This is a genomic window from Streptomyces sp. NPDC033178 (assembly GCF_055577685.1).
This window is the reverse complement of sequence record NZ_JBVIPT010000002.1, coordinates 56,832-285,246: the sequence shown is the minus strand read 5'-3', so window position 1 is coordinate 285,246 and position 228,415 is coordinate 56,832. Positions and strand designations below refer to the sequence as shown.

Sequence of the window (228,415 nt, the reverse complement as noted above, 5' to 3'; positions counted from 1 at the left end):
TCCTCCGAGGCGGCCTCGCCCGCAGGCGAAGCCTCCTCGACGGCCTCCGTCGGCTCGGCGTCCTTCGGCTCGGCGGGGCGCGGGCCCGTGATGCCGGGCACGAACGCCGGGTCGACCGCGGCGCCTTGCAGGGGCTGGATGTTGGGTCCTATGCGCTGCTCCACAGCGGGCAGTATGGTCGACGATCCTGTGCCAGGAACAGCCGGGCTCCGCTTCGTCCCGCTATATGAAGACGCTCAGCAGCGCCGCCATCGCGAAGCCCGCAACCGACAGCACCGTTTCCAGGACCGTCCAGGACTTGAGGGTGTCGCGTTCGGAGATGCCGAAGTACTTGGCGACGATCCAGAAGCCTCCGTCGTTGACGTGCGAGGCGAAGATCGAACCGGCCGAGATCGCCATGATGATCAGCGCCAGATGGGCCTGGGAGAGGTCCTGTCCCTCGACGAGCGGCACGACGATGCCGGCGGTGGTGACGATGGCGACCGTCGCCGAACCCTGGGCGACCCGCAGCACGACGGAGATCAGCCAGGCCAGCACGATGACGGGCAGGCCCACGTCGTTGAACGTGTCGGCCAGCGCGTCCGCGATGCCCGAGCCCTTCAGTACGGCGCCGAAGACGCCGCCCGCGCCGACCACCAGCAGGATGTTGCCGACCGGCTTCAGGGACGCCGTCGACACCGTCTCCAGCGACTTGCGGGACCAGCCGCGCCGGATGCCCAGCAGGTAGTACGCCATGAGCAGCGCGATCGTCAGCGCCACGAAGGGGTGCCCGAAGAACTCGATGACCGAGCGGAACGTCGACGGGTCCAGGGCGATGGAGGAGAACGTCGCGGCGAGGATCAGCAGCAGCGGCGTACCGATGATGAGGAAGACGGTGGAGAGGGAGGGCGGCTGCTCGGCGGGGTCCCCGCCCGGGCCTTCTGCGACGGCGACCGAACCGGAGCCCGTGCCTGCGCCTGTGCTCTTGACCGTGGTTGTGCCCGCGCCTGTGCCTGTGCCGTCGGTGGCTCCGCCGACCGCTGCCCGGCGCGCCGCGCGCTCCGCGGCGACCGCCGCCTTCGCCTCGTCCGCGGCCTCGACCATGTCCTGCGGTACGGGGACGAAGAGGCGCTTGCCGATCCAGGCGGCGTACGCCCACGCGGCGAGCACGGCGGGGATGCCGACGACGACGCCCATCAGGATGACCCAGCCCAGGTCCACCTTGAACAGACCGGCTGCGGCGACCGGGCCGGGGTGCGGCGGCAGGAACGCGTGGGTCATCGACAGGCCCGCGAGGAGCGGCATGCAGTAGAGCAGGATCGACTTGCCGGAGCGCTTGGCGGCCGCGTACACGATCGGCGCCAGGACGAAGATGCCTACGTCGAAGAAGACCGGGATGCCGAAGATGAGGCCGGTCAGGCCCATCGCGAGCGGGGCGCGCTTCTCGCCGAACAGGTTGAGCAGGCGGGCCGAGAGCGCCTCGGCGCCGCCGGACACCTCCAGGATCGCACCGAGCATCGTGCCGAGGCCGATGATGATCGCGACGTGGCCGAGGATGCCGCCCATGCCCGACTCGATCATCGAGACGGAGGCCGACCGCTGGACCGTGCCGAAGAGTTCGGTGACGGAGAGGCCGGCCGAGAGGCCGACGGCTATGGATACCGCGAGCAGCGCGACGAACGGCTGCAGTCTGACCTTGATGATCAGGACGAGGAGCAGGACTATGCCGAGGGCCGCGACCGTCAGCAGGCCTGCGGTGCCGTCGATGAGGAGGAGCAGGCCGCCTGTGTGGGGTGGCGCTTCCGGGGTGGGTGTGGCTGCGAGGAGCGATGACATGGGGAGGTCCTCTGCTTAAGGGCATGGTGTTTTTGGGCAGGGGGGATCGCTGTTCGGCGTGCGGGAGTTTTTGGGAGTGCGGGGTTTGTGGGGGTGCGGGGTTTGTGGGGCGGTGGTACTTGTCGCTGGCGGGTGCGGGTTGTCTGTGGCTGGTCGCGCCGTTCCCCGCGCCCCTGAAGGGCGCGGGGTGACGCTCAGTTGTCCAGTACCGCCAGCGCGTCGATCTCGATCAGCAGGCCCGCCGGGAGGCCCACGTACACCGTCGTGCGGGCCGCGGGGGGTGCGGTGAGGCCCTGCTCCTCGAAGTACGCGTTGTAGATCGCGTTCATCTCCGCGAAGTGGTCCACGTCCGTGAGGTAGACGCGGATCATCATCGCGTCGTCCCACGAGGAGCCGCCCTCTTCGAGGATGGCCTTGACGTTGGCGAGGGTCTGGAGGGTCTGCTCGCGCAGCGTCGGGCCGGCCGGCGTCGGCGGCTGTCCCTCCACCGCGGGCAGGAAGCCGACCTGGCCCGCGACCTGGAGAATGTTCCCCTTCCTGACGCCGTGCGAGAACTTGGCGGGCGGGGTGGTGTGGGTCTTGGGGGTGAGGGCGATCTTGTCGGTCATGAGCTGGTTTCCTTCGTCGGGGTCTTGCCTGAGTACTCGCCGCTGATGGCCGCCGCGGTACGGCGCACCAGTGGGAGCAGTGTGAGGAGTTCGTCGGCGGTGACGACTACGTTCGGGGCGGAGACGGACATGGCTGCGACGACTCGGCCGTCGGTGCCTCGGATGGGGGCCGCTACACAGTTGATGGACTCTTCGTGGCCGCCCAGGTCCGTGGCCCAGCCCTGGTCTCGTACCTTCTCCAACTCCCTCAGGAACGCCGGGGCGTTGGGGGTCGAGCGGGATGTGTACATCGGGTAGTCGAGTTTGTCGGCGAACGTGTGGCGCTCGGGTTCCGGGAGGTCGGCGAGGAGCAGCTTCGCCACCGCGGCGACCGTGATGGCGACCGGTTTGCCGATGCGGGAGTACATGCGGACCGGGTAGCGGCTCTCGACCTTGTCGATGTAGAGGACCTCGCCCTCCTCGTGCACGGCGAGGTGGACGGTGTGCCCGCACTGCTCGTTGAGGCGTACGAGGTGGGGGTGGGCGATCTCTCGTACGTCGAGGTTCTCCACGGCCTCCTGGGCCAGGGCGAACAGGCGGGCGCCAAGGCGGTAGCGCTGGTCGGACTGGCGGTAGACGAGGCCGTGTTCGTGGAGCGTGCGCAGGAGACGCAGGGCGGTTGACTTGTGGACGCCCAGGCGGTCGGCGACCTGGCCCAGGTCGGCGGGGCCCTCGGCTAGGAGCGGCAGGATGGACAGCGCTCTGTCGACGGTCTGGCTCATGGGGTGGGTACCTCCTCCTGGGCCCGGTCTGCGGTGTGCGTCCAGCCGGGGCCGAGTCGAAGTGTCCCCCACGCGTCGTCGTCCAGGGCGGCGAGGCGGTCGGCGTGGTCCCGGGAGGGGGGTGCGCCGAGGTCTCCGGGGTCGGTGAGCGCGGCGGCGGCCATGAGGTGGCCGTGGCGGAGGCGGGCCCGTGGGGGGAGTCCGCGGAGGGTCGCCGACAGGAAGCCGGCTGCGAAGGCGTCGCCCGCGCCTACTGGGGCGACCACGTCCACGTGGAGGGCGGGGACGAACGTGATGGTGTCGTGTTCGGCGTTCGACTGCCGCGCCGCGGTGGGTTCGCCCGCGCGTAGGGGGTGGGTCGGGTGCGCGCCGGGGGGTATCCGTCCTCGGTCTGGCGTGGAATCGGTTGCCTGAAAAGGGCTACGAGTCGACACGCCATCCGCTGCGGGCGGACACCCCCCGACACGCCCCCTCGCTTCCGTACGCGGGTGCGGGTGCGTGGGAGGTGCTGCCTCGAAGGCCGTGGCGCCTTGGCTGCCGGCCTTGACCACCAGTACGCGGGGTTCTGGAAGTGCGGCGCGGATCGCGGTGGGGCCGCCCGTGATGCCCCAGGCCTCCTCCGCCTCGTCCTCGCCGACGAATACGAGATCTGCTCCGCGGGCGAGTGCGAGGAGGGTGGCCCCTGCTTGGGGTTGGGTCGGCCAGAGACCTGCTCGGTAGTTGACGTCGAACGAGATCAGGGGGCGGTCGGGGGCGGGTGCCGTGAGGGTGGTCAGGAGGGAGCGGCAGTCGGGGGAGAGTGCCGCCGTGATGCCGGAGAGGTGGAGGATTCGGCCCGAGTGGACGGCCGCCATGTCCAGGGTTGCCCTGGACATGGCGGAGGCCGCGGAGCCCGTGCGGTAGTACGCCACCTCGTGGGCGTCGGTGGAGCGGTCGCTCGCCGTGCGGAAGTAGATGCCTGTGGGGCGGGTGGAGTCGCGTTGTACGGCGGAGGTGTCGACGCCGTATGCACCGATCGCCTCGGTCAGGTGGTCGCCGAAGCCGTCGGCGCCCACCCGGCTGACCCACTTCGCGGTGTGGCCGGCGGCGGCCAGTACGCAGGCCACGTTGGACTCCGCGCCGCCGATCGCCCGGTCGAAGGACGGCACGTCGGCGAGGCGGCCCGGGCGGGAGGGGAGGAACGTGACCATGGACTCGCCGAGGGTGACGACGTCCACGGCGGGCGCGGGGTGCGCGGCGACCGTGGGGGCGGGTCCGGTGGGGGTCACGATGGCTTGGGCTCCTTGGCCTCTGCGGGTCTCTGCGGCTCCGTTGACCCGGCGTTGGCCGAGATGTTAGACAGCAGTAAGCGCGATACGCAATGACTGTTGCAAGGAATGCAACGGCGAACATTTGGGAGGCTTCATGGCCGCCGATTCCGTCTCCGGCACCGGTGCGGAGCGTCTTGCCGCGCTCACGGACGAACGTGTCGACCACCGGTTCAAGGGGCTCCCGCCCGATGCCGACGGGCTCACGGTTGGTGAGCTGGCCGCTCAGCGCCGCAATCTGTTCAGTGGTGGGTTCACCACTCCGGTGCTCGCCCTGTCCGCCGAGCGGCTTGAGCACAACCTGCGGCTCATGGAGACGTACTCGGTCCGGCATGGGCTCGCCTTCGCCCCGCACGGCAAGACCTCCATGGCTCCCCAGCTTTTTCAGCGGCAGATCGAGCGTGGGGCTTGGGGGATCACGCTGGCCGTGCCTCATCAGGTGCGGGTTGCGCGGGCGTTCGGGGTCCAGCGGGTCTTTCTGGCGAATGAAGTGGTGGATGCCGCTGCTCTGAAGTGGGTTTCCTCGCAGCTCGACACCGATCCCGAGTTCCGTTTCGTCTGTTACGTCGACTCCGTGCGCGGGGTGGAGTTGATGGACTCCGCGTTGCGGGGTGCCGTTCGGCCCGTGGATGTCGTCGTCGAGCTGGCGGCCGGTGAGGGCGCCCGGACCGGTGTGCGGACCGAGGCGGAGTGTGCCGCCGTCGCGGATGCCGTCGGTGGTGTGGACACCCTGCGGCTGGTGGGTGTCGCGGGGTACGAGGGGGAGGTGCCGGACGCCGATTCGGAGCGGGTGCGTGGCTGGCTGCAGCGGCTTGTGGCTCTGGCCGTCGGCTTCGACAAGGACGGTCGTTTCGGGGGGCTGGATCAGATCGTGGTGAGTGCGGGCGGCAGCGCCTGGTTCGATGCCGTGGCCGATGTTTTCGCGGAGATCCCTGAACTGTCGGTGCCTGTCTTGAAGTTGCTGCGGTCCGGCGCCTACGTCTCACACGATGACGGGCACTACCGGAAGATCACCCCGTTCAACCGGGTTCCCGAGGAGGGGGCCCTCCAGCCCGCGTTCCGGCTCTGGGCCCAGGTCGTCTCCCGCCCCTCGGCCGAGCAGGCCTTCGTCAACGCGGGCAAGCGGGATGCCGCGTACGACCTCGATCTGCCCGAGGTGCAGGTCGTGCGCTCGGATGCGGGTGAGCGGTCGGCCGAAGGTGTCGCGGTCACTGCTCTGTCCGATCAGCACGCCTGGATTCGCACTGCCGAAGGGGCCGAACTCCAGGTCGGTGACTGGGTGGGCATGGGGCTCTCGCATCCCTGCACCTCCTTCGACAAGTGGGAGCTGATTCCCGTGGTGGAGCAGGACGGCACGGTCGTCGACTACATCCGCACCTACTTCTAGGAGCCCGCCATGATGGACCTCGTAGTGCGTGACGTGGAGGTTGTCGACGGGAGCGGAGATCCCTCCTACCGGGCCGACGTGGGGATCGAGGGCGGCAGGATCACGGCCGTCGTCCAGGAGGCCGCTGCCGCTGGGTGCCTGCGGCCCGTGGCCCGCCGTGTTCTGGACGCCGAGGGGCTCGTCCTCTCCCCCGGCTTCATCGACATGCACGCCCACAGCGACCTGGCCCTGCTCCGGGACCCCGACCACAGCGCGAAGGTCGCGCAGGGCGTGACGCTGGAGGTCATCGGGCAGGACGGACTGTCGTACGCGCCCGTCGACGACCGGACCCTCGCCGAGGTGCGCAGGGCGATCACCGGGTGGAACGGCAACGGGGACGACATCGACTTCACCTGGCGGTCGGTGGGCGAGTATCTGGACCGGCTGGATCACGGCTTCGGCGGCGAGGGCATCGCCGTGAACGCGGCCTATCTGATTCCTCAGGGGACGGTACGGATGCTCGCCGTCGGCTGGGACGATCGTGAGGCGACGCCCCAGGAGCTGGACCGGATGCGGCAGTTGGTCGCCGAGGGCCTGAGTGAGGGTGCGGTCGGGATGTCGTCGGGGCTCACCTACACCCCGGGCATGTACGCCAAGGACTCCGAACTCACCGAGCTGTGCCGGGTGGTGGCGGAGTACGGCGGCTACTACTGCCCGCATCATCGGTCGTACGGAGCCGGTGCCCTGGATGCGTACAGAGAGATGGTGGAGCTTACGCGCGAGGCGGGCTGCCCCCTCCATCTGGCCCACGCCACCATGAACTTCGGTGTGAACAAGGGCAGGGGGCCCGAGTTGCTGGCGCTCGTCGACCAGGCGCTCGCCGGTGGGGCCGACATCAGCCTGGACACGTATCCGTACACGCCCGGCTGTACGACTCTCGTGGCCATGCTGCCCAGTTGGGCGAGCGAGGGCGGCCCCGAGGCGATTCTCGCCCGGTTGAAGGACGACGAGGCCGCCGGGCGGATCCGCCATCACATGGAGGTGGTGGGCGCGGACGGATGCCACGGCGTTCCGATCGAGTGGGACACCATCGAGATCTCGGGGGTGGCCGATCCGGCGCTCGCGGAATATGTGGGCAGGACGGTTCAGGAGTCGGCCGACGCTCGTGGCGAGGCCCCCTGGACCACCGCGCGGCGGCTGCTCCTCGACGACGGGCTCGGCTCGACGATCCTCCAGCACGTGGGGCATGAGGAGAACGTGCAGGCGATCATGCGGCACCGCGTTCACACCGGCGGCTCGGACGGCATCCTGCGCGGCGACAAGCCGCACCCGCGCGCGTACGGCACGTTCCCGCAGTATCTCGGCCGGTATGTGAGGGAGTTGGGCGTTCTCGGTCTGGAGGAGTGCGTCTCCCATCTGACGTCACGGCCGGCGGCCCGGCTCCGGCTGCCCGACCGGGGGCTGGTCCGCGAGGGGTACCGGGCCGATCTGGTGCTCTTCGATCCGGCCACCGTGGCGGCGGGGTCGACCTTCGAGGATCCTCGCGTACTTCCGACCGGCATTCCGTACGTCCTGATCGACGGGCGGTTCGTCGTGGAGGACGGGCGGCGGACGGATGTGCTCGCGGGGCGGGCGGTCCGCCGGACTGCTCCGTGACCGCCCGCCTCGGGATCACGGCTTGGGCAGGGTGCACCCGCTCGCGCTCAGGTCGAGCTTGTTGTCGATACCGAAGCACGCCGGGATCTGGTAGGTCTCCTGGGCGTAGTTGATGCCCGCGCGGACGGTCACGTTGCCGCTCTCGTCGACCTCACAGGGGTTGTTGTCGGTGCAGCGGCCGCCGTCCTCGTTGCCGGTGTTGTTGACGGCGACGACGTTGCCGGTGGCGTTGTCGACGACGGGCGAGCCCGAGGTGCCGCCGATGGTCTGGCAGGCCGAGGTGTAACGGACCGAGTCCTTCCAGGTCCAGGCGCCTTCCTTGAGGCGGTAGGCGAAGCCGTCGACGTTGCAGGCGTAGGTCCGCTTCCAGTAGCCCGAGACGACCGTGATGGCGGTCCCGGCGACGGGGTGCGTGTCGTTCATCGTCAACGGGCTGATGTTGTACGAGCTCTTGATCTGCGCGTACGTGGTGGTGAGCTGGTACAGCGAGACGTCCGTGTCGGTCATCGTCGCGTACGCGATCTTGCTGGCGCGCAGGGTGGCGACCCGGGTGCCCGCGGCGTTGAGCAGGCCGAAGGTGCGGCTGGAGGCCTGGTCGACGATGACCTCACCGGCCGCGGGGAAGCCGGTCTCCAGACAGTGGCCGTTGGACATGACCATCGCCGGGTCGTTGTCCTCCGAGTCCGGGAAGCGGACGACGGAGCCCGAGCAGTTGCTGAGCGAGACGGTGCCGGCGAAGTTGACGGCCTGGACGGTCGGCGCGGTGATCCTGGACACGGCCGCCGTCGTGGACGTGACGGCGTCTCTGACCACCGACGTGGCGGTGTCCGTGTCCACGACGGCCGCGGGGTCGGGCGCCGCGACCGCGGGTGCCGCGCCCGCCCCGGCTATCACCAGGGCGAAGAGCGCGGCGCCGAGAGGCTTTCTCATGTGGGGGTCCCCTCATTGTGACTGGGGCGGCCGGAGAATCTCCGGCCGCCCACGGGTCTGTCATGCACATTGTGAAGCGAGAGGGGGGTGTGGGCAAGGAGCCGCTTCAGGCGCGGTGTTGGCGGATTCCCTCGCATTCCCGGGCTGCACCTGCCCACCCCCCGGCAAGGTGAACGTGAACGGGGTCGCCCCCCGGGAGCCGTGCGGCGGTCCGGCCGGCTCGGGGGCGGCCCGGCCGGTGCCGAGCAGGTCGACCTGCCGAGTCCTGCGGCCGCGTGGCTCCTCGTCCGGCGGCTGCTCGGGCCGGGCTGCGGTTACTTGGGCCCCTTGGTGCCACCCTGGCCGCGCCCCGGCTTACCGTCGGAGTTGCCCGGGCCCCTCGGGTTCGTGGTGGCGGTGGGTGTGGAGGGGGCCGAAGGTGTGGCGGGGGACTTGGCCGAGGGGTTCTCGGTCTCGTCGCCCGTCGGGGCGAGGCTCGCCGAGCCGCTCGGGTCCCCTGTGCGAGAGGCCCCCCCGCCGTCGGACGACCGTGCGGCGGGGGCTCCGCCCGAGGACTTGGCGTCCGTGGGCGACGCGGGATCCCCGGCCGTCGGGCTCGTGCGGTCCTCGTTGCCTCGCGCTCCGCCGTCCGACGGCCCGAAGGAGAACCCGGCCATCACGGCGGCCAGGGACACCGCGCCCACCGCCCCGGCGGCGACCGCCAAACGCCGTGACGTCAAGGCTCTGGGCTTCCGCCGGGAACGACGGCCGCCGACCCGGTGGCCGTCGCCCGGACGGTCGCCGACCGGGCGGCGATCTTCCGCTCCGGCTGCCACGGGTGGCAGCTCGCGGGTCTCGTCGTACGCGTTCTGCCAGCCGTGGGCAGTCGCCGGGTCGGCGTACTCGTCGTACGCCGGGGTCTCCTCGACCTGCGGGTGGTACACGATCGGCGGGACCACGGGCTCGTCGCCTTCCCGATGCACACCATGGGTGTCCGCCGCGCCGGCCGCGTTGTTCGCGGCGTTCGCGCCGGACACTCCGTTTTCGTTCTCAGGTGGCCTCGACATGGCCGCGCATTGTAGGGACGGGAGAGGCCGACGGGACAGCTACCGGCGATAACCACTCAAACCACCCGTCTCACGTGGTGGAAAACACGCCGCGGGAAGCGTTACCCGGCCGTAAGCTCACGGACATGCAGGTGATCCAGTCGACCAAGCTCGCCAACGTCTGTTACGAGATCCGGGGCCCGGTGCTCGAGGAGGCGATGCGGCTGGAAGCGGCCGGACATCGCATTCTCAAGCTGAACACGGGGAATCCGGCCGCGTTCGGGTTCGAGTGCCCGCCCGAGATCCTGGAGGACATCCTCCGCAACGTCTCGTCGGCACACGGGTACGGCGACGCGAAGGGCCTGCTGGCGGCGCGCCGGGCCGTCGTCATGCACAACCAGACCCTCGGCATCGAGACCGACGTCGAGCACGTCTTCATCGGCAACGGCGTCTCCGAGCTGATCGTGATGGCGATGCAGGGGCTGCTGGACGACGGCGACGAGGTGCTCGTACCGGCGCCCGACTACCCCCTGTGGACCGCCGCCGTGTCACTGTCCGGCGGTACGGCCGTGCACTACCGCTGCGACGAGCAGTCCGACTGGATGCCCGATCTGGCCGACGTGGAGCGGAAGGTCACCGACCGCACCAAGGCCATCGTGATCATCAACCCGAACAACCCGACGGGCGCGGTCTACGACGAGGAGATGCTGCGGGGGCTGACCGACATCGCCCGCCGCCACAACCTGCTGGTCTGCTCGGACGAGATCTACGACAAGATCCTGTACGACGAGGCCACGCACACGCCGACCGCCAAGGTCGCCCCGGACCTGCTGACGCTCACCTTCAACGGCATGTCGAAGGCGTATCGGGTGGCCGGGTACCGGGTCGGGTGGATGTCGATCTCGGGGCCGCGGGCGCACGCCGACTCGTACATCGAGGGGCTGACCATCCTCGCGAACATGCGGCTGTGCGCGAACATGCCGGGTCAGCACGGTGTGGTCGCCGCACTGAGCGGGCGGCAGACGATCAACGACCTCGTACTCCCCGGCGGGCGGCTGCGGGAGCAGCGGGACGTGGCGCACGCGCTGCTGACGCAGATTCCCGGCGTGACGTGCGTGAAGCCGAAGGGCGCGCTCTACCTCTTCCCGCGCCTCGATCCGAAGGTCTTCAAGATCAAGGACGACCGGCAGCTGGTGCTGGACCTGCTGCGCACCGAGAAGATCATGGTGGTGCAGGGGACGGGCTTCAACTGGCCGGAGCCCGATCACTTCCGGGTCGTCACGCTGCCCACGGCACGGGACCTGACGGACGCCGTGACCCGGATCGGCAACTTCCTGGACGGGTACGGCCAGCCCTGACACCCAATCGGTCACGCTCCGTGGTCACCCGGCCCGCTTTTCCGAACCGGCTCAACTTTAGACGAAATCCAAGCTAGGATGGTTTCCTGTCAGAGCACAGGAGGCCATCTCCCATGTACGAACCGATCCGCACCAAGTCGGTCCACACGATGGCCGGCACCGCCGACTTTCCCCATCGGTCGCGCGAAGAGGAGCTGGACATCCAGCTCGCCGGCCACCTCGCGGCACTGCTGGCCGTGACCGACGAGCTGCGCGGGATCGAACCGTCCGCCGAGCTCGACGTCGCCGCCGAGCGGCTGACCGGGCAGGTCGCACGTCTTCGCGGGGGCCGTCCGCCGGTCCGCGCGTCGGTGACCGGTGCCGGTACCACCGTCGAATCCGCCCAGGTCGCGGCGCTCCATGAGCGGGCGCACGCCCTCGCGGGCCGCGCCCTCGTCGTCGCGGCGTCCCGCGCGGACACGGCGGCCGCGATCCTGGCCGCCGAGCGCATGGACGCGCACACGGCGGCCACCGAGGCCCGCCGCACACTCACCACCCACTGAGCCTTCGGCTCCGGCCGAGCCTCAGGGCTCCCCGATCGGCCCCGGTCCGCGTGCACCCGCAGCGACGCGCGGACCGGGCGCCCCTGTACGACGAGGACGGCCGCACCTGAACGGGTGCGGCCGTCCTTGTGCGTTCCCGCACCCTCTCCAGGCGCTCTCCGGGCGGAGCCCCGGGTTCCGTTGCGTACTGGGATGGGTCGGCCACTCCGTGTTCACCCGGAGCGCCGGGGAATGTTGGGTTCCGGGAGCAGGCTCCGAGTGTGAGACGAATAGTCGCCATCGTCCTGGCGGTGTTCCTGATCGGCGGAGTGGCAGCAGCCGTCGTCGCGGGCCGCGAGAAGCAGGACAAGAGCACGGCAACGAAGACCGTGCTGGGAGTGATCGGTTCGGAGAAGGCTGAGTTCTTCGCCGATCCGAATGTGGTGAAGGCCCTCGCTGCCAAGGGCTACACCCTGGAGACGGAGACCTCCGGGTCCTGGGCCATGGAGGGACTCGACCTCAAGGGGTACGACTTCGCCTTCCCGTCCAGCCAGGCCCCCGCCGACGAACTGGCCGCGAAGTACGACGTACGGCAGCCCCTGCCGCGTCCCTTCTACTCGCCCCTCGTGGTCGTGGCGCACCGGAGCGCCGCCGCGGTGCTGGCCGACAACGGGCTCGCGACCCTGCCGGCCAGGGGCAACGGCACGTTCAGGATGTCCGCCTATCTCAAGGCCGCCGGTGCCGACCGGACCTGGCAACAGCTCAAGGGGGCCCAGCGGCACGGGGAGTTGAGCGGCACGCTCTTCATCTCCACCACGGATCCGACCAGTTCGAACTCCGGCGCGCTCTACCTCGCCGCCGCCTCGTACGTCGCCGACGGCGGCCGGGTCGCCGACGGCACCGCGGCGGTGAACCGCACGGCACCGCTGATGCGCAAACTGATCAGCGTCCAGGGCGCCCAACAGACCAGTTCGGACGCGGCGTTCAGGGACTTCATCAGCGGCGTCGGCAACCCGCTCGTCCTCGTGTACGAGTCGCAGGTCGCCTCGCTGCTCGCGCAGGGCCAGGACGTCGGCGACCTGACCGTCCTCTACCCCGACACCACCGCGAACAGCGACCACACCGTCGTCCCCCTCACGGACGAGGGCCGGGCCCTCGGTGAACTCCTCAGCACGGACAAGGAGTTGCGGAAGCTCGCGGTACGGCACGGGTTCCGGCCGCAGGGCACGAGCGCCGAGTTCACGGCGGCCACCGCCGCCCACACCACGTATCTCAACCAGAAGCTGACCGGTGTCCGGCAGTCGCCCGTGCCCGCCTCCAAGGTGCTGCACGAGATGGCGCGCCGGGCGCGGGGCTAGGGGGGAACAGCAAGTGAGCAACCAAGCGAGCAACACCGAAGACACCTTTGTCCTGACACCTCCGCAGGCCGTCGCGGCCGTACCGAAGGAGAAGGCCGGCGGACTCGTACCGGTCGACGAGTCGGTCCGTACCGACATGGCGCGCAAGGCCGCCGAGTACGTCGACGGGCTCGCCGCGCTCGACGCCCGCTCCCCCGAGTTCGCGGGGAAGATCGGGGAAATCGTCGGTCTCGGCTCCGGTGAGATGCGCGGCGCCGCCGCCCAGTCGAACCGCATGCTGGAGCGCACGATCCGCAGCCTGCCCTCGAACGGCGAGGACGCCCAGTCCCGCGTCTCGTCCTCACTCGTCGAACTACGGCGTACGGTCGAGGACCTGGACCCGCGTGACATGCCCGGCGGCAAGGCCCGCAAGCTGCTGTCCCGGCTCCCCGGCGGCAACAAGCTCCGCGACCACGTCGCCAAGTACGCCTCCGCACAGGGCACGTTGAACAAGATCGTCGGCTCGCTCCGCGGCGGCCAGGACGAACTGCGCCGCGACAACGCCGCACTGCAGACCGAGCGCGTCCGCCTCTGGGACTCGATGGGCAAGCTCCAGGAGTACGTCGTCCTGACGGAGGCCCTGGACGCGGCGGTCGAGAGCCACATCGCCGGCGTGGAGGCTCAGGATCCCGCCCAGGCGGACACCCTGCGCGCCGACGTGCTCTTCCCCGTCCGGCAGAAGCACCAGGACCTGCTCACCCAGCTCGCGGTGTGCGCCCAGGGCTATCTGGCGATGGACGTCGTCCGGCGCAACAACGACGAGCTGATCAAGGGCGTCGACCGCGCGGCCACCACGACCGTGTCCGCGCTGCGCATCTCCGTGATGCTCGCCTCCGCCCTCGACAACCAGCGCAAGGTCGTCGAGCAGGTCAACGCCCTGCGCGGCACGACCGAGGACCTCATCCGCGGCAACGCGGAGATGCTCGCCACCCAGTCCGGCGAGATCCAGCGCATCGCCGCCGACCCGGCCGTCGGCGCGGAGACCCTCCGCGCGGCCTTCCAGCAGATCTACCAGACCCTCGACACGATCGACACGTACAAGGCCCAGGCCACGGAGTCCATGGCGGCGACGGTGGAGTCCCTGACGTCGGAACTCCAGCACGCGAGCGCGTACTTGGACCGCAGCCGCTCGCGGGCGGCGCTGGACGGGGGTCTCGCGTGACGAGATACGCCACGCGGTCTGTGCCCGCCCGCCGGGCCACCGCCGCCATCGCACTGGTATTGGTGACGGCAGGATGCACATCGGCAACGGAAGAGCCAAGCCCTTCCAACAAGCCGGAACCCGGCACCCTCCGCATCCTCGCCTCCAGCGAACTCGCGGACATGAAGAGCGTGCTGGACCAGCTCCAGCAGGACACCGGCATCAAGGTCCGCCCCACCTACATGGGCACCCTCGACGCGGTGAACCTCCTGGGCAAGGACAAGGCCAAGGGCACGTACGACGCGGTCTGGCTCTCCTCCAACGACTACCTGCGCCTCAACCCCACCGCCGCGAAGCAGATCGTGTCGGAGACGCCTGTCATGTCCAGCCCGGTGGCCATCGGCGTGAAGAACGCCACCGTACGAGAGCTGGGCTGGAAGCCGGAGAACGTCACCTGGGCGGACATCGAGGAGGCGGTGTCGGACGGGAACCTGACGTACGGAATGACCGACCCGTCCCGCTCCAACTCCGGCTTCTCCACCCTCGTCTCGGTGGCCTCGGGCCTCTCGGATGCCCAGTCCGCGCTGACGGACGCGGACGTGAGGCAGGCGACGCCCAGGCTGGCGGAGTTCTTCAAGGGGCAGAAGCTGACGTCCGGTTCGTCGGGCTGGCTGGCGGAGGCGTACGACCGGCGCGGTGACGTCGACGCGCTGCTCAACTACGAGTCGGTGCTGAAGGCGCGCAAGGACCTCACGGTGATCCGGCCGCGCGACGGCGTGGTCACCGCCGACTATCCGCTCTCCTCGCTCGCGTCCACGGGTCAGAAGGTCCGTGACGACGTCCGCCGCCTCACCGAGGCACTGCGCGCGCCGGCGACCCAGCGGCTGATCACCGACCGCACACTGCGCCGTCCGGTGGTCGCCTCCGTCCCACCCGCGACGGGCCTGGACACCACCCGCCGACGCGAACTCCCCTTCCCGGGCAGCCGTTCGGTGGCCGACGGACTCCTGGACTCGTACGAGAACAAACTGCGCAGGCCTTCCCGGACCGTGTACGTCCTGGACACCTCGGGCTCGATGCGGGAGGACGGGCGGCTCGACCGCCTGAAGAAGGCGCTCACCGATCTGACGAGCGACTTCCGCGACCGGGAAGAGGTGACCCTGATGCCGTTCGGGTCGGCGGTCAAGAGCGTGCGCACGCATGTGGTGCGGCCCGAGGACCCGAAGTCGGGGCTCGACGGGATCCGCCGTGACACCGAGGCGCTCAGCGCCGACGGGGACACCGCGATCTACACCTCGCTGGAGAAGGCGTACGAGCATCTGGGCGCCGACGACGACACGTTCACGTCGATCGTGCTGATGACGGACGGCGAGAACACGGCGGGGGCGGGCCCGGCGCAGTTCGACGGCTTCTACGGCGGACTGCCGGAAGCCGAACGGGAGATCCCGGTCTTCCCGATCCTCTTCGGCGACTCCGACCGGGGCGAGCTGGAACACATCGCCGAGCTGACCGGCGGCCGGCTCTTCGACGCCCAGAAGGGTTCGCTCGACGGTGCCTTCGAGGAGATCCGTGGCTACCAATAGGACGAGCAGGCTCCTCGGCTTCCTGGAGTCCCGCAAGAACCTCACCGGCAGTGCGTGCGGGATCGTCGGTCTGGTGCTGACGTTCGCGGGGGTGGCGGGGCCGTACTGGCCGGTGGTGGTCGTGGGCCTGTACGGCGCGGGGGCGCTGGTCGCGCCCCCGGAACGGCCCCCGGTACCGGACTTCCCGGATCCGTCCGCGCAACTGGACGAGCTCCGGGGCGACTTCGGCAAGCTGCGTGCGTACCTGGCCGACATCGAGCTGCCGCCCGCCGCGGCCGGCCGCCTCACCGAGCTGACGGACCTCCTGTCCGCGCTGCTGGACCCCGGCTGGGTCGCCGAGGTCCTCGCCCGGGATCCGGAGGGGGTGCATGCGCTGTCGCGGGCTGTGCGGCAGGACGTGCCGGAGGCGGTCGACGCCTTCGTCCGAACGAGGTGGTGGACGCGTCTGACGCCGGGCGCGGAACCGCCCGAGCGGCATCTGGAGCGGCAGCTCGCCATCCTCCACAACGAGGCGCAGACCCTGGCCACCAGCCTCCACGAGGTGGAGGCCCGCCGCCAGGAGTCCCACACCCGCTATCTGGAGGACCGCTCATAGGGGCCTTTTCTCGCCCCCGCCGCCCCTACCCATTCCCGTCCCTTTTCGGGGGCCAGCCCCCGAACCCCCGCTCCTCAAACGCCGGAGAGGCTGAAGATTTCGCGGCCCGGGCCGACACCTTCAGCCCGTCCGGCGATTGAGGACGAGGCCGTTCGGGCCGGTCCCCCACCCACCCATCTCTCAGCCCGTCCGGCGTTTGAGGACGAGGCCGTTCGGGCCGGTCCCCCACCCACCCGTCTCTTAGCCCGTCCGGCGTTTGAGGACGAGCGCGGCAGCGCGATACGGGGGTCTAGGGGCGGAGCCCCCAGGGACGGGACGGGTAGGGGCGGCGGGGGCGAGGGAAGCACCGCGGCCGGCCCCGATGACGTCGCAGGTCAGGGCAACTCGGGGTCGGCCGCGGAGTTCGGGCGGTGGGCGTCAGCCCAAGCAGGCGTCAGCCCAAGCAGGCGTCAGCCCAAGCAGGCGTCAGCCCAAGCAGGCATCAGCCCGACCAGGTGTCAGCCCAGGCGCTTCACCAGGGCCCGGTACTCGTCCCACAGCTCCGTCGGCGTGTGGTCGCCGAAGGTGTTGAGGTGCTCGGGAACCAGGGAGGCCTCCTCGCGCCAGACCTCCTTGTCGACCGTCAGGAGGAAGTCCAGGTCGGAGTCGGAGAGTTCGAGACCGTCCGTGTCGAGGGCCTCCTTCGTCGGCAGGATGCCGATCGGGGTCTCGACGCCCTCCGCCTTGCCGTCGAGGCGGTCCACGATCCACTTCAGGACACGGCTGTTCTCACCGAAGCCGGGCCAGACGAACTTGCCCTCGTCGTTCTTGCGGAACCAGTTGACGTAGTAGATCTTCGGGAGCTTGGAGGCGTCCTTGTCCTTGGCGACGTCCACCCAGTGGCCCATGTAGTCGCCCATGTTGTAGCCGCAGAAGGGGAGCATCGCGAACGGGTCGCGGCGCAGTTCGCCGACCTTGCCCTCGGCCGCCGCCGTCTTCTCCGACGCCACGTTCGCGCCGAGGAACACACCGTGGTTCCAGTCGAAGGACTCCGTCACCAGCGGGACCGCCGTGGCACGACGGCCGCCGAAGAGGATCGCCGAGATCGGCACGCCCTTCGGGTCCTCCCACTCCGGCGCGATGATCGGGCACTGCGCGGCCGGCACGGTGAAGCGGGCGTTGGGGTGGGCCGCCGGGGTCCCCGACTCCGGGGTCCAGTCGTTGCCCTTCCAGTCCGTCAGGTGGGCCGGAGTCTCCTCCGTCATGCCCTCCCACCAGATGTCGTTGTCGTCGGTCAGCGCGACGTTCGTGAAGACGGAGTTGCCCCACAGCGTCTTCATCGCGTTGGCGTTGGTGTGCTCACCGGTGCCGGGGGCGACGCCGAAGAAGCCCGCCTCGGGGTTGATGGCGTAGAGGCGTCCGTCCTCGCCGAAGCGCATCCAGGCGATGTCGTCGCCGATCGTCTCGACGGTCCAGCCGCCGACCGTCGGCTCCAGCATCGCGAGGTTGGTCTTGCCGCAGGCCGACGGGAAGGCCGCCGCCACGTACTTCGACTCTCCCTGCGGAGGCGTCAGTTTGAGGATCAGCATGTGCTCGGCGAGCCAGCCCTCGTCACGCGCCATCACGGAGGCGATGCGCAGGGCGTAGCACTTCTTGCCGAGCAGTGCGTTGCCGCCGTAGCCGGAGCCGTACGACCAGATCTCGCGGGTCTCCGGGAAGTGGGAGATGTACTTCGTGGAGTTGCACGGCCACGGCACGTCCGCCTCGCCCGCCTCCAGCGGCGCCCCGAGCGTGTGCACAGCACGCACGAAGAAGCCGTCGGAGCCCAGCTCGTCCAGCACCGGCTGCCCCATGCGGGTCATGGTGCGCATGGACACGGCGACGTACGCCGAGTCGGTGATCTCGACGCCGATCGCGGAGAGGTCGGAGCCGAGCGGGCCCATGCAGAACGGGACGACGTACATCGTCCGGCCCTTCATCGAGCCGCGGAAGACACCGCCCTGCCCGTCCGGACCCGGACCCGTGCCCTGGAAGATCTCCCGCATCTCCGCGGGGGCCTTCCAGTGGTTCGTCGGGCCCGCGTCCTGCTCCTTCTCGGAGCAGATGAACGTCCGGTCCTCGACCCGCGCGACATCGGTCGGGTCCGAGGCGGCGTAGTAGGAGTTGGGGCGCTTGATCGGGTCGAGCTTCTTGAAGGTGCCCTTGCGGACGAGTTCCTCACTCAGTCGCTCGTATTCGGCCTCTGAGCCGTCACACCAGACCACGCTGTCCGGCTGCGTCAGTTCGGTGATCTCGTTGACCCACGAGATCAGTTCCTTGTGATTGGTGGGAACGGTTGAGGGAGCCGCGATGTCGCGCGCCACGATTGCTCCTAGATGAGGGGTTTTGGTTGTTGATGCCCCGTGGGGGCTGCGACCCGGATGCTTCACGTGGTGACGCTTAGGCGCTCATCCGGTGCCGACCGCACTCATTTGATCATCCGACGGGTCCGCGCATATGTCCAGAGGGCCTCACACGTGAGCAGCGTGAGCATCACCACTTATTGCCGACCATTTACCAAGGCCGTTTCACGCCGGCCCGTGGCCCGGCTCATACACCCGTGAGACCATGGCCACTTGGCGTCCTTCATATGGGCAGACTGATAGGTAACTTACGGTTCCGTAGCTACGATGGCCCCCATGACTGCGTCCGACTCCGACGCGCCCGAGGACACGCCGGTCGTCGACCGCGTTGCCGAAGCGCTCTCCCTGCCGCATCCGGTCAAGCCGAAGCTCCGAGGCTGGCTGCACGCCGGGATGTTCCCGGCCGTACTGGTCTCCGGCCTCGTCCTGACCGCTCTCGCCGACTCGACCCGCGCCCGCATCGCCTGCGCGATCTTCGCGCTCACGGCGTGCCTGCTGTTCGGCGTCAGCGCGATCTACCACCGGGGCACCTGGACACCGCGCATGGACGGCGTGCTGCGCAGACTCGACCACGCGAACATCTTCCTGATCATCGCGGGCTCGTACACACCGCTGACGATGCTGCTGCTGCCCGAGGCCAAGGGGCAGTGGCTGCTGTGGGGCATCTGGGGCGCCGCCGTCGCGGGCATCGCCTTCCGCGTGTTCTGGATCGGGGCCCCGCGCTGGCTCTACACCCCGTGCTACATCGCGATGGGCTGGGCGGCCGTCTTCTTCCTGCCCGACTTCATGCGGGCGGGCGGGATCGCCGTACTGATCCTCGTGATCGTGGGCGGACTGCTCTACAGCGCGGGCGGTGTGATCTACGCCCTCAAGCGCCCCGACCCGTCACCGCGCTGGTTCGGCTTCCACGAGGTCTTCCACTCCCTCACCCTCGCAGCGTTCGCCACGCACTACATCGGCATCTCGATGGTGGCCTACCAGCACGGATAGCCACCGCCCCGCCTCAACCGAAAGGGCCTCACCGCATCACGCGGTGAGGCCCTTTCGCATGCCCGGCCCGCATGCCCGGCCCGCATGCCCGGCCCGCACGCCCGGCCCGCACGCCCGGCACCGCGCGTCCGGCACTGCGCGTCCGGCACTGCGCGTCCGGCACGGTCCAGCGCGCCCCCCGGAGGCCAGGTGTTGACAGTAACCATCTTTTGAGAGTTACTCTCATTTCATGGCTACTGTCACTCCACCTCCCGAGACGCACCTCGACCCACGCCGCTGGTGGGCCCTCGGCGCCCTGGTCGCGAGCATGCTCGTGCTCGGCTTCGACATGACGATCCTCAACGTGGCGCTGCCGACGATGGCCGGGCAGCTCGGCGCGAGCACCGGTGAGCAGCAGTGGATGGCGGACGCGTACGTCGTCGTCTTCGCGGCGCTGATGCTCCCGGCCGGGCTGCTCGGCGACCGGTTCGGCCGGCGCCGGATGCTGATGGTCGGGCTCGGCGTCTTCCTCGCCGGTTCGCTGGTCGGCGCCCTGGCGGGCGATGTGACCTGGGTCGTCGTCGCCCGTGCGGTGATGGGCGTGGGCGGCGCGCTGGTGATGCCGCTCGCCCTGTCCGTCCTGCCCTCGCTCTTCCCGCCCACCGAGCGCACCAAGGCGGTCGGCGTCATCTCGGCCGCGTCCGCGCTCGGCATGCCGCTCGGCCCGATCATCGGCGGCTGGCTGCTCGACCACTTCTGGTGGGGCTCGGTCTTCCTGATCAACGTCCCGATGGCCGCGATCGGCATCGCCGCCTGCCTCTTCCTGCTGCCGGAGACCCGCGACCCCGCCTCCCCCAAGGTCGACGCCGTCTCCACCGCGCTCACCGCGGCCGGGCTCGGCGCGCTGATCTACGCGATCATCGAGGCGCCCAACCGCGGCTGGGGCGACCCCCTCGTGCTCGCCCTGATCGCCGGGTCCGTCGTCCTGCTGGCCTCGCTGGTGATGCGCGAGCGCCGGTCCGTACGCCCCATGCTCGACATGTCGCTGCTCGCGCACCGCGGCTTCCTGCTCAACGCGGTCGCGGCGACGCTCGTGATGTTCGTCCTGTCCGGCCTGATGTTCGTGCTCCCGCAGTATCTGCAGGCCGTCCTCGGCAACGACGCCCTCGGTACGGGCGTGCGCATGCTGCCGATGATGGGCGGGCTGATGGTCGCGGCGAGGGCGGCCCAGCCGGTCGTCGAGCGGTTCGGGTCGCGTGGCGTGGTGAGCGCCGGTCTGGTGGTGCTGGCCTTCGCCGCGCTCCTCGGCAGTCGTACGACGGTCGACTCCGGGTACGGCTTCACCGCGCTGTGGCTGTCGATCGCGGGCCTCGGCTTCGGCTTCGCCGTCGTCCCCGCGATGGACGGGGCGCTCGCCACGCTCCCCGCCGACCGGGCGGGCAGCGGCTCCGGGCTCCTCATGACGCTGCGCCAGGTCGGCGGGGCGATCGGTATCGCGCTGCTCGGCAGTCTGCTGGCGAGCGCGTTCCGGGACCGGCTCGATGTGACCGGGCTGCCCGAGGGGGCGGCGGACACGGCCCGGGAGTCCGTGGTCGCGGCCCATCTCGTCAGCGACCGCGCGGGCGCCGCCGACCTGGTGACCTCCGCGAACTCGGCGTACGTCCATGGCATGGGCCTCGTCCTGCTGGTGTGCGGGATCGCCTCGCTGGTGGCGGCGCTGGTCGCGGGGGCGTTCCTGCTGAACACCGAGTCGAACACCGGGTCGCGGGACGTCAAGGGGCCCGTGAACGGGAAGCCGGCCCCGGAGGCGACCCCGGACATGGCACCGGTCCCGGCCGATGGCCGACAATGACCCCCATGACGGCCGCACGCAGCTCCATCCCCGCCGACCGCCCCCAGCTGGGACTTCGTGAGCGGAAGAAGATCAAGACACGGACGGCGATCCGTGACGCGACCTACCGGCTGATCGAGGAGCAGGGGTACGACGCCACGACGATCGAGCAGATCGCCGAGCTCGCCGAGGTGTCGCCGTCCACGGTCTTCCGTTACTTCCCGACCAAGGAGGACATCGTCCTCACGGACGAGTACGACCCGCTGCTGGAGGCGGAGCTGCGGGCACGGCCGGCGGACGAGCCGCCGATGGACTCTCTCCGGCACGTACTGGGGAAGGCCGTGGTTCTCGGGATGGCCGAGGACGCCGAGGTCACCCGGCTGCGGACCAGGCTGATGGCCGAGGTGCCCGCCGTGCGCTCGCGGATGATGGAGAGCATGTCGGTCACGAGCCATCTGCTCTGCCAGGTCATCGGCGAGCGCACCGGCCGGGGCCCCGACAGCTTCGAGGTACGCGTCTTCGCGATGTCCCTCATCGGCGGCCTGATGGAGGTGTCCCTCTACTGGGCCCAGCACGACCACGAGGACGACTTCGCCGGTCTCGTCGACCGCGCCCTGGACGTCCTGGAGCACGGGCTCACGCCGCGAGGCGAGTAGCAGGAGAAGGCGGTTGCCCCCGTCCTCTGAAAGGGGCGGGGGCAACCGCGTCTCACGAAATCACCGACTCACGAAGGCGGACTCAGCGCCTCGTCACATCACCCTTCCCGCACGCCACCCCGTCCTTGTTGCGGTCCAGACGCAGCGGGTCGTCCTTGCCGTTGATCTTGAGGCGACCGTAGTCGTTCTCCTTCAGCCAGGCGCAGCGGGCCGCCGTCGTCTTCTTGACCTCGTCGGGGAAGACCGTCGGGACACAGACGTTGGCGGAGCCGTAGTGGCGGTCGCAGCCCGCGACGGTCGGGCTGACCTTGGCCGAGGCGCGCTTCTTGCCCGGCTTCTTGACCTTGCCTTCGAGGGAGTCCGCGAAGGAGTGCTCGTGCGCCGAGGGGGTGTCCCCGGCCGCCGCCATGGCGGACGGGCCCTGGAGGTGGACCCACTTCGCCACCGACGGCACGCCGTTGGCGTCGACCGCGAAGAGCATGTACCAGCCGGGCGGGGCCAGGTTGGGGTTGCTCGTCACGTTCAGGTCGACGTTGTTGCCGTCGACGGAGAGCGGCAGGTCCACGAAGCGCTGGTTCGGGTCGGACGAGTGCGTCACCGCGGCCGGGCGGATCAGCTCCGCCTTGGCGATGGGCCGGTCGACCGTGATGCGCTGCGTGTCACCGTACGTCCACTCGTTGTCGATCACCGAAGTGATCGTCGGGCGGGCGCCCTTGAGGAGGTACGGCGGGGTGTAGATCGACACGTTGTGGTTCCAGGAGCCGTTGCCCGGGTTGTCACCGGTCGCCATCACACGGCCGTCGGGGAGCAGGAACGCGGAGGAGTGGTAGCCGCGTGCCTCGGGGTCGGCGGCCACCGGGTCGAAGGTCTCCGTCGCCGGGTCGAAGATCGACGACTCGTAGACCGGGTTGGCGCGGTTGTGCAGGGCGCCGCCGGTCTCCAGGACCTTCCCGTCGGGCAGCAGCACGGTGGACACGTACATCTTGCCCTGGTTGCCGGTCTGCGGGATCTTGCCGTTGCCCAGGTCGACGGTGCCCTGCGGGAGCGGCGGCCCGGCAACGTACGCGGGGTTGGCGGACTTCAGGTCGATGATGTCCGTGAGCCGGTTCGCGTCGGGGTTCGAGTCGATGTTGCCGCCGCCGATGGTGAGGACCTTCTGGTCCTGGGCCGGGGGCAGCAGCACGCTCGCCGACTGGTCGCGCTCGTCCTTGCTCTGCAGGCCGGGCACCTCGGTGGTGGTGTTGGCGTCGTAGTCGTAGATCGCCGAACCCGTGCCGGGGATGTTGTTGCCGAAGGTGTGGCTGCCCGTGTAGAAGAGGCGGCCGTCCTGCATCAGGACCATCGACGGGTACAGACCCCAGTACGACCAGGTCTGGTTGACCTGCCACAGCGGCAGCCACTTGTTCTCGGCGGCCGACCAGCGCTCGGCCGTCACGGACCCGGTCGAGTCCTCCTTCAGCCCGCCGAAGGAGATCACGTCACCGTTGCCGAGGATCGTCGCCGACGGGTACCAGTGACCGTCGTTCATGTCGTTCGTCTTGCTGTACGTCTCGGTGACCGGGTCGAAGATGTACGAGTCCTTGTAGCCCTGGTAGCCGATCGTGCCGTCGGCGGACGGATAGCCCTTGTTGCCGCTCATCACGAGGACCCGGCCGTCCTGCAACTGCACATGCCCGGCGCAGAACATGTCCTTGGGCGTGGGGATCTGCTTGTACGTGCCGTTCACCGGGTCGTAGACCGCGCTGGTGAACGTGCCCGCGTTGAACATCTCCTCGCTGTTGCCGGAGCCCGCGATCAGCAGCACCTTGCCGTTGTTGAGCACGACGGAGTGCATGGAGCGGACGGGGTTCTGCGTGGGCAGCACGTCCCACCTGCCGTTGGCGCACTCCTCGGCCGTGCCGGTGCACACGGGGTCGGGGATCGGGTCGGCGACCTGGTCCATCGTGTAGTCGTCGGTGGTCACCGCGCCGGTGCCGTAGACGGAGACGCCCCAGCTGATGCGGTCGGTGCCCGCGGGGACCTCGGGCGTACGGACCGTGGCCTCGGCCCAGCTGCCGCTGATCGGCAGGGTCTTGAGGTCGGTCCAGTACTGCCAGCCGGCGGTCGCGTCGTGCCGGAAGAGGGTGAGCGAGGTGTCCGGGGTCGTCGACTTGTACCAGAGCCCGAGGTCGTACTGCTTGCCGACACTGACGACCGGCGCGCACTCGGCGGACTCGGTGATCAGCGCCTTGCGGTCGCCCTCGGTGCGGCGGGTCAGTTCGACCTTCATGGCCTTGGAGCCGGAGTGGGCGTCGGCCACGGTGGAGAAGGTGAAGTCGTTGTCGCCCCAGCCGGACTTCTCCCAGCAGTACGGCATGTCGCCCGTGCCCGCGGTCTCGAAGCCGGGGTTCTTCACGAGGTTGGCGGCGGAGGCGGGCTGCGGTGCGATGAGGAGCAGCCCTGAGGTGAGGGCGCCCACGGCCAGCAGGGCGGTACGGCGGCGAGGGCGGGCGGGTCGTCCGGAGCGGGCAGGTCTTCTGAACTTCGAAGCGGGTCTACTGAACATCAGCTGGTTCTCCTTGCTGTGCGGCTCCCTGCGTGACGGCCGGTCTCGACGGCCGTCGTGTTCCCTGCGCGCCCTCCCTTCCGCGGCAGATAGACGAGGGCCTCCGTGCCCGCGAACCGCAGGACGAAGGTGGTGACCAGGGCGAGTGCGGTGGCGCCGAGGACGGACATCCCGAACTGGCCCACGAACAGCGCGATGAGCGGGATCCGCAGCACCAGGTCGGCGTTGGCCAGCAGCGCGAACCGGCCCACGCGGTCCCACCAGCGCCGGTGCTGCCGGCGGTCCCGGAAGCAGAGGTGCTCGATGAGCAGGAAGTTCCAGGCGACGCCGAACTGGTTGGCGACGATCTCCGCGGGCAGGTAGTGCATCCCGGCGGCCGTCAGGGCCCACAGCGCGGCGAGGTTCGGCAGGAACCCGGTCGCGCCGATCAGCCCGAACACCACCATGCGGGCGACCGGTGAGGCGGTGCGCAGCCCGGCGAGGTGCCGCAGGAAGCGGATGCCCTCCTTGGCGGTCGACTTGGACTCGCCCGCGAACCGGTCCTGGAAGACGAACGGCACCTCGGTGACCTGGCGCGGGCGGGCACGTACGGCCATTTCGAGGAGGATCTTGTAGCCGAGCGGCTTGAGGACGTCGGCGGTGACCGCGCTGCGGCGGATGGCGAAGAAGCCACTCATCGGGTCGCTGATGCCGTGCAGGCGGCGCGGGAACAGCGTCTTCGTCAGCAAGGTCGCGCCGCGTGAGACGGCGATGCGGTAGCCGCCCGCGAGGCCGGCGCGGCTGCCGCCCTTGATGTAGCGGGAGGCGACGACGAGTCCGGCGTGCTCGCGCTCGCCCGCGGCCACCAACTCCGGTACCAGGGACGGCGGATGCTGGAGGTCGCCGTCCATGACGACGATCCAGTCGGAGCTCGCGGCCCGGATGCCCTCGACGACCGCGCCGCCGAGCCCGCCGACCGGGGTCTCGCGGTGCAGCACGGTCACCGGGAACGGGCAGTCCCGCGCCGCGTCCCGGATCACCTCGGGCGTGTCGTCGGTGGAGTCGTCCACGAACACGACCTCGCAGGGCAGCCGCGAGGGCACCGACTCGGTGATCCGGTGCAGCAACTCCCGGATGTTCGCGGACTCGTTGAAGGTCGGCACGACGATGGTGACGGCGCCCGGTTCGGGAACGGTGGAGGCCGCGCGCAGGGCGGGGTCGTGCAACTCCCCCGGGACGGTGGACTCGTACGTCATCGGTCGCCTCCGGTGGTCGCCGAGTCGGCGGTGTCGGCCGTGCCCGTCGTGCTTGCCGTGGAGCCGCCCCTGACCTGCCGGATCTCGATCCGGTCCGGGCCCTTGCCGAAGGTGGCGACGGGGGTCGAATGCTTCATCGCCTGCTTGACGTTGGGCAGGTCGGCCGCGTCGCGCCGCACGGTCGGGGAGGCGACGACGTAGTCGATGTCGCGCCAGCCGCGCGGCATCGTCTTGGTCACCGCGGGGTCGAGGTCGGCCTTGTAGAACCAGATGACGCCGAGTCCGGGCTCGTAGCCGGCGTGCACGAGGTCGAGCCAGAGTGCGTCGTCGACGAGGACGCGGGTGTCCTCCGGGTTGTCGACCTCGGTGGCCAGCCACTTGGAGGCCGCCCGGTAGGGGGCGTTGGCGTCGGCGGTCACGGCGGTGCGGTCGCCGTCGTACCAGCGTGGCACGACGTATGCCGCCGAGGCCGCGACGAGCAGCGCCGCGACCGCGTACCGGGCGCGGGTGACGTACTCCCTCTCGTCGGTGCTCCGCCACCTGCGCAGCACCCCGTGCGCGACGCTCGCGGCGCCTCCGGCGAGGACGAGCGCGAGGAACGGCAGTGCCTGGATGACGTACATCGCGGGCAGGTAGCCGGTCGGGCGCAGGGCCACCAGCGCGAGGATGGCGACGGTGAACGCGGGTCCGGCGAGGGCCCGTGCGGTCACCGACCAGCGCCAGGTGACCAGGAGGAGCAGCGCGCCCGCGAGGCCGCCGAGGGGCAGCACGCGGTCGTAGTAGAGCCAGGACTGCAGGACCCCGTACGAGCCGGAGCCCTGGTCGAGGATGAAGCCCGAACCGGGCCTGGTCAGCTGGTATTCGAGGCCGTCCCACAGCGACACATGTCCGCCGCCGGGGAAGAGCTCGCCCTTGAGGAGGGCGAAGAGCGGGTACGACAGGCCGATCAGCACGCAGGCCGTGATGGCTCCGGTGAGCGCGAACTTGCGGGTGTCGCGGTGGCTGTGGCGCCACATCGTGATCATCACCGCGGGCAGGACGAAGATCATCGTCTCTTTGGTGAGGACGGCCGCCGCGGCCGCGAGGCCCGCCCCGAAGTGGTGCCAGAGATGGCGGCTCGGAGAGGCGGCGAGGCAGAAGGCCACCAGCGTCCACATCACCGCGATGTTGTCGAGGAAGATCTCCCGCTGGAGGACCACGGACAGCGGCGAGAGCCCGAAGAGCAGCATCGCGAGCCCGGCCGCCCAGCGGGGCAGCCACAGGCGGCGGGCCAGTACGTAGACGAGGACCGCGCTGACGGCGCTGACCAGGAGCATCACGATCCGCATCGAGCCGACCGTCATCGACTCGGGGCTGATCAGGGACGGTATCCAGGTCAGCAGGGCTATCTGTATCCAGCCGAGCGGCGGGTGGTCGTACCAGTACGTGTAGTGGGCGAGCCCCTCGCCCTGCTGCACGGACCAGGCCTGGGCGAGGTAGGTGCCCTCGTCGTCGCTGAGCGCCGGGTAGTCGGCGATGTTCCAGCCCTGCACGGTCATGACAACCACGAGGAGTACGCCGCACAGGATCAGGTCGGCGCGCGAGGTGTGCAGGCGGGACGGGAGCGGGGTCGTTCGAGGGGTCGAACCGGTCTTGGGGACAGGTGTCCGCTGCGCGGGGACCGTTGGGGTGGTCACCGCGGGAAGGGTGGAGGTCACGCAGGAACGTCCTCTCGGGACCCGCGGGTCGCTACGGCCGCGGCAACGGTGGCTTCAGTGGCTTCGGGGGCACGGGCGGCCCCGACATCGGTGAGATGTGCGCCGACATGGCTGGTCAGCTCCCAGTCGTTCCGGCCCCGTTGCTCACGCCACACGGCACGGACGGCCGCTCCGGCGAGGAGCACCTGGTAGAAGGGGCCGCCGACGATGAGCTTGAGGTAGTGGACGAATCGGACGCGAAGCCCGTACTGCTTGCCGAAGTCGTGCAGTCCGACAAGCTCGAAGACGAAGGTGACGAAGGCGGTGACGGCCGGCAGGAAGGTGATGAACGCGATGCCGACCGGGACGTCGAGGAAGAGCGCGACGGCCACGTTGAGCGGGATGATCACGCCGGAGATCGCCTGGAGGTACGGCGTCATCAGCGTGTAGCGGGCGAGCAGCCGCTGGCCGAAGCCGGGCAGCTGCTTCCAGTCCTTCTTCCGGTAGACCTGCAGGAAGCCCTGGTTCCAGCGGGTGCGCTGCTTGAGCAGCGACATCAGGCTGCCGGGGGTCTCCTCCTTGGTCACCATGTCGGAGTCGTACGCGACGACGACCTTCTTGCCGATGCTGGAGAGCCGCACGCCCAGGTCGCAGTCCTCGGCGAGGCAGTCGGGGTCCCAGCCGTCGGCGGCCCGCAGGACGTCCGTGCGGACGAAGACGGTGTTGCCGCCGAGCGGAATGAAACCTTTCTGCGCGTGCAGGTGGAGCCGCGAGCGGAACCAGAAGAAGTACTCCAGGCAGTTGCGCAGGCTGTACCAGCTGGAGTTGAAGTTGATGAGCTGGACGCCGCCCTGGACGACGTCCGCGTCGGTCGACCGGAAGGCGTGGTCGACGTGCGCGAGGAGCTCCGGGTGGACCTGGTCCTCGGCGTCGAAGACTCCGACGACGTCACCGCGACAGTGCGGCAACGCCGTGTTCATGGCCTTCGGTTTGTTCTTCTTCTCGTGGGTGTCGACGACGACGCGTACGCGCGGGTCGCGCTCCGCGGCCTCGCAGGCCACCTCGGTGGTCTCCGGGTCGTCGTGGCCGACGATCACGATGATCTCGAAGTCGGTGTGGCTGGATTCCAGCAGTCGCTGGATGGTGTGGTCGAGCACCGCCTGCTCGTGCCTCGCCGGCAACAGCAGCGAGAACGACAGGTGTTCACCACCGTCGGGACTGCTGAACCGCGTGGAGGCGAGCACTTCGGGCGTACGCCACGCGTGCATCTGCCACCACAGAGTGAAGGCAGCCATCCCGAAAAGGGCAAGCGAAACGGCAGCAATGAGCACAGACGTAAGCAACAGATCCCCCCAGATCCCCAAAACCCCCTGTCGCGACAGCGAGTCACTCCTGTCGCGTCCCGGTGGAGAGACTAAGGGGGTTCTGTGAAGTCCGGGAACTGTTCTGATAAATAACGTGTTTCGGAATGGTCGGTCTACTTGTGGGGCGTACCCGAACACATGCGCACATTAACCCCCGTGAGCAGGTGTTCTCGCCGCTCAGCGCCCCAGAGCCTCCTGGAGACGGTCGACATCGGTCGTCGGAGCGTCACATGTGAAGTTACGGCAGACATACGCCGTCGGTTCACCGCCCACAAGCAATCGTTCCGCGAGCAAAGGCAGTTCGTCACTGTCAGGAGCGCCCACGGCGACGACCGCGCCGGGCGCGGTGGCGAGGAGGGCGGCCCGGTGGAGCTCCTTGGTCGCCGGATCGTCGACCGGTCCCACGACTGCCACCTCACGCGGCCCGTCGAGCAGCGCCTCGGCCGTGGCGAGACCCCAGCCGATGAAGCGCGGGGCGCGCGGACCGAGCGCCTTGACGACGCCCAACGCCCGCTCCGCGGCGGCCCGGTGGGGGTCGGCTCCGGTCTGGGCGGCGTAGCTGAGCAAAGCACCGGCGGCCGCGCTCCAGCCGGAGGGCGTGGCGTTGTCGGTCGGATCCTGCGGGCGGCGGATGAGCTTCTCGGCGTCGGCGGCCGTGTCGTACAGCGTTCCTGACTCCTCGTCGGTGAACTGCACGAGGACGTGGTCGAGCAGGAAACCGGCGAATTCCAGCCAGACGCCCTCACCGGTCACCGAGGCGAGCGCGAGGAAGCCCTCCGAGACGTCCGCGTAGTCCTCCAGCACACCCGCGTTGGCGCCGACGCGACCGTCCTTGCTGGTGCGGGCGAGCCGGGCGTGCTCGTCCAGGTGGAGCCGGACGAGGAGGTCGGCGGCGCCGAGTGCCGCCTCGATCAGGTCGGGGCGGTCGAAGTACGCGCCGGTCTCGGCGAGGGCGGCGACGGCGAGACCGTTCCAGGCGGCGACGACCTTGTCGTCCCGGCCGGGGGCGGGGCGTTCGCCGCGCGCTTCGAGGAGCCGCGCACGGATGGAGGCGATCCGCTCCGCGTCGAACACGCCCTCGCTCTGCGGGAGCTGGAGGACGGAGGCCCCCTGCTCGAAGGTGCCCTCCTCGGTCACGCCGAAGTGGTCGGCGGCGAGTTCGGCGTCCCGCTCGCCAAGGACCTCGCGCAGCTGCGCAGGCGTCCAGACGTAGTACGCGCCCTCGACGTGCTTCCCGTTCCCGTCGTCGCTGTCGGCGTCGAGCGCGGAGGCGAACCCGCCCTCGTTCGTGCGGAGTTCACGGACCATGAAGTCGGCGGTCTCCAGGGCGACACGACGGGCGAGGTCGGACCCTGTGGCCCGCCACAGGTGCGCGTACACCCGGCACAGCAGGGCGTTGTCGTACAGCATCTTCTCGAAGTGGGGCACGACCCACTCGCGGTCGACGGAGTAGCGGGCGAAGCCGCCGGCGAGCTGGTCGTAGATGCCGCCGCGGGCCATCCGCTCGCAGGTGTCGGCGGCCATCTGCAGCGCGCCCTCGGCGCCGGTGCGGGCGTGGTGCCGCAGCAGGAACTCGATCGCCATCGACGGCGGGAACTTGGGCGCGCCGCCGAAGCCGCCGTGGCCCGCGTCGTAGTCCCGGGTGAGGCCGAGCAGTGCACCCGCGAGATCCTCCTCGCCGGGCACCTGGGTGTCACCGAACGCGATCTCCCGGCCCGCCAGGTCCCGCACGATCTTCTCGGCGACCTCCGTGACCTCGTCCCGCCGGTCGGTCCACGCGCTGTGCACGCCTTCGAGGACCTGCCGGAAGGACGGCATGCCCTGCCGGGGCGCGGGCGGGAAGTAGGTGCCGAAGTAGAACGGCTCGGCGTCGGGCGTGAGGAAGACCGTCATGGGCCAGCCGCCCTGCCCGGTCGCCGCCTGCACGGCCTCCATGTAGACGGCGTCGACGTCGGGCCGCTCCTCCCGGTCGACCTTGACGCTCACGAAGTGCGCGTTGAGGTAGTCGGCGGTCTCCTGGTCCTCGAACGACTCGTGCGCCATGACGTGGCACCAGTGACAGCTGCTGTACCCGACGCTCAGCAGCACGGGTTTGCCGCTCCTGCGTGCCTCCTCGAAGGCGTCGGCCGACCAGGGCCACCAGTCGACGGGGTTGTCGGCGTGCTGGAGGAGGTAGGGGGACGTCTCATGGGCCAGTCGGTTCGGCATGGGGTCCATCCTGCCGCAGTACCCGGTGGGCAATGCGGATCACCCGTGCGCGCCGGGGGTAGGTGATGGGTCCGACGCATTCCGGATGGGCGTGGACATGACAGAGGCTGCGTCTCTCGCCTTCCCCGCCCATCCGCAGGACACTTGACCAAGAAAGCCGTTACCGGCGGAGGGGGACGCGATATGCGGGACAGCCATCGGGCGGAGGCCGAACGGCTGTTGGTGCGGGCCGTGGAGGAGGAGGTCCGGCGTTCGGGCGGGCGGGCCGACGGGGGCGCGCTGCTGTCGCGGGCAAGGTCCTCTCTCGACACCATGGCCCAGACCGCCACGGAGGAGTACGAGGCATTCACCTCGGCGCTGGACGAGGCGGAGGCGGGCCGGCTCACCTTCGGCCAGCGGTACGCCCGCGAGGGCGCCGGAACTCCCCTGCTGGTGGCCGCGGTTGCCGCGCTCGCGGCCGTCGTCGCGGACCTGGCGCTCGGCATCGGCACGGGCACGGCGGTGGCCGCCGGCGCGGTCGTCGGCGTCGCGGGCGCCGCGGCCACGGTGGCGAAGGTGACGGCCTCCCATCTGCCGGCCGCGAGCCGCCGGGCGGGGGCCCTCGGCCAGCCCGGCGGCCCGGAACAGCTGCGCCTGGCATGGCTGACCGCCCTGGAGGTGCGCGGTATCCGGCCGTTCTTCGACCAGCAGCGCGTCCTCATCGCGTCCACCGGCGCGAAGAAGGGGGCGCCCCAGCTTCGGCGTACGGACAAGAGCGCGGCGGCCCGCAGACGGAGTGTCCTGGAGCAGTCGTTCGGCCAACTTCCCGAGCCGGTCGGGCCGTTCGCGGGCCGTCGCCAGGAGCTGTTGCGCGTCGCGCAGTGGGTGCACGCGGCCCGTGCGAGCACGGAGACCAAACCGACGGTGGTCGTGCTGTACGGCGCGCCCGGCTCCGGCCGCAGCACCCTCGCCGTCCGGGCGGCGCACGAGCTGAAGGACCAGTTCCGCGGCGCGTGCGTGGTGGACCTGCGCGGCGACAGCCCCGAGGAGTCGCCGCTGACGACCCGCGACGCGCTGCTGCACCTGCTCAACCGGCTCGGCGCGCCCCGCGAGCAGCTGCTGTTCCGTGAGCGTTCCTCGCAGGATCAGCAGGTCAGGCGGCTGTCCGAGCTCTACCACAAGCATCTGACCGGCCTCCCGGTGACGATCGTGCTCAATGACGCGAGCGATGTGGAGCAGGTGCGCACGCTCGTGCCCGAGCGCTCCGACAGCCTCGTCGTGGTCACCGCCCGCAAACCCCTCGACCTGCCCGCCGACCTCCCCGCCTGGGTGCACCAGCTGGCGGTCGAGCCGCTGACCGCGCCCGGCGCCGAGGAGCTCCTGAAGGCGGCGGCACAGGACAGTTCGGCCCCGTACGACGCCGAATCGACCGACCTGGTACGGGAGTTGTGCGGCGGCCTCCCGCTGGCGCTGCGCGTCGCGGGCTCGTCCCTCGGCCCGCGTACGCCGAGCCGGCTCGCCACCGACCTCGCGGCGTACGGCCCGGTCGAGCCGGTCGAGCGGGTGCTGTGGCTGCGCTACACCGACCAGTCGGACACGGCACGGCGGCTGCTGCGACGGCTCGCGCTGGCGGGCCGCGCCTCGCTGGGCGCGGCCGCGGCGGCCGCCCTGCTCGCGACGGACGAACCGGAGGCGACCCGCCACCTGGAGGCCCTGTCCCGCGCGGGCCTCATCGACCACGTCCGCGGCAGCCGCTACCGCCTGCACGACCTCGTACGCGCCTTCGCACAGGCCCGCCTCCTCGACGAGGAGGAGCCGTCCGAGCGCACGGCCGCGCAGGAACGTCTCATCGCGAACTACGCCGAACTCGCGGACTCGGTGATCCGCCTGGTCGACGGCAAGACGTCCACCCGCGCCGACCAGTTCGGCCCGCACGGCTTCACCTCGCTGGACGCGGCGCTGCGCTGGCTGGACGACGAGTCGAGCTTCATCACGGCGGCCCTGCGGCACGCGGAGGGCGTCAACCAGGCGACTGTGCTCAACCTCCTGGGCGCGCTGTGCGACTACTGCCTGCTGCGCGGCGACCTCTACCGCCTGGGCGAGATCAGCGAGTTGACGCAGGCCGTCGACCAGGGGCTGCTGGTGCGCTCGGTCCAGTGGCGTACGGGCATCGCGGCCCGCCAGCTCGGCGAGCTGGACAAGGCGCGTACGCAACTGGCCTCCGTGGTGGACCTCTACTTCGAGGCGCACCACGACGCGGGCGCCGCACGGGCGCTCTGCTCGCTCGGGATCACCCTCCATCACCAGGGCAATCTCACGGAGGCGGCGGCGAAGCTCCAGGAGGCCATGGACCTCCAGGCCTCCCCCGACCTCTCGGCGGACCGCGCCTGGACGATGCACGCGCTGGCGGCCGTGGAACGGGACCGCGCGAGACTGCGCGAGGCGCTCGACCTCCTGACCCAGGCCCTGGTCCTGCACCGCGAGGGCGAGTCCGTACACGGCGAGGCGTGGGCCCACTTCCAGCTCGGCCAGCTGGGTCTGCGCATGGGAGACGTACCGCGCGCCGAGTCCGAGCTCCGCGAGGCCCTCGACCTCTACGGCCGCACGCGCGACGCCCGCGGCGAGGCCTGGGCCCTCACCCAGCTCGCCCGGGCCCGCCTGGTCGACGGCGACCCGTCCTCCGCGGTGGACGGCCTGCGCCAGGCGGCCTCCCGCCACCGCGACAACGAGGACTCACGGGGCGAGGCATGGACGGTCTACTACCTCGGCCAGGCCCTGGAGGAGACCGGCAACCTCGACCAGGCGGTCCGTGAACTGGAACGCTCGCGGACGATGTTCTCCCGCATCCGAGACGTGTACGGACTCGCCTGCGCCCGTCACCACTCGGCCCGGGTGACCCGCGACCAGCGTGCGGCCCAGACGGGCTCGCTCCGGAACTCGGGCTTCGCCCGCCAGCTCCTGGTCGACGCGCGGGCCGACTTCCAGCGGATCGGCGTCGCCCACGGCGAGGCCTGGACCTGCCTGGAACTGGCGGTGGTCGACGCCGGCAACGCCCGCACCCAGCCGGCCCTCGCCCTCTGCGACGAGGCCGCGTCCCTCTTCGCCTCCTACGGCGACCGCCGCGGCGAGGACTGGGCCCGCTTCCTGCGCTGCACGCTCCTCCCGTACGCCTCCCCGGGCGGCGTGGAGGTCGGCACGGCGGTGGCCCAGGAAGAACTGACCCAGCTCGCCCGCACCAGCCACCCGACCCGCGACGGAAAGCTGGACGACTACATCGAGGCGTACCAGCTCCTCCTGGAACGGGGCGCCGACCTGGAGGCCGGCTGGCAGGCCTGGAGGCTCGGCATGGTCCCGAACCGGCATGCGCGGGAGGTGATGGGGGTGGCGGTTTCGGCCGGGCTGGGGTGAGAAGAGCACGTTCCGCCGACGGTGCTGCGGTCAACCTGGGATGGTGGGGCCGTCGATGACAAGTGCCGTACGGACTCTGCTGGTTGGGGGAAGCGATGGACGACGTACTGCGCAGGCCGACGCCCCCGCCGAAGGACCCGGTGCCGTTCCTGGGGCGGGACGCGGAGGTCGGCGAGCTCGCCCAGGAGATGGTGAACAGGGAACAAGGCCGCTTCCGGGTGTGGAAAGAGAGTTCGGAGAGCTATACAAGGCTTGCGAACGTGTCGTTCGTGGTCCTGCACGGACCGCCCGGCGTCGGCAAGTCGGCGCTGGCGGCGGCGTTGGCCCGGCGTCGCTCGGACCGGCGGACGCACTGGGTGTCGATGGACGAGAACGCCGACTCCGTCGATGTGGACGCGCTGCTCCTGCGGCTACTGGCCGAGTCGGCCGCTCCGCGCCACAGCATGCTCACGGCGGCCCTGGAGGCGTTGAAGGAGCCCTACGCCGACCGGTCGTCGCTCGCCCGGGCCGTGCAGGATCAGGACACCTATTGGAATTGGAGCGACATCCTGGTCGTGCTCGACGGTGCTCCCCCCGAGGTGTGCCTACCTCTGCTGGACAGGCTCCTCCGCATGAACGCCGGCGTGATCGTCACCTCCCGGCAGGAGACGTGCTGGCGCGACACGAAGGCCCATCTGCACGAGGTCAAGCCGTTCGGCGCACGCCAGTCCGTCCCGCTCGCCAGGGAAGTCGCCGCGGCCCGCGCACCCATGGACCTCCGCATCGCCGGCCGTCGACGGGAGCTGGTGGCCGCCGCCCAGGGCCTGCCCGCCTGGCTGCGCGTCGCGGGCACCCTTCTGCACGAGGCGCCCGCACCGCGCCTTCCTGCCGAACCGAGCCAGGACGACCTGCTCACATTGGCTCTCGACCGCCTCGCTCCCGCGGAAAGGAACCTGCTGGAAGGGCTCGCGCTCTGCCCGGACGGAGAGTTCTCCCTCCGTGAGGTGGAGGCGCTGCTGCCCCGTCCCGAAAGGGCGCAGTCCGAGGACGCTCCGCCCGGAGCGCGGGACGTACTGCCCGCGCTCCGGGCGCGTGAACTCGTCCACGAGGTCCGGGACGACGTCTTCGCGTTGTCGTTGTCCGTCGCGGAAGCGGTGCGGCGCCGCGTTCCGCCGGACCTGCTGGCATCGCTCACCGCACGCGCTGCCGCGGCCGTGACGCACACGGCCCGGAAGGATATCGAACACCTGGCGGCCGGGCTCACCGGAACACCCTTCACGGAGCGGGAGGGCGACCGGGGGGCGGAAAGCACCGGGCCACAGGCCGAGCCGGCCGTCGTCGTGGACAAGGTCCTCACTCTTCTCTCCGGTGACTCCGTTCCTCCGGAGGCCGTGCGAGGGATCGCGGATCCCCTGGCCTCGGTTCTCGCCGTCCACGGAGACGTCCACCGGCTCCTGGCCCTGCACCGGCTGACGGCCTCCGATCTGTCGGGGCCCTCCGTCGGCGTGCGCGGCGCCCTCGTCACCGTGGCCCGCGAGCTGGGCCTTCCGGCGCGGTCGGAGGAACTTCTCCACTCGGGGGCGGTCGACCAGGCCGAGTTCCAGGAAGCGGCTCTCGCATACGAGACCGGTCTGCTGACCAGCCGGCCGGCCGGGCCGTCGGGTGGGCTGTTGGGCGGAGACCAGCCGACGCCGTCCGACCTGGCCTGGCTGACGCTCCTCGACGGCGCGCGGCTGTGCGACCAGGGAAGACCGAGGGAAGCCGAGGAACGGCTCGTCGCGGCCCTCCACCAGCACACGGCCCTCGGCTGTCATCGTGGGCGTGGCTGGGCGCTGTGGCACCAGGCCCGCGCGAGCCTGTTGTCGAACCGCGAGGAGGAAGCCAGCCATCAGCTCGACCAGGCGAACGATTGCTTCCACCGGGTCGGGGACGTGCGCGGCGTCAACTGGGTGACCACCGAAAGGGTGCGCCTGCATGTGCTGCGGGGCGACACCCGGGCGGCGGCCGACGCGGCACGCGGCGCGCTGACCGGGCACAGCGTGTCGGAGGACGTACGGGGAACGGCCTGGGCATGCCACCATCTCGGGCTCGTACACATGAAGAACGGAACTCCCGACCTCGCCCGGGTGGTGCTGCTGAGCGCGCTGCGCCACTTCGAGACATGCGAGGACCGCCTGGGTGCAGCGTGGACCCGACACCGCCTGGCGCTGCTCGACGTGTCGCACCGGCCGGCGTCGCGCGGCTTGCCCGTGGACAGCTTCGTTTTCGCGAGCATCGCGGACGAGTTCGAGCCTCTCGGCTGCCTTCAGGGACGCGCCTGGTCGCTGCTGGAGGCGGGTGCGCGCAGCCAGAGTCCCGAGGTCCGGTCCGACCACCTGCGCACGGCTCAGGAACTGTTCCACGAGCTCGACGACCGGGGTGGCGCCCTGTGGGTGGAGACGGTCCGCCTGGCGCGCGAACAGGGCACCGGGCCCGCGTACGGCGTACCGCTGCTGCCCCTCGACACCCACGGGTACGCGCAGGTCCTTGCGGACCAGGAGGAGTTCTGGAGGAAGACGTCTGCGGCCGGCGACCACTTCGTGCCCTTCGGCGCCCGCGACCTGGTGGCCGTGCCCGGTCGCGTCGCGGAGAGGACGTACTCACCGTCCGACCTGGAGACACCGCTCCGCTCCTCCGCCCCTGTCTGCCGCGTCCGCCTGACCCTTCTCGACGAGGCCCCGGGCGCCGGCACGAGCGCCCGGCTCCTGCTGCGCGTGGTTCCTGAGGAGGGGCATGTCTGGGCCTCGGCACCGGAGGGACCACCGTGGCTCTCCGCCGTCGCCGTCCCGCTGACCCGCGCCTCCGTTGAGCCTGCCACGGCTCTTCTGCGCCCCTCCGAACAGTCGGCGCACGGCGCCGCGTTCAGCTTCACCGCGCACCGGCCCGGTCTCCATCGCATCCGGTTCACGATCACACTGGAAGGTGCCGGCGCGGTCCTCCAGCAGGTGGAGACAGAGATCGACATCCTCGACACTGACCAGCCGGGCGGCCACGCCGCTCCGCACGCCAGCACGTTGCGGGGGCGGTAGCACGAATGAGCAGGGAACTTCCCGTCCGCGTCGTCCAGGACCCCAGCCGCGGATTCACCGACCTGCCCGACCTGGTGACCCGTGAACCCGATCTGACTCTCTGCCTCGACATCGTGTCCGGGGACCGGATCAGAGCGCGGCTGTTCGGAAACGCCGTGCCCGCCCTGCACGGCACCGTGCATCGCGCGGATCTCCATGTGAGCGTCGCGGAGGTGAGAGCTGCCGCCGCCCGCGTGAGCCGTCTCTGGAAAGAACTCCTGGTGGACTTCGGGCCGTTGGCGGAGGACGGGAGGCCCGCCCCGGACGAACCGGAACGTCCGTACGCGTCCCTCGTGGACCTGCGCGGACGCCCGCCGGGCGAGTTGTACACCATCCTGGACCAACTGGCGCTCACTGGCTCCGAGTTGCTCTTCGACACGCTGCTCGGCGGAACGGATCCGCGCGTGGAGCTGTTCGGCAGCTACCTCGCCGATGCGCTGGCCGCGTACGAAGGGCTGCGCGTCCGCTTCGACTCGGAGCTGTATCTGCCGTGGACCATGGTGTGCCTGCGCCCCGAGGACTTACCGGTACCGGCGGATGCCCAGGACGCCGCCGGGCTCTTTCCCCGCTTCCTCGGCCACCGCCACCAGATCGAGCAGACCGGAGGCGCCTACCCGTGGATGGGCGGGCTGCGCGACGCACCGGTCGTTCCGTCGGTCAGTCTCAACCACGATGTCCGCGTCGACCGCAAGGGTCGCACCAGGGCCGCGGAAGTGGCCGAGCTGCTCGCCAAGGACACCCACTTCGCGGAACGCACCACCCGCACCGCCCTGTTGAACGCGTTGGCGAACCGCGAGTTGTGCGAGCATCTGATGTACTTCTGGTGCCATGGCCACTTCATCCCCAACGGCTCCCAACCCGCCTGCCTGACCGTCAAGTTGACCGATGAGACCGCGATCGACGCGCGCGCGGTACGCGAGCGTCGGCGCCGCTTCGGCGACAGCAGCCCGTTTCAGCCGTTCGTCCTGCTGAACGCCTGCCACGCGGGCGTCCCGGACAGCGGGGGCGATCTCGCGTACCTTGGAGGTGAGCTGATCAAGGCGGGCGCACGGGGCGTCCTGGGCCCCCAGACAGAGATACCGCAGCGGTTCGCGGCCGAGTACGCGCTGGAGTTCCTCACTCGCTATCTCCACGGGGAACAGACCGCCGGGGCCATCGCCCACCAGGTCGCCCGCCACTTCGCGGATGAGCTGCACAACCCCCTGGGCTTCGCCTACACCCTGCACTACGGCATGGACACCCGCCTGGAGCGTGCGGTGGCGCCCGCCGCCGGCAGCGGCCAGGAGGTCGCCATATGAGCGGGCACGTCCAGACGGTGGACCTGGGCACCGACGGCTGGTTGCTCGAAGACACCGCGAACGGTCTTGAACCGGTCCCGGCCGACCGCCTCCGCGACCACTTCGCCGAGGAACTGACGCCTCCCGAGTGGGCCACGGATATGTTCGTCTACGTGCATGGCTGGCAGACCGACGCGGATTCGGCGCTGTCGGCAGTCCGACGGCTCATGGCCCTGACCGTGAGCCAGTACGAGGTGCGGAGCAAGCTGTATCCCCGGCTGGCGGAGGAACCCCGCTTCGCGCCGTGGACGGTGCTCATCCGCTGGCCCTCGCGTTCGTTCCCCTCCCTGGGCGGTTACCGGCGCATCCGCGACCGGGCACACGCCATGAGTACGGGCAACGGTCACGCGGCCCGCGTCATCGGCCGGTTGCTGGGCTACCTGGACGCCCACCGCGGAGACCCGTCAGCCGCACCGGTCCTCGCCAACCGCGAGGGTCAGTACCTGCACCTCGTCGGCCACTCCTTCGGATGCCGTTTCCTGTGCGAGGCGGTGCAGTGGGCGGCGGACGCCCCGGTCACCCTGGGCTGGAGCGCCCCGGAGCCGCCGGGCCGGCCCTTCACGGTCGACTCGATGCTGCTGTTGCAGATGGCGGCCCCGCGCGACGCCTTCGCCACGACCTTCACCGCGCTCGCCGAGGCACCGTTGCGGGGCCCGGTGGTGGCCACGTACTCCCAGTACGACCGTGCCACCGGCTTCTGGCACCTGCGAGCCGAGAAACGGGCCGGCGTCGGGTATGCGGGAATCGGGACGGCGCCCGCACCTGTCTCGTCGATCCGGATGCTTCCGGCCGACGAGGCGTACGGTCGCGACACTCTCGATCACCGCTTCGTCAGCGTCGACGCGAGCGGCGTCTTCACACGGGGGAACGGCCCCGCAGGCGCTCACTCCGACCATCTGCGCCCCGAGTCGGCGCACCTGCTCCTCTCTCTGGCGGAGCACTCCCGCTGAGAGGTGTCAGTCGTCGTAGGGGTCCACAAGGCGGATCGGCTGCCGGACACGCTCCAGTACGTCGGCGGGGAAGTCAGGGCCCGGCACGTAGTAGCGGGCCTTGGTGTTGCCGACGGATTCGAGGAGTCCCGCCTCGGACAACGCCCGGATGTCCCGAACGGCCTGCTGGTTACTGAGGTTCTCGGCACGCTGATAGCGGGCCCGACGCACGCGCCCGGCCAGGGCCGCGTCGTGAAGGGCGGTGACCTGACGTTCGTCGATGCCCTTGCGCTCGGCGTGGTCGGCGAGGTCGATCCATGCGCGGTTGGACCGGTCGATGCGGTGCTTCACCGACTGGGACTGCTGGTGGTAGGCAAGGAGGTTGAAGCGAATCCAGGGCGAGGTGTCCGCTTCGGGGTTCCAGTCGGGGCCGCCGACCCGCTTCAGGACCTTGTAGTACTCCCAGGTGTTGCCCGGCTTGCCCAGCCACGCCTCGATGGAGGAGAACTCCGGAGCCAGTAAGCCGCCCCGGGCGATCAGCAGCGTCTGCAGCGAGCGTGACATCCGACCGTTTCCGTCGGACCACGGGTGGATCTTGACCAGATTGAAGTGCGCCATGGCCGCCCGAACCAGGACATGAGTGTCGCGGTCACCCTCGTTGAGCCAGTTCACCAGCTCTTCCATGAGTCCGGGGAGGGCTTCGGCGTCCGGTGCGACGTACGCGGCGGACTCCGGGTCACCCGGTTCGTTGATCCAGACTCCGCGCCTGCGCCACTGACCGGCGAGCCGCGCCGGGTGGTGATGGCCCTGCAGCATCCAGTGCAAGCCATTGAGCAGAGACTTGGAGTAGGCGAAGTCGGGGGCGTCATGGAGCGACTGGATGTACGTCATGGCGTGCTGGTAGGCCAGCGTCTCCGCCTTGTTCTCCACCGAGGTGGCGACCTCCTCCTCTCCGTCGATCAGATCCTCGACGTCGGTGGAGTCGACCTTGTAGCCCTCGATGGTGTTGGACCCGGCGATGGCCTGGGCCGTCAGGGCCCTGCGCAGCCCTTCGGTCCACTTGGCCGGGGACTGCCGCACCTGGAGCCGCAGTCCGTCGCGCAGCGTGTCCACCTCGCCGAGAACCTGCCGGTCCTTCGGTGTGAGGGCAGGAGTCACATACAGCATGACTCCATGATACCCATTGGGTGTCATGGAGTCATGCTGTCGACTCAACCACCCAGGGCCTCACCCCTTGGCGGCCGAGGTCTTCCCCCCGGAGCCGGCCGGACCGGCCGGCTCCGGCTCGGAGGTGGCCGCCTTCGGGTCGGCCTCCTCCGTGAAGTCGACCCTTCCCAGCTGCCGGTTCATCGATTTCATCAGCCCCCACACGGCCAGGGCCATCACCGCGAAGACGATGAAGCCGAGGACACCGGGGGTGACCTTGTTCTCGTCGACCTCCTTGGCGAGGGGGACGAGGTGTGTCAGTGCCAGGCTTGCGCTCATGTCAGGCATTGTCGCGGATGCCCGCGAAGAGGTCGTCCTCGGGGAGGGAGGTATCGACGAGCGACTTCGCCAGCTCGTACTCCTCGGTCGGCCAGACCTCTCGCTGGAGGTCCATCGGGACCCGGAACCAGCCGCCGTCGGGGTCGATCTGCGTGGCGTGGGCGATGAGGGCCTTGTCACGGATCTCGTAGAAGTCGGCGCACGGGACGTGCGTCGTCAGGATCCGCTCGGTGCGCTCGAACTCGTCCCAGCGCTTCAGCCAGTCCCCGTACGGCGACTCCAGGCCGCGCTCCAGCATCGCGTTGTGCAGCGCCTCGGTGCGCGGGCGGTTGAAGCCCTGGTTGTAGTAGAGCTTCTGCGGCTGGAAGACCGGGCCGAACTCCGACTCCGGGTACTTCTCGGTGTCCGCAGCGCCCTCGAACGCCACCATCGAGATCTTGTGGGTCATGATGTGGTCCGGGTGCGGATACCCGCCGTTCTCGTCGTAGGTGGTGATCACCTGCGGACGGAAGGCGCGGATCCTGCGGACCAGCTCGCCGGCCGCCTTGTCGACGTCCTCCAGGGCGAAGCAGCCCTCGGGCAGCGGCGGCAGCGGGTCGCCCTCGGGCAGGCCCGAGTCCACGAAACCGAGCCACTCCTGCTTGACTCCGAGGATCTCGCGGGCCTCGTCCATCTCCTTCTTGCGTACCTCGTGGATGTGCTCCTCGACGTACTTGTCCCCCTGCAGCTTCGGATTGAGGATGGAGCCGCGCTCCCCGCCCGTGCAGGTCACGACCAGCACGTCCACCCCCTCGGACACGTACTTCGCCATGGTGGCCGCGCCCTTCGACGACTCGTCGTCGGGGTGGGCGTGGACGGCCATCAGTCGCAGCTGGTCAGTCAAGACTCAATCCTCGTAAGTCGGCGCCCGGTGTGAAACGGCGCGATCGGCGCTTCTATAGTGACCGAATCGGGGGGCGAATAATTCCGGGCCCGAACCCCGCCCGCTCCCCGCGGAGAGGACGATCATGAGTACGGTGCAGCTGCCCGAGGGCCGGTACGGCCGCTCCACGGACGGGCGCGCCGACCGCAGGCTCAGGATCATCGGTGCGGTGCTGGGGGCGGCCCTGCTCGCCCTGGTCGGCTACTTCGCCTACTACTACGTCGGCGGCAACAAGATCAGCGCCGAGATCATCACGTACGACCTCTCGGACACCTCGGTGAAGGTGCACCTGGAGGTCCGCAAGGACGCGGACGCGAGCGGCTACTGCACGATCCGCTCGCAGGCCGAGAGCGGCGCCGAGGTGGGCCGCGCGGACTTCCGCTTCGACCAGGACTCCACCCGCATCGACAAGGTCGTCACCCTGCGCACCACGGCCCCCGGCACGACCGCGGAGCTCCTCGGCTGCCACGCGGACTGAGTCCTGTCGCGCGGCTGACGGATGTCACCCTGGACAACTAGCCGCTGACCTGCGTTGACGTATGTCTGATGGCTTATGTCCTCCCCCTTTGGGCCGTGAATTGTTAGGCTCGTGGTTTCGCCCACCTGTGAAGGAACATTCTTCTGGGTAGGGCGATGCTTTGTATTCCCAGTACCTACGAGGAGCACCTGTGACCCAGACCAGCGAGAACGTCACCTGGCTGACCCAGGAGGCGTACAACCAGCTCAAGGCCGAGCTGGATCACCTGTCTGGTCCTGCGCGCACGGAGATCGCCGCCAAGATCGCGGCTGCGCGCGAGGAGGGCGATCTGCGCGAGAACGGCGGGTACCACGCGGCCAAGGAGGAGCAGGGCAAGCAGGAGCTCCGTGTGCGCCAGCTGACCCAGCTCCTGGAGAACGCCAAGGTCGGCGAGGCCCCGGCGGCCGACGGCGCGGTCGCGCCCGGCATGGTCGTGACCATCGCCTTCGACGGCGACAAGGACGACACGCTCACGTTCCTGCTCGCCTCGCGTGAGTACGCGAGCGCGAGCATCGAGACATACTCGCCGCAGTCCCCGCTGGGCTCCGGTGTGAACGGCAAGAAGATCGGCCAGGACGCCGAGTACGAACTGCCGAACGGCAAGCTGGCCTCGGTGACGATCCTGGAGGCCAAGCCGTACGCCGCGTAGTTCCTCCCGCGTCACGTCGCGCACTGGCTGCGCCTCGCGACCCGTCCAGCGCGTCGCCCCTGGTGAAGCCCCCGGTGCCCATGCTCCGGGGGCTTCACCATGTCCCGGGCGGACCGGGACCGAGTCCCGGCCGCGACCGCACCTCAAGCAGTCGCCCTGCCTCGGGCCGCCGCTCTGCCTCAGGCCGCCGCAGAGCGGTACTTCCGCACCGCCAGCGTCCGGAAGATGACGACGATCAGGACCGAGTAGATGAGCGAGGCCCAGACCGGGTGCTGCATGGGCCAGGCGCCGGACGTGGACAGACCGGGGTCGCCGAAGAGACTGCGGCACGCCTGAACGGTCGCGCTGAACGGGTTCCAGTCGGCGATATGGCGCAGCCAGGGCGTCATCTTGCTGGAGTCCACGAACGCGTTGGACAGGAACGTCACCGGAAAGAGCCAGATCAGACCACCCGAGGTCGCCGCCTCAGGGGTGCGCACGGACAGTCCGATCAAGGCGCCGATCCAGGTGAACGCGTACCCGAGCAGCAGAAGCAGGCCGAAGCCGCCCATGATCTTCCCGAAGTTGGTCGGCTCCATGGAGCCGGGACGCCAGCCCACGAGCAGCGCGACCATCGCGAGGACGAGCAGCGTCAGGGCCGTCTGGACGAGGTCCGCGACGGTGCGGCCGGTCAGTACCGCACCACGCGCCATGGGCAGCGAGCGGAACCGGTCGATGAGGCCCTTGTGCATGTCGTCCGCGATGCCCGCCCCGGCGCCCGCGGTGGCGAAGGTGACGGTCTGCGCGAAGATGCCGGCCATCAGGAAGTTCTTGTAGACATCCGGATTGGTGGTGTCCCCGATCTGCATCGAGCCGCCGAAGACGTACGTGAACAGCACCACGAACATCACTGGCTGGATCAGCCCGAACAGGATCATCTCGGGGATCCGGGTCATCCGGATCAGGTTCCGCTTGGCCACGACCAGGGAGTCCCGGACGGACTGGCCGAACGAGCCTCCCGGGGCAGCGGTCCGCACGGCGTCGGTGACGGCGCTCACTTGGCGGTCTCCTTCGTGTTCTTGCGGACCTTGGCGTCCTCGTCCGTGCCGTTCTCCTGGTCCTCCGCCTCGGCGTGGTGCCCCGTCAGCGAGAGGAAGACGTCGTCGAGGGTGGGACGGCGCAGACCGATGTCGTCGATCTCGATACCGCGGGTGTCCAGCTCGCGGATGACCTCCGCGAGGAGCTTCGCGCCACCGGTGACGGGGACGGTCAGCTTGCGGGTGTGCTGCTCGACGGTGGTGTCGCCCTTGCCGAAGCCGCGCAGCACCTCGGACGCCGTCTCGATGTGCTCGCGCTCGTGCACGACGACCTCGACGCGCTCGCCGCCGGTGCGGGCCTTGAGCTGGTCGGCGGTTCCCCGGGCGATGACGCGGCCGTGGTCGACCACGGCGATCTCGTGCGCGAGGTGGTCCGCCTCTTCGAGGTACTGGGTGGTGAGCAGCAGTGTCGTGCCGCCCGAGACCAGGTCCTTGATGACCTCCCACAGCTGCTGGCGGTTGCGGGGGTCGAGGCCGGTCGTCGGCTCGTCCATGAACATGACCGGCGGCGAGACGACGAGCGCCGCCGCGAGGTCGAGCCGGCGGCGCATACCGCCGGAGTACGTCTTGGCGGGGCGGTCGGCGGCGTCGGTGAGGTGGAACTGCTCAAGCAGCTCGACCGCGCGGACCTTGGCCTGCTTCGACCGCATCTGGTAGAGCTGGCCGACCATGTGGAGGTTCTCGCGGCCCGTCAGGTATTCGTCGACCGCGGCGAACTGGCCGGACAGGCCGATCGAGCGCCGCACCTCGTTCGGCTGCTTCAGTACGTCGATGCCCGCGACGACGGCCTTGCCGCTGTCGGGCCGGAGCAGGGTGGTGAGGCAGCGGACCGTGGTGGTCTTTCCCGCGCCGTTCGGCCCGAGCAGGCCGAGGACGGTGCCCTCCGGGACATCGAGATCGACGCCGTCCAGAGCCCTTACGTCGCCGAAGGTCTTCACCAGGCCTTCGGCGTAGATGGCGCCTGGCATATGAGTCTCCGAAAAGTGGTTGGGGATCCTGCGGAAAGAGGCTATTTTTCTCAGGTTTGCCCCGTCCGACGAGCGGGTCGGCGACGAGGCGGACCTGTGACCAGAGACACACCATAACGCGATGTATCGCGTTTCTCAACGGAATTTCCCAACCGGAGCGAACGCCGACCCGACCTCAGTCGATGACCGTGTAACCCGCCTTCCGCAGCGCGGAGTTCACCTCGGCACAGTGCTCCGGTCCCTTGGTCTCCAGGTGCAGCTCGACCTCCACCTCCGTGAGCCCGAGCCGTGGGTCGGTCCGTACGTGGCTCACATCGAGGACGTTAGCGTCCACCACTGACAACACCCCGAGAAGTGTGGCCAGAGCACCGGGGCGGTCCGTCAGCCGCAGCGTGACCGCCAGGTAGCGGCCGCCCGCCGCCATGCCGTGGCGCAGGATGCGCTGCATCAGCAGCGGGTCCACGTTCCCGCCGGACAGCAGCGCCACGACCGGGCCCTCGAAGGCCTCCGGCTCGCTCAGCAGCGCCGCGACGGGACTCGCGCCGGCCGGCTCGACGACCAGCTTGGCCCGCTCCAGGCAGAGCAGCAGCGCACTGGACAGATCGTTCTCGGAGACCGTACGGACCTCGTCCACCAGGTCGCCGATGATCCCGAACGGCACGTCTCCGGGCCGCCCGACCTTGATGCCGTCGGCCATCGTCGCGGGGTTCTCGATGGACAGCGGGCGACCCGCCGCCAGCGAGGGCGGGTACGCGGCCGCGCCCGCCGCCTGCACGCCCACGATCCGTACGTCCGGCCGCAGTGCCTTCACGGCGACCGCGATGCCCGCGGCGAGACCGCCGCCGCCGATCCCGACGACGATCGTGCGCACCTCGGGGCACTGCTCCAGGATCTCCAGGCCGACCGTGCCCTGCCCGGCGATGATGTCGGGGTGGTCGAAGGGGTGGATGAAGACGGCGCCCGTCTCGGCCGCGTACTCCTGCGCGGCGGCCAGCGTCTCGTCCACCACCGTGCCGTACGCGCGCACCTCGGCGCCGTAGTGCCGGGTCGCCGCGACCTTCGGCAGCGGGGCGCCCTTGGGCATGAACACCGTGGAACGCACACCCAGCAGGGAAGAGGCGAGGGCGACGCCCTGCGCGTGGTTGCCCGCGCTCGCCGCGACCACGCCGGCGGCCCGCTCCTCGGGGCTCAGCCCCGCGATCCGCACGTACGCGCCCCGCAGCTTGAACGAACCCGTCCGCTGGAGGTTCTCGCATTTGAAGTGGACCGGCGCGCCCACCAGCCGGGACAGGTGCCTGCTGCCCTCCATGGCGGTCATCCGCGCCACGCCCGCGAGCATCTTCTGGGCGCCGCGTACATCGTCGAGGGTCACCAGCGGCAAGGAGTCAGCCGTGCGGTAGCTCATGACCACCAGTCTCGCAGTTCACGCGGCGCCACACCGGCTGTGACCAACGTCCGAGACCGGTTTGCTCAGCGCAGGTACGGCCCGCCCCCCGTCCGCGTACTCTGTCCCCCAACCCAGCCCCACGCATGAATAGAGCCTCCGGCCATGCCCACAACACCTGAAATGTCGATGGACATGACGACCGTCGGTGACACCGGTCTTCTCGAATCGCTGCAGCACGAGGTGGCGGTGTTCGCCCGCCGTGCCGAACAGACCCGGCTCGGCGGGGTCGGCCAGGTGCGCAACTCCATGGACCGTGCCGCATACCTGCTGCTCAACCGCCTCGACAAGGAGGGGCCGATGGGCGTCAAGGCACTCGCCGCGAGCATGGGCATCGACTCGTCGACGGTCACCCGGCAGGTCGCCCCGCTCGTCGACACCGGGCTCGTCAAGCGCACCTCCCACCCGGAGGACGGACGTGCCGTGGTGCTCCAGCTGTCGCCGCGCGGGCTCTCCCGCCTGGAGGAAGTGCGGTCCTCAAGGCGCCAGTTGATGGCAGAGCTGACCCAGGAGTGGGCCCCCGAGGAGCGCGAGGCCTTCTGCACGCTGCTCACCCGGTTCAACCTCGCGCTCTCCGCCCGCATGGCCGCATCGCCCTCCGCGGAGGTACCGGAGCCCTCCTGAAACACCCCGTGCGCACCGCATCGGCCCCGGCCTCTTGACCAGGGACCCGCGCCTGGCCTCATATGAGACCGGGTCCTGTCGTACGCGGCTGTCCTCGGCGTACGTCCTAAGGGCCCGGTTTCCCTCAGCCGGGAGGCGCGGTGCGAGAGCGGCAGGCGTCCCAGAACGCCCGCCGGGCCCGGGAGTTCGAGGCGTTCGTCGCGGGCGCGGCAGGGCGGCTGCTGCATGCCGCCACACTGCTCACGGCCGAGTCCCCTGACGACAACCCGCGCGCGCGGCGCCTGCTCACGGCCGCCCTCGCCCATACGTACGCCTCCTGGGACCGGCTGCGCGGCGAGGACCCGTACGACCGGACCAGGCAGCAGCTGGCCGTGCGCTTCGCGCGCGGGGCGTGGCATCAGTACGGCGGCCTGGGCTGGGCGCACCCCCGGAGCCACCCGAAAACCGGCAGCGTCCTGTACTGCCTCACGCCCCAGGAGCGGCTGATCCTCGTGCTGCGCATGTACGAGGGCGTCGCCGAGGAGCAGGCCGCTGCGCTGCTCGGGCTGCCAACCGAGCGCGTACGGGCCATCTGCGCGCGTGCCATGGCGACGCTGCTGCATCCGCCGCGGGAGGCCGCTCCGGTGATCGCGAAGGTGGCCCCGTCATGAGCTCGATGAGCCGCAGGGAGGCGGACGTCCGCCGGATCCTGGAGGAGCCGCAGCCAACCGTGCCGCCCGATCTGTACGGGGAGGCGCTGCGCCGAGGCGGGCGGATGATGCGCCGCAGGAGGGCGGCGAGGCGGCTGTTCTGGCTGCTGCTCTTCGCGGCGGCCGTGGCCTTCGTGGTGTGGGCGTCGCTGACCCGGCCGTGGGTGGAGCCGCCGTCGGAGACGACTCCACCGCTGACCGGATGGTGAGCCCGTCGGCCGGGTGACCCGTTGCAGGGTGACCCGTTGCCGGGGAATCCGTTGCCCGGCCGGTGAGCCCGTCGGTGACTAGCTCAGGGCCTGCTTGAGGTCCTGGAGGAGGTCGTCGATGTTTTCGATGCCTACGGAGAGGCGTACCAGATCGGCGGGGACCTCCAGGAGAGACCCGGCCACGGACGCGTGCGTCATGCGCCCGGGGTGCTCGATCAGGGACTCGACGCCGCCCAGGGACTCGCCGAGCGTGAACACCTTGGCGCGGTTGCAGACCTCGACGGCCGCCTCCTCGCCTCCCTCGACCTGGAAGGAGACCATGCCGCCGAACGCCTTCATCTGCTTGGCGGCGATCTCGTGACCGGGGTGCTCCGCGAGGCCCGGGTACAGAACACGCGTCACGCGCGCGTGCCGGGTGAGCATCTCCGCGACCTGCGTGGCGTTCTCGCTGTGCCGGTCCATGCGGACGGCGAGCGTCTTGATGCCGCGCAGCACCAGCCAGGCGTCCATGGGCCCGGCGACCGCGCCCATCGCGTTCTGGTGGTAGGCGAGCTCCTCGCCGAGCTCCTGGTCGGCGACCACGAGCGCGCCGCCGACGACGTCCGAGTGGCCGCCCATGTACTTGGTCAGCGAGTGCACGACGACGTCCGCGCCGAGCGCGAGCGGCTGCTGGAGGTAGGGGCTGGCGAAGGTGTTGTCGACGACCAGCTTCGCGCCGGCCTCGCGCGCGATCTGCGAGAGCGCGGCGATGTCGGTGATGCCGAGGAGGGGGTTGGACGGGGTCTCCACCCAGACGGCCTTGGTCTTCGGGGTGAGGGCGGCCCGTACGGCCGCGGGGTCGCTGGTGTCGGCGACCGACCACTCCACGCCCCACCGGGAGACGACCTTCGCGAAGAGGCGGAACGTACCGCCGTACGCGTCATTGGGGATGACCACGTGGTCGCCCGGGCTGAGCAGCGTACGCAACAGGCAGTCCTCGGCCGCCAGTCCGGACGCGAACGCGAGCCCGCGGCGGCCGCCCTCCAGGGCGGCGAGGTTCTCCTCCAGGGCGGTCCTGGTGGGGTTGGCGCTGCGGCTGTACTCGTAGCCGCCGCGCAGACCGCCGACGCCGTCCTGCTTGTAGGTCGAAACCTGGTAGATCGGCGGGACGACCGCGCCGGTGAGGGGATCGGCGGTGTTGCCCGCGTGGATCGCCACGGTTTCGAAGTGCTGGCTGATGTGCCTGTCGCTCATGGGCACCGAGGGTAGTGCGCCCGCGGGGAAAGTGACGGCATGGGGCGTGGGTGCGACGGGAGTACGGGGCGGGGGCGCGGGCGGGGCGGGCTTCGCACGGGCTTGGCACAGGCCTGGTGCGGGCCTGGTGCGGGCCTGGTGCCAGGGTGGGTCCGGCGGTTTTCCACAGGAGGCGCCGACCGTTTTCCACAGGAGTGGTGACCAGGTTCGCCAATTGTCGGACGAGTCTGGTTCGCTTGAGGCATGGAGATTCTCTGGGTCCTGATGGCGATGCTCATGGTGAGCCTCATCCTCTGGCCGTACCTTCTGCGCAGGCGTGCCGGTGGCATCCAACAGGTCGCCCCGGGCGACCCGGACGCGGCCGACCCGGCGAACTACGGCTTCCTTCGCCAGGAGGAGCTGGACATCCGCATGCCCGGCCCCGACCAGGACCTGCTGGAGGTCCTGGACCTCGTGCAGCGCACCCAGGACTACCGGGCGGCGTCGCAGCTCCTGGCCGGCACCGAGATCGAGGGCGAGCGGCGCTGGCAGCGCGTGCAGGCCTTCGCGGGCGCCGCGTCGCTGGAGCTGCAGCAGCGCCCCGGCGGGGTGAGCGACTCCCCGGGCGGGCAGTGGCTGCGGGTGTGGCGGGCCGAGAATCCCAAGGACGCGGGCGGCGCCGCCGTGCACGCGGAGTTCCTGGTGCAGCAGGCGTGGCGTACGTCGTCGCCGGGGACGGACGAGTTCCGGATCATCATGGAGGAGGCGAGGGCGGCCTGCGGCGAGGCCGCGCTGCTGTCTCCGGGCGACCCGATCCCGTACATCATCGAGCTCTCCGTGGGCCGTGGACTCGCCTACCCGCAGGCGGAGTTCGAGAAGGTCTGGCTGAAGATCCTGGACCGCGCGCCCGCGCACATGGGGGCGCATCTGGCGGCGCTCCACTACTGGTGCGAGAAGTGGCACGGCTCGCGCGAGGTGGCGTACTCCTTCGCGGAGGCGGCGGCGGCCCGGGCGCCGCAGGGGTCCCTCCTGGCCGCGATGCCCCTCTTCGCCGTCTTCGAGCACCTCCCCGAGGTGAACCTGGTCACCAGCTTCTACCAGAGCGAGGTCGTGATCAAGGCGGTCCACGGCGCCCTCTACGCGGTCCACTCGGCCCGCCCCGACGACCCGATGCTCGCCCACGTCCGCCACCTGCTGGTGTGCTTCCTGGTCCGCGGCGAACGCTGGTCGGAGGCGATGACCCAGCTGGTCCACGTCGACGGCCACGTGGGAGCCCTCCCCTGGACCCTGACGTCCGACCCGGCGGCGGACTACGCGGTGTACCGCGCACTGGCGGTGGGCGGCTACGAGGCGAACGGAGGGAGCCCGGCAACGCTGCCGCACTGAGCGCGCCGCCGGTCTCCGGGCGGAACAGCGGCGGCGGGCCGGTAGCCACACGGCGGACCGGTTCCGGACCGGCGCGGGTGCGGCGCGGGCCCGGCGCAGGTCCGGCGCAGGTCCGGAATGCTGGAGGTGGCTCAGCCGTTGCCGCCACCGGAGTCGATCGCCGAGGAGAGCGCATGTTCCCGGCGCACGGGAATCCGGCTGCTGACGCCTGGTACTCCGTACCGGAGGACGCCGGGGTGATGATCTTCACTGAAGACGGGTATCTGTCGCTTCTGGAGATCCACTCTGCGTCGAGCGAGCCGATCACCGCTTGGCCCGATCCTCGCTTCGTCGAACGCTGACGGGCCCGGCGGCGGAGGCTCGGCCGGTCGGCCTCCGTCTTCCGCCGGGCCGCTTCGCGGTCAGCCCTCCGTGCGGGCGGGCAGGCGCCATCCCGGGCGCGGGAAGTGGCAGGTGTAGCCGTCCGGGTAACGCTGCAGGTAGTCCTGGTGCTCGGGCTCGGCCTCCCAGAAGGGGCCCACGGGCTCGACCTCGGTGACGACCTTGTCCGGCCACAGTCCGGAGGCGTCCACGTCCGCGATCGTGTCCTCGGCGATCCGCTTCTGCTCGTCGTCCACGTAGTAGATCGCCGAGCGGTAGCTGAGGCCGATGTCGTTGCCCTGGCGGTTCCTGGTGCTCGGGTCGTGGATCTGGAAGAAGAACTCCAGGAGTGCGCGGTAGTCGGTCTTCTCGGGGTCGAAGAGGATCTCGATGGCCTCCGCGTGCGTGCCGTGGTTGCGGTACGTCGCGTTCGGCACGTCACCCCCGGTGTAGCCCACCCGGGTCGCCGTCACGCCCGGAAGTCGGCGGATCAGCTCCTCCATCCCCCAGAAGCATCCGCCCGCCAGTACGGCCCTCTGCGTCTGCGCAGCCATTGCGGCCCCTCCAATATCTGTGTCTGTCAGCTCGGTCACTCGGGGTCATCGGCTCGCACACCACCGGCATCCCATTCCCACTCTGCTCAACGCGCGAGGGTTCCAGGCGATTCCGTGCCCGCCCAGCCGGGCGGGCGATCGCGGACCGCCGGTTGACGATCACCGGTCACCGGTCACCGGTCGCCGGTCGCCGGTCGCCGGTCGCCGGTCGCCGGTCGCCGCGAGGAGCTCACGCGTCAGCGGGGGGATACCGACCTCGTCCAGGAATCGGTGCATGGCGTCCACGGGAAGGCTCGGGTTGGTGAGGGCGCTGGAGGAGATCTCCGGGTTCCCGCAGCTTTCGAGGATGAGATCGACCGGCAGCGCGGGGTGCGCGGCTGCCATGGCGCGTACAAGACCGTCGGGGTCGGCGAGCAACCGGACCAGGACGTCGACGGGCGCTTCGGGGTCCAGCCCCACCAGCCGTCGTTTCTCTGGATCCGGGTCGTCGGCGAAACGTTGCCCGTTGCCCGCGCGTGGGAAGTTCGGGTGGCCCTGCAGAGCGCCCCTGGTGATGACCTTGCAGTCCAGATAGGTCTGCAGCACCACCTCGCCGTCGACGGTCGGCTGGTTCTCGCACAGCAGAAGTCGTACGGGGTGGTCGTCGTCCTTCGAGAGCAGGTCGACGGCGTCGGCGGGCAGGTGCGGGCTGTAGGTGGCGCTGCGCCGCAGCAGGGTGTTGGCCGACTTGGCGCATTGGCGCAGGACATCGGGATCGGCGCAGAGGCGGACCCATTCGACGGGATGGAGCCGGTCGGACGGGCTGATGGTGACGTCGATGGCGGTGCGTTCGGTCTCCGACAGCTCGGGACGTACCGACACCGCCAGCCGTACCGTGTGCGCGTCGTCGTCCGCCAACGCGCGGACGATGTCGATGGGGACGTTGAGGTTGGCCGCCAGTTCCCGCCTGTCCCACTCAGCTGTGCTTGCCGCGAGCCGTTCGGCGGTCGCCGCGCTCATGGCGCCGTGACGGATCACCTTCCACCTGTCGAGGCTCTCGATTCCCGCGTCGAGAAGAAGGTCCGTGCAGGCCGCGTCTTCGCGGCAGGCCTCGATCATGGCCGCCCGGCGGACTTCGTCGGCGGCGTCGTGGAGCAGTCGGCTTCGGGTGTCCTCGGACAGCAGGTCCCACTCGCGGCAGGCCGCCTGTCGAAGGTCCGCCTCCTGGTGGTCGGCGAGCCCGGCGACCAGGCTCGGAGCCGTGTGGCGGCAGAAGGCCGCGTTTCGGCGGACTTTCGGATCCGGATCGGCGAGCAGGCGCTGCTGGGCGGACAGGGGCAGTGGCGGCGTGGGGATGCGGAACCAGTCGGGTCCGACGGCCAGACCGATGCGGACGTACGGATCGGGGTCGTCCACGAGTCTGGCCCGTTGTTCCGCCGGTACGGAGATGTTCTCGGTGAGCAGGGCCCGCAGCCTGCGGTCGGGGTGCGCGACGATGGCGTCGACCACCGCGTCCGGCAGAGCACGCCAGGCGAGCACCTTCCGGGCCGCGTCGGCCTCCTCGCACAGCAGCCGGGTCAGGACGTCGGCAGGCGCCGCGGGATTTCGCGCGATCGCAGCGATGGTCTCGCGGTGACCGTGATCTCCGTCCATGGTGAGGCCTCCCTGTTCGCCAACGGCCTTCGCGGGCCCGCAGATGGTGCGCATCGCACGTGTACGGGGTCAACGTCGGTGATCATGCTCCGCCGCGCATCCGGGGACGGGCGAGCGGCTTCCGGGGCGAACCGGATTCCGGCTCGGTGCGGCTTCCGGCGGTACTGCGCCGACGACGATCGAAACACGGCGGAACTGCCGGGCAACTCCGCGGTGAAACTTGGAACCGCCGGGCAGCTCTCCAGCGGGCTTGGGCTCGGAGCATCACGCGACTTGCGGTCTTGAGGTCTTGAGGTCTTGAGGTCTTGAGGTCTTGAGGTTCGTTCGGGGCTAGAGGCGGACCGAGATCTCCACGGCAACGTCGTCCCCTGCCGAGATGCCTTGCCCCTTGCGGACAGCGGCCTTGAGCGGCAGCAGGTAGTGGCCGTCCTTGGGGAAGAGCGACGTACCGAAGACGACTTCACCGATCCGCGCCTCAACCGGGATCACGCCCCAGCCGTACGAGGCCATCGCGGCCACCTCTCGGATGTCGGCGGACTCCTCGTCCGGCACAGGGACGAAGTAGTACGGCGCCGGCCCGCGCCATTCCATCACCCGGCCCGCGAAGGCGAACTCCACCTTGCCGGTCTCCTTTCGCGAGTACGGCCAAGTCGCTCTCGGCACAGATACCGTGCCACCACTCCTCCTTGAGAGCGCCCGGCAGACGCCCGCGGAGGAAGGATCCCATCCCCCTCGCACTAGCGATCCACACACTCGCGAGCAACGGCGACCTCGACTCGGCGGGCCCGACAGTCGAAAACCAGTGGCCGACCACAACGGTCGACCCCAACGCTGTAGGCCATGGAAGAACCCGACCGCAGAATCCGTGCGGTCCACACCGCATCCACGGTCACCGTCTACCAGGCGTACTCCCCGCAAATCGGCCAACCCGCCGCCCGGGAGGGTCGTTTCCCGCCGGCGTGGAAGCGGGATCGGATGACGTGGATCAAGCCGTCGTTCCTGTGGATGATGTATCGCTGCGGCTGGGCGACGAAGGCCGGGCAGGAGACTGTTCTTGCCGTCGAGATCACCCGCGACGGCTTCGAATGGGCATTGCGCCACGCCTGCCTGTCGAGCTACGTACGTGGGGTGCACCCCGACCGCGCCACGTGGCAGCGACAGGTCAAGCGGGCCCCGGCCCGCGTCCAGTGGGACCCCGAGCGTGATCTGCACCTGCGCCCCCTGGCATACCGTTCGCTCCAACTCGGGCTCTGTGGTGAGGCCGTGCAGCGTTACGCGGACGAGTGGACGGTCGGTATCAGTGACGTGACTCCACTTGCCCACGAGATCCACGCGCTCGTCAGAGGCGGCGACCTGGACTCGGCGGTGCGACTACTGCCCCAGGAGCGCCCGTACCCTGCCGCTGCCGAACTCCTGGCCGACTCGAACAATTCGGCCTCGCCCGAAATGAACAGCGTCCGCGTACTCCCCGCCCTACGATCCCCCACATGCTGATTCGTCGGACATTACGGATGATCATCGTGCTCGCTGTGGCCCTCACCGGTGCGGTCGGGGGTGGTGTGGGGACGGCGCAGGCCGAGGGGAACCCGTCGTCGCACGAACGGCAGTTGCTGTTCTACAACCACTCCTACGGAGTCCTCGACCGGGAGACCGCCGACGCCATCGAACACTCCGCCTATCTGCGGGACTTCGCCAACTTCCAGGTCCGTACGACGACCGGTACCGGCGGACAGACCTGGACGGGCCGCTATCTGATGGGCCGCGAGACGTACGTCGAACTGTTCGGAGTCGGTGACATCGCCGGCCAGGACGGCACCCTCGGCTCGGCCGGTCTCGGCCTCTCGACCGAGCGGGCGGGAGACCTGACGACGGTCACCGAGCGGCTGAAGGGCGAGGGTGTCGCCGACCCCGTCGAGTTCCTTCAGACGCGTGACTTCGGTGACGGTGTCCCCGTGCCGTGGTTCGACGCCATCCTCACCACCACCGAGTACGACGCCTTCGGGGCCTGGGCGATGGAGTACCGGCCGGAGTACTTCGCCGACCCGCGCGGCAACACCGAGCCGGCGACCTTCCCCGGTGACGTCGGCCGGGAGCGCTACCTGTCCGACGACTACCGCACCCATCTGATGCGTGACGTGACCTCCGTCCGCCTCGCGGTCACCGAAGGGGACCTCGCCGACAACGTGCCGCTGCTGCGGGCCGGCGGGTTCGCCGTCCGGACCTTGGGCGACGGTGGCGTCGTCGCGAAGCGTGGCGGCACCAGCATTCGCTTCGACGCCGTCCCGCGCGACCAGGCGGGGTTGCAGCGGATCGAACTGTCGCTCAACCGGCCCGTGAAGGACCAGCACGTGGAGCGGATCGGCCACTCGGCCCTCGTCGTCGGCCCGGGCAGCCGCGCCGTGTGGACGTTCGCCCCCAACGGCACCAAGTAGCCGACGGGCGGCGGGAAGCGGGCGGTAGGCAGCGGGCGCGCCCTTGACCGGGGCGCGCCCGCTTCCGCGTGGAACGTGGCGTGGGCCGCTTCGGACAGAGACTGAACCTCACGTTCCCCTCAGCGTTTTCGCTGGGATCTTGTTTGCCCAGGTGACGCGCTGCAAGATCAGGTGACCGCGGGCGGGGGCATCACGACCGGTTGCCCCTCGCTCGTCCGACCAGGGGGACCGCCATACGGATTTCGAGAGCGGCATCGCTGCTGATTGCACCAAGTCTCGCGATGACACTGCTTGCGCTTGCAGCTGCCTGCAGGTCCGATCGGACGGACGACGCCTCAAGTACTCCGGAGCCTGCTGCTCCCGGCACAACGGCGCCCGCCGCGCCTCCCAGCCCTGAACAGGGCTCAGCCCCGCATTCGGACTCGGACCCGGACCTGCACGCGGACTCCAACTCGGTGAAGTTCCCACCCGAGTTGGACGACTCCGAGACCGTCGCCGACAGTCAGGGTGAGACCCGCGGTGGCGGCACATTCGAGTTCGACGAGGGCGAGAAGGGTGATGCCCTGATCATCGCCGTCCGGTGCCAGGGCAAGGGGGAGATCAGGGCCTCCGTGAAGCCGGTGAACGTCCGCTTCCCGCTGGAATGCGTCCATGGCGATGCAGGCACCACCACGAGCACCACCTACAACCAGGTCGGCGTCGCGGGAGCGGAGAAGAAGGGCACCGTCTCGGTTCTGGCGCCCTCGTCGGTGCGCTGGTCCATGACGATCGGCCGCGGCGAGCCCGAGCGAGCAGAAGTGCCTGTGCCTACAGGTGCAACGGAGTAGGGCCGCACGCGCTGCTCCGACTCCGGCTCGCCCGCCGTCACCCGCCGACCGTCACCCGCCCGCCGTGACCGCCTTGAGTTCGTTGAGTGACTCGCGCAGGAAGTCGGCCAGGGGGCGTTCTCCGTTGGCGCCGACCCAGCGTTCGAAGCCGACCTTGCCACGACGACGGCCTGGCGCTGGAGAGCGCTCCGGCCGGCTCCACGCTGCACGCGGTCGCGGACGAGGGCGTGCCGATACGTGCCGTCGCCGAGGTGATCGGGCGGCACCTCGGTCTGCCCCTGGCCTCGCTCTCCCCCGACGACGCGGCCGGGCACTTCACCTGGCTGGCCGCCTTCCTCGGCATGGACAGCCCCACCTCCAGCGCGTACACCCGCGAACTGCTGGGGTGGCAGCCGACCGCGCCCGGGCTCCTCGACGACCTCGACAAGGGCCACTACTTCGCCGCCCCGTCCGTCTGACCGACCCGCGGTTTCTGACCGACGGCACCGTCAGACCACCGGCACCGTCAGACCGACGGCACAGTCAGACCCCGGCACAGTCCGACCACCCGGCACCGTCAGACCGCCGGCACCGATCAACCCCGTCGGCAGTCGGGGTAGCCGGCGCAGCGGCCGATCCACCGTACGTACAGCGGGAGTTGGAGGCAGCGGACGATTTCTATACTGGCCCAATGATCCCCGTTCCGCTCAGCGCGCTCGAAGTGGCCATGGTCCAGACGGGTACTCCGGCCGAGGACACGTTGCGAGACACCACCGAGTTCGCCCGCCGCGTCGAGGACCTCGGTTATCTACGGCTCTGGTACGCCGAGCATCACCATTCCCCGGCCATCGGAGCGTTCCCGCCCGTCGTACTGACCGCCCACGCGGCCGCGTTGACGACGTCCATCCGTCTCGGCTCCGGGGGCGTTCTCGCTCCGAACCACGCCCCGATCATGCTGGCGGAGCAGTTCGGCACGCTGGCCGCGCTGCACGGGGGCCGGATCGACCTGGGCATCGGCCGGGGCCCGGGTACGTTCGACGACTCCACGGCGCGGGCCCTGCGCCGCGGGGCCGGTCCGACGACGGACGACGAGTACCGCGACGACGTGTCCTCGACGCTGCGTCTCCTGGTGGACGAGGTCGGGCTGGACCCGTTCCCCGAGCCATGGCTGCTCTCCTCCAGCACGGCCGGTGCCGCGCTCGCCGCGGAACTGGGACTGCCGATCGCCTTCGCCTATCACATCCGTCCCGACAACACCCTGGCCGCGCTCGCCCACTACCGCGAGCGTTTCTCCCCGTCCCGCTGGTGCGCGAGCCCGCGTGTGCTGGTCTGCGTGGAAACGGTGTGCGCCGGGACGGACGAGGAGGCGGCCCGGCTCGTCGGCCCGATGGACGTCATCAAGGCCGGACTCCTCAAGGGACAAGGCGGCATCCCCTTTCCCACGCCCGAAGAGGCGGCGGCCCACTCGTTCACCGCGGAAGAGACACAGCTCCTGGCAGGCTTCCGCGCCCACCAGGCCCAAGGCTCGCCCGAGACCGTCGCGAAGCAGCTGACGGACCTGGTGGACCTGACCGGAGCGGACGAACTCATGCTCGTAACGCCCGTCTACGCACTGGCCGACCGGCTGAGGTCGTACGAACTCGTGAAGCAGCACGTCATGATGCCGATGCCGACGGCCTAGCCCTGCGATGGCGCCCGTTCGTCAGGGACTCGGTCATCAGAGACGCCGTTCCTCAAGGACTTCGGTCGTCAAGAACTTCGGTCGTCAGGGACGTTCCTCAAGGACGCCAATCGTCAGGGACGTCGGTCCTCAAGGACGTCCACCGCCCACCCCGTCGCCTGGGGCAAGAAGACGTGTTCGGCCGCGTACGCCGCCATGCGGGCGTTCCTTGCCCGGGCCTCGGGGCCGTCCGGCAGGTGGAAGTCGTCGCCCGCCCGGGCGGAGTTGGCCTGCATGTTCGTGGCGGTGGCCAGGCGCCGGCGTACGTACCGGTCGAGCGCGTCGGGTATCTCCGCCGGGCTCGCACCCGTGAGGACGTCGCCGAGTACCGCCGCGTCCATGATCGCCTGTGCCGCGCCCTGGGCCTGGAACGGCACCATCGCGTGGGCGCTGTCGCCCAGCAGGGTCACCCGGCCGATGTTCCACCGAGCGAGCGGCACCCGCGTATGGATGCCGTAGCGGAACACCTGCCCCGCGCGTTCGAGGACGTCGATCACCCGGGAGTCCCAGCCGTCGAACTCGCGCAGTTGCTCGCCCGGTTCCGCCCGAGCGGTCCACGACTCCGTCGCCCCCTCGGCATCGGCATCGGCATCTGCCTCCGCCGTGACGACGGCCACGACGTTGAGCAGTTCCCCACGACGCACCCAGTAGTGGACGAAGTGCCGGCCCGGACCGAGCCAGATGCCGAGGTCGGGCAGGTCCAGATGTGCCACTTCGTCGGCCGGGAGCAGCGCCCGGTAGGCGGCGGTCCTAGAGAAGACCGCCTCGTCCGCGCCGAAGAGCCACTCGCGGGCGGCCGACCGTATCCCGTCGGCGGCCACGACCAGGTCCGCAGGCAGACGCTCGCCGCTCGCCGTGGTCACGGAGGCGGACCGGTCGTCCTGGTCGATGCCCACGGCAACGGTGTTCAGACGCACCGACGCGGGCGGCACCGCGGCGGCCAGGGCCTGATGCAGATCGGCCCGGTGGAGCAGCAGATAGGGCGCCCCGAACGCGTCCTCGGCCTCACGCCCCAGCGCGTAACGGCAGATCTCGGCCCCGTCGGACCAGGTGCGGAAGCTCACGTGGGAGGGGCGGGCCGCATGCGCGGCGACCGCGTCGAGGAGGTCCAGCCGACGCAGCAGACGCGTGGCGTTGGGCGCGAGCTGGATCCCGGCACCGATCTCGGTGAACCGGGCCGCCTGCTCGACCAGCGTGACCTCATGACCGGCCCGGCGCAGGCTCAACGTCGCCGCCAGTCCCCCGATACCCGCTCCCACGACGACCGCTCGCATGCCAAGCCCCCATGACGATCGCTCAACCCCCACGACCTCACATCGGCACGAACGCGCACCCGAGTACCCGGCCGTCGGCCCGCGCAGGCTATCGAACACAACTCCCCGGCCGTACGGGGCTTTTCGGCCCACGTTGCGCGCGGCGCCCCGCGAGCGCCGAGGGGGATGCGGGAGACGGGATGCCGCGTACGGGACATGGGGATACGGCACCGCTGCCGTGCGGAGTCGCGGACACATCAGGAGATGGCCGAGGTGGCAGCCCCGGCCCCATACACTCGTCGCCCGTGACAGGCACAGCGGTACCGGAGCGGATCAGGCAGGCGGTTGCCGCGCTGGATGTGCGGGCCGGCGACCGGCTGTTGGAGATCGGCTGTGGTGGCGGGGTCGCGGTCGGGCTGGTCTGTCCGCTGCTGACCACGGGCACGATCACGGCCGTCGACCGTTCCGCGACGGCCACCGCACGGGCCGTACGGCGCAACGCGGACTCGGTCAGGGACGGTCGGGCCACGATAGCCACGGCCGCCTTCACCGAGCCCGGCCTGGCGACCGCGGGCCTCGCCGACCGGCGCTTCGACAAGATCTTCGCAATCAACGTCAACCTGTTCTGGACCGGCCCCGCCCATGCCGAACTGGCCCTCGCCACACGCCTCTTGGCCCCACGCGGCGCCCTGTACGCGTTCTACGAGCCGCCGGGCGAGCGACTGGACGAACTCGCCGCGAAGGTCACCGGCACGTTCGAAGCGGGCGGCTTCGCCGCGGAGGTGCTGCGCCTGTCGGCACCGGTCGTGGGCATCGTGGGCCGCCCCTGAGCAGCCCGCCCACCGGACCGCGGCCCTGCCACGCCACGCCCTTCCACGCCCTGCCACGCCACAGACTCGGCACAAACGCGGCACAGACACGGCCCAACACGCTCACTCGGCACACCTCCCCGCGCCCCGCCAACTACGCTGCTCCTCGATTCAACTACCAGGCCGCGACGCGTTGTTGGAGCGGCGAGGCCGATCCTCGGGGTGCAGCTTTCATGAAGAACCTTCAGCCTTCGGATCCGTCGTCCATCGGCGGCTACCCGTTGTTGAGCCGGCTCGGAGCGGGAGGCATGGGGCAGGTGTTCCTGTCCCGTACGCCGTCCGGGCGTCTGTTGGCGCTGAAGACGATCCGTGAGGACCTCAGCAGTGATCCGGGGTTCGAGGAGCGCTTCGCGCGCGAGATACGCAACAGCGACCGGGTGCGCTCGCCGTGGACCGTGACCGTCGTGGACTACAGCCCGCCGGGCCAGCGTCCGCAGTGGCTGGCCACCGAGTACGTACCGGCGCCGTCGCTCGACGAATGGGTCTCGCGGCACGGCCCACTGCCGGAGGCCGCGCTCCTCTCGCTCGCCGCCGAACTGTGCGGCGCGCTGCAGTCGGTGCACCAGGCCGACCTCACCCACCGCGATGTGAAGCCGGGCAACGTCCTGCTGGCACGCGACCGCCCGCGGCTGATCGACTTCGGCATCGCACGGGCCGCCGACGACCCCCGGCACACCCAGGTCGGCGGAGTTCTCGGTTCACCCGGCTTTCTCGCACCGGACCAGGCCGTCGGTGGCGTGCCGGCCGAACCCGCCGACGTGTTCTCGCTGGCCGCGGTCCTGGTGTACGCGGCCACCGGCCACGGCCCGTTCACGCGCCCGCAGGAGAACAACGTGGCCATGGCCGCGCTGGTCTACCGGGCCGTCCACGAGGCGCCCGACCTCCAGGGCGTTCCGCCGACCCTGGTCCCCGTACTCGCCTCATGTCTGGCCAAGGCCCCGGCCGACCGCCCCACCGCGGCCGAGCTGGGCAAACGCCTGGAGGCGATCGGCGCCCGTACCGGCAACTGGCCGGACGTCCGCCCGCCGGCCCTCGCCACGGAACTGGCGGCGCACGAGCAGCCGACGCACACCCTCGTCGACCCGCGGCCCGACCTTCCGCCAGACCTCCGGCCCGACCTTCGACCCGGCTCACAGCCCGACCCGCGGCACCACCAGCAGACCCAGCCCTTCACGGCTCCAGGTCCCGGGCACCCGGCCGTCGGGCCGATGCAGGACGGCACCGTCCTGGCCGTCCCCGGCACGCCCGAGAGACGCCGGCGCCCACTCTGGCTGGTCGTCGCCGTCACCGCGGCGGCCGCCGTCGCCGTGGCTGCCGTCTCGGTCGCCGCGTACGCCGGTATGCGCGGCTCCGGATCCGGTTCGGACGACTCCTCCGACGCCGCGAGGACACGGCCCTCGGCGTCGGCCGGGTCCACGAAGCCGACGAACCCGGTGAACCCGGTACGCAGGGTTCTCCAAGCCGTGTACGACCTGGGCGTCGGAGAGTCCGTGCGGACCAACAAGACGAAGCTGGTCATGCAGCGGGACGGCAACCTCGTGATCACCGACAACAAGGACCGTCCCCTATGGGCCGCCGCGACATCGGGCACCGGCAACACCGCCCGCTTCCAGGACGACGGCAACCTGGTCGTCCACAACAGCGCCGGGAAACCCGTGTGGGCCTCACAGACGTTCGGCCACCCGGGAGCCGTCCTGGTCCTCCAGGCCGACGGCAATGTCGTGATCAAGTCCGGCGACGCGGTGCTGTGGGCGGCGAAGACCGTCCACTGACGATGTCGCCTACCCCTGACTCCCGCTCCCGTAGGGCCGCGTAAGAATCTCCAGGTTGTGGCCGTTCGGGTCGTCGAAGTACGTACCGCGGCCACCGTCGTTCGTGTTGATCTCGTCGACATGGCGGTGGAAGGGGTCCGCCCAGTAGGTCAGACCCGCGTCCCGGATACGGGCGAAGATCGTGTCGAAGTCGTCCTCCGAGACCAGGAACGCGTAGTGCTGGGGCGGGATGTGCCCGGTCGCGTCCATGTAGTCGAGGGTCACGCCGTTGGGGATCTTGACCGGGATGAACGGTCCGTACTGCGGGCTCACCTCCAGGCCCAGGATGTCGGCGAGAAACCGGGCCGAGGTCTTCTTGTCGTGGGCGGCGACGATCGTGTGGTTGAGCTCGACGGTCATCGTGCGTACCTCCTTGGCGCGTCGCTCGTCATCGTTCCTGGCACGTTGCTCGTCATCGTTCCTGGCACGTTGCTCGGCATCGGCGGCCTTTTCCTACCTTTTTCACGTATCTCTTCCACCTATCTCTTCCACGCTAGGTGCCCGTGTGACAGGTGCGCAGCCCCGGAAGTGGCCACTCCGGAAAGCGGGATAAGGTAAGCCTTGCCTTACGGATCGAAAAATCGGAGAGAGTCGTGCGCACATCGGGATTGAAAGCCGTCCTGGCCGTGTCCGTGGTCGGCGGGCTGATGGCCGGATGCGCGTCGTCGGAGAGCGGCAAGAGCAGCGAGGGCGGCGGCGACAAGAGCGACCGCAACCTCGTCGCCGGCGCCTCCGCGGGCCCCTCCGCCGCCCCCAGCGCCCTCGCCGACGGCATGGGCACGAAGGCAGCAGACGGCGAGTTCCCCCGTACCGTCAGCCACTTCAAGGGCAGGACGGAGATCGCGGCGGCGCCGAAGCGGATAGCCGTGCTCAGCACCGGGCAGCTCGACGACGTACTCACCCTCGGGGTCGTACCGGCCGCCACCACCCGCGCCGACAACGCCGGACTCGTACCCGGCTACCTCGCCGACGCCTTCCCCGAGTACAAGAAGCAGCTCGCGAAGATGACCGACGCGGGGACGCGGGCCGCGCCCAACCTCGAAACGCTGGCCACCGCCAAGCCCGACCTCATCCTCGCCAACGACTCGCTCGGCGACCTCTACCCCAAGCTGTCGAAGATCGCCCCGACCGTGATCACCGCGGGCAACGGCATCAACTGGAAGCGGGACCTGCTGCTCGTCGGCGACGCCGTCGGCAAGGGCGAGCAGGCGCAGAAGCTTCTCGACGAGCACGCGGACGAGGCCGCCGCCGCGGGCACGAAGGTCGACGGGAAGAACACCGCCGTCTCCATGCTGCGGTTCACGCCCGACCGGACCCGGATGTTCGGCGTCTCCTCCTTCACCGGGTCGATCGCCGTCGACATGGGGCTGGGACGGCCCAAGTCCCAGCAGTTCAACGCCATTTCGGAGGACATCGGCGCCGAGAGCATCGATACCGCGGACGGCGACTGGATCTTCTACTCCGTGCAGGGGGCGCAGGACAAGACCGACGCCGGCAGCGTCCTCGCCGGGCCGCTCTGGAAGTCGATGAAGGCCGTCGAGGCCGGACACGCCGTCAAGGTCGACGACGACCCCTGGTACCTCAACGCGGGCCCCACGGCTGCCGACCTGGTCGTGAAGCAGCTCACCGAGTCACTCGCCAAGTAGGTCCGCGAGCACGTGACCACGCGCACCGCGACCGTACGCACCTCCCGCGCCTCCGTACGCACCTCCTGGCTGGTGGTCGCCCTTCTCCTCACCCTCGTCGCGGTGGCCCTCAGCCTCGCCGTCGGCACCCGGCCGGTGCCGCTGTCCGCCGTGCTCGACGCGCTGCTGCACGGCGGCGGCTCACGGGACGCGCTGGTCGTACGGTCGCTGCGGCTGCCCCGCACCGCCGTCGGGCTCACCGCGGGGGCCGCGCTCGGCGTCGCGGGGGCGGCGTTGCAGGCCGTCACCCGCAATCCGCTGGCCGATCCGGGGATCCTCGGGCTGAGCCAGGGCGCCGCGGCCGGCGTGGTGTTCGCGATCACGGGCGGGCTGGCGAACGGCTTCGGCGGCTACGTCTGGTTCGCCTTCGTGGGCGCGGTCGTCGCCGCCTGCCTGGTGTACGCCGTCGCCTCACGCGGCCGGGGCGGCGCCTCGCCGGTCAAACTCGCGCTCGCCGGAACCGCGCTGTCCGCGATGGTCGGCGGGGCCACCACCGTGGTCCTGACGTCGAGTTCGGCGACGCTCGACCAGTTCAGGTTCTGGCAGGTGGGCGCGCTCAGCGGACGCGACGCGGGGACGGTGGGGCAGATGCTGCCCTTCCTCGTCGCGGGCGCGCTGCTGGTGCTCGGCTGCGCCCGCGGCCTGGACGCGCTCGCCCTCGGCGACGACACCGCGCGTGCGCTGGGCCACAACGTCCAGCTCGTACGGGTCTGCGCGGCACTCGGCGCGACCGTCCTGACCGCCGCCGCGGTGGCCGCCGCCGGGCCGATCGCCTTCATCGGTCTCGCCGTACCGCACCTGGCACGCCGTCTCGTCGCGGGCGGCCACCGCTGGACCCTGCCGCTCTCCGCGCTGCTCGGCGCGGCCCTGCTGCTCGCGGCGGACGTCGCGGGACGGGTGGTCCGCGCGCCCGCGGAGGTACCGGCCGGGGTGATGACGGCACTCGTGGGCGTACCGGTCCTGGTCGTTCTCGTACGCCGGAAGGGAGCGGCGTCGTGACGACGGCATCCCGGCGCCCGTCTGAGCAGGCGACACTCCCAAGGCCGTCCCCGGACCCCGCCTACCCCCACTCGGCAGGCCTCTCCGTACTCCGCCGCCGCTCCTTCTCGCTGCTCCTGCACCGCCGCTCGGCGGTGGTCGTCGCCGTACTGCTGCTTCTCCTGGCCGGCGTCATGGCGCTCTCGGCGTGCGTCGGGCAGGCGTACGTGTCGCCGGGCGAGGTCTGGCGGGTTCTGCGCGGCCACGGCGGCCCGTACGACCTGATCGTCGGGGAGCTGCGGGTCCCGCGGATCGTGCTCGGCGCGCTGGTCGGCGCCGCGTACGGGCTCTCCGGGGCGCTCGTGCAGACGGTGACGCGCAACCCGCTGGCCAGCCCGGACGTCATCGGCGTCGGCCACGGGGCGGCCGCCGCCACGGTCCTGGCCCTCGCCACGGGCGCGGTCGCCTCCCCCGGCGCGCTCCCGGCGGTCTCCGTCGCGGGCGGGCTCGGGGCCGCGGCGCTCGTGTACGTACTGGCCTGGCGGCACGGCATGCAGCCCAGCCGGTTCGTGCTGACCGGGGTCGGCATCGGGGTGGCGCTCTCCGCGGTCGTCCAGCTGTATCTCACGGAGAGCGAGCTGGCCGCAGCCGAGCAGGTCAAGCTGTGGCTGACCGGCAGCCTCAACGGCCGCGGCTGGGATCAGGCGGGCCCGCTCGCCTGGGTGCTTCTCCTCTCCCTGCCCGCCCTGGTGTGGGCGAACCGGGCCCTGCGCCCGCTCGGCCTGGACCCCGACACGGCCGCCGCGCTGGGCGTCCGCGTGCACCGGACCCAGCTCGCCCTGACCGTCCTGGGCGTGATCCTCGCGGCGACGGCCACGGGAGCGGCGGGCCCGATCGGCTTCGTCGCCCTCACGGCCCCCCAACTGGCCCGCCGCCTGACCCGCACTCCCCAACTACCGCTGGCGGCCTCGGCATTGACGGGAGCGGTCGTACTGATCACGGCCGACCTGGCGGCCCGCACGCTGATGCCCCCACTGGAAATCCCAGTGGGGGCACTCACGGCGCTGGTGGGCGGCCCGTACTTGCTGTGGCTGCTGGCCGGCGGTCAGGGCCACAACCGCGCGCTCTAGGAGACAGGGGCGCAGCGCAGCCCCATCTCCTAGGGGCGCGGGGAACTGCGCGCCCAGCTACAGCGAGCCCGCACCTAATACGGCGCACCCCAGCGGAGCGAACTCGCTAGATCGTCGCGGCGTCGATCACGAACCGGTACCGCACGTCGCTGTTCAGCACCCGCTCGTACGCTTCGTTGATCTCGCCCGCGCTGATCAGCTCGATCTCCGCCCCGAACCCGTGCTCGGCACAGAAGTCCAGCATTTCCTGGGTCTCCTGGATGCCACCGATCCCGGAGCCGGCAAGGGTCTTACGCCCACCGATCACCGAGAAGAGGTTCAGGGAGACCGGCTCCTCGGGCGCGCCCACGTTCACGAAGGCGCCGTCCGTCTTGAGCAGGGAGAGGAAGACGTCCAGGTCCAGCGGGGCGGACACGGTGGACAGGATCAGGTCGAAGGAACCGCGCAGCTCCTGGAAGGTCTGCGGGTCGCTGGTCGCGTAGTAGTGGTCGGCGCCCAGCTTCAGCCCGTCGTCCTTCTTGCGCAGGGACTGCGAGAGAACGGTCACCTCGGCACCGAGGGCGTGCGCGATCTTGACGCCCATGTGGCCGAGACCGCCCATGCCGAGGACTGCGACCTTCTTGCCGGGACCGGCGTTCCAGTGCTTGAGCGGGGAGTACGTGGTGATGCCGGCGCACAGCAGCGGCGCGGCCTCGTCGAGGGCCAGGCCCTCGGGGATACGGACGGTGAAGGCCTCGTCGACGACGATGTGGGTCGAGTAGCCGCCGTAGGTGGGCTCACCGTCCTTGCCGATGGCGTTGTACGTGCCGACGTTGCCCTGGGTGCAGTACTGCTCAAGGCCCGCCTTGCAGTTCTCGCACTCGCGGCAGGAGTCGACCATGCAGCCCACGCCCACGCGGTCGCCGGCGGCGAACTTGGTGACGCCGGGGCCGACCTCGGTGACGATGCCGGCGATCTCGTGGCCGGGAACCATCGGGAAGATGGCCTCGCCCCAGCCCTCGCGGGCCTGGTGGATGTCGGAGTGACAGATGCCGGCGAACTTGATCTCGATCAGAACGTCGTGCTCGCCGACCGGGCGACGCTCGATGGTCGTGCGCTCCAGCGGAGCCTTGGCGGCGGGAGCGGCGTATGCGGCGACAGTGGTCATGCCGGGGGTTCTCCTAAGGAGGGGTTCTGCGCCCGGCCTGCCTTCCGGCCGGGCACGGCCTCCAGCCTGCTCCTGATCACGGCGGTCACCCAGACCACGGCTTTGCGTACGTTCGCTGGTCCTACTACTGATAGGGGCAGGTTCGTATGCGTACGACCGTGAATACTGGACGTATGGATGAACAGCCCTCTCAGGAGTCCGCAGGGCGGTCGGGACAGGCGGGACAAGCGGGGCAGGAGTCGGGGCGCCCGCTGGACCGGCGTGCCGAGCTCAGCGAGTTCCTGCGCACGCGCCGGGCCCGGCTGAAGCCGGAGGACGTGGGGCTGCCGGACTTCGGGCGGCATCGCCGGGTGCCCGGGCTGCGCCGCGAGGAGCTGGCGCAGCTGGCCGGGGTGTCCGTGGCGTACTACACCCGGCTTGAGCAGGGCAACGGGCGGAACGTCTCCGCGGAGGTACTCGACTCGATCGCGCGCGCCCTGCGGCTGACGGGGGCCGAGCACGCGCATCTCACGCATCTGGCGAAGCCGAAGCAGCACAAGAAGAAGGCGTCGGTCCGGCCGCAGCAGGTGCGGGTCGCTCTGCGGGAGCTGATCGACACGTTCGACGGTGTGCCCGCGTATGTCGTGGGGCGGCGGTCGGAGATTCTCGTCTGGAACCGGATGGCCGCGGCCGTCTTCGGGGACTGGTCGGAGGTGCCGCCGCAGGAGCGGAACTGGGCGCGGATGGTCTTCCTCAAGCCCGAGTATCGCGAGCTGTTCGTGGAGTGGGAGCAGAAGGCTTCCGACATGGTGAGTTTTCTGCGGATGGACGCGGGGTGCCATCCTGACGATCCTCGCCTCTCCGCCCTGGTCGGCGAGCTCTCCGTGAAGAGCGAGGAGTTCCGTCGGCTCTGGGCGACGCACGACGTCAAGGAGAAGAGCCATGGTGTCAAGCGGCTGCACCATCCCCTCGTCGGTGAACTGACCCTCTCCTTCGAGTCGTTCAAGCTCGTCGACGACGACGAGCAGTCGATGGTCACGTACCACGCCGAGCCGGGCTCCCCCTCGGCCGAGGCCCTCCGCCTCCTGGCCAGCTGGGGCACGGACGCGACCCGCGCGGGCACGGCATCGCCGCAGGCGTAGCTTTTTCCGCCCCCGCCGCCCCTACCCGTCCCGTCCCTGGGGGCTGCCGCCCCCAGACCCCCGCATCGGCCTGAACGGCCTCGTCCTCAAACGCCGGACAGGCTGAAATTCAGCCCCTCCGGCGTTTGAGGAGCGGGGGTTCGGGGGCGGAGCCCCCGAGGCAGGGACGGGAATGGGTAGGGGCGGCGGGGGCGAAAAAGGTCAGGCCGGGACGGCGTCAGCCCTGGTACGGCGGCGCCGAGCCCCACGTCCACTTCGGAACCGGCTGCTCCGCCGGAGGCACCGCGTCCGGGCCCGAGAAGTAGACGGCAAGCCGAGTCCCCCACTCCGCGTACGCCACGAACGCGGAGCGGAACTCGGCGTCGGAAGGAAGCCCCGCATCGTCCGCCGCATCCTGGAGAAGGTTCACCCACCTCCGCCGCTGCACCTCCGTGATCCCCTTCCCGAGATGCTTCGCGACCATGTGCCCGTGCCCGCCCTGCGTCTCGGAGTACCCGGCCGGCCCCCCGAACACCTCCCCGAGCCACAGCGCGACATGCGACGCGTGCTCGGGAGCGAGGCCCTCGAAGACGGGCGCCAGGACGTCGTCCTTGAGAACCTTGTCGTAGAAGACCTCGGTGAGCCGGTCGAAGGCCTCGGCACCCCCCGCCCAGACGTACAACGTCGGCACGGACGCCCCCGTACCCCGTACGGTCGTCGGTTTGTAGTGCCGCATCTCCTCGATGGAGCTGATGTACGGCCGGATCTCGGCAAGGAACTCCTCGAAGAGCTCGGACTTGCGGAAGCCCTCGATGTGGTCCTCGGTGGAGGTCCAGGTGATGCGGAGCACGAAGTGCTCGAAGTCCTCCTCGCAGCGCGCCAGTTCGTAGTCGACACACTGCGGGGCCACGGCGAGCTGGGCGGCGGCCCGGGTGTAGGCGGCGAGGAACTCCGCCGACTGCTGCTCGGGAATGCGGTACCGGATGTACTCAACGGTGTGCGCTGTCATGCCCCCACACAAACACGGACGGCCCGCGGAAGCTGCACTTCCGTCGGGCCGTTCGCGTATGTCAGCGTTCAGCGAACCACGGGATCAGCCTTGAGGGCCGGCCCCGCCGGCTCACTTCCCGTAGTACGCGTTGTAGATCGAGATCGTCGACTTGTTGTTCTTCTTGTCGGTGATCTTCGCGTGGAACGAGATGCCCTTGCCCTTGGCCGGGTTCGTCACACCGATCTTGCCGTTCTTGACGGTGACCTTCTTCCAGGTCTGGCCGTAGTCGTAGGACACGTACACCGACAGCGACTTGAGGTTCTTGCCTGCTGCCGAGCCCTGGACGGTCACCGGGATGGAGACCTTCTTGCCGGCCGGTGCCTTGCTGTCCAGTCCGACGGCCGCGTTGAAGCGGACGGAGGAGGTGGGCAGCGCGGCGCTGGTGACCTTCTTGGAGCGGAAGGTCCAGCTGGCGTCGATGCGGGTGGAGGCCGCCGCGACCTTGACGCTCCGCTTGACCGAGGTGGTCAGCTTGTACGAGGCCTCGCCGGCCGGGACCTTGAAGACTCCCTCGCCGAACAGCGGGTCCGCGTTCGAGCCGACCTTGGTGCCGTTGCGGTAGAGCGTCGTGGTGACCGACGAGAAGAGCGAGGAGCCGGCGTGGGTCTTGCCGTCGGCGAACAGCGGCAGGTAGCCGTAGATCTCGTTGCCGTCGCGCTGGATACCGAAGCCGGAGCCGACGCGCGGACCGAAGACCGCCGTGTTGTAGATCTTCTCGTAGCTCTTGCCCGCCTTGAAGGTCTGGGCGCTGCCGAGCGTGTAGAAGGCCTCGGTGATCGGGAAGCCGTCGGGGTCGATCCCGCCGTGCTGCTCGAAGTCCTGCTCCCACTTCACGCCGTTCGCGGTGCTGACATGCACCTTCCGCGTGCTGGGCAGCGTCTGCGGGAACCCGATCGAGGAGGCGCTGAAGCTTCCGGGCAGCCAGCCGATGGTGTTGACCGCGCCCTTCTTGCCGCTCGTCGAGGCGCCCAGGCCGACCTTCAGGGTGGCCAGTTCGCTCGCCTTGTAGTGCTTGGTGTAGCCGGTGGCGAGCTTCTTCACCTTGCCGCCCGCGACGGTGTTGTACTCCTCACCGTCCTTGGCCCAGTGGCCGCCCCACTGCTGGAACAGCGAACCGTCGGTGATCTCCGGACCGGCGTGCGCGGTACGGAAGTTGGCGTACGTGTCCAGCCACCAGCCGAACCCGTAGGCGTTGTTGCCCACCTCCACCATGTAGTCCGGCGACGCGAACTCCGACTTGGCGGCCGCGTCGGGCACGGTGACGTCCACCGGCTTCGCGGTCCGCGCGTCCACCGTGATCGTGACGTTCTTGGTGATGCTCAGCTTCGGCTGGGCCACCCAGTCGGCGCCCTTGGTGAAGTCCTCCGGGTCGACGAAGAACGCCGAGTTGAGGATGAATCCGCCCTTGGGCACCCGGACCTTGACCGTGCCGGACTCGTCGTACGGCGAGAACCACTTCTCCGCGGCCGTCCCGGAGACACCGGTCAGGCTGGCGTCGTAGTACTTCGCCGGGTTGCCGTCACGGTCGATCATCTTGAGCGTGACGTCGTACGACTCCACCTCCCGCTGTACCGCCGCCGCCGTGCGGACGCTCTGGCCGCCGCCGGTCGCGGTCACGTACGCGGAGTAGCCGCCGTCGAGCGTGCCGCCCAGCTTGGTGTTGACCGTGAGGTCGGCGGAGGCCGTGCCGCCCGCCGGGACGGTCAGCGTCTTGGCGCCGAGCGTGAAGAAGCCGGCCGGAGCGGCCTGGCCCTTCGGGTTGGTGGCGGTCGCGGAGAGGCTCAGCGTGACGTCGGCCGTGCCGAGGTTCTTGTACGTGATCTTCTTCGTGACCGGGGTGTCGTCGGTGTGCGGCCACTGCTGGATGCCGAAGCTCACGGACGACGGGTCGGCGAGCACGGTCTGCTTGATGGCCTTGTCGACCTGGATGCGGCCCGAACCCTGCTGGAACGGCGTGTACTTGCCGCCCTTCGTGGAACCGGTCAGCGCGGCCTTGAGCTCGGTGTACGTCCAGTCCGGGTGCTGCTGCTTGAGGATCGCCGCGGCGCCCGCGACATGCGGGGTCGCCATCGACGTACCCGAGATGGTGACGTAGCCGGCGGGCTTCTCGCCGACCTCCTGGGCGATGATGCTGCCCTTGGCCGAGGCAGCGGTGGTGTCCACACCGGGTGCGGTCACGTCGGGCTTGATGGCGCCGTCGAGGCCGGGTCCGGTGCTGGAGAACTCGGCCAGCTTGTCGCTGTCGTCGACGGCGCCGACGGTGAGCGCGGCGGCCGCGCTGCCGGGAGAGCCGACCGTCTGCTCGCCGAACTCGCCGGAGTTGCCGGCGGCTATCGCGAAGAGAATGCCCTTCTCCTCGGACAGCTTGTTGACCTGGGCCTCCAGCGGGTCCACCTCGGGGGTGTCACCGCCGCCCAGGCTGAGGTTCACGACGTCGGCGCCCTGCTCGGCCGCCCAGTCCATGCCGGCGAGGATGCCGGAGTCGTCACCGAAGCCGTTGTCGTCGAGGACCTTGCCGTTGAGCAGCTGGGCTCCCGGTGCGACGCCCTTGTACTTGCCCGCGGACTTGGCGCCCGTACCGGCCGCGATGGACGCGACGTGCGTGCCGTGGCCGTACTTGTCGGTCGCGTCCGGAGCGGCCGAGAAGTTCTTCTCGGCGACGACCTGGTCCTTGAGGTCCGGGTGGGTCGTGTCGACACCCGTGTCGAGGACGGCGATCTTGACGCCCTTGCCGTCGAACCCGGCGGCCCAGGCCTTGTCGGCGCCGATCTGCTTGACGGACTTGTCGAGGCTGGCCTTGCGGACGCCGTCGAGCCACACATGGGCGATGCCGGAGGCGGTCCGCGCGTTGCCGCCCTGCGCGTCGGTGACCGCCGCCCAGAGGTCGGTCGCGTCGGCCTTCGGCGTCAGCACCGCGTCCGCGTTCAGCGACTTGAGGGTCCGGCGGACCTTCGTGTCGCCCGCGTCACGGACGTCGGCCTTCGCCGCCGCGGCCGCGCCGCGGTAGCCGACGATCAGCTTGAGGCCCTGCTTCTGGGCCTTGCGGTTGGCCGACTTGTTGAGCTCGGTGACGTCGAAGAGCCGCTGGTCGAGCTTGCCGGTGGCGATCAGCCGCGCGGCGTCGGCCGGCACGACGAGCGTGTGCCCGCCTGCCGTGCGGATCTGGACGGGTATCCCCTCGCGGCCCTTGGCCCGCTCCAGGCCGACGACGCGGCCCTTGGCGTCGACGACCACACGGTCGCCGGTGATCAGGGTGATGCGGTGCTTGGGCGTGGTCGGCACGGCCGAGTCGGCGGCCGCGGTCCTGGCCTCCGCCGACGCCGGGCTGGTCATGCCCGCCGCCAGGGCCACGGCTGCCGCCGCGGCGATCGTGGCCACGCACGCTCTTTTCACTTGTCTGCGCAAGTCTCCCCCTGGAGATGCAGGTCCGGGATGAATCCCCGTTCATCCGGCCGGGGGACGTCCCGTACGCATGCTCGCGCGTAACCCCCCGGAATACTCAGTATGCCGGGGGGTGAACAGGCGCTCAATAGTGAGACGGCTGTTAAGAGTTCGCGTTTTCCTTCACGGTGATCCTCCCCTTGCGGATCGTGGCGAGCCGGGGGGCCTTTTTCGCGATCGCCGAATCGTGCGTGACCATGATGAAAGTGAGCCCGTGCTCCTTCCACATGGTTTCGAGTACGTCCATGATCTCGTCGCGCATGGACTCGTCGAGGTTTCCGGTCGGTTCGTCGGCGAGGAGCACCTTGGGCTGCTTGACCAGGGCACGGGCGATCGCGACGCGCTGCTGCTGACCGCCGGACAGTTCGGCCGGCAGATGCCCGAGCCGCTCGGCGAGCCCCACGGAGTCCAGTGCCGCCGCGGCCCGTTCGCGCCGCTCCTTGACCTTCAGCTTCAGGGGTACGAGTGCGGTTTCCACGTTCTCCTGGGCGGTGAGCGTGGGAATGAGGTTGAAGCTCTGGAAGACGAAGCCGATGTTCTCGCTGCGCACCTTGGTGAGCTTGCTCTCGGACAGCCTGGCGAGATCCGTACCGTCGAGCTCGACGCTTCCTGCGGTGGGCCGGTCGAGTCCGCCGAGCATCTGCAGCAGGGTGGACTTGCCGCCGCCGGTGGGGCCCTGGATGACCAGTCGGTCACCGTCCCCGATGGTCAGGTCGACCCCGTCGAGCGCGTCGACGGACTCCTTGCCCCGCTTGTAGCGCTTGGTGACGCCTCTGAGTTCGTACATGGTGCAACTCCTGGGATACGTAAGGGGGTTGGCGCCCGCCGCGACGCGCGGCCGGGCAGGCGCCCGAGGCGGCCGGCTATTCGACGCGGCGCAGGGCGTCCGCCGGTCGCAGCCGGGAGGCGCGCCAGCCGCCGAAGGCGCCCGCGATCAGGCCGCCGGTGACGGCGAGGCCGACCGCGAGGGCGATCGTGCTGAGGGCGACGGGCGCGGTCAGCGCCACGTCGAGGGCCTTGGACGCCGTCTCGCGGGCGGGTCCGCCCATACCGCCGCCCGGGCCACCGCCGCCGGGGCCGCCGAGCGCCGCGCCCGTGGAGCCGACCTCGGCCTGGAGCGTCGGGCTGATCGCGGTGACGACATAGGCGCCGCCGAGGCCGAGCGCGATACCGAGGGCGCCGCCGACCAGACCGTTGACGACGGCCTCGCCGACGACCTGCCGGGTGACGCGGCCGGACTTCCAGCCGAGCGCCTTGAGCGTGCCGAACTCCCTTACGCGGCGGGAGACGGCCGAGGAGGTGAGCAGGCCCGCGACCAGGAACGCGGCCACGAGCACCGCGATCGACAGCCACTTGCCCACGTTGGAGGCGAGATCGGAAGCAGTGGAGAGGGAGCCGGAGACCGTGTCGGCGAGGTCGGCGGAGGTCGTGACGGTCGTACCCGAGATGTTCTTCTGGATGGTCGACTTGACCGCGCTGATCTGCTGCGAGTCGGACGCCTTGACGTAGATCGTGGTGACCTTGTTCTTGGAGTCGCTGAGCGTCTGCGCCTGCTTGAGCGGGATGTAGAGGTTGGCCGCCGCGTCACCGCTGTCGGGGGTCGCGATGCCGATGACCTTGTACTTGACGCTCTTGATGGTGACCGTGTCACCGAGGGCGAGCTTCTTCTCCTTGGCGTACGACTTGTCGGCGACGACGACCTTGGCGTTGGTCTCGGAGGACGTGAAGGTCCGGCCGCTGGTGATCTTCGAGGAGGTCAGCGGGCCGAGCGCGGGCTTGGTGACGTCCGTGCCGTAGACGGAGTAGTTGTTGACGTCGAAGTCGGCGCCGCCGCCCTCGACCCGGCCCTCCGGGGACTGCTGGGCGCCGGGCTGGCCGCCCTGCTGGTTGCCGCCGCCCTGCTGGTCCTGCTGGAACTGGCCCTGGCGGAACTGGCCGCTGACCTTGACGACTTGGAGGCTGAGCCCCCCTACGACGTCCGAGACACCCTTCTGCGTGCCGACCTTGGAGACCGTGCTCGTGGCCAGGGTCTGGAAGCCCTGCACCATGACGCGGTCGCTGCTCTGTTCTTCGTCGGAGTCGCTGCCCCGGGCGTCGAACTGGAAGCGCGGGCGCTCGCCCGTGCTCGACTGTGCCTGGGCCGCCTTGGTGACCGTCATGTCCGTGCCCAGTCCGTACAGCGACTGGAGGACCTTGCCCTGCGCCTTCTCCATGCCGGACGACACGGAACTGACCACGATGACCAGGGCGATGCCCAGGGCGAGTCCGGAGGCGACGACGAGCGCCGCCTTTCTGCGGCGGCGCAGTTCGCGCCTCAGGTAGGTGAAGAACATGGCCGAAAGCTAGGGACACCGCGTGATGGCGGGATAAGGCCCGCATAAGAGAAGGATGAGAACACTGTGCGCTGCCCCGGAACCCTGTGAGAACGCCGAGGGCGGTTGCCCGTACGAGTCGTACGGGCAACCGCCCTCGGGACGGGAAACGCGTTCGGGTCAGACGGCCGAACCGGCCTTCCACGCCGCCCAGTCCAGGTTCCAGCCGTTGAGGCCGTTGTCCGGGGCGATGGTCTTGTCGCCGGTGTTCCGCACGTCCACGACGTCACCGACGATCGAGTTGTTGTAGAACCAGGCACCCTCGGTGTTCGGGTCGTCGGCACCCTTGGTGTCGTTCAGACCGACGCAGCCGTGGCTGGTGTTGACGCTGCCGAAGATGGAATCGGCGCCCCAGTAGTTGCCGTGGATGAACGTGCCGGAGCTCGACAGGCGGATGGCGTGCGGCACGTCCTTGATGTCGTACTCGCCCTTGCCGTCATCGTCCGTGAAGCCCACGGTCGCGCCGTTCATACGCGTCTCCGTGAACTTCTCCGACATCACCATCTTGCCCTGGTACGTCTTGTTCTCGGGCGAGCCGGCGGAGATCGGGATGGTCTTGATCGTCTTGCCGTCCTGGGTGACCTTCATGGTCTTGGTCTTGGCGTCGACGATCGAGACCTGGTTGCGGCCGATCTTGAAGGTGACCGTCTTCTGCTGCACGCCGTAGACGCCGTCGGCGCCCTCGACACCGTCCAGGTTCAGCTTGAGCGTGACGGTCGAGTTGCCCTTCCAGTACTCCTCGGGGCGGAAGTCGAGCCGGTTGGCGTTGAACCAGTGGCCGACGACCTCCTGGCCGCTGCTGGAGGAGACGGTGATCCCCTTCTGCACGTCGGCCTTGTTGGTGATGGCCTTGTCGAAGTTGATCGAGACCGGCATGCCGACGCCGACGGTGGAACCGTCCTCGGGCGTGAAGTTGCCGATGAAGCTGTTGGCCGGCGAGACCGTCGTGAACGACGCGTTCTCGTGGGCGGCGCGGCCGTCGGAGTCCTTGGCCGTCGCGGCGATCTTGTAGGCGGTGGCGCGCTCCAGCTGGGCGCTGGGCTTCCAGCTCTTCTTGTCCGCGGATATCTCACCCGCGACAGCCGCGCCGGCCGCCGTCTTCATGGTCACGTCGGTCAGCGTGCCCTTGGTCACAGTGACGGCCGCGGCGCTGTTGATGGAGGCGTTGTCGGAGCCGTCCTTGGGCGTGATCTTGATCTGGGCCTCGGAGGACTTCTTGGCCGCCGCCTCGTCGACCTTGGCCTGCGAGGTGCTGTCACCTCCTTCGCCCTTGGGGTCGTCGCTGCCGCCTCCGCTGCACGCAGAGAGCACCAGCACCCCGCCGAGCAGTGCGGACGCGACCGTGAGGCCCTTGCGCCGCTTACTGTCCGTCATCACACGCTTCTCCATCGTTGCCGAATCCCCAAAACCCCGAGAGTCCCCGTAACACCTGTAAACGCTACGACCGGTTCGTCCCGTTCCACACCCTTCCCAGGTGTGGGGCACACCACGTCGATCGATTTCGGCCCACGTCGGATCGTCCTCGATCCGACCGAGTGCGGCCGTTACGACTGGTGCGGGTGTCGGTCACTGCGCCCCTTGAGACGACAGAACCCCGGGTGGCGGTTGCCGCCCGGGGTCACGATTCTCCCAAGCCGCCTCAGCCGACCAACTCTTCCTCGTCTTCGGCCTCATCATCCTCGTCGAGGTCCCAGTCCGGCGAATCGGGGTCGTAGTCGATCAGCTCGGTGCTCCAGGAGGCCTGCGCGAGTTCGACCCCGGCCACCTCGCTGACCAGGTCGAACGGGTCGACGAGGTACGCGAGGGCCTCGGCAGTGTCTTCCGTCACTGCGCTCTCGGCGTGCACCCGCTCGTCGCCGGGGAGCTCCGGGTCCTCCGCGATGCGCGCCAGCGCAGCCTTGGTGAGCGCGTTCTCGTCGTCGACCTCGACGACCAATTCGACGCGCAACCGCACAAAACGTGATGTCTCAGGTGTGCTCATACGTCGGAGAGTACGGCTCATCGCCACCGTGACTTTCCTGTGACCCGCACCTTTCACTAACATCGCCCCACACGGCCAATTCGCCAGCGTCACAAGGGGATCGATATTCCGTGTCCGCACGTCGATCGTTGCTGACCGCCACCGCCGCGGGGACCCTGCTGGGCGCCCTGTGGTTCGTCCCGTCCGCCAATGCGACCGGGGACGGGACGGCAGAACACAGAACACAGACAGCGACGACCACGACCCTGCAGACCAAGGCGGGGGACAAGACCGGGACGTCCGACGCACAGGACGCGGAGGGCACGGAGGGCGCGGCCAGGACCACCTCCGTCCGCACACAACTGGCCGACACGGGAAGCTTCGACACGACGCCGTACGTGGTCGGCGGCACCCTGCTCCTCGGCCTGGGCGCCGGTTTCGTGGTGTATTCGGTACGCCGGGAACGTACGACCTTGTACTGAAGGCCGCCCGCCGCCCGGGTGCCCACACCTCCCGGCACTGCGATATCCGCCCCCTTTCAGCCATTTCGCGGCATCCTCGAAGGAAGACCGGCGAGAGAGGGGCGGACCCGTTTACAGTCCGTGGGGTTCACGCACGCACTCCCTGTCGCTTCTCCGTACCGCGTGAACAGGGAGTGGCCCACGTGAAGATCGTCTTCCTGCTGCACAACGCCTATGCCATCGGCGGCACGGTGCGCTCGACGCTCAACCTCGCCGGTGCGCTGGCCGCACGGCACGAGGTGGAGATCGTCTCGGTCTTCCGCAGCGAGGACAGACCCCTGCTCGGGCCGAACCGCAAGGTCCGTCTCGTCCCGCTCGTCGACGAGCGCCCCGACGCGCCGACGTACGACGGCGGGAACCCGCTCATGGCGCGCCCCTCCACGGTCGTACCCCCCGCCGAGGTCCTCGCCCACCGCTACAACGAACTCACCGACGAGCGGCTGCGCGAATTCCTCGACGGGACGGACGCGGACGTCGTCGTCGCGACCCGCCCGGCACTGGTGGTCTTCCTGGCCCGGCACGGCTCGCGCCGCTATCTGCGCGTCGGACAGGAGCACCTGTCGTACGACAACCACGTCCCGGACGTACGCACCGCGCAGAACGAGGCCTTCCGGCACCTGGACGCCTTCGTCACCGTCTCCGCGCAGGACGCCGCCGACCACCGCGCCCACCTGCCGGGGCTGCGGACGCGGATCACCGACATCCCGAACGCCGCGCCCCGCCCGAAGGCCGAACGCTCCGACGTACAGGCCCCGTTGGTGATCGCCGCGGGCCGGCTGATGCCGGTCAAGCGCTACGACCTGCTGATCGAGGCCTTCACCCGGGTCGTCGCCGTACGACCGGAATGGCGGCTGCGGATCTACGGCCAGGGGCCGGAACGCGCCAACCTCCGCGCAGCCGTCGACGCACACCGGCTGAACGACCACGTGTTCCTCATGGGCCCCTACCCGACGATGGAGACCGAGTGGCCCAAGGCCTCCGTCGCCGCCGTGAGTTCGGACTGGGAGTCCTTCGGCATGACGATCCTGGAGGCCATGCACGCCGGCGTCCCGGTGGTGGCGACGGACTGTCCGCACGGCCCCGGCGAAATCATCACCGACGGCTCCGACGGACTGCTCGTACCGCCGGGAGATGCGGACGCGTTCGCGGCGGGACTGCTGAAGCTGATCGAGGACACGGACCAGCGCCGGCTCATGGGCGAGGCCGCCAGGGAGACCGTCCAGCGGTTCGCCCCCCGCCGGATCGCGGACCAGTACGAGCGCCTGTTCGCCGAACTGCGCGAGGCCCGGACCTCGACGACGACAAAGGTCACGCGCCGTGTGCGCCGCGCGCTCGGGGCGCTGCTCCCGCACGCCTCGCGCCCCCGCTCCGAGGAAGCGCCTCCGGCGGCCCCGCCCGCCGCCCCGCCGGCCGCGGACGACCGACCGCGCGCCCTGCGCCCGAAGGCCGGCTGCACGACCGACTCCAGCGGCGGCGTACGGATCACGGTGAACGCGTCGGGCGTGTCCGGCGAGAGCCTCACCCTGGTCCTGCGCCACCGGCACGGCGACGACGAGGCACGCGTTCCGCTGGATCCCCCGAGCGACCCGAAGTCGCCCTGGACCGCAGAGCTGACCCACCCTCGACTGGCCCTGGCGGAAGGCCGTTGGGACCTGCATGTCGAACGCGCGGAGGACGGCGCACGCCGTCGCCTCAAGGCAGGACTCGTCGAGCAGCGCGGTCTGCTGACTGCGAGACCCACGCCGTCAGCACCGGGCCGGGCCTTCGCCTGGTGGATTCCGTACGCGACGAAGGACGGCTACCTGGCCCTGCGGACCTTCCGCCGCGCGGCACACGCGGAAGCCACCGCCCTGCGGACCGACACCGGTTCCCTGACCGTGGAAGGCACCCTCCACGGAGCCGTGCTCGGCGAGGGCGCGGTACTGCTCGGAATCTCCCGCGACGGGAGACCTCACGACTTCGAAACCCCGGCGACGCTCACGGGGGAGCGGACTTTCCGGGCCGACATCACGTCCCTGCCCCGCCCCACAGACGCCGACAAGCAGCTGTGGGACCTCTTCGTGCGCCCCGCCGCGGCCGACGAACCCGTACGCGTCGGCCGAATCCTCGGCGACATCGTCGACCGCAAGGCCACGGACAAACACCCGACCACAACCGTGCCCACCCGGTCAGGCCCTCCGACAGAGGCCCGCTTCTTCCTCACCGTCACCAACGACGTGGCAATCAGCGCCCTGTAGGCCGCGCCCCGTAAGGGGCACGGGGCTGTGACGTCATGCGGCTCCGCCGAGCTGTCAGGCGGACCGACGCCCGCCCCCCTGACCTCCACGGGTACGCGATCCCGCACCACCACGCCCACGCGAACCCCCGCCGGTGCCGGCCCCGGCACCGGGACGCGCGGCCGCGTTCCCACGCCCGCCACCACCCCGCCGAGCCCGCGACGGCGACTTCGGCTGAGCCTGCGCGGCAACCGGCTCCGGTACGGGAATGACAACAGGAACCCCGGACGGCTCCCGAGCTCCCGTGATCCGTACGAGCTCCTCGTCGCTCGACTTGATGCGAGCCGTCCGCGGACTGATCCCGGCGTCGGCCATCAGCCGGGTCATCTCCCGCTTCTGCTCGGGAAGGACGAGCGTGACGACGCTCCCGGACTCCCCCGCGCGAGCGGTACGCCCGCCCCGGTGGAGATAGTCCTTGTGGTCGACCGGCGGATCGACGTTCACGACGAGGTCGAGATCGTCGACGTGGATCCCACGAGCGGCGACGTTCGTGGCGACGAGCGCGGTCACAAGACCGGTCTTGAACTGGTCGAGCGTCCGGTTCCGCTGCGGCTGCGAGCGCCCGCCGTGCAGCGCGGAGGCCTTCACACCGTTGGCGAGCAGCCGCTTGGCGAAGCGGTCGGCGGCGCGCTTGGTGTCGACGAAGAGGATCACGCGTCCGTCGCGCGCGGCGATCCGCATGGCGACGGCCTTCTTGTCGGTCTCGTCGGCGACGTGCAGCACGTGGTGCTCCATCGTCGTCACCGCGCCGGCGGAGGGGTCGACGGAGTGCACGACGGGGTCCGTGAGGAACATCCGTACGAGCTTGTCGATGTTCTTGTCCAGGGTCGCCGAGAACAGCATGCGCTGGCCGTCCGGCTCGACCTGGTTGAGCAGCGCCGTGACCTGGGGCATGAAGCCCATGTCGGCCATCTGGTCGGCCTCGTCGAGGACGGTGATCCCCACCCGTTCGAGGGTGCAGTCACCGCGGTCTATCAGGTCCTTGAGCCGCCCGGGCGTGGCCACGAGCACCTCGGCGCCGCGCCTCAGCAGACCGGACTGCTTGCCGATGGACAGCCCGCCGACGACGGTCGCGAGCCGCAGGTTCACGGCCGTGGCGTACGGCGTGAGCGCGTCGGTGACCTGCTGCGCGAGCTCGCGCGTGGGCACGAGGACGAGCGCGAGCGGCGCCTTGGGCTCGGCGCGTCGGCCGGCCGTGCGGGCGAGCAGCGCGAGGCCGAAGGCGAGGGTCTTGCCCGAGCCGGTGCGGCCCCGGCCGAGGATGTCGCGCCCGGCGAGGGAGTTGGGGAGCGTCGCGCCCTGGATCGGGAACGGCTCGATGACCCCCTGGGCGGTGAGGGTCTTGGTCAGCGCGGCCGGCATGTCCAGCGCGTCGAAGGACTCGACGGCGGGCAGCGCGGGCGTCAGCGTCTGCGGCAGGGTGAACTCCCGCGGCGCCGTCGACTGCTGGGACGGCTTCTTGCGTACGTTCCTTGCGCCGCCGTTGGCGGAAGCCGCAGGGGCTCCGCCGCGTGTGCCACGAGAGCCACGGGAACCCCGGGAATTCGCCGGGCGTTTGCCGGCGGGTCGTTCAGGACGTTCGGATCGAGTCATGCTGGATCTGGAATTCCTTCCTGGGCCTCACGGTTTTCCCGTGTTCAAGGACACACGGACAGCACAAGCCGGGGCCCGCACCCGAAGGTGCGGGCCCCGGCTCGCGTGATGCGCGTCCCGGAATTAGGCGGGGACGATGTTCTCCGCCTGCGGGCCCTTCTGACCCTGCGTGACGTCGAAGGAGACCTTCTGGCCCTCCTGCAGCTCACGGAAGCCCGAGGTGGCGATGTTCGAGTAGTGGGCGAAGACGTCGGCGCCGCCGCCGTCCTGCTCGATGAAGCCGAAGCCCTTTTCCGCGTTGAACCACTTCACGGTGCCAGTAGCCATGTCATTTCTCCAAGATAGGTGGCTCCCATCCGGAAATGACCGGAAAAACAAAACGCGCCTGAGAGAGGATTCCTTTCAGGCGCACAAAGTTAATGGGTACCAAAAACGTTTCGTTAGGAACCCTAGCACAGTTTTCGGTGGGGGCGTCGCGACGCCCCGGCGCCCCCACCTCGTACACCCGAAGGAACCCCGGAAATCCCTATGCCAGCGGGCCCGTGACGGGTTCCACGGCCTCGACCAGGTGGCCGCCGCGCACGAACGCGTCAGCGGCCGCCAGGTCGGGCGAGAGGAAGCGGTCGGGGCCCGGGCCCGCGACACCGGCGGCGCGGGCGGCGGAGATCGCGGCCTGCGAGGCGGGGGCGGGGGTGAGGCCGGTGCGCAGCTCGATGGCGCGCGTGGCGGCGTACAGCTCGACGGCGACGATCCGGGTCAGGTTGTCGACGGCCGTACGGAGCTTGCGGGCGGCCGACCAGCCCATCGAGACGTGGTCCTCCTGCATGGCGGAGGACGGGATGGAGTCGGCGGAGGCCGGGACGGCGAGCCGCTTCATCTCGCTGACCAGGGCGGCCTGTGTGTACTGGGCGATCATCAGGCCGGAGTCGACACCGGCGTCGTCCGCGAGGAACGGCGGCAGGCCGTGCGAGCGGTTCTTGTCGAGGAGCCGGTCGGTGCGGCGCTCGGTGATCGAGCCGAGGTCTGCGGCGGCGATGGCGAGGAAGTCCAGGACGTAGGCGACCGGGGCGCCGTGGAAGTTGCCGTTCGACTCGACGCGGCCGTCGGGCAGGACGACGGGGTTGTCGACGGCGGAGGCGAGTTCGCGGTCGGCGACCAGGCGGGCGTGGGTCATGGTGTCGCGGCCGGCGCCGGCGACCTGCGGGGCACAGCGCACGGAGTAGGCGTCCTGGACGCGGGGGGCGTCGTCCTGGTGATGGCCGGTCAGCTCCGAACCCTTCAGCACGGCCAGCATGTTGGCGGCGCTGGCGCCCTGGCCCGGGTGGGGGCGGATGGCGTGCAGTTCGGGGGCGAGGACCCGGTCGGTGCCGAGGAGCGCTTCGAGGGAGAGGGCCGCGGTGATGTCGGCGGACTTGTAGAGGGTGTCGAGGTCGGCGAGGGCCATGACCAGCATGCCGAGCATCCCGTCGGTGCCGTTGAGGAGGGCCAGGCCCTCCTTCTCGCGCAGTTCGACGGGCTCGATGCCGTGCGCGGCGAGGAGTTCACCGGCGGGGCGAATCGTTCCGTCCGGGCCTTCCGCGTCCCCCTCGCCCATGAGCGTCAGGGCGCAGTGGGAGAGAGGAGCGAGGTCGCCGGAGCAGCCGAGGGAGCCGAACTCGTGGACGACCGGGGTGATGCCGGCGTTCAGGATGTCGGCCATGGTCTGGGCGACGGACGGGCGGACGCCGGTATGGCCCGAGCAGACGGTCTTGAGCCGCAGGAACATCAGGGCGCGGACGACCTCGCGCTCGACGTGCGGGCCCATTCCGGCGGCGTGCGACCGCACGATGTTGCGCTGCAGCTGGGCGCGCAGTTCCGGGCTGATGTGCCGGGTCGCGAGGGCTCCGAAGCCGGTGGAGACCCCGTACACGGGCTCCGGCTTGGCCGCCAGCGCTTCCACGATCTCGCGGGCCGCGGCGAGCGCCGAGACCGCCTCGTCGGAGAGCTCGACCCGGGCGCCGCCGCGCGCCACAGCGAGAACGTCGGACGCGGTGACACCCGTCGTCCCCACCACCACAGTGTGCATATCCATATTCAGGAGCGTACGCAGTGAATGCCTTGGTGTCACTAGTGGGTGGCGGGTTGGGTCCTTACACACAGGACCCCGCAGGGATGGCCGGACGGGGGCCGCCCTACCGACGGCCGCGGAACCTCCGGCGTTCGGCCGCCGCGGGCGGGGGTGCGTCGGCGAGGCGTACGACAGGGTCGTCCGGCCCCTCGCGGCCCGCGACGACGGGCTTCGCGGAGCGTACGGCCTTGGCGCGGTACTGGGCCGCGTCGGCGAGCCGGAAGAGCCGCCGGGCCGAGCGGACGGGCCCGAGCGGGTCCTCGGTGGAGGCGACCCCGCATGCGACGCCCTCGCCGAGCTCCAACTCGGCGGCGCGGCGGCACAGTTCGTCGGCGACGCGTACGACCTCGTCGGCGGCCGGGCCCACGGCCAGCAGGCAGAACTCGTCGCCGCCGAGGCGCGCGGCGAGGGTGCCGGGCAGCATCGCGCCGCACAGCGAGAGGACGGACCCGAAGCGCTCCAGGAGCCGGTCGCCGACGGCGTGGCCCCGGGTGTCGTTGACGCGCTTGAGGCCGTTGAGGTCGCAGACGACGAGGCTCACGACCACACCCTCGGCGCGGTGGCGTTCGATGGCCTCGTCCAGCCGCATGTCCACGGCACGGCGGTTCGCGAGGCCGGTGAGCGCGTCGGTGAAGGCGAGGCGGCGGGCCTCCTCCAGGCGTTCGGTCTGCGCGATCCCGGCGGCGACCACGGAGGCGAGGACGGTCGCGAAGTCGGCGTCGGCACGGTCGAAGACGGGGGCTCCGGCCGGGCGGGCGACGTACAACTCACCCCAGGCGCGTCCGTGCATGACGATCGGCGCGACGACACAGCACCCGCGGCCGCGTCTGCGCAGGGCGGCGACGCGCTGATGGCAGTACCCGGCCTCCCCCGCGGCCGGTCCGTCGGCCGTCTCCACCCAGGCGTTGGGTCCGCCGCCGCCGACCCAGCGTTCGTGCAGGAACTCCGTGATCTCCGGGAACTGGTGCACGGGGTAGGCCTCGTCCTCCGGGAACTCCTCCTCGTCCCCGGCCCGGTCCCCCACGTTCGCCAGGACCCGCAGCCGCCCGAGCTCCCGCTCCCACACGGACAGCGCGGCGAAGCTCCCGCCCAGCGCCCGGCAGGCTCCGGCCGCCGCCGCGCGCCACGACTCCCGCGGGGCGTGCGCGGCGGCCATGCCCTGCGCCAGCGCCACCACGGCCCTCAACCGCACATCGTCACTGCCCATCACTCCAGGTTAGGTATGTTTGTAATGATTTGGGACATTGATGCGGCGGACAGGGGTCCGGGGCGGGGCTTTCCCCGGCGGCGGACGGCTGGAATGATCGGGACACAGGGAAGTTAACCGCCGTTAACGTGAACGGTGAACCGGGAGGGTCTGATGTCCGAGCAAGGCGCGGAGCAGCGGTTCGGGGAGTACGTCGTGGTGCGACGCCATACGTCGTCGTACGTCGCCGAGCTCGTCCTGGACCGGCCCAAGGCCATGAACGCCGTGTCGACGGACATGGCCCGCTCGATCGCCGCGGCGTGCGAGGCGCTGGCCGCGGACCGGGACGTCCGGGCGGTCGTCCTCACCTCCACCCACGAGCGGGCCTTCTGCGTCGGCGCCGACCTCAAGGAGCGCAACTCCCTCACGGACGCCGAACTGGTCCGTCAGCGTCCCCTCGCGCGGGCGGCGTACACGGGCGTGCTGGAGCTGCCGATGCCCACCGTCGCCGCCGTGCACGGGTTCGCGCTGGGCGGCGGTTTCGAGCTGGCCCTGGCCTGCGATCTGATCGTGGCGGACGGTACGGCCGTGGTGGGGCTGCCCGAGGTGTCCGTCGGCGTCATTCCCGGGGGCGGGGGTACGCAGTTGCTGCCGCGGCGGGTGGGTGCGGCGCGGGCGGCGGAGCTGATCTTCTCGGCGCGGCGGGTGGAGGCGGCGGAGGCGCGGGAGCTGGGGCTGGTCGATGTCCTGGTTGCCGTGGGCGAGGACCGAGCGGAGGGGTTGGCCGTGGCCGGCCGTATCGCCGTCAACTCGCCCGTCGGGCTGCGGGCCGCCAAGCGGGCGCTTCGGCTCGGGCACGGGCTCGATCTCCGCGCCGGTCTGGAGATCGAGGACGCCGCCTGGCGCTCGGTCGCCTTCTCGGGCGACCGGGCGGAGGGCGTCGCGGCCTTCAACGAGAAGCGCCGGCCGGATTGGCCTGGGGAGTAGTTCCTCGCCCCCGCCGCCCCTACCCGTTCCCTTCCCCTGGGGGCTCCGCCCCCAGACCCCCACTTGAACTTCAGCCCCTCCGGCGCTTGAGGAGCGGGGGTTCGGGGGCGGAGCCCCTGAGTAGTGACGGGAATGGGTAAGGGCGGCGGGGGCGGAAGAAACCCCGTGGGCCCACAACCACTCCCGAACCGTCGGAGACTCCCCGTTCGGGTGATGAGGCACCGGACTCATCCCCAACCACCCCAGCACGCGCATAACCTGCGCACCGCGACAGCGCGCCGGGGGGCGCCCTCGCATCGGGGAGGGGAACCGCATGCCACACACGGCGACGAAGCCAGGACCGGTCACACCAGAGACGACACCACCGGAGCAGGCCCTCGCCCGCCCCCGAGGACGCCACCGCAAACCCCGCCCCCGCCGCATCCTGTTCGCGGTGGGCGGCCTCGCCCTGGCCGCAGGAGCCCTGAGCCTCCTGCGCATGGCCCCCCAGCCCACCGGCGGAGGCACCGGCGTGGAGGCCACGGACATCGACCCCAGCGCGGCGAGTTCGACGGACAGCCCGGCTCAGGAAGACGCGGGGGCGGTACCCGTAGCCGCACCACCCACCACGGACGCGTCCCCCTCGGCCACGGCCGCCACGGGCCCCTCGGGATCCACGTCAACTTCCGAACGGAACGGGCCGGGCGGGCCGGGCGGGCTGAACAGGCCCAACGAGTCCGACGGCCTGAACGAAGCGTCCACCCCGGGCGCGCAGAACCGAGCCACAGGACCAGCCGGAGTCCCAGGACCGGCAGGCCCCACCCCCTCCGGCGCCCTCCAGGACGCGCTCCCCATCACCACCACGCCACCCGCCCGAGCGGACCGGCAACCGGCAGCGCCCCGACCCCCCGCCGCCACACCCTCGGCCCCCGCGCCGACCCCGACATCCCCTGGCTCACCGCAGGATCCCGCCCGCCCGGGCACGGGCCTGTGCGTGCCCATCGTGGGCTTCTGTCTCGACGGCAACGACAGGTAGCGACAGGCGGGGTAGCGACCAGCAGGCCAGAGACAGGCAGGGACAGGTAGCGACAAGCAAGGACAGACCAGACAACCGCTAGTTACTGCGCCGCCTGAGCTGCCACGGCTCGACCACTCCCAGCCCCCGCACCGCCCGCTGCCACATCGGCTGAAGCACGAAGCGGTACGACGGCGGCTCCTCGCCCTCCTTCTCCGCGGCGGCGGCCTCATCGGCGGCAGCGGCCTCGGAGGCGGGCGCGTCGCCGGTCCGGGTGAGTTCCTCGGCGAACGCCCCGTCGACCAGGACGGCGTCCTTCGGAGCTATCGAGGTCAGCCGGGAGGCGAGGTTGACGGTCGTACCGAAGACATCGCCCATACGCGTGGTCACCGTGCCGAAGGCGATACCGACCCGCAGCTCGGGCATCGTCTCGTCGCCGGCCATGGTCTCGATCAGCCGCAGCGCGATCTCGGCGGCGACGCCCGCGTCGTCGGCCGCGTACAGCACCTCGTCGCCCAGCGTCTTGATCAGGCGCCCGCCGTGGGCGGCCACCAGATCCGCCGCGGTGGTCTCGAAGGCCTCGACGAGTTCGCCGAGTTCCTCCTCCTCCATGCGCCGGGTCAGACGCGTGAAGCCGACGAGGTCGGCGAAGCCGACGGCGAGGCGCCGGTCGACCATCTCCTCGTCGTCCGCGGCCTGCACGACGCGGCCGGTCGCGGCGGCGAGCTGGCGCCGCCAGACATAGACGAGGAACTCCTCCAGCTCGGGCAGGAGCAGCTCGACGAGGGGGTACGTGACCTCGGTGCGCGTCATGCCCGGTTCCGGGGGCTCGGTGAGGCCCTCCAGGAAGGAGTCGATCTGCCACTCGGCCAGCCGGGCGGTGGTCTGGCCGGTCGAACGGGCGACCTGGACCGCCATCGCCTCGCTGAGCAGGCCCGCCTCGACCAGACCGGAGAGCCGGCGCAGAGCCAGTACGTCGGCCTCCGTGAGCGCCTTGGCCTGGCCGATGTCCGCGAAGCCCATGGCCCGCCAGAAACGGGTGGCCAGCTCCACGGAGACGCCCGCGCTGCGGGCGGCCTGGAAGGGGGTGTAGCGGCGCTCGGCACCGAGGATGAGCTGTTCGAGACGCAGGGCGAGCGGATCCTCCTCGGAGGCGGCAACCTCCGCCCGGCCCCCGGCCGACGTCCCGCCCGACGCCTCCGCCTGGTCCGTGTGAAGCACCCGATCCGTCTGTTCCGTCTGTTCCACCTGATCCGACGCCTCGGGCGCACTCGGCGGCCCGTCCGGCGTCTCCGTCCGGTCCGGCGTTTCCGCCCGGTCCGTTCGGCCGTCCTGCGCGTCCACTCGGTCCTGCTCCTCCACCCGCGCGTGCGCCTCGGCCCGATCGGTCCGTGCGGCCGCCGTGTCGGCGACAGACCCGGTGGTACGCCCCGGCTCACCGTCGGAGGCGGTGTCACCCGTGCCGGAGCCCGTGTCGTCGACGGTCACGCCTGCTGCCCTTCCGATCTGCCGCGGTCAGGTATCGACCGGCCTCAACTCTACGGCAGGTGTGCTCTGGCTCACTCCCGACCGCCGACGCCGGGCGGCCCGAGGCCCACTCCTCCCGCGTAGGTCCGGCGGCCCGCCCCCACTCGTACGGCTCGTACGCGCTCCTTGCTCACCACCAGGCACGAAGTGTCCCGCGCACCCCTGCGGGCATGTCCGTCACCGGTCCCCCGTGTCTCCCGTCTCTCCCGTGTCCCCCGCCGGCCGCAGATGCACGATGTCCCCCGCCCCCACGGGCTGCTGCACACCCTCCGCCGTGGCCAGGACCAGTCGTCCGTCGCCGTCCACGGCCACCGCCTCCCCGGTGATCGACTTGCCACCGGGCAGTTCGGCCCGTACGACCCGCCCGAGCGTGGCGCATCCGGCGGCGTACGTGTCCTGGAGGCCGGACCGGGCCGGGTCGCCGCCCACGCTCCGCCACTTCTCGTACCACTGGCCGAGGGACCGGAGCACGGCCCGCAGGATCGTGTCACGGTCCGTGGTCGTCGCTCCCGCGAGGGCGAGCGAACCCGCGCCCGGCACGGGCAGCTCGTCCTCGCGGAGCGTGACGTTGATGCCGATGCCGACGACGACCGCGTCGGGCCCGGCACGCTCGGCGAGGATGCCGCCGGTCTTGCGTTCCTGGCCGTCCACGGTGACCAGCAGGTCGTTGGGCCACTTGAGTGCCGTGTCGACCCCGGCCGCCCGGGACAGCGCGGTGGCGGTCGCGACACCGGCGAGCAGCGGCAGCCAGCCCCAGCGCTCGACCGGCACCCCGGTCGGCTTCAGCAGGACGGAGAAGAAGAGGCCCGAGCGGGGAGGTGCCGTCCACCGGCGGTCCAGACGCCCGCGCCCGGCGTCCTGCTCCTCGGCGACGAGGATCGCCCCCTCCTCCGCCTGTCCCTCGGTGGCGAAGGCGACGAGGTCGGAGTTGGTGGAGCCGGTGCGCTGCACCACGTCGACATCGCACCAGAGGCCCTCGTGCCCCCCGTTGCGCACGAGCGCGCGGCGCAGGGCCACGGCGTTGAGCGGTGGACGGTCCAGGTCGGACCACCGATTGCTGTTCGCGTCTGAGTCGTCTCGCGGCGTCATGCAACCCACCCTAGGTGTGGTAAACGCCGCACTGCCGAACGGTAGGCACGCCACTACGCTACGGATGAGTAGCCAACCCCCCTTCTGAGCACCACCCAGGACCGTTCAGCACGTCCGAAGCACCTCGTGTCACCTCACCCTCACGTCCCCACTGAGCAGGCAGGGAGCCGCATCCCGATGTCCGAGCCGGAACAGCAGCATGAGATCGACATCCACACCACCGCGGGCAAGCTCGCGGATCTGCGGCGCCGCATCGACGAGGCGACGCACGCCGGCTCGGCACGTGCCGTCGAAAAGCAGCACGCCAAGGGCAAGTTGACGGCTCGTGAGCGGATCGAGCTGCTGCTGGACGAGGGCTCCTTCGTGGAGTTCGACGAGTTCGCGCAGCACCGCTCCACGGACTTCGGCCTGGAGAACAACCGCCCGTACGGCGACGGGGTCGTGACCGGCTACGGCACGGTGGACGGACGACCGGTGGCCGTGTTCTCCCAGGACTTCACGGTCTTCGGCGGCGCGCTCGGCGAGGTCTACGGCCAGAAGATCATGAAGGTGATGGACTTCGCGCTGAAGACCGGCTGTCCGGTCATCGGCATCAACGACTCGGGCGGCGCCCGGATCCAGGAGGGCGTCTCGGCGCTCGGCATGTACGGCGAGATCTTCCGCCGCAACACCCACGCCTCGGGTGTCATCCCGCAGATCAGCCTGGTCGTCGGCCCGTGCGCGGGCGGCGCGGTCTACTCCCCCGCGATCACCGACTTCACGGTGATGGTCGACCAGACCTCGCACATGTTCATCACAGGACCGGACGTCATCAAGACGGTCACCGGCGAGGACGTCGGCTTCGAGGAGCTGGGCGGCGCGCGCACGCACAACGCGGTGTCGGGCGTGGCCCATCACATGGCGGGCGACGAGAAGGACGCGATCGAGTACGTCAAGTCGCTGCTGTCCTACCTGCCGTCGAACAACCTCAGCGAGCCGCCCGCCTTCCCGGAGGAGGCGGACCTGGCCCTGACCGACGAGGACCGCGAGCTCGACACGCTGATCCCGGACAGCGCGAACCAGCCGTACGACATGCACACGGTGATCGAACACGTCCTGGACGACGCCGAGTTCTTCGAGACCCAGCCGCTGTTCGCGCCGAACATCCTCACCGGCTTCGGCCGCGTCGAGGGTCACCCGGTGGGCATCGTCGCCAACCAGCCGATGCAGTTCGCGGGCTGTCTCGACATCGACGCGAGCGAGAAGGCGGCCCGCTTCGTCCGCACCTGCGACGCCTTCAACGTCCCCGTCATCACGTTCGTGGACGTCCCCGGCTTCCTGCCGGGTGTCGACCAGGAGCACTACGGCATCATCCGCCGCGGCGCGAAGCTGATCTACGCCTACGCGGAGGCAACGGTCCCCCTCATCACGGTGATCACCCGCAAGGCCTTCGGCGGCGCGTACGACGTCATGGGCTCCAAGCACCTGGGCGCCGACCTCAACCTCGCCTGGCCGACCGCCCAGATCGCCGTGATGGGCGCGCAGGGCGCGGTGAACATCCTGCACCGCCGCACCATCGCCGCTGCCCCCGCCGACGAGCAGGAGGCCACCCGGGCCCGCCTGATCCAGGAGTACGAGGACACGCTCCTCAACCCCTACACGGCCGCCGAGCGCGGGTACATCGACGGTGTGATCCTGCCGTCCGACACCCGCTCCCACGTCGTACGCGGCCTGCGGTCGCTGCGTACGAAGCGGGAGTCCCTGCCGCCGAAGAAGCACGGCAACATCCCCCTGTAGGACGCCGATCGAGAGTGCCGAGAGCCAAGAGTCGAGAGCGGGAACGATCATGATCAAGGTCGTACGGGGCAATCCGACCCCCGAGGAGCTGGCCGCCGCACTGGCGGTGGTCCAGGCCCGCGCCGCGGCGGCGGCAACATCCCCGCCCGGCGCACCCCAGGACCGTCCGGCCTGGTCCGACCCGTCCCGGGTGGCCCAGAGGCGCCTACCCCAGCCGGGCCCACAAGCATGGGCCCGCACCTTCTGGCCCGGTTAGCACGGCGGCGACGGCTTCGGCCATCACCTCGTACCCGGCATCATTCGGGTGCAGGTGATCGCCGAAGTCGTACGCCCCACGCAGCACATCAGGCGAGTCGGGATCACCCAGCGCCCGGTGAAGATCGACGACCGCGTCGTACTCCCCCGAGCAACGAATCCACTCGTTCAGCTCGTGACTCACCTTCGCCGCCCGCTCCCCCCAGTGGTCGGAGCCCCCGAAGGGCAGCAGCGTCGCCCCCACGGCCCGAACCCCCCGCTCCCGTGCCAGCCGTATCAACTCCCGGTGCCCCGCAACGAGTTCGCCCACCTCCACCCGCGGCGCGGGCCGATACGTGGGCTGCTCGTCCGTCTCGCTGAACCCGATGTCGTTGAGCCCCAGCAGAACGACGATCGTGTCGACGCCCGCGAGCGCGAACACGTCCCGCTCCACCCGCCGGACGCCCTTCTCCCCGTACCAGGCCGAGTCGTTGAGCAGCAGGTTCCCGCCGATGCCGGCGTTGAGCACGGGCCTCCCCGTGCGCTCGGCGAGGGCGTCGGACCAGCGCCGGTTCGCGCCGGGCGTGGACCCGAACCCGTCGGTGATCGAGTCGCCGAAGAGGGCGACGGCGTCCGAGCGCCCCGCGGAGACGTCGACGCCGGACAGGAAGTACCACGACTCGCCGACCTCGTCGAAGGCCTCGCCCCCGGTGTCCTCCAGGAGGTCTCCCGCGCCCCGGTAGCTGGTGGCGAAGGCCTGCGCGTGGAAGGTCGCGGGCCCGGTGACGGCGTCCAGGTGAAGGGTGACCGTCACCGATTCGCCTGATTCCAGGGCGAGTTCGGCCGCGTCACCGATGATCTCCCCGCGCGCCGGCACCTCCGCGGAGGTGAACCCCGCGAAAGTGAGCCGCCGGACCGAGTCCGGCCGCACGGCGGCTCCGCGGGCCGTACGGGCGACCGTCGCGCCCGCGATCCGCAGCGGCGAGGTCCCGTAGGCGTTCGAGAGGCGGATACGGACCCGGTCGCCGCCCGCGCCGAGGCGGACGACCTGACGCAGGGACTGCTGCCAGAAGCCCTCCTGCGACCAGTTGGGCGTGAAGCCCGTGCTGGGCAGCTGGGGCGAGGCGGTCCAGGCGGTGGTGAACACGGCACATCCCTCCCTGAGAGGATCAGGACTCCCTCCCTAATGGAATCAGAGTCCCTTTAGTGGTACCCGGAACGGTAGCAGGGAGGCGGGACCTAATGGAACAGCAGACCCCTTTACTCAAAATGAGTACGCGTACTCAGGCGCCCGCGCCCGCGGCGGAGTCACGATCGTTGACATGCTGTGGTCCGACCCCGAGAACGAGCCGCCCAAGGAACTGCGCGACATGCAGGACATGTTGCGGCGGCTGGGCGTTCTCCTGGCTCTGGCCGCGGTGCTCGCGATGATCGTGCTCGGCGTGATGTGAGCCGCCGCGGCCCCGCCGATACCCTGGCCGCATGACTGATCAGCCACGCCGCCGACTCGTCCTCGCCTCCCAGTCCCCCGCCCGGCTCGGGCTGCTGCGCCAGGCCGGACTCGCCCCCGAGGTCATCGTCAGCGGGGTCGACGAGGACGCCGTGACCGCCCCGACCCCCGCCGAACTGGCGCTCGCGCTGGCCGAGGCGAAGGCGTCCGTGGTGGCGGCGAGGCCGGAGGTCAAGGGTGCCCTGGTGATCGGCTGCGACTCGGTGCTCGACCTGGACGGCGAGGCGCTCGGCAAGCCCGCCGACGCCGAGGAGGCGACCGCGCGGTGGAAGTCCATGCGCGGCCGCGCGGGCACGCTCCAGACCGGGCACTGCGTCTGGGACACGTCGGCCGGGCGGCACGCCTCGGCGGTCGCCTCCACGGTGGTCCGCTTCGGCGAGCCGAGCGACGCGGAGATCGCCGCGTACGTCGCCTCGGGCGAGCCCCTCCATGTCGCGGGGGCGTTCACGCTCGACGGCCGCTCGGCCCCGTTCATCGACGGCATCGACGGCGACCACGGCAACGTCATCGGGATCTCGCTGCCGTTGGTACGCCGCCTGCTGGCCGAACTGGGTGTCGGCATCACGGAGTTGTGGACCCCGCGCGACAAGTGACGCGCGGGGCGGGACGGGCGGTCAGGGAGTCAGGACGTCGAGGGTGCCGGAGGCGGGATGACCGGCGCCCCGCCGCTCCCGCCACCCGCGGCGCCACCGCCCGTCGTACCACCGTCCGGCTTGGCGTCGTCCGGCCCGGCGTCGGAGAGGGTGCCCTCGCGACGGTCGTACGTCATGAAGATGAGCACGATCAGTCCGAGCACCACCATCATGAAGGCGAACGCGCCCCAGCCCACCAGGCCCACCGTGAACGCGCCCAGCAGGGCGTGCACCACGGCGGCACTGAACAGCAGGATGCGGCCGACGCCGGCGGGCGCACGGTCGCGCAGGGCCACGCGCAGGGCGACGACACCGCAGAGCGCGAAGTAGAGGCCGAAGAGCAGGCCCGCGACCTTCGAGGACGTGGACATCACGTCCGAGTCGAGCCCGGCCAGGGACATGTCCTGCCGGTCGACGACGATCCCCATGAACCAGTTGACCAACGCGATACCCATCGCCTCCGCGAAGAGCACGATCGCGGTCACCCATGCCACCGGTCTGCGCACCACCGGTCCCCACCCACTTCCGACTGCCGCTCGACCAAAGCTGCTGTTACCTCAAGTACGTTCGAGACAGCCTGCACGCTACTAACGGGTAAACCGCGGGACAAGGGATCTACGGAGGGCAAAGATTCGTTGGGCCATTCGTAGGGACTCCACAAAGAAACGGAGTGGGGCGCAGCACGCTCTCACAGAGACCTTGGCCACATCGGAGGGCTAGGGTTCTTGGGAAGCCCCCTGCGTACCGCGGTGCGACAAGGGATTTCGCGGACGAGCGGACCTTGTATCACGCTCCGTGTGGGAAAGCTCACCACCGGGGACGGGTCGATACGTCGTGTCGGCAGTCCCTAAACTCGGCTTGTTTCAAGGAGAGGGAGCCAACGTGCGCAAGGTGTTGATCGCCAACCGTGGCGAAATCGCTGTTCGTGTCGCCCGGGCGTGCCGAGACGCCGGTATCGCGAGCGTGGCGGTGTACGCCGACCCGGACCGGGACGCACTGCATGTGCGGGCCGCGGACGAGGCGTTCGCGCTGGGCGGTGACACCCCCGCGACCAGCTACCTCGACATGACCAAGGTGCTGCAGGCCGCAAAGGACTCCGGCGCCGACGCCATCCACCCCGGCTACGGCTTCCTTTCCGAGAACGCCGACTTCGCGCAGGCGGTCCTGGACGCCGGGCTGATCTGGATCGGCCCGCCCCCGCAGGCCATCCGCGACCTGGGCGACAAGGTCGCCGCCCGCCACATCGCCCAGCGCGCCGGCGCCCCACTGGTGGCCGGCACCCCCGACCCGGTGTCCGGCGCCGACGAGGTCGTGGCCTTCGCCGAGCAGCACGGCCTGCCGATCGCCATCAAGGCGGCCTTCGGCGGCGGCGGCCGCGGCCTGAAGGTCGCCCGCACCCTGGAAGAAGTCCCCGAGCTGTACGACTCGGCCGTCCGCGAGGCGGTGGCCGCCTTCGGCCGCGGCGAGTGCTTCGTGGAGCGCTACCTCGACAAGCCGCGGCACGTGGAGACCCAGTGCCTGGCCGACAGCCACGGCAACGTGGTCGTCGTGTCGACGCGCGACTGCTCGCTGCAGCGTCGGCACCAGAAGCTGGTCGAGGAGGCGCCCGCGCCGTTCCTGTCCGACGAGCAGGTCGCCGAGCTGTACTCGTCCTCGAAGGCCATCCTCAAGGAGGCCGGTTACGTCGGCGCGGGCACCGTGGAGTTCCTGGTCGGCACGGACGGCACGATCTCCTTCCTGGAGGTCAACACCCGCCTGCAGGTGGAGCACCCGGTGACCGAGGAGGTCGCCGGCATCGACCTGGTCCGCGAGATGTTCCGCATCGCCGACGGCGAGGAGCTCGGCTACGGCGACCCGGAACTGCGCGGCCACTCCTTCGAGTTCCGCATCAACGGCGAGGACCCGGGCCGCAACTTCCTGCCCGCCCCCGGCACGGTGACGGTGTTCGCCCCGCCGTCGGGTCCGGGTGTGCGGCTGGACGCGGGCGTGGAGAGCGGCTCGGTCATCGGCCCGGCCTGGGACTCCCTGCTCGCCAAGCTGATCGTCACCGGCGCCACCCGCGAGCAGGCCCTGCAGCGGGCCGCCCGCGCGCTGGCCGAGTTCGACGTCGAGGGCATGGCGACCGCGATCCCCTTCCACCGCGCGGTGGTGAAGGACCCGGCGTTCGCCCCCGAACTGAGCGGCTCCGCCGAGCCGTTCACGGTCCACACCCGCTGGATCGAGACCGAGTTCGTCAACGAGATCAAGCCGTTCGCGGCTCCCACGGACACCGAGGTGGAGGACGAGCCGGGCCGCGAGACGGTCGTCGTCGAGGTCGGCGGCAAGCGCCTGGAAGTCTCCCTGCCGGTCTCCCTGGGCATGTCGCTGGCCCGTACCGGCCTCGCGGCCGGTGCCAAGCCCAAGCGCCGCGCGGCCAAGAAGTCGGGCCCTGCCGCCTCCGGCGACACCCTCGCTTCCCCCATGCAGGGCACCATCGTCAAGGTCGCCGTCGAGGAGGGCCAGGAGGTCAAGGAGGGCGACCTCGTCGTCGTCCTTGAGGCCATGAAGATGGAGCAGCCCCTCAACGCCCACCGCTCGGGCACCGTCAAGGCCCTGTCCGCCGAGGTCGGCGCCTCCGTCACCTCCGGCGCCGTCATCTGCGAGATCAAGGACTGATCCGCACCCACCGTCCCGAGGCGCCCGACGAACAGGATTAGCCTGTGCGTCGGGCGCCTCGGGTTCAGCACCCGGCCCCGTCAGGGGCGGGCCCCTCAGGGAGGCGCAGCCCCGTCAGGGGCGCGGGGGACTGCGCGACCAGCCACAACGCACCCGCGGCCCCCGAACAACAACAAGGGGGCAGACGAGTTGAGATCGGGCACCATCCCACCCCCGGCACGCAGGAGAGGCTAGGTGAATCACATGGCCAAGCCACCGGCAGGTATGCGCGCCGACGCCCGCCGCAACCACGAGCGACTGGTCTCCGAGGCACGGACGGCGTTCGCCGAGTTCGGCGCGGACGCGTCCCTGGAGGACGTGGCCAGACGGGCCGGGGTAGGCATCGGCACGCTGTACCGGCACTTCCCGAACCGCCACGCGCTGCTGAGCTCGGTCTTCTCGGACGCGGTGAGCGATCTTCTCGACCTCTCGCGCGAACTACTGGACGACCCGCAGCCGTGCACGGCGCTCGTGGCGTGGCTGCGCGCCATCATCACTCATGCGAGTGAGTACCGCGGTCTGGCGCGTGCGCTCATGGCGGCCTCGCACGACGACGCGTCGGAACTCGCCCGGTGCAGCGGTCCGATGCGTGAGGCGGGCAGCGCCCTGCTCGCCCGTGCGCAGAGGGCGGGCGCCGTGCGCTCCGACGTCTCCATCGGCGACCTGCTTCAGCTGACCAACGCGATCGCGCTGGCGGCCGAAGAGACCCCGGACGATCCGGAGTTGGCCGACCGCCTGCTGACACTGACCCTGCGGGGCCTGAAGGCCTGACGCCCCGCACACCGAGCGCTCGCACTGCCGACACACACACGGACGACGTACGTGCTCGGCCACGCTTCCCGACGTACGAACTGGACCGTCGTCCGTCAGGATCCGGGCCGGGCGGCCGGCCGCCCGTCAGCGTCGACGCAGGTCCGCGACCCGCGCCCGCTCGCTCTGGGGCTGTTCCCGTTCCCCCAGCACCGCGGCCGCACTGCGCAACTGCGGGCCTCCGCCGGGGACCTGGCCACGCCTGGGGCCGGGGAGCGGCACGTCCCGGCGCGGCGGCTGACGCCCCGCCGGGACCGTATCCCCGCCCGCACCGCCGGCTCCGGCCACCGCGATCTGTACGCCCTGGTCCGCCAGGGCCTGCAGTTCGGTGCCCGCGCGGTCGTCGTGGGCGGGCGGCTCGTCGGTGACGAGCCGGGTGATCACGTCGGTCGGCACGGTCTGGAACATCGTGTCGGTGCCGAGCTTGGTGTGGTCGGCGAGGACGACGACCTCGGCGGCCGCCTGCACCAGCGCGCGGTCGACGGACGCCGACAGCATGTTGGAGGTGGACAGGCCGCGCTCGGCGGTCAGTCCGCTCCCCGACAGGAAGGCCCGGGAGACCCGCAGCCCCTGGAGGGACTGCTCGGCCCCACTGCCGACCAGGGCGTAGTTGGAACCGCGCAGGGTGCCGCCGGTCATCACGACCTCCACGCGGTTGGCGTGGGCCAACGCCTGGGCCACCAGCAGCGAGTTGGTGACGACGGTCAGACCGGGGACCCGCGCGAGCCGGCGGGCCAGCTCCTGTGTCGTGGTTCCCGCCCCCACCACAATGGCCTCGCCCTCTTCGACGAGACTTGCGGCGAGATCGGCGATGGCCGTCTTCTCGGCGGTCGCGAGATGAGATTTCTGCGGAAAGCCGGACTCCCGCGTGAACCCGCCCGGCAATACCGCACCGCCATGCCGGCGGTCGAGGAGTCCTTCTGCCTCCAGTGCGCGCACGTCCCGCCGTACGGTCACTTCGGAGGTCTGGACGACGCGGGCGAGCTCACGGAGCGACACGGCCCCATTCGCTCGCACCATTTCGAGGATCAATTGGCGACGTTCTGCAGCGAACACGAAACTGACAGTAACCCCAACGACCGTCTGCTTTCAGCAGTTTGCGCCGAATAACAGAAGTTGTTCGCACCGCGGGGCACGAAGTGGTATACGCGCCTAATCGCGGCGCCTATGCCGCACGAATGGGCGGCGACTCACCGTCACCAAAGGGCCGACGATCCCCGTGACCAGCGGGGAACGTCCTACACCACCGTCAGGATTCGCCCTCGGTCTTCCGGGTGTGCAGCTGCCGGGCCACCTCTGCGATCGAACCCGACAGGGACGGGTACACGGTGAAGGCGTTCGCGATCTGTTCGACGGTCAGGTTGTTGTCGACCGCGAGCGAGATCGGGTGGATGAGCTCCGAGGCGCGCGGCGAGACGACCACACCGCCGACGACGATCCCGGTGCCCGGGCGGCAGAAGATCTTGACGAAGCCGTCGCGGATGCCCTGCATCTTGGCGCGCGGGTTGCGCAGCAGGGGCAGCTTGACGACCCGGGCGTCGATGACGCCGCCGTCGACGTCGGCCTGGGAGTAGCCGACGGTGGCGATCTCGGGGTCGGTGAAGACGTTCGACGAGACCGTCTTGAGGTTCAGCGGGTTCACCGCGTCGCCGAGGAAGTGGTACATGGCGATGCGCCCCTGCATGGCGGCCACGGAGGCGAGTGCGAAGACGCCGGTCACGTCACCGGCGGCGTACACGCCCGGGGCGGTGGTGCGGGAGACCTTGTCGGTCCAGATGTGCCCCGACTCGTGGAGCTTGACCCCGGCCTCTTCGAGGCCCATCCCGCTGCTGTTGGGGATGGCGCCGACGGCCATCAGACAGTGCGAGCCGGTGATGACCCGGCCGTCGGCGAGCGTCACCTCGACGCGGTCGCCGACGCGCTTGGCGGACGCGGCGCGCGAGCGGGCCATGACGTTCATCCCGCGCCGCCGGAACACGTCCTCCAGGACGGCGGCCGCGTCCGGGTCCTCGCCCGGCAGCACGCGGTCGCGGCTGGAGACGAGCGTGACGCGCGAGCCGAGGGCCTGGTAGGCGCCGGCGAACTCGGCTCCGGTGACACCGGACCCGACGACGATGAGCTCCTCGGGCAGCTCGTCGAGGTCGTAGACCTGCGTCCAGTTGAGGATCCGCTCCCCGTCCGGCTGCGCGTCGGGCAGCTCGCGGGGGTGCCCGCCGGTGGCGATGAGCACGGCGTCGGCGACGAGCGTCTCCTCGCTGCCGTCGGCGGCCCGTACGACGACCTTGCGCGAGCCGTCCAGGGCCTGCATGCCTTCGAGCCGCCCGCGGCCGCGGAGCACCCGGGCACCGGCGCGCGTCACGGAGGCGGTGATGTCGTGCGACTGGGCGAGCGCGAGCCGCTTCACACGGCGGTTGACCTTCCCGAGGTCGACACCGACGACGCGCGCGGGCGTGTCGATGTGAGGAGTGTCATCGGCGACGATGATCCCCAGCTCCTCGTACGACGAGTCGAAGGTGGTCATCACCTCCGCCGTCGCGATCAGGGTCTTCGACGGGACGCAGTCGGTGAGCACCGACGCCCCGCCCAGACCGTCGCAGTCGACGACGGTCACCTCCGCGCCGAGCTGGGCGGCCACCAGGGCCGCCTCGTATCCGCCGGGTCCGCCACCAATGATCACGATCCGAGTCACGTACTCCATTGTCCCGCACGCTTCAAGGTGCTTCCGCCCGGGGGCCGCCGACGGGGCGAGGATCACGGGATCCGGGCGGCGCGGGCACGGGATCCGGGCGGCCCGGACACGGAATCCCCTCGGCCCGGACACGGAACCGGATACGGAATCCGGGTGCTCCGGTTACGGGAGAGGCGGACGCGTTCGCTGCCGTACTCTCGATCCATGTCGCTCTACGCCGCGTACGCCGGCAATCTCGACCCGCGGCTCATGACGCGCCGCGCTCCGCACTCGCCGCTGCGCGCCACCGGGTGGCTGAACGGCTGGCGGCTGACGTTCGGCGGCGAGCACATGGGCTGGGAGGGCGCACTGGCCACCATCGTCGAGGCCCCGCGCTCACAGGTCTTCGTCGCCCTGTACGACATCGCGCCCCCGGACGAGGAGTCCATGGACCGCTGGGAGGGCGTCGGCCTGGACGTCTACCGGCGGATGCGGGTGCGGATCCACACGCTGGAGGGCGAGGAGGCCGCATGGGTCTACGTCCTCAACGGCTACGAGGGAGGGCTCCCCTCGGCCCGCTACCTCGGCGAGATCGCCGACGCGGCCGAATCGGCAGGAGCCCCGCACGACTACGTGATGGAGCTGCGCAAGCGCCCCTGCTGACGCACGGGAGTCACGCGGACGGCCCCGCGCACGCCCCTCCCCCGGCCTCCTCCGGGACCTTCGGCGGAAACAACAAGACAACGATCGCAATCCCGTGACCATCACCATCTACGCGCGTAGGCCCGGACCGGCTACCCTCGTGCGCGTGAACGCATCTCTTCTTCCGGACGACATCCAGGGCGACCCGTACGCCGCCGCCGACGCCGCCGCCGTGCGCGTACGGGAACTGACGGGCGCCGAGACCCACGACGTCGCTCTCGTGATGGGCTCCGGCTGGGCACCGGCCGTGGGCGCCCTCGGCGACCCAGCGGCCGAGTTCCAGGTCACCGAGCTGCCCGGTTTCCCGCCGCCGGCGGTCGAGGGGCACGGCGGCAAGGTCCGCTCGTACCAGATCGGCGACAAGCGCGCTCTCGTGTTCCTGGGCCGCACCCACTTCTACGAGGGCCGCGGTGTCGCCGCCGTCGCGCACGGCGTCCGTACCGCCGTGGCCGCCGGCTGCAAGACGATCGTGCTGACCAACGGCTGCGGGGGGCTGCGCGAGGGCATGCGGCCCGGGCAACCGGTCCTCATCAGCGACCACATCAACCTGACGGCGGCGTCGCCGATCGTCGGCGCGAACTTCGTCGATCTGACGGATCTGTACTCGCCGCGGCTGCGCGCGCTGTGCAAGGAGATCGACGGGACCCTCGAAGAGGGGGTGTACGCGCAGTTCCCCGGCCCGCACTATGAGACGCCCGCGGAGATTCGGATGGCGCGGGTGATCGGGGCGGATCTGGTGGGCATGTCCACCACACTTGAGGCCATCGCCGCGCGTGAGGCCGGTGCGGAGGTGCTCGGCATCTCCCTCGTCACCAACCTCGCCGCCGGGATGACCGGCGAGCCCCTCAACCACGAGGAGGTCCTCCAGGCGGGCCGCGACTCGGCCACCCACATGGGTGCGCTGCTGACCCAGGTTCTGGACCGGTTGTAGTCCCCTCGGGGGCTCCGCCCCCGAACCCCCGCTCCTCAAACGCCGGAGGGGCTGAATACTCCGAGCCCATCCAGCCCGTCCGGCGTTTGAGGACGAGGCCGTTCAGGCCGATAGGGGGGTCTGGGGGCGCAGCCCCCAGGAACAGGACGGGCACGCGGCACCACAGGACAACAGGCAAAGAGAGAGGTTGACCAAACGTGCAGGACGGACTCACCGCACGGGCCAAGGCATGGCTGGCCGAGGACCCCGACGCGGAAACCCGTGAGGAACTCGCCAAGCTGATCGACGCCGAGGACACGGCGGAGCTCGCCGCACGTTTCAGCGGCACCCTCCAGTTCGGCACGGCGGGCCTGCGGGGCGAGCTGGGCGCCGGCCCGATGCGCATGAACCGCTCGGTGGTCATCCGCGCCGCCGCGGGGCTCGCCGCGTATCTCAAGGCCAAGGGACAGCCGGGCGGCCTCGTCGTCGTCGGCTACGACGCCCGCCACAAGTCCGCCGACTTCGCCCGCGACACGGCGGCGGTCATGACGGGCGCGGGCCTGCGCGCCGCCGTGCTCCCCCGCCCCCTTCCCACGCCCGTACTCGCGTACGCCATAAGGCACCTGGGCGCGGTGGCGGGCGTGGAGGTCACGGCCAGCCACAACCCCCCGCGCGACAACGGCTACAAGGTCTACCTCGGCGACGGCTCCCAGATCGTGCCCCCGGCGGACACCGAGATCGCCGCGGAGATCGCCGCGATCGCGAGCCTGGCCGACGTCCCCCGCCCTGACAGCGGCTGGGAGACCCTCGACGACGGCGTCCTGGACGCCTATCTGGAGCGTACGGACGCGGTGCTGGCCGCCGGGTCCCCGCGTACGGCCCGCACGGTCTACACGGCGATGCACGGCGTCGGCAAGGAGACCCTCCTGGCGGCGTTCGCCCGGGCCGGCTTCCCCGAGCCGGTCCTCGTCGCCGAACAGGCCGACCCCGACCCCGACTTCCCGACCGTCGCCTTCCCCAACCCGGAAGAGCCCGGCGCGATGGACCTGGCCTTCGCGAAGGCCCGCGAGACGGATCCGGACCTGATCATCGCGAACGACCCGGACGCGGACCGCTGCGCGGCGGCCGTCAAGGACGGCGGGGGCAGCGGGGACTGGCGCATGCTGCGCGGCGACGAGGTGGGCGCGCTCCTCGCCGAGCACCTCGTCCGCCGGGGCGCGCGGGGCACGTTCGCGGAGTCGATCGTCTCGTCCTCGCTCCTCGGCCGGATCGCCGAGAAGGCGGGCCTCCCGTACGAGGAGACGCTGACGGGCTTCAAGTGGATCGCCCGGGTGGAGGACCTGCGGTACGGCTACGAGGAGGCGCTGGGCTACTGCGTGGACCCCGAGGGCGTACGGGACAAGGACGGCATCACGGCGGCCCTCCTCATCACGGAACTGGCCTCGGAGCTCAAGTCCGAGGGCCGTACCCTCCTCGATCTCCTCGACGATCTCGCGGTCGAGCACGGGCTGCACGCCACGGACCAGCTCTCGGTCCGCGTGGACGACCTCTCCCTCATCTCGGACGCGATGCGCCGTCTGCGCGAGCAGCCGCCCACGCGCCTCGCGGGTCTGGCCGTCACCAAGGCCGAGGACCTGACGCAGGGCACGGACACGCTCCCGCCCACGGACGGCCTGCGCTACACGCTGGACGGCGCCCGCGTCATCGTCCGCCCGAGCGGTACGGAGCCGAAGCTGAAGTGCTACCTGGAGGTCGTGGTCCCGGTGGGCACCCACGACAACCTCCCGGCGGCCCGCGCGAAGGCGACGGAACTCCTGACGACGATCAAGCGGGACCTGTCGGCGGCCGCGGGCATCTGAGGGCCGGACGGATACCCGACGGGGGCGTGTCACCGCGGCCCCGTCGGACACCCCTCTCAGCGGGCATCCCTGTCAGCGGGCACCCCTGTCAGCCACCGGACGTCACAGCCCGTACCGGCTCTTCAGATGGCGCCAGAAGTCCCGGAACATCCACTTGTCGAACTCCGTGATCTGCGCGGCGCTGCCCGCCTTCATGAGGAAGCAGCACTGACCGGTCGGGGTCCAGTCGTAGAAGTCGTCGAGGCCGAAGGTGTGGCCGACCTCGTGCAGGTAGATGTGGATGTTCTCCTGCGACAGGGCGCCCGTGAAGTACTCCTGGCCGACGCGCTGGCCCCAGTCGCCGCCGGCGCCGCCCTGGAAGCCCTTGGTGAGCCAGAGGGACTGGTCGTAGTGCCGGGCCGCGCCGCCCGGGCAGCGAGAGTAGTTGCCGTCCTGGTGGAAGAAGCGGCCGCAGTCGGGCGCGCACTGCGGGGCGCCGCCGCCGTCGAGGCCGGTGTAGATGTCGACGGAGTTGTCGGTCCACTGGAGGGTCGAACGGTTCTTCACCGCCCAGCCGACGATGTTGACCGGCACACTGGTGTACGGCCAGGCGTTGTGGCCCGCGCCGTTGTCCACCATGGCCGCCGTCCACTTGCCGAACTGCTTCTTCAGGGCCGCGTGGATCCGGTCACGCAGATCGGTGCTGACCGGGGCGTCGGACTCCCAGCGGACGCAGTAGTTGATGCTTCCCCGGTTGGCCATGACCTGGTCCCAGCCGTAGTTGCGGAAGCCGTAGAGGTCCGGGTAGGTCGTCGAGACGTGGTTCCACACCTCGCCCAGCGGCTGTACGAGGTTCGCGGGCGGGTTCCACTGGTCGGCGGCCTTCGCCGGGGACACCGACGTGAGGGGCAAGGCGACCAGCGCGACCAGCGCGGCGAGAACGGTGACCAGCCGCGCCAAGTGTCTGTGCACGATGAACTCCCTTGGTGGGGGACGGGATTTCACCCTCAGGTCGCCGCCGACTCCGGCGGAGGTTGCCGGTCGGGCACGAGCGACGTGGGCCGCGCGCGCTCGCTCACCTCAGTCTCAGCCCCACACCACCAGCACCGCCGCCCACACCAGTCCCAGTACCAAGACCAACGGCCAGAGCGGGCGCCCCCGTTCGGGTGCGGTGCTCTCTCCGGTAGGCCGCAGCGCGGGGTCCGTACGCATGGCGGTGAGTTCGGCCGCCAGGGCGTCGTAGGGATGGACCAGGCCCTGCCGTCGCTCGAACCACGCCCAGCGCGGGGCCGCGACCGACCAGTCGTCGCCGCGCCAGCGGAGCTTCAGCTCGAAGGACTGACGGCGTACGGAGCGGATGTCGTCCCAGGGGACGTGCCGGGGGCCGCGCAGTCCGGTGACCCACAGGCCCGAGCGGTCGGCGGTGATGCGCCAGGCGAGCTTCAGGGGGACGCGTACGACTCCGTAGAGACCGAGTACGCCGAGGAGGGCCAGCTTCCAGAGAGGCGCTCCGGACTCGGAGAACCACATCGCGACGAACCAGGCACCCCAGAGCACGAGGAGCCCCGCGGCCACCCAGTCGAGCCAGCCCGCACGCCAGCGGCGGACCGGGACGGGCGGCCGGTCGACGACCAGCTCCCGTGCCTGTTCCTCCAGTTGGCGGTTCTGCTCCTCGCGGGCCTTCTCCTTGGCGACCCGTCTCATGCCCGCGCTCGGCGACAGCGGCCGGACCGGTCCCGTCGACCACTCCGTGAGCGGCGGCTGGTCCGGGTCCTCGTCGGCGCTGACGACCACGATTTCGGCACCGTCGAAGGGAGCGCCGTAGAGGACGGCCTCGCGGACCGGCCCGGGCGTGTCGTCGTCCACCGCGTCGAGGAGCCGCTCCAGTTCCTCGTCGCCTCCTTCGCCGTCCTCGTCGTCCTCGTCCTCGTCGTCGTCCGGCTCCTCACCGTCGTACGACGTCAGGTCCACCGTGAAGAGCGGGCGCACCGCGGCGAGGTCGTCCGCCGCGTACACCTCCGTGGTGCCCTGCGCGTCGTCGCGTACGAGGACGCGCAGTACGGGCGCGGGGGTCCGGCGCAGCGCGAGGGCCCGGCGGCGGCCCAGCCACGCCGAGGCCAGGGCGGTCACGGCGAGCCCGGCCAGGTAGATGGCCATGACCCAGGAGCCCCGCTCGTCGTCGGCGGTGCCCCACAGGCCCGCGGTGGCACCGGTGAGCACGCCGAGCCCGAGCACGGTGAGGCCGAGCGGGAGCAGGAAACGGCCGCGCAGGAGCACGGCGTCCGCGTCCGGGGTCCGGGCCGCGATGTCCCCGGCGGCCTCCAGCGCCCGTTCGAGCTGACCGCTCCGGGCCCGCAGACGTACGGCGACGGCGGCCCAGGTGACCACCACGGCGAACGCCAGGACGGCGGTCAGGGCCCACGGCAGCGACCGCGCCTCCACGGCGAGCGCCAGCAGCAGGACGGGCGCACCGACCCAGACCAGCTCCGGCCGTGCGAGCACCCAGAGGATGTACACCGCGAATCCGGCGGCGACGAGCGGCCACAGTCCGCCGAGCATCGCCGCCCAGGCGCCCGCGCACAGCGCGAAGGTGGACACGGCTGCCGCGATCGACCTGCGCACCCGCAGGAACGACCAGCGGGGAGGCAGCGCGGCCGACCAGCCGCCGGCCCGCCCGGCCGTCCAGTCCCGGCAGCCCTCGGGTATCGCGGCCACGGGCAGTCGCAGCGGCTCGTCGTACGACACATGCACTCCTGGATCGCGTGGGAACGCCGGTGGTGACACCGGCGCCGGCACAGGTGGTGACAGTAGCGACCGGACGCCCCTGCCCGGGCCACCGGACCGCCTCCGCCCCCACCGAGGTGCTGCCCTCTCGTACGGCCGGGCGCGCCCATCGCCTCAAACACACGGGGACGTCGGGCCACGTAAAGCCATGAGAAGGCTCAAGAAATCGGAAGAGGCAAGAGCACGTCCCCGACGGCCTCGCCCCAGGCGGCCTCGCCGGCCCCGGCGGACGTCAACCGGCACGCCGGCCGTCAACCGGCCCCGCCGGCCTCAGCCGACCGCCAGCAGGATCGCCAGCAGCACGGCACCGGCCACCGCGGGCGCCACGATCTCGTACGCCCACCGCACCGACACCTCACCCTGCGCCCGCGGATCCTTGCCCCGGGCCTCCAGCAGCTCGCGCAGCTCCTCCATGACCTGGTCGCCCGCGGCCCGCACGGGGCCGGTGGCCACCGCCGCGGCATGGTGCTGCTGACCGCCACGGGCAGCCGCCGCGGCACCGCGGGCCTCCCCGCGCGCCTCACGCCGCGCGGCCCGCTTGCGGCCCCGGAGAGAGACGGGCACGGCCCACACCTGGTACTTGGCGCCGGCCTTGTCGAGCACCTCGTTCGAGTAGCCCGACCTGAACGCCTCGACCGTCCCCCAGGGCAGCACGATCACCCGGAAGGGGTTACGGATACGCAGCCGCCGCTCGTTGGCGTACACGGCCGGACGCACGGTGAACGCGAGCACCAGCGGAACCAGGAAAATCAGCGCGGCCAGCGCCACCCACGGCGCCCGCCCCTCCCCGGTGACCAGCGCATCGATCCCGAGCCACCCCGCGATCGCGAGCAACAGCACCCCACCCGCGATACCGGAGGGCGACCGATAGACCCGATCCTTGAACTGAGGATCCGGCGTCTCCGGCACGGTCGGCTGCTGGTCGGGCGTCGTCATACCCCCGATTCTGCCCGACGCCCCGCGGGGCTGATTTCCAGCCCCGACAAATCCAGCCCCTCCGGCGTTTGAGGAGCGGGGGTTCGGGGGCGGAGCCCCTGAGTAAGGGACGGGAATGGGTAGGGGCGGCGGGGGCGAAATCCCATGCACCGCCCACCCACCCCCTCACCCAACCCCGGGGCTGTACAGCCGCTACGCGCGTAGATATGCTCGTCTGGTGACCATGCCCACCACTGCACCCGCAGCACACGCACTCACAGACGTGACCACGTCCGACAGCACACTGCGCCGCTTCCTCCACGGACTCCCCGGCGTGGACGCGGTCGGCCTGGAGGCCCGCGCCGCCTCCCTCGGCACCCGTTCCATCAAGACCACCGCGAAGGCGTACGCCATCGACCTCGCCATCTCGATGGTCGACCTGACGACGCTGGAAGGCGCGGACACCCCGGGCAAGGTCCGGGCGCTCGGCGCCAAGGCGGTCCGCCCCGACCCCACGGACCGCACGGCCCCGTCGACCGCCGCCGTCTGCGTCTATCCCGACATGGTGGCCACCGCCAAGGAGGCCGTAGCCGGCTCCGGCGTGAAGGTCGCCTCGGTCGCCACCGCCTTCCCGGCCGGCCGCGCCGCGCTGGACGTGAAGCTGGCCGACGTGCGGGACGCCGTCGCCGCGGGCGCCGACGAGATCGACATGGTCATCGACCGCGGAGCGTTCCTCGCGGGCAACTACGCGAAGGTGTACGAGGAGATCGTCGCCGTGAAGGAGGCCTCAGGGGCGGCCCGCCTCAAGGTCATCTTCGAGACGGGCGAGCTGTCGACGTACGACAACATCCGCCGCGCGAGCTGGCTCGGCATGCTGGCGGGGGCGGACTTCATCAAGACGTCCACCGGCAAGGTGGCGGTGAACGCGACTCCCTCGAACACCCTGCTGATGCTGGAGGCGGTCCGCGACTTCCGCGCGCAGACCGGCGTACAGGTCGGCGTGAAGCCCGCCGGCGGCATCCGCACCAGCAAGGACGCCATCAAGTTCCTGGTCGTGGTCAACGAGACCGCGGGCGAGGACTGGCTGGACAACCACTGGTTCCGCTTCGGCGCTTCCTCGCTCCTGAACGATCTGCTGATGCAGCGGCAGAAGCTGGCCACCGGCCGCTACTCCGGCCCCGACTACGTGACGGTGGACTGATCACCATGACCACGGAAAACACCGAAAAGCGGTCCTCCGCTTTCGCGTACGCACCGGCGCCCGAGTCCCGCTCGGTCGTCGACATCGCGCCCTCGTACGGCCTGTTCATCGACGGCGAGTTCGTGGAGGCGGCGGACGGCAGGGTCTTCAAGACCGTCTCCCCCTCCACCGAAGAGGTCCTCTCCGAGATCGCCCAGGCGGGCGAGGCGGACGTCGACCGCGCGGTGAAGGCCGCCCGCAAGGCCTTCGGGAAGTGGTCCGCGCTCCCCGGCTCCGAGCGCGCCAAGTACCTGTTCCGCATCGCCCGGATCATCCAGGAACGCTCCCGCGAGCTGGCCGTCCTCGAAACCCTCGACAACGGCAAGCCCATCAAGGAGACCCGCGACGCGGACCTCCCGCTGGTCGCCGCGCACTTCTTCTACTACGCGGGCTGGGCGGACAAGCTCGACCACGCCGGCTTCGGCGCGAACCCGAGGCCCCTCGGCGTCGCGGGCCAGGTCATCCCCTGGAACTTCCCGCTCCTGATGCTCGCGTGGAAGATCGCCCCTGCGCTGGCGACGGGCAACACGGTCGTGCTCAAGCCCGCCGAGACGACCCCGCTCTCCGCTCTCTTCTTCGCGGACATCTGCCGCCAGGCGGGCCTCCCCAAGGGCGTCGTCAACATCCTTCCGGGGTACGGCGACACGGGCGCGGCCCTCGTCGAGCACCCGGACGTGAACAAGGTGGCCTTCACCGGCTCCACGGCCGTAGGCAAGGCGATCGCCCGCCAGGTGGCGGGCACCAGGAAGAAGGTCACGCTCGAACTGGGCGGCAAGGGCGCGAACATCGTCTTCGACGACGCTCCCATCGACCAGGCCGTCGAGGGCATCGTCTCCGGCATCTTCTTCAACCAGGGCCAGGTCTGCTGCGCGGGCTCCCGGCTGCTGGTCCAGGAGTCGATCCAGGACGAGCTGCTGGACTCCCTGAAGCGTCGCCTGTCGACCCTTCGCCTGGGCGACCCGCTCGACAAGAACACGGACATCGGCGCGATCAACTCCGCCGAGCAGCTCTCGCGCATCACCACGCTCGTCGAGCAGGGCGAGGCCGAGGGCGCCGAGCGCTGGTCCCCGGCCTGCGAACTCCCCTCCTCCGGCTACTGGTTCGCCCCGACGCTCTTCACGAACGTCACCCAGGCGCACACCATCGCCCGCGACGAGATCTTCGGCCCGGTCCTGTCCGTCCTCTCCTTCCGCACGCCCGACGAGGCGGTCGCCAAGGCCAACAACAGCCAGTACGGCCTCTCCGCGGGCATCTGGACGGAGAAGGGCTCCCGGATCCTGGCCGTCGCGAACAAGCTGCGCGCGGGCGTGATCTGGTCCAACACGTTCAACAAGTTCGACCCCACGTCACCGTTCGGCGGTTACAAGGAGTCGGGCTTCGGCCGCGAGGGCGGCCGCCACGGCCTGGAGGCGTACCTCGATGTCTGAGAAGCCCAAGAACACCGAGAAGCCCAAGGACACCGAGAAGGCGGAGCAGCAGCGCCTGAGCGTCTTCAAGACCTACAAGCTGTACGTCGGGGGCAAGTTCCCCCGCAGCGAGAGCGGCCGGGTGTACGAGGTGACCGACACGAAGGGCAAGTGGCTGGCCAACGCGCCGCTCTCCTCCCGCAAGGACGCCCGTGACGCGGTCGTCGCCGCCCGCAAGGCCTTCGGCGGCTGGTCCGGCGCGACGGCGTACAACCGCGGCCAGGTCCTCTACCGCGTCGCGGAGATGCTGGAGGGCCGCAGGGACCAGTTCGTACGAGAGGTCGCGGACTCGGAAGGACTCTCGAAGTCCAAGGCGGCGGCGGTCGTCGACGCGGCGATCGACCGCTGGGTCTGGTACGCGGGCTGGACCGACAAGATCGCCCAGGTCGTGGGCGGCGGAAACCCGGTCGCGGGCCCGTACTTCAACCTCTCCACCCCCGAACCGACGGGTGTGGTGACGGTCCTGGCCCCCCAGGAGTCGTCGTTCCTCGGGCTGGTCTCGGTGATCGCCCCGGTGATCGCGACCGGCAACACGGTGATCGTGATCGCGAGCGAGAAGTCCCCGCTCCCGGCACTGTCGCTGGGCGAGGTGCTGGCCACCTCCGACGTTCCGGGCGGGGTCGTCAACATCCTCACCGGAAAGACGGCGGAGATCGCGGCCCCGCTGGCCGCGCACCAGGACGTCAACGCGATCGACCTCGCGGGCGCGGACGACGTACTGGCGAAGGAACTGGAGGTCGCGGCCGCGGACAACCTCAAGCGGGTCGTCCGTCCACAGGCTGTGGACGACCCGGACTACTTTGCGAATCCGGGCATCGAGCGCCTCACCGCCTTCCTCGAAACGAAGACGGTCTGGCACCCGACGGGCGCACTGGGCGCCTCCGGCTCGTCGTACTGACGGCCACCGCGTTCGTCGTAACGACGGCCACGGCGTTCGCCGTACCGACGGCCGCCGAAGACGGAGAGCCGCGCTTCCCCACCGTCCGGGGGAGGCGCGGCTCTCTCTTGGCCCTTCGCACGACCCGCCGCCACACGACCGGCTGTTGCACGACCGGCCGTTGCACGACTCCCTGCTGTACGGCTCTCTGCCGTACGGCTCAGCGCAGCAGACCCGTCGCCGGCCCCAGCACCGGAACGGCGCCCAGCGACTGGGCCTGGGCGACCGGGGCCGTCAGCATGGTCGTGGCCAGCGGCGGGAAGTCGGCGACCTGGGTGGCGAGCCCGTTGTCGAGGGGGTCGACACCCGTGCCGGCCAGCGGGTTGGGCTTGAGACCCGCGACCGGACCGGTCACGTAACCGACGGTCCCGGTGAGCGCCTGGACACCCGCCTGGGGGTTGACGTTGCCCAGTGAGGTGGGCCGGGTGCGGACGACGTCGAGGACGGGCTCGGTGTCCGCGGCCGCCGAGGTCGCTCCCACGCCCACCGCGATGCCCGCGGTCGTGAGGGCCAGCAACGCGCGCCGGGCGGTCGGGTTCTGGGAGGCCGGGAATCGTGCCATGGCTGCTGCCACCTTCTGCTGCGCAAAGTAATCAGGTCGACACGAAGGGTAGTTGAGGTGTGATGCCCGCTCCAAAGGCGACCCGCGGGGTCGGCCGGCGGCGCTCGATGCGTCAGACTGGTGTCTCGTGAGTTCACATCTCCCGAATTCCGCGACAACCGCCCGCGTCGTGCTGCTGTGCGGCCCCTCGGGCTCCGGCAAGTCCCTGGTCGCGGCCCGCTCCGGTCTCCCGGTACTGCGGCTCGACGACTTCTACAAAGAGGGCGACGACCCGACGCTGCCGCAGGTGGCGGGGAGTTCGGACATCGACTGGGACCACCCGCTGTCCTGGGACGCGGATGCCGCGGTCGCGGCGATATCGGAGCTGTGCCGCAACGGGCGTGCCGGCGTTCCGATGTACGACATCTCCCTCAGCGCGCGTACGGGCGAGGAGAGTGTCGACATCGAGGGGGCGCCCGCCTTCATCGCGGAGGGCATCTTCGCCGCGGAGATCGTGGCGCGGTGCCGCGAGGCCGGGGTGCTCGCCGACGCGCTGTGCCTGAACCGGGGGGCGGTTGCCACGTTCCGGCGGCGGTTCCTGCGGGATCTGCGGGAGGGGCGCAAGTCGGTGCCGTTCCTGCTGCGTCGCGGCTGGCGGCTGATGCGGGCCGAGCGGTCGATCGTGGCCCGGCAGACCGCGCTCGGCGCGTACCCCTGCGACAAGGGCGAGGCCCTGGACCGGCTGGCCGCCGCGACCGCCGGGCACTGCGCGGCACCACGCCCGACGACGGCGTAGCGGCACCTCCCCCGGCGGCGCGGCTCGCCGTCAGCCCGCGGGACAGCCCGCGGTCGCGCCGCTCCAGCAGTGCGAGGACGGCGTGTTGTCGAACGAACCGGAGAAGTTCGTGTTGGCGCCGGCCGGCAGGCCCCAGGAGTCGCCGGTCCAGTTGGTGCCCGAGTAGAACCACAGGTTGCTGTCGGGGTCACGGTTCTTGGCCGAGCTCACCGAGTTGTCGGTGGCGGTCGAGGTGCCGTAGTAGGTCATCCCGCTGTAGGTCTTCTTGCTGTTCAGCGTGTCGTAGACACCGCCCGTGTAGTCCAGGTTGCGGTAGAGGCACGCCTCGTCCACGTTGCAGCTGCCGTCGTAACTGGCCGCCTGCGCGGGCGTGATCGCGGCGAAGACCGCCGCGACGGACATCGCCGACGCCGCCAGAAGACCTCGTGCTCTTCTCATTTCCTGCCCTTCGTTGCGGAGCGATTGCGCAGGTGACCTTGGCACATGGGCCGACACGCCAAACGATCACTCCGAACAATGGCCGAAATGCCGATGATCATGACCAGAACACATACGTTCGAACCGCCCGGCCCCTTCAGCCCCTTGACCGGTTCGCATCACGAATGATCATCTGAAACATGCGTAACAGGACGAGCCCGGTGACCGGGGCCCGCGCGATGATCCCCCTGGCGGCCGCCACCGCACTCCTCGCCACCGGCTGCGGCGGCAGCGGCGACACCGCCCGGGACGAGCGGAACGGCAAGGACACCGAACCGGTCGTCGCCACCTCGTTCGCCAACGCGCCCAAGGCCTACCCGCTGGACGCCTACCGCCCGACCGCCGCGGAGACCTCGACGGTCGACCACGCGGTCCGCGTCCTGGCCGGTCCCTGTCTGAAGAAGTTCGGCGTGAGCTGGCCCGCGTACGAGGCGTCCGGGGCCGGCATTCCGCTCAACGCCCGCAAGTACGGGCCCACGGACCTGGATTCGGTCCGCGTGTACGGCTACAAACCGCCGCTGCCCGACGGCGTCACCCGGCAGGAGGCCGTGGCGGCGCAGCGGGAAGCACAGGCGCGGGACAAGACGATCACTCCCGCCGCGGCCGCCGTCTACACCGGGACGGCTCAGGAGGCGCAGAAGAAGGGCGGCACCTCCACCGAGGTCCCGGCCGGCGTCCCCGAGGGCGGCTGCCACGGACAGGCGCGGCGTGCGGCGCTGGCCGACCGGGCCGCCGACGATCTGACGAAGGTCCAGACGCTGTTCTTCGAGGCGTCCGCCACCACGAAGAAGGACCCCGGGGCCATCGCCCTCGACAAGCGGTGGAGCGCCTGTATACAGAAGGCCGGACTGACGTATCCGGACCCGCTCGCGGCGGCCGACGACGAGACCTGGCGCACCACGAAGACCAGCCCGAACGGCCCGCACCCGAGCTTCCCCGCGCCCTCCGCCAAGGAGATCGCCACGGCGGAGGCCGATGTCCGCTGCAAGGCCGCGACCGGCTATGTCGCGAAGCGGCACGCCATCGAGTCCGGCCACCAGAAGCAGCTCATCGAGAAGAACGAGGCCACGCTCACGGCGGTGAACGACCGCAAGCAGCGCATGATCGAGCGCGCGGAGACCGTCGTGGCCAAGGAGAAGAAGTAGGGCGAAGGAGAAGAAGCAGGACGAGAGGTAGCAGGACAAGAAGTAGCGGAGAAGCACGGAAGAGCCCGAGGCGCCAAGAAGAGCGCGAAAAAAAGGGGGCGCAAACGAAAGGAGGCCCAGTCAGACCCCCCGGTCTGCCTGGACCCACTCTCGTTTTCCCCCGTGGTCCCCCGTGACCCCGTTGGTTCCCCCCGGTACTGCTCCCCCGTGCTGTCCGCCGCCTCCCCCCGGAGTGACGAACACCCTGCCCGCTACCTCCCCCCGGAGTGACGGGCATCCCCCCACACCCTTCAGGCGACAAGCTCCCCGAAGGACTCTTCCTCGTCACGGCCGAAGCTGAGGACCTGGTCCTCGCGCAGCCGGCGGAGCGACCGCCAGATGCTGGACTTCACCGTGCCGACACTGATGTCGAGGATCTCCGCGATCTCCGGGTCCGTGCGGCCCTCGTAGTAACGGAGGACCAGCATGGTGCGCTGGAGTTCGGGCAGCCGGGCGAGCGCCTGCCACAGGACGGCGCGCAGTTCGGTGCCGCGCATCGCGTCCGTGTCGCCGGCCGTCTCCGGCAGCTCCTCGGTCGGGTATTCGTTCAGCTTGCGGCGGCGCCACGCGCTGATGTGCAGGTTGGTCATGGTGCGGCGGAGGTAGCCCCCGACCGCGGCCTTGTCGCTGATCCGGTCCCACGCCCGGTAGGTCGAGAACAGCGCGCTCTGCAGCAGGTCCTCGGCCTCGAAGCGGTCACCGGTCAGGTGGTAGGCGGTTGCGTACAGGGAGGCGCGGCGCTCCTGGACGTAGGCGGTGAACTCCGCCTCCGACACCGAACGACGCTCCCCCGTGACCTCCCCGTACGCTGCCCCCGTTCCCCCGTGGGCAACCCCCGTGTTGCTTCCCCCCGCATGTGCGTCAACCACCGTCATGTACCCGGTGTGCTGACGCCCGGTGCCGCGAGCGCACCCCCGCCCGCTCACGGCACCGGACTTCTCCGTGCTCCTCGTGACGTCGTGGAGCCGCGTGACAACTGCGCCAGTACTGGTGCTGTGCAGCGTGTTCATCTCGCGCCCCCCGTCGTGGAGTTCCGGTTCTTCGGTACTTCGCTGTGGTGCTTCCTTGCCTGTGACCAAAAGCTTGCCGGGGCCACTTCATGACGGTGTCCGCCGACTGTCACAGACCTGTCACAGGGGCTCGGCCCAGCCGGCCCACAGACCGATCACAGAGAAGCGTCGTACGGCTACTCATCCGACACACGGCCACCCACTCGTACGCGGGACATGTGTGGGAGCGCTCCAACAGTCGATACACGTCCATGTCATGGGACAGAATGACGTCCGTGCCTTCCCTGTTGCTGATCGAGGACGACGACGCCATCCGGACGGCCCTGGAGCTCTCTCTGACGCGCCAGGGACACCGGGTGGCCACCGCTGCCACCGGCGAGGACGGTCTGAAGCTGTTGCGCGAGCAACGGCCCGATCTGATCGTCCTCGATGTGATGCTGCCGGGCATCGACGGATTCGAGGTGTGCCGCCGCATCCGGCGTACGGACCAGCTGCCGATCATTCTGCTGACCGCGCGCAGTGACGACATCGACGTCGTGGTCGGGCTGGAGTCCGGCGCCGACGACTACGTGGTGAAACCCGTGCAGGGGCGTGTGCTCGACGCCCGTATCCGGGCCGTGCTGCGACGCGGCGAGCGCGAGGCGAACGACGCGGCGACCTTCGGTTCGCTGGTCATCGACCGTGCGGCGATGACCGTGACGAAGAACGGCGAGGATCTGCAGCTGACGCCGACCGAGCTGCGGCTGCTCCTCGAACTGAGCCGGCGGCCCGGGCAGGCGCTGTCCCGCCAGCAGTTGCTGCGGCTGGTGTGGGAGCACGACTACCTCGGCGACTCACGGCTCGTCGACGCGTGTGTGCAGCGGCTGCGCGCGAAGGTGGAGGACGTGCCGTCCTCCCCCACCCTGATCCGTACCGTTCGGGGAGTCGGCTACCGGCTGGACAGTCCTCAGTGACAAAACCGCAGGACAAGCTCCGCGGCTGGGCCGCGGCGCGCAAGACGATAACGGCGGGTCTGCGCTTCACCAGCCTGCGGCTGCGACTGGTCGTGGTGTTCGGGCTCGTCGCGCTCACCGCCGCCGTGTCGGCGTCCGGGATCGCGTACTGGCTGAACCGCGAGGCGGTGCTCACCCGTACGCAGGACGCGGTGCTCGGCGACTTCCAGCAGGCGATGCAGACCCGCGCCAGTGCGCTGCGGCAGCATCCCACGCAGGGGGAACTGCAGCGCGCCGCCGGGCAGATGGCGAACAGCAGTCAGCGTTTCAGCGTGCTGCTGATCGCGGAGGACGAGAGCGGCAGGACCGTGCGCGGGAACTCCGACCTGGACACCTTCACGCTGGAGGACGTACCGAAGTCCCTCCAGAAGGCGGTGAACAAGGAGCAGGAGATCTCCTCGAACAACAAGTACACGTACCACCTGTACTGGCAGCGGACAGTCCAGGGCGACAAGCCGTATCTCGTGGGCGGCGCGAAGGTGATCGGCGGCGGGCCCACCGGATACATGCTCAAGTCGCTGGAGCCCGAGGCCAAGGACCTCAACTCCCTGGCCTGGTCGCTGGGGATCGCGACCGGGCTGGCGCTGATCGGCTCGGCGCTGCTCGCGCAGGCCGCCGCGACGACCGTGCTGAAGCCGGTGCACCGGCTGGGCACCGCGGCCCGGCGGCTCGGCGAGGGGAAGCTGGACACCCGGCTGCGGGTGTCGGGCACGGACGAACTCGCGGATCTGTCACGGACGTTCAACCGCACGGCGGAGTCGCTGGAGAAACGGGTCGAGGACATGAGCGCCCGCGAGCAGGCGTCCCGGCGGTTCGTGGCGGACATGTCGCACGAGCTGCGGACGCCGCTGACCGCGATCACGGCCGTGACCGAGGTGCTGGAGGAGGAGCTCGACGCGGAGACCGGCAGCGTCGACCCGATGATCGAGCCCGCCGTCCGGCTCGTCGTCAGCGAGACCCGGCGGCTGAACAACCTGGTGGAGAACCTCATGGAGGTCACCCGCTTCGACGCGGGCACGGCCCGGCTCGTCCTGGACAACGTCGACATCGTCGACCAGATCACCGCGTGCATCGACGCGCGGGCCTGGCTCGACGCGGTGGACCTGGACGCCGAGCGCGGCCTCATGGCACGGGTGGACCCGCGCCGCCTGGACGTGATCATGGCGAACCTGATCGGCAACGCCCTCAAGCACGGTGGCTCCCCGGTGCGCGTGAGCGTGCGCGACGAGGGCAACGACCTGGTCATCGAGGTCCAGGACCACGGCCCCGGCATCCCTGAGGACGTCCTGCCGCACGTCTTCGACCGCTTCTACAAGGCGAGCGCCTCCCGGCCGCGTTCGGAGGGCAGCGGCCTCGGTCTGTCCATCGCCCTGGAGAACGCCCATATCCACGGTGGCGAGATCACCGCGGCGAACTCGCCCAAGGGCGGCGCGGTCTTCACCCTGCGCCTGCCGCGAGACGCCTCGGAGGTGGAGGACACCGACAGCCCCGACAGCCCCGACAACTCCGGGGGCCCTGGTGCGGCCGTCACCGACGACCGCACCGAGGGGGGCGCGTGATGTCCGAACGCCACGCATGGGGCGTACGCCGGACGCGTGCGGCCTACGAAGGGGGCGTACGCCGGATGCGTGCGGCTCGTCTCGCGCTCGCCGTGCCGTTGCTCGCCGTGACGCTCGCCGGGTGCGGGATCCGGGCGACGGAGGTGCCGACCGACTTCGGTCCCGCGCCCTCCCGGGTGCCGTGCACGCTCAACGAGCCCGACATCGGTACGCAGTCCTCGCGTGGGATCCTCGTCCAGGTCTTCCTGCTCTGTTCCTCGCAACTGGCGCCGGTGGACCGGACCGTGCGCATCGGGGCCGGACCCGCGGCGACGGACCGCGTACGGGCCGCACAGGCGCTCCTGGACGAGCTCTCCGAGTCCCCGTCGGACGCCGAGAAGCAGGCGAACTACACGACGGACGTGCCGCAGGGCCTCACGGTGAGCGGCCCGGGCCGCGGCGAACCGGACGACACGCTGCGCCTGAGCACACCGCCCGCGGATCTGACTCCGTACGCGCTGGCCCAGATCATCTGCACGTTCAGCGACTCGGCGGCCGCCTCGGACGGCGACTCGGTGACGCTCGGCGGGCCCGGCACGGACGCCCCGCGCCGCTACGAGTGCACGGAGGCGGTGCGCTCCCGCCCCGGCACGGAGACCCCGCCGCAGACTGAGGCCGAGGGGGCCTGAGCCCTCCCGGGCGGGCCCTGACCGGACCCCGGCCGGACCCCGGCCGGACCCCGTCTGTGGCGCACGCCTCACCCGTGCGGGCCAAGCGCCGCCGTCACACGGAACCGATCCTGCCGGTGGCCGCGTCTTGGGGATCGTGCAGCGTCAAGGCTCGAACGGCAGCAGCGCCGTGATCCGCTTCCGTGCGGCGGGGGGTGTCCTCCTCGTCGCACATCTCGCGCTTGTCGCCTGGGTCACGCTGCGGCCCCTGGACGTGCCGTGGGTAAGCGCCGCGAATCTGCGTCCGTTCGCGAGCATCCGGGCCGATCTGGCGCTGGGCCCCGAGGCGGCCGCCCGCAACATCGGCAAGGGCCTGCTGCTGCTCGCCCCGCTCGGGGTGCTGCTGCCGCTGGCGGGCGGCAGGCTCGCCGTCTCCCCGCTGCTGTCCCTGATGCGTACGGTCGCCGCCGGCGCCCTGCTCTCACTGGGCATCGAGCTCCTGCAGACCGGGGTACCCGGGCAGGTCGTGGACGTCGACTCGCTGCTCCTCAACACCGTGGGCGTGGCGCTGGCCCATGTGGCCGTGGTGCCCGCCGCCCGGTCCCTGCTGCGCCGCCGGGCCGAGAGCAGGCGCCGGGTCGCCGCCGCCCTCCGCCGGAAGCAGGCGGCCGAGGAGGCGACTCAGGGTCGGACCCCGACGATTCCCAGGGTCGGGATCGCCCCCTAGAGCGACGCTTTGCACCCTTCGTCTCCGTAGCGTTGACGACAGATGAGGCAGCCACACGGGAGGCCTCGGACCGACGCTCACGAAGGAGCCGTTCATGAACCGCCTTGCCCGCCCCACCAACGGCCGGATGATCGGCGGAGTGTGCGCAGCGCTGGCTCGGCGCTTCGGCACCTCCGCGACCACGATGCGGGTGATCTTCCTGGTCTCCTGTCTGCTGCCGGGACCGCAGTTCCTGCTCTACATAGCGCTGTGGATCCTGTTCCCCTCCGAGGGCAAGGCGGCGCGTACGGCCTGGTGACGCACCAGCACGAACACCGATGGGGCGCACCCGGAACCAGGTGCGCCCCATCGGCGCGAGAAGGGTGGTGCTCAGGTGCCGGACTCAGCCCAGCGGAATCCCGTTCACCGGCAGGCCGTGCGTGGGCAGGCCCTGGACCGGCAGGCCCCCGAGCAGACCGGCGACCGGCGCGGCCGGACCCTCGGCGAGGAGGTTCGCGACGGCCGGCTGGGCGGCGGCGAGGCCGCTGCCGAGCGCGTTCTGACCCTGGGCGAGCGACTCGCCCGAGCCGGGCAGGGTCTTGGTGACCCCGTCCACCGGCAGCGCGCTGGTGGCGGTGGAGAGCGCCGAGGTGGCGTCCGGTACCGCCGGGGCCGCGTTGGCAGCACCCGCGCCGGCGGCGGCGAAGGCGGCACCGAGAGCGGCGACACCGAGGGTCTTGGCAGCAGACTGCTTCATCTTCGTCCTTGCATGCTGTGACGGGGATTTGAGCGGTCCGAAACGGTAATCACGTGCGAGCTCGCCCCGCAAACATCGAAAAGCGGCCGAGTCGTCATCGCCCGGCCGCTTCCCGTCCTTCTTCCTCAGCCCTCTTCGCTCACAGAACCGCTGGTGGAAGCGGTTTGCTGGAACAGCCATTCGGACTTCAGCTCGGCATAACCGGGCTTGATGACGTCATTGATCATGGCCAGTCGTTCATCGAAAGGAATGAATGCTGATTTCATCGCATTGACTGTGAACCACTGCATGTCGTCGAGCGAATAGCCGAACGCGTCGACAAGGTGCTCGAATTCCCGGGTCATGCTGGTGCCGGACATCAGACGGTTGTCGGTGTTCACGGTCGCCCGGAAGTGCAGCCGCCGCAGCAGCCCGATGGGGTGCTCGGCGTACGAGTCGGCGGCGCCCGTCTGGAGGTTGGAACTGGGGCACAGCTCCAGGGGGATCCGCTTGTCGCGTACGTACGAGGCGAGGCGGCCGAGCTTCACCGAGCCGTCCTCGCGGACCTGGATGTCGTCGATGATGCGCACGCCGTGGCCGAGCCGGTCGGCGCCGCACCACTGGAGGGCCTGCCAGATGGAGGGGAGCCCGAAGGCCTCGCCCGCGTGGATCGTGAAGTGGTTGTTCTCCCGCTTCAGATACTCGAAGGCGTCCAGATGACGGGTGGGCGGGAAGCCGGCCTCGGCGCCCGCGATGTCGAATCCGACGACGCCCAGGTCGCGGTAGCGGTTGGCGAGTTCGGCGATCTCCAGGGCGCGGGCCGCGTGCCGCATGGCGGTCAGCAGGGCGCCGACACGGATCCGGTGGCCGTTCTCGCGGGCCAGCCGCTCGCCCTCCCGGAAGCCCTCGTTGACCGCCTCGACGACCTCTTCGAGGGTGAGCCCGGCTTCGAGGTGCTGTTCGGGCGCGTACCGCACCTCGGCGTAGACGACGCCGTCCTCGGCGAGGTCCTCGGCGCACTCGGCGGCCACGCGGACGAGCGCCTCGCGGGTCTGCATGACGGCACAGGTGTGCGCGAAGGTCTCCAAGTACCGCTCCAGGGAACCGGAGTCGGCGGCCTCGCGGAACCAGATGCCGAGCTTGTCGGGGTCCGTCTCGGGGAGGTTTTCGTAGCCCGTGTCGCGGGCCAGGTCGACGATCGTCCCGGGGCGCAGGCCCCCGTCGAGGTGATCGTGCAGCAGGACCTTCGGCGCCCGGCGGATCTGCTCCGAGCTCGGGGTGTTCTTGGTCTGGCTCGTCATCTCCGCACTCTACCGCCTACGCGCGTAGATCTCCTGTTGTACGGAATCGTCGATACGTAACGGTGACCGTGCGGACGGATGGCGTACACCATCGCTTCTGACACTGTTCTGTCATGGCACAGCAAGCGACGCCGGTTCGCACGGCCCGGCTCGGGCGGGCACTCGGAACGGAACCGACGGCGGTGAGCGGCGTGGTGCTGCTGCTGCCGGGCGGCGAGGAGACCTCGGCCCGCAGACCCTCACCGATGCTGGCGACCGCGTCCGTACGGGCGTTGGGGCGCCGGCTGACCCGCGCGGGACGGGACGACGGTCTGGTCGTGCACGTGGTGCACTACCGGTTCCGGGGCTGGAACGGCACACAGGCGGACCAGGCCCGGGACGCCTCGTGGGCCGCGGACGAGGTCGTACGGCGGTACGGGGACGTTCCCGTGTGTCTCGCGGGCATGGACATGGGCGGACGGGCCGCCCTGCACTCGGGCGGGCACACCGCCGTCAACTCCGTGCTGGCGTTGTCCCCTTGGCTGCCCGAGGAGGATGTCGCCGCGCCGCCCGAACCGGTGAAGCAGCTTGTGGGGCGGCGGGTGCTGATCGTGCACGGCACGAACGACGAGCGGACCGATCCCGAGTTGTCGTTCCGGCTGGCGTCCCGGGCGAAGAAGGCGAACCGGGATGTGTGCCGGTTCGAGGTGCATTCCGACGGGCATGCGTTGCACGCGTTTCGGGATGAGGTGCACGCGTTGGCCGAGGATTTTGTGATGGGGGCGTTGTTCGGGCGGGCTTTCGCCCGGCCCGTGGAGGACGCGCTTGCGGCTCCGCCGCCTTTGGGGTTGCGGATGCCGCTTGCTTCTGGGTTTGGGCGGTCCCTTCGCCGTTGATGGTTGGGGGTGTGGGGGTGTGGGGGTCCGGTGGGGGCTTGTCGCGCAGTTCCCCGCGCCCCTGAAAAGCCCGCTGCTGAGCCCAACTCGCCAAGAATTCTCAGTTTGGGAGCAGGTTGCCTCTCCTTGACAGTAGGAATCTCTTGAAAGCCGCCACCGGGGGTGTGTCCGGGTGGCCGTCCAGCCAGGCCACGCCGATCTCGCGGGCCGCTCTTGGGGCCGTGACCGTCAGTTCCACAACTCCGGGGCGTGGTACGGCCGGTGGGGGCAGGAGGGCTACCCCCAAGCCCGCCGCCACCAGCCCCCGCAATGTCTCCGCCTCCTCGCCCTCGAAGGCCACCCTCGGGCGGAAGCCCGCCTGTTGGCAGAGGTCGTCGGTGATGCGGCGGAGGCCGTAGCCGGGTTCCAGGGTGACGAAGGTTTCGTCGGCGGCCTCGGCGAGGCGGATGCGGCGGCGGGAGGCCAGGCGGTGGTCCGCGGGGACGACCAGGCGGAGTTTCTGTTCGTCGAGGCGGCGGGCGACGAGGTCGGGGGCGTCCGGGACGGGAGACGTGAGGCAGAGGTCGAGCTCGCCGGAGCGCAGGCGTTCGATCATGGCCTCGCCGTAGTTCTGGACGAGGCTGAAGCGGACGCGGGGGTGGTCGACGCGGAAGGCGCGGATCAGGCCGGGGACCGTCTCGGAGCCCATGGTGTGCAGGAAGCCGAAGGCGACCTTGCCGGTGGCCGGGTCGGCGTCGGCGCGCACCTCGTCGGCGGCCCGCTCGATCTCGGCGAGGGCCCGCTCGACGGAGGCCAGGAAGGTGCGGCCCGCCGGCGTCAGGGAGACCGTGCGGCCCCTGCGGGCGAACAGGTCCACGCCCAGGTCGTGTTCGAGGCGGACCATCGCGCGGGACAGGGTCGACTGCGGGACCTGCATCTCCTGCGCGGCGCGTGTGACGTGCTCGGTGCGGGCGACCCCGGCGAAGTACGCGAGGCGTGGGGCGAGGATCGCGACGATGTCTTCTGTGTCACTGGACGGTGACAGGTGAGGCTCTGACCTCTGCTGATGCATCACGGGAACGATTATGACGATTCCATGCATTGGACGGATGAGCGGGACGGTTTTAGGTTCGAAACATGCCTTCCGCAAGTACCGGGGCGTCCACCACCGTGGGCGCCTCCGCAGCCACCGCCGTTCGTACCGAAACCGCTCCCGCCCGAGTCGCTTCCACCGAAGCCGTTCCCGTCGATTCCCGTATGGCCCCCGGCGGGCCCGGCTACCGCCGGATGAGCCTCGCGCTCTTCCTCGCGGGTGTCGCGACCTTCGCGCTTCTCTACTCCACCCAGGCCCTGCTGCCGCTGATCTCCGGCGACTTCGGGGTCACGGCGAGCACGGCGAGCTGGACGGTGTCTGCGGCGACGGGAGCGCTGGCGCTGTTCGTCCTGCCGCTGAGCGCGCTCTCCGAGCGGTTCGGCAGGCGTACGTTGATGACGGTGTCCCTGGCGATCGCGGTGACCGTCGGACTGCTGGTGCCCTTCGCCCCGTCGGTCGGCTGGCTGGTCGCGCTGCGGGCCGTTCAGGGTGCGGCGCTGGCCGGGCTGCCGGTCTCGGCGATGGCCTATCTGGCGGAGGAGGTACGGCCGAAGGCGCTGATCACCGCGATCGGTCTGTTCGTCGCGGGCAACAGCGTCGGCGGCATGAGCGGCCGGGTCATCACCGGCTGGGTCGCACAGGAGTGGGGCTGGCGGGTCGCCGTCGGGGTCATCGGGCTGATCGCGGTCGGCTGCGCGGTGGCCTTCCGGCTGCTGCTCCCGGCGCCGAGGCACTTCAAGGCCGGTTCGCTGCGGCCCGCGGTGCTCCTCCGCACGGTCCGCGGTCACCTCGCGAACCCCCTGCTGTGCAGGCTGTACGCGATCGGCGCGCTGTTCATGACGGTGTTCGGCGCCGTCTACACGGTGATCGGCTACCGCCTCACGGACGACCCGTTCTCGCTGCCGCAGGGCATCATCGGCTCGATCTTCCTCGTCTACCTGGTCGGCACGGTCTCGGCGTCGACCGCCGGGAAGCTGGTGGGACGGCTCGGCCGGCGCGGCGCGCTGTATCTGGCGGGCGGTACGACGACCGCGGGGCTGCTGGTCTCGCTGGCCGACTCCCTGCCGCTGATCCTGCTCGGTCTGGTCCTGATCACCGCGGGCTTCTTCGCGGGGCACGCGGTCGCGTCCTCCTCGGTCAGCCACACCGCCAAGGAGGGCCGCGCGCAGGCCTCCGCGCTCTACCAGTCCGCCTACTACCTGGGCTCCAGCGCGGGCGGCACGCTCGGCGCGGTCGCCTTCCACTCCGGCGGCTGGGCCGGGACGGTGGCGCTCGGTCTGCTGGCGGTCCTCGGGGTCGTGACGATCACGGTGGTCGGGTCGCACGCGGCCCGGACCCAGCGGCGGCTGGTGGCCGTGCGCCACTGAGGCACGGCGGGTCGACTTTCGAACGTACGGGTGCAGGTCAGGACATTAACTGTCCTGACCTGCACCTTTTGTATCTCGGGGGGCCATTGTCAGTGGGCTGCGGTAGCTTCCGAAGTGCCGGCATCGCAAAGAGGCGGTGAAGGTGACGACGAACATGCCACAGGGGTGGGTTGGCCATGAGCGACGGAACGGCGACGGTGGAGGACCTCGACGTCCGCCTTGAGAAGCACCGGGTCGAGCTGACGGGGTACTGCTACCGCATGCTCGGCTCGTCCTTCGAGGCGGAGGACGCGGTCCAGGACACACTCGTGCGCGCCTGGAGAAGCTACGACAAGTTCGAGGGCCGCTCCTCGATGCGCTCGTGGCTGTACCGGATCGCGACGAACGTGTGCCTGGACATGCTGTCGGCGGGGAACAAGCGGGCCCGCCCGATGGACCTGACGGACTCGACACCGCTCACACAGGCGGCGCTGAATCCGCGCCCCGACCACACCTGGCTGGAGCCGATGCCCGACGCGCGTGTGCTGCCCGTGGTCGAGGACCCCGCCGAGGCCGCCGTCGCCAAGGAGTCGGTGCGCCTCGCCTTCATGGCCACCCTGCAGCAACTGCCGCCCAAGCAGCGGGCCGTGCTCATCCTGCGCGAGGTGCTGGCCTGGAAGGCGAGCGAGGTCGCCGAGCTGCTCGGCACGACGGTCGCCTCGGTCAACAGCGCGCTCCAGCGGGCCCGTGCGACGCTCGCCGAGAGCGACGGCGCCGCGGCCCGGGCCGCCACCTCCGACCCGCTCGACGAGGCGCAGCAAAAGCTCCTGGACCGCTATGTGGCGGCCTTCGAGGGGTACGACATGACGGCCCTCACGGCTCTCCTGCACGAGGACGCCGTGATGACGATGCCGCCGTTCGACCTGTGGCTGAGCGGCCCCGAGGACATCACGGGCTTCATGACGACCCTCGGCGCGCCCTGTGCGAACTCACACCTGGTGCCGGTCGCGGTGAACGGCCTGCCGGGCTTCGCCCAGTACAAGCCGGACCCGGAGACGGGCGGCTACACGGCGTGGGCCGTGCAGGTCCTGGAGACGTCAGAGGGCCGGATCACCGGGTTCCACTGCTTCCTCGACACGAAGCGGTGGTTCCCGCTGTTCGGGCTGCCCCTCGACCTCGAAGGGGATGCCGACAAGACCGAGTAGCGCACGGAGGGCGGGGTCCGGGTCGCGCAGTCTGATCCGTCCCCCGGCGCGACGGGCGGCGAGCTGCATCCTGGCGAGCGCGTCGACGGTGGTCAGACCTGGTGGTCCGAGACCTGCGACGTCGCAGACCAGGACGCCGGCTCTGCTGCTTTCGAGCCGTGCGCGCACGTCCTCGCAGAGCCTCGGCACCTCGTCTCGGGTGACGGGGCCGGGCAGTACGAGTACGGCAGGTGTCATGGCGTCCACGTGCGGTAGACCGGCGGGCGGCGCGGAACTCATCGCTGCGTGCTCACCGAGCACGAAGTTCAGGTAGCGCAAGGTCACATTGACCTGGGCATGGCCTACCCAAGAGGGTTCGGTGTATGCCCCACGAATTGGCGCCGCTCCGCCTGCCCGCGCTGCTCCCCGACCGAATACGCGACCACCTCCACGCAGCCCCGGGCCACTCCCGGGAGCTAGGGGAGGTGCCGTGCAGGGGGTGCTGAACGGCTTCGCGGTGATCGCCGTCGTCATCGGCGTCGGCTATCTGATCGGACGCCGCGGCTATCTCGGGGACAACGGCAGGGAGGTGCTGACCAAGCTCGCGTTCCATGTGGCCACTCCCGCGCTCCTGTTCACCACGCTCGCGCAGGCCGACCTGTCGGTGATCCTGTCCGACCGGCTGCTGGTGACGGCGATCAGTACGTTCGCGGTGGCCGGGGTGTTCGTCGCGGTCGGTGCCGTACGCCGCTGGGGCGTGGGCCGTACGACGATCGGCGCGCTGTGCTCCAGTTACGTCAACGCGGGCAATCTCGGCATCCCGATCGCCGTGTACGTGCTGGGCGACGCCTCACTCGTGGCCCCGGTGCTCCTCTTCCAGCAGATCGTGATGACCCCGGTGGCCCTGACGGTCCTCGACCTCTCCGGTCCTGGTGAGAAGACCTCCCTGTGGCGGCGGGTGACCACTCCCATCCGCAACCCGGTCGGCATCGGCTCCCTGTCCGGCGTGGCCGTCTCGGCATCCGGCCTGACGGTCCCGGGCCCGGTCCTCGACCCGCTCACCCTGATCGGCAACATGTCCGTCCCTGCCGTCCTCCTGGCCTTCGGCATCTCCCTCTGCGGCAGCACGATGCCGGGCCGCGGCCCCGACCGAACCCCTGTCCTGCTCTCGGTCGCCCTGAAGTCGGTGGGCCAGCCCCTGGCCGCCTGGGCGTTGGCGGCGGGCGTCTTCGGCCTGCGAGGCGCGCCCCTGCTCGACGTGGTGGTCACCTCGGCCCTACCGGCCGCCCAGAACCTCTTCACGTACGCGTCCCGCTACCGCGTGGGCGAGGTCCTGGCCCGGGAATCGATCCTGCTGTCGACGATGTTGGCGGTGCCGGTGTTGGTGGTGGTGGCGGCGTTGTTGGGGTGAGGGTGGGTCAGTCGGTGGGGAAGTCGCTGGTGTCAAGGTTGAGCCCGAAGGGCTGCGGCAAGAGGACGGTGTCGCCGAATCTGCCCCCGTGAAGGACGCGGTAGGCACCCCCTTTCGGCTCGCCGTACAGGGTGATCGTGGGGCCGCCCGGGGCCAGACCGTCGATGAGGAGATAGAACGGGATGCCGACCTGCGCATAGCCCGCGGTCTTCTTGACACGGTCGTTGCCCGCTGTCGCTTTCGAGGTGACCTCCACTACGAGCTCGGCCGCCGCAGCGGGGACGAAGTACTCGTCTACAGCGTGCAGACCCATCTCCGGCACGACACAGAGGTCCGGGACGTAGAGCCCGAGGTGTGTCGGATCAGCCATGGCCAGCCGTTCGTAGACGCCCCAGTTGTCGGGGATCACGCTGTAGAGAGCCCTTCGGACGAGGCTCGCGATGACGTGGTGCGCGTTTGCCGAATAGTGCGTCACCGTGATGAGCCCCTCGATGATCTCCGTGCGGCAGCCCTTGGGTACGTCCGTCTGCTTCCAGACCCAGACGAGTTCTTCCCACTCGTCGTCGGTCAGCAGGTAGTCCCCGGTGATTGCACTCATGGCGTGATCCAACACGCCGAACGGGACCGGCGTCGGTCCACCGATCCCGTTCACCCGCACGAGAGCCCCTGACATCAGCGGCCCCCGGCCGCGGGCCAGGTCAGGCGATACGTTCCAGCACCACCGGCGCCGCCGTGAAGACCGCCCCCGGGCCCGCCACGTCGTACGAACCCTCGACCGCCTCCAGCGCGTACGCGAAGCGCTCGGGGGTGTCCGTGTGGAGGGTCAGCAGGGGCTGGCCCTCCGTCACCGTGTCACCCGGCTTGGCGTGCATCTCGACGCCCGCCGCCGCCTGGACCGGGTCCTCCTTGCGGGCGCGGCCCGCACCGAGGCGCCAGGCGGCGATGCCGATGTCGTAGGCGTCGAGGCGGGTCAGTACGCCCGAGGACGAAGCCTTGACGACGTGCTGCTCGCGGGAGGTGGGCAGGGGCGCGTCCGGGTCGCCGCCCTGGGCCGCGATCATGCGGCGCCAGGCGTCCATCGCCGAGCCGTCGGCCAGCGCCTTCACGGGGTCGGCGTCCTTCACGCCCGCCGCGTCGAGCATCTCGCGGGCCAGAGCGAGGGTGAGCTCCACGACGTCCGACGGGCCGCCGCCCGCCAGGACCTCGACCGACTCGCGGACCTCCAGGGCGTTGCCCGCCGTCAGGCCCAGTGGCGTAGACATGTCCGTCAGCAGCGCTACCGTCTTGACGCCGTGGTCCGTGCCCAACCCGACCATCGTGGAGGCCAGTTCACGCGCGTCCTCGATCGTCTTCATGAAGGCGCCCGTGCCCACCTTCACGTCCAGGACCAGCGAGCCCGTGCCCTCGGCGATCTTCTTCGACATGATCGAGGAGGCGATGAGGGGGATCGCCTCCACCGTTCCCGTCACGTCCCGCAGCGCGTACAGCTTCTTGTCCGCCGGGGCCAGACCGTCGCCCGCCGCGCAGATGACCGCGCCGACCTCATCGAGTACGGAGAGCATCTCCTCGTTCGAGAGCAGGGCGCGCCAGCCCGGGATCGACTCCAGCTTGTCGAGGGTGCCGCCGGTGTGGCCGAGGCCCCGGCCCGAGAGCTGCGGGACGGCCGCGCCGCAGGCCGCGACCAGCGGGGCCAGCGGGAGGGTGATCTTGTCGCCGACTCCGCCCGTGGAGTGCTTGTCGGCGGTCGGGCGGGACAGGGACGAGAAGTCCATGCGCTCGCCGGAGGCGATCATCGCGGCCGTCCAGCGGGCGATCTCGCCGCGGTTCATGCCGTTGAGCAGGATCGCCATGTTCAGGGCGGCCATCTGGTAGTCGGCGACCTCGCCGCGTGTGTACGCGTCGATGACCCAGTCGATCTGCTCGTCGCTCAGCTCGCCGCGGTCGCGCTTGGTGCGGATGACGGAGATGGCATCCATCGACAACAAAGCCATGGCCTTTCCTTCCGAAGTGCAGCGGCCCCTCCCGGTGCCCTGGAGGCACGCGACGCGGAGGGGCCGACCGTGAACTACTTGGTGAGGTGCCCCGGCCCGAAGGCCTGCGGAAGCATCTCCGAGAGCGGCAGGATCCCGGCCGGCGTCTCCATGATCAGATCAGGGCCGCCGAACTCGTACAGCAGCTGGCGGCAGCGGCCGCACGGGACCAGGATCTCGCCGCGGCCGTCCACACAGGTGAAGTGCGTGAGCCGGCCGCCCCCGGTGTTGTGGAGCTGCGAGACCAGTCCGCACTCGGCGCACAGCCCGAGCCCGTACGAGGCGTTCTCGACGTTGCAGCCGGAGATCACCCGGCCGTCGTCGACGAGGGCCGCGACACCGACCGGGAAGCCCGAGTACGGGGCGTACGCACGGGACATGGCCTCGCGGGCCGCCTCCCGCAGGGCCTCCCAGTCGACCGCGGCCGCGGATCCGGTTCCGGCGGACGTCACTTCCCTTGCCCCCGCCGGTACGGCATGCCGTCCGCCTTCGGCATCCGCAGCCGCTGTGCGGACAGGGAGAGGACGAGCAGTGTGATGACGTACGGCGTGGCGGACACGACCTGGTTCGGCACCTCGTCGGTGAGCGAGTACCAGGTGAACACCAGCACGCCGACGGCCAGGGTGATCACGCCGGGCACGTACTTCTTCCTGATCAGCAGCCAGATGGCGCCGATGGCCAGCAGTATGGCGCCGAGCAGCAGCAGCGCGTGGACGTTCTCGGCGCCGCCGCGGAGGTTGAGGCTGTCGGTGTAGCCGAACAGGCCCGCGCCGAGGGCGAGTCCGCCCGGCATCCAGTTGCCGAAGATCATCGCCGCGAGACCGATGTAGCCGCGGCCGCTGGTCTGGCCCTCCAGGTAGAAGGGGTTGGCGACGATGGAGAGGAAGACACCGCCAAGGCCCGCCAGACCGCCGGAGATGATCACGGCCAGGTACTTGTACTTGTAGACGTTGACGCCGAGGGACTCGGCCGCGACCGGGTTCTCGCCGCAGGACCGCAGGCGCAGGCCGAAGGCGGTGCGCCACAGGATCCACCAGGTGGCCGGGATCAGCGCGATCGCGATCAGGGTCAGCCAGGAGACGTTGGTGACCAGACCGCCGAGCAGACCCGCGAGGTCCGAGATGAAGAACCAGCCCTTGTCGTTGAGGTCGACGAGCGCGTCGGACAGTCCCGGCACCGTGAAGTTGCCGATCGACTCGACCGGCGGGGACTGCTTGGCCGAGCCGCCCTGGACGCCCTCGAAGGCGAGCGGGGCGAGGTAGCGGGTGGCACCGAGGGCCAGGATGTTGATGGCCACACCGGAGACGATGTGGTTGACGTTGAAGGTGACCGTGACGATCGCGTGCAGCAGACCGCCGATGCAGCCGCCGATGATGCCGATGAGGATGCCGTTCCACGGGCCCCACTGGTAGCCGGCCCAGGCGCCGAACCAGGTGCCGAGGATCATCATGCCTTCGAGGCCGATGTTGACGACGCCCGCGCGCTCGGCCCACAGACCGCCGAGACCGGCCAGGCCGATCGGGACGGCCAGTTCGAGCGCGGTCGACATCTGGCTGACGTTGGTGATGCCGTCGGCGCCGGTGATGATGCGCACGATCGAGGTCAGCGCGAGGCCGCCCGCGATGACCAGCAGGAGGACGGGGAGCGTCAGCCGGCGGCCCTTGGGCGCCGTGGGCTGCAGCGAGGGCTGGTTGAGGTCGGTCACGGTGGTCATCGTCCGGCCACCTCCTTCTGGATCGAGTTGTCGGAGGTGGCGCCGAGCACGTGGCCCGCCGCGAGTTCGGCGCCGACGCGGCGCTGCTGGCGGCGCAGACCCCACTCGCGCACGGCCTCGTACGAGACGACGACCGCGATGACGATCAGGCCCTGCATGATGACCGCGATCTCCTTGTCGTACCCGTGGAAGTCGAGCTCGGGCGAGGCCTTGTCCAGCCAGGCCCACAGGAGGGCCGCGAAGGCGATGCCCGTCGGGTTGTTGCGGCCGAGCAGGGCGATGCCGATACCGAGGAAGCCGATGCCGGTCGGGAAGTTCAGGCTGTACGTGTGCGAGTCGCCCAGCAGGATCGGCAGGCCCGCGAGACCGGCCAGGCCGCCGGAGATCAGCATGGCGGTGAGCACCATGCGCTTGGGGTTCACACCGCTGGCCGCGGCGGCGGTCTCCGAGGCGCCGGAGGCGCGCAGGTCGAAGCCGAAGCGGGTGCGGTTGAGGACGACCCAGTAGCCGATGCCGAGCAGGGCCGCGAGGACGACGAGGCCGTAGATCTCGCCGGCGTCGCCCATGTCGAAGCCGGGGATCCAGCCGGACTCGTGCATCTCGCCGGTGGTGTTGTTGTTGCCGACCTTGACGCCGAAGACGTTGGGCAGCCAGAAGTAGGCGATGAGGGAGGTCGCGATCGCGTTCAGCATGATCGTCGCGACGACCTCGCTGACCCCTCGGGTGACCTTGAGGACACCGGCGATGCCGGACCAGAACGCGCCGGTGAGGACCGCGGTGAGGAGGAGCAGCGGGACCTGCAGGACCGCCGGCAGGCTGGCGTGGGCTCCGACCACCGCGGCCATCATGGCGGCGAGCTGGTACTGGCCGTCCACACCGATGTTGAACAGGTTCATCCGGAAGCCGATGGCCACCGCGAGCGCCGCGATGTAGTACAGCGAGGCCTGGTTGATGATCAGGACCTGGATGTCGGAGAACGTCGCCTGCTCGAACATGATCGAGTACGGCTCGAACGGGTTCTTCCCCGAGGCGATCAGCACGACCGAGGTCAGCGCCACGGCCACGACGAGCGCGATGACCGGCCCGGCCACCGCGAGGAGCAGTCGCTCCTTGTCGAACTTCTTCATCAGCGGGCCTCGTCTTCCGGGGCGTCTGCCGGGCCGTCCGCCGGCGTCTCGGCATGCTCTTCGAGCTCTGCCTGCTCTTCTTCGAGCTGTTCCACGAGCTCTTCGTTCTCCAGGTGTCCGGAGGCGGCGCCGGTCATGGCCGAGCCGAGCTCCTCCGGGGTGATGGTCGCCGGATCGGCGTCCGCGACCAGCTTGCCGTTGTAGATCACCCGGAGGGTGTCGGACAGACCGATCAGCTCGTCCAGGTCGGCGGAGATCAGCAGGACGGCCAGGCCCTCGCGGCGGGCCTCGCGGATGTGGTCCCAGATCGCGGCCTGCGCGCCGACGTCCACACCCCGGGTGGGGTGGGCGGCGATCAGGAAGCGCGGCTTGTGGGTCATCTCGCGTCCGACGATCAGCTTCTGCTGGTTGCCGCCGGACAGTGAGGCGGCGGTGACGTCGATGCCGGGCGTGCGGACGTCGTACGCCTCGACGATGCGGCGCGTGTCGTCCTGGGCGCCCTTGATGTCGAGCCAGACACCCCGACCACCGCGCGTGTTGGGCTTCTCGGTGACGTGGCCGAGGATGCGGTTCTCCCAGAGCGGGGCCTCCAGGAGCAGGCCGTGGCGGTGGCGGTCCTCGGGGATGTAGCCGATGCCCTGTTCGCGGCGCCTGCGGGTGGCCCAGGAGGTGATCTCCTCGGCGGCCAGCGTGATGGTGCCGGAGTCGGCCCCCTTGAGGCCGATGAGGGCCTCGATCAGCTCGGTCTGGCCGTTGCCCTCGACACCTGCGATGCCGAGGATCTCGCCCTCGTGGATGGTGAAGCTGATGTCGTCGAGCAGGGCCTTGCCGCCCGGGGCGACCAGGCGCAGGTCCTCGACGGCGAGCACCGGCCGGTCGGTGACCGTGGACTCGGCGGTCTCCGGGGTGGGCAGCTCGCTGCCGACCATCAGCTCGGCGAGCTGGCGCGGAGTGGTCTCGGAGGGGACGGCCGTGCCGACCGTCGTGCCCCGGCGGATCACCGTGATGTCGTCGGCGACCGACAGGACCTCGCCCAGCTTGTGCGAGATGAAGATGACCGACAGGCCCTCGGACCTGAGCTCGCGCAGGTTGGCGAAGAGCGCGTCGACCTCCTGCGGCACGAGGACCGCGGTGGGCTCGTCGAGGATGAGGATCCGGGCACCGCGGTAGAGGACCTTGAGGATCTCCACGCGCTGGCGGTCGGCGACACCGAGCTCCTCGACGAGGGCGTCGGGGCGCGCGCCGAGGCCGTAGCGCTCGGAGAGCTCCACGATCCGGCGACGGGCCCTGGCGCCGATGCCGTACGACTTCTCGCTGCCCAGGACGACGTTCTCCAGGACGGTGAGGTTGTCGGCGAGCATGAAGTGCTGGTGGACCATGCCGATGCCGCGGGCGATGGCGTCGGCGGGCGACGAGAAGGTGACCTGGTTCCCGTCGACGGCGATGGTCCCCTCGTCCGGCTTCTGCATGCCGTAGAGGATCTTCATCAGCGTCGACTTGCCGGCGCCGTTCTCGCCGACGAGGGCGTGGACCGTGCCCTTGCGGACGCTGAGGTGGATGTCGTGGTTGGCCACGACGCCCGGGAACCGCTTGGTGATCCCGGCGAGTTCGACTGCGGTCACCGATCCGTTGACCGCGCCGGCCGGAGGACTGCTGGACGCGTTGATGGCGCACTCTCCTGAAGGGAAAGGGGGTCGTCTACGCGCGTAGCGCCCCTACGGCAACATGAGGGGCCGACGCGCCGCGAGAACGGGGTACGGGGAGCCAGGCTCCCCGTACCCCGTTGAGCGGACGTAACCCCGCGGTTACGAGCGACTCCGGGGAAGATCGGTATCGGAACTTCCCCGGAGCGCCGAGCTGCTCCTGAGGTACTGCTGTCAGCTGGACTTGACCTTGATCTCGCCGCCGATGATCTTCTCCTTGGCCGCCTGAACGGCTTCCTGGATCGCGGTGTCGCTCTTGAACTTCGGGTTGGAGTCCGCGAGGCCGACCTCACCGGACTTCAAGTCGCCCCTGACGATACCGGTCTCGGGCTTGCCGTCCTCGACCGACTTCGCGAGGTTGTACACCGCCTTGGCGACGTCCTTCGTCGCGGAGGTGAGGATGGCGTCCTTGTACTTGCCCAGAGCTTCCTGCTTGTACTGGTCGGAGTCGACACCGATGGCCCACACCTTGTTGGCGGAGGCGGCCTCGATGACACCCTGGCCCGACAGACCGGCCGCCGCGTAGACGACGTCGGCCTTCTTCTCGATCTGGCCCTCGGCGGCCGTCTTGCCCTTGTCGGGGCTGGAGAAGCCGCCCTCCTCGGCGGTCTGCGTCAGGTACTGCGAGAGGACCTTCACGCCGGGCTTGGTGTCCTTGACGCCCTGCGCGAAGCCCGCCCCGAACTTGTGGATCAGCGGGATGTCCACACCGCCGACGAAGCCGACGGTGTTGCTCTTGGTGGCCTTGGCGGCCGCGACACCGGCGAGGTAGGAGGCCTCCTGCTCGGAGAAGACCAGGTCCGCGACGTTCTCCGCCTCGATGGTGGAGTCGTCGACGATGCCGAAGGTGGTGTCGGGGTACTTCTCGGCGGCCGCCTTGACGGCCGGCGCGTAGGCGTAGCCGATACCGATGACCGGGTTGTGGCCCTGCTTGGCCAGCGAGACGAGCCGCTGCTCCTTGTCGGCGTCGGTCTCACCGTCGGTGGGCTCGATGTCGGCGGTCTCGTAGCCGAACTCGCTCTTCGCCTTCTTCAGGCCCTCGTACGCGGCGTCGTTGAAGGACTGGTCACCCCTGCCGCCGACGTCGTACGCGATGGCGAGGCCCTTGTCGCCCTTCGAGTCCGCCGAACCGGAGGAGGTCGAGGTACCGCCACAGGCGGAGAGGACGAGGGCGAAAGAGGCGGCCGCTGCGCCTGCGAGCGCGATGCGGGGAACCCGGCGCATGTGTTGTGCTCCTGTCGTACAAGCTCGTACAAGCGCCGGGCGGAACACCTTCGGCGCTGGCTTCGCCGCAGATTAACGCGCGTAGACCCGCGAGAGAACCCCCTCTGTCCACCTTGTTATGCGGCTGTGCCCGAGGGCTCCCGCGGACCGGGTGCGGGCTTGCCGACCGCAAAGGTCCGTCCATGGCGGATGACCTGCGAGGGGAACGCCGGAGCGGGCGGACATCGTGGATGTCCGCCCGCTCCGTATCACTTCAACCGCTTTGTTCGACTTGTGGCGCTTCGCCCGTTCGGGCGGTGACGGGCCCGGAGGCCCGCCATCGGGCCACTACTCGGTCTTCACCTTGATGGTGCCGTCGATGATGCCCGCCTTGGCCTTGGCCACCGCGTCGGTGAGACCGGCGATCTCGCCCATCTTCGGGTTGCTGTCGGCCAGGCCGACGCCGTCCACCTTCAGGTCGAAGGTCTGGACACCGGTGAGCGGCTTGCCGTCCTCGACCGACTTGGCGAGGGAGTACACCGCGCCGCCGACGTCCTTGAGCGCCGACGTCAGGATGTAGTCCTTGTACGCGGCCAGCGCCTCCTGCTCGTACTGGTCGGAGTCGACACCGATCGCCCAGACCTTCTTCTTGGCCGCGGCCTCGATGACACCCTGGCCGGACAGGCCGGCGGCCTGGTAGATGACGTCCGCCTTCTTCTCCAGCTGGCCCTCGGCGGCGGCCTTGCCCTTGTCGGGGCTGGAGAAGCCGCCCTCCTCGGCGGTCTGCGTCAGGTACTGGGAGAGGACCTTCACGCTGGGCTTGGTGTCCTTGACGCCCTGCGTGTAACCGGCCTCGAACTTGTGGATCAGCGGGATGTCCACACCGCCGACGAAGCCGACCGTGTTGGTCTTGGTGGCCTTGGCGGCCGCGACACCGGCGAGGTACGAGGCCTCCTGCTCGGCGAAGACGAGCGACGCGACGTTGTCGCCCTCGACCACGGAGTCCACGATGCCGAAGCTGGTCTTCGGGTACTTCTTCGCGGCGGCCTCCAGCGCGGGGCCGTAGGCGAAGCCGACACCGACGACCGGGTTGTAGCCCTGCTTGGCGAGCGAGACGAGGCGCTGCTCCTTGTCGGCGTCCGTCTCACCGTCGGTGGGCTCGATGTCGGCGGTCTGGTAGCCGAACTCCTTCTTCGCCTTCTCCAGACCGGCGTACGCGGCGTCGTTGAAGGACTGGTCGCCCTTGCCGCCGACGTCGTAGGCGATGGCAAGGCCCTTGCCGCCCTTGCTCTCGCTGCTGTCACTACTGCTGCTGTCGCTGCTGGTGCCGCCACAGGCGGTCGCCGCCAGTGCCAGCGACGCGACCCCCACCGCGACGCGGGTCAGGCTGGATATCCGACGCATCTGAAGTTCCCCATTCTCCAAGCCCCGCAGTGGGTGCTGAGTTCGGCGCACATTAACGCGCGTAGACCCTTGAGGGAACGGGATAGCGCTTGGCCGTTATCCATTCGTGCCGATGGCCGGTTACGTCCTTGTGAACCCCGGGATCGAAAGGTGCACATGGGCACACAGCACCCACCACGGCAGTCACGCTCCGCACAGGGACGGTGGAGTCCGCGTGACGACACGAGTGGTTGTTGACAGTGGACCACGCTACTGCGCGGGGGTACGCGGCGCGACCGGAAGGACCGGTCGCGCCGACCGCTCAGGCCCCGGCGTCGAGGAGGGCGGCCGCGGTGAAGAGCTCCACTCCCGCGGTGATCGCCGACTCGTCCGCGTCGAAGTCGCCCTGGTGCAGATCCCGTACGGTCCGCTCCCCCGGTGTGCGCACTCCGAGCCTGGCCATGGCCCCGGGCACCAGCTCCAGGTACCAGGAGAAGTCCTCGCCGCCGAGGCTCTGCTCGGTGTCCTCCACGGAGTGGAGCCCGCGCCGGGCGACCATGGCGTCCCGCAGCAGGTCGGTGGTGTCCGGGTCGTTGACGACCGGCGGCACCCCGCGGATGTAGTTGATCTCCGACTTGGCCCGGTACAGGTTCGCGATCTCGTCGATGGCCGCGTGCACCAGATCGGGCGCGGCCCGCCAGGAGGCGAGATCCAGACACCGTACGGTCCCGGAGAGCTCGGCGTGCTGCGGGATGACGTTGCAGGCGTGGCCCGACTCGATGCGGCCCCAGGTCACGGCGAGGCCGGACCGTGCGTCGACCCGCCGGGCGACCAGGGCGGGCACGTCCGTGACGACGCGGGCGGCGGCGGTCACGAGGTCGGTGGTGAGGTGGGGCCGTGCGGTGTGCCCGCCGGCCCCGTCCAGCGACACCTCAAGACGGTCGCAGGCGGAGGTGATGGGGCCGTGCCGCAGCCCGATCCGGCCCGCGTCGACCTTCGGGTCGCAGTGCACCGCGACGATCCGGCCGACGCCGTCCAGCGCCCCGCACTCGATGACGTCCGGGGCGCCGCCGGGCAGTACTTCCTCGGCGGGCTGGAAGATCAGGCGCACGGCCCTGTTGAGCAGGCCCTGCTCGTGCAGCTGGGCGAGGACGAGTCCGGCCCCCAGGACGACGGTGGTGTGGATGTCGTGGCCGCAGGCGTGGGCCCGGTCGGGCACGGTTGAGCGGTATCCGCACTCCGTCTTCGTGTCCGGGATGGGCAGGGCGTCGATGTCGGCACGCAGGGCGAGCATCGGACGCGCGGGGTCCGGGTCGCCGATGTCACAGATGAGTCCGGTTCCGATGGCGAGCACGCGGGGGTGAAGGCCTGCCCGCTCCAGTCGCGCCTTGATGGCGGCGGTGGTGCGGAACTCCTGGTTGCCGAGCTCCGGGTGCATGTGCAGGTCGCGGCGGAAGGCTACGAGTTCGGCGCGCAGCGCCTCGGGCAGCGTGCCGGGGAGTGCGCCGGGCAGGGCGCCTGCGAGCGCGCCCGGAAGCGTGGCTTCCCCGGGCTGGTCGGCCTCGGAATCTCGGGACATCAGTTGGTTCACCCTCTGAAGGGTAGGGCGACGCGACGGCCAACTGACCCACGATCAACAAAACTTCAACCCGTACGGGGAAGAAAACCTGGCCGCGTGGCGCATAGATATTGACTGGGTTGGGTACACTCGCCCGGCTTTTCGGCCGTGTGGATCTTGGGTGGCCGAATGGATCGTGATCCAGGTCTCCTCATGGGAGAACCTCCGGGCGGCGATGCCCATTCCCGGGTCTCCGGGGACAGGCTCTCTACGCATACCACGCATACGTGGCCCTGGCCGGTTCTGTTCACCTGGCGGACAGCACGGAGCCGCGCCCCGTCGGGGACGCGGGGAACCGCGCGATCGGCCACAGGCGGTCCGCACCCCGCGTGCGACCGGTTGCCCCTCGGGGTACCGGATCAGGTCGCCGTCGAGACGGCCGACAGTCGGTGGACGTCCCGGGCCGTGCCGGTGACGCCCGAGAGGAAGCCCTGGGCCCGGGGGGAGGCGCTCTCCGTGAGCCAGGCCGGGTCGATGTCGCACACCGCGACCTTGACCTCCGTGCCGACCAGAGCGAGCGGCAGCGTGTGCACCACGGTCGACGGGAAGCTGAGGATCGTACGGCCGATGGGGCCGCGGCGGGCGATCAGTTCCAGGGGGAGGTCCGGGCGGACGATCTCCAGGCCGGTCTCGACCGCGAGCCGGTGCAGCTTGTCCGGGCTCTCCCGGCGGTGGGCGAAGTACCGGGTCGCGCCATAGGTCGTGGCGAGCCCCTTCACCGCCTCCAGATAGCGGTCGGGGTCCACGACTCCCGTCTCCACCAGGGACGTTCCGACCAGGTCGGCGCCCTTCGTGATCCGGGGCGGGCCGAACCGGGACCGGGTCCAGGAGAAGTCGTTGGCCGTGATGGTGACGCCCTCGGGCGTCTCGGTGATCGGCATGGAGGAGAAGACCTCCACCCGCCGCCCGTTCCCCGGCGTGAGCCGACGGCGGGCCCGGGCCGAGACCGGTGCGAAAACCAGGTCCCGGGCCCCGGGACGACCGCCGCGGCGGTGCCAGCGCACCAGCCGCTCACCCTTGGCAAGCTGGGAGACGAACTCCATCGTCGCGGTCCCGTCGTCGACGACGACGAGATCGCGGGCGCGGGTGATGGACAGCAGCAGCTGCACGTACCGCGAGAAGGGGTCGCCCATCACGATGCGCCGCGCGCGCCGCAGCAGTGGCGCGAGCCCGCCGACCGTGTGGAAGGGCGCGGTCGCACCGCCCCGTGCCTCCTCCCACCGCACCTCGTACCCCTCGTCCCGGGCCAGCTCTGCCATGCGCCTGAGCTGCCCGCGGGTCATCGGGTCGGTCGGCGAGAGGACGACGAGGGTGAGCCCCGCCCCGGCCCCGTCGGGCCTGCTGACCCCACCGGCCCTACCGGCCTTGCCGACACCGCCGGGCCGGCCCGACCGGCCGAACCTGCCGGTCCCGCCGGGCCTGCCGGCTCCCAGTTCCGGGCCCGGGGGTCCGGAGGGCTCGCCCGTGATCCTGAGGGCAGCCGCCCTGAGGGCATGTGCGTGCGCCCACTCCAGGACGTTCAGGAGCTGCACCGGGCTCTCCACGAAAGCCAGTGTGGCGGGTGCGGGTGACTGGGGGCCGGTGGACCCGGCGCGGGGACTCATCGACGTACGACCGTCGCTTTCCCTTGATCCTGATCGGGATTCGGAGGTGACTCAGACCGCGACGGGCTCGCCCGCCGCCGCCGCGATCTCGGCCTCGGCGACGACGCCCGGGACGCGGCGCAGCTTCTTCATCGGGCCGAGCTCGGACTCGTAGACCTTCTTGACGCCGTCGCCGAGGGAGGCCTCGATGGTGCGGATGTCGCGGACGAGGCGGGTCAGGCCCTGCGGCTCGACGGAGGCGGCCTGGTCGGAGCCCCACATCGCGCGGTCGAGGGTGATGTGACGCTCGACGAAGGTGGCGCCCAGCGCGACCGCGGCGAGGGTGGTCTGCAGGCCCGTCTCGTGGCCGGAGTAGCCGATCGGGACGTTCGGGAACTCGGCCTGGAGGGTGTTGATGACGCGGAGGTTGAGCTCCTCGGCCTGCGCCGGGTAGGTCGACGTGGCGTGGCACATCAGGATGTTGTCGCTACCGAGGACCTCGACCGCGTGGCGGATCTGCTTCGGCGTCGACATGCCGGTGGAGAGGATGACCGTGCGGCCGGTTCCGCGCAGGGCGCGCAGCAGCTCGTCGTCCGTGAGGGAGGCGGAGGCCACCTTGTGGGCCGGGACGTCGAACTTCTCCAGGAAGGCGACGGCCTCGGTGTCCCACGGGGAGGCGAACCAGGCGATGTTCTTCGACTTGGAGTACTCGTCGATCTGGCGGTACTCGTCCTCGCCGAACTCCACGCGGTGGCGGTAGTCGATGTAGGTCATGCGGCCCCAGGGGGTGTCGCGCTCGATGTCCCACTGGTCGCGCGGGGTGCAGATCTCCGGGGTGCGCTTCTGGAACTTCACGGCGTCGCAGCCGGCCTCGGCGGCGGCGTCGATCAGCTTGAAGGCGTTCTCGAGGTCGCCGTTGTGGTTGATGCCGATCTCGCCGACGACGTAGACGGGGTGACCCGGGCCGGCGGTCTTCGAACCGAACTGGCGCAGACGGGAGTTGGTGCTCATGGTGGAGAAGTTCCTTACTTGTCGAGGGAGTCGAGAGAAGGGCCGAGGATCCAGCTGGCGATCTCTCGGATCGCGCCGTCGCCGCCGGGAACGGTGGTGACCGCGCGCGCGGCGCCGCGTACGACGTCGTGGGCGCTCGCGACCGCCACGGGCCAGCCCACGAGGGCGAAGCACGGGAGGTCGTTGACGTCGTTGCCGACGTAGAGCACGCGCTCGGGCGCGATGCCCTGTTCCTCGCACCACTGCTTCAGTGCGAGGTCTTTCCGGTCGATGCCGTGGAGCACCGGGATCTGCAGCTTCCGGGCTCGGGCGGCGACGACCGGGTTCTGCTCCGTGGACAGGATCAGCATCGTGAGGCCGCTCTTGCGGAGGGCCGCGATACCGAGTCCGTCCCCGCGGTGCACGGAGACGAACTCCCGTCCGTCGGAGTCGATCAGCACCCTGTCGTCGGTCTGGGTGCCGTCGAAGTCGAGGACGACCGCGTCGATGTCTTCGGCGGTCGGGAGGGTGCCGGGGCGGTTCGCGTCGAAGAGCGGCGCGAGGGCCCGGGCACGGGCGAGGTCGTGCGGGTCGTCGATCTCCAGGACCCGGGCGGGGTCGGTGCGGACGAGTTCCGTACGGCCGAAGAAGCGGTGCTTGTGCTCGCGCAGCCCCGCCGCGTTCATGGCGTAGGCGGCGCCGGTCTCCAGGAGGTCCTGGGGGCGGTCCTGGCGGCGCGGGCGAAAGGACTTGTCGTGGTTGACGCCGTAACCGCCGTCCGTGGCCGTGGTGTTGGCGACGGTCGTGCCACCGCCTAGCGCCCGGGTGCGCTCGGTGTCGACGGCGGTCGGGTCGTCGTCCGCGTCCCGCCAGATGAAGCCGTGGAAGGGCGCCACGGTCAGCGCGGTGTCCGCGCCGTTCTCGACGACCGCGCCGGCGACCCCGTCGATGTCCTCGCGGATGATGAAGGGGCTGGTGCACTGCACGAGGAGCACGGCGTCGACGACGGAGCCGTGCAGCGCCTCGTGGGCGTCCATGGCGTGCAGGACGGCGGCCTCGGAGGTGGCGGTGTCGCCGGCGATGGCGGCGGGGCGGAGCACGACCTCAGCGCCGGCCTCGCGGGCGGCGGCGGCGATCGCCTGGTCGTCGGTGGAGACCACGACGTCCGTCACGAGCCGGGCCGCGACACACTCGCGCACCGCACGGGCGACCAGCGGCACGCCTCCGACGGGGAGGAGGTTCTTGGCGGGGACGCCCTTGGAGCCGCCCCGCGCGGGGATCACCGCGAGCACCCGGCGCACCGGCTTCACGCGGCCCGTTGTCGCCTGGCCCGCTTGCGAGTTGGTCATTGGCTGTACTCCTTGAGGAGGGTTCTGGACGCCCGCGGCTCGCGGATCCGTCGGGAGGGCGGTCACAGCTCGCCCATGCGCCGGATGACGGGCGCCACACGCTGCACGCCGTGCCGGTAGGCGCCGCGCGCCGCCCGGCGCACGATCTGCCGGACCGGGCCCGGTTCCTTGTCGGCGTCGGGGGCACCGGGCAGCGGGCTGCCGTCCGGGCCGAGGTGGTGGCGGGCGAGGATGCCGGGCAGATAGCCGGGCGCGGTGGCGGGGGTGTAGTAGGGGGCAAGGGCGGTGAGTCCGCCCTGCCCGAGCAGCTTCGCGATGCGCTCACGGGCCGCGTCGAAGGCCGTCTCGTACGAGCCGTCGGCCGCCACACCCTGCCGGCTCACCCACTGCTCGTCGGGCGACGGCTCGTGCCCGGCGTCGAGTTCGTCCCAGGAGGCGAGGCACCCGGAGCCCACGAAGTGGTGGTTGCCGAGCGACTCGCGCACACCGAGGTCGGTGAGGACGACGGTGGGGATGCGGCGATGCAGGGACTCCAGGGCCGCCGTGGAGCTGACGGTGACCAGCAGGTCCGTACGGTCGAGGACCTCGCCCATGTGCCCGTACACGAGGCGGAAGTTGGCGGGCAGGCCCCCCGGGATCCGCTCCGCGAGGCGCTGGTAGGGCTGCTCCTCGATGTGCGTGGTGTGCTCGCCCGGCTTGGAGCGCAGCTTCAGCAGAACCTCGCGGTCCGGGTGCAGCCGGGCGTGCTTCACCAGCCGGTTCAGCAGGTACGTACGGTCCTTGCGGCTCTCCGGGACGGAGGGCTGCGCGGCGAAGACGACCGTGTACGGGTCGTGCTTCTCGTAGGCGGCGCCGCCGAGGAAGGGCAGCGCGACCTCGGTCACCGAGGAGGCGTCGGCGCCCACTCCCTCGTACACGGCGGTGAAACGGTCCGCGTCCTGGCGGGAGTTGGCGAGGACGAGGTCCGCGCCGTGCCGCAGCAGCAGACCGTCGGCGAGCTTCTCGTAGACGACCCCGACATAGCCGGTGACGACGACGGGCCGCTTCACGCGCCCCGGTCCGAAGCGCTCCCGCCACTGGTACGAGAGTCCGTGCAGCATCGCCTGGACGGCGCCGCCGACGAGCGAGAGCACGACGAGGTCGTACGCGGGCGCCCCCTCAGTCCCCTCAGCCCCCTCGGAGGCGCGGGACATCTCCCGCAGGAACTCCACGGCGGTGACCTCCCGGAGGGAGTCCGCGCGCACGCCGACCTCTTCGAGCTGTCGGGCGGTGGGGGTCGCACGGCCTCGCAGGAGGAAGCCGTCGAGCCTGATGTCCGAATCGGCCGGTGCGATACGGTTCGCGGTGAGCGCGCCCCATTTCCACCGGGTGTCGGAATCGGCGAGGACGGCGACTCGCAGGGACTTCGAGGTACTTGCTGGCACATCCAAGACGCTAGGAAGCGATTCCGATGTGCGGCCCAACCAGAATGCAACAAAGGGTTAACAGCACATCGCCGAATGGCGAATCAGCCCCGGATCGGCAGCGGAAAAGGCCTGATTCACCAATCCGCCACGCGTCGTTCACCTTGCATCTCACCGGCGGTCAAGACGAATGCCGGGCCGCCGCCTAACGTCACACGGGTGGTCAAGCTCTCCGTCATCGTGCCGTTCTACAACGTGCAGCAATACGCACCCGACACCCTGAGGAGTCTGCGTGCGAACGCACGCGAGGACTTCGAATTCATTCTCGTCGACGACTGTTCGCGCGACGAGACCCCGGACATTCTCGCGCGCGCGGAGCGCGAGCTCCCGGGCGCGGTGCATGTCAGACACGAGCAGAACGGAGGGCTGGCCACCGCGCGCAACACGGGAATCGACGCGGCACGCGGCGAATATCTCACGTTCCTCGACGGGGACGACTGGCTGGCCCCCGGCTACTACGAACAACTCCTGGGCGCCATCGAGGACTTGGGGTGCGACTTCGTCCGTACCGACCATGTCCAGTGCACCGCGCGGGCCCGCGCCATCCACCGGGTGCCGCACGGCAGGCGCGGTGTCGTACTGAATCCGCGCGAGGCGATCCTGCCCGCCGACCGGTCCACCTCCGTCGACTACGCCTACGCGTGGGCGGGCATCTACCACCGCCGGCTGGTCGACCGTGGCCTGCTGCACTTCACCGACGGGCTGCGCACGGCCGAGGACCGGCCGTGGATCTGGAAGCTCCACCGGGAGGCCGAGTCGTTCGCCACGGTGGGGCTGCTCGGTGTGTTCTACCGGCGTGGCGTCGCGTCCTCGCTGACCCAGATCGGCGATGTGCGCCAGCTCGATTTCATTCGCGCGTTCGACCAGGTCGTCGTGGAAACCGCGCAGGACCCGGACGCGGACAAACTGCTTCCCAAGGCCGTGCGCACATATTGCGCGATTATTTCCCATCATCTGGGATCAATCGAAAGGTTCGAGCCACAGGTGGCACGGAAACTGAAGTCGATGAGTGCCGCGGCACTGCGCCGTATGCCGCAGAACGTCCTCGACGAGGCCCTCGACTCCATGGACGTCCAGCGCGCCACCCGGCTGCGCAGGCTGCGCCGCCGCCCGGCCGCCGCGGGGGTCGCCGCGTGACCACGCAGATCTTCCTGGCGTCGACGCTGTACGGCACGGCCACGCTGGCCGCCGCCCTCGACTCCGACTGTTTCGCGCCGGCGGACCGCCGCATCCTGCTCGTCTGCAACAACACGGCGACGCCCGAGACGACGCCCGGTGTCGACGAGATGCCCGGGTTCGAGCGGCTGCGCGAGCGGTTCGACGACGTGGTCTCGTGGAACGAGACCATCTCCCCGTTCCACCCGGGCGGCTGGGCTCCCCGGCTCGACGACGTCCCGATCTGGGAGCGGCACCTGCGGCTCGCGTGGGGGCTGGGCGACGATCCCGTGGAACTCGCCGTCGAGTCGATCCAGGTCAATCCGGCGCTCGGCGTCACGCAGATCTTCACCGGCGCACCCGTCACCGTGTACGCCGACGGCCTGATGAGCTACGGCCCCACCCGCAACAAGATCGACCCGCTGGTCGGCACCCGCGTGGACCGGCTGCTCCACCTCGACCTGGTCCCGGGCCTGCGGCCCCTCCTGCTCACCGAGTTCGGTGTGGACTCGGAGATCGTGCCGACGGACGCCTTCGTGAAGGTGCTCGCCGAACTGGTCGACACGGGCGACTCGTTGCCGGTGGTCGACGAACCGGCCCTGCTCCTTGGCCAGTACCTCTCCGCGCTCGGCATCCTCACGCCCGAGCAGGAGGAGGACCTCCATGTGCGGATGCTGAAGGGCGCCGTCGAACTCGGCCACACCCGTGTGGTGTTCAAGCCGCACCCCTCCGCGCCGGCCCGCTGGACCCGCGGCCTGGAGAAGGAGGCCGAGAAGCTGGGCGCCGACCTGACGGTGCTCGACACCCCGGTCCTCGCAGAGGTCCTCTACCAGCGGATGCGTCCCGCCCTGGTCGTCGGATGCTTCTCCACGGCACTGCTCACGGCCTACGCGCTGTACGGCCTGCCGGTCGCCCGCGTCGGCACCGCCGCCCTGCTGGAGCGGCTGACGCCGTACGAGAACAGCAACCGCGTCCCGGTGACGGTCGTCGACGCGCTGCTGCCGGACCTGACCGACCGCAAGGCGGTCACCGAGCAGCGCCGGGGCACGGACGAGCAGGGCCTGACCGACCTCGTGCGGGCCGTCGGCTACGCGATGCAGCCGAAGATCTACCCGGACCTGCGCCCGGCCGCCGAGGCCTATCTGACGAAGCATCTGAACACGCACACCTGGCGGTACTTCAAGCGCAAGCGCCTCACCTCGCTGGCGCTGCCGGGCGCGGTCCCGGCGCAGCTGGCGTTCCTTCCGCGCAACGCGACCGTGCGCCGGGTGGCCCGCCGCGCCCGCTCCCTGAAGAAGGCAGTAGGCCGCTGAGTTCCTCCGGGAAATAAGAACAAACAGACGGTGAATTCATGGGGTCCGGTCGGAGAATGATCAGTTCTTCAACCGGGCCCCACCTGTGAGTCGGACTAGTGTGCTGTGAATTAACTGAGGCCCTCGGAGGCCCCGGGTCACAGAATCCACGGCCCGCAGTACGCATGACTTCACAGAACGGCCGTTGAGGGGACCCGTGACCGACATTCCCGAGGACACACGTACGACGTCCGTGGGCACGGTGGTCCGTGCCGTCCTCCCGGCTGCCGACAGGCCCAGCCCTCCACAGGTGAAAAGGCCTCGGGAGAACCGGCTGCGGGCCCTGGACGGGCTGCGGCTGATCGCCGCGCTGATGGTGGCGGCGTACCACTACGGCGGTCGTGGCGGCGAGGTCACACAGGCCTGGGGGACCTCGGCGAAGGCCCAGTTCCCGACGCTGCACTCGTGGTTCGCGTACGGCTGTCTGGGTGTGCAGGTCTTCTTCGTCATCAGCGGCTTCGTGATCTGCATGAGCGGCTGGGGAAGGCCGCTGCGCTCGTTCTTCGCCTCCAGGGCGTCCCGGCTGCTGCCGTCCTACTGGGCGGCGATCGTCATCGTGACGGTGGTGTTCGCGCTACCCGTGGTGGCGTACAGGACGGTCTCGCCGAGCGACACGCTGGTGAACCTGACCATGATGCAGCAGCCGCTCGGCGCGGACCGGGTGCTCGGGGTCTGCTGGACGCTCTGGGCGGAGGTCCGCTTCTACGCGCTGTTCGCGCTGTGCGTCGTCATGCCGGGCGCGACCCGGCAGCGCGTGATCATGTTCTGCGCGGTCTGGACCCTGGCCGCGGTCCTCACCCAGGCCGCGAACGAGCCGCTGCTCGACCTGGTCCTGATGCCCGAGTACGCGCCGTTCTTCATCGGCGGCATCGGCCTCTACCTGGTCCACCGCGACCGGCACGACGCGTACGCCTGGGGCATCGTCATCGTGAGCTGGCTGATCGGCCAGCACCAGGCGGTGCGCGGGCTGTGGCACGCGCCGAACCCGGACTTCTTCTCCTACCGCACCTCGTTCGGAATCGTCCTCGTCGTCACGTTCGGCTTCGTCGCGGTCGCCGTGATCGCCCTGGGGTGGCTGAACTGGGCGAACTGGCGCTGGCTGACGGTCGCGGGCGCCCTGACGTACCCCTTCTACCTGGTGCACGAGCACCTGGGCTGGGTCACCATCGAGGCGTACCACCAGAAGCTCGACATCCCGGCGTACGCGACCCTGCCCCTGACGATTCTGACGATGCTCGCCCTGGCCTGGCTCCTCAACCGGTTCGTCGAGGACCCGCTGACACCCCGCATGCGCAAGATGCTCTCCAAGCCGCGCTGACGCCGGATCCTCCAGCGACGACGCGCGCTCTGTTCACCGGACATTCAGGTTCTCGAAAGTTCGCCACGTACCGAGGGAGAAGACTCATCACATGGCCAACTCACAGCAGACCCCCAGCCACCCCGGCGAGCTCAAGGACGTCCCGGGCTGGTTCCCGCCGCTGGACCAGGTGCTCTTCACCTGGCTGCTCGAACAGCAGGAGACGGAGGGGATACAAGGCGATCTGCTGGAACTCGGCGTCTACATGGGCAAGAGCGCGATCCTCCTCGGCCACCATCTGAGGGACGACGAGAAGTTCACGGTGTGCGACCTGTTCGAGGGGGACGCACCGGACGAGTCCAACCGGGCCGAGGCGACGAAGTCGTACGCGTCACTGACGAGGCAGATCTTCGAGCGGAACTACCTCTCCTTCCACGACACGCTGCCGACGGTCATCCAGGGCCCGAGCTCCGTGATCTCCAAGGAGGTCTCCGCCACGACCTGTCGCTTCGTCCACATCGACGCCTCGCACCTGTACGAGCACGTCCACGGCGACATCGGCGCGGCCCACGACATCCTGCTGCCCGGCGGCATCGTGGTCCTCGACGACTTCCGCTCCGAGCACACCCCCGGGGTCTCGGTCGCCGCGTGGGAGGCCGTGCTCAACCGCGGTCTGCGGCCCATCTGCCTCAGCACCCAGAAGCTGTACGGGACCTGGGGCGACCCCGAGCCGCTCCAGGAGAAGCTGCTCGCCATGATCAAGGAGCGGGACGACTTCGGTCTGAGTGTGCAGATGGCCGCGGGGCACCGGCTGATCCGGACCAGGTCCCAGGGCATGAAACCGCCGCCGTTTCCGCGTTCGCGCCATTTTGTGGAGCCCGCCGCCGCCGTTCCGGAGCCTGTGCGGCAGCCTGCCCCGGCCGCGGCGCGGCCCCCGGCCCGGGGTGCCGGGCGGTCCCGTACCCGCCGTCTCGCCCTTGACCTGCTGCCGCCGGTCGTCACGCGGGCCGTGCGGCGCAGTCGTGCCGCCAAGCGCGCGGAGCGCGGCTAGGCGCTTCGCGCGCTTTGGGGGTGGTGTGTCGGCTGCGGGATCGTTGTGGCTTGTCGCGCAGTTCCCCGCGCCCCTTTCGGGGCGCTGCCCCTCACGGGGCCCGGTAGCGGGTCTCGATGCCTGTGATCACCAAGTCCAGGCCCTCCTCGAAGTGTTGGTCGTAGTTCTCGAAGATCTCCGCGCCCGCCTGAGTCGACAAGGGATAGTCGGCCATCAGGCGGGCGCGTTCGTGTACGTCGTAGCCCTCTCGGCGTTCGCCGGGCAGTGGCTCGACGCCCTGTTCCTCGGTGACGAACCCGAGGGTGTAGAGGTACGTCGTCGACATCGCGCGGACCGCCTGGGCGAGGGTGAAACCGGCGGCCGTGAACAGGCGCAGGTTGTCCTCCATCTGCCCGGCGTGCTCGATGCCGGTGAAGCGTGAGCCGCTGAACACCTTCGCGCCGTCCCGGTAGCCGAGCAGCGCGTCTCGCAGCCCCCGGTTGGCCTTGCGCAGCCGCTCCTGCCAGGTGTCGTCCGGGTCGAGGGCGGTGCCGGCGATCATCCGGCGGTACATCTCGGTCGCCATCTCGTCGAGCAGCGCCTGCTTGTCCTTGAAGTGCCAGTACAGAGCGGGCGCCTTGACGTCCAGCTCCTTCGCGATGGCCCGCAGGCTGAGGCCGTCCAGGCCCACCTCGTTCAGCAGCCTCAGGGCGGTGTCCGCGACGCGTTCGCGGTCGAGGGGCGCTCGGCGTTCCGTATTCACACTTGACAGCTTAACGGCGTTAAGGCCACTCTCGAAGAGCAGCGAACTTAACAGTGTTAAGGAGTGCGGGATGGCCACGCAAACGACCACGCATACGCATGACCCCAAGGACACAGCAGACACAGACGTGCTGATCGTCGGCGCGGGCCCCACCGGGCTCGCCCTCGCGGTCGACCTGGCCCGGCGCGGGGTGCGCGCCCTCGTCGTCGAGCAGTCTGGTGAGCTCTTCCCCGGCTCGCGCGGCAAGGGGATCCAGCCGCGAACCATGGAGGTCTTCGACGACCTCGGCGTGCTGGACGCGATCCGGGCGGGCGGCGGTCTGTATCCCGTCGGGATGATCTGGCAGGACGGGACCCGGCAGGGCGAGCACCGGATGTTCGACGAGACGGAGGCGACGGAGGCCGAGCCCTACGCGGGCATCCCGTGGATGGTGCCGCAGTGGCGCACGCAGGAGATCCTGTTCACGCGGCTGGCGAAGCTGGGCGGGAGCGTTGCCTTCGGCCGCGAGCTGACCGGCCTCTCCCAGGACGCGGACGGCGTGACCGCGGCCTTCGCCTCCGGCGCCCCGGTCCGGGCCCGCTACGCCGTCGCCGCGGACGGCGGCCGCTCGGTCGTGCGCCGCTCGCTCGGCATCGGCATGACCGGGGAGACCGTGGACCCGGGTCCGGCGATCGTGGCGGACCTGCGCATCAGCGGACTCGACCGCGACAACTGGCATGTGTTCCCGCCCGCCGGCGGCGAGGGCTTCCTGGCGATCTGCCCGCTGCCGCACACGGAGGACTTCCAGCTGGCGGGCGGCTTCGAGGATCCGGCCGCCGAACCGGACCTGTCCCTCGACGGCATCCGGAAGCTGGTCGCCACGCGGACGCACCTCGCGGCCGACGACGTGACCGAGGTGCGCTGGGCCTCCGACTTCCGGCCGCGCGCCGCGATGGCGGACCGTTTCCGGCAGGGGCGGGTGTTCCTCGCGGGCGACGCGGCGCACGTCCACTCGCCGGCGGGCGGACAGGGCCTGAACACCAGCGTCCAGGACGCCTACAACCTCGGCTGGAAGCTCGCGGCCGTCCTGCGGGGCGAGGCTCCCGAGTCCCTCCTCGACTCGTACGAGGAGGAGCGGCTGCCTATCGCCGCGCACATGCTCGGTCTCTCCACCCGCGTCCACCGGGGCGAGGTCCGGCGCGGCACGGCCACGCAGCAGCTCGGCCTCGGCTACCGGGACTCCTCACTCGCGCGGGAGACCCGGGAGGGCCTGCCCGAGGGCGCCCTTCACGCGGGCGACCGCGCCCCGGACGGCATCCGCGGCGGCGTACGCCTCTTCGACGCGTTCCGGGGTCCGCACTGGACGCTGCTCGCGATGGGCACGGACACCGACCTGCCCGAGCTCACGGCCCGCACGGTCCGGATTCCTGCGTACGAGGCGTACGGAACCGGGGTGTTCCTCGTCCGGCCCGACGGTTACGTGGGCTGGGCGGGCGGGACCACGGAGGGGCTCGCGGAGTACGCGGCGGGTGTGGGAGTGAGCGCCGTCGGCTGGGCGGCGCCGGAGTGAAAGCCGCTTGCGCCGTGGGGTCAGCCGTCGAGAAGGGTGTCCACCGAGAGTTCGACGCGGACACCGACGGACTCCGGCATGGGCACGCTCTGGCCGCGCTCGAAGTGCTGCGGGCTGGGGTATTTGCCGTTGACCGGATCCGTGAAGAGGAGCACCTCATCGTGCTTGCGGTCCACGATGAGGTAGGCCGGGATGCCGGCCTGGGCGTAACACTCCACCTTGACGTAGAGGTCGTCGGACCAGTTCGAGGACGTCACTTCCACGACCAGGCGGAAGACGTTCGGCGCGTAGTAGTTCTTCGTGACGTGGGCATCGCGGAAGTCCTCGTCGACTACGGAGAGGTCAGGGATCGCGAAATCCTCGGGCAGTGCGGGCAGCCAGAGCCCGATGCCCTGGACGTATTCGTGCCCCGCCTCCACGATCCCTGCCCGGTCAAATGCCCTGCCCAGCTTCGTCAACGACAGAGCATGCGAGCCGTCCGGCGGCGGTGTCACAGTGAGCCTCCCCTGGAGAATCTCCACGCGGTGCCCAGGCAGTGCACGGGAGAGCAGGTCGGCGGCTTCGCCCAACGTCAGCTCGTGCTGCAGTACAGCCACGGCATCCTCCTTTTCGGGGCTCACTCTCCATGAGCGTAACCGGGGGCGGGCGATTTCCGCCCTCGATCACTCGTACGGAGTAATTGCCCAGGTCAGAAGGCATCCGACGGCACGTAGGTCCCCCAGACCTCCCGCAGGGCGTTGCACACCTCGCCGACCGTCGCCCGGGCCCGCAGCGCGTCCTTCATCGGGTACAGGACGTTGTCCTCGCCCTCGGCGGCCTTCTTCAGGGCGGCCAGGGCCAGGTCCACCGCCGACTGGTCGCGCTCGGCACGCAGTCCGGCCAGGCGTTCGGCCTGCTGGGCCTCGATCGCCGGGTCCACGCGGAGCGGCTCGTACGGCTCCTCCGCGTCGAGCTTGTACCGGTTGACGCCGACCACGACCCGCTCGCCGGAGTCGGTCTCCTGGGCGATGCGGTACGCGCTGCGCTCGATCTCGCCCTTCTGGAAACCGTGCTCGATGGCGTCGACCGCGCCGCCCAGGTCCTCGACCCGGCCCATCAGGTCGACCGCGGCCGCCTCCACGTCGTCGGTCATCCTCTCGACCACGTACGAGCCCGCGAACGGGTCGACGGTCGCGGTCACGTCCGTCTCGTAGGCGAGGACCTGCTGGGTGCGCAGCGCCAGGCGTGCGCTCTTGTCCGTCGGCAGGGCGATCGCCTCGTCGAAGGAGTTGGTGTGCAGCGACTGGGTGCCGCCCAGGACGGCGGCCAGGCCCTGCACCGCCACCCGGACCAGGTTCACCTCCGGCTGCTGCGCGGTCAGCTGCACGCCGGCCGTCTGCGTGTGGAAGCGCAGCATCAGCGACTTGGGGTTCCGCGCCCCGAACTCCTCGCGCATCACCCGCGCCCAGATCCGGCGGGCCGCACGGAACTTGGCGACCTCCTCCAGGAGCGTCGTACGGGCCACGAAGAAGAACGACAGACGGGGCGCGAAATCGTCCACGTCCATGCCGGCCGCGACCGCCGTACGGACGTACTCGATGCCGTCGGCGAGGGTGAACGCGATCTCCTGCGCGGGCGAGGCACCCGCCTCGGCCATGTGATAGCCGGAGATCGAGATGGTGTTCCACCTCGGGATCTCGGCCCTGCAGTACTTGAAGATGTCCGCGATCAGCCGCAGCGAAGGCTTGGGCGGGAAGATGTACGTGCCGCGCGCGATGTACTCCTTCAGCACGTCGTTCTGGATCGTGCCCGTGAGCCTGTCGGCCGGTACCCCCTGCTCCTCGCCGACCAGCTGGTACATCAGCAGCAGCAGCGCGGCGGGCGCGTTGATCGTCATCGACGTCGACACCTGGTCCAGCGGGATGCCGTCGAACAGCACCCGCATGTCCTCGACCGAGTCGATCGCCACCCCCACCTTGCCGACCTCGCCGTGCGCGATCGGGGCGTCGGAGTCGTGGCCCATCTGGGTGGGAAGGTCGAAGGCCACCGACAGGCCCGTCGTGCCGTTCGCGATCAGCTGCTGGTAGCGGGCGTTGGACTCGACGGCCGTACCGAACCCGGCGTACTGCCGCATGGTCCACGGCTGCCCGGTGTACATCGACGGGTAGACGCCCCGCGTGAAGGGATACGCACCGGGTTCGCCCAGTTTCTCCGCCGGGTCCCAGCCTTCCAGGGCCTCCGGCCCGTAGACCGGCTCGATGGGCAGTCCGGACTCCGACTCGCGCGCCATGATGTCTGCCTCCCACTGGACCGGGACGGGCCTGTGCCCCCAAGAATGCCGCGTAGTTCGCAACCGGGCACGCGCGGGAAACATCTCAGGGGACACGACGCACCACCGGGGGTCGGTGAGCAACGGGGGGTTCGGATGCGTATTCCGGTCATGTGGCGAACAGGCGCGGTGGCGACGACGATGGCGGCGCTCGTCGCGGTGAGCGGATGCACCGTCCAGGCCGTCGGCACGCCCGCCGAGGGGACCACCGGCGGGCAGACAGCCGCCGGGAGGACACCGGCCGGTACGTCTCCTCCGACGCCCGGCGCCTCCCCGGACGACGCCAAGCCGTCGAAGCCGAAGCCCGCCGCGCCGCCCGCGCCCGCTCCCAGGACCCTGTGGTCGAAGGGTGACCGGGGCCGGGACGTACGGGAACTGCAGGCCCGGCTGCGTCAGGTGTTCTGGCTCTTCGAGGGGCCGACCGGGACGTACGACGGCTCGACCGTCACCGCGGTGAAGGGCTTCCAGGGCAAGCGGGGCCTGCCGAAGACCGGGAGGACGGACACCGTGACGTGGCAGCGGCTGCTGGGGATGACACGCGAGCCCGGCAAGTGGGAGCTGTACGCGTCGGGCGGTCAGCCGGCCGCGACGCCCGACCCGCGCTGTATGACGGGCCGGGTGCTGTGCGTCAGCAAGACGAGCCGCACCCTGCGCTGGATGATCGACGGCCGCACGGTCTCGACGATGGACGTGCGCTTCGGCTCGCAGTACACGCCGACCCGGGAAGGTGTCTTCAACGTCTACTTCAAGTCGCGCCACCATGTGTCGACGATCTACGACTCACCCATGCCGTACGCGATGTTCTTCAGCGGCGGCCAGGCCGTCCACTACTCCTCGGACTTCGCGGCGACGGGCTACTACGGAGCCTCGCACGGCTGCGTGAACGTACGGGACGAAGGGAAGATCGCCGCACTGTTCTCCCAGGTGAGGAACGGCGACAAGGTCGTCGTCTACTGGTGAGGAACCGGCGGCGGGAAGAGTACGTGGGCGCGGGCGGGACCGGGGGAACGTGTCCCGCCCGCGCCACTGTGCACAGAGCCGTGGGTACGGGGGGAACCCCGGCTCGTGCGACAGCCGATGACCAGTCGGCTCGCTTACTACTGCGTCAGGGCGGCTGAAAACGTCACACCCGGCGGGCGGCAGCCTGGCCACGGTGGAAAACCGCAGGCCGGGCGGCGGGTCAGGAGCGTGACGAGAGCGCGGGGAGCGCACGCGGGGCGGATGCCTCGGGTCCCGTGGAGCGGGCCGGGGCGGAGGGCGCGGAGGTGACGGCGGCCGTGGGCCTCGTCGGCGCGCCGGCGCGTGCGTCGACATCGGCATCGGCATCGGCATCGGCATCGGGGGCCAGTGCCCGAATCGGTGCCTGGGTCTGTGACTGAGTCTGCGCCTGGGTCGGTGTCTCGGCCGGTGCCTGAAGCAGCGTCCGTACGGGTGTCGGCGGCCGCGTCGCCGAGGGCCGGGCGGCGGGGGCGAAGGCCGTGGGCTCGGCCGCGCCGGTGGCGAGGCGGACCGTGCCGCTGCCGCCCCGGAACACGCCCGCGCCTATGTGCGAGCCGTCGCCGCCCCCATCGCCGTCGTCGTCGCCACCCCCGCCGTCCCTGCCCTCGCGGTCGTTGTTCCAGCCCGAGCCGCCCCGGCCCGACTCGCCCCTGCCCGACCCGCTCCCGCTGCGGCTGTCACCGGAGCCCTGGTCTTCCCAGCTCTTCAGGATGCCGTTGCAGTACTTCTTCACCTGCTCGGCGCCGTTCGCCGCGTCCTCCAGGCCGCGTCTGCGCTCGGAGTCGAGGTTCTTGCCGTCGCGGAAGTCGCGGCAGACCGAGGCGAGCCAGCGCCACCCCGGCCCGGGCCGCCCTTCGCGCCGGTCGTCGCCGGGATCGGGCCGTGCGCCCGGGTCCGTACCGCCGCGCGCCTCTCCGCCCGGGGCCGAATCCTTGCCGGTCGGGCCGCCCGCGCTGCCGTCGGGCCGCGGCTTGTCGGGGCCGCCGCCCGGCTTCTTCTCGGGGGACGGCGAGACGAGTGGGCGGTCCGGGGTGACGTCGACCGTCGCGGACGAGCCGGGTTCCGGTTCCTCTGCGCCGAACGGCAGGACACCGGAGGTCGCGGCCATGGCGGCCCCGCCGATCATCCCCGCGGCCAGCGCGGCGGCGAGTCCGTATCGCACCGGGCGGCCCCAGCGGGAGGGGGCGCGCCGATGTGCGGCGGGACGGCCGAGGTGGATCAGGCCCGCGTCGGAGGAGATCTGGGAGGCCGCGGAGGAAGCGGCGGCGGCCGCTGCCGCCGAGCGGGTACGCGTGCGCGGGCCGAGGCTTGCCTGTTCGCCGTTCTTGCCGGTGCGTGTTTCGCGGAAGGCGGCCAACGCGGCGGCCTCGCCCGGGAGTTCGGCGTCGGTCGGCGTGGAGTCGGCAGCCTGCATGCCCAGCGCGTCGAGAGCTTCGAGCGCCTCGGTGAGCCGATCGGCCTGGTCGCGGATGTCGGCGTCGACGGCGTCCAGCGGCTCGCCGCGCAGCAGCCGCTCCGCCGTGTCGCGGTCCAGCCACCTGTACTGCTCGTCGGCCATCACATGTCCTTCTGCGTCCGCGAACGCGTATGCGTCACACCGGCGGACGTCACCGCGCGGGTACGCGGCTCTGCGTGTGGGGGTCTTTGTGGGGGTACGGAACTCAGGGATCCGGCCGATTCCGGATCCGCGCCGATCAGCTCCGCGAGCCGCTTCAGACCGCGGTGCGCGGCCGTGCGGACGGCGCCCGGCCGTTTGCCCAGGGTCTCGGCGGCGGTCTTCGCGTCGAGGCCGACGACGACGCGCAGCACGACGGCCTCGGCCTGGTCCTGCGGGAGCTGGGCTATGAGGGAGAGCGTGCTGCCGGTGGCGAGGGCCTCGATGGCCTCACCGGCGGTGTCGGACTCGGCCGCCCTGCCGGTGAGCTCGGTCTCGTCGCCGCCTATCGCGGGGCGGCGGCCGCGCATGCGTATGTGGTCGAGGGCTCGGTTGCGGGCGATCCGGGCCGCCCAGCCGCGGAAGCGGTCGGCGTCGCCGCTGAACCGTTCGAGGTCGCGGGCGATCTGCAGCCAGGCCTCGGACGTGACGTCCTCCGCGTCCGGGTCTCCGACCAGCGTCCGTACGTACCCGAGGAGCCGTGGATGCACGGCTCGGTACACAGTCCGGAACGCGGTCTCGTCTCCGTCCTGTGCCGCAAGCACCGCGGCGGTCAGCTCCGCGTCGTCCCCCAGCACCGCACTCCCTCATGCGCCTTGAACCGGCGCCGCTCTCGCGGACGTGGTTGCCCACCACCGTGGTCGCTCAGTCGATGGTTGCGGTCGTGGATCCTTCGTGGATTCAGCGCGGCCGCAGTCCGGCGCGAAAGGCACGTTACGGCGTGAAACCGTTCCCCGTCCATGTCCGTACAACGTGCAACTATCGCGTTCCGGCGTGGGGTGTGACACAAAACGCACCTTCGACGCTGAAGCAAGTACGGGCCGCCGCGCGGCCCGTGCCGCGCGACGGCCGGGGCCTCTCCTGTGGGGGGTGGCGGCCCCGGCCGTTGCCATCGGCACGATGAGGCCGGGCCTTTGCCCCGCTTTTCACCCTTTGTCGACCGCCCCCGGCCACTCCTGGTCAGTCGGCCTTGCCCTTCGGGCTCTTCGTACTCTTCGGGTTCTTCGTGGCGCCGCTGCCGGGAGCCGTGGACGCCTTGGGTGATTTGCCCGGCCTGCCCACGCCGGCGTTCTCGTTCTCTTTCTTCTTCCCCTTCTTCTCGGCCAGCTGCTCGGCGCAGTACGCCTCGACGTTCTCCTCGCCGCCCGCGGCTTGTATCAGTCGCTGCCAGGCGGTCGAGTCGAGGGCCTTGCCGCGGTTCCTGACGGAGTCGTACGCGCGGCAGTGGGCCTCGGTCTCCTGGGCGGACGGCGGACGGCGGACACCGCGGTCGGCCTGCGCGGGCACGGACGGATCCGGCGCGGCGGCGGTCGGGCCGGTCGGAGCGCTGCTCGTGGGCAGAGGCCCGCCCCGCTCGGCACCCTCGTCCCGCGTTCCGCCGCCCCCCGTGCCGATGGCCGCGACCGCCACCCCGCCGAGCGTCACGCTCGCCACCAGCGCGACCAGGGTCGCCCGCACCGGCCGGCCGCCCCGCCGCTCTCGCTCCGGCCGCCAGTCGTCCCGCCGCCGGTTGCGCACCGCCGCCCGGTGCGTCCCCTCGTCGCGCGCCGCCCGGAACGCGGCGAGCACCCGCCTCTCGGCATCGACGTCGACCGCGCCGCCGCGCACGGCGGCGGCGAGCAGTTCACCGAGGTCGGGCGGGTTCGCGGCAGGGGGGTTCGGAGGGCCGTCGGGGCCGTGTTGTTCAGGCATGTCCGTATCCACCCTCGCCGGCCATGGACTGCTTGCCGTTCATCTCGACTCCCCCAGCGTGCTGGGCCCGTCATCCGTCACACCTTCCGCGCCCAGCCGGCGGGCGAGGTGTTTCAGGCCCCGGTGCGCGGCGGTGCGTACGGCGCCGGGACGTTTGCCGAGGACGCGCGCGGCCGCGGGGCCGTCGAGGCCGACGACGACGCGCAGCAGTACGGCCTCGGCCTGGTCGGGCGGGAGACTCGAGACGAGTTCGAGCGCGTACTCCGTGGAGAGGGACTCCAGTGCCTGGTCCTGCGTGCTGTGCGGGCCGGGCAGGTCGAGCATGTCCTGTTCCAGCGCGGACGCCCGCGGCCGCACCTTCAGCCGCCGCAGATGGTCGAGGGCCCGGTGCCGGGCGATGGTCGCGGTCCAGCCGCGGAACCCCGCCCCGTCGCCGCGGAACCGCCCCAGGTCCCGGGCGATCTCCAGCCACGCGTCCGACGCCACGTCCTCCGCCTCGTCGCCGACCAGCCCCCGCAGATACCCGAGCAGTCCGGGCTGCACGATCCGGTACGCGACGGCGAAGGCGGCCTCGTCCCCGTCCTGCGCCCGTGCGACGGCCGCGCCCAGCTCACCGTCGGACGTCCGCCCGCGGCGGGGTTCCCCTCCCTGGCCCAACAGTGTCCTCGTTCACGCCGAGTTCGTACCGAATCCGCACCGCGGGGCGCGGGTCGCCATGCCCGCGCGCCTCCAAGGTCATCAGCGTCGAACGGCACGGAAATGTCACAGCCCGTCAAACGCCGCACCGGTCCCACGACCGGCACGAGTACCGGTCCCGCCGCTCCCACCCGCCTCGGCGGACCCGGGCTGCGCGGGCAGCCCCGGCAGCCCGGGCCGTGCCCGCCCGTGCAGTTGCAGATAGAAGGTCCGAAGGGACTCCCGCTCCCCCGCCTCGAACCGTTTCACGACCTTGCCCAGCGGATTCCAGAGCCGCCCGTCCGGCATCCGCACGCCCACCGGCCGGCCGAACAACTCCCGCTGCTCCTCGTCGAATTCGACCCACACGGCACCGGCCCGGCGGACGAGCACCTCACCGGCGTACACCCCGAGCCCGAACAGCACGTGCCCCACGGCCGTGCGGTCGCGGCCGCTCTTGCGCAGCCCGTCGACGATGAAGTCGACGACCCGCAGGCTCGCGACCGAGTAGTCCAGCGGCAGCCGGCTGCGGGCCGTGACGTCCCGTACGAACTCCGCCGCGTGCCGCCGCATCCGCAGATCGGCTGACAGTCTTGTCCTTTCCACCGCTTCCGCCCCCCTGGCTCGCCGCTCACGCATCTGCCTCTGGCAGACCAAGCGGGGCGGGCTCCAGGAACATCACACGTCACCGAAGTGACAAGGGTCACGTGACAAGTCGGCGATACCCGTACAACCATCCGACTCCTTCGGACGTCTGCGCGAAAGCGAAGTGACGTACCCCACACCCCTGTTGGGTGATGTTTAACCTCGTCTTACCGCTGAATTAGAAAGCCACCCCAGTGACGGGTGGGTTTTTTGTGAGGCTTTTCTAGGGGTGGGGTAATTGAGTCGCCGGACGACCCATGCGTACAAGCCGCTGAGTCTGAAGCGGAGAGCGTGGCTGACGATAGGGGCCGTGGTGCTGGGCGGGACGGGTGCCGTGACGTACGCCGTCGCGAACCCGAGCTCGGACCCGGCCGTGGACACCGCGCGCAGTAAGCGGCCCGTGAAGGTGCACGATCTCACGATGCGGAGCGACGGCACGGGCCGGCGGGAGGTCGAGCGGACGAGCACCGCTCAGTTCTCGCTGCTCGGCGTCACCTGGACCGGCGCGAAGACCGAGCTGGACGGCACCGCCCAGGTACGCACCCGCGACCTGGCGACGGGTGAGTGGACCGGCTGGCAGAACCTGGATCTGGAGCCGCACCCGGTCGACAAGGCCGAGCCGGGCGCCAAGGAGGCCCGCGGCGCCTCCGACCCGCTGTGGGTCGGCCCGAGCGACGGCGTCGAGGCACGGGTCGTCGCGGCCGACGGCTCGACGAGTTCCCCGCTGCCCAAGGGCCTTGAGGTCAGCCTGGTCGACCCGGGTGTGACCTCGGCCGAGGCGAAGAACAAGGCGCTCGGCACGACGACCGGCACCTCCCTGGAGAACGCCGCCTTCGTCGCCGAGGACCCGACCGACTCGCCGACTCCGACCGACCCGGCCTCGGACTCCCCGTCACCGACGGAGTCCACGGGTACGGAGCCCACGACCAGCGCCCCGGCGACGCCCACCGAGAGCACGTCGGAGAGCCCGTCGGAGTCCGCTTCCCCGACCCCCGACCCGGTGCCGTCCCCGCCGCCGTCCAACGTGGCGCAGCCGCCGATCGTCTCCCGCGCCCAGTGGGGCGCCGACGAGTCGATGGTCAAGGACCCGCCGGAGTACATCGACAAGGTCAGCGCGGTCTTCGTGCACCACACGGTCGGCACGAACGACTACAGCTGCGCCGAGTCCCCGGCGCTGGTGCGCGGCATCATGGCGTACCACGTGCAGAGCGAGGGGTGGAACGACCTCGGCTACAACTTCCTGGTCGACAAGTGCGGCCGGATCTTCGAGGGCCGCGGCGGCGGCATCGACCTGCCGGTGCGCGGCGCGCACACGTACGGCTTCAACGGCGACTCGGCGGGCATCGCCGTCCTCGGTGACTTCGAGGGCGCTGCCGCCACCTCCACCACTCCGGCGAAGGCCGCGGGCAAGCCTTCCCGGGCCGCCCTGGAGTCCGTGGCGCGCGTCGCCGCGTGGAAGCTGGGCCAGTACGGGGGCAACCCGAGCGGCCAGGTCACGCTGACCGCCGCCGCCGACACGGGGGTGTGGAAGGCGGGCCAGCAGGCCACGCTGAACACCATCTCCGGCCACCGCGACGGCTTCGCCACCGCGTGCCCCGGCAAGAACCTGTACTCGAAGCTGAGCGAGATCCGCCGGTACGCGTCCAGCCCCGGCAAGAACTCCGCGATCCCCACGGCCGACTTCAACCGTGACGGCATCAGCGACGTCGTCGCCGCCACGCCCAAGGTCGGCAGCGGCTGGCTCACGCTCGTGCCGGGCGGCGTCAACGGCCCCGTCTCCGCCTCGAAGGTGAAGCTCAACCAGGGCAGCGCCGGCGTTCCGGGTGCCGCCGAGTCCGGCGACCAGTGGGGCACGGCCACGGCCTGGGGCGACATCAACGCCGACGGCTACGCGGACCTCGCGATCGGCGCACCCGGCGAGGACGACACGACCGGCCACGCCGACCGTGGTGCGGTGACGATCCTGTACGGCCCGAAGTTCGACACCGGTGCCGACACCATGGCGCTGGGCGACGACTACGAGCCGGCCGGTGCGCGGTTCGGCGCGACGGTCGCGGTCGGCGACTTCAACGCCGACGGCAAGGCGGACGTCTTCACGGCGGCCACCGGCACGGGCGGCAACTGGGCGGCCCGCTTCAACGACGGCCACGAGGTCGCGGGCGACCTCACCACCGTCTCCGGCGCCCTCTCGTACGCGGACGCCACGAGCGGTGACTTCAACCGGGACGGCTACGCGGACGTGGCGCTCAACTACCGCGACGCGTCCGGCGTCGGCAGGGTCACCTGGTTCAAGGGCTCCAAGTCGCTGGGCCTGTCGAAGGTTTCGACGATCTCCGTGAAGGGCGGCCGCTCCATCGCCTCGGGCGACGTGAACGGCAACGGCTACGACGACATCGTCATCGGGCAGCCGTACGCCACGGAGTCCGGCGCGATCTCCGGCGGCCAGGTCACCATGGTTCCGGGCACGTCCACCGGCTTCACCACGACCGGGATGACGAAGATCACCCAGGACACCGCGGGGGTCGCGGGCGCCAACGAGTCCGGCGACGCGCTGGGCACGTCGGTCTCCGTGGGCGACTTCAACGCCGACGGTTACGCGGACGTCCTCGCCGGCGCCCCGAACGAGGACATCACCCGCACCACCAACCGCGCCAACGCGGGCGCGATCTGGCTCTTCAAGGGTGCCTCTTCGGGCCTCACGGGCACCGGTTCGCTGTCCTACTCCCAGGACACGACGGGCATCGCCGGCTCCACGGAGAAGGACGACAAGCTGGGCTCGTCCGTCTCCCTGACGGACGTCTCGGGCCACGGCCGCGCTCATCTCCTCATCGGCGCGGAGGGCGAGGACACGGGCAACGGCACGCTCCTCTACCTCCCGACGACGGCCTCGGGCGTCTCCGTCGCCAAGTCGGTCTACTACGGCGTAACCCAACTCACCTCGCCGACGGCGGGCCGCCTGGGCCAGTTCCTGACCCCGTAGTCCCACGCGGGAGAGCCGGGGCCCACGCGTGTGGGTCCCGGCTTTTTCTCGCCCCCGCCGCCCCTACCCATTCCCGTCCCTGACTCAGGGGCTCCGCCCCCGAACCCCCGCTCCTCAAACGCCGGAGGGGCTGATTTCAGCCCGTCCGGCGTTTGAGGACAAGGCCGTTCAGGCCGATGCGGGGGTCTGGGGGCGGCAGCCCCCAGGGATGGGACGGGTAGGGGCGGCGGGGGCGAGGAACCCCTCAGACCCGCCCGCGGGCCCGGCGTGAGACGACCGCGCGCAGGACTCGACGGCCCTCCGTCGACAGGTCGAGCGCCTGGCGCAGCCCCGCCGGACCATGGGCGGAGAGCAGCTCCAGGATGGCGATCTGCCGCCGCAGTTCGGCCGCGACGAGCGGCGACATGTCCTGCGTACGCCCCTCACGCCGAGCTGTCACAGAGGACGCCCCGTCGCTCGCGGCATCGAGCAGCCGGTGGATCTGAAGCGCCGCGACGGAACAGGCATCCGCCCACTCGCGAAGGTTCCCGGCGCCCCGGTCCACGGGAACGGCACCGAGCATCCGCTGAGCAAGGACGGCGGCCTCCCCCTCGGCGAACCCCCCGCCCGCCGGGAAACCCGGCACATCGAGCTTGGCGCGCGCCTGCTCGACCCGCTCCCCCCAGTCCTCACCCCACGCCTCGCTCTCGGCAAGGCTCGCCCACAACGGCCGCAGGATCTCGTCGTCCCCGCCCAACAGCGGCACGCACCGGTCCAGACACGCCAGGCCGCTCGCCGCAAGACCACGCTCGTCGGCCTGAGCGATCAGTTCCACCAGGCTCATCACGCCTCCCTCGGTGGGGCCGCCTCTGGTAACGGAGCCCGCACTTCCCCTTACTGCGTGCACTGTGGCCGGAACGTCACACTGCGAGTTGGCCGAAATCTACATGGGGACGACGCCGAGCCGGTCCAGAAATCGGAAGAAAAGCATCTCGGCCGACGGATCGGCGTCGGCGGTGAGCACGTCGAGCAGGGGTTCCTCGGGCACGGGACGCCCCGATTCGGCGGCCCAGGCGACGGCCCGTCCGACGGCGTCGTGCGGTTCGAGGAAGAAGTCGTCGACGGCCAGCCCGTCCTCGTTGCCGCCGAGGTACCCGGCCATCGCGTCCCTGTCCAGGCAGGTCGTCCAGGCGCCGCTCTCGGGCGCGGCCGCCTCGACGACCACGCAGTCACTGTCCATCACGTACCCGAAGAGCGCGGGCGCGCCCGTCTCCTCGGCCAGGTCGTTCATGTTGCCGACGTCACCCTTGGCAGGGTCGTCGGGAGCGTTCGGGTACTCCCACACCTGCCAGCCGTCGTCCGCCGTCTGGTGCAGCGTCAGGCCCGTCGCGCCCGACAGCGCCTCCAGTTCCGCGAGCGGCTGCTCGCTCCTGCCTACGACGAAATATCCCCAGTAGCCCATCCCGCTCCCCCGGTGTATCGGTTCGGCCAGCGTGAATACACCACACACGCACGGCAGTTCGCCACCGAAACGGGCAAGCCGCCGCAACTACACCACACCGGCGCGTGATCCAGGCCAGGCCTTTTCGTCCTGCATACCGCCACCTGGGTGTTGACGTCCACGCGACACGACCGTCACGTACGCCTCGTCCGTATCCTCAGCCCAGCTTCCCCGCGAGCTCCTTGAACTCCGCCCACGGCATCCCCGGCTTCCGCGGATCCCACAGCTTCTGTGTCAGCGCTCGCAGCGGCATCCGGATCCCGGCCGCCACCTGGTCCTGCGTCTGCGAGCCGGAGAGGTCGCACCAGACGGCGAAGTAGCCGCCGAGGATCTGGTCGTCGTACTCCCGTGGCACCGGCGTCGTACCGCGCACGACGAGCGGGGTCCACTGCTCGTAGATGCGCTGCCCGGTCGGGTAGACGAAGGCGTTGGGCTGCCCGAGCACGTAGTACAGGTACTCGTCGTTGTAGTTGACAAGCTCGCGCCCGGCCCGCAGGTACTCGGCCGGCTGCCGCGCGCCGATCTCCTTGCCCGTCCAGTACGCGACCTGGATGTCGTCGTCGGCCTGCACGGCGCCCCCGGCGAAGAACCCGTCGTTCCAGGCCCGCGGGGTCCGGTCGTGCCCGCGCATCACACCGGCCCGGTCGTTGAGCCACCCGGTCGCGAGGTCCGCGATGCCGGCGCCCGAGCCGTACTTGTCCTTCGCGGCGGCGGCCAGCTGCGGATACGAGGAGGCCGGGTTCGACACCGTCAGCGCCCGGTACTCGTCGGCGCCGAGATGCCAGTACCGCCCGGGGAAGAGGTCCGCGTACTCGTTCAGCAGGTCGTCCACGATCTTCGCGGAGGCGGGCTTGGAGATGTCGAGCGAGCCCTGCGAGACCACCCCCTGCACGTTGCGGAGCTGGAGGTCCGGGTGGGCGGCGAGCACCGCGCCCAGGTGGCCGGGCGAGTCGATCTCGGGCACGACGGTGATGTGCCGGCTCGCCGCGAGCGCGAGGATGCGCCGCACCTCCGCCTTCGACAGATGCTGCTTCGACACGACCTCGGGATGCGAGTCGGAGGCGATCCGGAAGCCCTGGTCGTCGGAGAAGTGCAGCCCGAGCTGGTTGTACTTCAGGTCCCCCAGCTCACGGATCCGGTCCTCGATCCACCCGGCCGTGAAGTGCTTGCGCGCGATGTCCAGCATGAACCCGCGCTGCGGCTTGGCCGGCGAGTCCCGTACGACTCCCTCGGGCGCCGTGCCGCCCGCGCGCACCTCCTGCTTGAGCGTGCGCGTGCCGTAGAAGACACCCGCCTCGGCCGTCCCGCTGATCCGCACCCGCCCGTCCTTCACGGCCAGCGTGTACGACTCGGCGTTCGCGTCCTCGTCGGTGAGGCCCAGCTCCACGTCCCCGGCCCGCGCTCCGCCGGAGCCCGCGTAGGCCAGGCCCAGCTCGCCGGCTAGCAGCCGCCCCTCGTCCGCGAGCGCGTCGTCGCCCACGACGACCCGCCCGCCCTTCGCGGGACGCCAGCCGGGCCCGCGCGCCGGGATGTGCTCCCGTACGGCCGGGATGGTCCGAGGAGTCTTCGAGAGCGGATACGTCCGACTGGGTGACGGAGTGGGCGAAGTGGACGGTGTCGGCGCCAGGGCGGTTCTCCCGCCGGAGGGCCGCTGGGACGAGGGCGCGCCGGAGTCACCGCTCGGCCAGAGCCCGACGGTCAGCGCGGCACCCGCCGCGACCGCCACGCCCGCACCGACCAGCAGAGTCCTCCTGCCGCCCGGCAGGGACCGCGATGCCCTGCGCCCACGCCCGTTCACCACAGACCACTCACCCTCCTGCGATCACTCTCGTACGCTGTACCTTCACTGTGAACCTAGGCCCCGTCACCCGGGGCCGCCGTCCACCGCACGTTCTTAAACTCTCTCTTACGGGTGATATTCGGGCATCCGTCGGACAGGTCGCGTCACTCCTCGATAGCGTGATGACACATCTCTCACTTGACCCCCTGCCGAACCACGCGTGGCGCACTTCCGAGCGTCACCGAACCGCCGAGGAACCCACGCTGCCCGCGCACCGTCCTTCCCGCCTCCCCGGCCGGGCCGTCGCCATTCCGGAACCGTCCGAAGCGACCGAAGCGACCGACCAGTCGGAGCGCTCGGGGCCCTCGGGGCCCTCGGGGCCCTCGGAACTGCCGGGGCAGACCCGCTCGGCGCCGGATCCCACCGGAGCCCGTCCCACCGGCCTGGACCGGTTCAACGGCATGCCCTCCGACGAGGCCGAGCGCGCCCTCCTCGCCTGCTGCGGCAGCCACCACTGGGCCCGCCGGATCGCCGCCCACCGCCCGTACCCCGACCTGGACGCCCTGCTGGCCGCGGCCGACGAGGCGGCGTACGACCTGACCCCCGGCGATCTCGCCGAGGCCCTGGCCTGCGAATCCCTCACGCTCCTCCCGGAAGGCGCGTACTCCGCGGCCCACACCGCCCTGAGCGCCGCCCACGCCGCCTACGAGAGCCGTTTCGGCCACGTCTTCGTCATCTGCCTGGACGACACGGCCCCCGAGGAGGCCCTCGACCAGGTCCTGGCCGGAATCCGATCACGATTGACAAACGATCCGGACGAGGAACGAGTCCTGACGGCCGAAGAACTCCGCCGCCTGGCAAGGGGCCGCCTCACCAGGTCGTTCAGGGCCGCAGGCAACTGCGCGGTCTCTTAGAGGCCCGGGTGCCGCCCCCGCCTCACCTACGGGGTAGCCCGTCCGTGTCCCATATGACTGCCGGTTCGATCACATCGGTAGGCCCGCCGTAAACGTTCCGACAACACGTCGCTACGATGGCCAGGGCCGGTGGACCGTACCCGGCCGGGCCCGTCCGACACAGAAGCCGGCGCGGCCCCAATCCCCGCTCCCGGAGGGTTCTTCCGTGCCGGCTGGAACGCTGTACCGCGGCCGGGAAGGAATGTGGTCATGGGTGGCTCATCGAGTCACCGGCGTCCTCATCTTCTTCTTCCTGTTCGTACACGTGCTGGACACCGCTCTTGTCCGTGTCTCCCCCGAGGACTACGACAAGGTCGTAGCCACCTACAAGACGCCGATCGTCGCGCTGCTGGAGTACGGCCTCGTCGCCGCCATCCTCTTCCACGCGCTCAACGGCCTGCGTGTGATCGCCGTCGACTTCTGGTCGAAGGGACCGCGCTACCAGAAGCAGATGCTCTGGACCGTGGTCGGCATCTGGGTCGTGCTGATGGTCGGGGCCCTGTACCCCGTACTCGGCCACGCCGCTCGTGAAGTCTTCGGGAGCTGACGCCAACAATGTCCACCACTGAGAAGACCGCCGCCTCCGGCATCGGCCCCGTCGAGGGCTCGTCCCTCTACAGCGTCGACAACCCGGCGCCCCTGATCGAGGCCCCGCGCAAGCGGACGAAGAAGACCCCGAAGTCCACCCGTGGCAACTTCGAGATGGCCGCATGGCTCTTCATGCGTCTGTCCGGCATCGTCCTCGTCGTCCTCGTCATCGGCCACCTGCTGATCCAGCTCGTCCTCGACGGAGGCGTCTCCAAGATTGGCTTCGCCTTCGTGGCGGGCCGCTGGGCGTCCCCGTTCTGGCAGACGTGGGACCTGCTGATGCTGTGGCTGGCGATGCTGCACGGCGCCAACGGCCTGCGCACGGTCATCAACGACTACGCGGAGCGCGCGAACACCCGGCTGTGGCTCAAGGGCCTGCTCTACACGGCCACGGTGTTCACCATCCTGCTGGGCACGCTGGTGATCTTCACCTTCGACCCGAACATCCGCTAGATCCGGGGCTACGAGAATCATGAAGATCCACAAGTACGACACAGTCATCGTCGGCGCGGGCGGCGCCGGCATGCGCGCCGCGATCGAAGCGACGAAGCGCAGCCGTACCGCCGTGCTCACGAAGCTCTACCCCACCCGCTCCCACACGGGCGCCGCGCAGGGCGGCATGGCCGCCGCGCTGGCCAACGTGGAGGAGGACAACTGGGAGTGGCACACCTTCGACACGGTCAAGGGCGGTGACTACCTGGTCGACCAGGACGCCGCCGAGATCCTGGCGAAGGAGGCCATCGACGCGGTCCTCGACCTGGAGAAGATGGGCCTGCCGTTCAACCGCACGCCGGACGGCACCATCGACCAGCGCCGCTTCGGCGGTCACAGCCGCAACCACGGCGAGGCCCCGGTCCGCCGGTCCTGCTACGCGGCCGACCGCACCGGCCACATGATCCTCCAGACGCTGTACCAGAACTGCGTGAAGGAGGGCGTCGAGTTCTTCAACGAGTTCTACGTCCTCGACCAGCTCATCACCGAGATCGACGGCGTCAAGCACTCGGCCGGTGTCGTCGCGTACGAACTGGCGACCGGTGAGATCCACGTCTTCCAGGCGAAGGCCGTGATCTACGCGTCCGGCGGCACGGGCAAGTTCTTCAAGGTGACGTCGAACGCGCACACGCTGACGGGTGACGGACAGGCGGCGGTCTACCGTCGCGGCCTGCCGCTGGAGGACATGGAGTTCTTCCAGTTCCACCCGACCGGCATCTGGCGCATGGGCATCCTGCTGACGGAGGGCGCCCGCGGCGAGGGCGGCATCCTCCGCAACAAGGACGGCGAGCGCTTCATGGAGAAGTACGCGCCGGTGATGAAGGACCTGGCGTCGCGAGACGTGGTGTCGAGGTCCATCTACACGGAGATCCGCGAGGGCCGCGGCTGCGGTCCCGAGGCGGACCACGTCTACCTCGACCTCACGCACCTCCCGCCGGAGCAGCTGGACGCCAAGCTCCCGGACATCACCGAGTTCGCCCGCACCTACCTGGGCATCGAGCCGTACACGGACCCGATCCCGATCCAGCCCACCGCGCACTACGCGATGGGCGGCATCCCGACGAACGTCGAGGGTGAGGTCCTGTCGGACAACACCACGGTCGTCCCGGGCCTGTACGCGGCCGGCGAGGTCGCCTGCGTGTCCGTCCACGGCGCGAACCGCCTGGGCACGAACTCCCTCCTGGACATCAACGTGTTCGGGCGTCGCGCGGGTATCGCGGCGGCGGAGTACTCGGCGAAGACGGCCGCGCACGTCGAGCTGCCGGAGGAGCCCCAGTCCCTGGTCGTCGAGCAGATCGAGCGGCTGCGGTCGTCCACGGGCAACGAGCGCGTGGCGGACATCCGCCGCGAGCTGCAGGAGTGCATGGACGCCAACGTCATGGTGTTCCGCACCGAGCAGACGATCAAGACGGCCGTGGAGAAGATCGCGGAGCTGCGCGAGCGCTACCGGAACGTCTCGATCCAGGACAAGGGCAAGCGGTTCAACACCGACCTGCTGGAGGCCGTCGAGCTCGGCAACCTCCTGGACCTGGCCGAGGTCATGGCGGTCTCCGCCCTCGCCCGCAAGGAGTCCCGCGGCGGTCACTACCGCGAGGACTACCCGAACCGCGACGACGTCAACTTCATGCGCCACACCATGGCGTACCGCGAGGTCGGCGACGACGGCACCGAGTCCATCCGTCTCGACTACAAGCCGGTCGTCCAGACCCGCTACCAGCCGATGGAGCGTAAGTACTGATGGCTACCCCTACCCTGGACAAGGCGGACGCGGCCGGCACCCCCGAGCCCGGTTTCGCCGACTCCCCGTACATCACGGCCACCTTCCGCATCCGCCGCTTCAACTCCGAGCTCTCGGCGGAGGCGGTCTGGGAAGACTTCCAGCTGGAGATCGACCCGAAGGAGCGCGTCCTGGACGCGCTGCACAAGATCAAGTGGGACCTGGACGGCACCCTCACCTTCCGCCGGTCCTGCGCGCACGGCATCTGCGGCTCGGACGCCATGCGGATCAACGGCAGGAACCGCCTCGCCTGCAAGACGCTGATCAAGGACCTCAACCCCGAGAAGCCCATCACGGTCGAGCCCATAAAGGGCCTGACGGTCCTGAAGGACCTGGTCGTGGACATGGAGCCGTTCTTCCAGGCGTACCGCGACGTCATGCCCTTCCTCATCACGAAGGACACGAACGAGCCGACCCGGGAACGCCTCCAGACGGCGGAGGACCGCGAGCGCTTCGACGACACCACGAAGTGCATCCTCTGCGCGGCCTGCACCTCCTCCTGCCCGGTCTTCTGGAACGACGGCCAGTACTTCGGCCCGGCCGCGATCGTCAACGCGCACCGTTTCATCTTCGACTCGCGTGACGAGGCGGGCGAGCAGCGCCTGGAGATCCTGAACGACAAGGACGGCGTCTGGCGCTGCCGCACCACGTTCAACTGCACGGACGCCTGCCCCCGAGGCATCGAGGTCACCAAGGCGATCCAGGAAGTGAAGAGGGCGCTGATCACGCGCCGCTTCTGACGTCTTTCGACACCACGACGGGGCCTTGCCTCCGCATCGGCGGAGGCAAGGCCCCGTTCTGTCGTGGCGTGATCCCGCCACCCCCGCGCCGACGGCCTCAGGATCTCGAAGCGCCGACCACACGTTCGGGTGACGCCACTCGGTACCGGACACCTGGCGCGCACTCGGCCTACGATGATGCTCTCGACACCAGCCCACAGGAGGCACGTGATGTCCGCAGCACCTGTCGAGGGGCCGCACGGCGACCGGCCGCTCACCGCGGAGGCCAACCGGCTCATGGACCGCAATCCGGGCTACCGCGTCGAGATCATCGGAGGCCAGATCCTCGTGACGCCACCCCCGGACGGAGCTCACGCCCGCGCCTTGACCAAGCTCATGAGTCCCTTCATGACGGCCGGTCTCGACGGCGGCGAGACAGAGGTGGTCCAAGGTGTGGGCCTATGGCTTCCCGACGGCCCCGAGGACTACTCGGTCCCGGACCTCGCCGTGGTCGACGCCGACTTCGAAGAGCACTACATTGAGAACAACTGCTACGAACCGCTCCCCTTCCGTCTCGTCCTGGAAGTCACCTCCAGCAACTACCAGACGGATCTGCGCACCAAGGTCACGGCGTACGCCAATGCCAAGGTGCCCGTGTACGTGATCGTCGACCGCAAGCACAACCGCCTGCACGTCCTCACCGAGCCGATCTCCAACGGGTACGACGAACACCGGGTCCACGCTCCCGGGCAGCAGGTCACCCTGCCCGACTCGATCGGCGCCAAGGTCACGCTCGACGTGGCGGAGATCCTCGCTGCCGGGCAGCCGAAGCGGGACTGAGTCGAGGAGACTCGGCGGCTCCGGGCCCGCTGGTTCGTGGGAATCCGGTTACAGGTGGCACTCTGGCACCGACCGTGACGTGCGGGGCGTGAAGAACATGTGGCACGTCCGCCCGTCACCACAGTGGCCGCTTACGGTCCTGATCATCGACGAGGCGCACACTTTCTTCCGCGAGTGCAAAGGGCAGCGACGTCAGCACCAGGCGGCCGGCCACGCTGACGGCGGAGGACGCCAGGCTGGTGGAGGGCCTGGTCAAGCCTGGCCGCAACGTCGGCATCCTGGTGATCCCGATCAGCCGGAAGACCACCGGCGACGCCATCCCCACCTCCATCCGTGATGTGTGCCCCATCGGGCTGTCCTTCGCGCAGAAGAGGGTGGGGGCCGCGGTAGTCGCGCTGGGTGAGGCATCTGCACCTAGCCCGATGCCAACCCGGTGACCTCGAAGGACCCCGCCTATATCGGGGTCACGGTGATGGCGATACAGGGCCGCCCCGGTTACACCCGCATCCGCACCCCTACCCTCACTCGCCGAGTACCAGCAGAGCGGCCTGGTCCACTTCCACTCCGTCATCCGCCTCGACGGCCCCACCGGCTCCCCCTCCCGCAATCAGCCTGAAGGGTATGGAAGCCTCCATAACAGGTCCCGTGCCGGGCAGGGACAGGCTCAGGGTGAGGTCAGGGTCGTGTCCGGGATCTTCCCGATGGAAGGGAGGGATGTGCGGCGCGAGGCTGGTGGGCATGGCGAACTTACGTGGACACAAGAGGCGTTGGAGGACGGCGGCCGCCGCCGGGGCGGTGGCGGCCGTGATGGTGGCGGGGACCGTGCCGGCGATGGCCGCGGGTCCCGGGCACGGGGTGGTCCGTGGTGACCGAGGGCTCGACAAGAGTGACCGGGGGCTCGACAAGGAGGCGTTGCGGGCGGCGCTCGCCGGGCTGCCCGATGAGAACGTGATGGGCGGGCTGATCCGGATGTCCGGGACGGACGGTCGCTGGGCGGGTACGGCCGGTCCGTCCGTGCCGGCCGCCGACGCGCACTTCAGGATCGGCAGTGTCACGAAGATCTTCACGTCGACCGTCCTGCTCCAACTGGCCGCCGAGGGACGGCTGACGCTGGACGACACGGTGCAGGAGTTGATGCCTGGCCTTCTGCCGGCCGGCTACTACCCCGTCACCGTGGGCCAGTTGCTCAGCCACACCAGCGGCCTGCAGATCATGACCTGCGCCACGGAGAACATGTCACCGCGCGAGGCCGTGGACGCCTCCCTGGCCTGCGGAGAGCCGACGGAACCGGGCAAGGCCACGCGGTACAACGGCATCAACTACTTCATCGCGGGTCTGATCATCGAGCAGGTGACCGGGCACGCGTACGGCTCCGAGGTCCGCACCCGCATCCTGGAACCCCTCCGTCTGCGCGACACGTACGTCCCGGCCCTCGACGACCGGTCGATCCCGGCGCCCTACACACGCGGCCTTGTCGTGGTCCCCGACTCCGGCGAGCTCAAGGACGTGAGCGTCCAGAACCCGTACGGCTGGGCGGAGGGCGGCATGATCTCCAACGCCCCCGATCTGGCACGCTTCTTCACGGCCCTGTACCGCGGCCGTCTCCTCCCGCCGGCCCAGCAGAAGGACCTGTTCCGGATGCCCGCCGTGGCATCCGGCGACAAGCAGTTCAGCTACGGCGGGCTCCAGCGCACCGAGTTCGCCGACGGCACGGTCGTCTGGGGCAAGAGCGGGCACGTCCCCGGCTACACGAGCGGCGCCTTCGCCACCCGCGATCTCCGTCGCCTCCTCGTCTACGCCCTCAACCCGACGGACCGGGCCCCGGAACTGCCGTACGTCCTGCGGATGGCGGGGGCCGCGTTCGACGTCCCGGTACCGGCTACAGCTGGCTGAGGATCGTCGGGTCCGTGATCTCCGTGTCCTTGGCCAGCATCATCGCCTTGCTGAGGATGACGGCGAGGGTGCGGTCTCCCTCGTACGGCAGGTAGCCGGTCTGGGGAGTCGTCGCGGACTTCGGGACGATGCACAGGTACTGGTCGTTCGGGGTCATGAGGATGTTGCCTGAGCCGAGGTGGATCTTGTACGTGTGGCGCTCGCCCTTCACGTGCAGGAAGCGGCCCTCCAGGGTGCAGCGGTCGGCTATCGCGAGCCGTGGGATCAGGCGGTCGAGGAGGGCCCGGCGGGTCTCGGCGCTCTGGTTCAGCTCGCCGAAGCTGTACCCCGACCAGTACTCCTGGAAGCGGCCGCCGGGGCCGCCGTCCTGCCAGGTCGGGTCGTTGCCGACGCTCGCGACACCCACGAACAGGTCGACGTCGCGCAGGACTTCGGAGAGGACGAGGGGTGGGATCTCGGTGAGGGGCAGGGGCTCGACCGGGTCCTGCCCGTCCCTCAGCCACATGCTGTACTCGCCGCCGTAGCAGTGCGCCGAGTTCTCCGGGGCGTCGATCGGGTAGAAGCGGACCTGGTCGGTGCGCAGCCGCAGGTAGCTGCCGGACTCCGTGGTGTCCTCGCCGTACTCCTCGCCGTCGCCCTCGATCCAGTACTCGGCGCGCAGGCCCCACTGGGGCAGCTCCCGGCCGGCCGGCGGAGCCGAGTCGTCGACGCACAGCCGGAGCTTGTTGCGCCAACCCCTGATCGCGGCCAGCGAGTTGAACTGGTGCTGCCGAAGCACATGTGCCGCGAAACGGTTCGAGTAGGTGCCCGTGGCGCGCTCGGCGTCGGTGAGCAGGTACACCTCGCGGTGGGCCTGCTTGAACGGCTGGGTGATCTCGTGCCGTTCCAGCCAGTCGCGCCAGGCGACGACCTCGGCGGGTTCGTGTCCCACCGGGTGCCAGAGCTCGACCTCCGAACCCGTGGTCACCGGGTCGTCGGTGAGTGTGCGCAGCTCGCCGTCGGCGAACCCGACCGGTCTGCCGTCGACCGTCCACAGGAGGCGCCGGGCGAGGGTGCCGACCAGCGGGTGGTCGATGTAGCGCTCGCGCCAGGCGTCGTACGCCCAGGTGCGCCGGGCCAGGAACTGGCGGTCGAGCCGCTCCGCCTGCGCCGAGAGCATCCTGTCGATGTCCTTGGCGGCGGCCTTGAGCTCCGTGAGCTCGTCGGCGTGGTCCCGCTTGACGGCGGCGGGCACGCTCTTGACCTCCTTGCCTGCCGCGTTGCGCCAGCCGAGCACGGACTTGGTGCCGTGGACCTCGATGAGGGCGGTGACGTCCCCGAGTTGGTGCCGGGCACGCCCCACCTCGGTGAGCCCGTACGCCGGGACGGCTAGCTCCTCGATCTCCTCCCTGCTCAGGCCGAGCGCGGTGGCGCGGGCCTCCAGCGCCACGTCGAGCAGCTTCGCCGTGTTCTTGTACGTCACCCGGGTGGCCAGGCGGGCCAGTTCGGCGAGGGCGGCCTCGCTGTCGACGCGGGAGAGCGCGATGACGCCCGCGTTGGCGACCTTCGGGTTGCGCGGGCCCATTCCGGCGACCTTCTTGAGGGAGGTCTCGACGAGCGCGCCCAGCGCCCGGGCCGTGTCGGGGTGCGGCGGCAGGAGGGACAGCAGCCAGGTGAGTCCGCGCAGGGCGTTGGCGTTGTAGGGGTCGTAGGCGTTGTTGATGTCCGGCTCGTAGCTCTGGCGTTCCAGCGGGATGGTGCGCGGGCGGCCGACGAGGGCGAGCCAGGACAGCACGGTCTGCCCGACCCGGTCCGCTCCGATGGTGTCGATGAGGGCCTGGGCCTGCTTGTCCCACTTGGCGCTGGGCTTGGAGGCGGTGGCCGTGAGCGCGTGGACGAGCAGGGCGTGCCAGGGGTCGTCGTCCGAGCCGGTGAGCTGCTCCATGGCGTGATCGGCCCACGCCTCGCCGACGTTGAGGACAGGGGTGGTGAGCTTCCTGACCAACTCCACGAGGTGCTCCGCGCGGTAGGCGACCAGGGCCGTACGACGGAGGACGGCCACGACGGAGGGTGCGAGCTGTCTCCCGGTCGCGAGCTCCGCCTCCGCCAGGAGGTCGAGGCGCGTGGCGTGCCAGAAGGAGTGCCGGGCGCCGAGCGCTTCCAGCTCCGCCAGCCGCTCGGTGGGCAGGAAGAAGTCGTCGGGCAGGTCACGGGCGATGATGCCGAGCAGCGTCAGCACCTTCTGCCGGGTCTCCGGCTCGGTGCCGAGCGAGTGGAAGCGCTCGATGAGGGCGTGGGCGAGCCGACGACGCTCCTCCATGGGCAGGCTGCGCAGGGCGTCGAAGATCTCGCCCCAGTCGTCACCCCAGAAGCCGTGGTTGGCGACAGCGGCCTTCAGCGCCTCGTCGGCGAGTCTGCCCATGTTCCCCGCGGCGATCTGGTTGCGGATCTTCTGCTTGTGCGATCGCATCGACGTCATCAGCCACCCACCAGCGCGACGAGCTTCAGGAACGTGACCTCGGTGCCGAGCGCCAGCTCGATCTCCTCGTCGAGGTCGGTGAGCTGCCGGTCCCCCACCAGCACCAGGAACCCGTTCCCCGCGAAGGCCTTGAGCGCCAAATCCGTCTGGGCCTCGGGGTCTATCCGGCGGGGTGTCCGCAACGCGTATCCGTTCAGCACGCGCTCGGTGTCCTCGGGCTGCACCAGCCCCTGGAACACCTCCGGCGTACGCGCGTTGAACTCGGCGACCTCCTGGAAGACCCGCCGCCGGATCAACTCGCGCAGTGCGAGCCGCTCCTCGGCGATCTCCAGCCCCCAGCCCGCAGCGCGGTCCCCACTTGTCGTCTCGTCGACGAACGTCACCATTCCCATGCCGTCGACAGTACGAGGCACCACTGACAATCAGTCACCGCGGGGGAAAGCTGGCGGCGGGGCCCCGGTTTCAGGGCCCCGCCGCACACTGCGGACCGTACCGTCCGCTGTGGGCCGTACCGTCCGCGCTACGTGCGGCGGCGCAGCGACGGGTCCGTCAACGCCGGCTGCTCGACGAAGTAGTTGTCGGCGCGGTTCAGGTCCGTGCCGGGCGGAACGATCTCGTCGATGCGGTCCAGGATCGCGTCGTCGAGGGTGACGTCGGCGCCCGCCAGCAGGTCGGTGAGCTGGTCCATCGTGCGCGGGCCGATGATGGCCGAGGTGACGCCCGGGTGGGCGCGTACGAAGGCCAGGGCCAGGTGCGGGAGCGGGAGACCGGCGTCGGCGGCGACCTTCTTGAGGTCGGCGACCGCGGCGAGCTTGGCCGCGTTGCCGGGCAGGGCCGGGTCGAACTTGAAGCCCTCCAGCTTGGCGCGCCCGCTGGCCGCGAGGTCACGGCCGGAGAGCCAGCCGGCGCTGAGCGGGCCCCAGGTCAGCGTGCCCATGCCGTAGCGCTGGGCCGCCGGAAGGATGCTGCCCTCCGCCCCGCGGGCCAGGATCGAGTAGGGCGGCTGCTCGGTACGGAACCGGACGTGGCCGCGCCGCTCGGCCGTCCACTGGGCCTCCACGATCTGGTCGGCCGGGAAGGAGGAGGAGCCCACGACCCGTACCTTTCCGGACCGTACGAGGTCGGACAGGGCGGACAGGGTCTCGTCGATGTCCGTGAGCGGGTCGGGGCGGTGCATCTGGTAGAGGTCGATGTAGTCGGTGTCCAGACGCCGCAGGCTGTCCTCGACCGCGCGCACGATGTAGCGGCGCGAGCCTCCCGCCAGGTTGGGCTCGTCGCCCATGGGGAGCCGGAACTTGGTGGCGAGGACGACCTCCTCGCGGCGCCCCTTGAGGGCCTTGCCGACGATCTCCTCGGACTCGCCGGTGCTGTAGATGTCGGCGGTGTCCACGAAGTTGATGCCCGCTTCCAGGGCCGCGTGGATGATCCGTACGGAATCGTCGTGGTCGGGGTTGCCGATCTCCCCGAACATCATCGCGCCGAGCGCGTACTCGCTGACCGAGATGCCGGTGCCGCCCAGAATCCTGCGCTGCATGAGTTGTCCAGCCTCCTAGGGCTTCACGTGGCTGTGGGCTTCACATGGCTGTGGGCTTGCTTCACGTGGCTGTGTGGATACCTTTCGACCCTCCCTCCCGCCGCACATCCGGACCAGGCCCGGTCCAGCCTGGGTCTGGCAGTACCAGGAAGCGGCGGTGGAGAAGCGGTCCGCGGCCATGGACCCGGCTGGGCGATACTCGGAGCATGGTCACGCGTCCCGAACCCGACATCAGCGCGTTCCTCAAGGCCCGCCGGGCCGCTCTCGACCCGGCCGAGCTGGGGCTCCCGGCGGGGGTCAACCGCAGACGGGTACCGGGCCTGCGGCGCGAGGAGGCCGCCCAGCTGGCGGGGATCAGCGTGGACTACTACACGCGCATCGAGCAGGGCCGTACGCCCAACATCTCGGACTCCGTCCTGGACGCCGTCGCCCGCGCGCTGCGGCTGACCGACTCCGAGTACGCCTATCTGCGGGACCTCACCCTTCCCGGACGCAGGACGCCGACGACGGGGGCGACAGGGACGACGGGGTCGCAGCAGGTTCGGCAGGGCATCCGGCTGCTGATGGACGCCATGGAGGACGTACCCGCGTACGTGTGCAGCGCGGCCATGGACGTCCTGGCCTGGAACACGCTCGGCGGGCGGATCTCCTACGACTTCGCCGCGCTGGAGCCGCGTGAGCGGAATCTGGCCCGGCTGTACTTCCTGGACGAGGAGCAGTCCAGGTCGCTGTATCCGGAGTGGGAGGCGGGCGGCGAGTACATGGCGGCGACGCTCCGCGCCGACGTGGGCCGGCACCCCGGCGACCCCGCCCTCGGCGCACTGATCGCCGACCTGCTGGAGCACAGCGCGCAGTTCCGCCGCTGCTGGGACCAGCAGCACGTACGGGGCCTGTGCTACGGCGTGAAGCACATCACCCACCCGGTGGCGGGCGAGCTGTGGCTGCACTACGAGTCGCTGCCGCTGCCCTCCGATCCCGGCCAGACCCTGGTCACGTTCACGGCGGAGACCGGCTCCGCGACGGACAGTGCGCTGCGGCTGCTCGCCACGCGCGCGACGCCGCAGCCGGTTCCGTCGCCCTGAGCGGACGGCGACCTATTCTGACGGTATGTCAGATGACGAGTCGTACGAACTGCTCGGTTTCGACAACGTGCTGCTGCCCGTCGGGAACCTCGACGAGGCGCTGGGCTTCTACGGGCGGGCCGGGTTTCCGGTGGCCTTCCGCCTGGACGAGGCCGGGATCGCCCTGCTGAAGGTCGGGAACGAGACTCCGGGCGTGCTGCTGCGCGTGGACGAGGAGCTCGGACAGCGGCCGCCGTCCTGGCCGGCGTGCCGCGTGTGGCTGGAGGTGCGGGACGCCCGGGTGACGGCGCGGGCGCTGACCGCGGCCGGGATCCAGCCCCTGGACGAGCCCTTCCCGGTGGCCACCGGCTGGACCGTCGAGATCGCCGACCCCTGGGGCAACGTCATCGGCTTCACGGACTACGGCAAGCGGCCGGAGCTGGCGCGCACCGGCTGAGCACCTGCCGCGACACCGACCGAGCACGCCCCAGTACGGCAGTACGCCGGCACCCTGCCCCCAGGGCCCTCCTCCACCCCCTCGCGGCCTGAGCCGCACGTCACACACGCATGCCCCGCAACTGACTTGAACACGTTCAAAAACAGGTCTACATTCTTCCTCGACAGCGCGTTTTGAACGCGTTCAAGAAGTCGGGAAGGGGTGGGGACATGGACCTCACGGTCGTCGCTTATGTCATATACCTGCTGGTCAGCGTGGCGCTGACGATCTGGGTGGCACGGACGCTCAGCCAGAACGGGCGGATCTTTCTGGCAGATGTGCTGCACGGGAACGAGAAGCTCGCGGACGCCGTCAACCACCTGCTGGTGGTGGGCTTCTACCTGGTGAACCTGGGCTTCGTGGCCCTCTATCTGAGCCAGGACGAGGAGATCGCCGACGCCCGCGGGGTGTTCGAGGCCCTCTCGACGAAGCTCGGCGTGGTGCTCCTGGTGCTCGGCGCCATGCACCTGGGCAATGTGTATGTCCTCAACAAGATCCGGCGCCGGGGCCTCATGGAGCGCGAGCAGCAGCCGCCCGTGCCGCCGCAGGACTGGGTCGCCCCGGCGGTCGGGGCGTGACCGCGATGGCCACCGCCGCCACCACGGACCGGGACGCCGCGCGCGTCCCGGTCCTCGGGCTCACCGTCCTGTACGACGCGCAGTGCTCGCTCTGCGCCTATGTCCGCGACTGGCTCGTACGGCAGCGCCAGTTGGTGCCCCTTGAGCTGGTGCCCGCCGGCTCGGAGGCCGCCATGCTGCGCTTCCCGGGGCTCGACCACGCGGCGACGCTCGACGAGATCACCGTGATCGGCGATTCGGGCCAGGTCTACCGGGGCACCGCCGCCTGGATCGTCACCCTGTGGGCGCTGGCCGAGCACCGCCCGACGGCCCACCGGTTCAGCACCCCGGCCGGGGCACGGCTCGCGCGCGGCGCGGTCCTCGCCGCCGCCAAGTGGCGCGAGGGCCAGTGGGCGCGCAGGCACGGTGCCTGGGGCAAGGGTGCGTACTACGGGGCCAACGGATGGGAGTACTCCCCGGCCACGGGCTGGACCTACAACGCACCCGCCTGCGACAGCGACGCCTGCGCGCCTCGTTAGGCTCTGTCCCGTGCCAGCAGCGAAAGACAGCGCCAGTCGTCCGGACGGCCCCGCGGAGCCGGAGGGCCCCGCCCGGCCGTCCCGTACGCCGGCCAAGAGCGAGCAGACCCGGGCCCTGATCCTGGAGACGGCGATGCGCCTGTTCCAGGAGCGGGGCTACGAGAAGACGACGATGCGGGCCATCGCCAAGGAGGCAGGGGTCTCCGTAGGCAACGCCTACTACTACTTCGCCGGCAAGGAGCACCTGATCCAGGGGTTCTACGACCGGCTCGCCGCCGAGCACAGGGTGGCGGTCCGCGAAGTCCTGGACCAGGAGATGGACCTGGAGGCGCGGATCGCCGGGGTGCTGAAGGCGTGGCTGGACGTGGCGACGCCGTACCACGAGTTCGCGGTGCAGTTCTTCAAGAACGCCGCCGATCCGGACAGCCCGCTCAGCCCGTTCTCCGCCGAGTCGGAGCACGCGCGCGTGGAGGCCATCGCGGTCTGCCGCGAGGTGCTGGCGGGCTCCAAGGCGAAGATCCCCGAGGAACTGCGGGAGGTGCTCCCCGAGTTGCTGTGGCTCTCCCAGATGGGTCTCGTCCTGTACTGGGTCTTCGACCGCACGGAGGGTCGCGAGCGCAGTTACCGCCTCGCCGAACGAGGTGCCCGGCTCACCTCGCTCGGCGTCTCACTGGCCCGCTTCCGGGTGCTGCGGCCCCTGGTCCGCGAGGTGCACGGGCTGTTCACGGACTTCCTGCCGGGGATGACGAACGCACTGCCCGACCCCGCCAAGAAGTCCGCGAAATAGCGCCCCCGCGCGGTCAGTTCACGGCGTCCACCTCGTCCTCCGCCAGTTCCACGTCGTACACCAGCGGTTCGGCGCCGACCATCACGTGCCGGGCGCGGGAGGGGTGCTCGGCGGCCGTCACGGCCAGCAGGTACGAGCCCGCGGAGGGCACCGAGACGATGTACGAGCCGTCGGCCAGCGACGTCACCCGGTCGAGCTGACGGCCGCCCTTGGAGAGCAGGGTCAGCGCGGCGCCCTCGACGGGTGCGCCGTCCGGGGTGCGGACGAAACCGTGGATCACGGTCGAACCTCCGTCGGCGTCGTCGGGCACGCGCGCGTGAGGCTCGGATACCTCCTCATCGCGGGGCTCGACCGCCAGATGCGGCAGCCGCTTCTCCAGACCGGCGGGCAGCCACCAGTTGGAGTTCCCCAGGAGGTGCATCGCGGCCGGCACCAGCGCCGTACGCAGGATGAACGCGTCCAGTGCGACCGCCGCCGCGAGCCCGATGCCGGCCATCGCGCCCTCCATGTCTCCGCTGAGGACGAACGCGGAGAAGACGCAGATCATGATCAGGGCCGCGCAGTTGATGACCCGGCTGGTCTCGGCGAGGCCGACCCGGACCGCCCGCGCGTTGTCCTTGGTGTGCACCCATTCCTCGTGCATGCGGCTCACCAGGAACACCTGGTAGTCCATCGAGAGCCCGAAGAGCAGCGACAGCATGATGACCGGCAGGAAGGCGGTGATCGGCCCCTCCTTGCCGATGCCGAGCAGTTCCGTGCCCCAGCCCCACTGGAAGATCGCGACGAGCACTCCGAAGGACGCGGCCGCCGCGATCAGGTTCATCAGGGCTGCCGTCAGCGGCACCACCAGGGAGCGGAAGGCCACCATCAGCAGCAGGAAGCCGAGCGTGATGATCGCCGCGACGAAGTACGGCAGCCGGTCCCCCGTGACGGCCGCGAAGTCCTTGAAGACGGCGGTCACTCCGCCCACGTGGGCCTCGGTTCCGGACTCCGGGATCACGTCGTCCCGCAGCCGGTCGATCAGCTGGTCCGTCTTCTCGGACTGCGGTGACGTGGTGGGCACGACCTGGATCACGGTGACGCCCTGGGAGGGCGGCGCGGCGGCGACCTGGGCGACGCCCTCGGTCGAGCGGATCGTCGACACGAGCGCGTCCGTGTCGCCGCCGTCCACGACCACCTGGAGCGGGCCGTTGAAGCCGGGCCCGAATCCCTCGGCAAGCAGGTCGTAGGCCTGGCGTGTCGTCGTCGAGTCCTTGTGGTTGCCCTGGTCGGTGGCGCCGAGCCGGATCGACAGGACGGGCAGCGCGAGGATCACCATCACGACCAGTGCCCCGGCGGCGATCGAGCGCGGCCGCTTCTGCACGTACGAGGACCAGCGTGCCGCGAGGCCGCTCGCCTCGGCCGGCTCCGGTCCCGTCTCGGCGAGCCTGCGGCGCTGCTTGCGGCTGAGGACGCGCATGCCGAGCAGGCCGAGGAGCGCGGGCAGCAGGGTGGTCGCGGCGAGGACGCTGAGCACGACGGTCAGCGAGGTCGCGACGACCACGCCGTCCAGGAAGCGCATGTTCATCACGAGCATTCCGGCGAGCGCGATGCACACCGTGCCGCCCGCGAACAGCACGGCGCGGCCCGAGGTGTTGAGGGCCGTGACGGCGGACTCCTCGGGCTTCATGCCGCGCAGGATGCCCCGGCGGTGCCGCGTCACGATGAACAGCGCGTAGTCGATGCCCACGCCGAGACCGATCAACGAGCCGAGCAGCGGGGCCACTTCGGGTACGTCGGTGACATGGCTGAGCAGTGAGGTCGCCATCAGGCCGGTGCCGAGGGCCGCGATCGCGACGACGAGCGGCAGCAGCATCGCGAAGAGCGAGCCGAAGGCGAGGAAGAGGACGACCGCCGCGGCCATGATGCCGACCATCTCGGCGATACCGGTGGGCGGTTCCTGGATCCGGGTGATCGCCTGGCCGCCCAGCTCCACCTGGAGGCCGGCGCGTTCGGCGTCCTGCGCCGTGTCGACGACGTCCTGGACCAGCTCCTTGGGGACGCCGTTCGCCTGCTCGGTGAAGGTCACCTGGGCGTAGGCGATCCGCCCGCTCTCGCTGATCTGGGTGGCCCCCTGGGGGGCGTACGGGCTGCTGACGTCGCCGACGCCCTTCATGCGCCCGATCTCCTCCAGGGCGGGCTCGATCCGGGAGCGTACGGAGGCGTCCCGTACGGATCCGTCGTCGACCTTCCACACCACCGTGTCGGTGTCGCCCGACCTCTCCGGGAAGGCCTTCTCCATCAGGTCGTACGCGCGCGTGGAGTCCGTGTTCGGAAGGGTGAAGGTGTCCGCGTAGTTCGTGCCCGCGGCGGATCCCGCGAAGCCCAGCCCCAACAACGCCCCCACCCACAACAACAGGACCACCAGCCGGTGCCGATAGCACCACCGTGCCAATGTCGTCACGCCTCAACGCTCCTTAGTCGGTCGTCGGTCGGTCCCCCAGGTCCTGCGGCTCAGCATCGGGGTGGCGCGCATCCGTGGACACGACTCGGCCATGACTCACAAGGAACTCCAAAGCACGACCCGGCCCCGTTGTCAGTGCCCGCGCCGATACTGGGGACATGACCGCTCACGAGGGGGCGACCGTCCTGGTCGTCGAGGACGAACCGAGCATCGCGGACGTCCTGGCCATCGCTCTGCGCTACCACCGCTTCGAGGTGATGACGGCGGGGACCGTGCGCCAGGCACTGACGCTGGCCGAGCGCACCCGCCCGGACGCCGCGCTCCTCGACGTGATGCTCCCGGACGGCGACGGCCGGGCACTGGGCCGCGAACTGCGCGCGAAACAGCCCGACCTGGCCCTGGTGTTCCTGACCGCGCGGGACGCGCCTGCCGAGATCGTCGGCGCGCTGGCCTTCGGCGACGACTACATCACCAAGCCGTTCAACATCGACGAGGTGATCGCCCGCATCACCGCGGTCCTGCGCCGCACCCGCCCGGCCGACGTCCTCCCCGAGCGCCCACCCCTGCGCTACGGAGACCTGGAGCTGGACGAGACGACGTACTCGGTGCACCGCGCCGGCCGCTCGGTCGAGCTCACGCCCACGGAGTACGCGCTCCTGCGCTTCCTCGTGCGCAACGGCGGCCGGATCGTCCCCAAGGAGCAGCTCCTGCGCCACGTCTGGCAGTACGAGCACTCGGCCGAGTCGACCGTCGTCGAGACGTACATCAGCTATCTGCGGCGCAAACTCGACGCCCTCGGCGCCCCGGTGATCACGACACGCCGGGGCGTCGGATACGGGCTCGCATGATCTTCCGCCACCACCACAGCCGTGGCATCCACTCGCTGCGCGGCAAGCTGACGCTGGCCAACGTGGCGCTGCTGGCGCTCGGCATCATCGTGGCGACGGCGGTCAGCCTGATGGGCATGCGGTACTACCTGCTGGACCAGGTCGACTCGGAGCTGCTCAAGACCCGGGACTCACTGGGGAGTACTCAGCTCACGGCGCGGCAGATCGACTCGATGAGCGCGCTGGCCTTCGTCCGCGACGGGAAGATCCCGGAATCGCAGGGACCGCCGAACTCGGACTCCCTCTTCGTCATGGTCGACAGGACGGGACACACCCTCACGATCGGCGACTTCGAACCGACGGACAACCAGCGGGCGCTGGCCGCGGCCGTGGACGACCCCCGGTCCCTCACCGGCGACACCGAGCCGCGGGACGTGAGCGTGGACGGCACCCCGTTCCGGGTCATAGGCGTCTCCCTCACGGACGGCACGACCATCCTGCTGGCCACCTCGACGGACGCCCTGCACAAGGGCATGGCCAAGGCCCTCAAGCTCGACCTGACCTTCGGTGCCCTGCTGTTGGCGCTCCTCGCCATACTGACCATGCTCAGCGTGAGCCGCCGGCTGCGGCCCCTGGAGGACATGGTCGAGACATCGTCGGCGATCGCCGAGGGGGATCTGGCCCGGCGCGTGCCCTCCAGCCATCACCCGACCCAGGAGGTCGAGCAGCTGCGGCTCGCCCTCAACTCGATGCTCCACCAGGTCGAGTCGGCGTACCGCACCCGCGAGCGGAGCGCCACGCAGCTGCGCCGCTTCGTCGCGGACGCCTCCCACGAACTGCGCACACCGCTGTCGGCGATCCGCGGCTACCTCCAGCTGTACGACAAGGGCATGCTGCGCGAGCCGGGCGAACGCAAGCGTGCCTGGGACCGGATGACCGGTGAGGCCGACCGCATGGCCCGCCTGGTCGACGAGTTGCTCACCCTGGCCCGCCTCGACCAGCAGCCCGAACTGCGCTTCAAGAACGTCGACCTGAGCCGTCTCGTGCGTGACGCGGCCGAGGATCTGCGGGCCCAGCAGCCCGAGCGGCCGGTGTCCGTGGGCGCCGACGGGGCCCTGCTGATACACGCCGACGAGTCGGGCCTGCGCCAGATCCTGGGCAACCTCGTGGCGAACGTACGGACGCACACGCCCGCGGATGTCGCGGTCACCCTCGGTCTTGAGCGGGTCGACGGGGTCGTCCGGCTCTGTGTCACTGACGAGGGGCCCGGCCTTGACGAGGATGATGCCTCGCGCATCTTCGACCGGTTCTTCCGGGCGGGTGGGGGTGCGGGCAGTGGGCTCGGCATGGCCATCGTTCAGGGTGTGGCCGTGGCCCATGGGGGTGAGGTCGAGGTGCGGACGGCGCCGGGGGAAGGGCTGGCGGTGACGGTCACGTTGCCTGCGAAGGCTTGTGCGGGGTGATTTTCGTGGGGGGGTGTGGTGTGTTGCGAGGTGCGGGCCGGTGGGGGCTTGTCGCGCAGGTCCCCGCGCCCCTGAAGGACAGGGCTGCGCCCTGCCCTTCGTCCCCCACACAGGCGCTATGCCGCCGGGACCAGCGCCCATACCGTCTTGCCGTATCTTCCGCGGCTCCATACTCCCCAGGCAGTCGTGAGGTGTTCCACCAGCGTCAGGCCCCGGCCGGACTCCTCGTCGTACTCCCCGACCACCCGCAGGCGGGGCTGGACGGGGCTCTCGTCGGAGACCTCTATGAGACAGGAACCGTCCGCGAGTACGGTGACCGCGACCTCGAACTCCCGCTCCAGCAGCGGCCCGTGGCGCACCGCGTTCGTCGCCAGCTCGGAGACGAGCAGCACGACGTCCTCGAACGCCTGCTCCCCCTTGCTGTGCCCCCAGTTCGACAGATGGTCACGCACCCGGCGCCGGGCGAGCCCGACCGAAGCCGGATGCCGGGGCAGTCGGAAGGAGTTGCGTCTCAACACGTTTGCTCCTCACCCCACGCACACCTTCGTCACAAGGTGCTGCGTGGGGTGAGCCCATCGCGTCACTGACGCAATCGTCAACCCCGCGCGAACACGTCAGATCCGGTCGAGGCTCCACAGCCGGAAGACACCGGTGCCGACCAGCGGGGCGGTGAAGTTGTCCGGGTCGGGGAAGTCGGCGACCCACCCGACGGCGTACGCGTCCAGCTCGCCGTCCGCGTACCGCTTCTGGAAGTCGGTCCACTCGTAGCCCTTGAGCGTCACCCGGAACAGTCCGCTCCGCTCCAGCTGCCGTTTGAGCTCGGCGGCCTCCGCGCCTGCCGCGTCCCTCCCCTTCGCGTAGCCGTAGGTGAAGCACACGGGCGCCTTCACCCCTGCGGCTGCGAACAGTGACTTCGCCCGCGCGGGATCGGGCTTCGGGTAGGCGCCGAAGAAGGAGGCCGTGTGCCCGGTGATGCCGGCGGGGATCAGCGAGTACATCAAAGGGGTTTCGAGCGAGGGAAGGCTTATGGGGAGTGTTGGGAGAAAGCTGACCAAGCGATGGTTTCCGGCCGCTTTCACAGCTCGCTCCCCGGCGTGACGCGTGCGCCTCAGGCCTGCCGGGAAGCCAGCTCCACGACGGTGATGTCGGACGGCGCGCCCACCCGCGTGGGCGGCCCCCAGGCACCGGCGCCCCGCGACACGTACAACTGCGTGTCCCCGTACCGCTCCAGACCGGCGAGGGTCGGATTGGCCTGATCCGCTATGAGGCTGCCGGGCCACAGCTGGCCGCCGTGCGTGTGCCCCGAGAGCTGAAGATCCACGCCATGGTCCACGGCGTCATGGATCTGCACCGGCTGGTGTGCCAGCAACACACATGCCCGCGACCGGTCCCGGTCGCCGAGCGCCTTGACGAAGTCGGGTCCCTGTCCCTCGTCCTCGCCGGCCACGTCGTTGACACCGGCGAGATCGAAATCGGCCAGTTCCGTACGGGTGTTCTCCAGCGGGCGGAGCCCCAACTCCCGTACGCGCGCGACCCACTCCTCGGCCCCGGAGAAGTACTCGTGATTGCCCGTGACGAAGAACGACCCGTGCCGTGCCTTCAACTGGGCGAGGGGCGCGGCCGCGGGCCCGAGATCCTTCACACTGCCGTCGACGAGGTCCCCCACGACCGCGATGAGGTCGGGCTGCGTCGAGTTGATCGTGTCGACCACCTTCTGCGCGAACCCACGCCCCAGTACGGGCCCGAGGTGCACATCACTGACGACGGCGATCCGGTATCCGTGAGCCGATCTGGGGAGTTTGGCGAGGGGCACGGTCACCCGCTTCACCTTGGGCCCGCGCAGGACGCCGTACGTCCCGTATCCGACGGTCCCCACGGCCGCGGCGGCTGCGGCCCCACCGACAACGCGCGAGACGAAGAGGCGACGCGAGGGGCCGGTGGCCGCGGGCTCCGGCTTCTCGGCGCGATCAGGCCCGGCCTCGGCCTCGGCCCCGGAGGAGGGCTCAGAGGAGAGCTCGGCTCGGGAAGCGAACTCGGCTTCCCGGTCGGGAACTCGTGCGGGTACGGGTGCGACCTCGCGTACGCCCACCGGCTCCACCGTGGGCGTCGAACGCCGCTCCAGCACCCGCCGGAGCAACGGCCGCACGACCTCCCCCACCAGCAACGCCAGCAGGAGATAGAGCGAGAAGGCCATCCACAGGAACCCCGGCCAGGCCAGCACCTGCTGCAGCCAGAAGGGTGCCCCGCCCCGCTCGGACGCGATCGCCGCGAACATGAGCAGTGGTCCGCCGACGACCAGGGCAGTGCCCACCCGACGGGCGACTCCCGGACGCGCCGTCGTGTCGCGCACCATCCGACGCCACACGTACCAGTGCAGTCCGCCGAACACGGCCAGGACCAGGACCACGAACACGATGATCACGCGGAGACTCCCCGTTATGACGTGTGACGCAAGGCTCGAACACCGCGCAACCCGATGCCCCCGACGACCGTCCCCAAGACAAAGGAGACAACGGCGAGCGTCAGGTGCACCCAGAAGTACCCGGTCGGATCGCCCGCGTCGTCGAACGCGAGCCCACTCCCGTCCTTCCACAGGTTCTTGACGAAAGTGATCCAGATGACCCAGCTCCACACTCCGAAGGCGAGCAGGAACCAGGAGACGGGGCGGCTGAGCTTCATGGGTTCAGTATCGCCGCCGTCGAACGGCACCGGCGTCCGGGGTGGGGAGGGCCACAGCGGGAACGACCGCGGCGGTACGAGCCACGGTGGGCAGGGCCGCGCGACTTCCCGCCCCTCGCCCTGTACGTTCTCGACCGTGCCCGCCATGAAAAAGACCGCCAAGTCCTCCTTGCTGGTCACCTCCGCCACCCTGTTGTCGTTCTCGCTCGCGCTCACCGCGACCGCCACCGCGCCGGCCCTCGCGGACGACAAGCCCTCCTCGACACCATCGGCGACTCCGTCGACGTCGACCTCGCCGTCCGGCAAGTCGTCGGCCAGCCCGTCGGCCACGCCCCCGGCGAACATGTCGACCGTGGGCGGCGCCCAGCTCGGCCGGTCCGGCACGCAGGCGAACCTCGGCACCGGCGCCCCGGTCCTCCCGAAGGACCTGAGCGCCCGTTCCTGGATCGTCGCGGACGCCGAGTCGGGCGATGTCCTCGCCTCGCACAACGCGCACTGGCGGCTGCCCCCGGCGAGCACGCTGAAGATGCTGTTCGCGGACACCCTGCTGCCGAAGTTCCCGAAGACGGAGAAGCACAAGGTCGTGCCCTCCGACCTTGCGGGCATCGGCTCGGGCTCCAGCATGGTGGGCATAAAGGAGGACGAGACGTACACGGTCCACGACCTGTGGCTCGGCGTCTTCCTTCGCTCCGGCAACGACGCGGTCCACGTCCTGTCCGCGATGAACAAGGGCGTCGACCAGACCGTCAAGGACATGAACGCGCACGCGGAGGAGCTCCAGGCCCTCGACACGACCGTGGTCAGCCCGGACGGGTACGACGAGAAGGGGCAGGTGTCGTCTGCGTACGACCTGACCCTGTTCGCCCGGTCCGGCCTGCAGAAGAAGGACTTCCGGGAGTACTGCTCGACGGTCCGCGCGAAGTTCCCCGGCGAGACCAAGAAGAACAAGAAGGGCAAGACGACCCGCGAGTCCTTCGAGATCCAGAACACCAACCGGCTGCTCACCGGTGACTACGGTCTCGACGCCTACAAAGGCATCGCAGGTGTGAAGAACGGCAACACCACGAACGCCGGTTCGACCTTCACGGGTGTCGCCGAGCGCGACGGCAAGGTGCTGCTCGTCACGGTCATGAACCCCGAGAAGGAGGAGCACGACCAGGTCTACAAGGAGACCGCGAAGCTCCTCGACTGGGGCTTCCAGGCGTCCGGCAAGGTCGACCCGGTGGGCGAACTGGTGCCGCCGAAGAGCGCGGACACGGACGCGCAGCCGGGCGCGAACGCCTCCGGCGAGGCGGGCGGTTCGGGCGACGGCGAGGCCTCCTCGAAGCCCGTCGCGGCCTCGGCGGAGACGGAGGGTTCGAGCGGTGTGGGCATCGCGCTGGCGATCACGGGCGGCGTCCTCGTGCTCCTCGCGGCCGGTGTCTTCGTGATCAACCGCCGCTGGCCGCTGCCCGACCTGATGCGCCGCCGCCGCTGACACCGGCGGACTTGCCGATGCCGGCGGACTTGCCGATGCCGGTGGATCCACCGATACCGGCGGAACCGCCGGAGCCGGCGACCGTGCCGGACCCGGTGGAGCCGCCGGACCCGGCCGGTCCGCCCTCCGAGGTGGACTCGTCGGGCTCGGCCGGCTCCTCGGACCCGGCCGGCTCCTCGTGCTGCGTCGCCGTCCAGGCAGCGCAGTACAACAGCAGCTTCGAGGTGAAGTTGATCCACAGGAGCAGTGCGATGGGCACCCCGAACGCCCCGTACATGCTCTTCGACGCGACGCCCTGCATATAGCCGCTGAGCAGCAGTTTCAGCAGTTCGAACCCGGCCGCGCCGATGAGCGCGGCGACCACGAGCCGACGCCGCGCGGGCTGGACCCCGGGCAGCAGCGTCAGGACGTACAGGAGCAGCAGGAAGTCGGCGAGGACGGCCACGGCGAACGCGGCGGTCTGCAGCAGCACCCCGCCCCAGCCGTCCTCGTCGATGCCGAACAGCCGGGCCGTCCAGCCCACCGCGCTCGACGCGACGGTGGAGGCGGCGAGCGTGACGAGCACGGCGCCGCCGAGGCCGACGAGTACGCCGCCGTCCTTGAGCTTGCTCAGGAAGGGGTTCTCCTCCTCGTCCGGCAGCTCCCAGACCGCGCGCAGGCACTCGCGCATCGAACCGACCCAGCCGATGCCCGTGAACAGCAGCAGCGCGCCCGCGATGAGTCCGACCGTGCCGGCGTTGTCGACGAGGCCGCCGATGTCGAGCTGGTCGGAGATGCCCGGCACCTGCTCGGCGATCTTCTCCTGCAGCTTCTCCTGCCCGTCCTTGTCGAGCGTCGCGGCGGCGATCGCGGCGGCGACGGTGATCAGCGGGAACAGCGCGACGAAGCTGATGAAGGTCATCGCGGCGGCGAGCCGCGTCCACTTCACCCGGTCCAGCCGTTCGTACGAGCGCCACGCGTGCGTGGCCATCAGACGTGTGACCAACGGGCCCACGCCGGGGAGCTTTTTCAGCCAGTCCATGATCCGACTCTGCCCTCGCCTCGGAAAACCAATGTTCGGGTACCCCAGAACCGCAGGACAGTGGCGAACGCCATGCCGATTCCCGAACCCGACACCGTGTCCGCGCGCGGGGAGGTGAAACCGAGGCCGTAGTGGCTGATGAGGATGCACAGCAGCTGGACGAGGGCGCCGGCGACGTTCACCGCGAAGAAGACCGCGTACCGGCGCAGGCCTCCCGTCGTCGTGTGGCGGTAGGTGCCGAGCGCGTTGCCCGCGTACGCGACCGAGCAGCCCGCCACGAACGACAGGGCCTTGGCGGTGAGCGGGTCCAGCCCGACGGGGCCGCGCAGCCAGACGAAGAAGGCGAGATCGGTGGCGTACGCGAGGAGCCCGGCGGCGGCGAAGCCGAGCAGTTCCTGGGCTCCGGGGCGTCGGGCCCGCGACCTCGGCCGTGGGTGAGGCTGGGGCCCGGGGGCCTTCAGCCGCTGTGCGTGGCTCACCAGTTGGCCACCGCCAGGCCGTACATCGCGATCCACACCACGCCGATGAGGGCGAGTGCGCGGTCGCGCAGGACGACGTCCTCGGGTTCGCCGGCGGTGCCGCGGTCGGCGAACACCGCGTATCTCAGGACCGCGAGGATGAAGGCGACCATCGACAGCTGCCGCCAGGGCAGGACGCTGGTGTGGGGTACACCGCCCTCCTCCAGAGCCCACAGGCAGTAGCCGAGGACGGCGACCGAGGCCGCGAGCTGCCAGACGAAGCGCAGGTAGCCGGTGGTGTATTCGGTGAGCAACGCGCGCGTGGCGCCCGCTTTCCCGGCCATCTGCACGGCTTCGGAGTAGCGCTTCGCGGAGACCATGAACAGCGCGCCGAAGCCGGTCGTGATCAGGAACCAGCGCGACAGCGGGATCCCGAGCGCGATGCCTCCGATCATGGCCCGCATCAGGAACCCGGTGGTCACCACGACGAGGTCGATCACGAGGACGTGCTTGAGGCTGATGCAGTACGCGAACTGCATGCCCAGGTAGGCGGTCAGCAGGGCCGAGGTGAGCGGGGAGCAAAGGAACGCGGCCACCGTTGGGGCGACGACGGCGAGCGCGATCCCCACGAAGTAGGCGACCGGTACGGGCACCTGTCCGGCGGCGACCGGCCGGTGGCGCTTGACCGGGTGGGCGCGGTCGGCGTCGGCGTCCCGGGCGTCGTTGACCAGGTAGACGCCGGCGGCGCAGGCCGTGAACAGCACGAAGACGAGCGCGATCTGGGTGAGCGCGTGGCGTGAGAAGAGCTCCCCGGCCGCGGCCGGGGCGGCGACCACGAGGACGTTTTTGACCCACTGTTTCGGCCGGGCGGTCCTGATCAGCCCTCTTAGGAGGCCACTTTTCTCCCGGGCGGGCTGTTTCTCGTGCTTCTTGCGCGTGCTCTCCAGAAGGGCCGTGTCAGCCATGGTCCCGGCCTCCGGTCATCCAGCGGGCCCCGAGCCGGGCCGTCATCGCGCCGAGTGCCGCGCCCGCGGCCACGTCGGAGGGGTAGTGGACGCCGACGACCAGCCGCGAGAGGCACATCGCGGCGGCCAGCGGGGGCACCGCGTGTGCACCGAGCGCTCCGAAGGCCACGGCCGCGGCCGCCGCGGAGGTGGCGTGCGAGCTGGGGAACGAGTGCCGGCCCGCGGTGCGGACCAGGGGTTCGACGTGTCCTGGGCGCGGGCGGCGTACGAGCCGTTTCACGCCCATGCTGGCCAGGTGCGCGCCCGCGGTCAGGGCCGTGCCGCGCAGCCAGGCGCCGCGCCGCTCCCGGTCGACGGCAGCTCCGGCGAGGCCCGCCGCGAGCCACAGCGCGCCGTGCTCGCCGGCCAGGGACAGGGCCCGCGCGGCGGCGGCGACGCGCGGGGCGGCGCCGTGGGCGTGGATGGCCGTGAGGATCCGGTGGTCCAGGTCGGGCACGTCGTCGTGGTGGTCCATGTGGACTCACTGTTCACGTCAACACGGCTGGAACTCCGGCAATATTGAGCGACATCCCATTAATCACCCATTTCGGGGAGAGCATGGATGTTAGGGAACTAACGGTCACTTTCGGGCGATACGGTCGCGTGCATGCCTGCCGACACGGTTTCCGTCACGGGGTGGGGCCGCACCGCACCCACCACCGCCCTTCTGATCCGCCCTCGTTCGTACGAGGAGGCCGCGGCGGCCGTCCGGGGGTGCGGGGCCCGCGGGGGCATCCCACGGGGCCTGGGGCGGGCGTACGGGGACGCTGCGCAGAACGCGGGCGGGGCCGTGTTCGACATGACGGGCCTGGACCGCGTCCACGCGATCGACGCCGACGGCGGGACCGTGCTGTGCGACGCGGGCGTCTCGTTGCACCGCCTCATGGAAGTCCTGCTGCCACTGGGCTGGTTCGTGCCGGTGACGCCCGGGACGCGCTATGTGACGGTCGGCGGGGCGATCGGCGCGGACATCCACGGCAAGAACCACCATGTGTCCGGCTCGTTCGCCCGCCATGTGCTCTCCTTCGAACTGCTGACCGCGGACGGCGAGATCCGTACGGTGAGCCGTGGCACGCCCCTCTTCGACGCCACGGCGGGCGGTATGGGCCTGACCGGTGTCATCCTCACGGCCACCGTCCGGCTGCAGCCCGTCGCGACCTCGTTGATGTCGGTCGACACGGAACGCGCCACGGACCTGGACGACTTGATGGCCCGCCTCACGGCCACCGACCACCGCTACCGCTACTCGGTCGCCTGGATCGATCTGCTGGCGCGCGGCGCGTCGATGGGGCGCTCGGTGCTGACCCGGGGCGATCACGCTCCCCTGGAGGCACTGGCGGACCGCACGCGCGCGCGTAGAGCCCCCCTGGAGTTCCGTCCCGGCCGCCTTCCCGCCGCCCCCGCCTGGATGCCCGAGGGACTGCTCGGCCGGACGACGGTCGGCCTCTTCAACGAGCTCTGGTACCGCAAGGCGCCCCGCGCGCGCAGCGGTGAACTGCAGCGGATCTCCACCTTCTTCCACCCGCTCGACGGCGTGCCGCACTGGAACCGCGTCTACGGTCGCGGCGGTTTCGTGCAGTACCAGTTCGTCGTCGGATACGGCCAGGAGGACGCCCTGCGCCGGATCGTGCACCGCATCTCGCAGCGCCGCTGCCCCTCCTTCCTCGCCGTCCTGAAGCGCTTCGGGGAGGGCGACCCGGGCTGGCTGTCCTTCCCGATGCCCGGCTGGACCCTCGCCCTGGACATCCCCGCGAACCTGCCGGGGCTCGACGGCTTCCTGGACGAGCTGGACGAGGAGGTGACCACGGCAGCCGGGCGTGTCTACCTCGCCAAGGACTCCCGGCTGCGGCCCGAGCTGCTCTCGGCGATGTATCCGCGCCTGGGTGACTTCCGGGCGCTGCGCGAGGAGTTGGACCCGCGTTCCGTCTTCACCTCGGACCTGTCCCGTCGCCTCGGCCTCTGAGGCGAGCCGCTCGGTGAGTTCGGTTTTCCCACTCTCTCTGAATCTCTCTATAGGAGTTCGGTTTCATGAAGGACGCCTTCGGTGCCCCCCAGTCCATGCTCGTCCTCGGCGGCACGTCCGAGATCGCGCTGGCCACCGCGCGGCGGCTGATCGCCCGCCGGACCCGCACGGTGTGGCTCGCCGGCCGCCCCTCACCCGCGCTGGAGACGGCCGCCGCCGACCTGCGCGTGCTCGGCGCGGACGTCCGTACGGTCGCGTTCGACGCGCTCGACCCCGACGCCCACGAGACCGCGCTCGGCAAGGTCTTCGCCGAGGGCGACGTCGATCTCGTACTGCTCGCGTTCGGTGTCCTGGGCGACCAGTCGCGCGACGAGAACGAGCCCGGCTCGGCGGTCCGGGTCGCGCAGACCAACTACACGGGCGCGGTGTCGTCGGGACTGGTGTGCGCGCGGGCCCTCCAGGCCCAGGGGCACGGCTCGCTGGTCGTGCTCTCCTCGGTGGCCGGCGAGCGCGCCCGCCGCGCCAACTTCATCTACGGCTCCAGCAAGGCGGGCCTCGACGCCTTCGCCCAGGGCCTGGGCGACGCCCTGCACGGCACGGGCGTCCACGTGATGGTCGTACGCCCCGGCTTCGTCCGCACCAGGATGACGACGGGCCTGCCGGAGGCCCCCCTCGCGACGACCCCCGAGGCGGTCGCCACAGCCATCGAGACGGGCCTGCGCCGACGCTCCGAGACGGTGTGGGTACCGGGGGCGCTGCGGGTGGTCATGTCGGCGCTGAGGCATGTGCCGCGGGCGGTGTTCCGCCGGCTCCCGATCTAGGGGACTGGGTTCGGGGCGCCCCGTAAGGGGCGCGGGGCTGTGCGGCTCCGCCGCGCGGTCGCGGCAAGCCCCCACCGCGCCGCACTCCGGGTACCGCCCCGCGCGGAGCGCTACCGCTTGAGCGACACGATCACGGACTTGCTCATCGGATTGCCACTCTGGTTGACCTGGACGTGTCCCACACCGAGAACCCCGTCGGTGCCCGGCACAACCTCCACGGCCGACAGCCACAACGACTGCCGGGAACCCGCCCGCACCCCACCCTCGCTGGGCAACCGCGGCCGCTTGATCTTCGTACAGGCACCATCCGTGCCGACGTACCGGTTGCCGTCCAGGAAGAGCCCACGCGTACCGTCGACCGCCATGGGGACGCGCCGGGCGCAGTCCCCCGCGGCGTCGGACGCCTTGGCCCAGTCGGAGCCGTCCCAGCGCAGCCGTACGGCCTCCTCCTGGGGTTCGTCCTCGACCTCGCCGTGGTTGAAGCTGTGCATGCCGTACGCGCGGATGTCGTCGGCCGCGAGAGCGAGGACGTGGTCGATCGAGGCGCCGGGCTCGGGCGGCACCGGCTCGGGGAAGCGGTAGGCGGGGGTCTCCGTCAGCTGCCAGGAGGAGCCGTCCCAGTGCACGGCCGCGGGCTGCGTGAACTCTCCGCCGTCACTGCCGTCACCCGTTTCGCGGTAGCCGACGGCCCACAGGTCGTCGGCCGCGACGCCGTCGAGCGAGACGACGGTCGCGGGCAGGGTCGAGGTGCTCCACCGGGTGCCGTCCCAGTGATGGATCCGCGACTCGCCGCTCAGGGCCCAGACGTCGTCGGCCGCGAAGGCCTTCATGTCGACGAGCCGGCCGTCGCCGCCCGGCAGCTCCGGGAGCGCGGTCCAGCGCGTGCCGTCCCAGCGGACCGTCCGTGGCCCTGCCAAGGTCGGCAGGGAGGCGGTCAACAGGAATCCGTCCGGGCCCAGGGAGTCGAAACGGGCCTCGTGGACGGTGGAGCCCAGCGCGGCCGGCATCGGCTGCCGCTGCCAGCGCGTGCCGTCGTAGCGGAGCAGGAAACCGTCGTCGCGCGACGGATTCGCGCTGTTCGTGACGGCGCCCGCGACCCAGACGTCGTCGTCGGCCGTCGCGATCACGTCCGACAGCTTGCTCTCGTCGTCGAGGATCTCGTCGTACGTCCAGCTCGGCCCGGACGTCCCACCGGCGGCCGGTGAGGACGACGAGGGTGCCGCCTTCGACTTGCCGTCGTCGCCGTCGGCCTCCGTACCGCATCCGGCCAGCGCGAGGCCCAGCACGGCGAGCCCCGTCACGATCCTGCGCATGATCCCCCTGCTCGTCCGATCCCCGCCTGCCCGGTCCGTGGGCGGTCCGGTCGGCGGTTGTCCGCTCAGCGGGCCGGGAGCGGGCCCCGCTCCGCGCGGGCGGCCTGCGGCGGTACGACCGCGCCACCGAAGACGTAGTCACGCAGCCTGCGCCACACGCCGTCGGCCCCCTGCTCGTAGAGCGCGAAGCCGGTGCACGGCCACTCGGCCCCGTACTCCGCAAGCTCCTCGAACGCCCGGTCCATCGCCTCGTCGTCGATGCCGTGCGCCACCGTCACATGCGGGTGGTACGGGAACTGCAGCTCGCGCGCCACCGGCCCGGACGCGTCCCTGACCTGCTTCTGCAGCCAGGTGCAGGCCTCGGCTCCCTCGACGACCTGCACGAACACGACGGGCGACAGCGGACGGAAGGTTCCCGTGCCCGACAGGCGCATCAGGAAGGGCCGGCCAGCGGCTGCGACCTCGACGAGATGCGCCTCGATCGCAGGCAGCGCCGAGTCGTCGACCTCGGTCGGCGGCAGCAGTGTGACGTGCGTGGGGATGCCGGAAGCCGCGGGGTCGCCGAAGCCCGCGCGCCGCTCCTGGAGCAGGCTGCCGTGTGGCTCCGGGACCGCGATCGACACACCGATCGTTACGGTCCCCACGTCGTCTCCTGTCGTTGTGTTGATGTTCCGTCGTGTTGGTGTACTTCTCGGGCAGGGGTTGCTGCCGGTTCGGCTATCGACTGTACGGCCGTACGGCCCCGTTCCGGTTGTCGTACCGGTGTTGTCCTGGTCTCGTACTGGCCGTCGTCCCGGCAGTCAGTGCTTCGCCGGCAGGAAACCCACTCTGTCGTACGTCTGGGAGAGGGTCTCCGCAGCGACGGCGCGGGCCTTCTCGGCCCCCTTGGCCAGGATCGAGTCGAGCGTCTCCGGGTCGTCCAGATACTGCTGGGTACGCTCCCGGAACGGCGTCACGAAGTCGACCATGGCCTCGGCGAGGTCGGTCTTCAGCGCACCGTAGCCCTTGCCGACGTATTTCTGCTCCAGTTCCGCGATACCGGTCCCGGTGAGGGTGGAGTAGATGGTCAGCAGGTTGCTGACGCCCGGCTTGTTCTCGGTGTCGTACCTGATCACCGTGTCCGTGTCGGTGACCGCGCTCTTGACCTTCTTGGCGGTGACCTTGGGCTCGTCGAGAAGGTTGATGAGGCCCTTCGGAGTCGACGCCGACTTGCTCATCTTGATCGTCGGGTCCTGGAGATCGAAGATCTTCGCGGTCTCCTTGAGGATGTACGGCTTCGGGACGGTGAACGTCTGACCGAAGCGGCCGTTGAAGCGCTCGGCGAGGTCGCGCGTCAGCTCGATGTGCTGGCGCTGGTCCTCACCCACCGGGACCTCGTTGGCCTGGTACAGCAGGATGTCCGCGACCTGCAGGATCGGGTACGTGAAGAGGCCGACCGAGGCGCGGTCGGCGCCCTGCCTGGCGGACTTGTCCTTGAACTGGGTCATGCGGGACGCCTCGCCGAAGCCGGTGAGGCAGTTCATGACCCAGGCGAGCTGCGCGTGCTCGGGGACATGGCTCTGGACGAAGAGCGTGCAGCGCTCCGGGTCGAGACCGGCGGCCAGCAGCTGGGCCGCGGCGAGCCGGGTGTTGGCGCGGAGGTCCGCGGGGTCCTGCGGAAGGGTGATCGCGTGCAGGTCGACGACCATGTAGAACGCGTCGTGGGACTCCTGCAGGGCCACCCACTGACGGACGGCGCCGAGGTAATTGCCGAGGTGGAACGAGCCTGCGGTGGGCTGGATTCCAGAGAGCACACGAGGACGGTCTGAAGCCATACTCACCATTCTCTCAGGTGTCGGGGGCCGTTCCGGAACTGGTCGGAAACAGAAGTGCCACGGGTGGGAACCGATCTGCCTCGGGCGGTGTAACAAGAGCGTGAGGACGCGGGAGGGGGGCCGCATCGTCGATGAGGCCGCGGTGATCGCACGCGTGCGCGCCGGAGAGCCGGAGGCGTATGCGGAGCTGGTGCGTGCCCATACGGGCCTCGCGCTCAGGGCGGCCGCGGCACTGGGGGCGGGTGCGGACGCGGAGGACGTGGTGCAGCAGGCCTTCTTCAAGGCCTACTGCTCCTTGGGGCGCTTTCGGGACGGCGCGGCGTTCAAGCCGTGGCTGCTCTCGATCGTCGCCAATGAGACGAGGAACACAGTGCGGACGGCGGTGCGCCAGCGGACGCTGGCCGGCCGTGAGGCCGCCCTCGTGGAGGCCGAGCCGCTGATACCGGAATCGGCGGATCCGGCTGCCGCGGCCCTGGAGGTCGAGCGCCGGACGGCACTGCTGGCCGCTCTGGAAGGACTGGGCGAGGACCACCGCCTGGTCGTCACCTACCGCTATCTGCTGGAGATGGACGAGTCGGAGACCGCCCAGGCCCTGGGCTGGCCGCGGGGGACGGTGAAATCCCGGCTCAACCGCGCCCTGCGGAAGCTCGGCAGACTGCTGCCGGACTTCGAGCCGCGGGAGGGGTCGGGGGATGCGGGGGACGCCGCGGGTGCGGCGGATGCGGAAGGCCTGGGCGGCCCGAGAGGTCGGAGAGCGCGGGGAGGAGGTGATGAGCATGGGTGACTCGTACGAGTCGCAGGAGTACGAGGAGTACGAGGAGAGGGGTACGGGGTCCTCCGGTGGCCGGGGCCGTGGTGAGGGCCTGGGCGGGGGCCGGAACGGGGACGGGGACGGACACGGACATGGGCATGTGCCCCGGCCGGGGCAGGGGGATGGGCACGGGCAGGGTGTTTCCCGGTTGCCCGAGGAGTTGCGGGCGCTCGGGCGGTCGCTGGACCGGCCCGGGGCGGTGGGCGGTGAGTCGATGGTCGAGCGGGTGCTGGAGCAGATACTGGCCGAGCACGTGCCGGTCCCGGTGGCCGAGCCACCGGGCCTCGCGGAGCGGCTGAGGGCGGTGCGCCGCTGGGCCCGGGCGCGTCAGCGTGCGCTGGCCGCAGGGCTGTGCGGTCTGCTGACGGTCCTCGTGCTCACGCCTCCGGTGCGCGCCGCGGTCGTGGAGTGGTTCGACTTCGGCGGGGTGGAGGTGCGGTACGACCCGTCGGCGACGCCTTCGCCGGGGGCCGAGGTGCCCGGCTGCGGCGGCCCGTCCCTCACTCTCGCCGAGGCCGAGCGGAGGGCGGGCTTCGCGCCCCTCGCGCCCCCTGCCCTGGGGACCCCGGAGGCAGTGACGGTGACCCGCGAGCCGAAGGGGCGGTTCCTGATCACCCTGTGCTGGCGCGAGCAGGGGCGCACGGTCCGGCTGGACGAGTATCCGGCGCTGCTGAGTCCCGGCTTCACCAAGTTCGTGCGGGAGCAGCCGGAGTATGTGCCGCTGGGCAAGGACGCGGACTTCGCCGAGCGTACGGCACTGTGGTTCCCCGACCCTCATCTCCTGCGCCTCTGGCTGATGGACGGGGACGGGGAGTTCACCCGCTCCAAGCGGACCGCCGGACCGACGCTGCTGTGGATGCACGGGGGCGACATGACGCTCCGGCTGGAGGGTGTGGCGTCGCGGTCGCGGGCGGTGGAGATCGCGAAGTCGCTGGATTAGTGGGCCTGTTGACCGGGACGGGCCAAGTCGGGCCGGAGCGAGCCGGGACGGGCCGCGACGGGCCGCGACGGGCCTGGCGGGGCGGACGAGGCCGGGGCGGCGCGGATTCCTCGAAATTTTGGTCGGCGTCGAGTGGGAACCCCGGTGGGTCGAGCGGTGTACCAGAAGTGACACGCGAGTGCGGGCGGACCGCACCGGGACCGATTGGGGGTGTCGGGATGCGCAGGGTTCGTGCACGGGTGACGGGGAGCCGGGGATGGGTGGCGATCTCGGGGTGGGCGATGGCGCTCGGTCTGGTCGTGATGTGCGCGCCCACCGCGGCGGCCGGCGGTCCGACGAGTGTGCTGGTGGTCTCGCCGGAGAGCGGCCAGAGCGCAGCGCTCTACAACTCGAAGGAGGAGTACGAGGAGTTGCAGCGTCTCCTGGGATCGCCGGGCAGCGGCACCCGAGAGGAACCGCCCGGGCTGGGCGTGGGCAGCGGTCGGCAGATCAACGTCACCTGGATGATCCATGACGTGTCGCCCTGGCGGGTCGACCGCGTCTATCCGGAGACACCGCGCACCAAGGACGTCTGGATACATACGGCGGCCAACGTTCCGAAGTCCATGAACGGCTACTGGCACAAGGCCGAGCAACCGGACGCGGTGCGCGCGCTGTTGAAGAAGCTCGGCGTGCTGGGCGAATCGTCCGGCGACGGCGCCGGGGCCATCTATCCGGCGCCTTGGGAGTCGACGGAGGACGCCGCCGCGCCCGCACCCGCCCCCGAGCCCACGGAGCGGTCCGGCACGGCTGCGGCCGCCGCGGCGGGCAACGACGACACCGACTGGTGGTGGGCGATACCTGGGCTGGCGACCGGGGCTGTGCTGGCCCTGGGGCTGCGGCCGTTCGCCGGGCGGCTGCCGGGAGTACGGCAGTTGGGCCGTCGACGGGTTCGGGAAGCGGGTCCTCGACAGGAGCTGAGGGATGTCTGAGATGGGCGTAGGAGTTGTTCGGTCCGGGCGCGTGACGGGCGGCGGTGCGGCCGATCCCGCGGGCGACCCGGGGTGGTCGACAGCCGGGCCCGCGGCAAGCCCGGCGTTCGGCTCCGGCGGCACCCTGCTGATACGCCGCGCGGCGGCCGGGCGTGAGCCTGGGCCGCCGCGGGAGTAACGACAGGAGTTGATCGACTTGTGAGCCGGCTTGTGAGTCGGCCTACGAATCCGCTGGTTCGGCCGGTGGGGCGGCTCCGGCCGAGACCGGGTGTCGGTTCTCGGTCGCGGCGCCCGCGCCCTCGTCCGCAGTCTCGGCCGAGGCCTCGGTCGCGGTGTCAGCCGAGGTCGATCTCCGGGTAGAGCGGGAAGCCGGCCAGGAGGTCGGTCGCCCGGTGGGAGATCTCGTCGGCGATCTTCGGGTCCAGGACGTGCTGGGCCTTGGAAGGGGCGCCCTTGGCGGTGGTGCCGGGCTCCGTGGTGGCGAGGACGCGGTCGATGAGGCCGGCGATCTCGTCCATCTCGGTGGCGCCGAGGCCACGGGTGGTGAGCGCCGGGGTGCCGATGCGGATGCCGGAGGTGTACCAGGCGCCGTTGGGGTCGGCGGGGATGGCGTTGCGGTTGGTGACGATGCCCGAGTCGAGCAGGGCGGTCTCGGCCTGGCGGCCGGTGAGGCCGTAGGAGGAGGCGACGTCGATGAGGTTGAGGTGGTTGTCCGTGCCGCCGGTGACCAGCGTGGCGCCGCGTCGCATCAGGCCCTCGGCGAGAGCGCGGGCGTTGTCGACGACGGCCTGGGCGTAGTCGCGGAACTCGGGGCGGCGGGCCTCGGCGAGTGCGACCGCCTTGGCGGCCATGACGTGCGGGAGGGGGCCACCGAGGACCATCGGGCAGCCGCGGTCGACCTGGTCGGTGAGGGAGGAGTCGCACAGGACCATGCCGCCGCGCGGGCCGCGCAGCGACTTGTGGGTGGTCGTGGTGACGATCTGGGCGTGCGGGACCGGGTCGAAGTCACCGGTGAGGACCTTGCCGGCGACGAGGCCGGCGAAGTGCGCCATGTCGACCATGAGGGTCGCGCCGACCTCGTCGGCGATCTCCCGCATGATCCGGAAGTTCACGAGACGGGGGTAGGCGGAGTAGCCGGCGACGATGATCAGGGGCTTGAACTCACGGGCGGAGGTGCGCAGGGCCTCGTAGTCGATGAGGCCGGTGGCGGGGTCGGTGCCGTAGGAGCGCTGGTCGAACATCTTGCCGGAGATGTTCGGGCGGAAGCCGTGGGTGAGGTGGCCGCCGGCGTCCAGGGACATGCCGAGCATGCGCTGGTTGCCGAAGGCCTGGCGCAGTTCGGCCCAGTCAGCATCGGAGAGGTCGTTGACGTTGCGGACGCCGGCCTTCTGAAGGGCGGGGGCTTCGACGCGGGCGGCGAGGACGGCCCAGAAGGCGACGAGGTTGGCGTCGATGCCGGAGTGCGGCTGGGCGTAGGCGTGCTCGGCGCCGAAGAGCTCGCGGGCGTGCTCGGCGGCGAGGGCCTCGACGGTGTCCACGTTGCGGCAGCCGGCGTAGAAGCGGCGGCCGACGGTGCCTTCGGCGTACTTGTCGCTGAACCAGTTGCCCATCGCGAGGAGGGTGGCCGGGGAGGCGTAGTTCTCGGAGGCGATCAGCTTGAGCATCTCGCGCTGGTCGGCGACTTCCTGCCCGATGGCGTCGGCGACGCGGGGCTCGACGGCGCGGATCACTTCGAGGGCGCTGCGGAAGGCGGTGGATTCGTTGGAGAGGGGCTCTGGCATGACGGCCTCCGGACGTGGCGTTCGGCGTTCACGGTTCGGCCCAGGCGCACGGCACACAGTTTCTTGGGCCGCTCCCCGATGGTCGTTCCCATCCCAGCGCGCCAGTCACGGCCCGTGGATCAGCGTACCGGGCGCGCCGGACCGTCGGGGTCCGCCGTCCACCATGCGAGCGACGATAGGAAAGGGGCCATATGCAGTCGGACGGCCGGAAGGGAGCCGGGCCGGAGCTCTGGCACAGAAGCGGGAAAAGAAGCAGGTCACGAGCCCTCGTGTGGCCGGAAACGGAGACCCCGTGAGCACCACCGAAGAACTGATCGCCTCGGCCGAAGCCCACAGCGCGCCCACCTACCACCCGCTGCCGGTCGTCGTGGCGACGGCGGACGGGGCCTGGATGACGGATGTCGAGGGGCGCCGCTATCTGGATCTGCTGGCCGGGTATTCGGCGCTGAATTTCGGTCACGGCAACACTCGGCTCATCGAGGCGGCGAAGGCACAGCTGGAGCGGGTGACGTTGACGTCGCGGGCGTTCCACCACGACCGGTTCGCCGAGTTCTGCACGCGGCTGGCCGAGTTGTGCGGCATGGAGATGGTGCTGCCGATGAACACGGGCGCGGAGGCGGTCGAGTCGGCCGTGAAAACCGCCCGAAAGTGGGGGTACCGGGTCAAGGGCGTGCCCGAGGGGAGGGCGAAGGTCGTCGTGGCGGGCAACAACTTCCACGGGCGTACGACGACGATCATCAGCTTCTCCACGGATACCGAGGCGCGGGCGGACTTCGGTCCGTACACGCCGGGCTTCGAGATCGTGCCGTACGGGGATCTCACGGCGATGCGCGCGGCGGTCACGGAGAACACCGTGGCCGTGCTGCTGGAGCCCATCCAGGGCGAGGCGGGCGTGCTGGTGCCGCCGGCCGGTTACCTCGCGGGCGTACGGGAGCTGACGCGCGAGCGGAACGTGCTGTTCGTGGCGGACGAGATCCAGTCGGGTCTCGGGCGGACGGGGCGGACCTTCGCGTGTGAGCACGAGGGGGTCGTGCCGGACATGTATGTGCTGGGCAAGGCGCTCGGGGGCGGGGTGGTGCCGGTGTCGGCGGTGGTGTCGTCGAGCGAGGTGCTCGGGGTGTTCCGGCCGGGTGAGCACGGGTCGACGTTCGGCGGGAATCCGCTGGCCTGTGCGGTGGCGCTGGAGGTGATCGCGATGCTGCGGTCGGGCGAGTACCAGCGGCGGGCCACCGAGTTGGGCGAGCATCTGCACCGGGAGCTGGGGCAGTTGGCCGGCTCGGGCCGGATCACCCAGGTGCGGGGGCGCGGGCTCTGGGCGGGGATCGACATCGACCCGGCGTACGGCACGGGCCGGGAGATCTCCGAGAAGCTGATGGACCGGGGCGTGCTGGTCAAGGACACCCATGGGTCCACGGTCCGGATCGCGCCGCCACTGGTGATCAGTAAGGAGGACCTGGACTGGGGGCTCGCGCAGTTGCGGGGCGTGCTGGGTGTGTGACCGGCCTCGCCGACCTCGCCGACCTCTTGCGCCTCGCCGGGGCCGAGGCCCCCCGACCACGGTGCCGTGGAGGTGGGTTACAGGATCACGTGCGGCAGGAAGCGGGCGTACTCGTCCGTGATCAGGCCGGAGGATTCGCGGATGCCGAGGCCTGCCGACTCGTTCTCGACGACCCAGGCTCCGAGGACGACGCGGTTGCCGTCGAAGGACGGGAGGGGTGCCAACTCCTGGTAGCAGCGGGGTTCTTCGCGGAGTACGGGAGCGGAGCCCGGTTCGTGGACCGTGACTCCGGCGCCCTCGCGGCCGAGCAGGGGTTTGGCCACGAATCCGCGGGTGGCGGCCAGTTCGCGTGGGCCGTCGAGGAAGGTGGGGAGGAGGTGGGGGTGGTCCGGGTACAGCTCCCAGAGGATCGCGAGGAGGGCCTTGTTGCTGAGCAGCATCTTCCAGGCCGGTTCGATCCACATCGTGATTCCCGTGCCGCCGCCGTTGTCGAGGGTGGCGAGGACGTGCGGGGCGAAGCGGTCGGTGGTGAGCCTCCCCCAGTCTCGGCTTCGCTCGACCGGGAGGGACCCCCATCCAGGGGTAGAGCTTGAAGCAGCTGCGGATGAAGCGGAGTTGCTTGTCGACGAAGCGGCCGGACAGGCGGTCCCAGCCGATCTCCTCCATCGCGATCCAGGCGGTGTCGAGGCCGGCCTGTTCCGCGGTCTCCTTCAGATAGGCGACGGTCATCAGGTCCTCGCCGAGTTCGTCGGCGGCGGAGTGTGCGAAGTAGAGGGGGTTGCCGGGCGGGAGGAGGGCGGACTGTTTCTTCCAGGCATCGACGAGGCGTTCGTGGAGGGAGTTCCACTGGTCGGCGCCGGGGAAGCGTTCCTCCATCCAGAACCACTGGGGGCTGGCGGCCTCGACGAGTGAGGTCGGGTGTCGGCGTTGTACTCCAGGAGCTTGGCCGGGCCCGTGCCGTCGTGGCGGAGGTCGAAACGGCCGTACAGGGACGGGAGTTCGGCGCGGCGGTGCCAGGCCTCGGTGACCGATTCCACCACTCGGGGGTCGGTGATGCCCAGGTCGGCGAAGCGGTTCTCGGTGACGATGTGCTCGGCCGCCGCCAGGCACATCGTGTGGAGTTCCTCGACGACCTCCTCCAGCCCCTCGACCTCGGGGAGCGGGAAGACGTAGTACGCGGACTCGTCCCAGTACGGGCGCAGGGAGTCGTCCGGGTGGCGGGTCTCCCCCGTTGGGCCCGTTCGGCGGGCTCGTCCATGACCGGCTCGCTTGTCCGGCCCCGGACAGGTTAAAGATCAGGTGAGCGGGTTGTACAAACGGCTCTCCCGAACTCTCGCTCCCCTACAGTCGCTTTGTGCTCTTTGGAATGGTGTGCGCCCTTGGTGCGGCGGTGTGCTTCGGCACGGCGACGGTGTTGCAGGCGATCGCGGCGCGGGCGGCCGCGCGGGGACCGGAGAGCTCCGGCTCCCCGGGTGACTCGCCCGACGGATCGACCGGTGGATCGACCGGCGGGACTTCTGGTGTGGACGCCGCCCTGTTGTTGCGGGCGCTGCGCGAGTGGCGGTACATCGCCGGGCTCGCGCTCGACGGGGCCGGGTTCGTCCTGCAGATCGTGGCCCTGCGGTCGCTCCCGATCTACACGGTAGGGGCGGCGCTCGCCGCGAGCCTCGCGGTGACGGCCGTGGTCGCGGCATGGCTGCTCCATGTGCGGCTGAGCGGGCTCGAATGGGGCGCGGTCGGGGTGGTGTGCGCGGGGCTCGCGATGCTCGGGCTCGCGTCGGGAGAGGAGGGGGACCGGGCCGGTTCCACCGCGCTCAAGTACGCGATGCTCGGCACCGCCGTGGTCGTGCTGCTCCTCGGCGCGTTGGCCGGGCGACTGCCCGATCGGGGGCGGGCGCTCGCGCTCGGGCTGGGTGCCGGGTTCGGGTTCGGGGTGGTCGAGGTGTCGGTCCGGCTCATCGACGGCCTCACTCCCTCGGCGCTCCTCACCAACCCGGCGACGTACGCCCTGCTGCTGGGCGGAGGCGCGGCGTTCCTGCTACTCACCTCCGCGCTCCAGCGGGGCTCGGTGACGACGGCCACGGCGGGGCTGGTCATCGGCGAGACCATCGGGCCCGCGGTGGTGGGCGTGGTGTGGCTGGGCGACCGTACGCGGGAGGAGCTGGCCTGGCTGGCCGTGCTCGGCTTCGCCGTTGCGGTGGCCGGGGCGCTGGCGCTGGCCCGCTTCGGGGAGGCGCCGGTGGAGGTGGACGAGTCGGAATCGGTCGCGCCATAGGGCTCCACGGGTCGGGGCCCCGTTCCGTGTGGTTTCCGTTCCGCGCGGTCACCGTTCCGCGCGGTTTCCGTTCCGTGCCCGGCCGGGCGGTGCGCCCGTGTCTCGCAGGGCCGCGCCTCTCGGGGCCGCGCCTCGCGGGGCCGCGCCTCGCAGGGCCGCGCCTCTCGGGGCCGTATGTCGCCGGCGCATCGCCCGGCCGCTCTAGGGCAACGCCCTGACCAGTGCCTCCAGTGCTCCCGGCCATGCGCTGTCCGTAGGTGTCCCGTACCCCACGACCAGTGCGTCCAGGGGCGGGGCCGTGGCGGACGGGTGGCGGTAGCGGGTCAGGCCGTGGACCGCCAGGCCCTGCCAGACCGCCGCGCGGACGACCGACTGCTCGGTGCCGGGCGGGAGTTGGAGCACCGCGTGGAGGCCGGCCGCGATACCGGTGGCCGTGACCGAGGGCGCGTGGGCGGCCAGGGCCGAGACGAGGTGGTCGCGGCGACGGCGGTAACGGAGGCGTGAGGCGCGCACATGGCGGTCGTACGCGCCCGACGTGATGAACTCCGCCAGGGTCAGCTGGTCCAGGACGCCGCACGACCAGTCCGCGCCGCCCTTCGCCGCCGTGACCTCGGCCGCCAGGTCCGGCGGCAGGACCAGCCAGCCGAGGCGCAGGCCGGGGGCCAGGGACTTGCTGGCGGTGCCGAGGTACACGACGTGGTCCGGGTCGAGGCCCTGGAGCGCGCCCACGGGCTGCCGGTCGTAGCGGAACTCCCCGTCGTAGTCGTCCTCCAGGATCAGCCCGCCCGTCCGCCGCGCCCAGTCGACCACGGCGGCCCGGCGGTCGGGATGCAGGGGCACGCCCATGGGGAACTGATGGGCTGGGGTCAGCAGCACCGCCCGCACACCGCCGGGCCCACTCTTGCTCCCATTCCCGCTCCCGTCCCGGGATCCGTGCCCGCCACTTCCGCCCCCACGCCCACCCCGGCTCCCCTGCCCGCCGCCACTGCCCCTTCCGCCGCCGCTCCGACCAAGCCCTCCCCCGGTCAACTCCTCCGTGCGCGTGCCCAGTTCGTCGAACGGCAGGGTCACCGAGCGCAGTCCCGCCCGTTCCACCAGATTCCAGTGCACGTCGAGCCCGTACGACTCCATCGCCAGCGCCCCCGCGCCCCGCTGTCGCAGCACCGCGCCGAGCAGCATCAGGCCGTGTGCGAACCCGGAGCAGATGAGGATGCGTTCGGGGTCGGCGCGTACGCCGCGGGCCCGGGCGAGGTAGCCCGCGAGCGCGGTGCGCAGTTCGACGCGGCCGCGCGGGTCCCCGTATCCGAGAGCGTCGTACGGGGCCGCAGCGAGGGCCCGGCGGGATGCCTTGAGCCACTCGGCGCGCGGGAAGGAGGCGAGGTCGGGGGTGCCGGGGACGAGGTCGTACGCCGGGCCGCCGGGCGCACGCGGCCGGGGCGGGGCGGAGGCCGGTGCCACCACCGCGCGTTCCGCCACCCGCGTGCCGGAGCCCTGGCGGGCGGTGAGCCAGCCCTCGGCCACGAGGTCGGCGTACGCATCGGCGACGGTGTTGCGCGCGATGCCCAGATCGGCGGCGAGGGAGCGGGACGACGGCAGACGGGTCCCGGGTGCGAGCCGTCCGCCGCGCACGGCGGCCCGCAGCGCGTCCGTCAGGCCTTTGCGCAGGCCGGAGCCGGTGCGCGACACGTCGACATGCAGATCCACGCCAAAAGTGGCCCAGGATTTCACCATGGAAATGGACCATACTCCTGGGCTACTCCGAACGTAGGCTCATGATCATGACGACGAACACCACCCCCACCGACATCCAGCAGGACACCCCGCTCGCCCGCGAGCACGCCCCCCGCCTCCAGTGGACCGAGTTCGCCCCCGAGGTCTACAAGGCCATGGTCAGGCTGGACGCGGCTGCCCGGAAGGGCGTCGACCCGGTGCTCCTTGAGCTGGTGAAGATCCGCGCGTCGCAGCTCAACCACTGCGCGTTCTGCCTCGACATGCACACGAAGGACGCGTTCGCGGCGGGCGAGAGCGTCGAGCGGGTCGTCCAGCTCAGCGCGTGGGAGGAGTCACGGCACTTCTACACGGAGAAGGAGCTCGCCGCCCTCGCGCTCACCGAGGCCGTGACGGTCCTGACGGACGGCTTCGTACCGGACGAGGTGTACGAGACCGCCGCCCGCCACTTCGACGAGGCCGAGCTGACCCAGCTGATCGCCGCCATCACGGTGATCAACGCCTGGAACCGCTTCGGCGTGACCTGCCGTCTCGTGGCCGGCCACTACACGCCCGGGCAGTACAAGTAGCAGTACCAACGAGCGGCAGTACGAGTAGCGGCACTTGTGGCAGTACAAGCAGCGGCACAGTATGCGGGAGTGCCGGGTGCCCTCGTCAGGGAGACACCCGGCACCCGTACAGGGATGGCCACTTGGACGGCCCGTACGGCAGACGGCCCGCACGGCAGTGACCTACTGGCAGTGACCTACTTGCGCAGCCACGCCTTCCACGTGGACTCATGGCCCTCGGCCCACTTCCGCGCCGCCTCCTCGGGCGTCAGCTTCTGGTCGGCGATCATCAGGGAGACCTCGTTCTGGTCCTCGGTCGTCCACTTGAACTTCTTCAGGAAGGCCGCCGCCTTGCCGCCGCTCTTCGCGAAGTCCGTGTTCAGGTACTTCTGCAGCGGGGTGTGCGGATAGGCGCAGGCGACCTTCTCCGGGTCGGCGTCGCAGCCCTCCTTGTAGGCGGGCAGCTTCACCTCCGTCATCGGGACCTTCTTGAAGAGCCACTGGGGTGAGTACCAGTACGTGAGGAACGGCTTCTTCTCCTTGGCGAACTGGCGCATCTGGGTGATCTGGGCCGCCTCCGAACCGGCGAACACCACCTGGAGGTCGAGGTCCAGGTTCTTCACCAGCGCCTTGTCGTTCGTGACGTAGGAGGGCGAGCCGTCGAGCAGTTGCCCCTTGCCGCCGCTCTCAGGGGTGCGTAGCTGGTCGGCGTACTTGTTCAGGTTCTTCCAGTCGGTCACGTCCGGGTGCTGCTTCGCGAAGTACGTCGGTACGAACCAGCCGATGTGCCCGGTGACGCCGAGGCCGCCGCCGTTCACGATCGTCTTCTTGTCCTTGACGTACCGCTGTTCCTGCTCGGGGTGGCCCCAGTCCTCCAGGATCGCGTCGACCCGGCCCTGGCTGAGCGCGTCCCACGCGGGGACCTCGTCGACCTGGACGGTGTCGACGCGGTAGCCCAGTTCGTGCTCCAACAGGTACTGCGCGACGGCCACGTTGGCCTGTGCGCCGACCCACGACTGCACCGACAGGGTCACGGTCTTCGCCCCCTGCGCGTTGGCGAAGGGCGAGGCCTGCTTGGTCATGTCGGCGGCTCCGCAGCCGGCCGTCGTCAGCACCAGCAGGGAGCAGCCGACGGCCAGAGCGCCCGTCATGCGCGTACGACCGGTCGCACGACTCATACGACCCGGACCCATACGACCTGTACGACTCGAACGCGTACGCATCTCAGGCTCCCTTCTTCGTGCGGCGGTCCGTCGGCTGGGTCACGCGGTCGAGCATCAGGCCGAGGCAGACGATCGCCGCGCCGGCCACCAGGCCCGTGGCGAGGTCGCCCTGGGCGAGCCCGAACACGACGTCGTAGCCGAGTGCGCCACCGCCCACCAGGCCGCCGATGATGACGACGGCGAGGACCAGGACGACACCCTGGTTGAGCGCGAGCAGCAGTGCCGGACGGGCCAACGGCAGCTGGACCTGGCGCAGTTGCTGCCAGCCCGTGGCGCCCATCGAGCGCGAGGACTCCATGGCCGCCGGGTCGACCTGGCGCAGGCCCTGTGTGGTGATGCGGACGACGGCGGGCAGGGCGTAGACGACCGCGGCGGCGACCGCCGGGGCGCGGCCCACGCCGAAGAGCGCGACGACGGGGATGAGGTAGACGAACTGAGGCATCGTCTGGAAGACGTCCAGGAAGGGGCGCAGCACGCGTTCGCAGCGCTCGCTCCTGGCCGCCGCGATGCCGGTCGCGAAGCCCAGGACCAGGGTGACCGCCACGGCCGCGAGGACCTGCGACAGCGTGTCGAGGGACGGCCCCCACACGCCGAGCACGCCGATGGCGGCCATCGCGAGGACGGCGGTGAGCGCGGTGCGCCAGGTGCCGATCAGCCAGGCGAGCGCGGCGACGATCAGCAGGACCGACCACCAGGGCAGCCACTGCAGGCCGTCCCGCACCGGGTCCAGGACCCAGGTGGTGAAGTGGCCCGCCCAGTCGGCGGTGCCGCCCACGTAGGGGACGCCGGAGTAGAGGTGGTCCGTCATCCAGTCGACGGCCCTGTTGACGGGCTCGGCGATGTTCACGAGCCAGGCCTCGGGCCAGTCGAGACGGTCGGTGAGGCGTCCGGCGACCGCGACGGCGAGGGCCACGACGGCCGCGTAGGCCCAGCCGGTCCAGCGCGACTTGGGCTCTCCGAACCCGCCCCCCGTGCCCACCGCTCCCGCCGCGCCCGTCACCCGGTCGAGGACGACCGCGAGCAGCACGATCGGGATGCCGGCGGCGAGCGCCGCGCCCACGTCGACCGAGGCGAGCGCCTGGTAGACGCGGTCGCCGAGGCCGGCCGCGCCGATGACGGACGCGATGACGGCCATGGACAGGGCCATCATGATCGTCTGGTTGAGGCCGAGGAGGAGTTCCTTGCGGGCGAGCGGGAGGCGGGCCGTGAGGAGCCGCTGCCGAGCCGTGGTGCCCAGGGACTCGACGGCCTCCATCACCCCGGCGTCGGCGCCGCGCAGGCCGAGCGCGGTGAGGCGGGCCATGGGCGGGGCTGCGTACACGACGGTGGCGAGTACCGCGGCCGGCACACCCATGCCGAAGACGAGGACGACCGGCAGCAGGTACGCGTAGGCCGGGAACACCTGCATGGTGTCGAGTACGGGGCGCAGCGCGCGGTACGTACGGTCGGAGAGCCCGGCCGCGAGGCCGAGGAGCACGCCGAGCACGACGGACGCGAGGACCGCGACCACCATCAGCGCGAGCGTCTGCATGGTGGGGATCCACATGCCGAGCAGCCCGCAGGCCAGGAACGCGGCGCCCGTGCCGAGCGCCAGCCGTACCCCCGCGACCCGCCAGGCGACCAGTGCCGCCGCGGCCGTGACTCCCGCCCAGCCGGCGGCGAGCAGGACGAGGTAGACGGCGCGTACGGAGAGGACGACCGCGTTGGAGACGTACCCGAAGAAGTAGAGGAACAGCGGGTGGCTGTCGCGGTTGTCGATGACCCAGTCGCTGGCCCTGCCGAGGGGTTCGGTGAGGTCGACGGTGAGGGCGTGCGGCCAACTGCCGCTCGCCCAACGGGCGTCGGCCAGCGGGACGAGGACCGCCGCCGCGACGGCGAGCAGCAGGAGCTTGCCGGCGGCGGGGCGCTTGAGGAAGCCGGGGAGACCGCTCCGGGGAGCGGCCGCGGTGATCGTGGCCATCAGGCCACCCCCTCGCGAGCGTGCTCGGCCGTTCCGTCACCCTTGTCGGAAGCGGACTCGGCCGAACCGGCACCCGACTCCGAACCGGCACCCGACCCCGAACCGGTGGCCGCAGTGGACGAACCGACGCGCGAACCACCAGTCGCATCGGTGGCCGAACCGGTGTCCGCGTCGTCGAACCGCCCGCCGGTCCCCGCCACCACCCCCAGCAGCGCGTCCGAGTCGACGACCCCGAGGCAGCGCCCCCGGTCCACCACGCGGGCGGTCTGGCCAGTGCGCGCGACCGCCTCGATGGCCTCGGAGACCGTGGCCTGGGGCGTGAGGGCGGGACCCTCGCCCGCCTCCTGCGCGGACGCGGCCCGCATGGCCCGCCGTACCGTCATGACCTGCTCGCGCGGCACGTCCCGTACGAACTCGCGTACGTAGTCGTCGGCGGGCGAGCCCACGATCTCCTCGGGCGTGCCGAGCTGGACGACGCGGCCGTCGCGCATGAGGGCGATGCGGTCGCCCAGGCGCAGGGCCTCGTTCAGGTCGTGGGTGATGAAGACCATCGTGCGGCCCTCCTCGTGGTGGAGCCGGACGACCTCCTCCTGCATGTCGCGCCGGATCAGCGGGTCGAGCGCGCTGAACGGCTCGTCGAACAGCAGGACCTCGGGGTCCACGGCGAGCGCCCGCGCCAGTCCGACGCGCTGCTGCTGACCGCCGGAGAGCTGGCCGGGCCGCCGATGCTCCATGCCTTCGAGGCCGACCTTGGTGACGACCTCCTGGGCCTTCTCGCGACGCTCGCGCCTGCCGACACCCTGGACTTCGAGCCCGTACGCGACGTTGTCGAGCACGGTCCGGTGCGGCAGGAGGCCGAAGTGCTGGAAGACCATCGCGGCGCGGTGGCGGCGCAGTTCGCGCAGCCGCGCCTTGTCCATGGCGCGGACGTCCTCGCCGTCGATGACGATCGAACCGGCCGTCGGCTCGATGAGCCGGGTCAGACAGCGTACGAGCGTGGACTTGCCCGAGCCGGACAGGCCCATGACGACGAAGACCTCGCCCTTGCGCACGTCGAAGCTCACGTCCCGGACGGCGGCCGTGCAGCTGGTACGGGACCGGAGTTCGGCCGGGGTGAGGGCCGCGAGCTCGGGGTCGGCGGGGACGCGGTCGGCCTTGGGGCCGAAGACCTTCCAGAGCCCCTCGACGGCGAAGACGGGGGCAGTGCCCGCGCGCTCGGCATCCGTGCGCTCGAAAGCGGCATCCTGAACATCGGTTGACGTACTGCTCATCACGCACCGCCTCCCAGCAGGTCCACGCACTTCTCGCCGACCATGAGCACCCCGATCATCGGGTTCACGGCGGGCATCGTCGGGAAGACCGACGCGTCGGCGATCCGGATGCCTTCGAGACCACGGATACGCAACTCGGGGTCCACGACGGCCAGTTGGTCGTCGGAGGCGCCCATCCGGCAGGTGCCCGCCGGGTGGTACACGGTGTGCGCCACCGACCGGGCGTACACGCTGAGTTCCTCGTCCCCCGTGATGTCCGGTCCGGGGCACACCTCGCGCTTGAGCCAGTGCGCGAGCGGCTCGGACCTGGCGATCTCGCGGGCGATCCTGATGCCGTCGACGAGGGTGCGGCCGTCGTAGTCGTCCTCGTCCGTGAAGTAGCGGAAGTCGAGGGCGGGCTTCTCGGCCGGGTCGGCGCTCGTCAGGTACAGGCGGCCTCGGCTGCGCGGCTTGGGGATGTTGGGGGTCATCGAGACGCCGTGCGCGGGGCGTTCGTAGCCGATGCGCTCCGGGTTGTCCGTGAAGGGGACCTGGTAGAAGTGGAACATCAGGTCCGGACCGGCGTGTTCGGGGTCGCGCCGCACGAACAGGCCCGCGTCGGAGTCCATCGCGGAGTTCTCGGGGATCGGCCCGTCCGTCTCCCAGACGATGACCGACTCGGGGTGGTCGAGCAGGTTCTCGCCGACGCCCGGCAGGTCGTGGACGACGGGGATACCGAGCGCTTCGAGGTCCTGGCGCGGCCCGATGCCGGAGTGCATGAGCAGCCGTGGCGAGTCGACGGCACCGGCGCACAGCAGCACTTCGTTCCGCGCCCGGACGAGGACTTCCTCGCCGTCCTTGGTGCGTACGTGCACACCGCGGGCGCGCGTCCCGTCGAGCTCCAGCCGGTACGCCCAGGTCTCCAGGAGGATGTGGAGGTTGGGCCGTTCGTCCATGAACGGATGCAGGTAGGCGACCGACGCGCTCGACCGCTTGTTGTTCTCCGGGTGGTACGCGAGGTCGAAGAAGCCGACGCCCTCGGTGAACGGCTGCTTGTTGAAGCCCTCCACGCGCGGCACTTCGAGCGTCGACTGCGCGGCGTCGACGAAGTCGCGGGCGATGGCGTTCCGGTCCTTCTCGTCGACCGGCACGATGTTGTTGCGCAGCCGCGGGAAGTACGCCTCCATCGGCACCGCGCCCCAGCCCTTGGCGCCCGCCGCCTCCCACTCGTCCCAGTCGGACGGCAGCGGCTTGAACGCGATGAGCGTGTTGTGCGAGGAGCATCCGCCGAGGACCCGGGCGCGGCTGTGCCGGATGTGCGAGTTGCCGCGCGGCTGCTCGGTCGTCGGGTAGTCGTAGTCCAGCTCCCCGCCGAGCAGGCCCATCCAGCGCCGCAGGGTCAGGACGTCGTCGCGGCCGACGTCGCTCGGGCCGCCCTCGATGACGGCGACGGTGACGTCCGGGTTCTCGGTGAGCCGGGAGGCGATGACCGATCCCGCGGTGCCGCCGCCTATGACGACGTAGTCGTACGTGTTCTGTTCTTCGGACACGGCTGTGTTCTGTTCTTCGGGCACGGCGTGCTCGGGCATGGCGTGTTCAGGCGTGGCGTGTTCAGGCATGGCGTGGCGCTCCAAGGTGCCTTGTGCGGTGGGGAGTCCGGGGAGTCGACGGTGGTCGGGGCGGGGGTCAGCCCGTGAACCACCGGACGGGCTTCGGCGCGAGGTTCTGGTAGACGTGCTTGGTCTCGCGGTACTCGGCGAGCCCAGCGGGCCCGAGCTCGCGCCCCACACCGCTCTTGCCGAAGCCGCCCCACTCCGCCTGCGGGAGGTAGGGGTGGAAGTCGTTGATCCAGACGGTGCCGTGCCGCAGCCGGCCGGCGACGCGCCGGGCGCGCCCCGCGTCGGCGGTCCAGACGCCGCCCGCGAGCCCGTACTCCGTGTCGTTGGCGAGCGCGACGGCCTCGTCCTCCGTGCGGAAGGTCTCGACAGTCAGGACCGGGCCGAACACCTCTTCCCGGACGACCCGCATGTCGCGGTGGCACTGGTCGAGGACGGTCGGCTCGTAGAAGTAGCCGGTGGCGGGCCGCTCGGCGGACGGCTCGGGGCGGGCGCCGCCGGCTCGCAGCACCGCGCCCTCGGCGAGCGCGGAGGCAACGTACGACTCGGTCTTCTCGCGCTGTTCGGCGGAGACCAGCGGTCCGCACTCGACGCCGTCCTCGGTGCCGCGGCCGAGGCGGATCCGCTCGGCCCGCCGCGCCAGTTCGGCGACGAAGCGCTCTCGCACGGACTCCTCGATGATGAGCCGGGAACCGGCGGAGCAGACCTGCCCGCTGTGGATGAAGGCGGCGTTGAGGGCCTGGTCGACGGCGGTGTCGAACCCCTCCTCCGTGGCGCAGGCGTCGGCGAAGACGACGTTGGGGTTCTTGCCGCCGAGTTCGAGGGCGACCTTCTTGACGGTGACGGCGGCGGCCTGCGCGACCTTCGTGCCGCTGACGAGTCCGCCGGTGAACGACACGAGGTCGACGTCCGGATGCTCGGCGAGCCGGGCCCCGACGCTGTGGCCGGGCCCGGTGACGATGTTGGCGACACCCTCGGGAAGACCGGCCTCGACCAGCAACTCGATGAGGGCGACCGTGGTCAGCGGAGTGATCTCGCTCGGCTTGACGACGAAGGTGTTCCCGGCGGCGAGGGCGGGGGCGATCTTCCAACTCGCCTGCAGCAGGGGGTAGTTCCAGGGCGTGATCATCGCGCAGACGCCGACGGGTTCGTGCACGACGACGCTGTGGACGTCGTCCGACCCGGCGTCGACGACCCGGCCGCCGCCCTCTCCGACGACGAGGTCGGCGAAGTACCGGAAGGCGTCGGCGACACAGTCGATGTCGACGCGCCCCTCCTCCAGGGTCTTGCCCGCGTCCCGGCTCTCCAGGAGCCCGAGCCGTTCGCGGTCGCGTACGAGGAGGTCGGCGACGCGGCGCAGAAGCGCGGCCCGCTCGGTGACGGGCGTGTGCGGCCACTCTCCGTGGTCGAAGGCGCGCCGGGCGGCCTCGACGGCGGCGTCCGTGTCCGGTACGCCGCCTTCGGCGACCACGGCGAACGTCTTGGCGTCCGCCGGGTCGAGAATGTCGCGAGTGGCCCCTGAGGCGGCCGCACGCCACTCTCCGCCCACGTGAATCGTCTGCTGCGCCTGGTGTACCGACATGATCGGTGTTGCCTTCCGTTCCTGTTCCGTGCCCCTGTGTCACACGCGTGTCACTCTCGCGGGCCGAGTGCACCTGCCCCGGGACCTGGTTTGCATGCACAACCAGTGACGGATAGTGCGCGGGGTCACTGAAAAATCATCGGAAAGAAGGGCAGAAGGTGCGAAACGCATGACTGCTCGACCCATGGACACCCGGCCGACCCCCATGGACACTCGACCGTCCTTTGACTAAAGTCAAAGAAATATGGAGCCAGTGAAAGCGTCAGTGTCCGCGGAGCACGTGACCACCCTGCGCCGCTTCAACCGGTACTTCACCCGCCGGATCGGTGTGCTCGACGATCACTACCTCGGGCAGGACCGCCCGCTCGGCGAGGCGCGCCTGCTGTTCGAGATCGGGACCGGCACGTCGCTGAAGGAGCTGAGGACCCGACTCGGCCTGGACGCCGGGTACTTGAGCCGGATGGTGCGCGCGCTGGAGGGCCAGGGCCTCGTCCGGGTCAGCGTGCACCCGACGGACAGCCGGCTGCGGCTCGCGGAGCTCACGGAGACCGGGCGGGCGGAGCTGGCGGAGCAGAACCGGCGGGCCGACGGTCTCGCCGAAGGGCTGCTCGACGGGCTGAGCGAGGAGCAGCGGGGTCGGCTGACGGAGGCCGTCACCGTGGCCGAGCGGCTGCTGCGGCTGGCCGGGGTCGGTGTCAGGGCCGTCGACGCCCGGTCGGCCGACGCGCGCGCCTGTCTGGCCGGTTTCGCCGCCGAGCTCGACGAGCGGTTCCCCGAGGGATACGCCCCCGCGGATCTCGTACCGCCGGAGCAAATCGCGGTCCTCCTCGTCGCGTACGAGGAGGAGCGTGCCGTCGGCTGCGGGGCGCTGTGCGCGCTCGACGCCGGCACGGCCGAGATCCGGCATCTCTGGGTGCACCCGGACGCCCGCGGACTCGGCCTCGGGCGGCGGCTGTTGACCGAACTGGAGCGTGCGGCCGCCCGGCGCGGGCATCACGTCGTACGCCTCGACACGCACGAGGTTCTCAAGGAGGCCGCCGCGATGTACCGCACGAGCGGGTACGTCGAGATCCCGGCGTACGACGCGAACGCGCACGCCAGTTACTGGTTCGAGAAGGTCCTGGTCCTGCCCGGCTGACGTACGGCCCCTTCCTCCGCCGTCCGTCGTCCGTCACCTGTCGTCCGTCGCTCGTCGTCCCTCACTTGTCGTCCGTCGTTCGTCGCCTGTCGTCTGTCGCTCGTCAGCCGTCCTTGCTGCTGATCGAGGGCACCGCGCTCGGCGAGGGGACCGGGTCGAAGCGGAACGTCTGGCCCGACTCGCCCTGTCCGCAGGGCAGTTGGAGCACCGGCGTCCAGCTCTTCTTGGAAGCGCCGGGCACCGAGACGCAGGAGTCGGTGTGCAGGGGCATGATGCGATACCCGCGCGGCCCGCGTGACCCGTCCGTTCCGACCGGCTTCAGGCGGAAGCGTTCGGCGTTGCCGCGGTGGCCGCAGTAGTCGTCCGCCATACGTGCGCCGCCCCGGGTGCTGCCGCCGGTGACACCCAGGCAGCCGTAGCCGAAGACCGGGTGGATCGAGCGGATGCGGTAGACCCCGTCCCCCTGGTCCTCCAGGGCGTAGGTCAGGAGGCCGCGGCCGCAGTCGAACTGGTAGACGCTGCCCGTCTCTTCGCCGTCCCGCTCGGACAGGCAGAGGGAGGAGCTGAGGGAGCGGATGCGGTAGGTGCCCGGGACGGGCGAAGCTCCGTCGCTCCCCGTCGTGTCCTCACTCGCCGCGTCGCCGGCACTCGTCGCGTTCGGCCGGCCCCGCTTGCGGCCGTCGTCGTCCGCGTCCTTGCCCGCCGTCGACGCGAGGTAGCCGCCGCCGACCAGGACCAGCAGGGTCAGCACGGCACCGGATAATCGCCGGCGCGAGCCGGTCAGGCCCCGCAGCGGGCGGTGGCGAGGTGGTTGGCCGGCCGCCCCTGCGGCGGGGGCCGACGCGTCCTGGGGACCGGTCGGGCCTCCTCCCGGCGCCTGCACGTGGGCATGGGCGTGGGCATGGGCGTGGGCGGGCTCCTGCTCGTATTCGTGTGCCTGCTCGTGTGCCTGCTCGTGTGACTGTTCCTGTGCCTCTTCCTGTTGCCGGTCCTGGTGCTCGCCGCGGTCCTCGTCCTGCTCCTGTTCCGGGCGGGTCCCGGGCGGCTCCGTATCGGCGATCCGGTTCCGCGCCGCCAGCCACGCCTCCGCCTCGTGCCCCGCCCCGCAGGCGTTGAGGAACGCCGTCAGCATCTCCGGGCGCGGCAGGGCGTCATGGCGCAGTACGTCGGCCAGGGTGCTGCGCGGCAGTACCTCGCCCTGCTCGGCGGCCCGCTCCTCCAACTGCCGGTAGGAGAGCCCCGACCGGTCCTTGAGCCGTCGCAGCCGGGCGGCGAACTCAGCGGCGTTCCGCGTGTCCTGAGGCGTCGGCCGAGGCGTGTCAGGAGGCATGTCCGGAGGCGTCCGCTGTGACGGCTGCTGCGGCGCTGCGTGCCCGTGGTCGCCCATGCCAGACATCCTTGTCGGAGGCACGTCACACGGCAAAGGCCGTTTCCGGCCCCCTCGCACCGGCCGTACGAGCGCCCGCGGAAACCCGGACAGCCGGCTGACCAGCCCGGACAGCGCGGGACTGTCCGGGACGGCCCGACGCTGTTGTCCCCGTCCGACCCGCCCCAGCAAGCTCTTTCCTGCCCGGCAGGTCCACTGCTCGGGCACCGTCCCTGAGGAATCCCTGAGGAGTGATCCATGCGTCTTCGTCATGCCCTTGCGAGTGCCGGCCTCGGAACCGCGCTCGCCCTGAGTGTCATGAGCGGACCGGCGAGCGCCGCGCCCAGCGCCTGCTGGAGCGAACAGACCAGCCCGACCTTCGCCCGGGGCGCCTGCAACAGCATGGCGGGCGGCGGCAGTTGGCGGCTCGGCATCCGGTGCTCCGACGGTGACTACAAGTGGTCCGCCTGGAAGAGGGTCACCACGCCGACCAGCCTGCGCTGTTCCGGCGGCCCCACCATCACGAACCACTGGATCGACACCGCCTGAGCCGGGCTCGTACGCGCCCGCTGTCCGGGACCTGCTGCACAGGGGAGAGCAGGTCCCGGAGGGCGGCGCGGTGAGCGCTGCGCGGTGCGCGGTGATGCGCGGTGATGCGCGGTGATGCGCGGTGATGCGCGGTGCGCGAAAAGCCGCCCCCGGGAACTCCCGGGGGCGGCTTCAGGCTTGAGCTTCAGGCCTGTGCTTCAGGCTCGGGCTTCGGCCTTCAGGCTTCGGCTCGGCGGGCGGCTCAGATGAGGCCGAGTCCGCGGACCGCCTCGCGCTCCTCCTCCAGCTCCTTCACCGACGCGTCGATGCGGGCACGGGAGAACTCGTTGATGTCGAGGCCCTGGACGATCTCGTACGAGCCGTCCTTCGTGGTGACGGGGAAGGAGGAGATGAGGCCCTCCGGAACGCCGTACGAACCGTCGGACGGGATGCCCATCGAGGTCCAGTCGCCGTCCGCCGTGCCGTTGACCCACGTGTGGACGTGGTCGATGGCGGCGTTCGCGGCCGAGGCGGCCGAGGAGGCGCCGCGGGCCTCGATGATGGCGGCACCGCGCTTGGCGACGGTCGGGATGAACTCCTCGGCCAGCCACTTCTCGTCGTTCACGGTCTCGGCGGCGTTCTTGCCGGCGATCGTGGCCTGGAAGATGTCGGGGTACTGGGTGGCGGAGTGGTTGCCCCAGATGGTGAGGCGCTTGATGTCCGCGACCGTCGAGCCCGTCTTCTTCGCGAGCTGCGTGAGCGCGCGGTTGTGGTCCAGGCGGGTCATCGCGGTGAAGCGCTCCGCCGGTACGTCCGGGGCGGCGGCCTGGGCGATGAGGGCGTTGGTGTTGGCCGGGTTGCCGACGACGAGGATCTTGACGTCGTCCGCGGCGTTGTCGTTGATGGCCTTGCCCTGGGGCTTGAAGATGCCGCCGTTGGCCTCCAGGAGGTCACCGCGCTCCATGCCCTTGGTGCGGGGGCGGGCGCCGACGAGGAGACCGACGTTCGTGCCGTCGAAGGCGACGTTCGGGTCGTCCGTGATGTCGATGCCCTGAAGGAGCGGGAAGGCGCAGTCGTCGAGCTCCATGGCGGTGCCCTCGGCGGCCTTCAGCGCCGGCGTGATCTCCAGGAGACGCAGCTTGACCGGCACGTCCGCGCCGAGCAGCTGGCCGGAGGCGATGCGGAAGAGCAGGGCGTAACCGATCTGGCCGGCCGCGCCGGTGACGGTGACGTTCACGGGAGTGCGGGTCATGGCGTTCTCCGTATGACAGCTGACGACGGTGGGGCGTCCCTGCCCCGGGGTACGGGATCCCCTGCCCTGCCGCCGGGATGATCGATCACCGGTGTCGATGATCGATCTCTTGGCGTCAAGAGAGATCCAGCGGTCAGGCTATCGCGCATCCGGGATCCCGGACGGCCGGGGCCGATGTGGCCCACCCCACAGGGCGCTCCGCCGGGCGCTCCGCCGGGTCACGGGGCACGGGGCGGGGTGTGGGAGGGGACGGACGTGGGGGCACGGGAAGGCGGCCGTCGTTCCGGGAGAGAAGGACGACGGCCGCCTTGGTGGGGGTGCCGGTTGGCCGGGAGGGGGGGAACCTCCCGGGCGGCGCCGGACTCCCGTGGGGGTACGGTTCGCCTGCCCCGGCAGGGGGAGGGCATTCCTGTTGTGCGGCGAATAGTTGCGAGGGCGCCCCGGATCGTGTGGGTGGGCCCGGGCCGGTGAATACGTACGGGACGTGATGCGCTGGTCGCGCAGTTCCCCGCGCCCCTAAAGGCAGTTGCCGGCGGCCCGGAGGAGAGATGCCCTCGGCCGTGGAGAAGCGGGTGGGCCCGGGCCGGTGAATACGTACAGGTCGTGATGCGCTGGTCGCGCAGTTCCCCGCGCCCCTAAAAAAGACAGTCCCCCGGCGGCCAAGTAAGCAGGTACCCGCCGCCCGGAGAGCTGGTGTCCGCGCCACGAGAAGGCGGGTGCCCGCCGCCCAGAAGAGGCGGGTGCCCGCGACCCGAAAAACAGGTGCCCGCCTCGTGAGGCGGGCACCTGGTCGAAGCTCGTTCAGCGTGAGCCTCTGTGTGCTACTTCGTGCAGCCCTCCTCGCCCGAGGTCTGCAGGGTGGCGCAGGCCTTGGCCTCGGTGGCGTTCTTCACGGCGACCATCGGGGTGTAGGCGTCGGTGTCCGTGTCGACCTCGGCGGTCTGGGCAGCCGCCTTGCCCGCCGTGATCCGGACCTCGTCGCCGGGCCCCGCCGCGGTGATGCGGGCCCACGCGGCCCCGCACGTCTCGCTGTAACGGACCTCGACCTGGGCGGTGCCGACGACGGCCTTCTCGACCGTCGTCGCAAGCGTGCCGCCGCAGCCCATGTTCTCCGGGTCCTTGCCCGCGCAGTCTGCGCCGAAGCACTCGACACCCGCCGGCAGCTCCTTGCTGACGGTCGGTGTCGGCGTCGGCGTGGTGTCGCTCCCGGCCTTGTCGTCGCCCCCGCCGTCCGTGAGGAACACGGCCGCGGCTATCACCACGAGCGCACCCACGACCCCCGCGAGGAACATCGTGAGCCGCCGCTTCCCCCGCTTCCCGTCGGGCGAACCGCCCGAACCCGGACGCGCGTCCTGAGGCGGCCCTCCGGCCGAACCGGCCGAACCGGCAGCCCCCGCGGGACCGGCCATCCCGGGCGGCCCGAAGGAACCCGACGGACCGAGGCCCGACGCACCGGAACCGCCGGAACCAGACGCACCGGAACCACCGGACACACCGGCGGAGCCGGACGCGCCGACACTCGACGACGCACCCAGACCCCCCGGATATCCGTACCCTCCGGCCGACCCGGACGCCCCCGAAGGCGTGGCGACGACTCCCCAGCCGCCACCGCGCGAACCCGAGGCCCCGCCGGAGGCGTTGCCGGCACCGGCGCCGTGCGGCGTCCGCCGCTCCTCCCCCTGCACCGGAGTCCCCGGCGGCACCGTCGGCGCCACCCCCGCAGGTCCCGCAATACCCGGCGTGGGCGCCCCAGTCGCACTACCCCCGGCGCGCGCCTGCTTCCCGTTCCGTCCCCCCTTGGCCGGAGTCGACCCGAACTCCCCGAGCGCGGCACGCGCCTGGGAGATCCGGATCGCTTCCATGGTCATGTCGTGGCGCATCTCCGAGCGACTCCAGGCCCTCTCGGCAAGCTCCCACATCGTCGTCAGATGGACGGGATTGGTCCCGGTCACCTCGGCCAAAGCCACGATCGCGCCCTTCGGCGCGAGCAGTCGGCCGTTCAGATACCGCTCCCAGGACGTCTTGCTGTACCCGGTGCGGTCGGCCACGGCGGCGACACTCAGTCCGCCGCGGTCGACCAACCGGCGCAGCTGGCTGGCGAACTCCCTGACCTGCGGATCGAGTTCATCCGGCAAGGCCCTCCAACGAGGCATTGCTACCCCCCTCTTTCCCCCCGTACATGCTGGCTTTTCCCGCGCGTGAAGCCCTCTGCCGAGTCCTCGTTCTGGCTACCCACAGGGATGCGCACAGTAAGGATCTCAGTTCCCGGGATGGGGGCGCACGGGAGCATTCGGGCCTGTGGGCATGCACCGTTGCACGCCCGTTGGTCTGCGGTCCAGTGTCCCACCGACTTCCCTCTCGGCCGACGGGATCGCCTGGTCAGCGCACGGGACGTCCCGGAGCGTCCCGATTGCCCACGTTATCCCTGGTGTCGGGGGTGATCAGCGTAAATCCTCGAACTTGTCAACACATCGACACGTGGGGAACACATGCGCGGCCTCCTGCGTCACTCGCGACGTCAGGGGGATCACACGCACACCATGGGCAGATCGAATCGTCGACCTCCCACCGCCGTGACCGTGACAGCGACCGCGGAACCCACGCTCGGCGCGAGGGCCCGCCCGCTTCGACCGCGTGCGGGTCCGCCGCCTCTCCGCAGGTCATCGACGGCACCGACGGCCCGTACAACAACTGGGTCACGGCGCCGAGTGAGGGGCGGCAACGGCGTGAAACACCCCCTCACGAAGTACGACATCAACGGCATCGTCGGTCGGCGGACGAATTCGGCCACGAAGTGGTGACAGGCCCGCGAGGAGCCGGAGGACGTCGACGGCATCGTCGGAAAGGAGACTTTCGGCCACGCAGACGACTTCCTCGACGGCCCGTAACGGGGCGGCAAGGTTACGTACAGCGGCTACCGGCGGGACGTCATGTTCGCGCGGCTGAGCGGGAAGTACTACGTCAAGATCGGTACGCAGGGGAAGGTCGCGGCGTGCAACGGGCACGGCCGGGCCGGTGTGCCCCGAGCCCTCGGACTGCCACTCCGACGTGTGATCACGCCAGGGTGACGGCACCGATCACCGCGGTCAGCAGCAGGACGAGGACGAGCACCAGGGCGTAGAGCAGCAGGCGGTGCGAGGCGGCCCATGAGGCCGGGGCGGGGACGGAATCCGGTTCCGGCGTCTCGGCGAGCAGGTCCCACCAAGGAACCGTGGGGTCGTCCTCGTACCCGCCCTCGTACCCGCCCTGGTCCGCCGCCCCGTTCGCACCGACGCTCACGCCCGCGCCCACGCCCCCGGTCATGCCCGCCTGCGTCGCCGCCGAAGCCGCGGCCGGGGCCGGGGCCATCGTTCGCGGCCACGCCCGCACCGCCAGTTCCCAGCGCACGCCGAAGCGCTCGGCGTCCGCCCCCGCGACCCGGCACAGGGCGACGACCGCCTGCCGGGGCGGGGGCTGCGTCGCGTTCAGATAGCGGTGCCAGGAGGACTTGCTGTACGCGGTGCGCTCGCCCAGGGCGACCAGGCTGAGCCCCGTACGGTCCTTGAGCAGCCGCAGCTGCTCCACGAAATGCCCCACCTCCGGCGGAAGATCCGCAGGCAGTGGCTGCCAGGCGCTCATCCCTCTCCTCGCCCCCTCACCGTCTCCTCGTACATCCCCCGCTATGACCGGGTGACGGCACCGACGGCGGTTTGGTTCCCTCCGGAGGCGTCGCCGGACGCACGCCACACGACGGCCCCTCGACGCCGCACAACGGCCTCCGACGCCAGACGACGGCCGCCCGACGGCGCCCTGACGAGTGGGACGTACCGGAACCGTCACCTCCGTGCCACAGGGGACTGACAGGCATTGAACCGCCGTTGGCACGTCCATGACTCTTGAGTCCAGGCGGCGCCCGTCCTCGCTCGGGGGAGTGGACAGGCGCCGCTCCCGTCCACGAAGAAGCCCGCCTCCTCGGCAAGAGGGGACGGGCTTTCGTCGTACGGGCACCGCGGTCGTTAGGTCCTGATCGTGAAGTGCAGCGTGTCGTCGAGGAACGGGATCTCCAGCAACGGGTTGGGCTGCGCCATCATCGCGAGCAGCACGATCGTCACGCCCAGGACGCCGTACGTGACGAGGTCGGTGAACCTGGAGCGGACGGCGAGCATGCCCACGTCGGGCAGCATCCAGCGCATGACGCCGCCCGCGAGCAGCGCGACACCGATCAGCAGGGTGCCGAACCTGAAGACGTCGAGTGCGGTCAGCAGCAGACCGAGTCCGACGGTGCCGATGACCGCGAGGATCGGCCACTGACGCGCGGGAGCGGGCGCGTCGCGCGGAGCCGCCCTGCCACCGCCCTCGGGCCGCGCGGTGTCCCGCGTGAACAGCGGGAACCGGCGCGTGGTCCGCTGGGGCTGGCCATCGGGGCCGGGCGCGCTGACCGCGTCCCGGGCGGTGGGTTCGCCCTCGTGGACCGCGCCGGCACCGGGTTCGGCGCCCTCGGCCGGGCTACCGCCGGAGTCCCCCTCGTCGGCGCGCGCCGGGTGCGACTCGGTGCCGGTCGGCTCGGGGCCGGATGACTCAGCGGCGGACGGCTCGGTGCCGGTCGGCTTCGCGTCCGGCGCCCGTCCGACCTCCGGCTCGGCGCCGTGCGGCTCCGCGCCACTCGGCTCAGTGCCGTGCGACTCGATGCCGTGCGGCTCCGCGGCCGACCTCTGTCCAGCCTCCGGCTCTGCGCCACTCGGCTCGGTGCCGGTCGGCTTCGCGTCCGGCGCCCGTCCGACCTCCGGCTCGGTGCCGGTCGGCTCCTGTTCCGGTACGGATGCCCCGGCGGCGGACATCCCGTGCGACTCGGCGTCCTGGCCGGCCGGGGCTTCCTCGGCACCCTGGCCCGCGGCGTCGCTCCGAGCCCGGCCGCCCTCCCGGCGTTCACCCTCGCTCTGGTCCGCAGCCTCGATGCGTGTCGCGGCGTCGGCAGTCGTCGAAGCCTCGGCCCGGGTCGCCGCCTCGGCCCGGGTCGCCGCCTCGGCCCGCATCACCGCGTCGGCCTTCGTCAAGGCATCCGCCTTCGCCGAGGTGTCCGCGTTCGCGGAGGCATCAGCCTTCGCAGACGTGTCCGCCTTCACGGAGGCGTCCGCCTTCGTCGAGGCGTCCGCCTTCGCGGAGACATCAGCCTTCGCCGACGTGGCGGCCTCGCTGTCCCGCCCCGTGGCGGCCCGGTCAGCCGGCACTGCGTTCCGCCGCCTCGACCACGTTGACGAGGAGCTGGGCGCGGGTCATCGGGCCCACCCCGCCGGGGTTCGGGGAGATCCAGGCGGCGACCTCGGCGACACCGGGGTGGACGTCGCCCACGATCTTGCCCTCGGCGCTGCGGGAGACGCCGACGTCGAGGACGGCCGCCCCAGGCTTCACGTCCTCGGGGCGGATCAGGTGCGCGGAGCCCGCCGCGGCGACGATGATGTCGGCCCGGCGCAGATGCGAGGCGAGGTCGCGGGTGCCGGTGTGGCACTGCGTCACCGTCGCGTTCTCGGAGCGGCGCGTGAGCAGCAGCGGCATCGGGCGGCCGATCGTCACGCCACGGCCGACGACCACGACCTCGGCGCCCTTGATCTCCACGCCGTACCGGCGCAGGAGGGTCAGAACGCCGTTGGGGGTGCAGGGCAGCGGGGCCGGCTCGTTCAGGACGAGGCGGCCGAGGTTCATCGGATGGAGCCCGTCCGCGTCCTTGTCCGGGTCCATCAGTTCCAGGATGCGGTTCTCGTCGATGCCCTTGGGGAGCGGCAGCTGGACGATGTAACCGGTGCAGTCCGGGTCCTCGTTGAGCTCGCGGACGACCGCCTCGATCTCCTCCTGCGTGGCGGTCGCGGGCAGTTCCCGCTGGATGGAGGCGATACCGACCTGGGCGCAGTCGCGGTGCTTGCCCGCGACGTACTTCTGGCTGCCGGGGTCGTCGCCCACCAGGACGGTTCCGAGGCCGGGCGTGATGCCCTTCTCCCTCAGGGCCGCCACGCGGACGGTCAGATCGGACTTGATCGCGGCTGCGGTGGCCTTGCCATCGAGAATCTGGGCGGTCATGGACCCATCCTCGCGGATGACGGGGCCCTGGTTCCAATCCGGCCCTCCACGGCCGCTTCCGGCCTCCCCGGCGCACCTCCCCGGCTCACTCCGTCCGGTCGCCGTCCGGTCACCGTCCGGCCCGCGGCCATGATCGGCGATGTTGCACTTGCACAACACACGCGGTATCCGGCTGGACAAATAAGCGACGCGTTAAGGACGATGAGCGGCACAGTGCCGCGGACAGTACCGGGGGGACGAACCGCATCTGTAGAACTTTCCTCCGAAATGTGCCGCGTCGTCCCCGCACTTACGCAACGGAGGAAAGACGCCATGAGTTTTGGCGACCCGAACAACCCATATGGTCCGCCGCAGGGCCAGCAGCCCGGATACCCGCCCCAGCCTCCCCAGGGCCAGCCCGGCTATCCTCCGCAGGGCCAGCCCGGTTACGGCTATCCGCAGGGCGCCCCGCAGCAGCAGCCCGGCTACGGCTACCCGCAGCAGCCGGGCTATCCCGGTTACCCGGGCGGCAACCAGATGCCCGTGGAGATGCCCGGTCTGATGAAGACCGCGCGCGTCCTGCTGTTCATCCTGGCGGGATTCCAGATCCTGTTCGGCATCATCGCGGGCATCGCCGTCGGCGCCGCGCAGGACGTGTCGAACGGTATCGGCAGCGGTGACAGCACCGACACCCTCGCCGGACTGGGCTTCGTGCTCGCGGCGTTCCTGGTGGGCCTGGGCGCCCTGTCGATCTTCCTCGGCGTCAAGTTCAAGAACGGCGGCAGCGGGATCCGCGTCACGACGATCGTGTACGCGTCGCTGATGATCCTCGGCGGCCTCGCCAACACCGTGCAGGGCGGGGGAGGTTCCGGCACCTTCGGCGGGCTCATCTCCCTCGCCATCGCCGGCATCATCCTCGCCTCGATGGTGAACAGCGCCGCCTCGGCATGGTTCAACCGCCCGCGGTACTGACCTCGGAGCCCCCGCGGCACCCGCCCCGGAGCCCCCGGGCTCCGACTCCGGAACGGCACGTTCACGCCATTCACGCCAAGGGCCGTGTTTCACCCCGCTGAGGGGGGACACGGCCCTGCCGCGTCGCCCTACCCTGATCCGGTAACCGCGTGCGGGACTGGGAACGGGGAGCGGGACGGGGAGAACGGCCTTGTACAGCATCATCGTGGTACCTCCGCCGACCACGGAGGACGGACACAACGGCACGTACGGCGGCACAAGCGGCAGGACGAGCGGCGACGAGTACGGCGGCGCATGCACGGCGGAGCGCACCAGCCCCCAGATCCGGCTCGCGCCCGGCGAGCGGCTGGCCTTCGGCCGTTCCACGACCGGCAACGGGCTTGCAATCGCACACGAAGGCGTCTCCCGGAACGCCGGGGAGATCACCGCGCAGGGCGCCTTCTGGGTACTGAGCAACCTCTCGGCCCATCAGACGTACGTGGTGGAGAACCCGGAGGGCGCGGGCGAGCACATCAAGGTCGGACCCGGCAGGCTGGACGCGCCGGTCCCCTTCGAGTTCTCGCGAATCGTGCTCCCGGCGGCGGGCGACCTGCTGCCCATCGAGGTGTGGGCACCCCGCCACGACTATCTGCGCTCACCGGAGGGCCTGGACGGGGCGACGACCACGCCCGCGTTCTCCGTCGACCGCACCAAGCGGTACTTCGCGGTCCTGGCCGCCCTCTGCGAGCCCCGGCTGCGCGGCGAACCGCACGCCCCGCTGCCCACCGTCGACCAGGTCGTGGAGCGGCTGCGCCCCCACTGGCCCGCCGCGTCCCGCACCTCGGTCCAGTGGAACATCGACTACCTCGCCGTGAAACTGCGGCTCAAGCCGGGCCCCGACACGGCGGACACGGGCCCGCGCCTCAACGGCAAGAAGGAGTCCCTGGTCTCCCTGGCCCTGCGTTTCGATCTCGTACGGGAGGACGACCTGCTCGTCCTGACGGAGCCGGCGAGCCGGGCGGCGCGGTGACGGAGGGGTACGCGGTCTCGGTGCCCAAGGGGTACCGGGTGGGGTCCTGGGAGGTGCGGGACCCGATCGCCACGGGCGCGTTCGGCAGCGTCTACGAGGCCCGGTGCGCCCACCCGCGCGAGGGCCTGCCGAAGTCGGCCGCGCTGAAGTTCCTGCCCACCGGCACGGGTACGCCCCGTCAGCTGACGCATCTGCGTGAACTCGCCGAGCGCGAGGTCGAGTTGCACCGAAGACTCACACGCCCGCGGCTCATCCGGATGTACGAGACCCTCACCGTCGACGACCCGGGCCACCCCGAACTCGACGGCGCCACCGTCCTCGTACTGGAACGGGCCGAGGGCTCCATGGCCACCCTGCTGGACCGCTCACCGCACCCGCCGCAGGGCCCCGCGCTGCTCGCGCAGACCTGTGAGGGACTTGCCCAGCTGCACAGCGCCGGCTGGGTCCACGGCGACCTCAAGCCCGCCAACGTCCTGCTGATGAAGGACGGTTCGGCCCGGCTCGCCGACTTCAACATGGCCGCCGAGCTGGAGGGCACCCACGCCTACACCCCCGCCTTCGCCACCCCCGACTACACCCCGCCCGAACTCCTCTGGTCGGAGATCGGCGAACGCGGCCGCCAGATCCGGCCCTCGGCCGACGTCTGGGCCTTCGGTGTCCTCGCCCATCTCGTCCTCACCGACACGTTCCCGCTGCCGGGCGGCACCCCCTCGGCCCGCCGGGACGCCGCGGTCCGGTATGCCCGCGGCACCGACGAGCTGCGCCTGTCCCCGCAACTCCCGGACGGCTGGCGGGAGATCGTGCGGGACTGTCTGGCCCGTACGCACACGGAACGGATCTCCTCGGAGACGCTGCTGCGGCGGGTGGAGGCGGCGGCCGGCGCCGGCCCGTCCCCCCGTCTGCCGAGGCTGCGCGCCCGGCGCGGACGCCGCTCGACGCTGGTCCTCGCCGCCGCGGCGGCCACGGTCGCCGTCTCGGGGCTCGCGTACGGCATCACGACCTGGGCGGGCGACGACGCGAGCGGCACCGAGGGGAGCGGGGGCAGCGCTCCCGCGAACGAGAAGGTCGTCCAGGCGTCGTACGGCGCCGGCGAACTCCGTACCGACAAGGGCGTACCGGCCGTGTACCGGCCGCTGATCATCGACTCCGCGCACGACTGTGTGCAGGAGGAGGTCACCCCGGCGCTCCTGGCCGCCATGCTGAAGGCGGAGAGCGACTTCGACCCGGACCTGTCCGATCCCGCCAACGACGAGTACGGCATCGCCCGTTGGACCCCGCGGGTGCTGCGCTGGTGGATCAGGTCCGACGGCGTCACCGCCAAGACGATCCCCGAGCCACCCTTCTCCCCCGCCGAGTCCATCCCCGCCATGAGCAGATACCTGTGCTGGATCGCGCCACGGCTCGATCCCGAGCTCGACGGCGACCACCGCGTGCTGATCGCGGCCGCCTACCGGACGTCGTACGAGAAGGTGAACGACGCGGCCGGTGTTCCCCCGAAGTACCGCGACTACGCCGCCCGCGTCGCTCACTACCTCAAGGAGTACACGCCCGCGGAGAAGAAGTGACCCTGAGACTTCCGAGGTACCGCTCGCGGGCGCCCGCCCGCAGGGTGGGCGGTAACCGGTCCATGTGAACGCGGCGGTCTCCGGCTCCCTCGGGGGAGGGCCGGAGGCCGCCGTCGCCGCGCCCTCCCCCGTCGCGCCGCCGTGACATGTCCCCGGTAACTCGCCCTACTCTGGCCTCCGTTGAGGCAGGAGGAGGGGGACGACTCCATGTACAGCGTCATCGTGGTGCCACCGCGGAGTGGCGGATCCGTCGACGGATCCGCCGACGGATGCGACGGCCAGATCAGGCTCGCGTCGGGTGAGAGGCTCGCCTTCGGCAGAACCGCGCGGGACGGCGGACTGTGCATCGCCCACGAAGGGGTGTCCAGGGTCGCCGGTGAGATCACCGCGCACCGGGCCTTCTGGATCCTGAGCAACCTCAGCGAGGACCAGACCTACGTGGTCGAGAACCCGGAGGGCGCCGGCGAGCACATCAAGGTCGCGCCGGGCCG

Annotated in this window: 198 protein-coding genes, 3 pseudogenes and 1 riboswitch (2 of these 202 only partly in view); of the genes and pseudogenes, 95 read left to right on the top strand and 106 right to left on the bottom strand. The window is 70.5% G+C overall.

Features of this window, described 5'->3' with window-relative positions:
• The 5 genes from ACZ5VQ_RS05215 to ACZ5VQ_RS05195 form a co-directional block, all read right to left on the bottom strand.
• Window positions 1-164, bottom strand: the start of a protein-coding gene (locus tag ACZ5VQ_RS05215) for a hypothetical protein (RefSeq protein ID WP_469103757.1). It extends 508 nt beyond the left edge of the window; 164 of the gene's 672 nt are visible here — the first part of the coding sequence; the start codon lies at window positions 162-164; its stop codon lies beyond the left edge, outside the window.
• A gap of 58 nt (window positions 165-222) precedes the next feature.
• Entirely contained in the window at window positions 223-1,815 is a 1,593-nt protein-coding gene (locus ACZ5VQ_RS05210) for a GntP family permease (protein WP_469103756.1), read from the bottom strand.
• Between the two features lie 194 nt (window positions 1,816-2,009).
• A complete protein-coding gene (locus ACZ5VQ_RS05205; RefSeq protein ID WP_469103755.1) occupies window positions 2,010-2,423 on the bottom strand; it encodes a RidA family protein in 414 nt (137 codons plus the stop codon).
• Window positions 2,420-3,184, bottom strand: a complete 765-nt coding sequence (locus ACZ5VQ_RS05200) for an IclR family transcriptional regulator (protein WP_055618584.1) — start codon at window positions 3,182-3,184, stop codon at window positions 2,420-2,422. Before ACZ5VQ_RS05200 ends, ACZ5VQ_RS05205 begins: the two co-directional genes overlap by 4 nt.
• Window positions 3,181-4,374 (bottom strand): sugar kinase, encoded by a 1,194-nt coding sequence (locus ACZ5VQ_RS05195; protein ID WP_469104067.1) that lies wholly within the window; start codon window positions 4,372-4,374, stop codon window positions 3,181-3,183. The genes ACZ5VQ_RS05200 and ACZ5VQ_RS05195 overlap by 4 nt, the downstream gene beginning before the upstream one ends.
• A gap of 214 nt (window positions 4,375-4,588) precedes the next feature.
• On the opposite strand from ACZ5VQ_RS05195, the gene ACZ5VQ_RS05190 reads away from it, so the two are divergent.
• Both ACZ5VQ_RS05190 and ACZ5VQ_RS05185 read left to right on the top strand, forming a co-directional pair.
• Window positions 4,589-5,878 carry an amino acid deaminase gene (locus ACZ5VQ_RS05190; RefSeq protein ID WP_469103754.1) on the top strand — a complete coding sequence of 430 codons (1,290 nt, stop codon included), beginning with the start codon at window positions 4,589-4,591 and terminating at the stop codon, window positions 5,876-5,878.
• Between the two features lie 9 nt (window positions 5,879-5,887).
• Window positions 5,888-7,513, top strand: a complete 1,626-nt coding sequence (locus ACZ5VQ_RS05185) for an N-acyl-D-amino-acid deacylase family protein (protein ID WP_469103753.1) — start codon at window positions 5,888-5,890, stop codon at window positions 7,511-7,513.
• Between the two features lie 15 nt (window positions 7,514-7,528).
• Here the strand turns inward: ACZ5VQ_RS05185 and ACZ5VQ_RS05180 are convergent, their stop codons facing one another.
• A complete protein-coding gene (locus ACZ5VQ_RS05180; RefSeq protein WP_469103752.1) occupies window positions 7,529-8,443 on the bottom strand; it encodes a S1 family peptidase in 915 nt (304 codons plus the stop codon).
• A gap of 314 nt (window positions 8,444-8,757) precedes the next feature.
• Window positions 8,758-9,489 carry a hypothetical protein gene (locus ACZ5VQ_RS05175; protein WP_469103751.1) on the bottom strand — a complete coding sequence of 244 codons (732 nt, stop codon included), beginning with the start codon at window positions 9,487-9,489 and terminating at the stop codon, window positions 8,758-8,760.
• Window positions 9,490-9,614: 125 nt separating this feature from the next.
• Between ACZ5VQ_RS05175 and ACZ5VQ_RS05170 the strand changes: the two genes are divergently transcribed.
• From ACZ5VQ_RS05170 to ACZ5VQ_RS05145, 6 genes are all read left to right on the top strand, one after another.
• Window positions 9,615-10,826: a pyridoxal phosphate-dependent aminotransferase gene (locus tag ACZ5VQ_RS05170; RefSeq protein WP_469103750.1), complete on the top strand. Its 1,212-nt coding sequence runs from the start codon at window positions 9,615-9,617 to the stop codon at window positions 10,824-10,826.
• Between the two features lie 113 nt (window positions 10,827-10,939).
• A complete protein-coding gene (locus ACZ5VQ_RS05165) occupies window positions 10,940-11,368 on the top strand; it encodes an SCO4983 family protein (RefSeq protein ID WP_469103749.1) in 429 nt (142 codons plus the stop codon).
• Between the two features lie 260 nt (window positions 11,369-11,628).
• Window positions 11,629-12,705: a hypothetical protein gene (locus tag ACZ5VQ_RS05160; RefSeq protein ID WP_469103748.1), complete on the top strand. Its 1,077-nt coding sequence runs from the start codon at window positions 11,629-11,631 to the stop codon at window positions 12,703-12,705.
• Between the two features lie 13 nt (window positions 12,706-12,718).
• Window positions 12,719-13,906, top strand: coding sequence for a toxic anion resistance protein (locus ACZ5VQ_RS05155; RefSeq protein ID WP_469103747.1), 1,188 nt, complete (start codon window positions 12,719-12,721; stop codon window positions 13,904-13,906).
• A 53-nt stretch (window positions 13,907-13,959) separates the two neighbouring features.
• On the top strand, window positions 13,960-15,468 hold the full coding sequence (locus ACZ5VQ_RS05150) for a vWA domain-containing protein (protein WP_469104066.1): 1,509 nt from the start codon (window positions 13,960-13,962) through the stop codon (window positions 15,466-15,468).
• Window positions 15,455-16,063 (top strand): hypothetical protein, encoded by a 609-nt coding sequence (locus ACZ5VQ_RS05145; protein ID WP_469103746.1) that lies wholly within the window; start codon window positions 15,455-15,457, stop codon window positions 16,061-16,063. The genes ACZ5VQ_RS05150 and ACZ5VQ_RS05145 overlap by 14 nt, the downstream gene beginning before the upstream one ends.
• A 497-nt stretch (window positions 16,064-16,560) precedes the next feature.
• Here ACZ5VQ_RS05145 and ACZ5VQ_RS05140 read toward each other — a convergent pair whose 3' ends face one another.
• Window positions 16,561-18,405 carry a phosphoenolpyruvate carboxykinase (GTP) gene (locus ACZ5VQ_RS05140; protein ID WP_469103745.1) on the bottom strand — a complete coding sequence of 615 codons (1,845 nt, stop codon included), beginning with the start codon at window positions 18,403-18,405 and terminating at the stop codon, window positions 16,561-16,563.
• A 315-nt stretch (window positions 18,406-18,720) separates the two neighbouring features.
• Between ACZ5VQ_RS05140 and trhA the strand changes: the two genes are divergently transcribed.
• The 3 genes from trhA to ACZ5VQ_RS05125 all read left to right on the top strand — a co-directional run bounded on the left by trhA (window position 18,721) and on the right by ACZ5VQ_RS05125 (window position 21,900).
• Window positions 18,721-19,434 carry a PAQR family membrane homeostasis protein TrhA gene (trhA, locus tag ACZ5VQ_RS05135; RefSeq protein WP_469103744.1) on the top strand — a complete coding sequence of 238 codons (714 nt, stop codon included), beginning with the start codon at window positions 18,721-18,723 and terminating at the stop codon, window positions 19,432-19,434.
• A 229-nt stretch (window positions 19,435-19,663) separates the two neighbouring features.
• A complete protein-coding gene (locus ACZ5VQ_RS05130; protein WP_469103743.1) occupies window positions 19,664-21,265 on the top strand; it encodes a DHA2 family efflux MFS transporter permease subunit in 1,602 nt (533 codons plus the stop codon).
• A 5-nt stretch (window positions 21,266-21,270) separates the two neighbouring features.
• Window positions 21,271-21,900: a TetR/AcrR family transcriptional regulator gene (locus ACZ5VQ_RS05125; RefSeq protein WP_469103742.1), complete on the top strand. Its 630-nt coding sequence runs from the start codon at window positions 21,271-21,273 to the stop codon at window positions 21,898-21,900.
• An 82-nt stretch (window positions 21,901-21,982) separates the two neighbouring features.
• Here the strand turns inward: ACZ5VQ_RS05125 and ACZ5VQ_RS05120 are convergent, their stop codons facing one another.
• The 5 genes from ACZ5VQ_RS05120 to ACZ5VQ_RS05100 all read right to left on the bottom strand — a co-directional run bounded on the left by ACZ5VQ_RS05120 (window position 21,983) and on the right by ACZ5VQ_RS05100 (window position 30,928).
• Window positions 21,983-24,445: a galactose oxidase-like domain-containing protein gene (locus ACZ5VQ_RS05120; RefSeq protein ID WP_469103741.1), complete on the bottom strand. Its 2,463-nt coding sequence runs from the start codon at window positions 24,443-24,445 to the stop codon at window positions 21,983-21,985.
• Window positions 24,445-25,680, bottom strand: a complete 1,236-nt coding sequence (locus ACZ5VQ_RS05115; protein ID WP_469103740.1) for a glycosyltransferase — start codon at window positions 25,678-25,680, stop codon at window positions 24,445-24,447. The genes ACZ5VQ_RS05120 and ACZ5VQ_RS05115 overlap by 1 nt, the downstream gene beginning before the upstream one ends.
• Window positions 25,677-27,377 (bottom strand): ArnT family glycosyltransferase, encoded by a 1,701-nt coding sequence (locus tag ACZ5VQ_RS05110; RefSeq protein ID WP_469103739.1) that lies wholly within the window; start codon window positions 27,375-27,377, stop codon window positions 25,677-25,679. The genes ACZ5VQ_RS05115 and ACZ5VQ_RS05110 overlap by 4 nt, the downstream gene beginning before the upstream one ends.
• Complete coding sequence (locus ACZ5VQ_RS05105; protein ID WP_469103738.1) at window positions 27,374-28,699, bottom strand: glycosyltransferase; 1,326 nt, start codon at window positions 28,697-28,699, stop codon at window positions 27,374-27,376. The genes ACZ5VQ_RS05110 and ACZ5VQ_RS05105 overlap by 4 nt, the downstream gene beginning before the upstream one ends.
• A 198-nt stretch (window positions 28,700-28,897) precedes the next feature.
• Complete coding sequence (locus tag ACZ5VQ_RS05100) at window positions 28,898-30,928, bottom strand: thioredoxin domain-containing protein (protein ID WP_469103737.1); 2,031 nt, start codon at window positions 30,926-30,928, stop codon at window positions 28,898-28,900.
• Window positions 30,929-31,111: 183 nt separating this feature from the next.
• On the opposite strand from ACZ5VQ_RS05100, the gene ACZ5VQ_RS05095 reads away from it, so the two are divergent.
• The 4 genes from ACZ5VQ_RS05095 to ACZ5VQ_RS05080 all read left to right on the top strand — a co-directional run bounded on the left by ACZ5VQ_RS05095 (window position 31,112) and on the right by ACZ5VQ_RS05080 (window position 39,688).
• Window positions 31,112-34,315 carry a tetratricopeptide repeat protein gene (locus ACZ5VQ_RS05095; RefSeq protein ID WP_469103736.1) on the top strand — a complete coding sequence of 1,068 codons (3,204 nt, stop codon included), beginning with the start codon at window positions 31,112-31,114 and terminating at the stop codon, window positions 34,313-34,315.
• Window positions 34,316-34,410: 95 nt separating this feature from the next.
• A complete protein-coding gene (locus ACZ5VQ_RS05090) occupies window positions 34,411-37,362 on the top strand; it encodes a serine/threonine-protein kinase (protein WP_469103735.1) in 2,952 nt (983 codons plus the stop codon).
• 5 nt (window positions 37,363-37,367) lie between these two features.
• Window positions 37,368-38,699 carry a CHAT domain-containing protein gene (locus ACZ5VQ_RS05085; RefSeq protein WP_469103734.1) on the top strand — a complete coding sequence of 444 codons (1,332 nt, stop codon included), beginning with the start codon at window positions 37,368-37,370 and terminating at the stop codon, window positions 38,697-38,699.
• Window positions 38,696-39,688 carry a hypothetical protein gene (locus ACZ5VQ_RS05080; protein ID WP_469103733.1) on the top strand — a complete coding sequence of 331 codons (993 nt, stop codon included), beginning with the start codon at window positions 38,696-38,698 and terminating at the stop codon, window positions 39,686-39,688. The genes ACZ5VQ_RS05085 and ACZ5VQ_RS05080 overlap by 4 nt, the downstream gene beginning before the upstream one ends.
• A 6-nt stretch (window positions 39,689-39,694) precedes the next feature.
• Here ACZ5VQ_RS05080 and ACZ5VQ_RS05075 read toward each other — a convergent pair whose 3' ends face one another.
• The 3 genes from ACZ5VQ_RS05075 to mca are packed head-to-tail and all read right to left on the bottom strand — an operon-like array spanning window position 39,695 to window position 42,035.
• Complete coding sequence (locus tag ACZ5VQ_RS05075) at window positions 39,695-40,834, bottom strand: Fic family protein (RefSeq protein WP_469103732.1); 1,140 nt, start codon at window positions 40,832-40,834, stop codon at window positions 39,695-39,697.
• Between the two features lie 60 nt (window positions 40,835-40,894).
• Window positions 40,895-41,161 (bottom strand): hypothetical protein, encoded by a 267-nt coding sequence (locus tag ACZ5VQ_RS05070; RefSeq protein WP_469103731.1) that lies wholly within the window; start codon window positions 41,159-41,161, stop codon window positions 40,895-40,897.
• Window positions 41,154-42,035: a mycothiol conjugate amidase Mca gene (mca, locus tag ACZ5VQ_RS05065; RefSeq protein WP_362072067.1), complete on the bottom strand. Its 882-nt coding sequence runs from the start codon at window positions 42,033-42,035 to the stop codon at window positions 41,154-41,156. Before mca ends, ACZ5VQ_RS05070 begins: the two co-directional genes overlap by 8 nt.
• A 124-nt stretch (window positions 42,036-42,159) precedes the next feature.
• Here mca and ACZ5VQ_RS05060 point away from each other — a divergent pair, with 124 nt between their 5' ends.
• Window positions 42,160-42,552, top strand: coding sequence for a DUF4307 domain-containing protein (locus ACZ5VQ_RS05060; RefSeq protein WP_359729858.1), 393 nt, complete (start codon window positions 42,160-42,162; stop codon window positions 42,550-42,552).
• A gap of 190 nt (window positions 42,553-42,742) precedes the next feature.
• Window positions 42,743-43,240, top strand: a complete 498-nt coding sequence (greA, locus tag ACZ5VQ_RS05055; protein WP_307521834.1) for a transcription elongation factor GreA — start codon at window positions 42,743-42,745, stop codon at window positions 43,238-43,240.
• Between the two features lie 179 nt (window positions 43,241-43,419).
• Here greA and ACZ5VQ_RS05050 read toward each other — a convergent pair whose 3' ends face one another.
• From ACZ5VQ_RS05050 to ilvA, 3 genes are all read right to left on the bottom strand, one after another.
• Window positions 43,420-44,277, bottom strand: a complete 858-nt coding sequence (locus tag ACZ5VQ_RS05050; RefSeq protein ID WP_200396144.1) for an ABC transporter permease — start codon at window positions 44,275-44,277, stop codon at window positions 43,420-43,422.
• Complete coding sequence (locus ACZ5VQ_RS05045; RefSeq protein WP_469103730.1) at window positions 44,274-45,284, bottom strand: ATP-binding cassette domain-containing protein; 1,011 nt, start codon at window positions 45,282-45,284, stop codon at window positions 44,274-44,276. The genes ACZ5VQ_RS05050 and ACZ5VQ_RS05045 overlap by 4 nt, the downstream gene beginning before the upstream one ends.
• A 175-nt stretch (window positions 45,285-45,459) precedes the next feature.
• Window positions 45,460-46,689: a threonine ammonia-lyase gene (gene ilvA, locus ACZ5VQ_RS05040; protein WP_469103729.1), complete on the bottom strand. Its 1,230-nt coding sequence runs from the start codon at window positions 46,687-46,689 to the stop codon at window positions 45,460-45,462.
• Between the two features lie 162 nt (window positions 46,690-46,851).
• On the opposite strand from ilvA, the gene ACZ5VQ_RS05035 reads away from it, so the two are divergent.
• The 3 genes from ACZ5VQ_RS05035 (at window position 46,852) to ACZ5VQ_RS05025 (ending at window position 48,250) form a co-directional block, all read left to right on the top strand.
• Window positions 46,852-47,352, top strand: a complete 501-nt coding sequence (locus ACZ5VQ_RS05035; RefSeq protein ID WP_186001165.1) for a MarR family winged helix-turn-helix transcriptional regulator — start codon at window positions 46,852-46,854, stop codon at window positions 47,350-47,352.
• A gap of 140 nt (window positions 47,353-47,492) precedes the next feature.
• Window positions 47,493-48,002 (top strand): sigma factor-like helix-turn-helix DNA-binding protein, encoded by a 510-nt coding sequence (locus ACZ5VQ_RS05030; RefSeq protein WP_469103728.1) that lies wholly within the window; start codon window positions 47,493-47,495, stop codon window positions 48,000-48,002.
• Complete coding sequence (locus ACZ5VQ_RS05025) at window positions 47,999-48,250, top strand: hypothetical protein (protein WP_469103727.1); 252 nt, start codon at window positions 47,999-48,001, stop codon at window positions 48,248-48,250. The genes ACZ5VQ_RS05030 and ACZ5VQ_RS05025 overlap by 4 nt, the downstream gene beginning before the upstream one ends.
• A gap of 78 nt (window positions 48,251-48,328) precedes the next feature.
• On the opposite strand, the gene ACZ5VQ_RS05020 is transcribed toward ACZ5VQ_RS05025, so the two are convergent.
• Complete coding sequence (locus ACZ5VQ_RS05020; RefSeq protein WP_362072074.1) at window positions 48,329-49,483, bottom strand: cystathionine gamma-synthase; 1,155 nt, start codon at window positions 49,481-49,483, stop codon at window positions 48,329-48,331.
• Window positions 49,484-49,726: 243 nt separating this feature from the next.
• Here ACZ5VQ_RS05020 and ACZ5VQ_RS05015 point away from each other — a divergent pair, with 243 nt between their 5' ends.
• Together ACZ5VQ_RS05015 and ACZ5VQ_RS05010 are read left to right on the top strand one after the other, a co-directional pair.
• Window positions 49,727-50,848, top strand: a complete 1,122-nt coding sequence (locus tag ACZ5VQ_RS05015; protein WP_469103726.1) for a hypothetical protein — start codon at window positions 49,727-49,729, stop codon at window positions 50,846-50,848.
• A 173-nt stretch (window positions 50,849-51,021) separates the two neighbouring features.
• A complete protein-coding gene (locus ACZ5VQ_RS05010) occupies window positions 51,022-51,189 on the top strand; it encodes a hypothetical protein (protein ID WP_469103725.1) in 168 nt (55 codons plus the stop codon).
• A 60-nt stretch (window positions 51,190-51,249) separates the two neighbouring features.
• Here ACZ5VQ_RS05010 and msrA read toward each other — a convergent pair whose 3' ends face one another.
• The 3 genes from msrA to ACZ5VQ_RS04995 form a co-directional block, all read right to left on the bottom strand.
• Complete coding sequence (gene msrA / locus ACZ5VQ_RS05005) at window positions 51,250-51,762, bottom strand: peptide-methionine (S)-S-oxide reductase MsrA (RefSeq protein WP_469103724.1); 513 nt, start codon at window positions 51,760-51,762, stop codon at window positions 51,250-51,252.
• A 159-nt stretch (window positions 51,763-51,921) separates the two neighbouring features.
• Entirely contained in the window at window positions 51,922-53,394 is a 1,473-nt protein-coding gene (locus ACZ5VQ_RS05000) for a hypothetical protein (protein ID WP_469103723.1), read from the bottom strand.
• Window positions 53,395-53,724: 330 nt separating this feature from the next.
• Window positions 53,725-54,012 carry a DUF1905 domain-containing protein gene (locus ACZ5VQ_RS04995; RefSeq protein ID WP_469103722.1) on the bottom strand — a complete coding sequence of 96 codons (288 nt, stop codon included), beginning with the start codon at window positions 54,010-54,012 and terminating at the stop codon, window positions 53,725-53,727.
• Between the two features lie 222 nt (window positions 54,013-54,234).
• Here ACZ5VQ_RS04995 and ACZ5VQ_RS04990 point away from each other — a divergent pair, with 222 nt between their 5' ends.
• From ACZ5VQ_RS04990 to ACZ5VQ_RS04970, 5 genes and pseudogenes are all read left to right on the top strand, one after another.
• Entirely contained in the window at window positions 54,235-54,888 is a 654-nt protein-coding gene (locus ACZ5VQ_RS04990; protein WP_469103721.1) for a DUF4291 domain-containing protein, read from the top strand.
• A gap of 17 nt (window positions 54,889-54,905) precedes the next feature.
• Entirely contained in the window at window positions 54,906-55,826 is a 921-nt protein-coding gene (locus tag ACZ5VQ_RS04985; RefSeq protein ID WP_469104065.1) for a DUF5829 family protein, read from the top strand.
• A 455-nt stretch (window positions 55,827-56,281) separates the two neighbouring features.
• Complete coding sequence (locus tag ACZ5VQ_RS04980; RefSeq protein ID WP_469103720.1) at window positions 56,282-56,653, top strand: hypothetical protein; 372 nt, start codon at window positions 56,282-56,284, stop codon at window positions 56,651-56,653.
• A 113-nt stretch (window positions 56,654-56,766) separates the two neighbouring features.
• Window positions 56,767-57,111, top strand: a pseudogene (locus ACZ5VQ_RS04975) (3-beta hydroxysteroid dehydrogenase); the annotation flags it as partial.
• A 212-nt stretch (window positions 57,112-57,323) separates the two neighbouring features.
• Entirely contained in the window at window positions 57,324-58,313 is a 990-nt protein-coding gene (locus ACZ5VQ_RS04970; RefSeq protein WP_469103719.1) for an LLM class flavin-dependent oxidoreductase, read from the top strand.
• Window positions 58,314-58,426: 113 nt separating this feature from the next.
• On the opposite strand, the gene ACZ5VQ_RS04965 is transcribed toward ACZ5VQ_RS04970, so the two are convergent.
• Window positions 58,427-59,626, bottom strand: coding sequence for an FAD-dependent monooxygenase (locus ACZ5VQ_RS04965; protein WP_469103718.1), 1,200 nt, complete (start codon window positions 59,624-59,626; stop codon window positions 58,427-58,429).
• Window positions 59,627-59,910: 284 nt separating this feature from the next.
• On the opposite strand from ACZ5VQ_RS04965, the gene ACZ5VQ_RS04960 reads away from it, so the two are divergent.
• Window positions 59,911-60,435 carry an SAM-dependent methyltransferase gene (locus ACZ5VQ_RS04960; protein ID WP_469103717.1) on the top strand — a complete coding sequence of 175 codons (525 nt, stop codon included), beginning with the start codon at window positions 59,911-59,913 and terminating at the stop codon, window positions 60,433-60,435.
• Window positions 60,436-60,647: 212 nt separating this feature from the next.
• The gene (locus ACZ5VQ_RS04955; protein ID WP_469103716.1) at window positions 60,648-62,246 is read left to right on the top strand and encodes a protein kinase domain-containing protein; all 1,599 of its coding nucleotides are present in this window, start codon (window positions 60,648-60,650) and stop codon (window positions 62,244-62,246) included.
• A 9-nt stretch (window positions 62,247-62,255) separates the two neighbouring features.
• On the opposite strand, the gene ACZ5VQ_RS04950 is transcribed toward ACZ5VQ_RS04955, so the two are convergent.
• The gene (locus ACZ5VQ_RS04950; protein WP_469103715.1) at window positions 62,256-62,645 is read right to left on the bottom strand and encodes a VOC family protein; all 390 of its coding nucleotides are present in this window, start codon (window positions 62,643-62,645) and stop codon (window positions 62,256-62,258) included.
• Window positions 62,646-62,878: 233 nt separating this feature from the next.
• On the opposite strand from ACZ5VQ_RS04950, the gene ACZ5VQ_RS04945 reads away from it, so the two are divergent.
• From ACZ5VQ_RS04945 to ACZ5VQ_RS04935, 3 genes are all read left to right on the top strand, one after another.
• Entirely contained in the window at window positions 62,879-63,931 is a 1,053-nt protein-coding gene (locus ACZ5VQ_RS04945; RefSeq protein WP_469103714.1) for an iron-siderophore ABC transporter substrate-binding protein, read from the top strand.
• Window positions 63,932-64,000: 69 nt separating this feature from the next.
• Entirely contained in the window at window positions 64,001-64,969 is a 969-nt protein-coding gene (locus ACZ5VQ_RS04940) for a FecCD family ABC transporter permease (RefSeq protein ID WP_469104064.1), read from the top strand.
• On the top strand, window positions 64,966-66,078 hold the full coding sequence (locus ACZ5VQ_RS04935; RefSeq protein ID WP_469103713.1) for a FecCD family ABC transporter permease: 1,113 nt from the start codon (window positions 64,966-64,968) through the stop codon (window positions 66,076-66,078). Before ACZ5VQ_RS04940 ends, ACZ5VQ_RS04935 begins: the two co-directional genes overlap by 4 nt.
• A gap of 106 nt (window positions 66,079-66,184) precedes the next feature.
• Here the strand turns inward: ACZ5VQ_RS04935 and ACZ5VQ_RS04930 are convergent, their stop codons facing one another.
• Window positions 66,185-67,225, bottom strand: a complete 1,041-nt coding sequence (locus tag ACZ5VQ_RS04930) for an NAD(P)-dependent alcohol dehydrogenase (protein WP_469103712.1) — start codon at window positions 67,223-67,225, stop codon at window positions 66,185-66,187.
• 173 nt (window positions 67,226-67,398) lie between these two features.
• Here ACZ5VQ_RS04930 and ACZ5VQ_RS04925 point away from each other — a divergent pair, with 173 nt between their 5' ends.
• Window positions 67,399-68,346: a helix-turn-helix transcriptional regulator gene (locus ACZ5VQ_RS04925; protein ID WP_469103711.1), complete on the top strand. Its 948-nt coding sequence runs from the start codon at window positions 67,399-67,401 to the stop codon at window positions 68,344-68,346.
• Window positions 68,347-68,563: 217 nt separating this feature from the next.
• On the opposite strand, the gene ACZ5VQ_RS04920 is transcribed toward ACZ5VQ_RS04925, so the two are convergent.
• The 6 genes from ACZ5VQ_RS04920 to ACZ5VQ_RS04895 form a co-directional block, all read right to left on the bottom strand.
• Window positions 68,564-69,334, bottom strand: coding sequence for a globin domain-containing protein (locus ACZ5VQ_RS04920; RefSeq protein WP_469103710.1), 771 nt, complete (start codon window positions 69,332-69,334; stop codon window positions 68,564-68,566).
• A 111-nt stretch (window positions 69,335-69,445) separates the two neighbouring features.
• The gene (locus ACZ5VQ_RS04915; RefSeq protein WP_469104063.1) at window positions 69,446-72,709 is read right to left on the bottom strand and encodes a S8 family peptidase; all 3,264 of its coding nucleotides are present in this window, start codon (window positions 72,707-72,709) and stop codon (window positions 69,446-69,448) included.
• A 211-nt stretch (window positions 72,710-72,920) separates the two neighbouring features.
• Complete coding sequence (locus ACZ5VQ_RS04910) at window positions 72,921-73,604, bottom strand: ABC transporter ATP-binding protein (protein WP_398887553.1); 684 nt, start codon at window positions 73,602-73,604, stop codon at window positions 72,921-72,923.
• A gap of 76 nt (window positions 73,605-73,680) precedes the next feature.
• On the bottom strand, window positions 73,681-75,150 hold the full coding sequence (locus ACZ5VQ_RS04905) for an ABC transporter permease (RefSeq protein WP_469103709.1): 1,470 nt from the start codon (window positions 75,148-75,150) through the stop codon (window positions 73,681-73,683).
• Between the two features lie 159 nt (window positions 75,151-75,309).
• Entirely contained in the window at window positions 75,310-76,578 is a 1,269-nt protein-coding gene (locus ACZ5VQ_RS04900) for a L,D-transpeptidase (protein WP_469103708.1), read from the bottom strand.
• Between the two features lie 250 nt (window positions 76,579-76,828).
• Complete coding sequence (locus ACZ5VQ_RS04895) at window positions 76,829-77,170, bottom strand: hypothetical protein (protein ID WP_469103707.1); 342 nt, start codon at window positions 77,168-77,170, stop codon at window positions 76,829-76,831.
• A gap of 110 nt (window positions 77,171-77,280) precedes the next feature.
• Between ACZ5VQ_RS04895 and ACZ5VQ_RS04890 the strand changes: the two genes are divergently transcribed.
• A complete protein-coding gene (locus ACZ5VQ_RS04890) occupies window positions 77,281-77,631 on the top strand; it encodes an LAETG motif-containing sortase-dependent surface protein (RefSeq protein ID WP_469103706.1) in 351 nt (116 codons plus the stop codon).
• Between the two features lie 182 nt (window positions 77,632-77,813).
• Entirely contained in the window at window positions 77,814-79,907 is a 2,094-nt protein-coding gene (locus ACZ5VQ_RS04885) for a glycosyltransferase family 4 protein (RefSeq protein WP_469103705.1), read from the top strand.
• Window positions 79,908-79,961: 54 nt separating this feature from the next.
• Here the strand turns inward: ACZ5VQ_RS04885 and ACZ5VQ_RS04880 are convergent, their stop codons facing one another.
• The 4 genes from ACZ5VQ_RS04880 to ACZ5VQ_RS04865 form a co-directional block, all read right to left on the bottom strand.
• Entirely contained in the window at window positions 79,962-81,539 is a 1,578-nt protein-coding gene (locus ACZ5VQ_RS04880) for a DEAD/DEAH box helicase (protein ID WP_362072122.1), read from the bottom strand.
• 123 nt (window positions 81,540-81,662) lie between these two features.
• Entirely contained in the window at window positions 81,663-81,866 is a 204-nt protein-coding gene (locus ACZ5VQ_RS04875; protein WP_053661143.1) for a cold-shock protein, read from the bottom strand.
• Window positions 81,867-82,065: 199 nt separating this feature from the next.
• A complete protein-coding gene (hutH, locus tag ACZ5VQ_RS04870; protein ID WP_469104062.1) occupies window positions 82,066-83,604 on the bottom strand; it encodes a histidine ammonia-lyase in 1,539 nt (512 codons plus the stop codon).
• A gap of 106 nt (window positions 83,605-83,710) precedes the next feature.
• Entirely contained in the window at window positions 83,711-84,853 is a 1,143-nt protein-coding gene (locus tag ACZ5VQ_RS04865) for a GGDEF domain-containing protein (RefSeq protein WP_469103704.1), read from the bottom strand.
• Window positions 84,854-85,006: 153 nt separating this feature from the next.
• On the opposite strand from ACZ5VQ_RS04865, the gene ACZ5VQ_RS04860 reads away from it, so the two are divergent.
• On the top strand, window positions 85,007-85,819 hold the full coding sequence (locus ACZ5VQ_RS04860) for an enoyl-CoA hydratase/isomerase family protein (protein ID WP_469103703.1): 813 nt from the start codon (window positions 85,007-85,009) through the stop codon (window positions 85,817-85,819).
• A 1,093-nt stretch (window positions 85,820-86,912) separates the two neighbouring features.
• Here ACZ5VQ_RS04860 and ACZ5VQ_RS04855 read toward each other — a convergent pair.
• Window positions 86,913-88,034 (bottom strand): adenylate/guanylate cyclase domain-containing protein, encoded by a 1,122-nt coding sequence (locus ACZ5VQ_RS04855; RefSeq protein ID WP_469104061.1) that lies wholly within the window; start codon window positions 88,032-88,034, stop codon window positions 86,913-86,915.
• A gap of 483 nt (window positions 88,035-88,517) precedes the next feature.
• Window positions 88,518-89,429, bottom strand: coding sequence for a biotin--[acetyl-CoA-carboxylase] ligase (locus ACZ5VQ_RS04850; RefSeq protein WP_469103702.1), 912 nt, complete (start codon window positions 89,427-89,429; stop codon window positions 88,518-88,520).
• Window positions 89,430-89,606: 177 nt separating this feature from the next.
• Here ACZ5VQ_RS04850 and ACZ5VQ_RS04845 point away from each other — a divergent pair, with 177 nt between their 5' ends.
• Window positions 89,607-91,205 carry an acyl-CoA carboxylase subunit beta gene (locus tag ACZ5VQ_RS04845; protein ID WP_362072132.1) on the top strand — a complete coding sequence of 533 codons (1,599 nt, stop codon included), beginning with the start codon at window positions 89,607-89,609 and terminating at the stop codon, window positions 91,203-91,205.
• A 46-nt stretch (window positions 91,206-91,251) separates the two neighbouring features.
• Window positions 91,252-91,461, top strand: coding sequence for an acyl-CoA carboxylase epsilon subunit (locus ACZ5VQ_RS04840; protein ID WP_190229761.1), 210 nt, complete (start codon window positions 91,252-91,254; stop codon window positions 91,459-91,461).
• On the opposite strand, the gene ACZ5VQ_RS04835 is transcribed toward ACZ5VQ_RS04840, so the two are convergent.
• Window positions 91,411-92,586: an SGNH/GDSL hydrolase family protein gene (locus ACZ5VQ_RS04835; protein WP_469103701.1), complete on the bottom strand. Its 1,176-nt coding sequence runs from the start codon at window positions 92,584-92,586 to the stop codon at window positions 91,411-91,413. The two genes, ACZ5VQ_RS04840 and ACZ5VQ_RS04835, sit on opposite strands and share 51 nt — an antisense overlap.
• A gap of 175 nt (window positions 92,587-92,761) precedes the next feature.
• Here ACZ5VQ_RS04835 and mmpB point away from each other — a divergent pair, with 175 nt between their 5' ends.
• Both mmpB and ACZ5VQ_RS04825 read left to right on the top strand, forming a co-directional pair.
• Entirely contained in the window at window positions 92,762-92,890 is a 129-nt protein-coding gene (mmpB, locus tag ACZ5VQ_RS04830; RefSeq protein ID WP_143636837.1) for a morphogenic membrane protein MmpB, read from the top strand.
• Window positions 92,891-92,921: 31 nt separating this feature from the next.
• Entirely contained in the window at window positions 92,922-93,542 is a 621-nt protein-coding gene (locus ACZ5VQ_RS04825; RefSeq protein WP_469103700.1) for a Maf family protein, read from the top strand.
• Between the two features lie 29 nt (window positions 93,543-93,571).
• Here ACZ5VQ_RS04825 and ACZ5VQ_RS04820 read toward each other — a convergent pair whose 3' ends face one another.
• Window positions 93,572-94,090, bottom strand: coding sequence for a hypothetical protein (locus tag ACZ5VQ_RS04820; RefSeq protein ID WP_469103699.1), 519 nt, complete (start codon window positions 94,088-94,090; stop codon window positions 93,572-93,574).
• A gap of 373 nt (window positions 94,091-94,463) precedes the next feature.
• Between ACZ5VQ_RS04820 and ACZ5VQ_RS04815 the strand changes: the two genes are divergently transcribed.
• Both ACZ5VQ_RS04815 and ACZ5VQ_RS04810 read left to right on the top strand, forming a co-directional pair.
• Window positions 94,464-96,236, top strand: a complete 1,773-nt coding sequence (locus ACZ5VQ_RS04815; protein ID WP_469103698.1) for an acetyl/propionyl/methylcrotonyl-CoA carboxylase subunit alpha — start codon at window positions 94,464-94,466, stop codon at window positions 96,234-96,236.
• A gap of 243 nt (window positions 96,237-96,479) precedes the next feature.
• Window positions 96,480-97,046, top strand: coding sequence for a TetR/AcrR family transcriptional regulator (locus tag ACZ5VQ_RS04810; protein WP_469103697.1), 567 nt, complete (start codon window positions 96,480-96,482; stop codon window positions 97,044-97,046).
• Window positions 97,047-97,172: 126 nt separating this feature from the next.
• On the opposite strand, the gene ACZ5VQ_RS04805 is transcribed toward ACZ5VQ_RS04810, so the two are convergent.
• Together ACZ5VQ_RS04805 and ACZ5VQ_RS04800 are read right to left on the bottom strand one after the other, a co-directional pair.
• Complete coding sequence (locus ACZ5VQ_RS04805; protein WP_307521881.1) at window positions 97,173-98,141, bottom strand: DeoR/GlpR family DNA-binding transcription regulator; 969 nt, start codon at window positions 98,139-98,141, stop codon at window positions 97,173-97,175.
• A gap of 193 nt (window positions 98,142-98,334) precedes the next feature.
• Window positions 98,335-99,783 carry an NAD(P)H-quinone dehydrogenase gene (locus tag ACZ5VQ_RS04800; protein WP_200396197.1) on the bottom strand — a complete coding sequence of 483 codons (1,449 nt, stop codon included), beginning with the start codon at window positions 99,781-99,783 and terminating at the stop codon, window positions 98,335-98,337.
• Window positions 99,784-99,978: 195 nt separating this feature from the next.
• Between ACZ5VQ_RS04800 and ACZ5VQ_RS04795 the strand changes: the two genes are divergently transcribed.
• The 3 genes from ACZ5VQ_RS04795 (at window position 99,979) to ACZ5VQ_RS04785 (ending at window position 103,224) form a co-directional block, all read left to right on the top strand.
• Window positions 99,979-100,416, top strand: a complete 438-nt coding sequence (locus tag ACZ5VQ_RS04795) for a gamma-glutamylcyclotransferase family protein (protein ID WP_055615596.1) — start codon at window positions 99,979-99,981, stop codon at window positions 100,414-100,416.
• 145 nt (window positions 100,417-100,561) lie between these two features.
• Window positions 100,562-101,386 (top strand): purine-nucleoside phosphorylase, encoded by an 825-nt coding sequence (locus ACZ5VQ_RS04790; RefSeq protein WP_362072146.1) that lies wholly within the window; start codon window positions 100,562-100,564, stop codon window positions 101,384-101,386.
• A gap of 197 nt (window positions 101,387-101,583) precedes the next feature.
• The gene (locus ACZ5VQ_RS04785) at window positions 101,584-103,224 is read left to right on the top strand and encodes a phospho-sugar mutase (protein ID WP_469103696.1); all 1,641 of its coding nucleotides are present in this window, start codon (window positions 101,584-101,586) and stop codon (window positions 103,222-103,224) included.
• Between the two features lie 102 nt (window positions 103,225-103,326).
• Here the strand turns inward: ACZ5VQ_RS04785 and ACZ5VQ_RS04780 are convergent, their stop codons facing one another.
• From ACZ5VQ_RS04780 to ACZ5VQ_RS04770, 3 genes are all read right to left on the bottom strand, one after another.
• Window positions 103,327-104,175, bottom strand: a complete 849-nt coding sequence (locus ACZ5VQ_RS04780; protein ID WP_469103695.1) for a hypothetical protein — start codon at window positions 104,173-104,175, stop codon at window positions 103,327-103,329.
• A 114-nt stretch (window positions 104,176-104,289) separates the two neighbouring features.
• Window positions 104,290-105,948, bottom strand: coding sequence for a hypothetical protein (locus ACZ5VQ_RS04775; RefSeq protein WP_469103694.1), 1,659 nt, complete (start codon window positions 105,946-105,948; stop codon window positions 104,290-104,292).
• A gap of 309 nt (window positions 105,949-106,257) precedes the next feature.
• Window positions 106,258-106,923, bottom strand: a complete 666-nt coding sequence (locus ACZ5VQ_RS04770) for a PH domain-containing protein (RefSeq protein WP_469103693.1) — start codon at window positions 106,921-106,923, stop codon at window positions 106,258-106,260.
• 223 nt (window positions 106,924-107,146) lie between these two features.
• Here ACZ5VQ_RS04770 and deoC point away from each other — a divergent pair, with 223 nt between their 5' ends.
• The 3 genes from deoC to ACZ5VQ_RS04755 are packed head-to-tail and all read left to right on the top strand — an operon-like array spanning window position 107,147 to window position 110,506.
• Complete coding sequence (gene deoC, locus ACZ5VQ_RS04765; RefSeq protein WP_307531258.1) at window positions 107,147-108,103, top strand: deoxyribose-phosphate aldolase; 957 nt, start codon at window positions 107,147-107,149, stop codon at window positions 108,101-108,103.
• A 5-nt stretch (window positions 108,104-108,108) separates the two neighbouring features.
• Window positions 108,109-109,569 carry an aldehyde dehydrogenase family protein gene (locus ACZ5VQ_RS04760; RefSeq protein ID WP_469103692.1) on the top strand — a complete coding sequence of 487 codons (1,461 nt, stop codon included), beginning with the start codon at window positions 108,109-108,111 and terminating at the stop codon, window positions 109,567-109,569.
• Window positions 109,562-110,506, top strand: coding sequence for an aldehyde dehydrogenase family protein (locus tag ACZ5VQ_RS04755; protein WP_469103691.1), 945 nt, complete (start codon window positions 109,562-109,564; stop codon window positions 110,504-110,506). Before ACZ5VQ_RS04760 ends, ACZ5VQ_RS04755 begins: the two co-directional genes overlap by 8 nt.
• A 199-nt stretch (window positions 110,507-110,705) precedes the next feature.
• On the opposite strand, the gene ACZ5VQ_RS04750 is transcribed toward ACZ5VQ_RS04755, so the two are convergent.
• Window positions 110,706-111,107, bottom strand: a complete 402-nt coding sequence (locus ACZ5VQ_RS04750; RefSeq protein ID WP_469103690.1) for a hypothetical protein — start codon at window positions 111,105-111,107, stop codon at window positions 110,706-110,708.
• A gap of 127 nt (window positions 111,108-111,234) precedes the next feature.
• On the opposite strand from ACZ5VQ_RS04750, the gene ACZ5VQ_RS04745 reads away from it, so the two are divergent.
• Entirely contained in the window at window positions 111,235-111,882 is a 648-nt protein-coding gene (locus ACZ5VQ_RS04745) for a uridine kinase family protein (protein ID WP_469103689.1), read from the top strand.
• 30 nt (window positions 111,883-111,912) lie between these two features.
• Here ACZ5VQ_RS04745 and ACZ5VQ_RS04740 read toward each other — a convergent pair whose 3' ends face one another.
• Window positions 111,913-112,320 (bottom strand): peptidase inhibitor family I36 protein, encoded by a 408-nt coding sequence (locus tag ACZ5VQ_RS04740; RefSeq protein ID WP_362072164.1) that lies wholly within the window; start codon window positions 112,318-112,320, stop codon window positions 111,913-111,915.
• Between the two features lie 179 nt (window positions 112,321-112,499).
• Between ACZ5VQ_RS04740 and ACZ5VQ_RS04735 the strand changes: the two genes are divergently transcribed.
• Window positions 112,500-113,504, top strand: a complete 1,005-nt coding sequence (locus tag ACZ5VQ_RS04735) for a hypothetical protein (protein WP_469103688.1) — start codon at window positions 112,500-112,502, stop codon at window positions 113,502-113,504.
• 290 nt (window positions 113,505-113,794) lie between these two features.
• On the opposite strand, the gene ACZ5VQ_RS04730 is transcribed toward ACZ5VQ_RS04735, so the two are convergent.
• Entirely contained in the window at window positions 113,795-114,553 is a 759-nt protein-coding gene (locus ACZ5VQ_RS04730) for a SigE family RNA polymerase sigma factor (RefSeq protein WP_362072168.1), read from the bottom strand.
• Window positions 114,554-114,828: 275 nt separating this feature from the next.
• On the opposite strand from ACZ5VQ_RS04730, the gene afsQ1 reads away from it, so the two are divergent.
• The 5 genes from afsQ1 (at window position 114,829) to ACZ5VQ_RS04705 (ending at window position 118,776) form a co-directional block, all read left to right on the top strand.
• A complete protein-coding gene (gene afsQ1 / locus ACZ5VQ_RS04725) occupies window positions 114,829-115,506 on the top strand; it encodes a two-component system response regulator AfsQ1 (protein ID WP_055611283.1) in 678 nt (225 codons plus the stop codon).
• Window positions 115,503-117,104 (top strand): ATP-binding protein, encoded by a 1,602-nt coding sequence (locus ACZ5VQ_RS04720; protein ID WP_469103687.1) that lies wholly within the window; start codon window positions 115,503-115,505, stop codon window positions 117,102-117,104. The genes afsQ1 and ACZ5VQ_RS04720 overlap by 4 nt, the downstream gene beginning before the upstream one ends.
• Entirely contained in the window at window positions 117,104-117,772 is a 669-nt protein-coding gene (locus ACZ5VQ_RS04715; protein WP_469103686.1) for a hypothetical protein, read from the top strand. Before ACZ5VQ_RS04720 ends, ACZ5VQ_RS04715 begins: the two co-directional genes overlap by 1 nt.
• A gap of 136 nt (window positions 117,773-117,908) precedes the next feature.
• On the top strand, window positions 117,909-118,478 hold the full coding sequence (locus tag ACZ5VQ_RS04710) for a VanZ family protein (RefSeq protein ID WP_469103685.1): 570 nt from the start codon (window positions 117,909-117,911) through the stop codon (window positions 118,476-118,478).
• A 94-nt stretch (window positions 118,479-118,572) separates the two neighbouring features.
• Window positions 118,573-118,776: a PspC domain-containing protein gene (locus tag ACZ5VQ_RS04705; RefSeq protein ID WP_143644509.1), complete on the top strand. Its 204-nt coding sequence runs from the start codon at window positions 118,573-118,575 to the stop codon at window positions 118,774-118,776.
• Between the two features lie 84 nt (window positions 118,777-118,860).
• On the opposite strand, the gene ACZ5VQ_RS04700 is transcribed toward ACZ5VQ_RS04705, so the two are convergent.
• Window positions 118,861-119,214: an ATP-binding protein gene (locus ACZ5VQ_RS04700; RefSeq protein ID WP_469103684.1), complete on the bottom strand. Its 354-nt coding sequence runs from the start codon at window positions 119,212-119,214 to the stop codon at window positions 118,861-118,863.
• 125 nt (window positions 119,215-119,339) lie between these two features.
• Window positions 119,340-120,494 (bottom strand): adenosine deaminase, encoded by a 1,155-nt coding sequence (locus tag ACZ5VQ_RS04695; protein WP_469103683.1) that lies wholly within the window; start codon window positions 120,492-120,494, stop codon window positions 119,340-119,342.
• Between the two features lie 113 nt (window positions 120,495-120,607).
• Here ACZ5VQ_RS04695 and ACZ5VQ_RS04690 point away from each other — a divergent pair, with 113 nt between their 5' ends.
• The gene (locus ACZ5VQ_RS04690) at window positions 120,608-121,369 is read left to right on the top strand and encodes an alpha/beta hydrolase (RefSeq protein ID WP_307521901.1); all 762 of its coding nucleotides are present in this window, start codon (window positions 120,608-120,610) and stop codon (window positions 121,367-121,369) included.
• Window positions 121,370-121,469: 100 nt separating this feature from the next.
• Here ACZ5VQ_RS04690 and ACZ5VQ_RS04685 read toward each other — a convergent pair whose 3' ends face one another.
• Entirely contained in the window at window positions 121,470-122,423 is a 954-nt protein-coding gene (locus ACZ5VQ_RS04685; RefSeq protein ID WP_469103682.1) for a LysR family transcriptional regulator, read from the bottom strand.
• A gap of 62 nt (window positions 122,424-122,485) precedes the next feature.
• Between ACZ5VQ_RS04685 and ACZ5VQ_RS04680 the strand changes: the two genes are divergently transcribed.
• On the top strand, window positions 122,486-123,808 hold the full coding sequence (locus ACZ5VQ_RS04680) for an MFS transporter (protein WP_469103681.1): 1,323 nt from the start codon (window positions 122,486-122,488) through the stop codon (window positions 123,806-123,808).
• A 176-nt stretch (window positions 123,809-123,984) separates the two neighbouring features.
• Window positions 123,985-124,992 (top strand): sigma-70 family RNA polymerase sigma factor, encoded by a 1,008-nt coding sequence (locus tag ACZ5VQ_RS04675; RefSeq protein WP_362072183.1) that lies wholly within the window; start codon window positions 123,985-123,987, stop codon window positions 124,990-124,992.
• Here ACZ5VQ_RS04675 and ACZ5VQ_RS04670 read toward each other — a convergent pair.
• Window positions 124,885-125,271 carry an STAS domain-containing protein gene (locus tag ACZ5VQ_RS04670; protein ID WP_362072470.1) on the bottom strand — a complete coding sequence of 129 codons (387 nt, stop codon included), beginning with the start codon at window positions 125,269-125,271 and terminating at the stop codon, window positions 124,885-124,887. The two genes, ACZ5VQ_RS04675 and ACZ5VQ_RS04670, sit on opposite strands and share 108 nt — an antisense overlap.
• 190 nt (window positions 125,272-125,461) lie before the next feature.
• On the opposite strand from ACZ5VQ_RS04670, the gene ACZ5VQ_RS04665 reads away from it, so the two are divergent.
• Window positions 125,462-126,382, top strand: a complete 921-nt coding sequence (locus ACZ5VQ_RS04665; protein WP_469103680.1) for an AEC family transporter — start codon at window positions 125,462-125,464, stop codon at window positions 126,380-126,382.
• A gap of 7 nt (window positions 126,383-126,389) precedes the next feature.
• Here ACZ5VQ_RS04665 and ACZ5VQ_RS04660 read toward each other — a convergent pair whose 3' ends face one another.
• The 13 genes from ACZ5VQ_RS04660 to ACZ5VQ_RS04600 form a co-directional block, all read right to left on the bottom strand.
• Window positions 126,390-126,980, bottom strand: coding sequence for a Uma2 family endonuclease (locus ACZ5VQ_RS04660; protein ID WP_469103679.1), 591 nt, complete (start codon window positions 126,978-126,980; stop codon window positions 126,390-126,392).
• A 100-nt stretch (window positions 126,981-127,080) separates the two neighbouring features.
• Window positions 127,081-128,358 (bottom strand): thymidine phosphorylase, encoded by a 1,278-nt coding sequence (locus tag ACZ5VQ_RS04655; RefSeq protein ID WP_469104060.1) that lies wholly within the window; start codon window positions 128,356-128,358, stop codon window positions 127,081-127,083.
• Between the two features lie 89 nt (window positions 128,359-128,447).
• The gene (locus ACZ5VQ_RS04650) at window positions 128,448-128,864 is read right to left on the bottom strand and encodes a cytidine deaminase (protein ID WP_469103678.1); all 417 of its coding nucleotides are present in this window, start codon (window positions 128,862-128,864) and stop codon (window positions 128,448-128,450) included.
• Window positions 128,861-130,126: an ABC transporter permease gene (locus tag ACZ5VQ_RS04645; protein ID WP_469103677.1), complete on the bottom strand. Its 1,266-nt coding sequence runs from the start codon at window positions 130,124-130,126 to the stop codon at window positions 128,861-128,863. The genes ACZ5VQ_RS04650 and ACZ5VQ_RS04645 overlap by 4 nt, the downstream gene beginning before the upstream one ends.
• Window positions 130,123-131,253: an ABC transporter permease gene (locus tag ACZ5VQ_RS04640; RefSeq protein ID WP_307521912.1), complete on the bottom strand. Its 1,131-nt coding sequence runs from the start codon at window positions 131,251-131,253 to the stop codon at window positions 130,123-130,125. Before ACZ5VQ_RS04640 ends, ACZ5VQ_RS04645 begins: the two co-directional genes overlap by 4 nt.
• A complete protein-coding gene (locus ACZ5VQ_RS04635; RefSeq protein ID WP_469103676.1) occupies window positions 131,253-132,875 on the bottom strand; it encodes an ABC transporter ATP-binding protein in 1,623 nt (540 codons plus the stop codon). The genes ACZ5VQ_RS04640 and ACZ5VQ_RS04635 overlap by 1 nt, the downstream gene beginning before the upstream one ends.
• A 255-nt stretch (window positions 132,876-133,130) precedes the next feature.
• The gene (locus ACZ5VQ_RS04630) at window positions 133,131-134,180 is read right to left on the bottom strand and encodes a BMP family lipoprotein (protein WP_469103675.1); all 1,050 of its coding nucleotides are present in this window, start codon (window positions 134,178-134,180) and stop codon (window positions 133,131-133,133) included.
• 327 nt (window positions 134,181-134,507) lie between these two features.
• Window positions 134,508-135,563, bottom strand: coding sequence for a BMP family lipoprotein (locus tag ACZ5VQ_RS04625; protein WP_469103674.1), 1,056 nt, complete (start codon window positions 135,561-135,563; stop codon window positions 134,508-134,510).
• A gap of 301 nt (window positions 135,564-135,864) precedes the next feature.
• Entirely contained in the window at window positions 135,865-137,121 is a 1,257-nt protein-coding gene (locus ACZ5VQ_RS04620) for an amidohydrolase (protein ID WP_469103673.1), read from the bottom strand.
• A gap of 398 nt (window positions 137,122-137,519) precedes the next feature.
• Window positions 137,520-138,764: a hypothetical protein gene (locus ACZ5VQ_RS04615; RefSeq protein WP_469103672.1), complete on the bottom strand. Its 1,245-nt coding sequence runs from the start codon at window positions 138,762-138,764 to the stop codon at window positions 137,520-137,522.
• Window positions 138,765-138,815: 51 nt separating this feature from the next.
• The gene (locus ACZ5VQ_RS04610; protein WP_200396238.1) at window positions 138,816-139,754 is read right to left on the bottom strand and encodes an N-acetylneuraminate synthase family protein; all 939 of its coding nucleotides are present in this window, start codon (window positions 139,752-139,754) and stop codon (window positions 138,816-138,818) included.
• A 14-nt stretch (window positions 139,755-139,768) separates the two neighbouring features.
• On the bottom strand, window positions 139,769-141,082 hold the full coding sequence (locus tag ACZ5VQ_RS04605) for a cytidylyltransferase domain-containing protein (RefSeq protein WP_469103671.1): 1,314 nt from the start codon (window positions 141,080-141,082) through the stop codon (window positions 139,769-139,771).
• A 62-nt stretch (window positions 141,083-141,144) separates the two neighbouring features.
• Complete coding sequence (locus tag ACZ5VQ_RS04600) at window positions 141,145-142,506, bottom strand: DUF6716 putative glycosyltransferase (protein ID WP_469103670.1); 1,362 nt, start codon at window positions 142,504-142,506, stop codon at window positions 141,145-141,147.
• A gap of 198 nt (window positions 142,507-142,704) precedes the next feature.
• On the opposite strand from ACZ5VQ_RS04600, the gene ACZ5VQ_RS04595 reads away from it, so the two are divergent.
• The 4 genes from ACZ5VQ_RS04595 to ACZ5VQ_RS04580 all read left to right on the top strand — a co-directional run bounded on the left by ACZ5VQ_RS04595 (window position 142,705) and on the right by ACZ5VQ_RS04580 (window position 147,400).
• On the top strand, window positions 142,705-143,682 hold the full coding sequence (locus ACZ5VQ_RS04595) for a glycosyltransferase family 2 protein (RefSeq protein ID WP_362072203.1): 978 nt from the start codon (window positions 142,705-142,707) through the stop codon (window positions 143,680-143,682).
• Window positions 143,679-145,013: a polysialyltransferase family glycosyltransferase gene (locus ACZ5VQ_RS04590; RefSeq protein ID WP_469103669.1), complete on the top strand. Its 1,335-nt coding sequence runs from the start codon at window positions 143,679-143,681 to the stop codon at window positions 145,011-145,013. The genes ACZ5VQ_RS04595 and ACZ5VQ_RS04590 overlap by 4 nt, the downstream gene beginning before the upstream one ends.
• Window positions 145,014-145,209: 196 nt before the next feature.
• Complete coding sequence (locus tag ACZ5VQ_RS04585) at window positions 145,210-146,370, top strand: acyltransferase family protein (RefSeq protein WP_469103668.1); 1,161 nt, start codon at window positions 145,210-145,212, stop codon at window positions 146,368-146,370.
• Window positions 146,371-146,461: 91 nt separating this feature from the next.
• Window positions 146,462-147,400: a class I SAM-dependent methyltransferase gene (locus ACZ5VQ_RS04580; RefSeq protein ID WP_469103667.1), complete on the top strand. Its 939-nt coding sequence runs from the start codon at window positions 146,462-146,464 to the stop codon at window positions 147,398-147,400.
• Window positions 147,401-147,491: 91 nt separating this feature from the next.
• Here ACZ5VQ_RS04580 and ACZ5VQ_RS04575 read toward each other — a convergent pair whose 3' ends face one another.
• On the bottom strand, window positions 147,492-148,142 hold the full coding sequence (locus ACZ5VQ_RS04575; protein ID WP_469103666.1) for a TetR/AcrR family transcriptional regulator C-terminal domain-containing protein: 651 nt from the start codon (window positions 148,140-148,142) through the stop codon (window positions 147,492-147,494).
• A 70-nt stretch (window positions 148,143-148,212) separates the two neighbouring features.
• Here ACZ5VQ_RS04575 and ACZ5VQ_RS04570 point away from each other — a divergent pair, with 70 nt between their 5' ends.
• Window positions 148,213-149,691 (top strand): FAD-dependent oxidoreductase, encoded by a 1,479-nt coding sequence (locus ACZ5VQ_RS04570; protein WP_469103665.1) that lies wholly within the window; start codon window positions 148,213-148,215, stop codon window positions 149,689-149,691.
• Between the two features lie 20 nt (window positions 149,692-149,711).
• Here ACZ5VQ_RS04570 and ACZ5VQ_RS04565 read toward each other — a convergent pair whose 3' ends face one another.
• Together ACZ5VQ_RS04565 and ACZ5VQ_RS04560 are read right to left on the bottom strand one after the other, a co-directional pair.
• The gene (locus tag ACZ5VQ_RS04565) at window positions 149,712-150,287 is read right to left on the bottom strand and encodes a Uma2 family endonuclease (protein WP_469103664.1); all 576 of its coding nucleotides are present in this window, start codon (window positions 150,285-150,287) and stop codon (window positions 149,712-149,714) included.
• A gap of 92 nt (window positions 150,288-150,379) precedes the next feature.
• A complete protein-coding gene (locus ACZ5VQ_RS04560; RefSeq protein ID WP_469103663.1) occupies window positions 150,380-151,960 on the bottom strand; it encodes an acyl-CoA mutase large subunit family protein in 1,581 nt (526 codons plus the stop codon).
• Window positions 151,961-152,095: 135 nt separating this feature from the next.
• Between ACZ5VQ_RS04560 and ACZ5VQ_RS04555 the strand changes: the two genes are divergently transcribed.
• Window positions 152,096-152,959, top strand: a complete 864-nt coding sequence (locus ACZ5VQ_RS04555) for a L,D-transpeptidase family protein (protein ID WP_469103662.1) — start codon at window positions 152,096-152,098, stop codon at window positions 152,957-152,959.
• A gap of 220 nt (window positions 152,960-153,179) precedes the next feature.
• On the opposite strand, the gene ACZ5VQ_RS04550 is transcribed toward ACZ5VQ_RS04555, so the two are convergent.
• The 5 genes from ACZ5VQ_RS04550 to ACZ5VQ_RS04530 form a co-directional block, all read right to left on the bottom strand.
• Window positions 153,180-154,556: a hypothetical protein gene (locus ACZ5VQ_RS04550; RefSeq protein ID WP_469103661.1), complete on the bottom strand. Its 1,377-nt coding sequence runs from the start codon at window positions 154,554-154,556 to the stop codon at window positions 153,180-153,182.
• On the bottom strand, window positions 154,556-155,230 hold the full coding sequence (locus ACZ5VQ_RS04545) for an RNA polymerase sigma factor (protein ID WP_055617921.1): 675 nt from the start codon (window positions 155,228-155,230) through the stop codon (window positions 154,556-154,558). Before ACZ5VQ_RS04545 ends, ACZ5VQ_RS04550 begins: the two co-directional genes overlap by 1 nt.
• A gap of 382 nt (window positions 155,231-155,612) precedes the next feature.
• Complete coding sequence (locus tag ACZ5VQ_RS04540; protein ID WP_469103660.1) at window positions 155,613-156,344, bottom strand: hypothetical protein; 732 nt, start codon at window positions 156,342-156,344, stop codon at window positions 155,613-155,615.
• A gap of 39 nt (window positions 156,345-156,383) precedes the next feature.
• Window positions 156,384-157,001 (bottom strand): RNA polymerase sigma factor, encoded by a 618-nt coding sequence (locus tag ACZ5VQ_RS04535; RefSeq protein WP_469103659.1) that lies wholly within the window; start codon window positions 156,999-157,001, stop codon window positions 156,384-156,386.
• Window positions 157,002-157,106: 105 nt separating this feature from the next.
• Window positions 157,107-157,625, bottom strand: coding sequence for a hypothetical protein (locus tag ACZ5VQ_RS04530; RefSeq protein WP_469103658.1), 519 nt, complete (start codon window positions 157,623-157,625; stop codon window positions 157,107-157,109).
• A gap of 352 nt (window positions 157,626-157,977) precedes the next feature.
• Here ACZ5VQ_RS04530 and ACZ5VQ_RS04525 point away from each other — a divergent pair, with 352 nt between their 5' ends.
• Window positions 157,978-160,644 (top strand): FG-GAP-like repeat-containing protein, encoded by a 2,667-nt coding sequence (locus tag ACZ5VQ_RS04525; protein WP_469104059.1) that lies wholly within the window; start codon window positions 157,978-157,980, stop codon window positions 160,642-160,644.
• A 244-nt stretch (window positions 160,645-160,888) separates the two neighbouring features.
• On the opposite strand, the gene ACZ5VQ_RS04520 is transcribed toward ACZ5VQ_RS04525, so the two are convergent.
• From ACZ5VQ_RS04520 to ACZ5VQ_RS04510, 3 genes are all read right to left on the bottom strand, one after another.
• On the bottom strand, window positions 160,889-161,467 hold the full coding sequence (locus tag ACZ5VQ_RS04520; RefSeq protein ID WP_469103657.1) for a hypothetical protein: 579 nt from the start codon (window positions 161,465-161,467) through the stop codon (window positions 160,889-160,891).
• Between the two features lie 99 nt (window positions 161,468-161,566).
• Window positions 161,567-162,085, bottom strand: a complete 519-nt coding sequence (locus ACZ5VQ_RS04515) for a hypothetical protein (protein ID WP_200396253.1) — start codon at window positions 162,083-162,085, stop codon at window positions 161,567-161,569.
• A 196-nt stretch (window positions 162,086-162,281) separates the two neighbouring features.
• Complete coding sequence (locus ACZ5VQ_RS04510; protein ID WP_469104058.1) at window positions 162,282-163,868, bottom strand: beta-N-acetylhexosaminidase; 1,587 nt, start codon at window positions 163,866-163,868, stop codon at window positions 162,282-162,284.
• Window positions 163,869-164,365: 497 nt separating this feature from the next.
• Between ACZ5VQ_RS04510 and ACZ5VQ_RS04505 the strand changes: the two genes are divergently transcribed.
• The 6 genes from ACZ5VQ_RS04505 to ACZ5VQ_RS04480 all read left to right on the top strand — a co-directional run bounded on the left by ACZ5VQ_RS04505 (window position 164,366) and on the right by ACZ5VQ_RS04480 (window position 169,273).
• On the top strand, window positions 164,366-164,818 hold the full coding sequence (locus ACZ5VQ_RS04505; RefSeq protein WP_469104057.1) for a 2-oxo-4-hydroxy-4-carboxy-5-ureidoimidazoline decarboxylase: 453 nt from the start codon (window positions 164,366-164,368) through the stop codon (window positions 164,816-164,818).
• A gap of 205 nt (window positions 164,819-165,023) precedes the next feature.
• On the top strand, window positions 165,024-165,404 hold the full coding sequence (gene sdhC, locus ACZ5VQ_RS04500; RefSeq protein ID WP_079053671.1) for a succinate dehydrogenase, cytochrome b556 subunit: 381 nt from the start codon (window positions 165,024-165,026) through the stop codon (window positions 165,402-165,404).
• A gap of 8 nt (window positions 165,405-165,412) precedes the next feature.
• Window positions 165,413-165,898 carry a succinate dehydrogenase hydrophobic membrane anchor subunit gene (locus ACZ5VQ_RS04495; protein WP_469103656.1) on the top strand — a complete coding sequence of 162 codons (486 nt, stop codon included), beginning with the start codon at window positions 165,413-165,415 and terminating at the stop codon, window positions 165,896-165,898.
• Between the two features lie 19 nt (window positions 165,899-165,917).
• A complete protein-coding gene (gene sdhA / locus ACZ5VQ_RS04490) occupies window positions 165,918-167,675 on the top strand; it encodes a succinate dehydrogenase flavoprotein subunit (RefSeq protein WP_469103655.1) in 1,758 nt (585 codons plus the stop codon).
• Complete coding sequence (locus tag ACZ5VQ_RS04485; RefSeq protein WP_469103654.1) at window positions 167,675-168,454, top strand: succinate dehydrogenase iron-sulfur subunit; 780 nt, start codon at window positions 167,675-167,677, stop codon at window positions 168,452-168,454. The genes sdhA and ACZ5VQ_RS04485 overlap by 1 nt, the downstream gene beginning before the upstream one ends.
• 210 nt (window positions 168,455-168,664) lie before the next feature.
• Window positions 168,665-169,273, top strand: a complete 609-nt coding sequence (locus tag ACZ5VQ_RS04480; protein WP_469103653.1) for a Uma2 family endonuclease — start codon at window positions 168,665-168,667, stop codon at window positions 169,271-169,273.
• A gap of 115 nt (window positions 169,274-169,388) precedes the next feature.
• Here ACZ5VQ_RS04480 and ACZ5VQ_RS04475 read toward each other — a convergent pair whose 3' ends face one another.
• Complete coding sequence (locus tag ACZ5VQ_RS04475; RefSeq protein ID WP_469103652.1) at window positions 169,389-169,592, bottom strand: hypothetical protein; 204 nt, start codon at window positions 169,590-169,592, stop codon at window positions 169,389-169,391.
• A gap of 419 nt (window positions 169,593-170,011) precedes the next feature.
• Here ACZ5VQ_RS04475 and ACZ5VQ_RS04470 point away from each other — a divergent pair, with 419 nt between their 5' ends.
• The gene (locus tag ACZ5VQ_RS04470; protein ID WP_469103651.1) at window positions 170,012-171,166 is read left to right on the top strand and encodes a serine hydrolase domain-containing protein; all 1,155 of its coding nucleotides are present in this window, start codon (window positions 170,012-170,014) and stop codon (window positions 171,164-171,166) included.
• On the opposite strand, the gene ACZ5VQ_RS04465 is transcribed toward ACZ5VQ_RS04470, so the two are convergent.
• From ACZ5VQ_RS04465 to ACZ5VQ_RS04455, 3 genes are all read right to left on the bottom strand, one after another.
• The gene (locus ACZ5VQ_RS04465; protein ID WP_469103650.1) at window positions 171,153-173,624 is read right to left on the bottom strand and encodes a DUF4132 domain-containing protein; all 2,472 of its coding nucleotides are present in this window, start codon (window positions 173,622-173,624) and stop codon (window positions 171,153-171,155) included. The genes ACZ5VQ_RS04470 and ACZ5VQ_RS04465 overlap by 14 nt on opposite strands.
• Window positions 173,624-174,016 (bottom strand): hypothetical protein, encoded by a 393-nt coding sequence (locus ACZ5VQ_RS04460; protein ID WP_469103649.1) that lies wholly within the window; start codon window positions 174,014-174,016, stop codon window positions 173,624-173,626. The genes ACZ5VQ_RS04465 and ACZ5VQ_RS04460 overlap by 1 nt, the downstream gene beginning before the upstream one ends.
• A 128-nt stretch (window positions 174,017-174,144) precedes the next feature.
• Window positions 174,145-175,158, bottom strand: coding sequence for an aldo/keto reductase (locus tag ACZ5VQ_RS04455; RefSeq protein WP_469103648.1), 1,014 nt, complete (start codon window positions 175,156-175,158; stop codon window positions 174,145-174,147).
• A gap of 206 nt (window positions 175,159-175,364) precedes the next feature.
• On the opposite strand from ACZ5VQ_RS04455, the gene ACZ5VQ_RS04450 reads away from it, so the two are divergent.
• From ACZ5VQ_RS04450 to ACZ5VQ_RS04430, 5 genes are all read left to right on the top strand, one after another.
• Window positions 175,365-176,240 carry a helix-turn-helix transcriptional regulator gene (locus tag ACZ5VQ_RS04450; RefSeq protein ID WP_469103647.1) on the top strand — a complete coding sequence of 292 codons (876 nt, stop codon included), beginning with the start codon at window positions 175,365-175,367 and terminating at the stop codon, window positions 176,238-176,240.
• 25 nt (window positions 176,241-176,265) lie between these two features.
• A complete protein-coding gene (locus tag ACZ5VQ_RS04445) occupies window positions 176,266-176,676 on the top strand; it encodes a VOC family protein (RefSeq protein ID WP_269649010.1) in 411 nt (136 codons plus the stop codon).
• Window positions 176,677-176,885: 209 nt separating this feature from the next.
• The gene (locus tag ACZ5VQ_RS04440; RefSeq protein ID WP_200396267.1) at window positions 176,886-177,293 is read left to right on the top strand and encodes a hypothetical protein; all 408 of its coding nucleotides are present in this window, start codon (window positions 176,886-176,888) and stop codon (window positions 177,291-177,293) included.
• Window positions 177,294-177,298: 5 nt separating this feature from the next.
• Window positions 177,299-177,811: a thiol-disulfide oxidoreductase DCC family protein gene (locus ACZ5VQ_RS04435; protein WP_469104056.1), complete on the top strand. Its 513-nt coding sequence runs from the start codon at window positions 177,299-177,301 to the stop codon at window positions 177,809-177,811.
• Between the two features lie 10 nt (window positions 177,812-177,821).
• Window positions 177,822-178,598 carry a TetR/AcrR family transcriptional regulator gene (locus tag ACZ5VQ_RS04430; RefSeq protein WP_469103646.1) on the top strand — a complete coding sequence of 259 codons (777 nt, stop codon included), beginning with the start codon at window positions 177,822-177,824 and terminating at the stop codon, window positions 178,596-178,598.
• Window positions 178,599-178,611: 13 nt separating this feature from the next.
• Here the strand turns inward: ACZ5VQ_RS04430 and ACZ5VQ_RS04425 are convergent, their stop codons facing one another.
• On the bottom strand, window positions 178,612-181,032 hold the full coding sequence (locus ACZ5VQ_RS04425) for an MMPL family transporter (protein WP_469104055.1): 2,421 nt from the start codon (window positions 181,030-181,032) through the stop codon (window positions 178,612-178,614).
• A 167-nt stretch (window positions 181,033-181,199) separates the two neighbouring features.
• Between ACZ5VQ_RS04425 and ACZ5VQ_RS04420 the strand changes: the two genes are divergently transcribed.
• Window positions 181,200-181,889: a response regulator transcription factor gene (locus ACZ5VQ_RS04420; protein ID WP_189837259.1), complete on the top strand. Its 690-nt coding sequence runs from the start codon at window positions 181,200-181,202 to the stop codon at window positions 181,887-181,889.
• Window positions 181,886-183,331, top strand: a complete 1,446-nt coding sequence (locus ACZ5VQ_RS04415) for a sensor histidine kinase (protein WP_469103645.1) — start codon at window positions 181,886-181,888, stop codon at window positions 183,329-183,331. Before ACZ5VQ_RS04420 ends, ACZ5VQ_RS04415 begins: the two co-directional genes overlap by 4 nt.
• A 116-nt stretch (window positions 183,332-183,447) precedes the next feature.
• Here ACZ5VQ_RS04415 and ACZ5VQ_RS04410 read toward each other — a convergent pair whose 3' ends face one another.
• From ACZ5VQ_RS04410 to ACZ5VQ_RS04395, 4 genes and pseudogenes are all read right to left on the bottom strand, one after another.
• Window positions 183,448-183,849 carry an ATP-binding protein gene (locus tag ACZ5VQ_RS04410; RefSeq protein WP_362072263.1) on the bottom strand — a complete coding sequence of 134 codons (402 nt, stop codon included), beginning with the start codon at window positions 183,847-183,849 and terminating at the stop codon, window positions 183,448-183,450.
• Window positions 183,850-183,981: 132 nt separating this feature from the next.
• Window positions 183,982-184,329 (bottom strand): annotated as a pseudogene (locus ACZ5VQ_RS04405) (ABC transporter substrate-binding protein); the annotation flags it as partial.
• Between the two features lie 110 nt (window positions 184,330-184,439).
• On the bottom strand, window positions 184,440-185,753 hold the full coding sequence (locus ACZ5VQ_RS04400) for a metallophosphoesterase (RefSeq protein ID WP_469103644.1): 1,314 nt from the start codon (window positions 185,751-185,753) through the stop codon (window positions 184,440-184,442).
• Window positions 185,754-185,767: 14 nt separating this feature from the next.
• Complete coding sequence (locus ACZ5VQ_RS04395) at window positions 185,768-186,010, bottom strand: SCO4848 family membrane protein (protein WP_055615755.1); 243 nt, start codon at window positions 186,008-186,010, stop codon at window positions 185,768-185,770.
• Between the two features lie 136 nt (window positions 186,011-186,146).
• Between ACZ5VQ_RS04395 and ACZ5VQ_RS04390 the strand changes: the two genes are divergently transcribed.
• Window positions 186,147-187,487, top strand: coding sequence for a D-alanyl-D-alanine carboxypeptidase family protein (locus tag ACZ5VQ_RS04390; protein ID WP_469103643.1), 1,341 nt, complete (start codon window positions 186,147-186,149; stop codon window positions 187,485-187,487).
• Here ACZ5VQ_RS04390 and ACZ5VQ_RS04385 read toward each other — a convergent pair.
• From ACZ5VQ_RS04385 to ACZ5VQ_RS04370, 4 genes are read right to left on the bottom strand one after another with little or no spacing between them, the layout of a single operon-like run.
• A complete protein-coding gene (locus ACZ5VQ_RS04385; RefSeq protein WP_469103642.1) occupies window positions 187,441-188,508 on the bottom strand; it encodes a YihY/virulence factor BrkB family protein in 1,068 nt (355 codons plus the stop codon). The two genes, ACZ5VQ_RS04390 and ACZ5VQ_RS04385, sit on opposite strands and share 47 nt — an antisense overlap.
• A complete protein-coding gene (locus tag ACZ5VQ_RS04380) occupies window positions 188,496-188,969 on the bottom strand; it encodes a GtrA family protein (protein WP_469104054.1) in 474 nt (157 codons plus the stop codon). Before ACZ5VQ_RS04380 ends, ACZ5VQ_RS04385 begins: the two co-directional genes overlap by 13 nt.
• Window positions 188,970-188,983: 14 nt before the next feature.
• Window positions 188,984-189,931 (bottom strand): decaprenyl-phosphate phosphoribosyltransferase, encoded by a 948-nt coding sequence (locus tag ACZ5VQ_RS04375; RefSeq protein ID WP_469103641.1) that lies wholly within the window; start codon window positions 189,929-189,931, stop codon window positions 188,984-188,986.
• A complete protein-coding gene (locus ACZ5VQ_RS04370) occupies window positions 189,924-190,445 on the bottom strand; it encodes a phosphatase PAP2 family protein (RefSeq protein WP_362072274.1) in 522 nt (173 codons plus the stop codon). Before ACZ5VQ_RS04370 ends, ACZ5VQ_RS04375 begins: the two co-directional genes overlap by 8 nt.
• A gap of 132 nt (window positions 190,446-190,577) precedes the next feature.
• Here ACZ5VQ_RS04370 and ACZ5VQ_RS04365 point away from each other — a divergent pair, with 132 nt between their 5' ends.
• A complete protein-coding gene (locus ACZ5VQ_RS04365; RefSeq protein ID WP_469103640.1) occupies window positions 190,578-191,933 on the top strand; it encodes an FAD-binding protein in 1,356 nt (451 codons plus the stop codon).
• Between the two features lie 65 nt (window positions 191,934-191,998).
• Window positions 191,999-192,754, top strand: coding sequence for a decaprenylphospho-beta-D-erythro-pentofuranosid-2-ulose 2-reductase (locus tag ACZ5VQ_RS04360; protein ID WP_469103639.1), 756 nt, complete (start codon window positions 191,999-192,001; stop codon window positions 192,752-192,754).
• A 110-nt stretch (window positions 192,755-192,864) separates the two neighbouring features.
• Here ACZ5VQ_RS04360 and ACZ5VQ_RS04355 read toward each other — a convergent pair whose 3' ends face one another.
• The 3 genes from ACZ5VQ_RS04355 to trpS form a co-directional block, all read right to left on the bottom strand.
• Entirely contained in the window at window positions 192,865-194,067 is a 1,203-nt protein-coding gene (locus ACZ5VQ_RS04355; RefSeq protein WP_469103638.1) for a hypothetical protein, read from the bottom strand.
• Between the two features lie 65 nt (window positions 194,068-194,132).
• Complete coding sequence (locus ACZ5VQ_RS04350; protein WP_362072282.1) at window positions 194,133-194,711, bottom strand: 2'-5' RNA ligase family protein; 579 nt, start codon at window positions 194,709-194,711, stop codon at window positions 194,133-194,135.
• 156 nt (window positions 194,712-194,867) lie between these two features.
• Entirely contained in the window at window positions 194,868-195,881 is a 1,014-nt protein-coding gene (trpS, locus tag ACZ5VQ_RS04345) for a tryptophan--tRNA ligase (RefSeq protein WP_362072284.1), read from the bottom strand.
• A 100-nt stretch (window positions 195,882-195,981) separates the two neighbouring features.
• Between trpS and ACZ5VQ_RS04340 the strand changes: the two genes are divergently transcribed.
• From ACZ5VQ_RS04340 to ACZ5VQ_RS04330, 3 genes are all read left to right on the top strand, one after another.
• The gene (locus ACZ5VQ_RS04340; protein WP_469103637.1) at window positions 195,982-196,665 is read left to right on the top strand and encodes an RNA polymerase sigma factor; all 684 of its coding nucleotides are present in this window, start codon (window positions 195,982-195,984) and stop codon (window positions 196,663-196,665) included.
• Window positions 196,658-197,632, top strand: a complete 975-nt coding sequence (locus ACZ5VQ_RS04335) for a hypothetical protein (protein ID WP_469104053.1) — start codon at window positions 196,658-196,660, stop codon at window positions 197,630-197,632. Before ACZ5VQ_RS04340 ends, ACZ5VQ_RS04335 begins: the two co-directional genes overlap by 8 nt.
• A gap of 260 nt (window positions 197,633-197,892) precedes the next feature.
• Window positions 197,893-198,603: a hypothetical protein gene (locus tag ACZ5VQ_RS04330; protein ID WP_469103636.1), complete on the top strand. Its 711-nt coding sequence runs from the start codon at window positions 197,893-197,895 to the stop codon at window positions 198,601-198,603.
• 335 nt (window positions 198,604-198,938) lie between these two features.
• On the opposite strand, the gene ACZ5VQ_RS04325 is transcribed toward ACZ5VQ_RS04330, so the two are convergent.
• The gene (locus ACZ5VQ_RS04325; RefSeq protein ID WP_469103635.1) at window positions 198,939-200,384 is read right to left on the bottom strand and encodes a glycine hydroxymethyltransferase; all 1,446 of its coding nucleotides are present in this window, start codon (window positions 200,382-200,384) and stop codon (window positions 198,939-198,941) included.
• 31 nt (window positions 200,385-200,415) lie between these two features.
• A riboswitch (ZMP/ZTP riboswitch) is annotated at window positions 200,416-200,503 on the bottom strand.
• A 173-nt stretch (window positions 200,504-200,676) separates the two neighbouring features.
• Here ACZ5VQ_RS04325 and rocD point away from each other — a divergent pair.
• Window positions 200,677-201,882, top strand: coding sequence for an ornithine--oxo-acid transaminase (gene rocD, locus ACZ5VQ_RS04320; RefSeq protein ID WP_469103634.1), 1,206 nt, complete (start codon window positions 200,677-200,679; stop codon window positions 201,880-201,882).
• A 77-nt stretch (window positions 201,883-201,959) separates the two neighbouring features.
• Here the strand turns inward: rocD and ACZ5VQ_RS04315 are convergent.
• Window positions 201,960-203,105, bottom strand: a pseudogene (locus ACZ5VQ_RS04315) (glutathionylspermidine synthase family protein); the annotation flags it as partial.
• A 143-nt stretch (window positions 203,106-203,248) separates the two neighbouring features.
• On the opposite strand from ACZ5VQ_RS04315, the gene ACZ5VQ_RS04310 reads away from it, so the two are divergent.
• Window positions 203,249-204,157, top strand: coding sequence for a hypothetical protein (locus ACZ5VQ_RS04310; protein WP_469104052.1), 909 nt, complete (start codon window positions 203,249-203,251; stop codon window positions 204,155-204,157).
• Window positions 204,158-204,358: 201 nt separating this feature from the next.
• Here ACZ5VQ_RS04310 and ACZ5VQ_RS04305 read toward each other — a convergent pair whose 3' ends face one another.
• Window positions 204,359-205,888, bottom strand: coding sequence for an aminotransferase-like domain-containing protein (locus ACZ5VQ_RS04305; RefSeq protein ID WP_469103633.1), 1,530 nt, complete (start codon window positions 205,886-205,888; stop codon window positions 204,359-204,361).
• Between the two features lie 47 nt (window positions 205,889-205,935).
• Between ACZ5VQ_RS04305 and ACZ5VQ_RS04300 the strand changes: the two genes are divergently transcribed.
• A complete protein-coding gene (locus ACZ5VQ_RS04300; RefSeq protein ID WP_469103632.1) occupies window positions 205,936-206,454 on the top strand; it encodes a carboxymuconolactone decarboxylase family protein in 519 nt (172 codons plus the stop codon).
• A 176-nt stretch (window positions 206,455-206,630) separates the two neighbouring features.
• Here the strand turns inward: ACZ5VQ_RS04300 and ACZ5VQ_RS04295 are convergent, their stop codons facing one another.
• From ACZ5VQ_RS04295 to ACZ5VQ_RS04275, 5 genes are all read right to left on the bottom strand, one after another.
• Complete coding sequence (locus ACZ5VQ_RS04295; RefSeq protein ID WP_469103631.1) at window positions 206,631-207,611, bottom strand: ABC transporter substrate-binding protein; 981 nt, start codon at window positions 207,609-207,611, stop codon at window positions 206,631-206,633.
• 46 nt (window positions 207,612-207,657) lie between these two features.
• Window positions 207,658-209,616, bottom strand: a complete 1,959-nt coding sequence (locus ACZ5VQ_RS04290; protein WP_469103630.1) for an ABC transporter permease — start codon at window positions 209,614-209,616, stop codon at window positions 207,658-207,660.
• Window positions 209,616-210,887 carry a quaternary amine ABC transporter ATP-binding protein gene (locus tag ACZ5VQ_RS04285; protein ID WP_469103629.1) on the bottom strand — a complete coding sequence of 424 codons (1,272 nt, stop codon included), beginning with the start codon at window positions 210,885-210,887 and terminating at the stop codon, window positions 209,616-209,618. The genes ACZ5VQ_RS04290 and ACZ5VQ_RS04285 overlap by 1 nt, the downstream gene beginning before the upstream one ends.
• Complete coding sequence (locus ACZ5VQ_RS04280; RefSeq protein ID WP_469104051.1) at window positions 210,887-212,455, bottom strand: GMC family oxidoreductase; 1,569 nt, start codon at window positions 212,453-212,455, stop codon at window positions 210,887-210,889. The genes ACZ5VQ_RS04285 and ACZ5VQ_RS04280 overlap by 1 nt, the downstream gene beginning before the upstream one ends.
• Window positions 212,456-212,552: 97 nt before the next feature.
• Window positions 212,553-214,064, bottom strand: a complete 1,512-nt coding sequence (locus tag ACZ5VQ_RS04275) for an aldehyde dehydrogenase family protein (RefSeq protein WP_469103628.1) — start codon at window positions 214,062-214,064, stop codon at window positions 212,553-212,555.
• Window positions 214,065-214,308: 244 nt separating this feature from the next.
• On the opposite strand from ACZ5VQ_RS04275, the gene ACZ5VQ_RS04270 reads away from it, so the two are divergent.
• The gene (locus tag ACZ5VQ_RS04270) at window positions 214,309-215,202 is read left to right on the top strand and encodes a GNAT family N-acetyltransferase (protein WP_469103627.1); all 894 of its coding nucleotides are present in this window, start codon (window positions 214,309-214,311) and stop codon (window positions 215,200-215,202) included.
• Between the two features lie 103 nt (window positions 215,203-215,305).
• Here ACZ5VQ_RS04270 and ACZ5VQ_RS04265 read toward each other — a convergent pair whose 3' ends face one another.
• Window positions 215,306-216,589, bottom strand: a complete 1,284-nt coding sequence (locus ACZ5VQ_RS04265) for a helix-turn-helix domain-containing protein (RefSeq protein WP_469103626.1) — start codon at window positions 216,587-216,589, stop codon at window positions 215,306-215,308.
• Window positions 216,590-216,826: 237 nt separating this feature from the next.
• On the opposite strand from ACZ5VQ_RS04265, the gene ACZ5VQ_RS04260 reads away from it, so the two are divergent.
• A complete protein-coding gene (locus ACZ5VQ_RS04260) occupies window positions 216,827-217,117 on the top strand; it encodes a hypothetical protein (RefSeq protein ID WP_362072316.1) in 291 nt (96 codons plus the stop codon).
• Between the two features lie 241 nt (window positions 217,118-217,358).
• Here ACZ5VQ_RS04260 and ACZ5VQ_RS04255 read toward each other — a convergent pair whose 3' ends face one another.
• The 5 genes from ACZ5VQ_RS04255 to ACZ5VQ_RS04235 form a co-directional block, all read right to left on the bottom strand.
• A complete protein-coding gene (locus ACZ5VQ_RS04255) occupies window positions 217,359-218,348 on the bottom strand; it encodes a malate dehydrogenase (RefSeq protein WP_362072318.1) in 990 nt (329 codons plus the stop codon).
• A gap of 821 nt (window positions 218,349-219,169) precedes the next feature.
• Window positions 219,170-220,501 (bottom strand): helix-turn-helix domain-containing protein, encoded by a 1,332-nt coding sequence (locus ACZ5VQ_RS04250; RefSeq protein ID WP_469103625.1) that lies wholly within the window; start codon window positions 220,499-220,501, stop codon window positions 219,170-219,172.
• 901 nt (window positions 220,502-221,402) lie between these two features.
• Entirely contained in the window at window positions 221,403-221,966 is a 564-nt protein-coding gene (locus tag ACZ5VQ_RS04245; RefSeq protein WP_469103624.1) for a helix-turn-helix domain-containing protein, read from the bottom strand.
• Between the two features lie 377 nt (window positions 221,967-222,343).
• The gene (locus tag ACZ5VQ_RS04240; RefSeq protein ID WP_469104050.1) at window positions 222,344-223,015 is read right to left on the bottom strand and encodes a DUF3017 domain-containing protein; all 672 of its coding nucleotides are present in this window, start codon (window positions 223,013-223,015) and stop codon (window positions 222,344-222,346) included.
• Window positions 223,016-223,544: 529 nt separating this feature from the next.
• The gene (locus ACZ5VQ_RS04235; protein WP_362072324.1) at window positions 223,545-224,399 is read right to left on the bottom strand and encodes a bifunctional methylenetetrahydrofolate dehydrogenase/methenyltetrahydrofolate cyclohydrolase; all 855 of its coding nucleotides are present in this window, start codon (window positions 224,397-224,399) and stop codon (window positions 223,545-223,547) included.
• Window positions 224,400-224,711: 312 nt separating this feature from the next.
• Here ACZ5VQ_RS04235 and ACZ5VQ_RS04230 point away from each other — a divergent pair, with 312 nt between their 5' ends.
• From ACZ5VQ_RS04230 to ACZ5VQ_RS04215, 4 genes are all read left to right on the top strand, one after another.
• Complete coding sequence (locus ACZ5VQ_RS04230; protein ID WP_469103623.1) at window positions 224,712-225,350, top strand: hypothetical protein; 639 nt, start codon at window positions 224,712-224,714, stop codon at window positions 225,348-225,350.
• A 190-nt stretch (window positions 225,351-225,540) separates the two neighbouring features.
• Complete coding sequence (locus tag ACZ5VQ_RS04225) at window positions 225,541-226,359, top strand: FHA domain-containing protein (protein WP_469103622.1); 819 nt, start codon at window positions 225,541-225,543, stop codon at window positions 226,357-226,359.
• Window positions 226,356-227,924, top strand: a complete 1,569-nt coding sequence (locus ACZ5VQ_RS04220; protein WP_469103621.1) for a serine/threonine protein kinase — start codon at window positions 226,356-226,358, stop codon at window positions 227,922-227,924. The genes ACZ5VQ_RS04225 and ACZ5VQ_RS04220 overlap by 4 nt, the downstream gene beginning before the upstream one ends.
• 207 nt (window positions 227,925-228,131) lie before the next feature.
• Window positions 228,132-228,415: the 5' end (the start) of an FHA domain-containing protein gene (locus tag ACZ5VQ_RS04215; protein ID WP_469103620.1), read on the top strand. It continues 481 nt past the right edge of the window; 284 of the gene's 765 nt are visible here — the first part of the coding sequence; its start codon is at window positions 228,132-228,134; its stop codon lies off the right edge, out of view.

Coding starts and splice junctions, on each gene's coding strand:
- ACZ5VQ_RS05210 (WP_469103756.1), bottom strand. CDS start 1,815: ATGTCATCGCTCCTCGCAGCCACACCCACCCCGGAAGCGCCACCCCAC.
- ACZ5VQ_RS05205 (WP_469103755.1), bottom strand. CDS start 2,423: ATGACCGACAAGATCGCCCTCACCCCCAAGACCCACACCACCCCGCCC.
- ACZ5VQ_RS05200 (WP_055618584.1), bottom strand. CDS start 3,184: ATGAGCCAGACCGTCGACAGAGCGCTGTCCATCCTGCCGCTCCTAGCC.
- ACZ5VQ_RS05195 (WP_469104067.1), bottom strand. CDS start 4,374: ATGGTCACGTTCCTCCCCTCCCGCCCGGGCCGCCTCGCCGACGTGCCG.
- ACZ5VQ_RS05190 (WP_469103754.1), top strand. CDS start 4,589: ATGGCCGCCGATTCCGTCTCCGGCACCGGTGCGGAGCGTCTTGCCGCG.
- ACZ5VQ_RS05185 (WP_469103753.1), top strand. CDS start 5,888: ATGATGGACCTCGTAGTGCGTGACGTGGAGGTTGTCGACGGGAGCGGA.
- ACZ5VQ_RS05180 (WP_469103752.1), bottom strand. CDS start 8,443: ATGAGAAAGCCTCTCGGCGCCGCGCTCTTCGCCCTGGTGATAGCCGGG.
- ACZ5VQ_RS05175 (WP_469103751.1), bottom strand. CDS start 9,489: ATGTCGAGGCCACCTGAGAACGAAAACGGAGTGTCCGGCGCGAACGCC.
- ACZ5VQ_RS05170 (WP_469103750.1), top strand. CDS start 9,615: ATGCAGGTGATCCAGTCGACCAAGCTCGCCAACGTCTGTTACGAGATC.
- ACZ5VQ_RS05165 (WP_469103749.1), top strand. CDS start 10,940: ATGTACGAACCGATCCGCACCAAGTCGGTCCACACGATGGCCGGCACC.
- trhA (WP_469103744.1), top strand. CDS start 18,721: ATGACTGCGTCCGACTCCGACGCGCCCGAGGACACGCCGGTCGTCGAC.
- ACZ5VQ_RS05130 (WP_469103743.1), top strand. CDS start 19,664: ATGGCTACTGTCACTCCACCTCCCGAGACGCACCTCGACCCACGCCGC.
- ACZ5VQ_RS05125 (WP_469103742.1), top strand. CDS start 21,271: ATGACGGCCGCACGCAGCTCCATCCCCGCCGACCGCCCCCAGCTGGGA.
- ACZ5VQ_RS05120 (WP_469103741.1), bottom strand. CDS start 24,445: ATGTTCAGTAGACCCGCTTCGAAGTTCAGAAGACCTGCCCGCTCCGGA.
- ACZ5VQ_RS05115 (WP_469103740.1), bottom strand. CDS start 25,680: ATGACGTACGAGTCCACCGTCCCGGGGGAGTTGCACGACCCCGCCCTG.
- ACZ5VQ_RS05100 (WP_469103737.1), bottom strand. CDS start 30,928: ATGCCGAACCGACTGGCCCATGAGACGTCCCCCTACCTCCTCCAGCAC.
- ACZ5VQ_RS05095 (WP_469103736.1), top strand. CDS start 31,112: ATGCGGGACAGCCATCGGGCGGAGGCCGAACGGCTGTTGGTGCGGGCC.
- ACZ5VQ_RS05090 (WP_469103735.1), top strand. CDS start 34,411: ATGGACGACGTACTGCGCAGGCCGACGCCCCCGCCGAAGGACCCGGTG.
- ACZ5VQ_RS05085 (WP_469103734.1), top strand. CDS start 37,368: ATGAGCAGGGAACTTCCCGTCCGCGTCGTCCAGGACCCCAGCCGCGGA.
- ACZ5VQ_RS05080 (WP_469103733.1), top strand. CDS start 38,696: ATGAGCGGGCACGTCCAGACGGTGGACCTGGGCACCGACGGCTGGTTG.
- ACZ5VQ_RS05075 (WP_469103732.1), bottom strand. CDS start 40,834: ATGCTGTATGTGACTCCTGCCCTCACACCGAAGGACCGGCAGGTTCTC.
- ACZ5VQ_RS05070 (WP_469103731.1), bottom strand. CDS start 41,161: ATGCCTGACATGAGCGCAAGCCTGGCACTGACACACCTCGTCCCCCTC.
- ACZ5VQ_RS05060 (WP_359729858.1), top strand. CDS start 42,160: ATGAGTACGGTGCAGCTGCCCGAGGGCCGGTACGGCCGCTCCACGGAC.
- ACZ5VQ_RS05045 (WP_469103730.1), bottom strand. CDS start 45,284: ATGCCAGGCGCCATCTACGCCGAAGGCCTGGTGAAGACCTTCGGCGAC.
- ilvA (WP_469103729.1), bottom strand. CDS start 46,689: ATGAGCTACCGCACGGCTGACTCCTTGCCGCTGGTGACCCTCGACGAT.
- ACZ5VQ_RS05035 (WP_186001165.1), top strand. CDS start 46,852: ATGTCGATGGACATGACGACCGTCGGTGACACCGGTCTTCTCGAATCG.
- ACZ5VQ_RS05025 (WP_469103727.1), top strand. CDS start 47,999: ATGAGCTCGATGAGCCGCAGGGAGGCGGACGTCCGCCGGATCCTGGAG.
- ACZ5VQ_RS05020 (WP_362072074.1), bottom strand. CDS start 49,483: ATGAGCGACAGGCACATCAGCCAGCACTTCGAAACCGTGGCGATCCAC.
- ACZ5VQ_RS05015 (WP_469103726.1), top strand. CDS start 49,727: ATGGAGATTCTCTGGGTCCTGATGGCGATGCTCATGGTGAGCCTCATC.
- ACZ5VQ_RS05010 (WP_469103725.1), top strand. CDS start 51,022: ATGTTCCCGGCGCACGGGAATCCGGCTGCTGACGCCTGGTACTCCGTA.
- msrA (WP_469103724.1), bottom strand. CDS start 51,762: ATGGCTGCGCAGACGCAGAGGGCCGTACTGGCGGGCGGATGCTTCTGG.
- ACZ5VQ_RS05000 (WP_469103723.1), bottom strand. CDS start 53,394: ATGGACGGAGATCACGGTCACCGCGAGACCATCGCTGCGATCGCGCGA.
- ACZ5VQ_RS04990 (WP_469103721.1), top strand. CDS start 54,235: ATGGAAGAACCCGACCGCAGAATCCGTGCGGTCCACACCGCATCCACG.
- ACZ5VQ_RS04985 (WP_469104065.1), top strand. CDS start 54,906: ATGATCATCGTGCTCGCTGTGGCCCTCACCGGTGCGGTCGGGGGTGGT.
- ACZ5VQ_RS04970 (WP_469103719.1), top strand. CDS start 57,324: ATGATCCCCGTTCCGCTCAGCGCGCTCGAAGTGGCCATGGTCCAGACG.
- ACZ5VQ_RS04965 (WP_469103718.1), bottom strand. CDS start 59,626: ATGCGAGCGGTCGTCGTGGGAGCGGGTATCGGGGGACTGGCGGCGACG.
- ACZ5VQ_RS04955 (WP_469103716.1), top strand. CDS start 60,648: ATGAAGAACCTTCAGCCTTCGGATCCGTCGTCCATCGGCGGCTACCCG.
- ACZ5VQ_RS04950 (WP_469103715.1), bottom strand. CDS start 62,645: ATGACCGTCGAGCTCAACCACACGATCGTCGCCGCCCACGACAAGAAG.
- ACZ5VQ_RS04930 (WP_469103712.1), bottom strand. CDS start 67,225: ATGACCACTGTCGCCGCATACGCCGCTCCCGCCGCCAAGGCTCCGCTG.
- ACZ5VQ_RS04925 (WP_469103711.1), top strand. CDS start 67,399: ATGGATGAACAGCCCTCTCAGGAGTCCGCAGGGCGGTCGGGACAGGCG.
- ACZ5VQ_RS04920 (WP_469103710.1), bottom strand. CDS start 69,334: ATGACAGCGCACACCGTTGAGTACATCCGGTACCGCATTCCCGAGCAG.
- ACZ5VQ_RS04915 (WP_469104063.1), bottom strand. CDS start 72,709: ATGACCAGCCCGGCGTCGGCGGAGGCCAGGACCGCGGCCGCCGACTCG.
- ACZ5VQ_RS04910 (WP_398887553.1), bottom strand. CDS start 73,604: ATGTACGAACTCAGAGGCGTCACCAAGCGCTACAAGCGGGGCAAGGAG.
- ACZ5VQ_RS04905 (WP_469103709.1), bottom strand. CDS start 75,150: ATGTTCTTCACCTACCTGAGGCGCGAACTGCGCCGCCGCAGAAAGGCG.
- ACZ5VQ_RS04900 (WP_469103708.1), bottom strand. CDS start 76,578: ATGGAGAAGCGTGTGATGACGGACAGTAAGCGGCGCAAGGGCCTCACG.
- ACZ5VQ_RS04895 (WP_469103707.1), bottom strand. CDS start 77,170: ATGAGCACACCTGAGACATCACGTTTTGTGCGGTTGCGCGTCGAATTG.
- ACZ5VQ_RS04880 (WP_362072122.1), bottom strand. CDS start 81,539: ATGACTCGATCCGAACGTCCTGAACGACCCGCCGGCAAACGCCCGGCG.
- ACZ5VQ_RS04875 (WP_053661143.1), bottom strand. CDS start 81,866: ATGGCTACTGGCACCGTGAAGTGGTTCAACGCGGAAAAGGGCTTCGGC.
- hutH (WP_469104062.1), bottom strand. CDS start 83,604: ATGCACACTGTGGTGGTGGGGACGACGGGTGTCACCGCGTCCGACGTT.
- ACZ5VQ_RS04865 (WP_469103704.1), bottom strand. CDS start 84,853: ATGGGCAGTGACGATGTGCGGTTGAGGGCCGTGGTGGCGCTGGCGCAG.
- ACZ5VQ_RS04860 (WP_469103703.1), top strand. CDS start 85,007: ATGTCCGAGCAAGGCGCGGAGCAGCGGTTCGGGGAGTACGTCGTGGTG.
- ACZ5VQ_RS04850 (WP_469103702.1), bottom strand. CDS start 89,429: ATGACGCCGCGAGACGACTCAGACGCGAACAGCAATCGGTGGTCCGAC.
- ACZ5VQ_RS04845 (WP_362072132.1), top strand. CDS start 89,607: ATGTCCGAGCCGGAACAGCAGCATGAGATCGACATCCACACCACCGCG.
- mmpB (WP_143636837.1), top strand. CDS start 92,762: ATGCTGTGGTCCGACCCCGAGAACGAGCCGCCCAAGGAACTGCGCGAC.
- ACZ5VQ_RS04825 (WP_469103700.1), top strand. CDS start 92,922: ATGACTGATCAGCCACGCCGCCGACTCGTCCTCGCCTCCCAGTCCCCC.
- ACZ5VQ_RS04810 (WP_469103697.1), top strand. CDS start 96,480: ATGGCCAAGCCACCGGCAGGTATGCGCGCCGACGCCCGCCGCAACCAC.
- ACZ5VQ_RS04800 (WP_200396197.1), bottom strand. CDS start 99,783: ATGGAGTACGTGACTCGGATCGTGATCATTGGTGGCGGACCCGGCGGA.
- ACZ5VQ_RS04795 (WP_055615596.1), top strand. CDS start 99,979: ATGTCGCTCTACGCCGCGTACGCCGGCAATCTCGACCCGCGGCTCATG.
- ACZ5VQ_RS04770 (WP_469103693.1), bottom strand. CDS start 106,923: ATGACGACGCCCGACCAGCAGCCGACCGTGCCGGAGACGCCGGATCCT.
- deoC (WP_307531258.1), top strand. CDS start 107,147: ATGCCCACCACTGCACCCGCAGCACACGCACTCACAGACGTGACCACG.
- ACZ5VQ_RS04760 (WP_469103692.1), top strand. CDS start 108,109: ATGACCACGGAAAACACCGAAAAGCGGTCCTCCGCTTTCGCGTACGCA.
- ACZ5VQ_RS04755 (WP_469103691.1), top strand. CDS start 109,562: ATGTCTGAGAAGCCCAAGAACACCGAGAAGCCCAAGGACACCGAGAAG.
- ACZ5VQ_RS04750 (WP_469103690.1), bottom strand. CDS start 111,107: ATGGCACGATTCCCGGCCTCCCAGAACCCGACCGCCCGGCGCGCGTTG.
- ACZ5VQ_RS04740 (WP_362072164.1), bottom strand. CDS start 112,320: ATGAGAAGAGCACGAGGTCTTCTGGCGGCGTCGGCGATGTCCGTCGCG.
- ACZ5VQ_RS04735 (WP_469103688.1), top strand. CDS start 112,500: ATGCGTAACAGGACGAGCCCGGTGACCGGGGCCCGCGCGATGATCCCC.
- ACZ5VQ_RS04730 (WP_362072168.1), bottom strand. CDS start 114,553: ATGAACACGCTGCACAGCACCAGTACTGGCGCAGTTGTCACGCGGCTC.
- ACZ5VQ_RS04715 (WP_469103686.1), top strand. CDS start 117,104: ATGTCCGAACGCCACGCATGGGGCGTACGCCGGACGCGTGCGGCCTAC.
- ACZ5VQ_RS04705 (WP_143644509.1), top strand. CDS start 118,573: ATGAACCGCCTTGCCCGCCCCACCAACGGCCGGATGATCGGCGGAGTG.
- ACZ5VQ_RS04700 (WP_469103684.1), bottom strand. CDS start 119,214: ATGAAGCAGTCTGCTGCCAAGACCCTCGGTGTCGCCGCTCTCGGTGCC.
- ACZ5VQ_RS04695 (WP_469103683.1), bottom strand. CDS start 120,494: ATGACGAGCCAGACCAAGAACACCCCGAGCTCGGAGCAGATCCGCCGG.
- ACZ5VQ_RS04690 (WP_307521901.1), top strand. CDS start 120,608: ATGGCACAGCAAGCGACGCCGGTTCGCACGGCCCGGCTCGGGCGGGCA.
- ACZ5VQ_RS04680 (WP_469103681.1), top strand. CDS start 122,486: ATGCCTTCCGCAAGTACCGGGGCGTCCACCACCGTGGGCGCCTCCGCA.
- ACZ5VQ_RS04675 (WP_362072183.1), top strand. CDS start 123,985: ATGAGCGACGGAACGGCGACGGTGGAGGACCTCGACGTCCGCCTTGAG.
- ACZ5VQ_RS04670 (WP_362072470.1), bottom strand. CDS start 125,271: ATGAGTTCCGCGCCGCCCGCCGGTCTACCGCACGTGGACGCCATGACA.
- ACZ5VQ_RS04660 (WP_469103679.1), bottom strand. CDS start 126,980: ATGAGTGCAATCACCGGGGACTACCTGCTGACCGACGACGAGTGGGAA.
- ACZ5VQ_RS04655 (WP_469104060.1), bottom strand. CDS start 128,358: ATGGATGCCATCTCCGTCATCCGCACCAAGCGCGACCGCGGCGAGCTG.
- ACZ5VQ_RS04645 (WP_469103677.1), bottom strand. CDS start 130,126: ATGACCACCGTGACCGACCTCAACCAGCCCTCGCTGCAGCCCACGGCG.
- ACZ5VQ_RS04640 (WP_307521912.1), bottom strand. CDS start 131,253: ATGAAGAAGTTCGACAAGGAGCGACTGCTCCTCGCGGTGGCCGGGCCG.
- ACZ5VQ_RS04630 (WP_469103675.1), bottom strand. CDS start 134,180: ATGCGCCGGGTTCCCCGCATCGCGCTCGCAGGCGCAGCGGCCGCCTCT.
- ACZ5VQ_RS04625 (WP_469103674.1), bottom strand. CDS start 135,563: ATGCGTCGGATATCCAGCCTGACCCGCGTCGCGGTGGGGGTCGCGTCG.
- ACZ5VQ_RS04620 (WP_469103673.1), bottom strand. CDS start 137,121: ATGTCCCGAGATTCCGAGGCCGACCAGCCCGGGGAAGCCACGCTTCCG.
- ACZ5VQ_RS04615 (WP_469103672.1), bottom strand. CDS start 138,764: ATGAGTCCCCGCGCCGGGTCCACCGGCCCCCAGTCACCCGCACCCGCC.
- ACZ5VQ_RS04610 (WP_200396238.1), bottom strand. CDS start 139,754: ATGAGCACCAACTCCCGTCTGCGCCAGTTCGGTTCGAAGACCGCCGGC.
- ACZ5VQ_RS04605 (WP_469103671.1), bottom strand. CDS start 141,082: ATGACCAACTCGCAAGCGGGCCAGGCGACAACGGGCCGCGTGAAGCCG.
- ACZ5VQ_RS04580 (WP_469103667.1), top strand. CDS start 146,462: ATGGCCAACTCACAGCAGACCCCCAGCCACCCCGGCGAGCTCAAGGAC.
- ACZ5VQ_RS04570 (WP_469103665.1), top strand. CDS start 148,213: ATGGCCACGCAAACGACCACGCATACGCATGACCCCAAGGACACAGCA.
- ACZ5VQ_RS04560 (WP_469103663.1), bottom strand. CDS start 151,960: ATGGCGCGCGAGTCGGAGTCCGGACTGCCCATCGAGCCGGTCTACGGG.
- ACZ5VQ_RS04555 (WP_469103662.1), top strand. CDS start 152,096: ATGCGTATTCCGGTCATGTGGCGAACAGGCGCGGTGGCGACGACGATG.
- ACZ5VQ_RS04550 (WP_469103661.1), bottom strand. CDS start 154,556: ATGGCCGACGAGCAGTACAGGTGGCTGGACCGCGACACGGCGGAGCGG.
- ACZ5VQ_RS04540 (WP_469103660.1), bottom strand. CDS start 156,344: ATGCCTGAACAACACGGCCCCGACGGCCCTCCGAACCCCCCTGCCGCG.
- ACZ5VQ_RS04520 (WP_469103657.1), bottom strand. CDS start 161,467: ATGAGCCTGGTGGAACTGATCGCTCAGGCCGACGAGCGTGGTCTTGCG.
- ACZ5VQ_RS04515 (WP_200396253.1), bottom strand. CDS start 162,085: ATGGGCTACTGGGGATATTTCGTCGTAGGCAGGAGCGAGCAGCCGCTC.
- ACZ5VQ_RS04505 (WP_469104057.1), top strand. CDS start 164,366: ATGCCCTCCGACGAGGCCGAGCGCGCCCTCCTCGCCTGCTGCGGCAGC.
- ACZ5VQ_RS04495 (WP_469103656.1), top strand. CDS start 165,413: ATGTCCACCACTGAGAAGACCGCCGCCTCCGGCATCGGCCCCGTCGAG.
- sdhA (WP_469103655.1), top strand. CDS start 165,918: ATGAAGATCCACAAGTACGACACAGTCATCGTCGGCGCGGGCGGCGCC.
- ACZ5VQ_RS04485 (WP_469103654.1), top strand. CDS start 167,675: ATGGCTACCCCTACCCTGGACAAGGCGGACGCGGCCGGCACCCCCGAG.
- ACZ5VQ_RS04480 (WP_469103653.1), top strand. CDS start 168,665: ATGTCCGCAGCACCTGTCGAGGGGCCGCACGGCGACCGGCCGCTCACC.
- ACZ5VQ_RS04475 (WP_469103652.1), bottom strand. CDS start 169,592: ATGGCGTCGCCGGTGGTCTTCCGGCTGATCGGGATCACCAGGATGCCG.
- ACZ5VQ_RS04470 (WP_469103651.1), top strand. CDS start 170,012: ATGGCGAACTTACGTGGACACAAGAGGCGTTGGAGGACGGCGGCCGCC.
- ACZ5VQ_RS04465 (WP_469103650.1), bottom strand. CDS start 173,624: ATGACGTCGATGCGATCGCACAAGCAGAAGATCCGCAACCAGATCGCC.
- ACZ5VQ_RS04460 (WP_469103649.1), bottom strand. CDS start 174,016: ATGGGAATGGTGACGTTCGTCGACGAGACGACAAGTGGGGACCGCGCT.
- ACZ5VQ_RS04455 (WP_469103648.1), bottom strand. CDS start 175,158: ATGCAGCGCAGGATTCTGGGCGGCACCGGCATCTCGGTCAGCGAGTAC.
- ACZ5VQ_RS04450 (WP_469103647.1), top strand. CDS start 175,365: ATGGTCACGCGTCCCGAACCCGACATCAGCGCGTTCCTCAAGGCCCGC.
- ACZ5VQ_RS04445 (WP_269649010.1), top strand. CDS start 176,266: ATGTCAGATGACGAGTCGTACGAACTGCTCGGTTTCGACAACGTGCTG.
- ACZ5VQ_RS04440 (WP_200396267.1), top strand. CDS start 176,886: ATGGACCTCACGGTCGTCGCTTATGTCATATACCTGCTGGTCAGCGTG.
- ACZ5VQ_RS04435 (WP_469104056.1), top strand. CDS start 177,299: ATGGCCACCGCCGCCACCACGGACCGGGACGCCGCGCGCGTCCCGGTC.
- ACZ5VQ_RS04420 (WP_189837259.1), top strand. CDS start 181,200: ATGACCGCTCACGAGGGGGCGACCGTCCTGGTCGTCGAGGACGAACCG.
- ACZ5VQ_RS04415 (WP_469103645.1), top strand. CDS start 181,886: ATGATCTTCCGCCACCACCACAGCCGTGGCATCCACTCGCTGCGCGGC.
- ACZ5VQ_RS04395 (WP_055615755.1), bottom strand. CDS start 186,010: ATGAAGCTCAGCCGCCCCGTCTCCTGGTTCCTGCTCGCCTTCGGAGTG.
- ACZ5VQ_RS04385 (WP_469103642.1), bottom strand. CDS start 188,508: ATGGACTGGCTGAAAAAGCTCCCCGGCGTGGGCCCGTTGGTCACACGT.
- ACZ5VQ_RS04375 (WP_469103641.1), bottom strand. CDS start 189,931: ATGGCTGACACGGCCCTTCTGGAGAGCACGCGCAAGAAGCACGAGAAA.
- ACZ5VQ_RS04370 (WP_362072274.1), bottom strand. CDS start 190,445: ATGGACCACCACGACGACGTGCCCGACCTGGACCACCGGATCCTCACG.
- ACZ5VQ_RS04365 (WP_469103640.1), top strand. CDS start 190,578: ATGCCTGCCGACACGGTTTCCGTCACGGGGTGGGGCCGCACCGCACCC.
- ACZ5VQ_RS04360 (WP_469103639.1), top strand. CDS start 191,999: ATGAAGGACGCCTTCGGTGCCCCCCAGTCCATGCTCGTCCTCGGCGGC.
- ACZ5VQ_RS04355 (WP_469103638.1), bottom strand. CDS start 194,067: ATGCGCAGGATCGTGACGGGGCTCGCCGTGCTGGGCCTCGCGCTGGCC.
- trpS (WP_362072284.1), bottom strand. CDS start 195,881: ATGGCTTCAGACCGTCCTCGTGTGCTCTCTGGAATCCAGCCCACCGCA.
- ACZ5VQ_RS04335 (WP_469104053.1), top strand. CDS start 196,658: ATGGGTGACTCGTACGAGTCGCAGGAGTACGAGGAGTACGAGGAGAGG.
- ACZ5VQ_RS04325 (WP_469103635.1), bottom strand. CDS start 200,384: ATGCCAGAGCCCCTCTCCAACGAATCCACCGCCTTCCGCAGCGCCCTC.
- ACZ5VQ_RS04310 (WP_469104052.1), top strand. CDS start 203,249: ATGGTGTGCGCCCTTGGTGCGGCGGTGTGCTTCGGCACGGCGACGGTG.
- ACZ5VQ_RS04305 (WP_469103633.1), bottom strand. CDS start 205,888: ATGGTGAAATCCTGGGCCACTTTTGGCGTGGATCTGCATGTCGACGTG.
- ACZ5VQ_RS04300 (WP_469103632.1), top strand. CDS start 205,936: ATGACGACGAACACCACCCCCACCGACATCCAGCAGGACACCCCGCTC.
- ACZ5VQ_RS04295 (WP_469103631.1), bottom strand. CDS start 207,611: ATGAGTCGTGCGACCGGTCGTACGCGCATGACGGGCGCTCTGGCCGTC.
- ACZ5VQ_RS04290 (WP_469103630.1), bottom strand. CDS start 209,616: ATGGCCACGATCACCGCGGCCGCTCCCCGGAGCGGTCTCCCCGGCTTC.
- ACZ5VQ_RS04285 (WP_469103629.1), bottom strand. CDS start 210,887: ATGAGCAGTACGTCAACCGATGTTCAGGATGCCGCTTTCGAGCGCACG.
- ACZ5VQ_RS04280 (WP_469104051.1), bottom strand. CDS start 212,455: ATGCCCGAGCACGCCGTGCCCGAAGAACAGAACACAGCCGTGTCCGAA.
- ACZ5VQ_RS04275 (WP_469103628.1), bottom strand. CDS start 214,064: ATGTCGGTACACCAGGCGCAGCAGACGATTCACGTGGGCGGAGAGTGG.
- ACZ5VQ_RS04270 (WP_469103627.1), top strand. CDS start 214,309: ATGGAGCCAGTGAAAGCGTCAGTGTCCGCGGAGCACGTGACCACCCTG.
- ACZ5VQ_RS04265 (WP_469103626.1), bottom strand. CDS start 216,589: ATGGGCGACCACGGGCACGCAGCGCCGCAGCAGCCGTCACAGCGGACG.
- ACZ5VQ_RS04260 (WP_362072316.1), top strand. CDS start 216,827: ATGCGTCTTCGTCATGCCCTTGCGAGTGCCGGCCTCGGAACCGCGCTC.
- ACZ5VQ_RS04255 (WP_362072318.1), bottom strand. CDS start 218,348: ATGACCCGCACTCCCGTGAACGTCACCGTCACCGGCGCGGCCGGCCAG.
- ACZ5VQ_RS04250 (WP_469103625.1), bottom strand. CDS start 220,501: ATGCCTCGTTGGAGGGCCTTGCCGGATGAACTCGATCCGCAGGTCAGG.
- ACZ5VQ_RS04245 (WP_469103624.1), bottom strand. CDS start 221,966: ATGAGCGCCTGGCAGCCACTGCCTGCGGATCTTCCGCCGGAGGTGGGG.
- ACZ5VQ_RS04235 (WP_362072324.1), bottom strand. CDS start 224,399: ATGACCGCCCAGATTCTCGATGGCAAGGCCACCGCAGCCGCGATCAAG.
- ACZ5VQ_RS04230 (WP_469103623.1), top strand. CDS start 224,712: ATGAGTTTTGGCGACCCGAACAACCCATATGGTCCGCCGCAGGGCCAG.